The organism is Teretinema zuelzerae (assembly GCF_021021555.1).
GTDB lineage: Bacteria > Spirochaetota > Spirochaetia > Treponematales > Treponemataceae > Teretinema > Teretinema zuelzerae.
Window position 1 is genome coordinate 1,380,981 of the sequence record NZ_JAINWA010000003.1, and the last position, 230,686, is coordinate 1,611,666.

Consider the following 230,686-nt stretch of genomic DNA (forward strand, 5'->3'; position numbering starts at 1 on the left):
TGAAGGCCAGCAGCACTGCCGCGGGAATAAGTATATAGAGGCCTGCAAAGGGAAGCCGCTTTCTCTTCATACCGGAAGTGTACCCCGCCTAAAGGCGGGGCGCAACAATCACCTTCTGTTTCGATTGAACGGACGATCTTCGTCGTCGCCGGCATAGCCGCGGCCGCCGTTCGGGCCTCTTCCGCTATTCCCGCCGCAGCCTGCGCCGCGCCCCATTCCGAAGCCGCGGGAATCCGCGTAGGCAGAAAGATCGAGTTCCTTTCCGTTGACCCATACCTTGGCGGGCATGATCATTTTAGCGTTTTCGATCGCGCACTCGCCGCGGCCTTCGAAAGAGAATCCTTCGATTTTCAGCTTGTCGCCCACCTTGATTCCGTTTTCCCAGGCAACCTGATAAAAGGGGCCTGCCGGAATAACCCATGTTTGATCCTTTGCCTGCACGGTCGGGATTCCTTCCGCGACGGCGAGCACGCCTTCGACTGAAACCGTGTCGCGGGCGCCGGCCGCGAATGCCGCCGATCCGATGACGAGGGCCGCGAAAGCGGCGATAATTGTCTTTTTCATACGCTTGATCTCCTTCCCCTGGTCTGCGTCCTTTTGAACGTTTTTTACGGGGTACTAACATACTGCAAAATCCGTGCCAAGCTGATTTCAGGGGTTTTGACATGTTTTTTATAGAAAACGGGAATTTATTGCCCGGCGTACGGGAAAATAGTTCCCATCCATATTCCCATACACTAAAATAAAAGAGGAAATGGAGAAATAAGGCTGTTAAACCGGAAATTCTGAGGTATCATCTTTTCGAAAGCCATGCATACAAAAAAAACGAAAGACATATACATTTTCACCCCAGCGGCGGTTCTGTTGATCTGCGCCGTCGCCTTGGCCTATATTCCCGGCCCGAAACAGGCCGGCGGAGCGGACCTCATCGCAGGCATTGAAGTATTCGAAGACCCTTCCCACGCCATAGATATTGAAAGTCTGAAAAAAGCGAATCCGGGATTTCTCCCCCTGGATAAGAAATCGCTGTACGTCCGGAGAAGCGCATCATCCTGGTGGATTAAAATAGCTCTCGCCGGAAACCTGTCGCTCCGAGAGGACGCCTTCCTTCATATACCGAACGCGAGCCTCGAGCTCATCGATGTCTGGTTCTCCGACGGAAGCTCAGCGGCAGAGGGAAAAAAACGGCCCGCCGCTTCGAACGAAATTCGCAGCAGATTATGGAATATCCGCATACCCGATACCCACGACGTGCGCGAACCGATTTATCTGCGGGTTCGAACGAACACCATCATGCGGGTTCCCGTGGAAATATACTCAACGTCCCGGGTAATCAGACAGGCTCAGGCCGACGATCTCGCGTTCGGCTTGTTTTTCGGAATACTTGTCGCGGTCATAATCATCAATTTTTTCTCGTTTCTCATCCTGAAAAGAAGATATTTCGCCATATATCTGGCGTATCTGATCAGCCTGCTCGCGTACAACCTGAGAGTGCACGGATATCTTTACTTCATCCCGATGCCCTTCGCCGTCCTTGAAGCCGCACTCTGGATCAGCCTCTGCGGAGTCGGCGTCTTCATGATTCTCTTCTCTAAAAGCTTTCTTTCCGTGAAGGTCGTCTATCCGAAATTGAACCTCTTTTTCAACGCGTGCATTGTTCTGTTTCTCGCGCAAACCGTAATCGGCGTCGCGGGATTTTCATACCTGGCAAACCAGATCGCGTATATTACCGGAGCCGTCGTGCCGGTAGCCATAATCGGAACGGCCGTCCTCAGCTACGTCAAAGGTTTCCGGGAAGCCAGGTATTATCTGCTCGCGCTCATCGCTATGTTCGCAGGAACCTTCGTGTGGTCCAGCGCCGCGTATATCGAGTCGCAGGTTACGGTCAACTACATTTTCATGTTCGGCACCACGATGGACGCCCTGCTGTTCACCCTCGCCATCTTCGACAAAATCCGGGCTGATTTGCGCGAAAAAGAAGTAATGAGCGTCCGGGAGCAGCATTACCGCGAACTGGCCAGGACGGATACGCTCACCGGGCTGTACAACCGCCGGTTCATCGAGGACGAGATCGTGCGGAACGCGGAGGCGCGCTCGGCGTTCGGGGACATGTCGCTCATCATCATCGATCTCGACAATTTCAAGAATGTGAACGATACCTGGGGCCATTTGACCGGCGACATGCTGCTGGCGAAGCTCGGAAACCGCATCACGCAGAATATCCGCAAGTCCGATATTGCCTGCAGATACGGCGGCGACGAATTTCTGGTGATCCTTCCCGGAGCGGATATCGCGGCTGCGAAGGGCGTGGCGGAAAAACTGAGGGAATCCATCCAGAACGATCACTTCTATACCGAAACCGGAGAGGAAATTTCGTATACGATCAGCATCGGCCTTTCGCGCACGCGGCCCGAAGACACCTTTGAAGGACTCTTTCTGCGGGCGGACGCGGCGCTCTACCAATCGAAAAAAATGGGCAAAAACAAGCTTTCGGTGCTCTAGAAGCGCGGTTTTTTAGCCCTGGAGGCCGGCCCCGGCCCGCCGGTTCTGTTTTCCTGTCGAGATTGACTTTATTCCCGCTCAACGCTATATATAGTGCATGAATAACACACAGACCCGATGGATATGGGAACAACCAATATGCGAAGAAATATTCCGCCAGAAATACTGCCTGTACGGCGAACAGAGCGCGGAAGAGGTGTTTACGGGAGTGGCGAGCGAAATAGCATCCGCGGAAACCACAGAAGAAAAACGCCGGCACTGGGAAGGGGTGTTCTATCAAGAGCTCATCTCGGGGCGGCTCCAGCCCGCCGGGCGGATTCTCGCGAACGCGCGGCCCGGCAGCCCGATGAAAAACTACAACAACTGCTTCACCATCGACATAGAAGACTCCCTTGAGGGCATTTACGAGGCGCTGAAGGACGACGCGACTATCAGCAAGATGGGCGGCGGGGTCGGCTTCGACATTTCCAAGCTCAGGCCGATCGGGGCGAAGCTTTCGAACGGAGGAGAATCCTCCGGAGTCATTTCTTTTTTGAGGATTTTCGACCAGTCGGCTAAAACGATCATGACCGGGGGACAGAGGAGAAGCGCGCACATCGCCCTCCTCGATATATCACACCCGGAAATCGAAGAATTCATCACCGCGAAAAAAGGCGAACAGAACAAGGAACTGACCCAGTTCAATATCTCCGTAAAAATCACGGACGACTTCATCAAGGCGGTGAAGGAAGACGCGGACTGGAATCTGGTTTGGAAGGGAAGGACGTTTAAAACCGTTAAGGCGAAGCACCTTTACGACCTGTTGGCGAAAAACGCCTTTATCCATAACGAGCCGGGAATCTTCAACGCGGACACGGTAGAGCGCTACAACAACGGCTGGTGGGCCTTCAAGATGGACCGGGTGAACCCCTGCGGAGAGCTCGTGATGCCGGCGTACTCGCTGTGCTGTCTTTCCTCGGTGAATCTCGCTTCCTTCGTGGCGAAGCCGTTCAGCGCGGACGCTTCGTTCGACTTCGCCGCCTTCGAGCGGACCTGCGGAATCGGCATCCGATTCCTGGACAACGTGCTGGACGCGACCGACTATCCGCTGGAGCGGATTAAAACCTTCTCCCGCGACTGGCGCCGGGTAGGACTGGGCTTCACCGGACTGGGAGACGTGTTCGCCATGATGGGGATGAAATACGGAGAAGAGGCCTCTCTGGTCCTTGCGGAACAGATCGCGAAAACCCTCCGCGACGCCTCGTATTCGGCCTCCAGCGACCTCGCCGCCGAAAAGGGCTCCTTCCCGGCCTTCGACGCGGAAAAATACCTGCAGGCGAACTTCATCAAAACTCTTGATCCCGAACTCCGGGAGAAGATCAGAACGCAGGGCATGAGGAACGTGCAGCTCAACACGGTTGCGCCCACCGGAACCACCTCCCTGTCCATGGGACAAAACTGCTCCTCCGGAATCGAGCCGATTTTCGCCCTCTCCTTTAAAAGAACCATACGCACCGGCCGCGGCGACGAAACGCGGACGGAGGAAGTGAGCGACTACGCATGGAAACTGTGGAAGAGCCTGAACGGAAAAGAGAACGAGCCGATGGAAAACATCGTCGTCCCCGAGGCCTTCGTCACCACGCTCGACATCAACCCGTACCAGTCCATCGACATGCAGGCGGTGTTCCAGAAATACATCGACCACAGCATCTCGAAGACGCTGAATCTTCCCCTGGGCACGAGCTTCGAGGAGTATAAAAACCTCTTCATGTACGCCTACGAAAAGGGCCTGAAAGGGTTCACCACCTTCAATCCGGAAGGAAGCATGAAGGGCATTCTGGAATATTCCGGCAAAAAGGAAGAAGGGGTTCACCGGCGGGTGGCTCCGGCGCGGCCCCGCGACCTGCCGTGCGAAATCCACCGCGTTGCCGGCGGAAAGCGGAAATACGTCGTCATTCCGGGATTCCTCAACGGAACCCTCTATGAGATTTTCGTTCTCGACGATACTGACGGGAAGATTGGGATAGACGACGACCGGAAGGCGCTGGTGCGAAAGGCCGCGAAGGGCCGCTACGACCTGGTCTTCGTCAACGGCTCGGAGGAGACGGTTCTTGAGGACTTCACCTCGGCCTTCAATTCACCGGACGCTTCGCTTGCGCGGTTCATCTCGATGGCGCTCCGCCACGGAACGCCGCTGCAGTTCATTATTTCCCAGCTCCAGAAGGATACGAACTTTACCGATGTGGAACGCTGCATCGCGCGGGTTCTGAAAACCTACATCAGGGACGGAGAAGAGGTGATCACCAGCGACAGGGAATGCCCGGAATGCGGCGAACTCCTCTCCTTCCGGGACGGCTGCGTCAGTTGTTTTTCCTGCGGATATAGTAAATGCACCTAAAAATGCTATAATGTAAATGTAGTTGGACATTTTTTCCTCCTGGAGGCATGAATATGAGCGGTATTCCGGAAATTGTACTTGTTGACGATGAAAATCGGGTGACGCAATCCCTGGAACGTGAAATACGCATGGCCTTCGGATCAGAGGAATTCCGCATAACGCGCTTTGAAAATCCGGAAGAGGCCGCGGCGTATACCGCCCCTCCTCCGGACAATCTTTTTCTGGTCATCTCCGATCTCCGCATGCCCCACATGAGCGGAAGCGAGCTCCTCGCGAAGGTGCGGGAATCCGCCCCTGAAGTGCAGACGATACTGCTCACCGCGTATTCCGATATTGAAAACATACAAAAAGCCATCTCCGCCTCCATTCAAAGTCTTCTGTTCAAACCATGGACGAGGGAGGCTCTCGCCTCCGAAATTTCCAAGGCCCGGGACATCTGGACGATCAGAAAGCAGAACAACACCCTGACGCGGCGCATCGAGGACATGCTGAGGGAAACAGGCGAATTCCAGGCCAAGCTTTTCTCCTTCGATATTCCCATGACCTCGGAAGTCGAGATCGACCTTGCCTACCAGCCGATGGCGGAGTACGGATGCGGGGGCGATTTTTGCGACTTCCGCACTCCGGCGGAGGGAGGATTGCTCGTCCTTTTGGGAGACGTAACCGGACACGGGACGAAATCTGCGATGATCGCCGGGATGATAAAAACGGGAATAGACGCGCTCTTTTCCGCGAAGCCGGAATTGATGACGAAGCCCGACCTGCTGATGAACACGATGAACGCGCATTTCTGCAAAATGCTGGAAGCGAGCCCGGAAACGCTGGTCGGATTGACGGCCCTCTACGTAAACGCGTCCACAAAGCTCCTGGCAGTCGCGACGGCGGGCATGCCCGCTCTCATCCACCTGCGCGACGGAAAGCCTGAAGCGCTCAGGACTCCGAACCCCATGCTGGGAGCCTTTCCGAAAGCGGAGTTCTACAAGACGGAACGGGTATTTCTCCCCGGAGACAGGGTTCTCCTCCATACCGACGGATTGGTGGAATCGGTTCCGCATTTTTTCACCGTCAGCGAAGAGCTTGAAAACACGATCGTCTCGAAGAACATGCATCGCACCGCCGAGGCCCTCGTCGAGGATTTCAGGATGTTCATACCGGAAAACCATTTTACCGACGACGTAACGCTGATCGCCATCGACAATATTATCAGGCAGACTACATGACTTCCGGCTTTACCCTCTTCATCAATCTCGCGCCGTTCGCCCAGCTGGCGCTTATTGCGTCATTCGCGGCGGCCTTTCCGTATCGAAAGGAACCGGCGGCCCAGTCTCTTCTCTGGTACCTCTTTCTGTGCTTTTTGCTGATGGCGACGAACGCCCTCGAACTGATCTCCCGCACCGATGAAAACACGATCCTTTTTGCGAAGCTCCAATACATTGCGTTCGCCTACCTTCCAATCGCGTGGATCTCGTTCTCCTTTCGATACACCGGATGGATCACTCATACGATTCCGGCGCTCATCGTTTCCGCGATACTATTCCCTGTTATTCTTCCCATCGTAGTTTTCACCAACGACAGCCATCATCTGTTCTGGAGAACAATCGAGATTATCAGCAATGAAGGATACTCGATCATACGGCCGACCTACGGGCCCCTGTACTGGCTCGCCTTCGGCTATTCATGGAGCGCGATCTTCATCGGATGCGTGGTATTGCTGCGCTCGTATGTAACGGGACAGAATTTGTACCACCGGCAATCCGTGTGGATCGCGGCGGGATGCCTTATGCCGGCGGCGGCGAATCTGCTGCGGATCACCAGCCCTCTGCACGGCATCGTGAAGGATTTCACGCCGCTCGGCTACGCGCTTTCGGGAATATCGTTCCTGCTCGGCATGTATCTGCACCGCCTGTTCTGGGTAATGCCGGTTTCGCGCGGCGTTCTTCTCCAGCAAATAGACCTTGGAATTCTGGTTCTCGACCGGACAGGGCTGATCGCCGACCACAACGCGGCCGCGGACCGCTATCTCGGACTCGATGCCGTGGCCGTCGGGCAGAAAACCTCCAGGTATCCGCTGATTCTCGGATTTCTTAAAGAAGCCGAGGTCTCGCCGGAAAGCGGGGTTGCAGAAAAAACGACCGGCCAGATATTCCTGAACGAGCGCCACCTGAGCTGGACGGTCCAGCCGGCGGGGTCGGAGGCGAACGGCATAATCGTTGTCCTGGAAGACGTTTCCGAGCGGGTGAGGCTTCAGACGGAAAACGCATTCATCAAGGGAGAGTTTCTTAAACGCGCGAAGCTCGCGTCGATCGGCAAGCTCACCGCCGGACTCGCCCATGAAATCAACAATCCCCTGAGTTATCTGAAAAGCGACGTGCGCTGCCTGAGCGAACTTCTCGACCGGCTCATCAAGGATAAATGCCCCGATCCCGATTCCGAGGAAACACGGGAAGTCCTTTCGCTCGCGAACGGAATCAACTCGGGCCTCGAACGCATCGAAGCGGCCGTCAGATCCCTGCTGTCCCTTACGCGGCAGGGCTCGGCCGAAACGAACAGGGAAGCGGTGAAACTGGAAGACTGCCTCGATTCAACCCTGGAAATCATGAAGGCCGAATACCGGGGAATCGCCGACGTAGTCAAACTCTACGGAGAAACGAAGGCGGTGCGGGTCCAGAAGGCCGCGATCAATCAGGTAATATTCAATATCCTGACGAACGCCGTGCAGGGCATCCGCGAGCAGTTCGCCTCGATCGGAAGACGGGGAATGATCCATGTGAAGACCGGAACATGCGAAGGCGATCCGGACCGGATCTGGTGCGAAATCATGAATACGGGAACGCCGATTCAGGCTGAAGATTCGGGGAAAATTTTCGATCTCTTCTTCACCACGCGCTCAGGCGACGACGGCACGGGAATCGGACTGAGCCTGTCCAAAGAGATAATCGAAGAACGCCACGGGGGAACGCTGAAATTGACGTCGCTGGACCCCGTAATATTCCGCATCGAACTGCAGTCTTCAAGGGAGGAGCGCTCGTTATGAAAGTTCTCGCGCACCGGGGAGCGATGGCTCTCGCACCGCAAAATACGATGCCGGCATTCCGGCTTGCCTGGGAATCCGGAGCGGACGGCATCGAGCTGGACGTGCAATGCACGAAGGACGGAATCTCGGTCGTTTTCCATGACGATCGACTCGACGATTTGACCGACGGCGCCGGACCGGTGCGCGGCTATACGCTCGAACAACTGCAGAAACTCGACGCGGGTTCGCATTTCGGAAGCGAATGGAAGGGAGAACGCATACCGACCCTGGAAGAAGTTCTCCGGGAGCGCCCCAAGGGAAGCATCGTAAACATCGAAATCAAAACCGAAATGGAATTCGACCCCTTCTTCGACAAAATCCTCCATTTCTGGAGGTTCTATCCTCCCCTTGCCCGGGACAGAGAAAGCCCGAGGGAAAAAGAGGCGCTGCGAACCGCGAAAACGACCGCGAACTGTCTGCGCGGACTGTTGCCCGAATTTCCCGATCTGCGCGAGAACATCATCGTCTCGAGCTTCGATCCGGCGGCCCTGGAGTTTTTCCGCGCGGAAATGCCGGAAATCGCGCAGGGTTTCTTGTATTGCGTAGAAGTTCGGAGAGACACCCGGCCGCTTATGAAGGAGATCGCGCACGAGGCGGTGCATCCCTCCGTATTCGAAATCAACGCGCGGAAAACCCGCGGGATTCATGCCGCCGGAAAGAAGGTCAATTGCTGGACGGTCAACAAGGACGCTCAGGTACGGAAGCTCTACCGGATGGGAGTCGATACGATAATAACGAACCATCCTCATCGAATGGTAAAACATATCAAAGAACTGGACGAAAACAATAAAAAGAGAGCCGGGAAGGCCGATACATTCAACAGATGAATCAAGTACATGAGCGCATCAGTCTGGAACGGAATCTCAGTTTAGTGCTTGGCCGCCAGGTGCGCCTCGGAAGCCCGGACCTTCAGGGGCTCGATCCCAGGGCGCTCAAAAAAGCGTTTTACCGGCGCGCGCACGAGTACCATCCGGACAAGGCGGCGGTTCTCGGCAAGGATCCGGAATACCTGGCGAATCGTTTCAGATCGCTGCAGGACGCATACGAGCTTGTTCTGGATTCATGGAACAGCGGCGCCTACCATCACCTTGAAGCGCGCGCGGCAGAAGCTCCCCGGGCCTATTCCGCCCGAAGCGAAAGTCCGGTTCGCGGCGAAGACGCAGCCCGAAGGGATAATTCAACCCGAAGCGAAAGTCCGGTTCGCGGCGAAGACGCAGCCCGAAGCGATAACTCAGCCCGAAGCGATAACTCAGCCCGAAAAAACAGTGCCGGCCCGGCATGGCAAGCCGCACAGGCCGCCGGTTCGGACGAGAGAGCGCAGTCGCGCAGGCGCCCGCGAACTGACTCGAGCACCGATTCGCGCACCGATTCGCGAACAGACTCGCGCGCCGCGGAGGAAGACCGCCCGCGGGAGAACGCGGACGCGCAAACGCGCAGACATGCCCGGAACCGATCGCACGCACATGCCGATCGGCGAGACAGCGCAGAAACGCGCGATGCGCGCAAGAGCCGGAGCGAAAACACGGACGGCGGGGCCGATTGCGCCCGGAGCAGGGTTGAAACGGCAGGAGCGGGGGTATTCCATTCCGGACCGCTGCCGAGAACGGAACTGAGGCTCGCGCAATACTTGTATTATCTGGGCAAGATCGACTGGAATACGCTGATACGGGCGCTGTGCTGGCAGTACCGGTCCCGGCCGAGGACCGGCGACATCGCGGTAGAGCTCGGCTATATGACGAGACACGCGGTACACAAAACGCTGACGCAGAGAAAGGCCGGAGAACTGTTCGGCCAGGCGGCCCTGCGGATGGGCAGCATCGAGCCCGGCGAATTCTCCGTCGTCATGGGCAGACAACGGCTCATGAAGCTCCCCATCGGCAGATACTTCATCGACCGCGGCCTCCTTACGGAAGAAGAAATGGACAGTTGCGCGGAAGATCTCCGCAGGCACAATATAACCGTCCGCTCGGAAGCCTTCACGGCGAAACTGTAATATACGCGGCCCGACCGGCCGATACCCTACAACCATCCGTTCCGCGTTATCTGGAACTTGTCCGTCTTGACGGCGATTCTCGTTTTTTTCATCAACACCTTCTACCGCATCGTATTCGACTCGTTTTCGGTCGACGCAATATACGTCGGCGCCGTTTGCGTATTCATCGTCGACGCGGCCCTCAACTTCTTCACCACAGTGAAAATAGGACACATCAAATACGAATCGTTCGCCGAGATACGCGGAAGATATCTGAAGAAGGATTTTTATATCGACCTTTTTTCAGCAGCGCCGATAGAATATGTTCTCCTCGCCGCCGGCGCGGGGATTCAGCCCGATAGTCCGGCGCAAACGGCGATGCTCGCCCTGCATGCGCTGTCGCTCGTAAAGCTCTGCAAGGTTTCGCGCATTTTCCGTGAACTCGGCGAAACGATACCGATTCTCCCCTCGGTCTGGCGTCTTATCCATTTCGCGTACTGGCTCGCTCTGACGGTCCACGGAATCGTTATCGGATGGCTTCTCATAGGAGCCGGAGAAGCGCACCGGAACGCCGGAGATCAATACCTGAGAGGCCTGTACTGGGCGATCACGACCGTTTCCACCATCGAGTACGGAGACTACGGACCGGACCACGACAGCAACATCCAGGTGTTCTACACCCTGCTGGTGGAGCTCTTCGGAGTGGGCATGTTTTCGTACGTAGTCGCGAACGTATCGAGCTTGATATCGAATCTCGATATATCCAGAAGCAACTGGCAGCGGAAGCTGGAAGAAATCAACGCGTACATGATCTCCCAGAACATCCGAAGGATCTTCAGGAGCGGGTGAAGGATTACTACTCGTACCTGTGGACGAAGCAGAAGGGCGTCGACATGACGACGGCCCTCGACGGAATTCCCGGAGGGCTTTCGCAGGAAATCAGGCTGTTCCTCAACAAAGACATGCTTTCCAAGGTGCATATTTTCAAAAGCGCCGAGGAGCTCTTCCTGCGGGAGGCGGTGCGCCTCATGAAGCCGCAGGTATTCCTCCCGGGGGAGTTCATCATCAGGCAGGGAGAATTCGCCGACTGCATGTATTTCCTCGCGGCCGGCGAAGTGCTGGTGCAAATAAACGGGACGGAGGTCGCGCGGCTCGGGGCGGGATCGACGTTCGGGGAAATGGCCCTCGTTACGAACCAGTACCGGAACGCGAGCGTCATCGCGCTGAACTACGGAACCGGGTATCGGCTTGAAAAGGACGATTTCTACGTGCTCCGGACCCGGTATCCCGAGTTCGACCGGCAGGTGGAAGAAATCACCAAAGAACGGACGACCTGACCGGATGCGCAGGGCGGCGGAAACGCGAAAGTCCTGAAGCCCCCTGTACACGACGGGACGAAGCATGATATAAGCGGATCGACACTAAAAGCATACGGCTTGCGGGGGAACCTCACGGTTGAGAAGGTTAAAACCTGACCCTTGGAACCTGACAGTTAACACTGGCGTAGGGAAGCATAGCGGATCGTTCGAACTGTATCAGCCGCCCGCGGCCGGACAGGTTCGTCGTACTGCCCCTCCGAAGCCGGAGGGGTTTTTTATTCCCTCCAGGCCCGAGGAGAGGTCCCGCCTTCGGGCGGGATACCTCCAGGGGAGCTAGGCTATTCCCGGTTTCTTCCTGCATGCCGAAAGGAAGGATCGATGGAACAGAGAAGGACTTGCAAAAGTCAGATGGAAGCGGCGCGTTCGGGCGAGATCACGGCCGAGGTGCGCGAGGCCGCGCGGTTCGAGGGAATCGAACCCGCTCTTTTGCGCGACATGATCGCCTCGGGAACGGCGGCGTTGCCGGCGAACAGACGGCATCTCAAGCTTGAGCCCCGCGCGGTGGGCCGCAAGCTGAAAACAAAAATCAACGTAAACATGGGAACCTCCCGGGACATCGAGGACGCAGAGGGAGAGCTCGAGAAAGTGCGCCTCGCCGAAAAGCTCGGCGCCCATGCCCTCATGGATTTGAGCTCCGCCGGAGACACCCGGCGGCTCCGCAGAACGATAATCGAAACATCGCCGCTCATGATCGGAACGGTTCCCGCATACGATACCGTCGCCCGGGCGAACAAACCATTGAGGGAAATCACCTCGGACGACTGGATCGAATCGGTACGCCTCCACGCCGAGGACGGAGTCGATTTCCAGACGATTCACGCCGGTTTGACGAAGCGCCTCGCGGAGGAAATCATCCAGAGAAGCAAAACCGGCGCCCGCCTTACCGGCCTTGTATCGCGCGGAGGATCTCTCCTGTTCGCGTGGATGGCCGAAACCGGAAAAGAAAATCCCTACTACGAGCGGTTCGACGAAGTGCTAGCGATTTGCGCTGAGCATGAGGTGACGGTGAGCCTCGGGGATTCGTGCAGGCCGGGATCGACGGCGGACTCGAGCGACGGAGCGCAGATCGGAGAGCTCATAGTTCTCGGAGATCTGGTACAGCGGGCGCGGAAGGCGGGCGTGCAAACGATCGTGGAAGGCCCGGGGCACATGGCCCTGGACGAAATCGAAGCGAACATGGCGATAGCCCGGAGGCTCTGCGGCGACGCTCCCTTCTACGTGCTCGGACCGTTGACGACGGACATAGCTCCCGGCTACGACCACATCACCGCGGCTATCGGCGGGGCCGTCGCGGCGGCGGCGGGAGCGGCATTCCTCTGCTACGTGACGCCGGCCGAGCATCTGCGGCTTCCCACGCTGGAAGACGTTCGGGAGGGAATAATCGCTTCGGTCATCGCGGCCCACTCGGCGGACATAGCGAAGGGAGTTCCCGGTGCGCGGGATCGCGACGACCGCATGAGCAGGGCGAGGCAGAATCTCGACTGGGAGCAGATGTTCACCCTTGCCGTCGATCCTGAAAAAGCGCGCCTCTACCGCTCTCAATCCGAGCCGAGCGAAAAGGACAGCTGCACCATGTGCGGAAAGCTCTGCGCGGTGCGCAACGTAAACCGCGTGATCTCCGGGGAGGCCTCCGATGTCCTGTAATACCTGCGAAACGCAAGCGATCGCGTCTCTCTGCGACGATATCAGAACGCTCAGACCGCTCGTGCACTGCATCACCAACTACGTTACCGTGAACGACTGCGCGAACATCCTGCTCGCCGCCGGGGCCGCTCCCGTGATGGCCGACGACCGTGCCGAAGCGGCAGAGATCGCGTCCATCGCGCAAGCGCTTGTCATAAATATCGGAACGCTCAACGAACGGACCATCGAGTCCATGAAGCTGGCCGCGCGCGCGGCGGCGAAAAAGAATATTCCGATTCTCCTTGATCCGGTCGGAGCCGGAGCCTCGGCGCTGAGAACGAAGACGGCCCTCTCTCTCGTCGAGGAGTTCCGCTTCGCCGTGATACGGGGAAACCGCTCGGAAATCGCCGTCCTTCTCGGCGGACAGGGCGGAACGCGCGGAGTCGACGCGACGGGACAGGCGACCGAAGCCGACGGCGAAACCGCCGCGAGGCTCGCGGAAAAAACGGGGGCGGTGGTAGCGGTCACCGGAGCCGTAGACTACATCTCCGACGGAGCGAAGATACTCTCCGTCTCCAACGGCCACCCCATGATGGCGCAGATCACCGGGTCCGGGTGCATGCTTTCCGCCCTGCTCGGGGCATGGCTCGCCTCTGGACGCGCGGCGGCTCGGGATGCCGGACGCGCTGAAATTACCGGATCGGACCTGCATGCGGCAGCCGGCGGGATCGCGGCTATCGGACTCGCCGGAGAAGCGGCAGCGCGAGCGGCCGGCGCGGCGGGAACGGGTTCGTTCAGGGTCGCCCTCATCGACGCGGTCTCCCGGCTCGACGGCCGGACCCTCGGGGAAGGAATGCGCCTGGATGCCAGATAACATCGACTACACTCTCTACGCGGTGACCGACGATTCTCCGGACATTGCCGCGAAGCTGGCCGAAGCCCTGGAAGGCGGCGCGACGATCGTCCAGCTCAGAAGAAAGGGATGCGGATCGAAAGAACTCGCGGAAAAAGCGCGCGCGCTCAAAGCGATAACCGACGCGGCCGCGGTTCCGCTCGTCGTGAACGACGACCCCGAGGCGGCGAAACTTTCGGGCGCCGCAGGCGCGCATATCGGCCAGGGAGACGGAGACGTCCGTAAGGCGCGGGAAATTCTCGGGCCGGACAAGATTCTCGGAGTGTCGGCGGGAACCGTCGCGGAGGCCGCGCGGGCTGAACGCGAGGGCGCCGACTACATCGGAGTCGGCGCCGTGTTTCCGACCGGATCGAAGGCCGACGCGGAAAGCGTTTCGATCGGGACGCTGAGAGAAATAGCCGCCGCCGTAAGCATACCCGTCGTCGCCATCGGCGGCATCGGGGAGGGAAACATCGGGCGGCTTGCCGGCTCGGGGATAGCGGGAATCGCGGTGATCTCGGCCCTTTTTTCGCCGGCGGGAGGCACGGTGCGCGAAGCCGCGCGGAAGCTGAAAAGGCTGGCTGAGACTGTCTGCAAACGGGAGGCCGAATGAAAACGCCTGCTGAAGCCGCCAGCGCGAGGAAAGCCGAATGAGGGCGGCGCTCTCCATCGCGGGGACCGATCCGACCGGGGGCGCGGGAATTTTCACGGACCTTCGGACGTTCGGCGAATACGGGCTGCGCGCCATGGGATGCGTTACCGCGGTGATCGCGCAAAACTCGCGCGGGGCAACCGGTCCGCGGCAAGAACAGCCGTGCGGGGACGGCAAAACGACGGTCGAGCCCGGCAGAGACGACGAAATGCCTCAGGCATGCAGGCAGACGACGGTCGAACCCGGCAGAGAGGACCCCTTGCCGGCAGTTCGCGGATGTTCAGGCGGCGCGGAGCGCTCTGCCGGAGCGATTCGCGCTTGCGAGGGGCTCTCGGGAGCGATCGCCTGCGTGGAGCCTGCGATGCTGGAAGCCCAGCTGGAGGCGGTCTACGGAGAAATAGCGCCCGACGCGGTGAAGATCGGGCTTCTCCCGACGCCGGAAGCCGTGAAAGCGGCGGCGGGTGCGCTCGCGCGCCGCGGACAGAAACGCATCGTCGTTGATCCGGTGCTCAAGGCGTCCAGCGGACTCGTCCTGACGGCGCCGGATACGGTGCGCGCCCTGATCGAGTTTCTCTTTCCTCTGGCGGATCTGATCACGCCGAACATGGCAGAGCTTTCGATTCTGGCCGGAATGACGGTGCGGTCGAAGGAAGACATGGAGAAGGCAGGCATCGCGTTGGCCGGGAAAACGGGAAGAGCTGTTCTCGCGAAGGGCGGACACCTTTCAGGCGATTGCGACGACTGCCTGATCTCGGGCGGGACGATCCGGTGGTTCGCCGGCAAGAGGGTATTCGGAGGGAACGAGAGGGGAACGGGATGCCGGCTCTCCTCGGGTATCTGCGCCGAGCTCGCCTCGGGGCGCGATATCGCCGAGGCGATAGCGCGGGCGAAAGAGCGGCTCGCGGCCGCTCTTTCGGCGAGACTATAGGCCGCTATCGCTGCAGGCGAACGAGGGGAATGTGTATGCGGAAAATCGAGCCCGAGCCTTCCTCGGAGTCGAGGGTGACGAAGCCCGAGTGGGCGCGCGCTATGTGCTTGACGATGGCAAGGCCGAGGCCGGTGCCGCCGGTGTCCCGCGAGCGGGCGCGGTCGATTCGGTAGAAGCGTTCGAAGATCCGCTCGCGGTCGCGAGCGGGAATTCCCGGGCCTTTGTCCGCGACCGAGAGGACGGCGTTGCCGTCCTCGGCGTAGACGGACACGGCGATAGGGCCGCCGGAAGAAGCGTACTTCGACGCATTCTCCAGCAAGTTTGAAAGGGCCTGGCGCAAAAGCCCCGGGTGCGCAGGAACAACGAGACCGCTTTCGCAATCCGGGCCGCGCTCTATGACGACGGAATCCGGAACGGCCGAGCGTACTTCGCCGACGACTCCATCGATCAGAGCGTCCATGTCTACGGCTTCAGTTTCGATTCCATGCGATTCGTCTTCTTCGATGCGGGCCAGGGAAAAGAGGTCCGAGAGGATGGCTTCCAGGCGGCCGGTGCCCCGGAGGGCCATCGTGAGAAAATTGCGGGCGCGCTCGGCGTCGTCGAAGCCGGAATCCTGCAGGGTTTCGAGGGCGGCCTTGATCGAGGTGATCGGCGTGCGCAGCTCGTGCGATACGTTGGTGGTGAAGTCGCGGCGGACGGTTTCCAGGCGGTTGAGATGGGTGAGGTCGCTGATGACCAGCACGGACTTCCCCTGCCCCATGGGCGAGGAAATGAGCCTGAGCTGGCGGGCTTCCGGAGCGTAGCGGGTGATGCCGGCTTCGAGGGGACCCTCGGCATGGAGGGCGGCGGCCATGAAATCGGAAAGCTCGGCGCTGCGGGTGAGGGCGATGAGGGCGCCCCATGAGGGAGAGCCCGTCTCGGGCGGAAGGGCGGGGAGCTGGAACATTTTTCGGAAGGCGGGATTGCAGGCGAGAACGTCGAGGGCAGGTCCGATTACGGCGACCGCTTCGGGAATGCCGTTGAGGATTGAGGCGAGTTCGGCCTGCTGGCTCGCGACGATGCGGATTCTCGAGTCGAGATCCTCGGCCATTTTATTCATCATGGCGGCGAGGGAGGCGACTTCGCGCGGGCCTGTTTCGGGGATTTTATCCTTGAGCCTGCCCTGGGCGAAAAGGCGGGCTCCCGAATGGATTCTCAGGATGGGCTGGACGAGGCGATGGGCGAGAAGGCCGGCGATGACGGAGACGAGGGCGAGAATTACGAAGCCGAACAGAAACACGTGGAGGGCGAGCTCGTTCTTGCGGGTTCCGAGAATGCTGAAGGGCATGGAAGCGCGCACGATCGCCAGCGGCGAACCGTCGGCCCTGCGGAGGGCGACCGCTTCGTAGGTGGTGGTAATGCCGGTTGAAACCGAGGTGCGGACTGCCGAGCCCGACCCCCGGGAGAAGGCGCGGCGGATTTCGTCGCGGTCGAGGTGAAGGTCCATGGCGGAGGGATCGGCGACGGTGTCGGCAAGCACGAGTCCGTCGGGATCAATAACGGTAAGACGGATCTGCGTGTTATTCGTTAAGGCGGAAGCGAGGGCGCCGAGGGATTCCTTCGGCGAGTCCGACGAGAGAAGGGGCTCGAAGGCGTTCGCCGCGAGCTTCGCGGTTTCGTGCAGCTCGAGAGAGGTGAGTTCGAAGAAAAAGTCGGACGCCCGGCTCGAGGTGAAGGCGGTGAAGGCCAGGGCGCAGACGAGGGCGGTGGCGAGATAGGGCGGATAGATCCAGTAAAACAGTTTCGTGCGGTTGGTGACGCTCATTTTTTCGATTCCTCTTTCATGCGGTATCCGATGCCCCGGATCGTTTCGATCAGATCGCCCGACTCGCCGAGCTTCTTTCTGAGCCCGAGAATCTGCACGTCGACCGCGCGGTCGGTAACCTGGTAGTTTTCGCCGCGTACGGCGTCGATGAGGCGCTGGCGGGAAAACACCCGTCCGGGATTCCGCATGAAGAACTCCAGCAGGGCGAACTCGGTGACGGAAAGATGGAGAGGCTCTCCGCCCATGGTCGTTTCGTGGCGGGCGGGATCGAGCTCGATGCCGTGCATCGCAAGCGGCTTGAGATCGCTCTCTGTCTCCTCCGGCTCGCGGTTGATTTCGCGCAATCGGGCGCGCACGCGGGCGACGAGGACGCGCGGCGAAAAGGGCTTGCAGATGTAATCGTCCGCTCCGAGCTCGAGGCCGGCGACGACGTCGGCGTCCTCCGATCGGGCGGTAACCATGAAGACGGGAATCCGCGGAAGCGTCGCCGACGAGCGTATCCGGCGCAGGGCGTCGAAGCCGTCGATTCCGGGAAGCATCATGTCCAGGAGGATTAGGTCGGGGAGGAGCCGGGGGATCAAATCGAGGGCCTTTTCGGCGTTGTCCGAAACGACGACCGTGTAGCCTTCCCGCTCGAGATTGAACGAGATGAGCTCCTGGATGTCGCGCTCGTCCTCCACAACCAGAATCGTAGCTTTTTTCATCGTACCTTCCGATGCGGCAAGAGCCGTCAGTCGTTCAATTCCCGGTGAGTCCCGGTTACGACATACTCGACGAGTTCGCAGCAATTCGTAACGTGGTCGCCGAGCCGTTCGAGGAAGCCGGAGGTGCGGATGAGCTTGATCGCTTCGTCCGCTCCGGCGTTTTCTTTTTTCAGAGAGTTCAGGGTTTCGCCCATGAGCTCGTGATGAAGGGCGTCTATTTCCGAGTCGGCCGCGGCGCAGGAGCGCGCGCCTTCCATGTCTTTTTTCAGCCAGGCCTCGGTCATCGAGCGGATCATGAGGCAGCCGGCGTCGCCCATTTTGGCGAGCAGCTCGAACTGGCGGGGCCAGCCGGTTGCGTCGCGGAGCTTGATCGCGGTTTTTGCCAGATGCACGGAATAGTCGCCGATGCGCTCAAGGTTGTCCACGAGGCGGATGGCGGCGACCAGTTCGCGCAAATCCTGGGCGACGGGCTGTTGGATGGCCATGAGGGTGGCGCACAGGTACTGGATGTTTTCCTGCATCGCGTTCACGGTGCGGTCGTCCGCCTTCACTTCGGCGGCGAGGGCGGCGTCGCGTTCGCGGATGGCGCGGACGGCCTTTCTGAGATCCTCCTCCACCCGGGCGGACATCGCGGTTATCTCCGCGCGCACGCGGGAAAGTTCGGCGTCAAGGTTCATTCTTGTCATGCTCATTTCAGGTTCCTTCGACCCTTACGGGTCAGTATAACTCATGCCGGATCGTTCTTAAAGCGGGATCAGCCGAACCGCCCGGAAATATAGTTTTCGGTGCGGGGATCCTTCGGCGTGAAGAAGATCTCCCGGGTCGGACCCATTTCGACGAGGATTCCGTTCAGGAAGAAGGCGGTGTCGTCGGAAATGCGACCGGCCTGCTGCATGTTGTGGGTTACGATGATGATCGTAAACCGTTCCTTGAATTCGGTCATGAGGTCTTCGATTTTTCCGGTGGAGATCGGATCGAGGGCCGAGGTCGGCTCGTCCATCAACAGAATCTCGGGGCTGACGGCGATAGCCCGCGCGATGCACAGGCGCTGCTGCTGGCCGCCGGAAAGTTCGTAGGCGTTTTTCTTGAGCTTGTCCTTCACCTCGTCCCACAAGTACACCTGGCGGAGGCTTGTTTCCACCAGCTCGTCCGGGTCTCCCTGGAAGCCGTTGATCCGCGCTCCCCAGATGATGTTTTCGCGAATGGTCTTGGGGAAGGGATTCGGCTTTTGGAACACCATGCCGATGCGGCTGCGGAGCGCCACCGGATCGACGCCCGGGCCGTACATGTCGCGGCCGTTGAACAGAATTTCTCCTTCCACCCGGGTGCCGGGAATCAGGTCGTTCATCCGGTTGAAAGTGCGCAAGGCCGTGGACTTTCCGCAGCCGGAGGGCCCGATGATGGCGGTGACGCGGTTCCGTTCGATCTTCATGTCCAGATCGATGACGGCCTGGAAGTTGCCGTACCAGAAGTTCATCGACCGGGTTTCGATCGCCCAGGGGCTCAGGACGACGTCTGAAGCCGGGGTTTCGACGGAGGGAGTTTTCACGAGGGGCGCCTGGACGGTCGAAGCCGCCGTTTCATTAGTTTCGGGGTTGCACATGCTGTTACACTCTCCTTTGGGAGCGGAATTTGTTTCTGAGGATGATCGCGGCTGAGTTGAGAGACATAAGAAGAACCATCAGCACGACGATGGCCGCCGCGGCGATATTTCTGAACTCGCTCTGGGGGCGCGAGGTCCATTGATAAATCTGGATGGGCAGGGTCGTGAACTTCGAAAAGATGCCCGTGGGGTCCTGGGTCAGGAAGGTGGACGCGCCTACGAGCACGAGAGGCGCGGTTTCTCCGATGCCGCGGGAAACGGCGAGGACGGTTCCGGTGAGGATGCGGTCCATCGACGACGGCAGCACGTGATGGAAGATCACCTGCCAGCGGGTCGCCCCGAGCGCGTAGCCGGACTCCCGAAGCGTTCGGGGCACGGCGCGAATCGCCTCCTGGGCGTTGATGATGAGCATGGGAAGGATCAGGAGGGCGAGGGTCAAGGAGGCGGACAGGATTGTCCGTCCGTCGGCCGCGAGCGCGGCGGCTTCGAGCGGAACGGAATCTCCTGCCGCCGAGGCCGCGCTGAACAGGGCCCCGGAGGTAAGAGGGGCCATGAAGCGGACGAAGATGCCGAGCCCGAGCATTCCGTAGATAATCGACGGAACGCCGGAAAGGTTGTAGATATTCGTTTTTATAAAGCGGTTAATCCGATTGTCGCGGGCGTATTCCTCAAGATAGATAGCGGCTCCCAGGCCGAGGGGAAAGGCGATGAGGATGGTCAGAACGATCGTCATGAAGGAGCCGAGAATCGCGCTTCTCACGCCGGCGAACAGGGCGTTCGACGACTGCGAATGGGAGAGGAACGAGGAGCTTATCCACCAGCGGAACACGAGGGATCCTTCCGGCACCGTTTCCGCTGCCCACTGGAAAATCGACTCGCGGCTCAGCATGGATTCGGCGAAGTTCCAGGAGCGGACGACGGAGGGCTCGAGAACTTCCGCGATAATCAGTTCGCGGAGATCGCCGGGAGAGCGTTCGGCAAGCGGCTTTTCAAGGTCGAGGGCCTTGAGCCGGCGGCCGCCGAGGTTTTCGTCGAGAATGGAAAGAAGGCCTTCAGATTCGAGCGACGCGAGGGGAATCGGATTTCCTTCGTCGTCGGAAGGAACGATGTCCGCCTCGGGAATCGAATATTCGATGAGCACCCAGCCGGCCGTCTGGTCCAGAACGGACGCGAGCAGGGTCACCAGGCTTACGATCGCGAAAAGGGTTGAGGCGAAAAAGAGGGCGGAAAAGATTTTTCCGTTGCGGTGGCGTTCCCGCAGCGAGGCGGATTGGAAGGAAGCGTTCATCAATATACCTCCCGGTATTTGCGCACCAGGCGGGAAGAAAGCATGTTCAGGCCCAGCGTGATGAGGAAGAGCAGCAGGCCGATTGCGAAGAGCGAATTGTAATCGATAGAATCGTAGGAGAGGTCGCCGCCTGAAATGCGGACGATGTGGCCGGTCATGGTTTCCGCGGCGCGGAAGGGGTTGAGCGTGAGGTTCGGGCCGGCTCCCGCCGCAAGGGCGACTATCATGGTTTCGCCGATCGCCCGCGAAAAGCCGACGATGAAGGCCGCCGCGAGGCCGGAGAAGGCGGCGGGCATTACGATGTTGAGCGATACTTCGATTTTGGTTGCGCCGAGTGCGTAGGCCCCTTCGCGCATGGAATGCGGAACGCTCGAAAGCGCGTCCTCGCACATAGAAGAAATGAGGGGGAGAATCAGGACTCCCATGACGATGCCCGCGGACATCGTGTTGTACACGTCGACCCTCTCCCCGCCGAAGACGTTCCTCAGCGCGGGAGTAACCGACTGCAGGGCGAAGAATCCGTACACGACGGACGGAATCCCCGCAAGGATTTCAAGAATCGGCTTGATTACGGAGCGCGCCTTTTCAGGCGCGTACTCCGAAAGCCATACAGCGGAGGCGAGTCCCGCGGGGAGCGCGATCATCATCGCGATCAAGCTCGTCACGACGGTCGCGGTAAAGAGCGGCAGGATGCCGAACTCTTCTATCTGCGGCTGCCATTTCCGGGCCGTCAGAAACTCTATAGGGCTCACCTCGCGAAAGAACAGGAACGACTCCTTGCCGAGCGTAACCACGATTCCGAGCGTGGTAAGCACCGATACTCCCGCCGCGAACAGCAGAAACAGTTGCACCATCATCTCGCCGGGGCGTTTTTTCCCGGCTAAAGCCGTTCCCATCGCCATGTCCTAGTACCGTCCCTTAGTCGCGTCGAGCCAGGCCTGCTTGGCCTTCTTGAGATCAGCCGCAGGAGCCGGGAAGTAGCCGACGCGCTTGATCACGCGGTTTACGTTGCTCAAGTAGAAGTTAATGAAGGCCGCGACCTGGGGCTTATCGTTAAGCGTCTTGCCGGTCACGTACATGAACAGCGGGCGGGCCAGCGGATAGGTCGCCTTGTCCACGCTCTCCTGGTTGGGAACCACGCCCCCGATCGAAAGGGCCTTGAGGCGGGACTTGTTCTCGTTAAAGTAGGCATAGCCGAAGAAGCCGACTGCGTACTCGGAGCCGGAGATGCCCTGCACCAGCACGTTGTCGTCTTCGGACATCTGGAGATTTTTCGCTCCCAGTATGGGCTCTTTTTTCTTCTTGAAGATTTCCTCGGTGAAGTAGTCAAAGGTTCCGGAATCCGTTCCGGGGATGTAGCGCTTGATTTCCTTTTTGGGCCAGGAAGCGCGCACGTCGGACCAGTAAACGGCGTCGGAGAAGATCTTCGCGAGTTCTTCCTTGGTCACATCCTTCGCGAACGTGTTTTTGGAAGAAACGCAGACGGCCAGAGCGTCCGTGCCGACCCGGATTTCGATGGGATCGGAACCGTAGGAAGCGGTCGCTTTCTCGATCTCGCTCGCCTTGATCCCGCGGGAAGCGTTCGCTACGTCGAGCTCGCCCTTGCCGAAGCGCTCGAGTCCGCCGCCGGAGCCGATGGAATCGATGCTGATCTGGCCGGTATAGCCTTCTTTCACGAAGAGTTCGGTCACTGCTTCCGAGAGGGGGAATACAGTCGATGAACCCGAGGTTACGATGTTGCCGGTCACCTTTGTGGGGTCTACGCCGGGAAGCATTTTATCCGGATCGTCGCTCATTTTGTCGAGCCAGGGGAACTTTCCCGCGGAACTCTGGGCGACCGCGAAGGCGGCCGTCAGAACCAGTGCTGTTAAAGCGATACTGCGTTTCATTTCTGTACCTCCAATAGGTCACGGTAAATCTACCGTGCAGAAAACAGGATATAATTCGGGTTTTGTTAGAATTCGGTTAGGATTTTCGCCCCAGAACGAGGGCGGAACAGGCAACGGTCAGCGGAGCCACCAGAATCAGGCCGAAGCACCCGACGAAGGTGTGTACTATTTCCGATGAAACAAATACCAGATTCAAGATGTTCTCGAACGGTATTCCCTGAGCCGCGAAGGTCATCAGCATCGCGGTATATTCAGCTGAATACGCAAGAACGAGAGTCGTCACCATGGTTCCTGTCACATGCCGTGAAATGGTCAATCCCGAACGGAGCAGAACTCCCCGGGGTATCGAGGGTTGCTGCTCCTTCACCTCCGCCATCGCCACCGCTATGTCCATGGCCAAATCCATCACCGCGCCCGAGGACGCGAGAAATATTCCGGACATGAAGAGCCTCGACAAATCGAGGTGCCCGTACCCGGAATACAGCAGGGCTTCCGCGAAGGGCCGGACCGCTCCGTGGAGATTGAACCATCGGGTAAAGGCCCAGGAGAGCACCGCTGTGAGCAGGACTCCCCCCGCCGCGCCGGAAAAGGCCGAAAGCCCGGTCCGGGTAAAGCCCGCCACCAGAAAAATGATGACGGCCGTCAGCACGATGGTCAGCGCCAGCGTCGCGTACAGGGGATCGCGCCCGGCCAGCATGGCGGGCACGAGGACGCAGATTATCGCGGTGCCGGAGAACAAAACCGAAACCAGCACCTTGAAGCCCGTCCATCCGGAGATCAGAACGAGGAAGGCCGAAAACAGAACGACGAGGATGATCGTCTTGCCCGTTCTGTAATGGTCCACGGCGTTCGCCCACACGATCTCCGTCCCTGCTTCGTTCAAATCGAGGGCAAGGAGCACCTCGTCCCCGGGAGCGTAATAGCGGTCGACCTCGAGTTTCCCGGCCAGGTTGTTGGTTCCGTCGAGCGTACTTCCCTTGAATTTTCCGGAAAGCACCGAGAGGCGAAGCTGCTGTTCGCCCTGCCTGATGGAGCCGTAAGTTCTGACCATCGAGTCGTCCGTCGATTCCACGCGTCCGCGAGCCCGAAGCGGCGTCCTTGCCGCCTGCGCTCCGCTCGGCGAAAACAGCGCGTTTCCGCCGGCGGAACCGGTAATCCGGGCGCGAAATCCCCCCATTCCTGAAAACAGCAGAAAAGCAAAGGAGAAAAGCAGGGCTGTCAGAACAAAGGCGAGATCGCGCCGGAACTTCATTTTGCCGCTACCTTCACGCTTGATCCGGACGATACGTCCAGAGCCATCGCGGCGGCCATTTTGCGGAAGATGTCTGTGTTGTCGTAATAGCCGGAGAAGAGCTCCTGATGGGCTCCCCGGGCGAAGGTCGCGACGGGTACTCCGGTATGGGCGTAGGAAGTCCAGCCGATGCCGGCGGTCTGATTCACGATCTGCGTGATCTTCACGGTCAGCGGTTCGTAGCCGCCGTACAGGAGATACTGGTCCTCCTGAACGGAACGCTCGATTTTATTTCCCATCGAACGCTGGAAGGCGAGCTCAAGCTGTTCCTTCTGAACCGCGGTGAGCGAATCGTACGAAAGGCCGAAGGCATCCTGAATCGCGGGAAGAAGGTCTGCAAGCTTCGCCTTGGCGGCCGGAGTTTCGGCCTTGTAGGGCTTGAGCACCTTCTGGTCGAAGGCGACGAAGCTCATTTTCTGAAGTCCGGCCTTGTCGAAGAAGGTCGCGTACTGGGTTCCCGCGAAGCCGATCGTCATGCCGCCGGTTTCATGGTCGCCGGTTACGATGATGAGGGTTTCGCCGGGGTGCTTATCCGCGAAGGCTACAGCCTTGTCGATCGCCCGGTCGAAGGCGATGGTGTCGCGGATGGAAGCGGCGGCGTCGTTCGCGTGGCAAGCCCAGTCGATTTTTCCGCCCTCGACCATCATGAAAAAGCCGTCCGGATCGTCGGACAACAGTTCTATTCCCTTCGCGGTGAAATCAGAGAGCGAGAGATCGCCTTCCGCGCGGTCGATGTCGTAAGGCATTGCCGAGGAATCCTGAAGGGTTTCGTTCACAGCGATCACCTTTCCGGCTCCCGGCTTCAGAGCGGAGAACGCCTCGCGGGTGTCGACGATCTGGTAGCCCTTCTCTTTCGCGATATCGAAAATGTCGCGCTGGTCGCCCTTCTTTCCGGTGCGCTGCAGAAATCCGCCGCCGCCGAAATAATCGAAGCCGGAATCGGAGAGCTGGACGCCGATGTCGTAGTAGTTTCCGCGGGAAGGAACCTTGGCGTAGAACACGGCGGGAGTCGCGTGGTCGAGGGATACGCTCGAAACCACGCCGACCTTCATGCCCTTGTCCCGGGCGTATTCGGCGATGGTGCGGAACTTCTCAGTCTTGCCCGGGTCCATGTTCACGACTCCGTTCAGGGTTTTGTTTCCCGAAGCGAGGGCGGTTCCTGCGGAAGCCGAATCGGTGATGAAGGAACCGGCGTCGTAGGTCGTCGTCAAACCGGAAACAGGAAAGCGGGAAAAGCCGAGTTTCCGGATTTTAATGTCTTTCGAGGCGAGAGCTTCAGCGTAGATTTCCGCGGAGCTGATCTGCGGCATCGCCATGCCGTCGCCGATGAAGAGGAACACATACTTCGCGGGTTTTCCTGAAATAGTATTTCCGCCCGAGGTCTCCATCTCGCTCTTGCCCCCTGCAAGAACGGGAAGCTGGGCGATGAAAAGAACCAGCAGCGCGCAAAGAACGCGGCCGGGATTCTTACGTACGGAACATCGAGAGCAACCGTTTTTCATACAAGTCTCCTTAAGTCCTGGTGTTGCGGACGGCAGCCCTCCGAAGGGACCGCGAACGCCGCATAGTTGAAGCCATCATCCCCTTCGTTTGTTAGAAGCGGATGAGGGGAAAGTTTGAAAACGAAAACGAACCTGCAAGAACTCCCGCAGGCCGGCGGGAAGCAAGACGGGAACGCGCGGCCGCGGCTTCGAAGAAGGACTCGGCCAGGGACGCGGCACGGAGCGTATCGTCGGAGCAAGCCCAGAACCCCCGCGCGTCCGGTCCCGGAGAGGCCCGGGCTTCGTCCAGTTTCGCGTGGTACGACTCGATCCGCGAAACGAAGGCCGGAAGTCTCAGCGATACGTCCTCGAAATAAGCCCAATCGCCGAAACCCGATTCCCGAAGCTTCCGGGCATTCAATTCCTGCTCGAACTGGCCCTTTACCGGAATCACGAAGGCGGGCTTTCCGAGCGCAAGCGCCTCGGAAATGCTCTGATGCCCCGCCGGCGCTATCAATCCCGAGCAGGCGGCGAGTTCGCTTTCGTAGTCCTTGTCCGGATCGGGGAAGACGGAAAACCGCTCGGCGCCGAGAGACTCGAACAGGGGCTCCAGAATGCCCCGGTAGCGGTCCTTCACGTAGGCGACGAACCGGCCTCCGTTGGATAGGGGTTTATCCCGCAGGGCCTTCCGTATGATGGGCCCGACGTCGCCTGAAAAAAACGAACACAGCAGCGTTTGATCGGAACAGTCCATCATATAGCGGGCGACAAGCCGGCTCGCGATGGCGGCGGGAGAAAACGACGCAACGCGGGAAACTATTCCCGGATGATTGAGCTGGAGGACGGGAAGGCCCAACCGTTTCGCCGTCCGCGACGCGAAGGGCTCGAAATCCGACAGTATTCCCTCCGCGCCGATGAGGCGGAACTCGGAGGCCAGACGGTTCTGAACCGCGGAAGAATCGACGAACAGCGAAAAATTCTTCGCGATCGTTTTCGGATAATCGATGGCGAAGCCTTTTTGTTCGAACGCGAGATACGGGATTTCTATAATCCGGGAACCGTTGAATCTCGCCGCCAGCTCGCCGGCTAAATGCGCGGGCGCGCAAAACGAAATCCGATGCCGGCGCTCCAGCGCTTCCGCGAGCGCGATCGAGCGGGACAGATGCCCCCGCCCTTCTCCGTTAATCGACAACACTATATGCACAGGAAGTCCTCCCTTGCGTACGAGAATCCCCCTCCTTCATGAAAATCGCGTCAGGAAACGCACAGAAACCCGAAAAAAAACGATATGGGTTTTCCTCTCCCCGGCGCGCTCGCAACTTTCAGCCGCGCGCTCGCAACTTTCCGGTACGCGTTCGCAGCTGCCGCCGCGCGCTCGCAACTTTCCGCCGCGGCGCGCTCGCAACTTTCCGCCGCGCGTTCGCAGCTGCCGCCGCGCGCTTTCTCTTCGATTTTTAACACAGACCTCACCAAAACCGAAGAACGGCGTGCCATACCTTGTTTCATATGAAGCAGCACATCGCTTATGAAAGAGCGCTCAGGGCGCTCAGAGAGTTCGACAGGCAGATCGCGGGAGCCGTCACGGTTTCGGGAAACGCGTTCACCGAGGCGGTACGCCTTTCGATCCAGCACTTTGCCGACGCGGATTCGGTTACGCTTCTTTCAGCCCGTTCGGCCCCGCTGGACGGAAGCGCGGGATTCAGCCTTCCGGCGGGAGATCCCGCGGGAATCGTCGGCTCGGAAACGTCTCCGCTATGGAAGGACCTCTTCGCTTCCGGCAGATTCCGCGCGTGCGCCAAAAACGACGGCGAGCTCGTATCGCGAAAATACCGCTCATGGCTCTACATTCCGGTCAGCGCGAAAAAGGAAACCTGGATTGCGGCGGTCGTCGCCCGGAGGGACGGCAAGTTCAGCGAAGCGGAACAGAAGGCCGCGGAGATCCTCGCCGCCCACTACAGCCAGTCCCTCCGCAACATACGGGCGCGAAACCGGAAAACCTCGCGAATCGCCGAAGAAGCCCGCCACGCCATGCTGCTGCATACCCAGGCCTCGGCAACGCGCAGACGGGCGGAAATCCCCGGACTCGCCCTCGCGATGGACTACAGCGCGGGAACCGGAAGCGATCTGGGGAAAACCTGGAAAACGGGACTGAACTCGCTTCTCATCTGCACCTGCGATCTCACCGCTTCGGACGCCGAACGACAGGCGGGAATGATATATCTCGACACCTGGCTCTCGGTCCTCTCGCGCACGACCATGGACGCGAAGGCGATGATCAAACGCATCAACTCGGACATGCTCGAGCGGCCGGAAGAATGCTACGCCTCGCTGGCGCTCGTCAAACACGCGCCCGAGCAATCGGCTCTTGAGATAGCCGGATGCGGGAACATCGGAGCCATTCACTTCAGCCATGAGAACATGGATGCCAAAATATTCGATTTCGGTCCCGCCGCGGGAATCCAGGAAAACGCAGAGATCCTCTCCTACCAGGTTCCGGCCGGCAGCGGCGACATCGTCTGCGCGTTCACCGACGGAATAACCGGAACCAGAAAGCGCAACGGAGATCTCTTCGGCGCGGAAGAAACCGCCGAGATCATTCGAAAGCACTATTACCTTTCGGCTCCCGATCTCGCCGCCAAGATTCTCGCGGCGGTGGAGGAAAAAGAAGAAAAAGGCGTAAACCGCGACGACCGGACAGTGCATGTCCTGAAAATCGAATAGGGGATAATCGATGGAAATAACGACGGAACGAAGGCAGGACATCGTAATCTGCAGGCTGGAAGGCGAGCTCGACATGTACGAGGCTCCGAACCTCCATGCGAAGTATAAAACGATGATCGAGCGCGAGCGGGCCAAGGGGATCATCCTTGACCTCGCAAAGCTGACCTACCTGGACTCGAGCGGCATCGGAGTGCTTTTCCAGCTCTATTCCGACGCCAAAACGAAACAGACGCCCTTCTGCCTGTCGGGAGCGGCGGGCATGGTGCAGCAGCTTTTCAAGCTCAGCAGGATGGCCGCCATTCTTCCGCTCCAGCCGGACGTCCTGGCGGCATTGGACGCCATCAGGAGGCAGTCATGAACGGCTTGCAGACGACGAACGACGCGATTCTCATACAGGACGACCATCCCCTTCTCTCGCGGGCGGGGATGAACTATGCCGTGTTCCCGAGCGATTACCAGCAGATACGCTACTTCACCCTTCTGTTGGTGAAGCAATCGCGGCCGCGCTCCGACGAACGGCTCCTCCTCGAACAGCAGGTGAGCGAGCTGATAAAAAACGCCGTGAAGCACGGGAACAAAAGCGACCCGGCCAGGGAAATCAAGGTGTGGTACCGCTTCACCCGAACCGAAGCCCGCCTCATCGTGGAAGACCAGGGAAGCGGCTTCGCCGACATCGAAAAATGGAATCTCTTCAACAAGAAACGCCTTGAATACATCGACAAGCAGGACTTCGAAGCGTTGATGAGCTACGCCTCGTGGCGCACCAAAAAAAGCGACCCCTACGACGGAGGAAACGCCATGTTCGCGGCCCTCGAGTACTGGAACCGCGGCGTCGTCTACACCTCAAAAAGAAACACGGTAGCGGTCGGGAAACTCTTCGACGAGAACCCGATGGAAACAGAGGAGGAAGAATGATTCTCCGCGAAGCAGAAAGAATCGACGTGTCGGGAGAGCGCATCGCGAAAATCGCGAGCTCGTTCAGCTGCATCCCTTCGGGCACCCCGGTCTACGATCTCTTGAGCGAACTGAAGGAACCCTACCAGCACGCTATCGCGGTGGTAGACTCCGATCTGTTCGTTCTGGGCATCATCGTTCCGCAGGACCTCGTAGAGATTCTCGGGAAGCCCTTCGGGCGGGATTTGCTGAAACGGCAGAAGGCCGACGACATCATGAGGAAGGCGGTCTCCTTCAGATGCGACGAATACATCGAAGAAATCCAGGCGAGGATCGCCGGAGACCTTGAAACCGAACTGGACAGCCGCTACGTCCTCGTCGACCGGAACAGCCGCTTCTGCGGCCATGTCTCTTCCCACGACATTCTCGTCCACGCCCTTGCCGACCACCGCCGGGAAATGGAAACCGCTGCCGCGATTCAAAACCGGCTGGTGCCGCCCTGCGCGACCAGAAGATCGGACAGGGTTTCAATCACCTGCTCCGCGGTCATGGCGCAGGAAATCGGCGGCGACTTTTACTACTCGAAGGAATACGCCGGCGGAAAGTGGTTCTTCTGCCTCTGCGACATATCGGGCAAGGGAACGTCGGCGGCCATCATCACGGCCGTCGTCTCGGGCTTTCTCTACGACGCGGATTTTTCCCGCCCCCTCGATTCGCTCGTCACATCGATGAACACCCTGGTGCTCCGAACCTTCAACCTGGAAAAATACCTCACCGGGTTTTTCGCCCGTTTCGACGAAAAAACAGGAGAACTCGAATACTGCGACATGGGGCACTCCTGGTTCTACGCGATCGAGAACGCACGCATCCAGCAGATTACGGAAACCGCTGACAACGTCCCAGTCGGATTGCTCGAAAATCCTTCTCCCGTCACGCGGACACTCAGGCTGGCCCCGGGAACCGTGCTCGCGGTGCTGAGCGACGGCTTCACCGAGCAGGAGGACACGCGGGGAAGCCGCTTTGAAATCGGAGAACTCGGACCGCTCATCCAGAGGAGCGTGCGTTCGGGAGAAGACCTGGTCCGCGCGAAGATACGCATCCTCGAGCGGTTTTATTCCTTTAAAAAGGACATGCCCCAGCACGACGACATCAGCATGCTCTTCTTCCACTACCTGCCATGACCGGCCGAACGCACGCCTGGCTCGCGGAAATGATCCTTCCCGCGCTCAGGGACGAATGGGGAATATCCTTTTCCCGGAAGGCCTTCGTGCGCGGATCGGTGAAACCCGATCAGGGATGGCTCTTCGTTCGCCATCCGCACTTTTGGAAACGTTCGCGTTCCTTCCTGCTCGCCCTCTGCGGCTCTCTCGCGCGAAGGAGCGTAAAAAGCGGCCGTAAAAACCGCGCCTTTTCGGAAGGACTCGGAATCGCCCTCCACTACGCCGCGGACTTTTTCACCGCGGTGCACAACATCAGCCCGAACAACCTCGTCGCCCACATCGAATACGAAAACCGGCTGGACGCCCTGTTCCGCGAAACTCTCACCGACGAGATGGTGCGCAACACGCTGAAGCTCGCCTCGCGATCGGTGCGCGGCCGGCAGCCGCCGGACGAAGACGAAAAAAAAGGCGTTCACCGCAAAGCCGCCCGGCTTCTGGATGAACGCCATTCCCGATACGTCCCGTCCCGGGATCATCCGGAGCGGGATATTCGGGAAATACTGCTCGTCTGCATGGAACTTGCCGTTCTCGTCATCGACGAAGCCGCGGCCCTATCTGAACGAGACCTCGCCGCGAACCGGAGGAACCGCACCCTTCCGGACGCCGCTTTCTGAAGGCGCCGCGTCGGCAACCGTAATAATCCACTCGCCGAGGCCGGGAACCGTATTCCCCGCCGCATCGACGACCGCGAAGGCGGAATCGTCGAGATCGAACGACGCCTCGGCCTCTCCGCCGGCGGGAACGCTCACCCGGACAAAGCCCCGGAGCGAATACAGCGGATCCTCGGGAGCCGCGTTCTTTTTGCTTACATACAACTGAACAACCTCTTCCGCGTCCCGGCTTCCCGTGTTCTTGACGGGAACCGCTACCGTCAGCGAACCGCCCGCGCGGATTTCCTTCGCGGAAAGCGAAAGAGCGCCGAACTCGAAGCGGGTATAGCTGAGGCCGAAGCCGAAGGGATACAGGGGGTCTGCCTTCATGTACCGGTAGGTGCGTCCCGCCATGTCGTAGCTGTCGTAGGGCGGGAGCTGGTCCGTGGACACCGGGAAGGTGACCGGCAGCTTGCCGGAAGGAACGACGTCGCCGAAGAGAATGTCCGCGACCGCCGCTCCGCCCTGCTCCCCCGGATACCAGGCGAACAGAATAGCGTCAGCGATGTCCTCAGGAACGGATATCGGGCTTCCGCCCGTCAAAACGAGCACGACGGGAGTGCCGCGCGACCGGATAGCCTTGAGGTAGTCCAGCTGCCATTCGGGCAGCTCGATCGAATCCCGGTCTCCCTTGGAAACGCTCGCGATCGCGTCCCCCTCCTCTCCTTCGATCTGGTTGTCCAGTCCGAACACCGCAATGACGAGATCCGCAGCCTCTGCCATGCCGATAGTCCAGCCGTTGTTCCGGTTCTTGTCGTACATGCCGACTCCGGGGTGGTAGTCTACCGTGACGCGGTCCATGCGGCCTGTTTTATCCGCGATTCCCTCGAGTATCGTAACCAGGCGCGGACTCAGTCCGTGATAATTCGCGAGCAGGGTATGGGCGTTCGCCGCTCCCGGCCCGATGAGGAGAATTTTCCTTGCCGAATCGTCGAGGGGCAGGATGTTTCTATCGTTCTTCAAGAGCACGATCGATTTTTCGGCAGCCTTGCGGGAGAGGGCGACATGGGAGTCGCTGTGAACCATTTCGGGGCCGAGCTTGTCCCAGGGACCCGAACCGCTTTCGTCGAACATGCCGAGCCGGAAGCGGGTTTCCAAAAGCCGGCGGAGCGACGTATCGATCGTCTCCATGGAAACGAGGCCGAGGCGGAAGGCCTCCACGAGCACCGGATAGGTGCAGCCGCAGTTCAGATCGCAGCCCATGTTCAGCGCGAGAGCGGCAGACTCCACCGCGTTCCGCGTCACCTTATGGAATTCATGGAAATCGCGGATCGCCCAGCAGTCGGAAACCACATGGCCCTGGAATTTCCAGCGGCCGCGGAGAATATCCTTCAATAATAAAGCGCTGCCGCAGCACGGCTCGCCCAAGGTTCTGTTGTACGCGCCCATCACGGATTCGACCCCGGCGTCTACAAGAGCCTTAAAGGCCGGAAGATAGGTTTCATGGAGATCCTTCAGGGAACACACCGCGTCGAAGGTATGGCGGAGAGCCTCGGGGCCCGAATGGACCGCGAAATGCTTCGCGCAGGCGGCCAGCTTGAGCCGTTCGGGATTGTTTCCCTGCAAGCCCTTCATGAAGGCAATGCCGATGCGGGAAGTTAAAAAGGGATCCTCGCCGTAGGTTTCCTGGCCGCGTCCCCAGCGGGGATCTCGGAAAATATTGATGTTCGGCGTCCAGTAGGTCAAACCGCGGTACTGTCCGCGGTTTCCGCTCGCGCTCGCCCCGTTGTATTTCGCCCGCGCCTCGTCGGAGATCGCGTCTGCCACCTCATGGACAAGCTCCTCGTCGAAGGTCGCGGCCAGCGCTATGGCCTGCGGAAACACCGTAGCCAAACCCGCCCGCGCAACCCCGTGCAAGCCTTCGTTCCACCAGTTGTATTCGTCTATGCCGACATGATCGACCGCGGGGCTCGTGTGCACCAGCTGGGACACCTTCTCCTCCACGCTCATCTTTCCGATGATTTCCGAAATTCTCGCCTGTTCGGCTTCGCTCAACTTCATGCCGGTTCTCCTTTAGCCCAGGGTATTCGCGCTCTGGGCCTTTTCGATGCTCTGCTTCAGCCTGTCGATATTGGCCGAGTTAATTTCCATTATTGTACGCATTTGTCCGATTGCGTTAAAGAGGACGTCCTTCATTCCGCTCTGGCTTTCAAGGCTTTCCCGAATCCGCTCGAAATTGCGGGCGATCTCCTGCAGCGTCCGCTGCAGCTCCTCGTTCATGCCCCGCTCTTCCTTCGAAAGGTTTTCCAGAATATCGGTTTCCTGGAGCATCCTGCCGGCGCTCTGCTCCATGACGCGGCTTTCCGCTTCCTGCTCCTGGACGAGCTTATTGACCGAGGCCGACTGGGACGCGGCCTGATGCGACTTTCTGATGATTTCGTCCAGGGCCTGCTGAACGGCCTCGTGGGTTTTCAGGGTTTCCGCCAGCGCGTCGCTCATCTCCTGCACGCCGGAAAAGCTTTCGCGCACGTTGTCCTGCGACTGGTTCGCGAACTTTCTGATCTCCTGCGCGATGACGGCGAAGCCCTTTCCAGCGTTCCCGTACCGCGCGGACTCGATCGCCGCGTTTATGGAAAGCACGTTCGTCTGCTCGCTCAAATCCGCGATCGAAGTCAAAATGCCCTGAACCCGGGCGGCAGTCGCCTCGACCTTTCCGAGCGCTTCGCGGGAACTTTGCACAACCCGCTTGCTCGCGTCGGCTTCGGAGGCGAGGGCTGATATGAAGCCCGTCGTCTGCTCGACCGAATCGAGGCTGCCGCTCACCCGTTCGCCCAGCTGCTGTAGCGAAGAGGTAACCTCTTTCGCCGAGCGCGTCTGAATCGCGATAGCCTCCGGAACCCGCGATGACGACTCCAACAGCCGCTTCGTGATTTTATCGATCTGCCGCTCGACCGACTCCGCCTGCTGGGCGAAGGCGTCGAGACAGGCACGGTTTTCGCTGCTGTACCGCTCGACCGTGGACAGCGTCTCCGACATCGTATTCGCCAGCGTTGCGGAGGACGACACGAGGCCCTCGGATACTTGGGTCAAATCGGAAACCACGTTGGAAAGAGCCTCGTGCTGGCCTTCCATGATAAGGGCCTGCTTCCGGGTCTTTTTTAGAACAGCGGTTTGGTCGAGAGCCAGAATAAAGAAGATGGAGAGCACGAAGCCCATGTAGCCGTAGGGAACCAGCCAGCACAGCGGCAGCGTGCCTGCCATCGAGACGAGCAGATCGTGGACGCTCGCGGCGACTATCGCCAGAAAGCCGCAGAAGGCGCCGATCGTATCGGGGCCGGGCCTGCGGAAAAGAGCTGCGATCAGCACGCCGAGCGTAAGCAACAGCAAAAACGGAAGCAGCATGCCGGTCGTGTACTGGGCGAAAGGAACATAGAGGCTTTCCTTGTCGTGCGACAAGATGGTTGCAAGACAGGAGGCCAGCACCGGCGCGACGACCGCTGCATGAAGGCCGATCCGTACGCTCTTCCGCTTGGGTTTGAAATCCGCGATCTCGAAGGCGAAGCCCAGCAGAAACAGTATCGTCAGCGGGAGTCCGCAGCGCGAAACCTGATCGAGGAAGTGCATAAGGCGGCCGTCGTGATACGCCGCCATATTAAAGTAAGAAGCGGCGAAGGCGAGGCAGATAAGAATGAACCAGACGTACCGCCGCTCCCGCGAGCCCATGACGTAGAGCAGAAGGAAAAACGCCGCCAGCACGAGGGCGAAGGAGACAGACGCCTGAATCAGACCGATGTTCAGAAGATTGCGGATATAGACTTCACCGCCCAGTTCGTTCCAGTCGCCGATCTTCATCACCGGAAGCGGAGTCACCTCGTACTGGGGAAACACCTCCGCCACCAGCATGTCCCGGCCGGTGATCAGGTCCCCGTCGATGATGAAGCGCGACGCGTGGTACACGGAAGAATTGTAGTAGTCGCCGTGATGTCCGACCCTGCCGATCAACACTCCGTTAAAGTAAAAATCGATGGGATAATCTCCCGCGCTGACGAAAAGCGCGACGTTGCGCCCTTCCCGGGGCCGGTCGATCGAAACCTCTCTGATAAACTCGACGCGCCTGTCCGAAACCGTACCGGAGCGGGGAATGTTGCCGCCGCCGTGCGGAGCGAAGCCCTCAAGGGAGCCGGTGAGGCGGGCGGCTTGAGAATCCGCCTCGCTTTCGCGCGCCATCCACCCGTCGGGTTCAAGCCAGAAATCGTTCGCGATCAAATTCGCCGAACAAAAAAGGGCGCACAGCCCGAAACACGCAACAGCCGCTGATTTTTTGAACATAGATGCCACTCCGCCGATTTAGTCTCCGACTACTATACACCGATTCGGCGCTCTCTACAAATCCAAACCGAGGCAGAACGTCCCTGCAGGGGCGCGGAAACAGGAAGGGCCTGTCCCCTTGCGGAGCCAGACCCTTCCTGTTTCATCTAGGCGCGCAGCCGGCGCGTGCGAAAGTTCAACGGGGCGCGAACTCTTATTCCGCAAGCACCTTGATTTTAAACTCTTTTGCTATCTGGATCATCTGTTTGTCCCGTGTCAGGAGCACCGCGTTATGGCGCCTCGCCGCAACCAGATAAAAGACATCGTACGATGAATGCCGCGTATTTATAGATTCGAGAAATACTTCTCTGCATATATTCTTAGTAACGATGTAGTCGTCCACAAGATCCAAACAATAATCGATTCCCTTCTCGCACGTTGCCTGCTCTATTTCCGAGAAACGCGCATATTTCCAAAACACATTGGTTATCTCTGAGGGATACGTATCGGGAGCGATAACGATATCGGCCGTCGACAGAGCTTCTCTAAACACTGCCGCGTACTCGTTATTCAGCGCGACTTCGATTGCCGCGCTCGCGTCCAGCACCGCGATCATCGGTCCCGATCCTCCCGAATCAAGGCAACCGGATCGCCGACTTTCTCTCCGTCGATATCCAGAGAGCGCATTTCATCAAGCAGCCGCTTTCTGCGTTCTTTGTTTCCCATTTTCGTTTCCATGCTTTCCTTTAGTAACACAATTGTTTCCTGAGCAAGGCTGCGATGTTCTTTCTCCGAAAGATAGGAAAGCCGGGCATACACATCTTCGGGCAAATCCCTCACCTGCAATATAGGCATACAGCGCCTCCTGCATGCATTATAGCATCTTTATGCATGCATTTCAAGAAATCAATACACAGCAGAAAAAAGCCGCGGGCAATCAAAACGCCCGCAGTTGTCAAAAACGGCGGGCGTTGATCGTCTATGAACTATGCGCGGAGGATCAGCGAGTGTAGTGGCGGATCCAGTCGACGTACATGTATTGCGGGAATACGGTGGTTTCGTCGGGGCTTACGGTGAAGTTTCCGCCCACCGCGACGTTGAACAGAACGTAGAATGGCTTGTGGAATTCGTCGCGGGTGTCTTCTGAAATGGACATTTCGCCGAACTGCACGCCGTCGAGCTTCCACACGATTTTTTCCTTGTCCCACTCTATTTCGTAAACGCGGAATTTCTCTCCCATCAGTTCGCCGTTCGGCAGGGTTACGAGGGCCGAGTCGAGGCAAAGATTCTGTTTGCGGGTGTTTCCCGGGCTCGGGTCGTGGTGCAGGGCTCCGGAAACCGTTCCCTGGCCGTAGTTCGGCGCTTTCACGCTTCCAGATTCGAGAATATCGATTTCACCGGCTCCCGGCCACGCGGCATCACCGCCGGTTTCCGAACAGTTGTCTCCCAACATCCAGAAAGCCGGCCACAGGCCTCGCCCGTAGGGAACCTGGATGCGCGCGGCGATCTTTCCGTAGAGGAAGGTTTTTCCCTCGGCGGCGGAATTGCCGTCTTCGCCGCCGGGATTAGAAATAACCCGGGCGGAGGTGAAGCTTCCCCGCATCGAGCCTTCCTTGATCCGCTCGACGGTCAATATCATGTTGCCATCTTCCACCCGGGCTGTTTCAGGCGCAGCGGTATAGCGCTGCAGCTCGTTGTTGTACGGAAACATCATTTTCTGCCGGGTCCATACGTTTTCGTCGAGCGTAGTTCCCTCGAACTCGTCGGACCAGGAAAGCGTCCATCCGTTTCCGGGCTCATAGACGTCCGGGTTTTTAGCCGGGTACTCGAGAACCGACACGCGGGTTTCCCCCGAAGCGGATCCGTCTCCGGCGGATTCGTCCGCAGCGGGGACAGAGGAACAACCGATCAGCATCGCCGAAACGGCAATCGCGCCCAAAATTTTCATCAACCTGCAGTCCTTATTCACATAATCCTCCAAATAAAAAATGTATTCGTATACATATTTATGTTTTTATAACCAAATATGTGATAGCATGTTTCATATATAATCGATCAGGAGCACACATGCCGAATCAAAAAGACGTTGCCAAACTTGCCGGGGTATCAAGCGCTTCCGTTTCGCGATACCTTGCCGATCCCGAGAACGTCGGAGCGGTGCGCGGCAAACGGATACAAAAAGCGATCGACTCGCTCAATTATAAGGTAGACACCGCCGCTCAGGCGCTGAAAACCGGCAAAAGCCATCACATCAGCATTTTAATTCCCGGTTCCGCGCCCTTCTACTGGGTCATCATCCAGAACATTCAACAGCGCCTCAGCGAGTCCGGCTACTACAGCAGCGTCCTGTTCACCCGCCAATACGACCAGGAAATTCCGATCAGCAACGCGATGGTCCACCGGATGCTGCATTCGAACCAGATCGAAGCCTTCATCCACTTTCCCCTCAGCTCGGAGAAGGACAGAATTCTCACCAACTACATCCGCCGGATGCACGACAATCTGCTCGTGGTCGACGACATCCCCGAGGACGACCGCATTCCCTACCTCCTGTTCGACAACTACGGAGCGGGAAAACTCGCGGCCAAGGAATTCGCCGCGAAGGGCCATAAAAAGATTCTACTCCTCACCGGAGACGAGTTCTTCCGCTCGAGCACTGACCGCACCAGGGGCTTTCTCGACGGCCTGCGCGAAGAAGGAATCGAGATCCACGAAGACTACATCCTCCACGCGAGCTTTACCGCTTCCGTGGCATTTCCCCTCTTTATCAACAGCGTGTTCCCGGAGTTCACGGCGGTGCTCGCGCCGAACGACACCACCGCGATAGCCTTCATCCGCGCGGCTCAAATGAAAGGCCTGCGCTGCCCGGAAGACTATCAGCTCATCAGCTTTGACAACAACATCGAATACGCGCCCTACACGACGCCCTCGATCACCAGCTTCAACCAGCCGGTTCACGAAGCGGGCATCCACGCCGCCGAGCTCATACTCGATCTGATCGAGCGCAAGGACGTCGCCCGCGAAACGCTCTACCCGCTAAAGCTGGTAAAGCGCGAATCCTTCCATTAAACAGCCGGATCTGAGCATTCAGACGCCCGGCAATCAGGCATTGCCGCCGAATCGGGCCAGCGATCGGAAGCGGTATCCTTTACGGAAATCGCGCGAGAGCGCAATTTACGTAAAGATACAAGCGGAGAGCGCGGCGCCTGAGCCTTCAGGCGCGGCCCCCAGTCTATTACGTATTACCGGTAGATGCGCACGTAATCCACTCTCATGTCCGCGGGGATGACGGTCGTTTCGTCTACGCGCTTCTTTTCCGAGCCGTTTATCGCGAAGTTGAGGAGGAGGTGGAAGCGCTGGTCGAAGGGGGCGCCGGGTTTGTCGAGAACGTCGGTGCCGGCCTTATTGAGGGTGAACCATTCGTCCATGGGTGCTTCGGTGTATTTGACGCCGTCCACGTACCAGCGGATCGAGGACGGATCCCATTCGACGGCGTAGACATGGTAGTCGTCGGTCATGAGCTTGCCGTCGGGCAATCGGTGGAAGCCGTTCCGGTAGCTGTTGTTGGGCCACACGCCGCCCTGGTGCAGGGTGCCGACAGCCAGGTGGGGATCGGAGCCGAACATTTCCATAATGTCTATTTCGCCGCTCGCCGCCCAGGCGCCGTACGCGTTGTCGGTGGGAAGCATCCAGAAGGCGCTCCACAAGCCGTTTCCGCCCGGAAATTTAATGCGCGCTTCTATTTTTCCGTAGAGAACGTCCACCTTGTCCTTTGAACGAATGCGGGCCGAGGTGAATTTCTTTCCGCGGAAATTCTGTTTTTTCGCGGTGATTACCAGTTCGCCGTTTTCTAATCGGATGTTATCGGGACTGTCTGTGTAATACTGGTCCTCGTTGTTGCCCCAGCCGGACGGAAGGCCGTAGCCTGTGCCGTCGCCGAGCTGGATTTCCCAGTTGTCCGGGTTCAGGGTTTCCCCGTCGAATTCGTCGCTCCACACCAGATTCGTAAAATCCAGCTCCTTCGGTTCGGTCAGGGGCGTCAGCGGCGCGTTTTTCGGGCCGGACGCGCACGAGAGAGAGAACACGGAAAGAAGGGCAAGCGCTGAGACCGCGGCGGCTCTCCCCTTCCGTGAAATATTTTCATTAAAAGTAAACGTATACATTTACAACCTCCTGATAATCGTTATATCATAGAATTACAAAACGCGCATCAAGAAGTTTGTCTGTATACGTATTATTTACCTGACGCGAAGACGCAGGGCGATAGATGAAGGGTGTCGGCGGACAACCCCTGGCGTTGGATCCAGGAGCGCCTCAAGCACTGTTCTTTTTTCGTCTTTCAGAACGCCCAAGGTTGTTTGCGCAAACAGATTTTCTTCCGGCGCGCGATGAAAAAAGCATGAGGCCGCTTACGGCTGAGCGCTTGTACCAAAAGGAGAAGCTATGAAAAAGATTGCGCTAACGCTAATGGCCGCGTCGATCGCCCTGGCGGCGTTCACCGGCTGTTCGCAGACGGGAGACGACGCAGGGGCGTCCGGCACGACAGTCAAGTCGCTGACGGTAACGCCGGCGGAAATAACCGATCTGCAGGTTTCCGATACGGTCACCTTCACCGTGAAGGCGAACCTCTCGGACGGGACGGTAAAAACAGTCAGCCGCGCCTCGTCCTACGGAACTTCGAGCCATTATACAATGGAAGCCAATATTCTTACCGCGACGGCGGAGGGAAGCGGCACGATCGCCGTAACCTACGAGGGAGCGGAAGTTTCCGTCCCCTACACCGTAGTGGATAAATACGAGAGCCTTGCGCTCGTCATTCCATCGCTCTCGGGCGATACGCTAACCGCGGAGATCGGCGATTCAATCCCCGTTACAGCGGTGCTTACCCTCAAGGACGGCACTACGCAGAACGCGACTCCGGCGGACGGCCTCTCGCTGAGCGGTCCCGGCTTTTTCGTCTCGGCCGACGGCGAGGGCTTATTGCTCCGCGCCGTTGACGGCGGAGAGGGCACCCTCGTCGCGACCTTTAAATCGAAGAGCGCGAGCGTAGCGGTGAGCGTTCCCGCCTACGAGTTCGGCTCAAGACGATTCATCCCAGACGACGTGCTCGCCCTGAGGGCCTACAGTTTTTCCGGTTACCGCACCGGCCAGTCTCCGAACGATCAAATATATCCCTCGGTCGAGGAACTCAAGGAAGATCTGGAGCTGATGCACAAGGCGAACATCCATTTTCTGCGCCTCTACGACACCAGCATCCACGCCGAGCGAAGCCTTGAGGCTATGAAGGCGACGGGACATCCGTTCAAGGTGCAGCTCGGCGTCTGGATCGCCGGAAACGACGCGACCCACGGAACGGCGAACTGGAAACAGATCGACGGAGCCATGGCGTTGATTGCCGAGTATCCGGAACTGATCGCGTCGATCAGCGTCGGAAACGAATGCATGGTAGACTGGAACACCTGGGCATGGGCGACCCCGGCGGACATGAGAAAATACATCCAGTTCGTCAGAAGCAACGTCTCCGTCCCCGTAACGACGGACGACAACTGGGAACCCTTCGCCGCGTACGATATCAAGAACGACGAGGGCGAAACCGGCATTATCGCGAAGGGAGTGAAAATATACCGGAACGGCGACGCGAGCGATCCGTATCAAACCGAACAGGTCGCGAAGGTTGTCGACTATATCGCGCTTCATACCTATCCCATCGCCGACACTCCCTGGGGAATCTGGGACTGGGAGCAGAAGGACGTAGCGGCAGGACCCGCGCGCGGAGTCGCGATGATGGATCTGGCGATCAAGGTCGCGAAGAAACAGTATCAGGCCGCCCGGGACAACCTCGATGCGTGGGGATTGACCGACATGCCCCTGATCATCGGCGAAACCGGCTGGAAGCACCGCGACACGAACAGCTGGCCCGGACGCTCGCATCCTGTAAACGCCAAAATGTACTACGACCGGATGATGGACTGGGTGTACGGCAGCGGCCGCGCCGCGGATCAGAGCGACGGACCCTGGGCATGCTTCTACTTTGAAGCCTTCGACGAACCCTGGAAACAGGGCGACGACGGATGGGGTCTCTTTAATGTAGACCGCGAACCGACCTACACGCTCTGGGCCCAAAGCGATTCCGACGAATTCGTGCGCCCCGCTGATTCCCCCGAGTATACCGACGCCGACGTGACGTACTTCGGAAAGGAATAAGACCGGCTGATCGATTAGCCGGAACAGAAAAAACAAAGGGCCGCCCAACCTTGAACAGCGCGAATCGCGTTATTCAGGGCCGGGCGGCCCTTTTTTTGACTGTAAGGCTGCGCGCCGCAGCCCTGCCGCAGAGTTACACGCTAGCGCATAGCGGTAACGCTCGCCGCAGAATTATCCGGCGGCGTTCGGCGATCACGCTCGCCGCTGGCTTGTCCGTCAGCGGCCAGCCGTCGCGCACGGCGCGGCCCTGCCGCAGAGTTACACGCTAGCGCATAGCGGTAACGCTCGCCGCAGAATTATTCGGCGGCGTTCGGCGATCACGCTCGCCGCTGGCTTGTCCGTCAGCGGCCAGACGTCGCGCACGGCGCGGCCCTGCCGCAGAGTTACACGCTAGCGCATAGCGGTAACGCTCGCCGCGGAATTATCCGGCGGCGTTCGGCGATCACGCTCGCCGCTGGCTTGTCCGTCAGCGGCCAGACGTCGCGCACGGCGCGGCCCTGCCGCAGAGTTACACGCTAGCGCATAGCGGTAACGCTCGCCGCGGAATTATTCGGCGGCGTTCGGCGATCACGCGTACCGTTGGCTTGTCCGTCAGCGGCCAGACGTTGCGCTCGCCGCGAAGTTGCTGCGCGCGGGCGACGGCTGAAATTACCAGCTCAACCCGTAGCCGAGCTCGAACAGGGGCTTTTCATTCTTTTTACCCTCGGCGCCGATTCCCGCAAGAGTCTTCGGCCAAGAGAAGGACAGTTTTCCGGTCGGTTTCGCGTCGCCGAGAAGGAGGTCCGCGAGACCGGCGCCCTCTGTTCCCGGAAGCCAGGCGGCCAGGAAGGCTGACGACATCGCGATTTCGCGTTCGGCGAGCAGCGGACGACCGGAGAAGAGCACGGTAACCACCGGAAGCCCCTGACCGGAAAGCGTTTCGATCAGCTCGGAGTGAGCTGGAGGAAGAGCGGGATTCTGAGTGTCGCCCTGCCATTCGGCATACGGCCGCTCTCCGACCACTACGACGGCCACATCGATTTTCGCTCCCGCCTTTTCCGCAGCCTTCAGGGAATCATAGATCGCGACCGACTCGGGAAGGGCCGCGCGCAAAGCCGCGAGAACCGTCGTGCCTTCCGTCACCGGGCCGTTTCCGCCCTGCCAGGAAATTGTCCAGCCTCCGCACTGCGCGCCGAGGTTGTCTGCCAATGGTCCGGTCACCAGAATAGCCTTCAGGTTTTCTTTCTTGAAGGGAAGGATGCCGTCGTTCTTTAACAGAACCGCGCTCTTTCGGACCGCTTCGCGCGCGACGGCGCGATGTTCGGGGCTTCCGACACGGTCGAGAAATTCCCGCTCGGCAAGGGGGGACTCGAAAAGGCCGAGCTTGAATTTCGCGGTAAGAATGCGGAGCACAGCCTCGTCGACCCGCGCTTCGGATACCGCTCCGTCCTTGACGAGCTTTTTCAGGGTTGTAATGAAGGATTCATAGTGTTCGGGAACCATCACCATGTCGACCCCGGAGTTGATGCCGAGGGCGATCCGGTGCTCAGGCGTTCCGCCCAGTTCGTCCAGAGCTGCCCAGTCCGAAATGGTAAAGCCGGCAAAGCCCATTTCCCCGCGAAGCACGCCGGTCAACAGTTCGCCGTGCGCGTGCATTCTTACGCCGTTCCAGCTGCTGAAGCTCGGCATGAGAGAACCCGCTCCCGCGCCGATGGCCGCGAAGTAGGGATGCAGATGTATGCTTCTCAACTCTTCTTCCGATATCTTCGCGTCGCCCCTGTCCTTGCCGCCGAAGGTTCCGCCGTCCGCGACGAAATGCTTGATGGTCGCGAGTATGGTATCGCGGGCGGCAAGATCGGTTCCCTGGTAGCCGCGCACGGCGGCGCTTCCCAAAACGGAAACGATCTCGGGATTCTCCGAGTATCCTTCATACGTGCGTCCCCAGCGGATGTCCTGGGGAACCGTCAGGCAGGGAGCGAAGTTCCAGTCGATGCCGGTCGCCGCCACTTCCACGGCGGTCGCCCTTGCAATGCGCTCGACCAGATCCGGATCATTCGCCGCTCCGAGCCCGATATTGTGCGGGAATATCGTCGCGCCGCGGACGTTGTTGTGTCCGTGGACCGCGTCCACTCCGTAGACGAGAGGTATGCCCAGACGAGTCTTCAGGGCATAGCCCTGGAACTCGTCGTACATGTCGGCCCAGGCCTCGGCGGTGTTTTCGTCGGGGCCGGAACCGCCGCCCGACAACAGGGATCCCAGATGGAGACGGGCAATATCGGCGTAACTTTTTAAAAACTGGCGGTCGGCCTGGGTCATCTGGCCGATTTTCTCGTCCAGCGTCATTTTCTTCAGGAGCTCTGCCGCGCGAGATTCCGCGGGGAGACTCGCGTCGCTCCACGCGCCCTTCGCCTGCCCGGCCGGCTTTCCGCCGCTCGAAGCTCCGCTGGCGCAGCAGCTTACCAGAAAAACAACGGCCGCAAGACTTGCCAGCGCGCCCGCAAGGCCGCGAACTTTTCGCCTGTTATCTACTTTCATACAAAATCCTCCTCTACACTCGACCCGAATAGAATAAACCGATTTAGGAAAAAAATACCGGAAAAATAAAAAAACCGGCTCCCGTCCGTTCCTGGGGGGAACGGTTCGGAAGCCGGAGGAAAGAAAGACCAAGAAATTCGCAAGCCGACGATCAACGCTATTTCTGCAGCCGGTCGGTTACGAACTTGTTCAAAAGAGTCAGCGCGATGATGATGACGAAGAGAATCCACGCCATGGCGGACGCCTTGCCGAACTGGTTGAAGTGGAATCCGGTGGCGAGCAGGTAGTATGCGCTCGTCAGCCCCGCTTTTCCCGGACCGCCGAGCTGTTCATAGCCGCGCATCAGAACGAAGGGCTCTTCGAACAGCTGCATGCCTCCGATGATGCTCAGCGATACGCCGAAGAAGATGATCGGAATCATCAAGGGAAGCGTGATGAGGCGGTGAGCCTGAAGAGGCTTCGCTCCGTCGATCTCCGCCGCTTCGTAGAGCTGATGGTCGATCGCCTGCAAACCCGCCAAATAAATGACGGTGTTCCATCCGATGAACCGCCAGTTCACCATGATCGAAATGCTGGCGCGGATGGCGGCCGGCTCCTGAAGCCAGCGAACCTTCTCGCCGCCGAACCATTTTTCGATTATGAAATTGAGCCAGCCGTAATTCATATCGTACAGCTGGGTGAACACCAGGGCGATGACGACGGTGCTCGTTATGTATGGAAGAAAGTACACGGTCTTGAAAAAACCGCGGGCCTTCAGCTTTTTGCTGTTGAGCAGAATCGCCAGAGGAAGAGCGAAAACGTGCTGAAGCATCGAACCGAAAATCAGCAAAAGAAAGGTCGTCCACAGAGAGCCTTTAAAGAACGGATCGGTGGTTAAAAGCTGAACGTAGTTCCTGAAGCCCCTGAATTCCTGCGCTCCGGTAACCGTCCACTTGAAGAACGACATGACGATAGAATAGCCGATCGGAAACACGCCGAATACGATAAAGAGAATGAAGAACGGGCTCAAAAAAAGATAGGGAGCCAAACGCTGCTGCTTACTGTACATACATCACCCCTTCACGCTGCCTGCGGTCAGGCTGTCGATAATCTGCCGGTTGAACGCGATGAATACGGCCATCAGAGGAAGAACCGCGAGCACCGTGCCGACCATCAGGCCTCCTCTGTCACCGTCCATTTGAAGAGACAGCTTGGTCAATGCGACCGGTATTGTCGTCTTGTCGATGGTGGGCAGCATGATGAGCGCGCCCATGAAGTTGTTCCAGCTTCCGATGAAGGTGATGAGGCCGAGCACCGCGACGCCTGATTGGGCCAGCGGAAACGCGATGCGCATCAAGATTACGAACTCGGTCAATCCGTCGATGCGCGCGGCGTCCAGCAGTTCGTTCGGAACAGAATCCTGCATGTACTGCGTCATCATGAAGATTCCGAAGGCGTTCGCCATGCCCGGGATGATAAGCGCAAGCCAGGTGCCGTACCACTTTATCGAAACCATTATTTTAAAGAAGGGAATAATATTCAGGAACGAAGGAATAGCCATCGTGCTCATGATGAAAAGGAAGATCGCTTTCTTTCCCTTGAACTCGTATTTGGAAAGGGCGAAGCCTCCCATCGTACAGAAAAACACGACGGTCAGCGTGGCGAGCGAAGCGATGCCGACGCTGTTCATGAAATTAACGCCGAAGGGAATGTCCCGGAACAAGCGGCCGAGATTCACCATGAATGACGACTTAAAAAGTATATGCGGCGGATATCGGTACGTTTCCGTTCCGGGAACCGTCGCCAATACGAACATATAATAGAAAGGAAACGCGAAAAGCAGCGCGAAAAAAGACAACGCTCCGTAAAGGAATATCTTGGAAGCGGAAAAACCCTTATTCATCCTTGCAAAGGACATACTCACACCTCGAACGAAAGATTAAAGAAGAGGGAAAGGAACCGGTCTCCCGGTTCCCTTCAAAAAAGTCAGTCGATAAGAACGCTGATCTCGTTCAACGCGGTTGTATACGCCTCGTCCGCGGATTTTCCGTTCACCAGAACGTCGGTTACCGCGTTGCCGAAAATGGCGAGAGCGGTAGCGTCGTATTCGGTTACGATGGCGGAAGGAATATTCCTCGCGACGTCGGCGTAGATCTGGCGCACCTTCTGTCCGCCGAAGTAGGGAACCGGCTCGTTCATGACCGGATCGCTGAATACGGTCGTCAGAGCGGGAAAGGCGTCGATCGTCTTGAAGGTAAGAAGCTGCGCGCTCGGAGAGGTGGTCAGATACTTGAGCACTTCCCAGGCCGCTGCTTTCTGCTCCGCGGGGACGAATTCGGGAATGGCGAGATAGGTGCCGCCCTGGGAGGCGTACTGCTTTCCAGGGAGGTAGGTCACGCGCCAGTCTCCGGAGAGATCGGGGGCGACCCAGGTCTTGAGGCTTCCGCCCCACCAGGCGCCGTTCACGATCGCGCAGACGGTTCCGTCGGAGAAGGACTGGGTCCACGGTCCGCTCCAGCCGCCGAGATCGCCGTCGATTCCCGCGTTGCGGATGTCCTTGACGATCTTCAGCGCGGAGGTGAACTTTTCTTTCGGCTGAAGGGGCTGACCCTTCGCGTCGAACCAGCCGCCCTTTCCGCCGTTCAACGGCATCATGGCGACTTCGTTCGCATGAGGGATGGCGAACTGGTCGGGCTTGCCGTCTTTATTGCGGTCTTTAACCAGCTTCTTGCTCACCTGGATGAATTCGTTCCAATCCTTCAAGCCTTCGTAGGAAACGCCGGCGGCGTCGAGAAGGCTCTTTCGATAGAAGAGCACCGCGGGGGCGATATCGACGGGCATGGCGACAAGCTTGCCGTCCTTGGTAGTCGCGTTCGACATCGCGAAGGACACAAGATCTTTTCCCGCCGCGAGGCCGTTGAACGGAGCCGCCGCGAGATCCGAGAGTCCGCCGCCTTCCACGAATTTCGCTACGTAGCCGATTTCGAGCGACTCGATGTCGTTAGTCGCTTCGCCGGCCGCGAGAACGGTCGTCAGACGATTATGGTGGCCGCTGAAGTCGGAAGTCTGGAAGACGATCTTGATGTTCGGATATTTCTTTTTGAAATCCTCCGAATCGAAAACCGCTTTGTACGCGGTTTCAAGGTCGCCGAAGGCTCCGATGCGGATTGTATACTGTTTAGATGAATCGTAGGGCGCCACTTTCGCGGCAGTCTCGGTGCCTCCGGCGGCGAAGGCCGCGGAGCCGATGCCCGCAAGGGCGGCTAACAGAATCAGCGCTTTTTTCATGCAATGCTCCTCTAAATATCAGACGGACCGAATCCGTCCCTCTTTCAGCTTTCAGGACAAAATACAGGGCGCGATCCGGAAACAACCGTCCCCGAACCACGCCCCGGAAAGCTCTTGCTCAGCTTACAAAATTACTCGCCGAATGCCACGGAGATAAGAACATCGGTCAGAGCGGGATAGTTGGCGGCAGCAGCTTCGCGTTCAGCAGCAGTACCATCGACAACGTTCGGATTCCAGAGACCCAAGCCACTGAAAGCGCTTGTATCGATATTAGTGAAGTCGGCGAGGTTAATCGTATAGACAGTCCATCCGCCGGCTCCGGCCTTTGCCGGGTAGTCCAGGATGTTCACTTCCGCAGCAGGAGCATTATCTCCGGTTCCAGTCCATTCAATCTTCAATCCGAAATAAGCGGTCTCGCCGAGATCGCCCTTGATCGCGACATACGCCTTGGAGGCCGCGCTGATATCGCAGGTTGACCCGACCATTTTAAAGAACACTCCATTCCATCCGCCCCCGTCAGTTGTAAAGTTGACGCCTGTTCCGGTGGGGAAGAAACCGCCTTCTTGAATCTGAGTGTGAGTGTGCGGAATGTTCATTTTCAGACTCATAGCGCCTGAAGATGTACCGATTACCTCGTCGCCTGCATTGACTACTTTCACGCTATCAGTTGTGAAGTCAGGACTGAAGGCTCCGGACCAGTTAATCTCATACAGCGCCGTACCGGAGAACTGATCGTCGCCCTCATCTTCATCTCCGGAAGTGTCGCAAGCAGCGAATGAAAACACCAAAGAAAGAGCCAGGGCCATCTTCAGTACAGAAAGAATTGATTTTCTCTTCATCATAATAAACTCCTCACTTTTAGCCGTATCGGCCTAATGTATACGCAATCATAGACCTGCAATCGTATACAGTCAAGTTTAAAAAACAAAAATTATTTTAAACTTTCAATTCAATCCTTTAGCAGCAATTATGACGAATTGCAATTTCCATCAAATTAGAGCACGCATTATATTGAGAGAAATAAATGATAGCGCAAACAAACGCATTATTATTAATAAAAACGCTTGAATGTAAAATATAGCGACAAACAAGAAATCACTATCAATGTTCAATACTATCATCACGGAGATATAAAATCGCTTTTTACATTCAATGCGATTTAAATACGTATACTTTATTGACATCCTATAAAACCCATGAGATTATATTCTTTGCAAACGTATACACGCAGTGTTTCAATAGGAGGAATATAATGAAGAAACTGCAGAAGATGATGGTCGCCGCCATAGGCGCCGCGGCGGTACTGATAGCATCCGGATGCGCAAGCGCTCCGAAAGCAGCTGAAATGGTGTGGTCGGATAATATTCTCGTAAACGGCGATTTCGAGGCGGGCCAGGGAAACTGGACACCCTGGATCGACTCGGGATGGGGCGGAGCCGGAGAGGTAACCTGGGACAACGGAATCGCTACGCTCCGAATCGACGAAATGGGTGAGCAGCCCTGGGCCGTGGCCATGCACTATAAAAAAGTCACCTTCGAGAAAGGCGCCCGCTATGTTGCTCGCTTCAAAATGAAATCCGACATGGAACGCGTCGTGCGCTTCAGCATCGGAAACGGACTGGCCCCAGCGGACCCGCCCTACCTTGAGTACCAGGACATCGTGGTAGGAACCGATTGGCAGACCTACGAGTTCGAGTTCGTCATGAAATTCCGCACCAACAAGTTCGGCCGACTCGATTTCAACTGCGCGTACAATCCCGGAATGTTCCTTCCCGAAGGACACGTATGGAAAGACGAAGCCAAGCTCAAAGCCACCGGAGCCGCGACCGTCTACATCGACGACGTAGAAGTCCGCAAGCTCGCGGCCGCTGCGGAATAATGAGGAGAGATCCGATGAAAAAATATCTTACCTTTTTTACATTGGCGATTCTCGCGGGAAGCATGGCCTTCGCAGCGGAAACACTCTTCGATGAAAACCTGCCGACGCAGACAAAGAAAATATCCACGTCTATCGACTTCAAACCGAAGCTCGGCGTTGAATGGGGGTACGACTTCGATCGCAACCAATCAGGATTCAAGGAAATCGTTAACCTCGACCTTGAATGGGAAATCCTCCCCTACCAGGATTATACGAGCGATACAAGCGGCATCGAGTACGGCGATCCCTACGGGCTGGTGATGTTCTCCGGCGGACATCTCACGCTGAAAATTCAAGATGAAAGCGGAGATATGTCGGCCACCGCAGGATCCGCCAATAAAGTTCTTAATCCGGTATTCGCAATAAACTACGAAAAAATCTGGGGGAAAATCGTCTGGGATCCCTTCTACGTTCTTGTTGCAGCGAATGAAAAGAATTTTTATACGAGACACACCGGATGGTCATTCGCTACCGCAAATTCGCGTCCAAGAGCGAACTGGGCGCATATCGGCTATCGCGTTCAAGGCTGGACATCGGACTTCAATGTCAGCGCGTGGGAGATTGCCGGATCAGGAGACATGGTTAATACAGCGGGAGGAGAGGCAGGACTCGGGTTGGGATTCGTCGGAAACACGACAGAAGCGCTTTTCATGGTTGCATCGCCTCTGAGCTGGGAATACATCAATGCCGCAAGTCCGGGCAACGTAGACAACAAGTACGACTTCGGCCTTTCGGCGGAATCAAATCCCGTTGGAGACCTGATGGTCAGAGGATCGGCGGTAACCGGAATCAACTACGACGTACTGCCGCTCGGTTTGAGCGGAGCCCTCGGGTACCGGTTCGACATCACCAATACGCTGGCGGTAATGCCGCATACCGCGATGGATGTCGCGTTCACGGGCACCGAAGACAAGCCGCTTGATTCATGGACCACTGAAAATTCCTTCGGTTTCGACGTGATCTGGCCGGGATCGAACGGATGGGGAGACAATCCCCTTCTTGATATGGAAACCAACATTTTCGCCGGATTCACCCTGGACGGATCGATCGTCATGTCCAAAGGAGCCGATCCCTCAATAAACATGGTTGCATCCATGCACGAAGACAATTCAGGCGGACTCATTCAGAATCTCGGAACGACATTCATTTTCGAACTTGCAGATATCACCGGCGATAAACCGGTGAACACATTCGGCTTCTATGCCGACTACAACATCTGGAACCAGTTCAAACCTTACGGACGATTCCTAAAGACAAAGGATTCCAGCGTCAAGAAGAACATCACCGGAGAACTCGGCCTTGAAATGACGATGATCCCCAACACGGTGATTACCTTCATGTACAAGACCGAGGATCTGACCGCGATTTCCGAGAACAAGGGAATCCTGACGACATCCTTCATCGTAACGTTCTGATGCTGTAATCAGCGCAACACGGTTTAATTACATGGGCTGCCGCTTCCCGAGGGCAGCCCTTTTTTTACCCAGCGTTTTCTGCCGGCCTAAGAGACAGCCGCGGAAAACACGCACGCAACGGAGTAAACACGTGAAACGAAAATCTATTTTATTTACCTGTCTGACGGCCGCGTCAGTTTTTTTTGCGTTGATGCCGATCGCCGGATGCGATTTCGGGTCGAATACAACGGACACGGAAACCCCCGATCCGGACGACCCCGCAGATCCCGATCCCGAAGAACCAGTTGAAACAGAGCGGATTGAGAACGGAGACTTCGCAGACGGTTTCGTCTTGCCGTGGTCCGCGTGGAACGGAGAGGGCGGTGCTTCGACGCAGACGGTAACCGGAGGAGAACTCGTGGTAACCGTGACGGCGCCGGGCACTCAACCCTATTCCGTACAGATTTTCCAGGACGGCCTCTCGATTCCCGACGGCGAACAGACGGTTAGCTTCAGGGCGAAGGCGGCTGAACCGAGGATGTTGAGAGTCCAGATCGGGAAGGGCTTGTCTGCCGATCCCTGGTTCGTCGAATTTATGCCCGTCAAATCATTCGATTTGACGATTGAATGGCAAGACTTCAGTTTCACCTTCAACAAAAGCAACTCAACCTATTCCGACGGGAAACTCGTATTCGAGCTGGGAACCATGACCGGCGAAGGAACCCTCGCGACGGACATTTACATCGACGACGTAAGTCTCGTCAATCTCGACTCGGGAACGCCCGTTGAAACTCCCGGCGAATTCGTCTATCCCGCCGTCAACGCGGACTCCTGGACGCCCGGAGACGGCTGGACGCTCTCCTGGCAGGACGAGTTCAACGACGGCGCTTTCGATACCAATACATGGACCCGCCAGACCATGCTCAATCCGCCGAACAATGAATGGCAGCAGTACTTCGGCGGCACGTCGAACGACAACGCCTGCGAAGAGGACGGATATATGGTGCTGAAAGCCTCGATGAACGGAACAGCGCACGGAGACAATCAATACAAATCCGCTCGCGTAATTTCCAATCCGGGCGGGCAGGACGGCTCGTCCTCTGCCGAGGGAAAAACATTCCTCTACGGAAAAATCGCGGCGCGAATCCAGCTCCCCTACGGCAAGGGAATCTGGCCCGCGTTCTGGATGCTCGGCGACAATATTAACGAAACCGGGGGGGACACGACCTGGCCTGAGTGCGGAGAGATCGATATTCTGGAGACGGGCGCCAAAGACGATCCCGCTTACGGACAGGGCACGACGCACGGAACCCTCCACCACGATCCGACAGTGGAAAACATCACCAACGACTGGAACAACCTGTATCTGCCGTCCGCCAAACACACGCTTCCCGGCGGAAAGTTTTTCGCCGAAAACTTCCACGTATTCGAGATCGAATGGGATGAATCGAAGATTGTCTGGAAGCTCGACGGCGCGAAAATCGGAGAACAATCGATCAGCGAGGCCGGCCGCTCGGAATTCCATAAACCCTTCTACGTGCTGTTCAATATCGCGGTTGGAGGAGACTTCACTTCGACCCCGGACTCGACCACCCACTTCCCGCAATACATGTACATAGACTGGATCAGGCACTATACAAAATAACGAAAAAAAGGCGGCCGGGATTTCCCGAGCCGCCTTTTTTGTATGTGAAAGCTTCTATCGTATCGCGTTCTGTGATGTCCTTACGCCTTCCCGAACAACAGCGAGCAGTTCTGGCCGCCGAATCCGAAGGAATTTGAGAGTGCGTAGTCGAGCTTTCGCTCGCGAGCCGTTCCAGGAGTGTAGTCGAGGTCGCATTCGGGATCGGGGTTTTCAAGATTGATGGTCGGGGGAACGATGTTATCCCTGAGAGACAACACGCAGGCGATAGCTTCGATAGCTCCCGCAGCGCCGAGGGTATGGCCGATCATGGACTTGGTCGAGCTCACCGAAAGACTGTCCGCCGCGGATTCGAAGGCGAGGCGGATGGCGCGGGTTTCCGTCAGATCGTTCGCGTGGGTCGAGGTGCCGTGGGCGTTGATGTATCCGACCGCGTCGCGGGAAACTCCGCCGTCCCGCAAAGCCAACCGCATGGCTTGCGCGGCGAAGCGGCCTTCTGCATCGGGGATCGCGATGCTCTGGGCGTCGCAGGTCATGCCGAAGCCGGAGAACGCGCCGAGAATTTCCGCGCCCCGTTTCTTAGCGTGGGCGGCGCTTTCCAGCACCATGATCCCCGCCCCTTCGCCGATGACGAAGCCGTCGCGGTCGCGGTCGAAGGGCCGGCTCGCGCGGCAGGGATCGTCGTTGCGGGTAGAAAGGACGCCCATGCAGCCGTAAGAATCGACCACCATCGGAGTAACGGCGGCTTCGGTTCCGCCGGCGATGACTACGTCCGCGTATCCCGATTGAATCATCATTTTCGCGATAGCCAGGTTATGGCCGCCGGTCGCGCAGGCGCTCAGGATGGCGAAGTTCGGCCCGGTGATTCCAAGATTGATCGCCACGGCGCAGGACGCCATATTGGCAATCGTCTTGGGAACCGAAAAGGGGTTTCCCTTTTGCGGGCCGTTGCGGATAAATGCCGGAAACTGCTCTTCCAGAACATCGTACCCGCCGGCCGCCGAACCCACGAGGCATCCGATTCGCGAAGGATCCATCGAGGCGATGTCCAATCCTGCCTGGGCGACGGCTTCGATAGCCGCGTACACGGCGAACTGGGAGAAGCGCGCAAGCCGGCGCGACTGTTTTTTGGGTATGCGGACGTCCGGATCGAAAAGAGAAGCTTCGCAGGCAATCCTGCTATGAAACAGCGCGGAATCGAAGGAGCCGATGAGGCCGGCTCCCGAAACGCCCTTTTTACAGTTTTCCCAGAACGCATCAGTCGAACAGCCGAGCGCGGAAACCACGCCCATGCCGGTTACGACAACGACTGTATCGTTCATTCCGCGGCCTTTGCCGGGCGCGCGCTCAGGAAGCGGACCACGTCCGCCGCAGTATAGTCGAAGCCCGCTTTGCGGATAAGCCGGCGCAGCGATTCAAGCTGGGAGCCGACGGTGAGCAGAGGCTTTTCCAGATAGCCGCCGGCGTACTTCATGCCGAGACCGACGTTCGCCATAAGCGCGTTGCACAGGCACCTCGCCTCGGACGATATGGAGCGGTCGCCGCCCTTTCGCGCGAAGGCTTCTTCTTTTTCAGCCGGGCAACGATAGCCTATCTTCCCCTCCGGGGTTTTATACAATTGTCGCAACAAGCCGATGTTGCAAACGCGGATGCGTTTAACCATTTCGACCTTCTCGGAGAGGGTTTCTCTGAGCACGGCGAATTTAAACGGATAACCGGTGGGAGACGCGAGAGGATGGGTAAAGACAGCCTCCTTCCCGGCGGCGACCGCCTCGAGAAAGCGCTTCTTGAGTTCGGGAAGAACGCCCGATTCCCGGCAAAAGGCGAAAAGGGTTCCCACCTGAATTCCCCAGGCTCCTTCGGATCCGGCCTTCTCCAGAGACTCTTCCATGCTGTACGAACCGCCCAGCCAAAAGGGAATCGATAGGCCGACCATCTTTGCGTAGTCGACCGTGTCCTTCGGGCCGTACATAGGCTCTCCGTTTTCGTCCATCGAAAGCACACCACGGGGAGGAGCATTGTGGCCGCCGGCGAGATGGTTCTCCACCACGATGCCGTCTACCCTGCCCGTCGCGCGGGAAGCCATGGTCGCGGCCAGAATATAGGAAGAAACGATGGAGAGAAAATACGGCCGCTTCATCGTTTTCGGCGGATTTTCGAGGATAGAAGAAGGCTCGAAGCGCACGACATGCCGCTCGCCTTTTTCCGCGCCTTCGATCTGAACGGAAATTTCTCCGCCTTCTCCGCGGGAGTACGAGTCGAGCAGGCCGGGAATCTCAAGAGGAATGCCCGCGCCCATCAATACATAATCGACTCCTGCAAGCATCGCTCCGTATATGGCGGCCGGATTGGGCAGCTGGATTTTTTCAAGGAAATTGATGCCGACGGCTCCGGAGTGTCCCTCTTTCGCCAGAAAAACTTCCACGAAGTTTCCCGCTGCCGTCAGCGCGTCGAGCGATGAATCGCCCAGGGTTCGCAGGGGAACCTGCTTGAAATCATGGGAGTCTTCCGTTCCTTCAGGGTTGAACCAGTCGGAAAGGATTCGCTCGGCCGTCCCGGCGTCCGGAAAGGCCGCGAGAGCCCTGCGCGCCGAGCCGTCGGTATCTCCCTGCTGAAGGCGCCGGGCAAGAACGATGTCGAGCGCAGTTCCCGAAACTACTCCAAGCGCGCCCTGGGAAGAAACCGCCTTCGCCAATTTCCAACTCGATACCGCGACTCCCATTCCGCCCTGAATAATCTTCGGGTGCTCCATTTATACCATCCTCTTTGACATAAAATGTCATATTGTCATCATCGAATAGTACAACAGATCTCATGAGGGGTCAACCGAAGATGCATCTCATATCTTTCTACAGGAGGGGGAAGTCTCCCCCTGGCGCGCACTTCGGTTGCGCGCCACCCCCTCTTTCACTATATCAATGACTTCCGCGCCGGGGATCGAAGCGGTATCCGTAAGGCTCGTCTTTTTCGCAATTATTCGCTTCTTATACGAAAAAAATAAACGGGAGGCTTCGATGCGAAAAGCGAAGCTTTTTAGCGTATCTTTTTTACCCTTTCTCGTTACGTGCACCGGCATTGCGCTCGCCCTGACAAGCCTTGCGCTGATGCTGTTTTCCAGCCGGGGCCAAAGTCTTGCCCTTTTCGGCGGGCCTTCGGAGTCGAACGAAGCAGAAAGCGCCGCCTTGACCTTTTTTCCCTATTATTCAGAAGGCGGAAAGGTCCGGTATCGGACCGACGAGGAAGGGCATCCGGTCCTGAGATTCGACGCGTCCGACTTCGGCGCCTCCTTGTGGGACGGTTTTGTTCTCGAATCGGCTGCAGCGGTTCCCCCGGACGCGATACTGCATATCTGATGGAGGTTTGCGGGAACGGCGGAACATCTCCAGGTCCATTTCACCGATACGCCCCCGAGGGGCGAAAAGAAAGGCGAGGACTGGGGCCGCATACTTCCGACTCCGAACGAAGAATGGACCGACGTTGAAGCCCGGTTATCCGATTTTTATCTGAACTCCTGGCAACCGGAAGGAGCGGCTAAGGACGGATTGATGACGACTCCCCTTTACGATCTTAATTTAATCCGGCCCCCGGAACCGGCGCGCGGACCTGGTTTCCTGTCGGCGCGCCCAGGGTCGCTTTCGCGCTTGCCTCGGCGGCCTTTCTCGCGGATTACGCCGCAAATCCCCGGATATTTTCCGATACGGCGCCGCTCGTCTTCGCGGCCCTTCTCGCCGCTCCCGTTATTTTCGGCGATTTTCTCGGAGAAAACGCATCGGAAACACGAATCGCGTCCTATGGGCATGCGCCCTTCTTTCTCGTTTGGTTTTTCGCCCACGCGCATTCGAACGCGTCGGTCGCCGCAGTCTTCTTATTCGCCCTTGTTCCAAGCATTTTTAAGAGGGACAGAACGGCGCTCTCGATTATTTCAGGGGCGTCTGCGGTAGCGGCAATCGCAACGGCGGTCTTTGCCGGATCCGGACCGGAACAAAAGCGCTATGCGTCCGCGGTCTTCATAATCTGCGCGATATCGATCTTCTCCATAATGATCCAGGAATACATGAGACGGAGAAACAACGACGCCTCGCTCAGGCGGGCGCAAACCCTCTATACAGCCGTACTTTCCCATTCATCGGACTTTATATTCACCCTTTCCCCGCAGGGAGCAGTAACCAGCGTGAACCGCGCCCTGGAAATCGTTTTAGGAAGACCGCGCGACTCGATCGCGGGCATGGCTTTCTCCGACTTCGTACATTCCGGCGCCGACTGCGGTTCGATAGTAGGAAGGAGCAATGCGGCTGATTCGACGGCTCACTACGACGCCTGCATCGGTTTTCCCGGCGGAAGCTGCAGGGAAGTCCAGTTGAGCGAAAACGCGATGGAGGAAGAGGGAATTACGACGGGATACCTCGTAGTCGCGACCGACATTACGGAACGGAAAAAGCTCGAACAAGACCTGAAGGACGCCAACGCACGGCTTGAAGCCCTGGTACATCTTGACGGCTTAACGGGAATCGGGAACCGGCGCCATTTCGACCACAGGCTGAAGGAAGAATGGGATCGCTCGGTTCGGGCGGGAACGCCACTGTCGCTCATCATTATCGACGCGGACTTTTTCAAAAAATACAACGACGCCTACGGCCATATCGCCGGCGACGCGTGCCTGACACTGCTCGCGCAAACCCTGGCGAACCAGCTGGAACGCTCGGGAGATACAATAGCCCGGTACGGCGGCGAGGAGTTCGCGGTAATCCTTCCGTTAACGGACGAAGCAGGAGCCCGAACGGTGGCGGAACGGATGAGAGCCGCAGTCGAAAGGCTGAACCATCGCCATGAGGGCCAGGAGGATTCCTCGATACTGACGATCAGCCTCGGCCTTCATTCCCTTCGTCCGGTCTACGGACTTTCCAGGGAAACCAGCAAAGACCTGGTAATCGGGGCTGATAAAGCTCTCTACGAAGCCAAGCGGGCGGGAAGAAACCGCTTCTGCGCCTTCTCCGATCTGAAAGAAGAAAATTGACGAAAAGAGGCACCAGAACGCGCTGTGGTCAATAGCGCGCCAGGGATCGAAGCGGTATCCTTGATGAGCATCGCGTGCGCTCGCGCATGCGATGCCCGGCAAGATACAAGCGGAGAGCCCGGCCGGCGGCGCAAGCCGCCGGGGCGCCCATGAAAAAGGACAGAATCCCGTACGACAGAAAAAAAAGACCTTACTGATGAATCAGTAAGGTCTTGGTATCTAGCAGGAGTAGGACTCGCCTTCCAGTCGCGCACGTCGTATGCGCTCCTTTCAGGCCGTCTCCAGTCGCTGGCGCCGCCTTCCCTGGCGGCTTTTCCTCCCGTTGGTCGGCGCGCCTTTCGTTTCGAGTCCTGTTGACAGAAAAAAAGACCTTACTGATGAATCAGTAAGGTCTTGGTATCTAGCAGGAGTAGGACTCGAACCTACGACCTCCGGGTTATGAGCCCGACGAGCTGCCAACTGCTCTATCCTGCGTCGTTGTGGTGTTAAGGTACCAGTTATGACCGCTTTGGTCAATGCCGAATTACGTTTATTTACAGTTTTATGCGGTTTTTTGCGTTTTAGGGTGAAAAAAACCCGGCAGGTAAAAGGAGGATAAACCCTGCCGGGATCGGGCCTCGAAGCCCTTGAAAAAAAAGGAGGCATATCCGGAACCGTGCTCATTCAGTCGCCTGATATACACACATAAAAATCGTACCGGTCTAAACGTTACATCATCGGACGCTGTTTTGCAAATTTTCCGCGCGATTCAAGAATTTTTTTAAGGCGGCCGGCTCTCCTTCGATCGCGTGTTTCGCTCATTCGCGGAGGATGCTCTGCCGATACTCATGGCATGAGTGCTACACGTAGAATCCGCTTTGCATCCAGACGATTATCCGCGTTCCGCCCGGCGGCGGTTGCGCTGTTGTTCGCGCTTTCCGGCTTTCGGCTGGAAGCGGAGGTATTCCGGTTTCAATACAGCGAGGGAGACTCCTATCGAATCAACTCCCTCGTGCAGGAAAAGGTGTACGTGAACCGCGCGATTTCGCACGCGGCGGAAATAACGAACCGGATCACCGTCCGGGTGTCCGACGTGCGCGAAAACGAGGGCAGGGTCTCGGCTTTTCACGACTGCGTTTTCCAGACGAGCGAGCGGACGACGAACAAGAGCTTCTCCTGGGGCCGGGAGTACCAAAGCGGCTTTCGCAGGGACGAGCTGGGCGTCTACGATATAGACGACAGCCACTTTATGCCGGTGGTCAGAAACGTTCCAACCTTTCCGGACGGCGACGTCCAGCCGGGCGAAACATGGAAGGGAACCGGAGAGGAGGCGCACGACCTCCGGGATCGGTTCGGCATCGAGACGCCCTTCCGCGCGCCGTTCGCCGTGACCTACACCTATGTCGGGCCGACCGAACTTGAAGGAAAGAAGCTCCACCTGATCCGCGCCGAATACAGCATCTTTTTCGATACGCCGGCCGAACTGAGGGGCAAGGAGCGGACCGACGGAGACTACCCGGTGCTGACCATGGGGTATTCGAGGCAGCAGCTCTACTGGGACAACGAACAGGGATATCTCCCCTATTATAATGAAGATTTCAGCATTCAATTGAAGCTGGCTTCCGGCACGGTGTACGAGTTCCGGGGAACGGCGGAGGCGACGGTTACGGAAATAAAGGCGATGAACCGGAAACAGATAGTTCAGGAAATGAACGATGAAATCTCGAAGATGGGGCTTTCGAACGTCAGCGCCGAGGATACGCCGGAAGGAATCATGCTCAGCATCGAGAATATTCAGTTCGAGGCCGACTCCGCCCGGCTCATGGCCCAGGAAAAAGAGAAGATTCTCAGGATCGCGGCACTGCTCGAGCGCTACCCGGACAAGGAGCTCCTGATCAGCGGCCACACCGCGCTGGCGGGAACCGCCGCCGCGAGGCAGAAACTGTCCGAGGAACGGGCCGACGCGGTCGCGCGGTTTCTGGTAGAAAACGGAGTACGCAGCGAATACAACGTGTACACCCGGGGCTTCGGCGCCGAAAAGCCGCTTGTTCCGAACACCTCGGAAGACAACAGGGCGCGCAACCGCCGGGTTGAAATCACTATCCTGGAGAAATGACGTGAAGCTTGCAAACGTTGCAGTTTACTGCCGTGTAATGCATTTTGAAGGAGTCCGCAACCTTGCAAGTTTCGCGGATTAATGGTATTTATTAACCCATCGGGGACACACATGACATATTCTGAACCAACGGAACTTGCCATTCTCGCCTGTCCGGGCGGCGAGAAGTTTGCAGATGAAACCATAAAGCATTTGAATCATATCTATAGCCGCCGCTTTCGACAGAAAAGCGACGTTCTGGCGAAAAGATACGAAGTAGACCGGACGAATCTGGTCAAGGACGTGAATTTTTATAACGACCTTCAGACTTCGGACATCTGCATCCGCGGGGATATCACCAAATACCGGGCCCCGGAATTCAAGATAAAGGCCCGTTTCACCTGGTTCATGAACGGCGAATTCAAAACTGAAATCCTTGACTGCATCCGCGGCAAGGATGTTTTTATTTTCCAGGACGTGGAAAATCATCAGGAAATCATCCTGAACGAGGGCAAGAACAAGCTCAAGTTTTCCATAAACGACCACATTATGAGCTTGCTGGTGACCATCGACGCGGTCCGGCACGCCGGAGCCCAGAGAATCACCCTCGTCCTGCCCGTGTATCCCTACAGCCGCCAGCACAAGAAAAAAGGCCGAGAGGGACTCACCGCGAGCCTCTTGGGCCATTTGTACGAAAGCCTCGGCGTCAGCCAGATCATCACCCTCGACATTCATTCGCGCGAGATTGAAAACGCGTTTTACACAGCCCGCATCGAAAACCTTCACGCAAGCTATCAGATCATCAGGGAACTTTCCAAAATAGTGGACCTTACCAGCGAAGAGGACGATTTCGTCGTCGTTTCGCCCGATACCGGCGCGGTCGACCGGAACAAGTTCTACGCGACGGGGCTCAAGCGGCCGCTCGCGATGCTCTATAAGGAGCGGGATTATTCGGTCGTCACCCAGGACGCGAAGGCGACGAACATCAAATCGGTAAAGCTGCTGGGAGACGTCAGGGGGAAGGTCGCCTTCCTCGCCGACGATATGCTCGGAACCGGCGGAACCCTCCTGAAAGCCATGGAGTTCCTCAAGGAACAGGGCGCGACCAAGGTGATAGCGGCCATCAGCCTCCCCTTCTTCACCGGCAACGCGATCGAACAATTCGACGAAGCCTATAAAAAGGGCAACTTCTTCCGGATCATCGGAACGAACGCGGTATATCACGAAGAGCTGCTGACCAAGGAATGGTACATCAAGACGAACGTATCGGGCCTCTTCGCTCAGGTGATTTCGCGCATTCATCACAATCAATCGCTCAGCGACCTGCTGGACAACCGCAATATTATCGAGAAGCTCGTCGTCAAGCAGGATAAGCCCGCCGAAGAACAGGAATAATGAACCGAACCGTATTCGCCGTCGACATCGGGACGTCTTCGCTCAAAGCGGCTCTGATAGACAGCTTCGGCGAAGTTCTCGCGGCGGCGCGCGTACGCTTTCCGCGTGCGCAGCGAACCGGCGAGCACTGGGAAAACGCCCTTTCTTCCGCATGGGCGGCCGTTCATTCCCAGCTCGGCGATTTCACACCGAACGCCGTTTCCGTATCCGGCAACGGACCGACCCTCGCGAGCGTTTCGCAGGACGGACGCGCGTCGGCGGTTTTGTTATGGAACGATCCCGTTTCCCCGATTCCCGCAGAATCCGGCGCCGGAAAAACTCCCTCGCTGTTCATACCCCGCATTCAAGCCTTCCAATCGCTGTATCCCCGGGAATTTTCAGAGGCGTCGAGCCTTCTTTCCGGCCCCGAATACATCGTCTGGAGGCTGACCGGCAGCCCGGTTACGATTCTCCCGGATCCGCGCTATGAAAAAGCATACTGGACCGCCGGGGATCTAAGCGCTACAGGATTGTCCGGCGTTCCGCTCGCGCCCTTCCTGCTGGCGGGACAGAGATTCGGACTCACGAACGGAACAGCGGGAATACCGGCTGGCATTCCCGTGACCGGCTGCGGACCGGACTTTACCGCGGCCCTTCTGGGAACCGGAACCATCGAACCCGGAACGGCCTGCGACCGGGCGGGAACCAGCGAAGGCCTTAATCTGTGCCTCGGCGAACCGATTTCAGCCGAAGCGGTGAGAACGCTGCCGGGCGCGGTTCCCGGAGTTTGGAACGCATCGTACATTCTCAGCGAGACCGGAGCCATTTTTCACACCTGGAGGCGGGACAACGGACTCGCCGCAATGCAGTACCCCGAACTCATGAAACAGATCGAGCAAAGCCCGATAGTTCCGGAGCATCAGGGAATCCTTCATCCCGGGAGAAAGGTAGTCGAGGAAATCGGATTCGCCGTGCGCCGGGGGATCGAGACGCTGAACGCTATCGCCGGGAAAGACCTGGTATGGCGGCTTTCGGGCGGACAAGCGCGAAACGAGATCTGGAACCGGATGAAGGCCGACATTACCGGCGCCCGATTCGCCCTCACGCGCACGCCGGACGGAGAGCTCATGGGCGACGCGATCGCCGGCTTCGCCATGCTCGGAGAGTACGCTTCGATGGAAGAAGCCGCGCGCGCGATGGTGCGGATAGACAAAATATACGAACCCGATCCTGAAAACCACCTGCTTTATACGGAGAAGTACCGCACGCATGCGCATTTATAAAATTCCCGAACAGATCTCCTGCATCATTTTCGATATCGATTCCACGTTGTACACCCACGGAGAATACGCCCGCGAACAGGTCGATATACAGATCCGCCGCTTCGCTGATCTGCGGGGAATGTCTGCCGAGGAGGGCCGTACGCTGGTAGCGGACTTCCGCGCCGAATACGAGAGGACGAACGGTAAAAAAATCAGCCTCGGCAACGCGCTCACTCACTTCGGCATCCCAATAGAGGAGAGCATCCGATGGAGGGAAGAGCTCATCGATCCGGGCCTTTTTCTGGTCCGCGACCTCAGGCTCCGGCGGACGCTGGAACAGCTCGGCGGCTCGTGCTACCTTGCCGCGGTGACCAACAATCCCGTAAAGCCGGCCCGGGCCACGCTCGAAGCCCTGCAGGTGCAAGACCTCTTTAAAACGCTCATCGGACTGGACACGACGAAGGTGTCGAAACCGCATGCGAAGCCCTTTCTCATGGCCGCCGAGGCCGCCGGCGCCGAGCCTGAACGCTGTTTATCAGTCGGAGACCGGTACGATATCGACATCGCCCTTCCGCTCGAGCTGGGGATGGGCGGAATCCTGGTGGACGGAGTCGAGGACGTGTACGGCATCCCCGATCTGCTGCCGCGGCGGGAAAGCCGATAAAAAAAGCCGAAGCCCGATGAACCGGACTTCGGCTTTTTTGCATGCCGTTATTTAGATTTTCACCCTGCGCGACTGCACGTCGAAGAGAACCGCCGCGACGAGGACCAGGCCGCGGACGATGTACTGATACGAAATGCCGACGCCGAGCAGGTTCATGCCGTTCGACAGCGACGACATGACGATGGCTCCGATGATCGTACCGGTTACCTTGCCGACGCCGCCTGAGGCGGAAACGCCGCCAACGTAAGCCGACGCGATCGCGTCGAGCTCGAAGCCGACGCCCGCGGTGGTCGTCGCGGACTGAAGCCTCGCGGTGTAGAGAATGCCGGCGAGGGCCGACAGAGTGCTCATCGAAGCAAACACGAAGAAGGTAACCGCGTTCACCTTGATTCCGCTCAGCTCGGCCGCCTCGGAGTTGCCGCCGACCGCATACACATGCCGGCCGAGAACGGTGTTGTTCATGAAGAAGTGATAGATAGCCACGACCACGATGACGATGACGACGGTCCAGGAGATTCCGTTGTACTGGGCGAGCTGCCAGCAGAAATACAGAATCAGCGCGGAGATGAACACCAGTTTTCCGATGAACATGTCCATGGTCTGGATTTCGAAATTGTACTTTTTCTTCTGGCTGCGGTTCCTGAATTCCCCGACGACGAAGAGCGCGATAGCGGCGACACCGATTGCCAGCGTAAGCAGATGCAGGTTTTCTCCCTTGAACGGATCCGGGATGAAGCCGTTGCCGAGCGCGTTGAAGAACTTGCTGTTAACGATGATCGTTCCGCTTCCTTCGGTGATGCGCAGAAGCGCTCCGCGGAAGATGAACATGCTTGCCAGGGACGCGACGAACGAAGGAACGCCCATCGAAGCGACCAGCCATCCGTGATACATGCCGATGAGGCAGCCTACCGCGACCGTTATCAACAGAACCAGCGGCATCGGCGCGCCTACGCGCATCAGCATCGCGGCGATCGCGCCAAGGAATCCCGCCACGAATCCGACCGAAAGGTCGATATGCTTGATGATCAGGACCAGCGTCATTCCGACGGCGAGAACCGCGACATAGCCGGTTTGATCGAACAGATTGCTGAGATTGCGGGGGGACATGAAAATGCCGCCCGAAAGAATGGTGAACAACACCATGATGACCATGAGCGCGATATACATACCGTAGTCGCGCGCGTTTTGCTTCAGCTCCCGAATATTCATATTGTCCTCCTCTCCTTACACCGTTGCCATCTTCATGATTTTTTCCTGCGTGGCTTCCTCGCCGGACACTTCTCCGGTTATCTTGCCTTCGCACACTACGTATATCCGGTCGCTCATTCCGAGAATCTCCGGAAGTTCGGAAGAGATCATGATGATGCTCAGGCCTTCCTCCACCAAGCGGTTCATGATGGTGTAGATCTCGTACTTCGCGCCGACGTCGATGCCGCGCGTCGGTTCGTCGAGTATCAGAATGTCCGGATCCACCAGCAGCCACTTCCCGAGAGAGACCTTCTGCTGGTTTCCTCCGGAAAGCTTGCGGACCTTCGATTCGATCGACGGAGTCTTGATCTTCAGGTTCTTGCGGTATTCCTCGGCGACGCGGATCTCTTCGTTTTTATTGATGACGAAGCGAGACACGAGCTCCTTGAGGCTCGCGATGGAGAGGTTCTGCTTCACGTCCTGATCGAGAATCAATCCGTCTTTTTTGCGGTCTTCGGACACGTAGGCGATTCCGGCCTTGATCGCATCCAGCGGATGCTTGATCTCGGTCTTCTTTCCGTCTACGAAGAGCTCTCCTGAAACCTTGTAGTGCTTCGGGTTTCCGAACACGCTCAGCGCGAATTCGGTCCGTCCGGCTCCCATCAGGCCCGCTATTCCGAGAATCTCTCCCTTTCGCACGTTGATGTTCATATCGGTGAGAATCTGGCGGCTTACCGAGTAATCGTAGGCGGTCCAGTTCTTTACTTCGAAGCGGACATCGCCGATCGCTTTGTTCTGCCGCTTGGGATAGATGTTTTCGATTTCGCGGCCGACCATGTTTTTGATGATGAGCTCTTCGCTCAGTTCGGCGCGGCCGAAGGTGTTCACCGTCTTTCCGTCGCGGAGGACGGTGACTGTGTCGGCGATCTTCATCACTTCCTTCAGCTTATGGGAAATCATGATGCAGGTGACTCCCTGCTTTTTCAGCTCGAGAATCAGGTTCAGCAGGTTGTCGCTGTCGTCTTCGTTCAGGGCGGCAGTCGGCTCGTCGAGGATGAGCAGGCGGACATCCTTGCTCAGAGCCTTGGCGATTTCTATCAGCTGCTGTTTTCCGACGCCGAGGCTGCGGATCTTCGCGCTGGGGTCAACGTCGAGGCCGACCTTTTCCAGCTGGAGCTTCGCTTTTCTGATCGTCTCGTTCCAGTCGATGAGACGTCCTTTCCGTTGTTCATTTCCGAGATATATATTCTCGTACACCGATAGATCGGGGACGAGGGCGAGTTCTTGATAAATGATCGCGAGGCCTGCGTGTTCGCTGTCGCGGATGGAATTATATTGTTGAACCTTACCGTCCAGAACGATGTCGCCGGAATACGTGCCGTGCGGATACACGCCGCTGAGAACCTTCATGAGCGTCGATTTTCCCGCTCCGTTCTCTCCGACCAGAAAGTGGATTTCCCCTTCTTCTACCTTAAAGGTGACGTCGTCAAGCGCCTTGACTCCCGGGAATTCCTTCGTAATATGAGACATTTCCAGAATGGTTTTACCCATCTTTTCCTCCAAAAAAAAGAAAACAGACAAGGGCCGGCTTTCACCTGGAGGAGAAGACGGCCGCTTGTCTGTTAGAAACCTGGTTGGTTAGAGTCCGGTGAAATCGGAAGCGGGATAGTAGCCTGAATCGATCAGGGCAGCTTTCACGTTCTTCTGGTCGACGGTTACGACTTCGGTCTGCTTCGCGGCGACCTGCTTCTTGCCGTTGTCGTAGGAACCGGTGGTCACGGGAGTCTTTCCTGCGAGAACGTCGGTTGCCATTTTAACGGAGTCGCGGACGAGGGTGCGGACGTCCTTGAAAACGGTCATGGACTGCTTTCCGTCGATGATGTACTGGACGGAAGCTTTCTCGGCATCCTGTCCGGTTACGAAGAACTTGGAAACATCCTTGTCCTTGGCGAATTCGTCCGCGATGGCGCGGGCGGTTCCGTCGTTCGGAGCGAGGATGAAGCAAACGCCCTTGTCGGCGGCTGTCGCGCTGGTAAGGTTGTCGGCTGCTTTCTTTTTCGCTACGTCGAAGTTCCAGTCGGTGGTGACCTGTCCGATGATCTTGGCCATTTCAGCGCGGGTAAGATCTTTCTTTCCCTTGAGAGCGAGAGCTTCGGCGGAGTTCTTGATCACGAGGGTGCCGTCGGCGATCTTAGGCTGGAGAACTTCCCAAGCGCCCTGGAAGAACAGGAATGCGTTGTTGTCGGAAGCGGCGCCGGCATACAGGTACAGGGGATTGGAAGCCTTGCCTGCTCCGAGGTTGTTCAGAAGGTACTGAGCCTGTGCGCGGCCTACGGATACGGAGTCGAAGGTGACATAGTAGTCTACCGCGGTTGTATCGGTGATGAGGCGGTCGTAGGAAATAACGGTTACGCCTTCTTTCTTGGCGGCTTCAGCGGCTGCGGCCGCGGCGGTTCCGTCCTGCGGGCAAATGATAAGAACCTTGATTCCCTTGGTGAGAAGGGTTTCTACGTTCTGCTTTTCCTTTCCGGAATCGCCCTGGCTGAACAGAAGCTCGACGTTCGCCTGGCCTTTGAGAGCTTCAAGGAAGCGGGCTTCGTCCTGAACCCAGCGGGGCTCGTCTTTTGTGGGAAGTACGATACCGACGTCTACCTTTGCCTTCTGCTGGCTACCGCCTGCGAACGCAACGGACGCAACCATCAGAAGCGCTGTCGCGGCGACGATGACTTTAGAAAATTTTTTCATGAATTCCTCCTTACGAACTTTGGAAACTAGATTTCCCTGATAGAATCCTAACAGTCAAAGGGGGATTGAAACAAAGAAGCTTCTGGGGATTATTGCAAAGTGAAGAAGATTTTGGCAGGAAGGAAGATCAGAAGGGCCGAACGACCGGTAAAATATTGTGGTCAAAAAAACACTGCTCCGAAAACGCCGTATATTCGATCCTGAAATGCGTTATTGATGCTCGGGAGGACGTTTGTTCGCAGGAATATTCCGGTAAATCTCGTTCGCGGAATGAAAACCCGATCGAATAATGATTTCGTCGATATTATCCCTGTTCACCTCGACCGGCTGAAACCACATAACGGGAACGTCCTGAACCCCGTCGAATATGCTGTCTGAAGGGGCGGTAAAGGAACCGTCTGCAAGGGCGACTGCCTGCACGGCAGCCTCCCGGGCGAGCGCTGAAATCGGCTTATACACGGTAGCGAGCTGGGAGCCTTCTACCACGTACTGGCAGGCGGCGATATCGGCGTCCTGGCCGACTACCGGTATTTCTCCCGCGAGCCGCCATTCGGACAAGGCCCTGATCGCGCCGCCGGCAAGCCCGTCGTTTCCGCACACTATCGCGTCGATGGCCTTTCCCTGCTCGAGCAGGGCGGACACCTGTTCGAAGGCGAGGTCGTAGCTCCAGTTCTCTGCGTGAAAATCAAGCAGATGGAAGATTCCCGGATATTGCACGAATACGGACCGCAAGCCTTCCTGAACCAGCGTCACGTTATAGTCGGATTTCGGGCCGTAAATAAACACGTAATTCCCGGCGGGAGCTTCCCGGATGATCGCCGACGCCATGATACGGCCGACTTCCATGCTGTTGACGCTGATATAGAGGTCAACTCCTGCGTTGCGTATCAGCCGGTCGTAGGAAATCACCTTGATGCCCCGCGAGCGGGCTTTTTGAACAGATTCGGCGAGCATTTCCGCGTTCTGGGGGATTATCACCAGCACGTCGACGCCCTTGTCGATGAGATACTTAACCTGAGCGACCTGAGCCGAGGGATTATTCGCCGCGTTCTGGAATATGACGTCGGCTCCGAGCGAGGACGCGGTGGACACAAAGACGTCCCGGTCGCGGATCCAGCGCTCCACGATCAGCGAGTCGAGGGAAAAGCCGATGGTCACCCGTTTCGGTTCCTGCGGGATTCCGGCGGGCTCGGGAGCCTTGCGCTCGGAGCAGCCGGAGAAAAAAAGAACGGCGGCGCACAGCGCGGAGCAGGCGTGCTTCACAGCGTTTCCCTGTATTCCGTCGGGGTGAGCCCCACGATTTTCTTGAAAAGCTTGCTGAAATAATTCGGATCCGCGTAGCCTGAATCGGCGCTGATTTCCTTAATGCTCCTGGAATGGTCGCGCAGCAGATCCTTCGCCTTCTGAACCCTTGCCATCGTGACGTATTCGATGAAGTTCTCCCCGGTTTCCTCTTTAAAAAGCTTGCTGAAATAAAACGGACTGATCTCGACCCGGCGAGAAATCTCCTCCAGGGAGATGTCGCGGGACAGATTATCGTTGATGATGGTGCAGGCCTTGATGATGATGGGGCTCATCCTGCTCTGCTTGTGTTCTATTATCACGCCGATGCATTCGTCTATCGAGGACAGTACCAGTTTTTCAAGGGCGAACACGTCCTCGATCGATTCAATCTGCTTCCAGGAATCCTTCCATACGGAAAATCCGCCGAACCGGCTCTGAACCTGCCTCGTTTGATGGCGGACAAGAGAAAGAAGCTCGAACAGCTTTCCTTTTTCTACCGACATATCGCCGGGAAACTGCTGATGGAGCCAGGAACAGATGGAAGCGAATAAACTGTGTACGCTCTGGAGGTCTCCGGCCAGCGCGCGGTCCAGGAGCTTCTTTTCCGCGTCCGCCGGATAGCCGCCGCCGCTCTGCTGGGCGGCGCAATCCATGCTGTACACGACGGCGTTCGGATCGTCGGTGCTGATAAGAGCCTTCAGAGATTCGTTGTAGGCCGAAAGGGAGCGGGCAAGGGACGGTTCGACCGGGCCGACTCCGATTTTCACCTTATGGCCGAGCCGTGTGGTGATGCGCGAATGCAGGGTTCGGACGAAGGAGCGAATTTCGACCTGGGCTTCCTGTTCGGAAAGGCTCCTGTCTACGGTGACGAACACCACGATGCGGTTTCTCATAAGCGGACCGATGATGCAGGAGGCGGCCGAGGAGATGATATCCCTCAGCGTAAGATAGGTCTGGGAACGCGCTCCGTCCTGCAGGTCCGCGACCTCGAAGGTCAGGAAGTAATACAGGGGATCCTTGATGTTGAAAAAATCGAGGTAGGACTCGATGTCGCCCGTCTTGTCCGAGGGGAAAATAAGGGAATAGATGAAATCGCTTTCCACGATGTTGACGACGGAGTCCAGCTTTTCCCTGATCTGAATTTCCGAGAGCTGCTTTCTGCGCTGAATATCAACCTGCGAAAGGGCGTTCCTCATAGTCTCGGCGATGCGACCGCGGTTCACCGGCTTGGAAAGATACTCGTACACGCCGAGGTTCACCGCCTGCTGGGCGTATTCGAAGCGGTCGAAGGCGGTAAGGACGATGATCAGCATCGCGGGGCTGAAGCTTTTAATGCTCTTGATAGCCTCGATGCCGTTCAATCCCGGCATATTGATGTCCATGAAGGCGATGTCGATCTTGTTGTTCTGGCAAATCTCCACGGCGTCTCCCCCGGATCGCGCGCTGAAAAATTCCAGCTGGCCGGGGAAATTGCGCTCTAAGATGAAGCCGAGTGAATCAATGACTATCTGTTCATCGTCCGCAAGCAGAACTCTATACATTCCGAATCCTTATGGAAAAGGTTGTGCCCGGTTCAGGAGCATTGTTCCGGATATCGATGATGTCCGGCTGGTCGAAAAAGACGCGAAGCCGGGTGATGACGTTAATCATGCCGATTCCCACCGAAGGCGGCTGGTCGCTCCCGAGAGGCTCCCCTTCGTAAAAGTAGGAACCATGCAGAAGACGATCCCGCGTCGAGCCTTCGATTCCTCTCCCGTTGTCCGAAACGTCAATGTACAGAATACCATCTTCCCGAAATACCCGCAACGTAATTGTTCCGCCGGATTTCATGTCGCCGATGCCGTGCTTGATCGAGTTCTCGACCAAGGGCTGCAGCACCATGCTGGGAATGGGGATGTCGCGGGTGTCGCATTCGATGCTCTTTATATACGAGACGCGGTCGGCGAAGCGCACCTTCATGATGTACATGTAGTTGTCCACCAGCGCGATTTCTTCGTCCAGCATGCTGTCCTTGTCCATGTTCTGGATGTTGTAGCGGAAGAAATCGGCGGTTTTTTCGATGAAGGTGCAGGTGTCGTCGGCTCCTTCCATCATGGCGAGCTGGGCTCCGGCGTTCAGGGTATTGAAGAGGAAGTGCGGATTGATCTGCGACTGGAGAGTTTTGAGCTGGGCGTCCTTGTACAGCTCTCGCATCTCCATCTCCTGCCTTCGCAGGCGGTTTTCTATCTCGGCCTTCGTCTTGATCGTGTCTATGTACTCGCGGATGCTGACCGTCATGCGGTCGAAGGCGCGGCAAATGTTGCCCACCTCGTCCTGGGATTGGATGCCCAGCAAGTCTACGTCGAAATGCCCCTCGGCGACTTCGTTTGCCGCGCGGGAAAGCTCCACCAGAGGGCCGGTGATCCGGTCGATGAGAATGTACACCATCAGGAAATTCACCGCGATGACCAGCAGCAGAATCGCGATGCTCAGGATTTCGATCGTCTGCATTTCGCGGATGAGCCGGTTGTAGCCCGAAATATTCCGCCTGAAATAGCGGGCGTTCAAGTCGTTTACCGAGTCGGAAAGATAATCGTACACCCGGAGGGCGGCGGCGTAGTTGCGCGTATATTCCTGGACATTGTTGCCGCGCCGGGCGTAGACCGCCTTGTCCGCGTATTCCAGGAAGGACTCCATCAGCCGCTTCACCTTGTATTCAAGCAGCAGAATGGGATCGGAGGACAGGGTCACATTGAACTGAAGCGCGAGAGTGTCGAGCCGTCCTCTCCAGCCATAATAGTTTTCGATGCTTTCGAAGGTGCGCAAGCTGATGTACTTTTCCATGCTCGATTCGACGGCGCCGAGGGCGGTTTGGAATTCGTCGAGATCGATATTCGTCTGGTACGCGTTGGTGATGGAGACGGCGATCGCGTTGAAGCTGAGGAAGCTGTACATGATGATGATGCCCATCAGCGCCGCGGTCAAAAAAAACGAGTACAGAAGACGGGCGCGGATGCTGGAGCTCCTGCGCGCCCTCATTGACGGCTCCTCTCGAGAGAGTCGGCGGTTATCACGTGCAGGTCGGTGATGACGAAGTCGTTGGAATGGCCGGTTTCAAGGTATTCGAGCATCGCGTCGGCGGCTTTCCGGCCCATCTGCCGGGCGTCTACCGCGACTACGGCCTGGATGATTCCCTTTCTGACGTAATCAAGAATCTCGCGGCTTTCCCGGAAGGCGATGATGGAAATGCGGGAGCTTTGATTGAGCTCGATGACGGCTTGCGTGGCAAGGACGGTGTCCTCCGCGGTCAAACACAGGATTACGTCCAGATCAGGATCGTTGAGGATGCGGTGGCGCAGGAATTCGTCCCGGCTCATGTCCTTCATGGAGTTCCGGTCCAGAGCCGTCACTCTGATCTCCGGATAGGAGGACACCGCGTCCTGGATGGCGGACAGCATGATGCTCTCCGACGACCGTACGGATTCCTCGTCCAGAAGCACCAGGGCGTGGCCGGTCGCGCCTCCGCAGGTGTATACGAGGCCGCCGAGCAGGTTGCCGAGGGCGTAGCGCGAAACGCCGACGAAGGATTGGCGGTTCGCGGGAAAGGCGTCGTTTTCAAGCGATATGACGGGAATGCCCCGGAGAGCGGCTATTTCCAGAGCCTGAAGGGATTCCTCGCGATCGTCCACAAAAGCGAGGATTCCGTTCGGGCGGGCGGCGACCGCGTATTGGAGATATTCGTCGGTATCTTTTCTGTCGGCGTCCAGGGCAGGCCCGACGAGCTCCACCACCGCGTCCCGCTCCGAGCAGATTTCAAGCGCGCCGGCGAAAACCTCCTGCCAGAACGGCGAATCGATCCGCTCTCCTATCATGACGAGGTGCCAGCGCATGGGCTCTCCCGGATCGATTTTTCCGATGGCCGCGGCGCCGGAAGCGACTCTCAGCAGCAGAAAGGACGAATAGAGGATGAGCCAGAAGGTGGCGATGAGAAGCACTATGAACAGGACGGTGGAACGCCGTACGCGCATGGTCAGTCGAACTCCAGAAAATCGATAAAAAGGGCGTTGAAGCGCTCGTTTCCGCCCAGCGGAACGGGGACGCTTTTTTCCAGTATAGCATTGAATCGATCGGCCGGGTTGTCTCCGATTGCGGCAAGCCTCGCGCCGCTCAGGGACGCGTTGCCGGCAGGAATTATTCTGCCGCGGCACTCGCGGGGAATCAGAGAAACGCGGAGGGCGGACTCTTCCTTTAAAAATGTCCCGAAGCCGCCGGCGAGATAGACGCGCTCAAGATCTGCGGCTGAGAGGCCGGCTTCTTCAAGCAAGATTCCGATCCCCGCGCGGACCGCGGCCCGGGCGAGCTGAAGCTCCCGGACGTCCCCGGAGGACAGGGACAGAGCAGAGCCGCCGCCCAACAAAACTCCGCCGGCGCAGGCGGGAGCGAGGGAGCCGTCGGGGCGCACCAGGCCGGCGTCGAGGGCGCAGGCGAGAAAATCGACGAGGCCCGAGCCGCAAAGCCCCGGCGGAGGAGGAAGTTCCGCGCCGGCGGGAAAAGAGCCCGCCCGTTTCCACGCGAAGCGGCTCCCATCCAGGCGCACCTCCGCGACAGATTCGGGAACGGCCGCGACGCCGCAGGAAATACGCCCTCCCTCGAACGCCGGTCCCGCCGCCGCGGACGCGCAGAGAAAGCGGCCGCCGGAGGCCAGAACCATTTCCGCATTCGTTCCCAGATCGAGAAACAGAGAGGGAGGACCGTCCGGGTCGAGCCCGGCGGCTGCAAGTCCCGCGACGATGTCCCCGCCGATAAAGGCTGAAAGGCAGGGAACAAAAGTAACGGCGCAGTCCTCGGCATATTCCGAAGGAAGGCCGGGAAATAGCGCGCGGGCGGGAAGATCGGGAAAGGAGAGGGCCGCGGGAACAAAGGGAGAAACGCCCAGACCCCGGGCGTCGAGGCCGAGCAGGATGTGAGTCATCGCGGTATTCGCCGCAATCCCTATTTTCACGATTCCGCCTTCGGCCACATCGATTTTTTGCAGCAGGCGGCCGAAGGATTTTTCAAGATCCGCGGCGAGGGATGCCTTCATCGAAGCGGCGGCATCGACTCCTTCCCCTCCCGCCCGGGAGAGCGCTTCGATGCGGGAAAGCACGTCGGCGCCCCATTTCCGCTGAGGATTCACGAAAGAATCCGAAGCGATCGGCTTGCGGGCGCCTCTATCAAGCAATTCTGTAACGATAGTCGTCGTTCCGACATCGACCGCGACGGCAAAACGGGAAATTTCCGGCAGCTCGGATTCAGCGGACGCTGCTCTGTCCCCATCAGGTTCGGGGCACCCCGATCTCAGGGCCATGTCGGCTATGCCGGACTCGTCGATTTCCGGAATTTCGACAGCGAAACGCCCGGCCGGTACGCACAGGCAGGAAAGGCGCCACCCGGAGGCAAGCTCCTCTGCCGAGAAGCGCTGAAGATCGGCGGAGGAAGGAGGCGGCAGGGCCGATGACCCGGCAAGTTTGACGCGGCATGACCCGCATACGCCGGCGCCGCCGCAGCGGGCAGGAGGCGCATCAGGGCCGAGCAGGGCGCGAAGCGTCGAGCGGCCGTCGCCGTCTATGAAAAGGGTCTTCGATTTCACTCGCCGATCTCCCGATCAAGGCCGCCAGAGGCAGAGACCCTGCGCGCGCGAAATGCGGCGAGCCAGGCGAGCATAATGAGAAAAAGCTGAAACGCCAAAGCCGCGCGGCCGAACCCGGCAGCGAAGGAATAGGCTCCGTGGATGGAAACCGCCGCGGCGAAGCAAAGAAGGCCGGGCGTTTTTCCGGGAGACAGGGCGCGCGAGGCAAGGAGACCGCAGGCGATATGAAGGGGAAGAGCGGTGAACAGCCGTATAAGCTCGACTCCCGGATACAAAAGACCGTAGGCAAGGGTTTCAAACGCGGCGAAAGAGGAAGAAACCAACAGAGCCGCGGTCCAGGGATTCTCGTCCCTTCGGCGTCCGCGGCTGCCTGATGCCCGTAGAACGACGTAAAGCCCGAACAACTTGCAGGTTTCTTCTATAAATGAAGCGGTAATAAAGGCGCGGAAAAAGGGAGAGCTGATACCTGAAACGGCAGGACCGAAAGAAGAGAGAGCGCTTTGCAGCAGGGATGCCGCGGCAACCATGGCGAGAGCCGCGAGAACGCCGCCGATTCCCCGGGACAGGCTCATCAGATTCCGACTTCTCAGAACGGCGATAATCAGGAATACAGGGAAAAAGACAGCAAGGAAGAGAATGAAAACGGCCATAATTAAAAAAAGGATATCCGGTGAATCTCTTTATTACAAGCTGTTTTTACGGTATAGTCCACGCGATGAAAGACTACGCCCACATCGTCCTGATGGGAATGAAGCATACCGGAAAAAGCACCGTCGGCGCCCTGCTTGCGGAGAAACTCGGCCGCTCGTTCCGGGACGCAGACACGGTGATTGCCGAACTCGCAGGCCTTTCTCCCCGCGCCCTCTACGACCAGGGAGGAGCCGACCTCATGCAAAAATGGGAGACCGAGGCTTGCCGCGAGCTGGCGAAAACGGCAGAAGCGCTGGTTATCGCGACCGGCGGAGGCCTTTCGGACAATGCGGATGCCGCCGAAATCCTTTCCGGGCGGAGTTTGATGATCTGGCTGGATACGCCGTTTCACCTCCTTTTTTCCCGGATCGCAGCGAGCGCGGAACGGGACGGACGGCTTCCCAAATTCCTGGAAGGCCCGAATCCCGAACTCCTGTTTCAGGAACTTTTTTCCCGACGTTCGGGAATCTATGCTACAATGGCTGATGTGGTAATACATACGGGGGCACGGATGCCGCCGGAGATCGTCAACGAAATAATGGATTATATCAGCAATGAGTAGAGAGAGCATTTTTATAGTCGAAGACGAGCGGATTATTGCAATGGATTTGCAGCATCGGCTTGAACGCATGGGCTACAGGGTGTGCGGCTCGGCCTCGGACGCGAACGCGGCCATCCTGGGAATCAGGGACTTGAAGCCCGATCTCGTTCTCATGGACATCGTTCTCCAGGGGCCTATAGACGGAATCGAAATCGCCCTGACAATTAAAAACGAACTCCGGATACCGGTAATATTCCTTTCAGCCTATACCGACAACGCAACGATCGATCGTGCCAAAGAAGCCGGTCCGATGGGCTTCATCCTGAAGCCGTTCAAAGAGCGGGAGCTCGCGACCGTCATCGAAATGGCTCTCTTCAAAAGCCGCGCGGACAACCGCATCAGGGAGAACGAACAGCTTTTTTCCGCGATATTAAAATCCACCACCGACGCGATACTCGTCGTGGATCAAGAGAAGCGCATCGTATTTCTCAACCCGGAAGCCCAGGAAATTCTGGAGACGACGGAAGAAGACGCGCGGACAAAGCGGGTCGAAGATTTCTTCACTCTATCTGAAATGGAATCGGGAGAACCCTTTCCCCTGCCTACTCTCTCGGAAAACCGCAAAGTCCTGAAAATCAGGAATCTCCGCCTCACCAACCGGAACAACAATTCCTATGTCGTCGAAATGACCCTGAACCACGAACTTTCCCCGGAAAGCGGTGCGAAAGGTTCGCAATCCGACGGTTCTGCGGGAGGAACATCCATTCTCTCGTTCAAGGACATCTCGCGGCTTCATGAAATGACGGACGCTATCAAGTACCAAAGCAGCCACGACACGCTCACCGGTCTTTTGAACCGGAACGAGATCGCGCTTCGCCTCAACGAAGCGATTTCCAGCCCCGGAGCAAGGGCGAAGCCCGCGGAAGTCCTGTTCATCGATATCGACCATTTCAGGGTCGTAAACGATTCCTGCGGAACCCAGGCCGGCGACCGGCTGCTTCAGGAAACAGCCCAGCGGATCAGGGCCTTCATGGGCGCGCAGGATTACGCCGCTCGCTGCAGCGGAGACGATTTCATACTCGTCCACTTTCCCGATCCGGATAACCCTGAACGCTTGGGATCGGTCGCGCGCGACACCGTCGACATCGCGCAAGGCCTCATCATGGAAACGCGAAAAGACCTTTTCAGATGGAACGGAAAGGAATATCCGATCAGCCTGAGCATCGCAATCGTTCCCCTCGACGGAACATTCCATACCGAACACGACGTCATGATCGCCGGAACGCAGACGGTGTACAACACCCACGAATCCGGAGGAAACCACTATTCGGTGTTCTCCCAGGGATCTACCCAGATTAAGGCGCGCGCATCGATCAGCGAATGGATCACGCGCATTCACGAAGCGCTCCGGGAAAACCGCTTCCGCCTCTTTTACCAGCCGATTCTCCCCCTCGAAGCGACGAACACGCAGCACAAACTGGAGATTCTCATCAGGATGATCGGAGTCGACGGCGAGATAATCCAGCCGGGCGAGTTCATACCGATCGCCGAACATTACAATCTCATGCCCGCGATCGACCGATGGGTAATCAGGGAAAGCTTCGCCGCCGTCGCGAGAATCCAGAAAGCAAACGGACCGCTGGCGAAGTCGATCTTCTGCATCAACCTGTCGGGATCGTCCCTTCTGGACGAAAGCATCATCGGCTACATCATGGAAAACGCGGAGGAAACGGGAGTATCCCCGGAGTGCATCTGCCTGGAAGTCACTGAGACCAGCGCGATATTGAATCTCGGTTCGGCGTCCCGCTTCATCACCATGCTCAAGGAACAGGGTTTCACCTTCGCCCTCGACGATTTCGGCTCGGGATTTTCATCCTTCAACTATCTCAAGAATCTGCCGGTCGACTATCTCAAGATCGACGGCTGCTTCATCCGCAACATGGACAGGGACGAGGTGGACTACACGATGGTCCAGGCCATTTCCAGCATGTGCAAGGTTTTGGGGTTGAAGACGATCGGAGAATTCGCGGAAAACGACACCATCATCGGACAGCTCAGGACTATCGGCGTGGACTACGCCCAGGGATACGGCATTTCAAAGCCGGTGCCCCTGGAAGAAGCCTGAAAATCCGGCAACGCCTGCATCAATCTCCCAGACAGGTTCCCACATCCCGCGCCGTTTCGATCATGCGGTGATCGACCGGGACCGATTTAATCCGGTTCGCGACGTTCTCTAGCGGCACCCCGACAAGGCGATTATCCTGAAGGGCGACCATCTTTCCGTAATTGCCCTCGGCAAGCATGTTCGCCGCGGCCGTTCCGAACTGGGACGCGAGAACGCGGTCGAAGGCTACGGGAGTGCCTCCCCGCTGCAGGTATCCCAGAACCGTAACCCTTGATTCAAGACCGGTCGCGTCCTGGATTTCGCGCGCGACGCGGTATCCGATCGAGCCGGACATCTGCTCGCGGGCCTTTTTGAAAGCTTTTTTATCAAGCCGCGACTCCTCCACCGAGCGGGCGCCTTCGGCGACCACGACGATGGAAAAGGTCTTTCCCGCCCGTCCGCGGTTTTCCAGATGGCGGGCGATGCTCTCGATGTCGTAGGGAATCTCGGGCAAGAGGACGACGTCTCCGCCGCCGGCTACTCCGGAATACAAACTCAGCCAGCCGGCTTTATGTCCCATCACCTCGATGACCATCACCCGGTTATGGCTGGAAGCGGTCGAATGCAGGCGGTCGATGGCGTCGGTTGCGACGGTGAGGGCGGTGTGAAAGCCGAAGGTGATGTCGGTTTCCACGATGTCGTTGTCGATCGTCTTGGGAAGGCCGATTACATTGAGGCCTTCCTTCGCCAGCAGAGAGGCGGTCGTGTTCGTGCCGTTTCCGCCGAGCGTTACAAGGCAGTCGAGCTTGTTTTTCTTGTACGTGTCGATGATCATTTCAACGGCGCAGGGGCCGGTTCCCTCGCACCAGTTTTTGTCTTTGAACGGTTTTTCACGCGAAGTTCCCAGAATGGTGCCCCCCTGGGCGAGAATGCCTGAAAATTCGGAGGGATTCAGGACGCGGGACTTGTTCTCGATTAAACCGCGGTACCCATGCTCGAAACCGATGACCTTCATGCCGTAAATATCGATGGCGGTCCGGCACACGCCCCTGATGGCGGCGTTCAAACCCGGAGCGTCTCCGCCCGATGTCAAGATACCGCATATTTTGGTCACTGATTTTTGCATCCGACGTTCCCCCTTGGTTCCAGTCACAGCGTAAACCGGATCGCAGGCTTTTTCAATACGAAAATATCTGGTATCCTCTTTACCGATATGAAATTACCCCGCCCCTTCCTGACCGCAGCCGCGACTGCGGCTCTTGCCCTGTTGGTATCCGCCCCCCTTCACGCCCGGACAGAATTTCTGGCCGGAACAGTTTCGGGACTCTACCGTCTCGCCGCAAGCCAGGCAGTCAGCCTGTGGAAAGGCGGCGAGGTGCGGAAAATCATGAAAACCCCGGACGCATGGTACATCCTTACCTCCGCCGGAGTATTCCGCAGCGCCGATCTTGCCGCGTTCGAAGAACGGAACTCGGGCCTCCCCGTGAAAACGATAAAAATTCCCGGACCCGAAGGAAAAACCTTCGCCCGGGAAGTGCAGGAGCTCAAGGACCTTGAAATCCATCCGCTCAAGCCCGAGATTATGGTCACCGCGACCAAGGACGCCGTGTATCTGACGAGAGACGGCGGACTGAACTGGAAAAGCCTCGGGCTCAGCGCCGCTACCGCAGGCGCAAAGGCAGTCGCCGTCGGAGATTTTACGAATTCCGCCGGAGTCCCCGCGCTTACGGTGTTCATGTCTCATCCGATCTACGGAATTTCCTGGAAATATCCCGACTCGGGATCAGCGGCATGGACGGACATGAACGGCGGGCTCGAGAAAGTCCCCACGATCAAATGGCCGGACGAAGTCTCCGACCTCGCCGTCGTCGTCCAAAACGGAAAAACGGTTCTCTACGCGTCTCAAACCTTCATGCCCCGGTTGTACCGCCTCGACTGGACGGCGCGCAGCTTCGTCCAAATATGGAAGGGCGCCGCTCCCGCCGACACCGTGGACGGCCTATCGGTCACTCCGCAGGGAATCGTCTTTTCCGCTCCGTCAGGAATCAGGGAATTCAGGCAAGCAGGGGAGCCGTTCTCTCAAGGCTCGGCGTCCGCAGGAACAGCGGAACAGCTTCCGCTCTGGGACCCCCAGCTGATGCTCGCCCCGGAACAGCTCCTTTCCGCGTGGATTGCGGAATCCTGGACCGGAGGCAGGGGCCCCGTCTCGCTCAGCGAACTCTGGCTCCGTCAGCCCGAACAGGTGATTACCCCCCACTGGAAGACGGCGAACGGAAAAAAGGGAAACTATCTTCCCGTTCATCAGGTCGTCTCGTCCGACGGCTACGACGCCCATCTCAAAACGCTGAAGGACAACGGGCTGAACATGCTCGTCGTCGATATGAAGGACGATATCGGAACCCTGCGGTACGACGCGAAGGACCCGCTCGTACTTAAAAAGGCGCGCGTAGGCAGGGGAATCCAGCTTGAGCCCTTTACCGCGAAGGCGAAGGAAAACGGCATATGGCTCGTCGCGCGCATCGTCGTGTTCAAGGACAAGTCGCTCGCGTCCTGGGGCGGCCAGCGCTATGCGGTGTGGGATTCCAAGGAAAACAAGCCCTGGCAGGGATACGAAAACATCGTCAAGAAAATTCCCGCTTCGGCCGACGGAAGCGAAGCTGAAAAAACGGAAACAGTCCGCAAATATTACGAAGAATACTGGGTGGACCCCTACAGCGAAGAAGTGTGGGAATACAACGTCGCCGTCGCAAAGGAGCTGATCGAGCGGGGCTTCGACGAAATCCAGTTCGACTATATCCGCTTCCCGACCGACGGAATAAATCTTTCGCAGGCGGGATACCGATGGCAGGACAAGGGCATGGACAAGGAAAGCGCCCTTATGTCGTTCCTGTCCTACGCAAGGAAGGAGATAAACGCTCCCGTTTCAATCGATATTTACGGAGCGAACGGATGGTACCGCACCGGCGCGCGAACCGGGCAGGACGTCGAGCTGCTCGCGCGCTACGTGGACATCATCTGCCCCATGTTCTATCCCAGCCACTTCGAGCAGGGCTTTCTCGCCCAGTCTCCAGCGGAGGAACGGCCGTACAGGATCTACTACTACGGCTCCTACCGCAATACGATCATTGCGCGAAAACACGCCATCGTCCGCCCCTGGGCGCAGGCCTTCTACCTGAACGTATCCTACGACCGCGCATGGTACAATCAGGATTACGTGCAACGCCAGGTGTTCGGAACGCGGGACTCGGTCGACCGCGGCTACATGTACTGGAACAACTCCGGCCGCTACGGGGACCTCAGGCCGGACATCTCGGCCGAAACAAGCTATCCCTGGCCGAGCCCCGAGGCCGCGTTCAGCAAGGGCAGGGCGATTTTCTCGAATCCGAAATAGGAGACGCGCATGGAACCGTCGATCATAAGCGCCGCCGACCCGCTGTCGAGCGCGGCCTCAGCAGCCCTTCATCCCGTTCATGAATGGGGAATATCAGTTATTCGAGCCGTTCAGGAATTCGGCGGACGGCCGCTTGAACTGATCGCCGAGGCGTTTTCCTTCGTCGGCGGACCGGCTGTATATATTCTGATAATCGCCGCGCTCTATTGGTGCGTCGACGAACGCAAAGGATACGCGGCGGGCCTCGTGCTCTTCGTCTCCAACGGCGTCAACATCGCCTTAAAAGAATCCTTCCGCGTTCCCCGGCCGTTTTCCCATGATCCTTCGATAAAACTGATCGATGAAACCGGCTGGTCGACGCCTTCCGGCCATTCGCAAAATTCCGCGGCCTTTTGGCCCTTTCTTGTTTTTTCCCCGAAGCGTAAATCGGCGGGAACCGAAACCGCTGCCGGCACAGCCCTTCCGGACGGCGTAAAGCGCGCGGGACTCCCGCCCGTCGCCGGTGTTCTCGCGGCAGTCGGTCTCCCTCTTCTGATCGGCCTAAGCAGGATCGGTCTCGGGGTGCACTACCCCACCGACGTGCTCGCAGGCTGGCTGGCAGGAGCCGCGATATCTGCGGCTGCCCTCTTCGCAGTTCCGGCGCTAAGGCGCAACCCCGCAGCGCTCCGCCTTGCAGACGCGCTCGCCCGAAGCGCCGCTCGTTCGGGAAAGTCGATGCGGAGCTTCCGGCTCTCATTCGCCGCGGCCGCAGCACTTCTGCTCAACGCCTTTTCCGCCGGAGACGCCTCGATGGGCGGCATGATTTTCGGCTTCGCGGCCGGGCGGATACTGCTCACCGATACCGGAAAAACAGGAGCCCGCTTCACCGCCGCGGAGGGAAGCTTCGCGAAAAAAACAGTCCGGTTCGCTTTGGGGCTCGCCGGACTCGGTTGCATCTATGTCGGATTAAAATTCGTTTTCCCCGGCGAAGGAAGCCGCTGGTACAGCCTCTTCCGTTTCGTCCGCTACGGACTCGCCGGAACGTGGGCGACCTGGGCCGCCCCGCGCCTTTTTATTTTGACCGGTCTTTCACGAACCGATCGATGACGGCGCGCAGCTCGGGCTGGGTATCGGCGTAGCGGAGAACCGCGTCGAGATATCCCGCCGGCTCGCCGGTATCGAGCCGGTCGCCCTCTGTTCTGCAATACACGACCTTTCCGGCGGCCATCAGCTTGTTCAGGGCGTATACATGAAAGTACTCGCCCGGCGTCTTTCCCGCCTTTTCAGCCTCGGCGACATGAAGAGCCCAGCCTTCGGCGAGATGCTCGAAAAACTCCGGAGCGTACAAATACCGTCCGATCGAAACCTCATGGCTCGGCTCTTTGCCGGGCGCCGGTTTTTCGACTATGCCGTTCACATGCTTTCCGTCGGCGGCGATCGACAGGACTCCGTAGCGGGACACGTCGCCGCTTTCGTGCATCGATGCCATCACCGAGCATCCGGTGAGTTCCCAGGTCTTTATCAGCTGGGCCGCGAGGGGAACATTTCCCATGTGCAGATCGTCCGGATACGCGACGACGCAGGCGTCCTTACCGATCCATTCCTTGACCTGAAGCAGAGCGTGGCCGGTGCCCATCATTTTCTGCTGGCGAACGAAGGCGATATTCGCTTTCGGCGGCTCGATAGCCTCGAGCTGCCTGGTTTTTCCTTCGCGGAGGAAGACGGACTCGAGCTCGACCTCGCGGTCGAAATAATCTTCCATCATTTTCTTTCTGCGGGAAGAAATAATGACGATGTCGGTAATTCCCGAGTTGACGAATTCATCGATGATGAATTGAATCGAGGGAATGGTGACGAGGGGAAGCATTTCCTTCGGGATGGTTTTCGTTACCGGGAGAAACCGGGTGCCGTAACCTGCGGCTACAATAATTCCTTTCATACCGGCGATTCTATCATCCCCCGCACCATTTCTGCTATACTTTTTCCATGAAGCCATCTGAATACGCATTGCATGATCCGATCGCGGCGATCGCCACGGCCCTTGTTCCCTCAGCCCTCGGCATTGTCCGCACGTCGGGCGCGGGCTCTATCGAACTCGCCGCCGCGGCGTTTTCCCGGTCCGAAGCCCTTCTCAAGGCGGAGGGAAACACCCTTGTCCACGGCTGGATTCTCGCCGAGGACGGCAGCAGGATCGACGAAGTAATGGCGGCCGTGTACCGCGCGCCTCGAAGCTTCACCGGCGAGGATTCCGTGGAATTCACCGGCCACGGCGGCCCGGCGGCGGTTCTCGAAATATACAAACGCCTCCTTCAAGCGGGATTCCGCGGAGCCGAACGGGGAGAGTTCACCTTCCGCTCCTTCGTCCACGGCAAATGCGATTTGACCCGGGCGGAAGCCGTGAGGGAAATCATCGAGGCCAGAACCGGCGGCGCGCGAGGCCGCGCGGCAGGAAGGCTTTCAGGATCGCTCGAGCGGGAAATCGAAGAAGCGCGGAAGATCATCCTCTCGGCCCTCGCGGCCATAGAGGTGGAAATCGAATATCCCGAAGACGAAGAAACGACGGCGGGAGCATGGGATCCCGCATTGACGACGGCCGCCCTCGAGAAGCTGAAAATTCTTGAATCGACCTGGAGTTCCGAACGCTTGTACCGCGAAGGAGCCCGTGTCGTGATCGCCGGAAAAACGAACGCAGGCAAATCGAGCCTTTTCAACGCCCTCTTGAAAGAAGAACGGGCGATTGTTTCAGATATACACGGCACAACGCGCGACTGGCTCGAATCCGGCAGCGACTTCGCCGGAATCCCGGTAAACCTCTACGACACCGCGGGCATCCGCCATACCGCCGACGCGGTCGAAGCGGAAGGCGTGCAGCGTTCGCTCAATCTCGCGTCCGAAGCGGATGTTCTCATATACCTCGTCGACAGCACTGCCGGCATGACGGCAGAAGACCGGGCTCTTCTGAACGAGGGCATCCAGGGCGACGCGACCGGATCGAAGGCGCCGGTTGTAATCGCGTGGAACAAGGCCGACAAGCCGGGAACCCTGGCGCCTCCGGAACCGGGGTCTCTCGGAGCCGAAACGCTGGTGCAAATCAGCGCGAAGACGGGAACCGGGATTTCGGACCTGGTACGCGCGGCGGCTGGGATATTGATGGAAAAGGCCGGAGGAGCGACGAGGACGAACAGCGCCGCACTGGGAAGCGAACGGCAGAAAGCCGCCGTGCATTCAGCGGTTCTTGCGCTCGATCACGCGTTCAGGGCGGCGGAACAGGGATTTCCGATGGATGCGATCGCCCAGGATCTGGAAGACGCGCTCGGAGCGCTCGGAGAAATCACCGGCGAAACGACGCCGGCCGATATTCTCGATGAAGTGTTTTCAGGATTTTGCGTCGGAAAATAGGCGCTGTCCCCGGACGGTCAGAACTTTCCGAACAGGGGCCGGGAACCGGACTTTATCCAGCGGGCTCCGCCCCGTTCCGGCGCGGCGGACACGAGCCGCTCGGCCAGCCATTCGGCGTCTTCCGCAGGATTTTCGCCTTCCAGGCGGACGAGCAGCGTTTGCAGGCCGCCCTTCGCCGAAGCGCCGAACGCCTCGGCGGTCTCCTCCGCAAGACGGCAGAACGCCGCTTCCAGCATCGCAGCCGCCTTCGCCTTGGAGGGAGAAGAGCCGGCTCTCTGTACGAACACCAGCTTTCCCCGGTTCTGCGCGCGCAGATGCTCTTCCATAACGGCAGAAAGAAGAAAAAGGCCCCTGTTCCATTCTTCAAGGAAGGCGGCGGATTCCTCCAGCGATACGCGGGCGCAGGAATCTTCGGTTTCAGGGCCGTCGTACACGAACACGACGCTGTCTACTGATTCGCAGCGGTTTTTCATCGATACGCTCACCGTTCGCGCGGAAAGAAGCGAGAGACGGTTCCAAAGAATCGTCCCCGGAGCGGGGCTTTCATGCACATGCGCCGCCGAGGCCGTCAAAAAGGCCTCGCCTCCCCGGGAGCGGAGACTCTCGGCCAACCGCAAGGAAAAAGAGCTTGAACTGTCGGATATCAGGGCTGAATGGCTCATACAGTTTCAGTATACCGGCTTCTTGAATCAGGTTACAAGCACATTCGACAAAGCCGTCCGCAATTCTTCAAGCGTATACGGTTTTTGAATCACTCCGCAAAAACCGTAGTCCTTGAAACGCGCCAATACCGGGTCGTCTGAATATCCCGACGAGATGAAAAGGAGGGCGTCCGGATCGAGTGCGCGGATTTCCCGGGCGCAGTCGGAACCGCTCATGCCGTGCGGCACCACCTGGTCCAGGACGCAGAAGGCGAACGGCTTCTCGGCCTTAACCGCCTGCCGATACAGGGCGAGCGCCTGCTCTCCGCTTCTCGACTGAGTTACTTCGTACCCGAGGGACCCGAGCATACCCGCGGCGGTTTCCAACACCATGGCGTCGTCGTCCATGAGCAGAACCCGGGTTCCGTCCAGAACAGCATGGGGATTATGGGAAGAATCGCCGTCGACAAAGTCTGGATCCGCCGGAACGATTATGTTGAATACCGCTCCGTCCGGAGCCGATTCCGCCCAGACCGAGCCTTTGTGGTTCTGGATGACGGAAAACACGATGGAAAGCCCCATGCCGGTGCCCTTTTCCTTCGTAGTGAAAAACGGATCGAAAATATGCGGCTTGATCTCGTCCGGAATTCCCGGCCCCTGGTCCTTTACCTGAATCTTCACGTACGTGTCTCGCGGAAGAGGCAAAGAATCGGTTCCGAGGGGGCACCGGTGCGGCGAGGTTTCGCGAAGATCCAGATTCTCGGCGCTAATCTCGATGATTCCCTTGCGGTCCATCGCCTCTACCGCGTTGCCGACCAGATTCGCGATCACCTGTCCGAACTGGATGCGGTCTACGCGGACAGCCCAAACATCCTGCGGTATATCGAAGAGGCATGCGACAGCCGTGTCGGACACCGCGAGCATGGAGGAATCGACGATGAGGGAGCGCAGGGGGCATACGCTGATGACCGGAGTCCCTCCCCGGGAAAAGGCCAGTAGCTGGCGGGTCATTTCGCGGGCCCGAAGGCACGCGTACTCCGCTTTTTCTATCGGAGAACGGGCGTTGACCTCGCTCACCCGCATTTTCGCCAAACCGATGTGGCCGAGAATGACCGCGAGAATGTTGTTGAAATCGTGGGCGATTCCGCCGGCAAGCACTCCGATCGTTTCGACCTTCTGCTTCCGGGTCAGAGCTTCGCGCATCTGTTCCTGCTGGGTCACATCGGTGACGGAAAGCAGCATGCGGCGGCTCTGGTTCAAATCGAAGGAAACGGCCGAGAGGCGGCATTTCCGCACAATCTTTCCGGGAATGGCGATGCGCGCCGAAAATTCGGGAACCGAGCCTTCCATAAGGACCTTTTCCACGAGAGACGGGATGTTCATCCCGTCCATCTCCAGTCCGATGCCCTGCAGATTGCGCCCCACGAGAGAATGGGTGGGGGTTTCCAGAATCTCTTCGATGGCCGGGTTCGCGTCGGTAATTGTGCTCGAATCCAGATCGACTATCAAAATGCCCGAGGGATTGAAAATGAACATCCGCGAAAACTTTCTTTCCGACAAGGCCAATCCCCGCGCCGCGTATTCGCGATCGGAGATTTCCTTCATGAGCTGCCGGGTAATACGCATATCGGTGGCGGAAATGACGTAGCCGGTCCGGCGCTTGCGCAGATCCACCAGGGAAACAACCCGCAGGTCGACCGGAATTTCCTCGCCGGATTCGGTTGTAAGCCAGGCGTCGATGGACGGGCTTCGCACCGAGCCGGTTTCAGAATCCCGCCAGCAATACCGGATGAGCCACTGCATTCTGCGGGACGCGCTCAGTTCCGGGTGGATGATCAGCTCCTCAATGCCGCTGCCGCGGACCCGCAGCGAGCTGAATCCGCTGAGCTGATATCCCCGACGGTTCATCCGCGTCACATGGCCGGTGGAGTCCAGAATCAGGACAATATCGAAGACGTTGTCCATGATGACCAGATTGTCCTGGCCGGTTATTTCCTCCAGCAGATGAAGCATATTGACGATGATGTGCAAAACCAGATACCAGAGAGAAAGAACCCACAGCAAGCCGGCGAAGGATCTGAAGAAGCTGATGACCAGGCCGAGCGAAAAGGCGGAAAAAACCATCAGGATCCATTCCGCGTCGCGCCGTGCGCGGAAATCGCTCGCGGAACGCACCCATTTTAGCAGCATCCAGAACGTTCCGACCGCGGAAAGAGTTCCGAACACCAGACTCACGCCTATTTTACCGATATGGCCGGGAGCCAGCAGAGTCAACAGGGTGATTACGACCGGAAATGAAGGAGCGTACTTGAAAAAGCGCACTCTCGGGCTGGAAGTCAAGTCCAGAAGGAAGGAAAAATAGAATACCACGCTCGTCCAGCATAGCAATACCATTAACGGAAAGAGCCAAGCCGAATGAGGGTTTCCCGGAGAGAAGGCAAAGAGGGAAGCCGCGACGCTCGGAATTATGGATAACCCGAACGCCCCGAGACGATAATGCACGGAAAGCTTGTTCGGACGCGCCAGATTATAGGCCGCGCAAACGGCTATCAGCACAAGGCTCAACGCCGCGTTCAACAAAAACCAGTTATCCATACGAACCTCTTCTGAGTTGACGGGACTCTGAGCATTGGGTATCCTTCACCAATGAAAATCTGGATAAAATACGCGGCGGGCATCCTGATCGGCATTCTGTTCGCTCTTGTCGCTCCGTCGGAAACACCTTCGTTCGTTGAAACAATAGACATCATCACATCCATGGTTGTTCAATTCGGCAGATACAGTCTGTATCCCTTGTTGTTTTTCAGCTTTGCCGTCGCCGTATACGAACTGCGCGAAAGCAAGTCGCTCTTCCGCCTCGGCGCCATCACAGCCGGAGTTATCAGTATATCCTCAATATTCCTCGCAGTCATTGGACTTTTTGCGGTTTTAGCGCGCAATCCCTCTCGAATTCCCATATTCGTGGAAGCTACCGGCGAGATTGAAAAAATAGGAGTCGCGAACAGCCTCCTCCAGCTCTTCCCCTCGAGCGCCTTCGAAGCGCTGGCAAACGGAGCCTTCATTCTGCCCCTGTGCATCTTCGCGGGTTTCGCCGGCGCGGGCGCGACGGTTGACAAAAACACTTCTAAACCCGCGATGACAATGTTCGACTCGCTTTCCCGCATCTCCTACGCCGTCATGACATTCTTCGTCGATATCCTTTCGGTCGGAATGATAGCCCTGGGCGTGAACTGGATGATCCAATACCGAAGCATGCTCGCGTCGAGAGTTTACTGGGACTTCATCCTCCTGCTGCTCGTATGCCTTTTCGCCGTCGGCCTTGTGCTCTACCCCCTGATCCTCAGACTCGTCTGCGGGAAGATCAATCCCTACCGCGTGCTGTACGCCGGAATCGCGCCGGTCATCGCGGCCTTCTTCTCCGGGGACGCGACAATGACTCTTCCGGTCCTCCTGCGCCACGCGAACGAAAGCATGGGAGTGCGCCGCCGCGTCACTTCCGTCACCCTGCCGCTCTTCTCGGTATTCGCCCGTGGAGGAACCGCGCTCACCGTAATCATCAGCTTCGTCGTCATTCTCAAGTCCTATTCCAGCCTCGGCATAGCGGCCGCGGACATGCTCTGGATACTGATAGCCGCGACGATCCTTTCTTTTTTCCTGGGACGCTTTTCGAGCGGGGGAGCATACATAGCCCTCGCGGCTCTCTGCTCCCTGTACGGAAGAGGCCTCGAAAGCGGATACCTTATTCTGAAACCCGCGGCCTTTTTCATCGGCTCGGTAGCCGCCGCTCTGGACGCCCTGACGGCGATTACCGGAAGCTATATCATCGCGAAAAAGACCGACGTTCTCCATCACCGCGACCTGAGATTCTACATCTAGCGGCCGGCCGAAGAGAGTTCGGCCGCGGGTCGGTCCCCGCCGCGCCGCTTTAACGCCGGCAGGCTTGATTCCCGGGCCTCGCGGCGTTATCCTTAATGCATGACCCGCCCCAAACTCGAATTTACCGATGCTCCCGACATTCCCCGAGTCACGCTGAACCCCGGAATGTTCTACGTCACAGCGAAGACTGAGCTCATCACCACCCTGCTGGGCTCCTGCGTATCCGTATGCCTCCAGGACAAGGAAGCGGGAATTTCCGGCATGAACCACTTTCTTCTCGCGAACCAGCGGTATGCCCGCAACATGCCCGCCAGCGTAACGGAAGCAGGCCGGTACGGAATTCACGCGATGGAAGTGCTCATCAACAGCATGATTCAAAAGGGCGCGAAGCGAAGCAGGCTCAGGGCGAAGGCATTCGGAGGCGGCAACGTCATCAAGGCGTTCGCGAACGACAACTTCAACTGCGTTGGAGAGGTTAACAGCCGTTTTGTGAAAGAATTCCTGGAAACGGAAAAGATTCCGATAGACGCGGAAGATCTGGGAGGGACTGACGGCAGGGTTATCGCGTTCAGAACTGACACCTTCAAGGTGTACCGAAGGTTCATCCAGAAAAGCGCTTCCATCGAGATCGAAAAAGACGAACACAGCCTGTGGGAAAAAGAAATCAAACACCGGGACGCGGAAAAGGACGACAGCTCGGTCATCCTCTTCAACTGACCCCGCTATTTTCCGGGAATATGGATTACCTCGCGGGGCTTTGAACCGTTTGCAGGACCGACGATCCCGCGCTCCTCCATCTCCTCCACCAGGCGCGCGGCGCGGTTGTATCCGATTTTCAGCTTTCGCTGAATGTAGGACGCGCTCGCCTTCCCCGCCAACACAACGATTTCCAGCGCCTTGTCGTAGAGGGGATCGTCCCCTTCGGAAAAGAGGCTCGCGTCGATATCGCCTTCTTCGTCGTCCTCGACGAAGATTTCTTCGTCTATATAATCGGGTTCCCCGAGCGTTTTCACGAATTCGACCACATGCTCGACTTCTTCCTCGGAGACGAAGGCTCCCTGAATGCGGACAGGGAAGGGATCGGTCGCGCTCGCGTAGAGCATGTCTCCCCGCCCCAGCAGCTTTTCCGCTCCGACCTGATCGATGATGATGCGGCTGTCCATCTTGGACGCGACCATGAAGGCGATGCGGGTGGGAATATTCGCCTTGATCAGTCCGGTGATGACGTCGATAGAGGGGCGCTGGGTCGCGAGAACCAGGTGGATGCCGACGGCGCGGCTCATGGCGCACAGGCGGGCCACCGTGGATTCAAGCTCCTTGCCGGTGGTCGCCATGAGGTCAGCGAATTCGTCGATGATGACCACGATGTAGGGCAGCCGCTCGGTCGCGATGTTGCGCTCGCGGATTCTGCGGTTATAGCTTTTAATGTCGCGCACCCCCATGCCGTCGAGCATGGCGTAGCGGCGCTCCATTTCGCACAGGCAGTATTGCAGGGCCTGGAAGGCCTTTTTCGGCTCGGTGATGACCGGCGAAAGAATATGGCCGATGTCGTTGTAGAGCTTGAGTTCGACGATCTTCGGATCGATGAGCAGCAGCTTTACTTCCTCCGGAGAGCGTTTGTACAAAATGGACAGAATGATCGAGTTTACGCAGACGGACTTTCCCGAACCGGTGGATCCCGCGATCAAGAGGTGCGGAGTGGAAGCAAGATCCAAAAGCTGGGCCTCGCCGGAAATATCCTTGCCCAGAACCACCGGAATTTCCATCTTCTTCGCGGAAGGCGTATCCGTTTCGATCAACTCGCGGAAGCTGACGATGGCGCGCTTTACGTTCGGAACCTCGATCCCGACCGCGTGCTTGCCCGGGATGGGTGCGACGATGCGGACGCTCGAAGCCGCGAGCCTGAGCGCGATATTGTCCTGAAGGCCGACGATGCGTGAGAGTTTCACGCCGGGAGCCGGTAAAATCTCGAACATCGTGATGACCGGCCCCTTCCTGATTCCGGTGACGTCTGCCTGTATCCTGAACTCGTTCAGCGTATCTTTCAGGGCGGCTGCCGCCCGGCGGGTCGCGTCGTCGATGATCCAGTACTCCCCGTCGGGGTAGGAGGTGAGAATCTCTACCGGAACCCGATAGGAAGCTCCGGCTTTATGCGCGGGAGGAGAAGAGAATTCCTCGGGAAGGGAGATAGCCGGAGATTCGGCCGCTTCTTCGAACAAAACGTCGTCGATGAAATCGTCGACAAGGTCTTCGTCGACGAGATCCTCATCAACCAGGTCCTCATCGACCAGATCCTCGTCTGCCATGTCGTCGTCGCTTATTTCTTCGTCGGCAAGATACGGATCGGGCAGATCGGCTTCGTTGTCCGCGGCGAATTCGGGTTCGTCGTCGGGCTGATCGGTTTCGTCGAAATTTTCGCCGGGAATCGGGTCGCCCTGCAGGGGCGCTTCATTTTCCCCGGCGGAAAATTCTTCGTGAACCGGTTCGGAGACGAACTCGTCGGCCAGCTCTTCGTCGGGCAGGATATCGTCAGAGAGGACGTCAAGATCTTCGATTGTGCTCGTGACCGCGTGCCTGCTGAAGTCCACATAGACCGGCGATTCGATTTCCTTTTTTACGACCGCGGCGGTCGGCGCTTCGGCGGTCAGTGATTCGGAGGTCGGCGCTTCGGAGGAAGCAGGGACGGAAGGGGCAGGCTGGGTTGCCCGCGAGACAGTTTCGGATGCGGGCCCTGAAGGCATTCGCGATTCAGGAGAGGATTCCGCCTGAGGCGGGATCGATTCTACTTCAGGGGCGATGCCGGCTTCTTCCTCCGCCTCCGCGATGGTTTTCATGAGGGGGTCTTCAAACGAGGGCTTTCCTGCGTTCACGTCGGGGAAGCTGAAATCGTCGTCCAGGGAAGCCATGGAATTTTCGGTTTCGTTCTCTTCCGAAACCACTTCTATCCCGTACAAAGCTTCCGGCGAGGCGAGAACGTCTTCTCCATCCGCTGTTGCAGGAACCGGCGAGGCGAGCGGATCGGAGAGCGTGGAAGCGCGCGGTCGCGCATAATCCGGTTCTTCCGTGCTCCGGCCGCTGTCCTGCGGTGTTTCGCCGGCATGATTCGATTTCGAACCAGCGCCGTTTTTGGACAAAAGTAGATCGGCGATATGGATGGACGCGAGGATTTCGCCGAATACCGCGAAAAGCGCGGTAAGGACGATCCCTATGTGGGCCCCGGACAGAAGGATCGAGCCGGCGAGGAGAACGGACGCTTTTCCGTAGAGGGCTTCAGCCAGGGCGACAGTGAAAAATGGAACGGGAAACGAGGCGAAGAGCACGCCGGCGCGGAGCGACCACCCCGGCACGAACAGCGCAATGGCGGCTCCGAGAAGAAAGGCGGGAACGAGGAAGGACGAATAGCCGTAGCCCGCAAGGAGAATTTCTCCCGGCAAAAGCAGCCAGCCGGCCGAACCGTCCAGAGGAAAAAGAACGAACAGAAGGGAGGCGCACAACAGAGCCGCCGCGGCTATAAAGACTGTTCCGAGCGCAACCAGGACGATCCGTCTGCCGTCGTTTGTTTCATCATTTTGCATCGCTATACTCCCGCAAGGTGTCTCACTCGATCAAATCGGAACGCACGGAGAAACGAGGCGAACCGTTAGACAAGCGTAAAATAAACGGCCAGCGAAATTCCCATGGGCACCAGGTAGAAGGCGAACCAGCCCAGCCTGCCCCGATTTATCAGGGCTAAAAGGAATTTCAGGGATGCCAGGCCTACCACAAAGGAAGACAGCATCCCCGCCGCCAGTGAAACGGCGGAAACCGTTCCCATGAGAGTATCGGCATCTTTTACCTCGAGGATAAATGCCGCGAGTATCGCCGGGATCGCTAAAAGGAAAGAAAATTCCCCCGCCTTTTTCCGGTCGATTCCGCACAGGAGGGCGGCGGATATCGTGCTGCCGGAGCGGGAAATGCCGGGAATCACGCCGATTCCCTGCGCCGCGCCGATTATGAGGCCCTGAAGGATGCCGGGCTCGGCGGGAGCCTTTTTAGACTGATACCGGCCGGAAAAAAACAATACAAGGCCGGTGCAGACGAGGGCGCAGGAAATCCAGAAGGGCGGAAGCGTTTCCACCACATCCTTGATCGAAAAGCCGATAACCGCGGTTACAAGGGTCGCCGTAATAAGGGCAAGGATCAGCCGGCCTTCCGCCTTGTCTGATTCGAGCGGCTTCCGCGCGGCGTAGCGCCAGACGGTCAGCAGGAGTTCGGCGATTCTCCGGCGGAACACGACCAGGACCGCGAAGAGAGTCGCCAGATGGAGGCAGACGTCGAAAAGGAGAGGAACCTCCGAAAGGTTCATGAAATGGGCGGCCAGGGCGAGATGGCCGGAGCTTGAGACGGGCAAAAACTCGGCAATGCCCTGCAGGGCGCCCAGAAAAACAGCCTGTAAAATAGTCATGGAAGGATTCTCCGGTGGTTCAGAATATGTCGCGGACAGCCTGTCCGGCGTTTTTTTGATTGTAAAGATACCCGTAAACAGCCGAGGCCGCAAGCACCTTCCGGCCGTAATCGCGCGTTTCGGCAAAGGGGAGGCTTTCAAGAAAGAGATCGGGCGGAAGGGTTCCCGAAATGCGAACCCATGAGCGCAGGCGGGAAATTCCCGCGTTGTACGCGAAAAGGGCGTGCATGATGTTTCCGTCGAGGCGGCCGATCAGTTCGTCCAGATAAAAGGCGCCGAATCTGATGTTCGTCGCGGGATCGGAAAGGTCGTAGTCGGCGACTTTCAGCTTGCGCGCGACGTCCCCGGCGGTTCCGGCCATCAGTTGCGTTAAGCCCTGAGCTCCGGCGCCGGATGAAACCGCGGGCCGGAAGAAGCTTTCCGTGCGGATAAGGCCGTACAGGAGAGCGGAATCGACTTTCTCGGTCCGGGCGGCCTCCACCAGGTCGAGCCAGGGCCGGGGATAAATAAACGAGAGATCCTCCCGGGTGATTTCGCGATCGGCAGGACGGACGGATTCGAGAACCAGCAGAGCCGCGTCGTCGTAGCGGCCCGCCTCCGAAAGGCCTTCCGCAAGCTCGCGCGCGTATTCCGGAGAGAGGGATGGAAAGCGTTTGTGCGCCATGGGCAGAACCAGCTCGGGTAGCTTCCATTCGATGAGCGAACGGAAGACGGCCATCCACTCCTCCTGCCGCTCCGCAAGATCGCCGGAAAAAGAGGTTTTTTTCCGGACGACCGCCCCTTCGGGGTTCTCCAGGGGAATTCCCAGGGCGTCGGCCGCAAGAAGCCGGTAATAGAGTGTTGTATGATCCCGCTCCCATACCGCGCGCAGAAGCCGCTCTTCTTCCTCCGGAGGCAAAACGCCTGAGCGTGCAAGAAGATAATCGAAGCGAACCTGCGTGTCTCCGTCGGCATACGGGCCTGTTTTTTCGGCCAATTCGCGGAGGGATTTCCAGTCGCCGGCACGTACGAGTTCAGCGGTAAAGGAAGCGAGAAGATTCGAGAAGGCCGGAGAATCGGTCCACAGGGGAGCGGCAAGGACGAAATCCGAGAGCCGTTCGGCGCGGGATTGAGTGCGGCCGAAATCGAGCCGATACCAGAGGGCGCTGTCCCTGTCGGCTGCGCTGTCCGCATAGGCATGGGCCTTGTCCATGAATTCCCGCGAGCGCGCCCCGCCGGTTTTTTCTTCGAGCCTCGCGGCGTAAAAATACAACACATGGGAGGCTTCCCGGAAGTCGCTTTGGGCGAGCGCGGCGCAGCGGCCGGCTGCGGAAAGAAGGAGATCGCGGGCAAGAGCGGCGTCCGGAGCTCCCCTGAAGGCCGCGTTTCCCAGATCGGAAAGAACGGCGCGGGGCAGGGCGGCGTCGACGCCGGCGGGAAGGTTTTCCAACACCGGGCGGGCAATCGTCCAGGCAGGCCCGTAGTCGCGCTCTGCCATGGCGATCCGCAAGCGAAGCAGCTCTGTCCAGGATCCCTCTATACCCGGCTTTTCAAGCGCAGTGCGGGCCGCGGAGAGCAGATCCCGATCCAGCGGCCGCGAAAGCACCCAGAGTACGCCTTCCGGCACATCGGAATATCTTCCCGAGACGAACAAGAGCCTTTCGCGCTCGGCGGCGAGAGAAGCAGCCTGCAATTCGGGAAACGAGCCGTCGGTCGAGGGGGAGCGCAACGCGCTTTCCGCTATCTCCAGCCGATCCTCGATCGCGCCGGAAGCGAGAATCGAGGACAGAGCCAGGCTCCTCCAGGGTTCAGGCGATTTTTGCGCGGCAAGCCGGAAGAAGGCGCGCGCCTCGTCTACCCTTCCCGCTTTTTGGAGATGGGAGGCGAACAACCAGGCGGCGCCCGGAGACGACTTCAAGATACGGGAATACCGCGCGGGAGGAATTTCGTCAAACCAGGAGAAATCTCCCTTCGAGAGCGAGTCTGCGATTGAATCAAAGGATTTTCCCCACGCGCCCTCCGGAACGGAGGCGGGAGAGCAGGAAATCAGGAGCGACAGGAACGCTGAAATGAACATCCAGCGTCCCTGCGGTCCGTTACTTCGGCGGAATGGTAAGATAGGTTCCAGAAATAATCAGGTTCGGATTCTTGATCTTATTGTACGTTGAAATTTTCTTGTACAACCAGGGATTTCGGTAATAGGTCTCCGCGAGATCCCACAGGGTATCGCCCCACTTGATCTTGTAGCGGATTTCCTTGGCCTCGGGAGCGGGTTCAGGCTGAACGGGAACGACTACCGGCTCTTCCGATACGACGGCGACAGGCTCTTCCTGGGCAACCTCTACGGGAGGAGGCGTCTGAACCTCTGGAAGAGGTTCCGGTTCGACGGGCGTTTCCACGACCGGAACCACGGGAGCCTCGACGGTTACCGGCGCCGAACGCGCCGATTCCTGAAGGGTTCTATTCAAGAGCATCACGCGCGCTGAGACGAAAAGCGCGAGAACCAGAGCGAGTACGCCGATCGCGAGGATGAGGACGCACAGCCATGCGGGCATGAAGATGCCGTTTCGTTTTTCTTCTTCTTGTGTCATTTCGTATAATCCCTCCGGAGCGGTTCCGGGAACCGCGCCTTCTGTCACTACATACCGATGATCCGGATCCTCGCCGAGCGGGAGGTCGGAATTTATCGGGGTCAAGTCAAAATCGGGCAAATTGTAGAGCGAATCCTTATCGAGAGTTTCAAGGGAAACAGTGAGAACCTGCCGGGTGTTCGAATCGAGATCCACGGCTTCGGCGGAAAGCTCGTTGTCCTCGTCGAGTGCGAGAGTCAGTTCGATGGTGGGCTCGCCGGAAGGCTTCTGAGCGATATCTTCGATCATCAGAGTGCCAACATATTCGGCTTCGGAGATATCCTCCGAGGATGAACGGAACAGATTGATTTGAACGCTCGTCTGATCGTCGCGCACAGTGGTCAGATCAAGCGCTTTCCGGGCAGGGATTCCTTCTTCAAGAACAGGGAAGAACTTGCTGTCCGCCAGTTTAATACCAATAGACGCAGCTGCCATGGCCGTACCTCTTTTTATCAATCTCTTACTATTTACTGTAGTATGCCGGCAAGGCTCTTGTCAACGCAGATTGTTGACAGCCCTTTGGATGCCAATCATAATGTACTATATATGAATCAAGGCATCACAATTCTGACGATAATAATCGTTCTCGCCCTGTCCGTTCTTCTTCTTTCGCTGTTAACCAGGAAAAAAGACGCCAAGGGCCCGAAAAAACCCAGGCAAAAGGATCGCTCGACGATTATCCGCGACGCTACGCGACGTCTGAGCCAGAATCCCAGAGATCCTGAGGGTCTTTCAGCGATGGGATCGATTCACTACCAGGATCAGAATTGGGAAAAAGCCTACGCCGCCTACGAAATACTCGTGGACCTCTCTTCCGGGCATCCGAAGCTGGACGAGTTCGAGTGCGCGCTCAGGTTCGGCGTTTCCGCGATTAAAACCAACCGCCTGCAGGAAGCCACCAAGGGATTCCTCCTCGCAAGAAAGCTCAAGCCGAATCATTTCGAAGTAAATTACAACCTCGGCTACATCTGCTACATGCAGAAGGATTACGAAAAGGCCGTGCCTTTTCTGAAGCAGTCTCTTCTCGCCGATACCGAAAACATTCTGGCCCAGCGCTACATGGGTTTCGCCCTGCATAAAAGCCACCGATACCGGGACGCCCTCGCGTATCTTAAAAAAGCGCTCGATCTCCAGCCGGACGACAAGGACGCCCTCTTCGCGATGGCCGAATGCTTGTTCGAATCGGGAGCCCTGGACCGCGCGCTGAAGATATTCAGCCACCTCAGGCCCGATCCGGTGCTCGGCCCGCAGTCCGCTCTCTATTCGGGCATTATTCACGCCCAGACGAACCAGGCAGAAAAAGCCGTCACCGACTTTGAAATCGGCCTCAAGCACGAGAACATCCCGCAAGACATCCAGAACGACCTCCGCTACAAGCTCGCGGTTACCTGCATCAAGCTGCAGGATATCGGAAAGGCGCTCGGAGTTCTCAAAGACATCCAGAAGACGACTCCGGGATACAAGGACGTGCCGGCCCTCATCGTGCGCTATCAGGAGCTGAACCAGAACAAGAACCTCCAGGTGTTCCTGTTGGCCGTGCAAAGCGAATTCATCGCCCTGTGCAGAAAGATAGTCGTCCAGTTCTTCCCGGGAGCGAAGGTGAAAATCACCGACATTTCGATGTTCGCGGACTATGCCGACATAGTCGCCGAAATCGATACGCCGAAATGGTCTGATGTGGTAATTTTCCGCTTTTTCAGGTCTCAGGGAGCGGTGGGAGAACTCCTGCTCCGCGACTTCCACGGCCGCATCAAGGACCTCAAGGCAGGAAAGGGCATCTGCCTTTCAGCCGGGGTGTTCACCGAGGAATCGCGGCGATTTACCGAAGGGAGGCCCGTGGACCTCTACGACAAGGACAGATTGAACAAAATTCTTAATTCAGTGGATTCAGGGATGGCCTTGAAGGTATAACGACCAGATTCCGCTCTTCATGCTCCAGGAAAGGCGCCGCAACAGGATGGACAGACCATCCTTCGGCGTCTTTTTCTATTTGAGACATTTCTTCGCGTATTTTTTCCTTTCGAGCCTTCCACGCGGCAAGGCAGCCTCCCGCGCGCACAAGGGCAAGCAAGGAACGAAGCATCGGCCGCTCGAGCGGGCGGAAAGCCCGGAACGCGACCACCTGATACGCCGCCGCCGGAGCGTTCTCCACCTCGGCGTTCAGTACTTCGACATTCTTGAGGCCGAGCACCGCGCGGCAGTTTTCAAGAAAGGCGCATCTCTTGCTCATCCGCTCGACCAGAGACACCCGTACATCAGGGAAAAGCATGGCGAGCGGAATGCCCGGGAAACCGGCCCCGGAACCCACATCGGCGAGGTTCGGCGGCGCCGATGCATCGGCCGCTTCGAGCGGTCTCCGCAGCAGATCGGCTATATACTTCCACGGCGCAAGGCTATCGAGAATATGGCGCACGACAAGGTCGCACCTGCCCTCCTCCGTTCCCGGCGCCGCTCCGACCAGATCGAACACGGAATTGAAAAGTTCAAGCTCCCTGATGTACGACTGTATGAGCGGAATAAGCGTATTGCTCCCGCGGATAGTCCCTAGCCGTGGATCGGAAGAATCATCTTCCGCGATTCCCAGCATGGAAAGGCCCCGCGACAGCAGCTCGGCGGACGGATGCGGAAAAACCGGCAAAGGCCGGTCTTTCCGCGCGGCAGGCTTTTTAACCATTATTTCTTGCGGTCCTTCAATAAGGCGGCGAAGGGATTGTACGTCATGCCGTCGTCGTTCTGCGCGGCAGGCGCGCCCTTGTCGGGGCGACCGCCGCGGTAGCCCTGAGCCGGGCGGTCGTCGCGGGAAGAAGCTCCGCGGCCCGAGTATCCGCCTGCGGGAGAGCCCTGCGCGCCGCCGTCGGCCTTTTTCGCTACCAGGACGCGGCGGGCGCCGTCTGCGCCTGCCGGGCGGGGAGCGGACGCGTCCCTGCCGCCCTCGCGGGAAGGCGAAGCGGAACCGTTTTTGCCGGCGCCCGCGGTCTTGCAGCTCAGGCTGATGCGCCTGCGGTCCAGATCGAGCCCGATGATACGGCATTCCTTCACATCGCCGACCTTCACCACTTCCATCGGATCCTTGACGAAATGATCGCTCATCTCCGAAAGATGGAGAAGCGCGGTTTCCTTGAGGCCGATATCCACGAATGCGCCGAAATCGACGACGTTCTTGATCTTGCCGGTGACCGTCATGCCCTCTTTCAAGTCCTCGAAAGAAAGCACTCCCTTCTGCATGATCGGCTTCGGATAGCCGTCGCGGGGATCGCGGTTCGGTTTTTTCAGCTCGTCTATGATATCCGCGACTGTCTGGTCGCCGAGCTTGAATTTTTCCTTGAGCTCTGAACGAATCTCGCGGGCGACCTCGTCCTTTCGCTGTACGATCTCGTACACCACGCGGGCGGCGTCGTAGTTCTCGGGATGCACCCAGCTATTGTCCAGGGGATCGGCGCTCTCCGGAATCTTGAGGAAGCCGGCGCACTGCTCGAAGCTCTTCGGTCCCATTCCCGGCACCTTCATCAAATCCTGGCGGCTCGTGATCTTGCCGGTGGACTCGCGGTAGGCCACGATCTTTTTAGCGAGCGACCCGTTGATTCCCGACACGTACTTGAGCAGCGAGAAGCTTGCGGTGTTCAGGTTCACGCCGACGTTGTTGACGACCGAGCCGACGACCTCGTCGAGCGTTTCAGACAGTTTTTTCTGGTTCACGTCGTGCTGATAGAGGCCTACTCCGATCGACTTCGGATCGATTTTAACGAGCTCCGCCAGGGGATCCTGGAGGCGGCGGCCGATGGAAATGGCTCCGCGGATGGTCAAATCGAGTTCCGGGAATTCCTCGCGCGCGATGTCGCTCGCCGAATACACCGAAGCTCCGTCCTCGTCCACGACAGTATACAAAACGGAGGGGCAGTGCTCGTTGATCACCTTGGACACGATCTCCTGCACCTCCCTGGTTCCGGTGCCGTTTCCGATCGCGACCAGCTGGACATCGAACTCCTTGATCGCGCGGAGAATCGCCGCCTCGGCCTCGGCGGGCTTATGCTGGTAAATCATGAAATAGCCCAGATACTTGCCGGTGGAATCGAGGGCGGCGCACTTGGTGCCGGTCCTGATTCCCGGGTCCACGCCGAGAATACGGGTTCCCTTGATCGGCTGCTGCATGAGCAGGTTCTTCAGGTTCTCGCTGAACACGCTGATTCCGTGATCGTCCGCCTGCTCCGAAAGATCAGAGCGAATTTCGCGCACGACGGCGGGAGACAGGATGCGGACGAGTCCGTCGGCGACCGCTTCCTTATGATACCGGTTGTTGATCGCGTATTTTTCTTCGACAATCTCGATAGCCGAATCCACGTCCACGTCGATCTTCACGTCGAGCGCCTTGTCTCGCTCTCCGCGGTTGATCGCGAGCACTCGGTGCGGCTTGATCTGGTTGAGCGGCTCCTTATAATCCCAATACATCTGATAGACGCTGGTCTTCTGGGCATTTTCGTCGCCCACGCCGGTTACCACGAACTGGCCGCTCTTCATGTGCCAGGAGCGCACGTCGGCGCGGTTTTCCGGGTCCTGCGCCACGCGTTCGGCGATGATGTCCATCGCCCCGTGGATCGCCTCTTCCGCGGAACCTACGGACAATTCGGCGTTCTCTTCGTCGGTCTTCACATACGACTTGGCGGCGGCTTCCACAGCTGCCGCGTCCTCTTTTTCCATAAGGTCGGCCAGCGGCTCCAAGCCTCGCTCGATCGCGAGCATTCCGCGGGTTTTCTTCTTCTTTTTGAAGGGGGCCCAGAGGTCTTCAAGCTCCGTGAGGGTGGAAGCCTTCATCACGTTGTTGTACAACAGGTCGGACAGCTTTCCCTGGCCGAAAATGCCTTTCACGATCTCGATGCGCCGGGTTTCAAGATTCTGATAGCTCTTGAACAGGTGATCGCAATCCCGAACCTGGACCTCGTCCAGCGAACCGTGCCGCTCCTTGCGGTAGCGGGAAATAAAGGGGATTGTGCATCCTTCGGCGACGAGCGAAACGACTGCGGAAACCTGCGCGGGCTGAATCTTCAGCTCTTCGGCGATCCGCTTCAAAAGGGCAACCTCGTTCACGACGAGGGCGTCAATCTGTTCCTGGGTAAATTCCATAATCCCGAATAATACCGCAAAAAGGAGGAGGGGGGCAAGAAGAATTCGATGCGGCTTCCGTAAAACGAACGGGCCGCTCTACAGAGCGGTCGAAAAGCCCGCGTGCCCGCCCTGTCTGCATCCGTCTTTCACTATACCTACCGGTAGGTATAGTGAAATCCGTATTCCGCCACCCCCTGGAGCGCAAAAAAAGCCGCCGGAAAGGCGGCTCCTTCGAGCGGCCCTCCCGACGGCGATTATGCCGATCGGCTACATCAATTCGGCATCCATATGTTCGGGAACTGCCCTTCCGCCGTATTTCCGGTGCAAGACGCATTGAAGGATCCGTAACTATCGGTCAAACTGCCGGCATCTTCGAAATACGCTCCGCCGCCTTCCAGTCCCGCGGTATTCTCAGTGATCGAATACGAATCCGAAGTCAGCACGGACAGCGTTCCTCCCGTCTCGACGAATACCCCGCCTCCGTACGCGGAAACGGTATTCCCGGCAATAGACGCCGCACCGGAAATCGACATTGAGTTTTGCGCGGTTACATAGACTCCGCCGCCGTTGAGGGCAGAATTATCGTCTCCTGTCGTTGAAGAGCCGATATTTCCGGACAGTAAATTAAGCGTCGACGATGAAAAACTCGCCGAATCATACTCCAGATATACCGCGCCGCCGTTCCCGTTGGGAGCTGAACAGCCTTTAATGCCGCCGCCTGACAACATCGCAGTTCCGCCTTTCACCAGCAAACCGCCCCCGTTCCCGGCAGTATTGCTGTTGTTCCGTACAAACGCGCCCGTATTAAGCGACACTGTGCCGTTAAACATGACGGAAACCAGAGGATAGGCAGATGAAGTTTGAACTGCGGAACCGATAAATACATCCGACAGATTCAGATATCCGTTGCCGGAAACGGTAATGAGCGAACCTGTTAAAGTCCCGTTCGGATATATCGTGCGAGGGGTCAGGGGATTTAGCGAGTTGATGGATACCGTGCGGGCAACAGTGAGCGGGCTAGAGACCGGGATGTCCTCAACCAGGTAGATCGTGTACACGTTAACGGCATTCAAGGCGTCTTCCAGCGAACAGGGGTAATCTTCGCTGGAGCCGTCGCCTATGCGGGTAGAGGCGACATAGGCTTCATACGAGGAAATCCAGCTTCCGTACAGCGCAAAGTTCTCTGTTCCGGCTGTCGCCGCGGTATTACTGGCGAAGTACGGCAAAGAAGCCGAATATCCGTACAACGAGGACCCGGCGGCCAGATACACGCCTCCGCCTTCTCCGGTTGCGGTATTGCCGGAAATCGCGTCGCCGGGATTCATCTGAAGATAGAGGTTAGCGCCGGAAGCCGCGTAGACCGCGCCGCCGTTCGCCGCGGTACAACCGGTGATAGACCCGCCATTGACGGTCATATTTCCTCCGGACAGGTACACAGCGCCGCCGTTGCCGGACGTGTTGGTCGAATTTCGTATCAGCGAGTCCGACAAGAGCCCGAACGAAGCGCCCGATGACACGCTGACCAAGCTCGCCGTGCGGCTCAATCCAGCACCGTCGAGGATGACGTTCGTCATCATAAGCGACGGATAATTATATGTTACGGGATCCTGCGCGACAGTCAGGAAGGGAGAGGTTGTTCCGGTATACGTAATCACCGCCCTCGAGTCTTCCGCATAATTCGTCAGCATCGAAAGAATAGTGGCGTTTGCGCTGAGGGCATAGGAAGCCGAAGTCGTCACGGATTCGGTCAGGTATATCATAACCATGCCGCTGGTTTCGGTGGATAAGGCGGCTGAGGCAAGCGCGGAGTCGAGCGTACAGAGATTTGCTATATCGGATCCGCTTCCATCGCCCTTCGCGGCCGCTCCGACATAGTAATACACCGTCAAATTCGGAGCGAGATATTCATCGCTCAAATTGAGAACTCCGGTATCGTTAGAAGATACCAGGCGCATATATCCGAACATATATGCGCTTTCGAAGCTATAATCGCCGTAGGACGCTTTGATGACTGAATAGTCCGATACGGAGGACACATCGACGATCGAAGAGAGAGAGTCGTCCTTATCGATCAGAGCCGCGACGAAATACGGCGTGTTCTTCTGAGTCGCGTAAGGGGCGCCTGTTCCCGGAACTATCAATGAAACAGAGCCGGCTCCCATCGCGTCCAGAGTCGCTACCCCGACGGCATCAGGAACGAGGCTGGCGATATCCGGGCCGGATTGGCCGGACTGCCAGGCTAAATACGAATCGCGGGAAAGGACCTTCACGAATAAACGCTTCCCCCCGATCGAAGTTGCCGTTTCGTTCGGCATATACACGGCAGTGCCGCTTCCGCCCGCCAAACCGAAAAGCCCTTTCGTGATTCTATCGTCGTAAATCTTTACGATCGTGTCGGGGATGAACGGACGATACGAACCGCTGACCGAATCCAGATATCTCGCTTCCAACCTATAGTCCCCGCTGGCAAGACTGGTATTGTACAGGGAAACATAGGGGTTTCCGGAGGGATCTGTCATGGCCGACGGCGTAGGAATCTCTACAGCTGTTCCGGTATCGATACTGGTCAGGGTAATGGACCATTCAGTCAGCGAAGGATCGAACGGCAGATTATAGGCAGCGATTTCAAAGGAACCGGTTCCTCCGACGGTCCGAGTCGGCGTTACGGTTACAGGCACCGTATTCACGCCGGTAGTTAAATCCAAAGTAACCGCGTACGGCCCATGCTGACGGCCCTCGTAATCCATGCAGGTCACGGAGATTATATAGGCAATATCCGGGGCAATCTCATCGAAGACAAACTCCGAAAGCGGCGTACCGTACCGGGTATAGGATTCCATAGTATTTAACGCAACCGTCAATTTCACTTCTACGGAGGAAATATCCTTGGCCAGCATTACCGGCCTGATAGACCGTCCGCTCGTCTCAGCGGAAGCGAAGTCTATTTTCACCGCTACTGTTTTTCCGTCGTTGCCGGCCTGGACGCTTTCCGTCTTCCCGTCAAGAACAGGATTGAAGCAGGAGACCAATGAAAACAGCACGGTAAGGGGAAGAAAACGCGATACATTGAGTATTCTCATACGAGTCTCCTAATTCGTCAGAGTAAAGGGAATATACGCCGAGAACCACTCTGTCCCGTCGTATGCTTCCAATGTCAGGTAATTCGCCGATCCGGCGTTGATCCAGCCTGGATACGCGGAAGGAACGATAGAACAGACATTCGTCGTCTGAGCTTCCAACAGATTACCGTTCAATTTCCACACATACGAGGCATATCCCGCAGGCGCCGTTGCCGCGAGGGTTTCCGACTGGGCCAACGTCGCCGAGGAAGGACTCAGAACAGGATCTCCCGCTTCATCGAAGGTTATCGAGAGAGCCACATCAACGGAAGGCACAAACAGAGTCAACATCTCAGGAGATAACCAAACCCGGCCATTCTCGTCGGCCGTCACAGTCAGCATCGATTCCTTGAAAAACTCATAATCTCCCTCATCGGGATCCAATTTAGTCGTATCCGAGAAAAGAACTGAAATATCGGTTATCGAGGAAAAATCGTCATCCATATCGAGGAAACCGCCGATTGCGTACTGTACGTTCGGCGCGAGAAGCAGGGGCGTAAACAAATTGTCGGCAAACGAATAGAGCATTGCGGAGCCGTTTCCGTTCGCGTCGAGGTCCATGAAGCCGGCATGAGACATTGTACCTTCCATAGGTTCCGAATACGGTAAAAGCCAGAAAACCAGCCGGCCTCCGGCTAATGATGCGTTTCCCTTGAACGTAACTGACGAGCTCAGCATAAAGTCGGAAAGGCCGACGGGGATGACGCCGGATGAATCGGGCGTTTTCAGTATCATGCCGTTCATTTCGCTATCGGTAACCCAATCTCCGATCATCGGTTCAAACGATGAATAATCGCCGTTCAACGCTATGAAATCCTGCAGAGTCATAGAATCGAAACGGCCGGCCATGTCGACCATAGCAGAAAGATAGTAGCTTTTGGCAGGGTCTATTACAGCTGGCGAACCGGTAAGCGCGTCGAACAGGGGGATGGATGCGGTGCCGTCCAAGGCTACCGCTGCGAAACCGATCGACAGCGTATCGGTCGGCAACTGTCCCGTGTAATCTTCCGGGAGAGACGCGAGCCACGTTTCGAAGACGGATTGTTCAATGGCGGAAACATAGACCTTCTTTCCAACCCAGTCAGGGCTGCCGGAAACCAGCATCGAACCGGATGCCGGAACATCGGTCGAAGTCAAATCGATTGTGATGCGCATATCGCCTGAATACTCGACATATAGATAGAAGGGTGAGCCGTCGGCGCTAATGCCGAATTTATCGATGCGGGAGGCGGTAACGCTTTCCAGCGCGGAAGAAGAGGTGTTTATCGAACCCAGCATCTTTCCGTCGAAACCGTAAACAGCTGTAAACCCGACCGAGCACGACGCTCCGACTACTTCGGGATTCGGCGCAAAGGTAATTTCCGCCTGGGCAGTCTCCGGCTTGACGGAATACAAGCCCTCCAGGCGGTAAAACTCTCTGGCGAGCGAAGGCGCGGAGGCGGTAATAGATGAAGCATCGGGATAAAAGATTGAACGGTCTTCGGATATGACGGGGATCAGCGTTTGGGCGAGTTTCGTGGTTTCTCCGGCAATCAGAGAAAACGAGCCGGCGGCGCCGAAGGATACTCTGCCAGCGAACAAGTCGGAAAGACCGTCCATTATCAGTTGAATTTCTTCAGATATATCGGGCTCCGTTTCCTTATCCGCAGAAGCCGCGAGAATAGCTCCCATGATTTCATCGCTTGAGAATACATCCTTTGCGGTGATTGTTTCTCCGGCGTATGTAAAGGATTTCGTCAAATCCAGCGCCGAGGAAGCATGCAAAAGAATTGCGCCTTTGTAGGCGCCGGCAGGAAGTTCCTGGGTAGTAAATTCTTTCCCGAAAGCTACTTTATATGGACCGTAAAACCTGGCGACCGATTCAGCAGGACCTCCTAAGGTTTTTATGTAGAGGAAGCCGTCTCCCCGGGCTATGGCACGGTCGTTTGCCGCCGGGGCGGGACCGAGACGGACGGAGACAACCGGAAGATTGGACTTCCAGGAGGGCTCCAGGCCGAACTGGCACGAAATAAAGAACAACGGGACAACACAAAGGAATAAAGCCGCATGGGCATATTTAGTAACGTTCCTCATGGTACACACCTCGCTACCGTAAGTATACTTCAGATTTTACTCTGTAACAGAGGAGAAAAGGGAATACCATGTAAAAACGTATCTATATCGGCAGCCACTGAGCGTACAGGGGCTTGTCCGTCAAAACATTGACGGTGTCGAATATCCAGGTTTCCGTATATTGAAAGTCGTCGTACCAACCGTCGAAGACATATCCGGGATTCGATACGACGACCGGAGCGACGGCAAACCCGTTCATCGGAACCAGCTGGCAGAGATCCGGCTGATATACCATATCGATATAGAAAGAAACAATGTTGCCCCAAGAAACAGTACTGTACTGACCCGCGATATCGGAAATATTGTTCGCGAAATACCGTAAAACGGGAGTTCTGTCCTCGGTCACGACTCCGTTGATCGATACTGAGGGAAGCGTCTGCGCGTCGTACAGGCCGCCGGCCGTCTGATATGCGTAATTTTCGTTTACGCAGAAATCGCTGAGGTCCGACTGGAAATCTACCGGCGAAAGGGAGTATATCGCTCCGCCGAGAGTAGCCCGATTGCCCAAAATCTGAGTATTCGGCCCTGAAAGCGACAGAGACGACGAAGCGTCTACATACACGCCACCCCCGTTTCCCAGGGTTTCGCAACTCGATATCGACGAATCCACGATTTTGACGCGGCCGCCGCCCACAATGCGGATGGCAAGCCCGTCGACGATATTCGAACCGGAAAGCAAAGATTGGATCGAGGAATTATTCCGCAACGAACAGGACGCCCCGTTTTCGACCAGTAAATACGGATAGGCCATATCGATCTGGTCCGACCACATCGATATGGATGAAAGGGTTAAATCCGCTCCTGCGCCGCTCACCCTGATGGTCGAATCCGCGAAGCCCGTGCTGGACCGACGCAGTTCGGTAGCATATGTCGACCAGAGCGCAACCCGGCCGTTGACGATCAAGGGCGCGGAAAGAGACAACATAGTCATTCCGATGCTGATAAAGGACGGAGTTTCTACGGAAGCGGCGATCGCGTCGGCGAGATACGCTTCTTCATAGATATTATAGACGCGGGCGACCTTCGGAAAAGCAAAGGCGGCGGTGTTCGTCGCGTCGCAAAGCGTTTCCAGCAGAGCCAGGGCGTTAACCGTTGCGACGGCGCCGGGGTCGAGAGCGACGGCCCCTCCCGCCGATGAAGAGCTGTTTCCGGAAAACGAAATCGACGGGAGTTCGGAAAGCTCAAGAATTGCGCCCGAACTCAGCCATATTCCGCCCCCGGAAGACGATGAACAGTTCCTGACGGAACCCGATTCAAGATAGACCAGGCCCGCATTCGCGGAAACTCCGCCTCCATAGGATTCAATAGAAGAACAGTTTGTAATATCTCCGCCGAGCATTTTTACAACCGCGGAAGAGTCCATAACATTAATTCCGCCCACATTTCCCTGGTTGCCGGTGATTACGGATCCGGGACGAAGTTCGAGAACGCCGTAATTTATTGAAACGAGGCCGTTCATTGCTGAATAGACAACCCCGCCGGACTCTGCGGCAACCTCCACATTCTCCAAGGCGACGGTTATCGGAGAGATTTGATTCCCCACGACAAAAAGAGATGTCTCCATATTCATTCCCAGGGAGATTTTCTCCGTGCCGGTCAGGCCGGACACGACCATCGGAGACATCAGGTATACCGTATTGCCGAGAACAATGGAATCAAGAAGAATAATGCGGGCAGGGCGGGCCTGAGTCGCGAGAGGATTGTCGCGCGCGTAGGTAACCGCGGTCTCGAATAAAACGGGAGCGTTCGGCAATACCCCGGAAGAAGCTTCCCCGCCGTTGGACGACACATAGTAGCGCACGGCGGATGAATACAGCTGTTCTGTATTATACGAGATCGGCGCACCCGAGACAGTGCCGGAAACGCACCCGTCGTAAATCTCCACGAGAGCGTCGTCGCCGAGGGCGATCCGGCTGCCCAAGCCCGCGACGTACGCTGAAACGGACAGAAGGTAGGTGCCGGACGGGATATTTCCCCAATTTAAGCTGAACGATCCCGATATCGAGTCCCAGGTCCACGGCTCGGAGCCCTGAACCCACGGATAGGGCTCAAGACCGCCGGAAACAACGCGATATAAATCGGGAGAAACAGAGGAGAGCCCGCCGGGATCGGAAAACGTTATATCAAGGATCAGAGATCCGGTTTGTCCGGCCGTTCTGATTCTGTTCACGGAAACCGACAGATTATTCGTTCCGGGGAGCGGAGTTAAAGAAGCGTATCCCGAGGCAGTCGCCAAGGTTCCGGAATACAGGACGACCGAGAAGGTGTACGGAACCATCGGTTCAAGATCGGCGAACTCCATAACCGAGCCCGGGATCGCTTCCTGCACTGAGACTACAGCGCCGAGGGAGTCGCGGACAGTCGCTTCGAGCGTGGTCCACGAGACTGCCGAAAGCGCCGGAGGCCTCAAAACACGGACGGCAGACGACGGAGATTCTCCGCCCGATGCCGAATCCGCCAGCGCGATTTTAACGACAGCCCTGCCGGCTGCGGGAACGACTGCCGATTCGAGATAGGCGCCGAAGCAGGACGAGAAAACCAGCGCGGCGGCAGCCAATGCGGATATGAATAACGCGTTCATCGTTTTTTTCATTTTTCACTCCTCCTCAGGTCACGCGGACCCGGGTTCTACGGCAACAGAGTAAAGGGCAACACGCCAACGGACGCCTCGCTAGAGGAATTTACGGCGGTCAGGATGATTTCGTTTACGCCGCTATTCAAAAGTCCGGGATAGGTCGCCAGGGAGAGCACGCAGGTTTGGGTTGTTCCGATTACCGTTCCGTTCAACGTCCACAGCCAGCTCGTAAATCCGGCCGGACCGGCGAGGGTGGTAGGAGCGGTAACGGAAATCTCGCTCGGACCGGTAATGGTCAGCACGGCAGGATCGATCTCGCTTACAGAAAAGGCGATAGATACCGGTTCGACCGGGACGGCGGTCCACACAGCCCACAAGGCGATGTCGACTCCCGGCGCGCCTGTATATACAGACTTATATGTTGCGTCCGCAGGATACGCGGCAATTCCGGCCGCGGCGTTCGCGGCGGTCGTAGCCCATCCGGCAAACAGGAAGCCGTCTTTCATATATGCGGTATCCGTAACCGGATCGATAGGATAGATAAGCAGGGTTTCTCCCTGAACCGGAACGCTCAGATGATAAAAAGCCGAGGAAGACCCGGCCTCCGGATAACAAAGGAAGGACGAGACGAATCCGGCTTGAGAAGCGTCCACCGAAACGGCAAGATCCCCGCTAACAGAAGAGACTTCAGGGCTCATCCAGATGCTGGAGCCGGCAAGATAGTCGTCAGTCCAGGAGCTGAGCGTTTCGAGAGAAAGATCGGCAGGCCACAGACCCGAGGCATCGATCAGAAGGGTGACGTTATAGGTTTCAGCGTCCACAGGAATCCAGAATTCGCCCGGGGCGATTTTTTGATAGACGGAAAGAAGGAGGGAGCCGTCCGTCCCGACTACGCCAAACCCCGCTCCGCCCGTCAAATCGCCTTCCGGCGCCGTTGTCGGCGAAACATCGACGATGACCTTCTTACCGATGTACGCCGACGCGCCGGCGAGGGTAATCCGCGCCGAAGCTGTCGGGTCGACAGGATCCACAGGGTCGACAGGATCCACAGGGTCGACAGGATCTACAGCCGGAACCTGCGTTGCATCCAGGCGGAACCATCCGGCGGCGGCTGAATCCCAGGCACAGCCGAGATAGAAGGAGGCCGTGCCGGAAGCATCCCAACCTGCGTCGGAGGAAGTCCAGGAATAGGAGGAGTCAGTCTCCCCTGAGCGCGGAATATCGACGACAAAGCGCCCGGAGGAATCATAGAGCTTGAGGACGGCGGGGGCGAAGCTTTCGCCGGCGGAACTTTCATTCTGGAAGGAGGCGTCGAGTCTAATCGCGCTCAGCCCGGTCGCTTCAAATCCGGAACCGAGGTTTTTCAGCTGAATAAACCGGAAAGACAGGGAGGCCTGCTGGGTCTCTTCAAGTGTCGCGAAGAAAGACGAGGAGGCAGGGTCTATGGTCAGGGATGACGGAACGGCAGGAACGAGGGTTGCGCTTACTGAAGCGGTTTGGCCCGCTTCAAGGGTAATGTCGGGTACCGACGCCCAGGAAGCCGAGCCCTGATATTCGGAGGCGAGAGCTGGAGCGAGGTCTTTCAGTTCTATCGATTTTAGCCAGGCTGATGAGACCGGAAGAGCAGAATGCACCAGCACGCAGGACGAATAGCGTCCCGGAGGAATCTGCGTTGTTGTAAAGCGTTCGCCGGGAGCGACCGGCCAGGGGCCCCAGGCCTTCGCGCCGGAGGAGTTGCGCATCTGGATGCTGAGATATCCGGACGAACCGGAAGAGGCGGCCAAGGCCCGCGGGGAGCGTTCCGATCCGGCCGCGCCGAAGACTATGCTTAATTCAGCCCCGCCCTTCCAGGCTGGGTCGAGACCGGCTGTGCAGGACGCCAGCATCACGCCGACCGCCGCGAGAACCATTGCGCATCGTACTTTTTTCATAGGTTCCTCCCGTTTTCAGACAGAACCCTTCTCACCTAGAATAGTAGGCTACCGAAGGGCATGCTTTCCAACAGAAGGACGTTATTTTACATTCCGGGCCGCCCTCCACGGATGAACGCAGAGCGGCGCGGAAAACAAACCTTTCTAGTAGCGGCGAACAGGACGGACGTATTTATATCCTGAGTTCATATCGTACCCGGCCATAGTTTGATCGCTGACGGTAAACGCTTCAGCAATAAACGAGGTGGCGGGTTTGCTAATAGACGAAGACCAATACGTATTGTTCTTGAACGGTGCGATTCCGGTCGCATGCAAGTTGAGATACATCTGGCCGATTTCATTTGCCGCCGGAAGATACCAATCAGTTTTCCCATTGTTCGTATATGTCTTACATGCGTTAACCGCAGCTGAATATGTTGTGGAGAACGAATAGATATCTGCGGTATTCTCATAACCAGCGCCCAAGAGGGCCGTTGTGGTCGGAGGATAATCCGAACGAACATCACCCCAATATAGAGGGTCGGATTCCCACGGCGCCGCTTCCAGGTATGTCCATCCAGTATGAACGTCTTCCGAATCGTAATAGAAGATGTGCCCCCCGCCCGTTCCGATCTTGCCGAGAGGATCTGCGTCGGAGGTGTACACCGCGTAGAGAGTCGTATCGCCGGTAATCATAAAGGCAGTATCGGTAGTAAGCTGAGGATTGACAGCATCGGGATCGAGAGACCAACCGAGGAAACGCTGATGCACATCGGGATGGCCTGCCACTTCCGGACCCATAACCAGGCCCGAAATGGCTATGACATTACTCTCTGATCCGGGAGGATAGTTAAACGAATCGGAGGGAGCCGTTCCCGTGCCTCCGTTCATGTCGTAATACACCCATGCGTCCGGCCGTACGATGACATCGAATGTTTTGGTTAACGATGCGGAACCTTTTGTTATCGTCGCGGTGAGAGTTACCGGCACCTTTGGAGACGGCGTCGGCGCGGCGACTGTAGAAGGCCGGGTAACGGTCCCCGTTGTGCCTGATACGCTTATTGTCGACGGATCGCTTGAACTCCAGGAAATAGAGGTTTCATATAATAAGTGGGCAATGCTCAACATCATATTAGTGTAGATAAAATCGGGGTTCGAAAAGCTCGTAGAAAAATCAGCATCCGGCAAGAACCATGTTTTCCACACTGAAGCTTCGTCGGTTGATGAGGCGAAGGTATGGTTCGACCATGCAGAAGAGGGAGCAATGTCAGCGGTATTTCCGGCTATATAGGGGTTGATTTGTGAAATATCCGAGACTTCCACAGGATATCCCTCTGAGTCTAAAAACGATACTCCTGATTCCCAACTGAAAGCATCGCTGAAAACGCCGCCGCCTGAACCGGTCGCGTGGTTTCCGGTAATGGACGGCATCGACGCTGTCGATTTGATGCGAATCTCGCCTTCGCCGATTATCGAGACTCCGCCTCCGTTATACCCGACGCAGTTTCTGATAATGCCCCCTTCGAGAGAGAGAGAACCGCCCGAACCGTACGTCTGCGTCAGCCGGACAACGCCGTTGCCCGTTGAACGGAAGTTCTCGATTACCGCGCCTGATCCGAGCGTAAAGACCGCTCCGTTTTCAACCTGCACAGCGCATTCGATTTCCGGTTCGGCGGGAAGCGAAGCGGGTCCGACGATGACGTTTACGAACGAGAGGTACCTTGAACCGCTCAATTTGAACAAGGGAGCTTTCACCGATCCGCGGGGCGTTATACGGAAAACAGAACCTTCAGCGGACACGATATCCTTGCTTGCGTTGTTGCTCAAGTCGAAGCAATCAGTTTCGGAGTCGATGGTTAATTCGATGTCCCGGAGAAGGATGATTTTTTGGCAGTAACTCGCCATGGCTCTTTTAAATGCCTCCTCGGTTCCAAGAGGCCATTCGGGTATCGAAACGCCCGGCATGTCGGGAGAAAACACCGCGAACATCCGTTCGTAATCATCTTTGATGAAAGACCCCGGATACGCCTGCAGATTATCAGGCATCGAATTGACGGATTGAATATTGTTCGCGATTACGCCGCCGTTCATACCGATAACGAAGGTTCCTCCTTCGGCAACGTATACGCCGCCGCCAGAAACAGACGCCTTCGAATCGCGGATAGCGCCGCCGTTCAGAATAAAGGAGGCAGAGCCGGCGACATATACCGCGCCGCCCTCTTGCGGATTTCCCATTGAGGAGAGCTCGATTCCTGTCCGAAGCTCGAGGCTTGCGCCGGCGGCAACAGTGAAAAAGGAAGCTGCTCCCGAGTTTATATTGCGCACCGCGAGCTCAGAGCCGAGGCTGGCAATCCGCCGCAGAACCAGGGGTTTGGTAACGGCAAAGCTTTCTACCGCATCGACATCGCAGGACGAAGCGAAAGCAATTTCCGCTGGAAAATCCGGACTGACGAGGGGGGAATCCATCGCGGCGGAGAAGGCCGCGGCGAAGGAAACGGGAGAGTCGGGGCGGCGCCCGGTGTTGCCGGCCGCAGGAGCATCCGAAACATACCAGCACAGAGCGGCTTTTTTCATGCTCGACAGATCGCAGGTTATAACCTTGTCTCCGGTAAGGGCTCCGTCGCACACGACGGCATAGAGATCGTCGCCTACCGGCACATTCTGCGATCGACCGTCGAAAAGAACGGAAGGAACCAGCAGATACCTGCCGCTCGGCATGCCGGACCACGCCAACGAACAGATTCCGTCGACATACGAAACGGATCCGGCAGGCACATCGACGACAGAAGGAACTTCCGCCGCAAGAGAATACACCGCAACAGAGGCAGATTCGATACCGGGCAAAGATGAAAGATCGTAGCTCACATTCAGCGTGCCGAACCCGTCGAAAGACCTTCGCAAGGGAATCGTTACGCTCGAGCCTGAAGCCGAAATAACGCAGGGAGCGGAGCCCGAAGCGACGAGATCGTCAGCCTTCGTCTTTACTCGAATCTGAACAACGTGTTCGACTCCGACAGATAATCCGGTTATATCGAGAATTTCAGCGACAGGATGCCCGAGTTTTTCGAATACCGGTTCTTCTTCTCTATAAATCACAACGTCTATGATCGACCGGTCCTCGGACAAAAGAGAGGGCGGTAAAAGAGCGCGGGACGAAGACGACCCTGAAAGCTGGTTCTCCGATAACGAAGGATCGTCCTGCATCAGAATTCGGAGGACTCCCTTTCCGGGGGAATCCGAGACGCCGGAGTCGAGGGTAGAGAGGGGACTGAAGCAGCCGGCAAGAGAAAGAGAAATCAACGCAAGAGCGATATGTACGGTGAACGAATATATCTTTTTCATATTTCCAACCTCACTCTGTCACTTCGATTGTTAGACTGCCGGCATATTCCATATCTTCGGAGGATGCGATCAGAACAACCTCGTTGTCGCCGATTACAACATTCGGAATGCCGCTCAACACGAGGCTAAGGGTTTGCCCGCTTCCGACGGCCGCGCCGTTGACAAGCCACAAATAGGACGACAAGCCCGGATCGGCAGACAGAATAAGCGTTCCGGACAGGGGCAGCTTGTTGCCGCCGGAAATATTCGGGGGAACCAACGTTTCTTCCTGTAAAAGGAAAGCGAATGATAGCGTTTGGTTTATCGGCACTTCTTCTGATTCTTTCCAGACGCCCCACAGCGGTATATTCGTTCCGGAAAGACCCGTATAGACCATCATGCCCTGGGCATCGATCTTGTAAGCCGCCAAACCTGCGGCGGCGTCTTCAGGCGATGAAGCCCAACCCTGGAAAACGAATCCGTCGCGAACATATAAGGCGCCGGTTACGGGATCGGTCGGAGAAAAGAGCTGAACCGCTCCGATTGTTCCGATATTATCGAAAACGGAGAAAGATGCCGCTCCGGAATCCGGGTATAGATGGAAGGTTGCGGAAGCGAAAAGGTCAGCTTCGGCGACATTCACCGAAAGCACGCCGTCCGAAGGAGAGACAGGATCGGTTGGAGAATAAAAATAGGTTCCTTCGAGAAAATTCTCCGATTTCGCCATTGCTTCGACCAGGGCGGGAAGATCGGAAACGGCAGTATTTTTCGGCGGCCTGATGATCACAATGTATGAGTATTTCTTGCTTTGAACCGGAGCCCATAGCGTTACGGCGTTTTCGATAGAATACAGATTAAAAGAGGCGGAACCATCCGCGCCGACGGTGCCGATCCCTGCGCCTAAACCGCTGACGGGCACGGCTTCAGTTTCTTCTCCGCTGTACTCGGAGGCGAAAGCCAGAATTTCCCACCCTTTCAGAAGCGCGCTTCCTTTGTATGTTACCGTCGAGGGAGTGGTTACCGGGTCGACAGGGTCGCTCGGGTCGACAGGGTCGGTCGGGTCGGTCGGGTCGACTGGCTCCGCCGAGGCCGCTATTTGCTCCATGTCTATGCGCATCCAGCCGAGCGATCCCGCGGGCCACAGGCAACCGATGTACAGTTGCTGCAAATCCGCTTCCTTCAGCCCGGAAGAAGCAAAATCGAAGGTCCACGAGAAGTCGCCTTCCGTTCCGTTTTTGGCGGGAAGAGAAGCCAGTTTCAAACCGGTTGCGCTGTACAAAGGCAGCGATCCAAGAACTGATGTTTCCGGAGAAGCGGCATCCGCGGATTTTTCAAAGGCAGCGGTTAATATAACAGAGGAAAGCGTTTCGCCTTCCGCAAGCCCCGAAGAAAGATTTTTGAGGCTGACGAAGCGGAACGCCGAGATCTCGCCGGCATCGGGTTCCAGCTGAACGAAATAATCCGAGGATGCGGGATCAATGGTCAAGGATTCGGGAACGGCGGGTATGAGGGTGAGGGCAAGATTCGTCGTTTTGCCTTCTGTCAAGACGAGGCCGCTTTTTTCGTTCCACACCGTCTGTCCGGGATATTTTTTCGCAAGATCCGCGGCGAATGACTCAGATGAAAGAGACGCAAGCCAGGCAGAGTCGATGCGTTGAGAGGAGTATACAACGCGGAATTTACGATAGGTTCCGGAGGCGACGTCCGTCGTTACAAAGGGCTTCCCGGCAGAAACAGACCACGGTCCGTACACGGAAACGCCGGCATCGGATTCAGCCCTGAAAAGGAGAAAGCCTGAGGCGCCGGTCAACGCGCGCGAAGCGGGCGCGAGAAACAACGCATCCTGCTGCCGGGGAGAGGGAGGTTCGGGCGTCGAAAAAAGAATCGACACCACGGGGTCGGAACCGGCAGGCTCAAGGCCGTAGCTGCAGGACCAGGCGAAGAGAACCGACAAGGATGACAGCGTTGCTAAAACACGCGAGAGTTTCTTTTGTTTGAGGGTGCGAGATTTGTGTGCCATTCGGGACAACCTTTCCTTCTACACTTTTTCGTAAAACAGATGCAGGATACAATGAGACAAAGTATAGCCCTTCTGAAAAAGTCGTCAGGGAAACGATGAAAAAAAACGGTTAATTTCCGGTCTTATTGTATACCCGGCCCTTTTCCGGTTAAAATGCGCCAGATTTAACGCAGAAACACTGCGAAAGACACGAGAGGAGGACACGATGCCTGTAAAAATTCCGGCCAGTTTACCCGCGGCGAAAATACTAACCGACGAGAACATCTTCGTGATGGACGATACGCGGGCGATGATGCAGGACATCCGTCCCCTTAAAATAGCGATTCTCAACCTGATGCCCACAAAGGAAGTGACAGAGACGCAGCTTCTCCGTTTGCTGGGAAACACGCCGCTTCAGATCGAGGTAACCCTGCTGACAATGGCCAGCCATCAGAGTTCCAACACCGCAAAAGAATATCTTGAAGCCTTTTACCGCACCTTCGACAGCGTTAAAAACGATAAATACGACGGCCTGATCATTACAGGCGCTCCGGTGGAAAATCTTCCCTTCGAAGAAGTCGACTACTGGAATGAATTAACCCGCATAATGGACTGGAGCAAAACGCACGTATTCAGCACCCTTCACATTTGCTGGGGATCCCAGGCGGCGCTCTGGCACCATTACGGCGTGGGAAAGCACGCGCTCGAGGAGAAAACCTTCGGCGTATTCAGCCACCGGGTTCTCAACCCGCACCATAAACTGGTTAGAGGCTTCGACGAAGCCTTCCTGGCGCCCCACAGCAGGCACACGACGATTCGCCGTGAAGACATTGATAAAGTGGGAGAACTGGAAATCCTGGCCGAGTCCGACGAAGCGGGAGTGTTCTTGGTCGCGAGCAGGGACGGCCGTTCCATATTCGTGTCCGGGCACGCCGAATACGACGCGGACACGCTCGCGCGGGAGTATAACCGGGACGTCGCGCGCGGGCTCAAGATAGAGGTGCCCAAGCACTATTATCCGGACGACAACCCCGAGCACTTTCCGCCGGTGATGTGGCGGGCTCACGCAAACCTCTTATTCGTGAACTGGCTCAACTATTTCGTATACCAGGAAACTCCGTATCATATAGAAGAAATCAACTGATTTTTTACGCTTCATCGCGGCGGCGGATTCTTTCGCCGATGCGGTGAAGCTTCTTGAACAGGTCGAGCTGGGCGTTATGCCTGCGGCTCCGCATTCCCGGGAAGGCGCGCATGAGGCGGCGCATATCCTTCGACCGCTGAACGAGGAACTCAAGCCGCTCGGCGAGCCGCACGTTGAGTTCGCTCCTGTCCTGCAGCACCCGCTCCTTCATCAGCTCAAGACTCTTCTTTAGGTCAAGCTCGTCGAACCAGTCGCGCGAGGAGAGGGACTCCCGCACGCCTTCCATATATTCGCCGAGCATGGCGAGCCGGTCGGCGAAATTGACGAGATCGCGGAGGGTAAGGAAAAAGTCCAGCGACACCGCTCCGAAGAGAACGGCCGCGGCTATGCGGGCGGCGGGCGGCGGCACGAGTGCGACGACTCTTTCGATCAGAGGGTGCAGATAATACACCCCGAGGAAGCCCATAACGCCGAACATGAGAGAATTGACCAGGCAGATGCGCCCGTGGAGATTAAAGCGCCAGCGGGAGTAATCCCACCACTTCGTATTGAAAATAGCTTCCAGCGCCCAGCCGGTCGCGTATTCCAGAGCGGTAGTTAGAGCCGCTGCCGCGAAGAAAAGCGCGACAGGGTTTCCGGCGAAGGGCTCGAGGGCGAATACGACCAGGAGCCCGCCGAAACCGTAAATAGGGCACAAAGGCCCGCGGAGAAAGCCCCTGTTGACGAACTTTTTTTCAATCAGCGAACAGTATACGACTTCGGAAATCCATCCGATTACGCTGTAAATAATGAAATACAAAAAGAGGACAGAATTGCTCACGAAACGCTCCTTAGATTGCCGTGCTCTGTCCCCCTAATATACTCATTCTTTTACGCTATCAGCAAATACCGCGCTGCCCCGGGGAGGAAGAGTGATCGTTCCGTCCGGATTCGCCCGGGTTTCGGCGTAGGTCGCGAATACAAGAGAGTATTCCGGGCCGAACGGCAGGGACAGAGCAACGCTCTCGGAGGACACGTTGTGGAAGACGTAGGCTGTCTGCGCCGAGTCCGACATTTTCCAGGAAACGATCGAAGATATTCCCGTATCGAAGGGCGAAAGGCGGCCGCGATAGAGGGCGGGATGGGCGGTTTTCGCGCGCACCGCGCGCCGGTAGTAGTTTAAAAGCGAATCCTTGTCGCGGTTCTGCCGGGCGACGGGAATGGTGTTCCGGTTGTATTTTGATTCGATCCACGAGGTTTGCAGGCGGTCTTTTCCCGGATCGTTCCAGAGCATGGGGGTGCGGATCTGTTCGTCCGGCTTTGCGCCCATGAGGCCGATTTCTTCGCCGTAGTAAATGAAGGGAACGCCCTCCGCAAAGAGATAGAGGGAGGCGGACAGCTTGAGCTGGGCGGGGTCGCCCTTGAGCATGCCGGAAATGCGGTTCTGGTCGTGGTTGGTCAGGAAGGGCGCGTCGACGTAATCAGGGTTGAATTCGCGGTACGTCTCGTAGTCCGCGAAGAGGGTGTTCGCGAGGTTGTTGCGGCCGCCGTCTCCGGTGCGGATCATGTCCACGATGCGGGTTCCGAGGTCGAAGTGAAAGGTTGATCCGAGGCCCTGCATGTAGACGGCCCGGGTTCCGGTGGAATCCCATACCTCTCCCACGGTGTAGGCTTCAGGGTTTTCCGCTCGGATGTGGCCGACGAGCTCCTTCCAGAACGCGACGCCCTGACTTTGGGATTCTTCGCCCGAGGCGAGCTTCGCGGCATTGAACACATGGCCGGCGGCGTCGAAACGGAAGCCGTCCACGCCCTTGTCCATCCAGAACGAGGTAATCTTCTTGAATTCCTCGCGGACGGCCGGATTCGCCAGATTGAAGTCGGGCATGCCGCTTTCGAACAGACCCGCATAATAAGAATCCTTGTATTTGTTCCAGAGGTTGTGCCCCCATATTTTTTGCTTGAGGTTGTAGCGGGAGTCGTCAGGGCTGATCCAGCGGTACCAGTCGCGGTAGGGGCTTTCGGGATCGCGGGAGGAAATGAACCAGTCGGTATAGGTAGACGAGTGGTTGCAGGTCATGTCTATGATGACGGAGATTCCGCGGCGGTCTGCTTCCGCGAGGAAGGTTTCGAAGTCTTCCATGGAGCCGTATTCGGGATTGACCGCGTAGTAATCGTCCACGTTGTAGCCGTGGTAGGACTGGCTGGGGAACATCGGCATGAGCCAGATTCCGGTGACGCCGAGGTCGGCAACGGTTTCGTTTTTTCCGTCGTTAAGGTAGTCGAGCTTGGCGGTAAGGCCTTTGAAGTCGCCTACCCCGTCGCCGTCGGAATCCGCGAAGGAGCGCACGAATACGCAGTAATACACGCCTTCGGACGGAGAGGAGGCGGCGCGCGCGACGGGCGCGAGGTTATAGACGGCCGCCTCCGGGTCGATGCGGGCTGAGCTTCCCGCGCAGGACAGCAGGAACTGGGGAAGAATAAGGAAGCAGGCGAGGACGGCTCCGAAACGGACGCGAAACCCGGATGTTGAAGTGATCATAGCGTTCTCCATCTTAATAAAAAAGCCCTTCCCCGATCCGGGGAAGGGCCGGTAATCCAAAATCAGATTATTCCTTTACTCCGTCCCCCGCAAGAGACTGAAGCATCATTTTCTGCCCGGCCATAAAAAGTATAGCGAAGGGAACCGCTACAAGCAAAGCTCCGGCGGCGAACATGGTGAAGTTGTCGTTGGCGCGCCCGTTGATGAGTTCGAACAAGCCGACCGCGAGGGTTTTCTTGTCGTCGCTGCGGAGGATGAGGCGCGGGAAGATGAAGTCCATCCAGGGACCGGTGAAGCTGGTGAGGGCGAGGAACATGATCATGGGCTTTGCCATGGGGATGATGATGCGGACGTAGGTGACGAAGGGGCTCGCTCCGTCTACGCGGGCGGCTTCGTCTATGTTGCGCGACACGGTGTCGAAGTAGCCCTTCATGAGCCAGGAGCTGTAGGGGACGCTTCCGGTCGCGTACACGAGCACCAGGCCCCAGTGTGAATTGAGCCCGTTGATGCGCCACAGGATGACGTAGGTCGCGATCATGCCGATGAAGCTCGGGAACATCTGGAGGACGATCATGGAGGCCATCAGCGGCTTGCGGAATTTGAAGCGGAAACGGGAGAAGATGTAGCCGGAGGTGACGCACACCGCGAGGGTGAGCAGCGTGTTCATGACGGCGATCTTGAGGGTGTTGCGGTACCACACGACATAGTTGGTTCCGCGGACGTTGTTGGTGCCGGGCACCATCTGGTCCGAGGGGGTGAGCAGGCGCTGGAACTGGTAAAGAGAGGGCTTCGACGGCCAGGGCACGATGCTCGTGGCGGCGAGGGAGTTGGTTTCGGTGAACGCGGCGCTGATCGTGAAGGCGACCGGATAAAGGACGATCAGCACGGTGATCGCGAGAACGAGGTAGAGGATCGAGGTCACCACAACCGTGCTGGAGCGGCTGTGTTTGCGGGGAAGGGGCTGATAACTGGTCATATTTCGCCGTCCTTGAATGATTTGGTCTGGGTGAAGTTGTACACCGCGAAGGGTACAAGCACGACGAAGACGAGGATCGAAAGAACCGACGCGAGGTTGTACATGTTAGGCGTGTTGTAGGTCAGCTTGTAGATCCAGGATATCAGAAGATCCGTGGCGCCGGCCTGCGTCGTTATCGTGTCCGAGACCTTCGGGTCTCCGGCGGTAAGGAAGAATACCGCGCCGAAGTTGTTGATGTTGCTGGCGAACTGCATGATGAGGATCGGCATGGTTTGGAAGAGGACAAGCGGCAGGGTGACGTTCCTGAACTGCTGCCACTTGTTCGCTCCGTCGATGATGGCGGCCTCGTACAGCTGGGACGGAATCGCCGTCATATTGCTGGTGATGAGGATCATGCTGTAGGGGAAGCCGATCCAGATGTTAACCAGGATGAGGGTCATGCGCGCGATGTTCGGGTCCGAAAGCCAGGGTATGGGGTTTGCGATAATGCCGAGCTGGATGAGGGTTCGGTTGATCGGGCCGAAGGTTCCGTTCAGGAGATTCTGCCAGATGAAGAGGCTGAGCATGGTCGGAATCGCGTACGGGAGAATGAAGATGGTTCTGAATATGTTGGAAATTTTGATGCGATGGTCCACCAGGATGACGGCGAACAGCATTCCGACGAAGTAACAGGTAAAGGTGGAGAACACGGCCCACACGATGGTCCACAGGGCGACGCGGCCGAAGGCGCTGAACCAGGCGTTCGTCTCCGAGGCGGTGAACATCGTTTTAAAGTTTTCGAAGCCGACCCAGTCGACCAGATTGTTCGGCGGGATGTGGTCGGGCGACGAATAATTCGTGAAGGCGACGAGGGCGGAGAACACCAGCGGAATGATCGTGAAGAAGGCGATCATGATGAGGATGGGAGTAAGGCCGGCGTAGGGGAAGGATGTTTCCTGTATGTGATTGCGGGTTTCCTGATAGGTGGGAAACCGCTGCTTTTCTACAATTTTCTGGGCCGAGCGGCGGGCATCGATGATGTTGAATACATAGAAAACCGCGTAGATGATTACGATGATGAGAACGATCAATCCGGTGATCATCATGAAGATCGAATGATCGCGAAGCTTTACGGGAAGGTCCGGCTTGGGATCCCCGAGAGTTACGAGGCCGATGAGGCTTTTAACGAAGGGCCCTTTGAAATTGAGGGCGAAGGTTCCCGCCTCGAAGAGGCAGAAAAAAAGCATGAGAGCTTCGAGCAGCGCGAATGCGGCGCCACGAAGATACTGCTTCAGGTAGATAATCTGGCCGAGCCCCATGAAAACGGCCGAAGCCGTCTGGGCTTTGTTAACCAGTTTCTTGTCGATAACAGCGACCTGTCGACTCATCTGATACACTCCAATTCAGTGATGGAAGAGGGAGGCTCCCGAAGGAGCCTCCCCCGGGCGGGAAGAAAATCCCGCCGAATGATTTATTTGGCGGCTTCCATCGCGGCGGCGGCGGAGTTCAGCTCTTTCTTGACTTCCGCTCCGTCCCAGATGCTGGCGAACGCGGCGCCCATTGCAGACCAGTAGGTTCCCATCTGGGGAATGGTCGGCATGGGAGTGGCGAACTGGGCCTGGGCCAGGATTCCGGCGCTCAGAGGATCGTTGATGACGATGTCTTTGCGGGGGGGAATCTGCTTGGTCATTTCATAGCGCTTGGAAAGAATTTCCTTCGAGGTGAGGAACTGGGCGAAAGCGGTGGCTTCCGCGGGGTAGTTGGTGTACGCGCTTACGAAGGCGAGGCGGATGCCGGAGAAGGACGCGGGAGAGGTCTTCTGTCCGGGGAACACGGGGATCGGCGCAATGCCGAAGTTGAGGTTAGCCTTGGTGTAGTCGCTGATCTTCCAGGGTCCGGTGATGATCATGGGAGCCTTTCCTTCCACGAACGAAGAGTTGCAGAAGTCGCCGCTCATGTCGGCAGAGGGAACGTCGAGGATGGTCTTGCGGAGTTTCTGGAAATAGGAGAGACCCGCGACAGCGCCTGAGCTGTTGATGTTGTGCTGCTTGCGGTCGTTTCCGTTCGGTCCGAACAGGGGAGCGCCGAAACCGCCCATGAAGATGTAGTCGAAGTAGGCGTTCGCTACTTCCCAGACGATGGCGTACTTGTTCTCTGCCTTGTTGTTCCAGGTCTTGGCGAAGGCTTCGACTTCTTCCCAGGTCTTGGGAGCGGTCTTGATGATGTCCTTGTTGTAGAACAGGGCGTAGGTTTCGATTCCCTGGGGATAGCCGTAGATCTTTCCGTTGTAGGCGGAGCCGATAACGGCCGCGTCTACGAATTTAGAGGCGAAGTCGGGGTCGACGTTTTCAAGAACATGGCCGCCGTTGATGAGGGCGCCGAGATGGTCGTGGGGCGCAACGAAGATATCCGCACCGACGCCCGCGGGTCCGTCGAGTTCGATCTTGGCGCGCGAGTCGACCAGGCCGACCGGCTCGTACACGACAGAAACGTTCGGATTCGTTTTCTTGAATTCGGACGCAGCCCACAGGATGAAATCCTTTTCTACGCCTTCCGATTCCCATACCTTGAGCGTTACCTTTCCGCCCTTGGCGCCGTCTGCGCCGCCGGCAGCGAATGCCGCTCCGGCGAGCAGGGTTGCCGCTGTCAAAATTGCTGCGATCTTTTTCATTCTTCTCTCCTCCTGAAAAAAAACTCTATCAACGGCACGTCGAAAGACGATGCCGAAAATTACATTGTCTGAGGCCGCGCGGCCGCGGCGAATCCGCTCACTTTTTTACGCGGAGCACTGCGCCGGTCAAACCGTCCACGGTCACTGTTGAATCCGCCGCGGAAACTCCCGCGGGCTTTTTCGCTCCCTCGAGATGGGCTCCGGCCGCGTCCGCGTAAACGACCGCGTCTTTTGCGGAGAGGCTCCCGAGATCGAAGGTCATCGGTTTGGCTTCAGCGTTCATGAGCACGATCCACACCGAGTCGCCGTGCGCAAGGGTGTATCCAAGGGTTAGCCGGCTCTCTTCCGGACAGGGAAGCAGAGCTGCCGAGGCGTTCACGCGGGCCATGTCGCCGATGCGGAACACGTCGAACTTTTTGCGGAGCTCTACGAGGGAGGCCGTATATTCGGGAAGGCCTTCGAAGCCCTCGCCGAGAGTCCAAACGATCTGATTGATGTCGTCCGAGGAATCGTAGCTGTTGCGAACATACGCGCCGATCGTTTCGTTCTTTTCCTTCGAGACGTTGGGCTTGGTTCTGCCCCGTTCCTGTCCTCCGTGAAGGAAGGCTATTCCCTGAGACGTAAGAAGGGCGAAGTTGCCGAGCTTGATTCGGCTGACGAGCTCCGCGCGCTGGGCGGGATCCGCAGGATCGAGCTTGGCGTTGTGGGCGATGCCGTCCCTGAGGGTGAGGCCGTCGTGGGCGACGAGGTATTGAAGGTTGTCGCCGGGATCGTCCGCACGGTAGTTTGACTGAGGCTGGCCGAGAATATTGCGGTAGAGTTTTTCCGTGTTCGGCCCCTGGCGGGTCAGAAAGCCCCTGCCCTGTTCGTTGAAGCCGCCGGCCTTGAACAGATCGCGGATTTCATCGTTAAACACTGAAACAGAATCAGTCTTGCCCATGTAGGCCTGTTCCATGCCGGCGGTGCCGACCGGTCCATTGTACATTTTCCACCCCTCTCCGACGAAAAGGGAGTTCGGATTTATCGCCCGGGCGGCCTCCCAGGATTCGAGCACCGTGACGGTATCCATCAATCCCATGAGGTCGAAGCGGAAGCCGTCTACTTTGTATTCGGAAACCCAGTGCCTCACCGAATCGACGATGAGCCGGCGTGCCATCGCCCGTTCGGTCGCTACGTCGTTTCCGCAGCCTGAATTGCTCGTAAGCTTGCCCTGGGCGTTCGTACGGAAATAATAGCCGGGCACGATGTCGTCAAGAAAGGATGTATTGGCCATATGGTTGTAGACGACGTCCAACAGGACTCCGATTCCGGCCTTGTGGCATTCTTCTATCAAAGTGCGCAATTCAGCGACGCGGGAATAGGGATCTTCCGGGCGGGAGGAGTACCAGCCTTCCGGAGTGAAATAATTGTGGGGATCGTAGCCCCAGTTATAGTTATTCCCGGACACGCGGCCCGAGCCCTCGTAGGCTTTGTCGGTTTCGTCGGTAAAGTAGAAATTGACGACCGGCATGAGCTGAACGTGGGTGATCCCGAGCTTTTTCAGGTAGGGGATTTTTTCGATGAAGGCGAGATAGGTGCCCTTTTCCTGCTCTACGGCCGAATCGGGACTGATCGTGAAATCGCGGACGGACATCTCGTAAATGACCGCGTCCTCGCGCTGCTTGAGGGTTACGAAGCCGGCCGGCGAAGATCCGCGGGGCTGCGCTTTTTTCGAGCCCATGTCGACCACGGCGCCGCGGCCGCTGCCGCCTTCGTTGCGGTAGGCGGCCATAGATCGGGCGTACGGGTCTAGAACCGTCGCGGAGCCCTTGGCGTTCGTCAGCGTATAATCGTAGAAATAGCCTTCGGGGTCTTTTTCCGAGAAAGACGCCGTCCAGATTCCCTGCCTGGAGTCGAAGGCCATGGGGACGCGGTAGTCCGGAGAGGCGGAGTCGGCCCCGGCGTAGAGATTCAACACGGCGGCGGAAGAGGTCGGAGCCCAAAGCGCGAAGCTCGCGGATTTCCGGGCGGAATCGTAGCGCGCGCCGAGAGGTTGGTCCCTGGATGGAAGGGTTTTCTCCGCGAGCGTTATCGCCAGGCGGGACGAATCCACCGCCTTCGAGCCTTCGAAAACCGGATTCGATACAATGAGAGGTTCGGAGAGAGTCGCTTCTCCGGCAAGGGTTATGACGACGCGGCGCGCGTTGTTCCTTGAAGGATCATCAGGAAATTCGGCGTTCGAAACGCGGGCTATCGGCCAGGTTTTTCCGGAAGGCGACGATACGGAGAAACCCGAAGGGCCGCCGTCGATATCGAGGCCGTATCGCCCGCTTAGCGTCAATTGAATTTCGGTAAGCGAAGAAAGGGCGGCCGAGAGGGCCTTGGGCTTATAGTCGCGGGCGGCGTATACGTTCGAGTCGCCGGAGAAGATAACGACGCTGTTCGACAGCGCGATATCCCAGAGCCTGTCGTCGTCTCCGTCCTTGGTCCAGCCGCCTTTCTGGCGGGCGATCATGCCGAACTGACCCTGCGAACCGATCGGCTTGACGCCGAGATCGGAGCCGTCGAGCTTGAAGCGCATATAGCCGATGCCGTCCTGAACCTTCCAGTTCTGGGTTTTCGGCCAGGCCGCGTTGCCGTCGCCGCCGGGAAGAGCCCACAGCCACAGAGCCCAGGGTTCATAGTTCTTGTCCGGGCGAACGTAGAAAATCGCCAGCTCATCGTCCTTGACGTCGAGCTTTTCCCTGAGGCGGATTACCCCGGAAAGCCCTGAGGGAGCCGCGTTTTCGAACGAGCCGGGTACGGCGGAGTCCGAGGCGGACCCCTTGCCTGCCGCAGCGGAAGCAAGGCTGCCTGATGACGATGACGGCGAGGTTCCGCAGGAAGCGGCGAAAAAGACGGCGAATAGAATACAGCTTAAAAGAACGGCTTTGGCCCGGCCAAAGGCGGAGAATGTTTTAGTAGGTACGTATACGGGCAATTTCAATCGAAAGCCTCCAGATATATAGGTAGAAAGTCCGGATTAGTCGTCATCCGCGACCCTGCGTTCTGCGGTTAAACGGTTCAGTAAACCCTTTTAATAAACCGGTTTGCTTAACCGGTTTACTGAAGTATAACCGCAGTTCCGAAAAATGTGCAACGAAATTCACGCGGAATTTGCACATTTTTACGGTATTTCAGGAACCCTGCGGGAACGCTGTCCAGGAAAAAGACCCGTCGGCGCCGAAACGGACGGAAATGTCGTAGAGACCTTCGGAACCGGAGGTCCACTGTATGTTCGGACCGTCCGCGACACCGCCTTCGCCCCAGTTTTCCTGCCATACCGTGCCGCCGGATGTTTCGAATTTAAACTCATACCGGGTGAGGCCCTTCAGAAACATCGTGACGGACCACACCTCGTCGCCGTTTTCGATTTTGCCGGCCATCGCGTCCGCGCCCCAGCCGTTCATGCTGCCCCGCAGATAGAGGGTGCCGAGAGCGGGATCCGTAACGGCGGGATCCGGGTCGTCGGTTTCCGGGATGGCGTGTTCATACGAATAAAGAGGGAGGGCGCCCGCGAATTCTTGCGGGATCGCGCCGGAAACAAGGTAGACGCGGAAGGCGCAGGGGCCCAGACCGGTTACTGAAAGAACCGGGATTTGAGCGGGTTGCTCTGTCCCGCGGAAGCAATGAAATCCACCGAAGCGGATGAAGGCCGGCCCGCCAGAGTCGCGGGCGCGAACGAAGAGGAAGTTTCCGAATCAGAGAATTGCAGACCGGGGACAGAGGAAAGGTCGAAGGAAACGCCTGAATTCCGCTGGCGGTACTGGCTGTTGAAAACGCAAACGAGGGTTTGCTGTTCGCCCGCGCCGTCAGGAGAGAGGCTGAGCGCGTAGGCGCTGACGCCGTACGGATTCGTGGATCCTTCCGGAGCGGAGAGACGGGTATACGCGCCTCTCCGGAGGGATTCGAACCGCGAGCGGAGCCGCAACAGGGCGCGGTGCAGGGACAATACGGAATCGGGGTCGCTGCTCTGTCCCCCGGCGGAAGGCCAATCGAAGGGCTGTCTGAGGCGGATGTCCCCGTTTCCATAGGCTGCGTCGTTTTCAAGAGCCGCTTCGTTCCCATAATATACGAAGGGAACCACGGGAAGCAGCAGAGACTGGGCGGTTTTCAGGCGAAGCTCCGCATCAGTCCAGCGTGAAGCGGGGCGATCCGCGAAATTATCGTGATTGCTTAAAAAACCCGCGTAGGAAACCGGGGTTCCCGGTATCTGCGGAGCGAGATCGGGAGTTCTCCCGAGTTTTCCGGCGAATTCGAAATCGAAGAGCATGTGAAATTCAGGGGAAGACTGAGTGCCGAAATACGAGTTCAAGGTTGCTCTGTCCCCGGTAATCCAGGCCTCTCCGACCATGAATTTCGGCGATCCCCCGCTCGTTACCCCGTAACGATCGACGACCTCCGAGCGCAACTCGCGAAACCACGCGTGGGTCGCCTCGGTATCCGCGAAATCGTCCGCTTCCTCCACAAGGTAGCGAACGGCATCGATCCTCATGCCGTCGAAGCCCTTGTTGAGCCAGTACCGGGCGACGTTTTTCATCTCTTCGCGGACTTCACGGTTGCGGTAATTAAGATCCGGCATCCCCGCCCAGAATGGGGCGTAAAAAAACTCGCCGCTGAAAAGGTTCTTGTGCCAGGTGTTCGCCGAACCCATCGGGTTCCATGAAAGAGCCGAAGCGTTCCACAGATACCAGGATTTTTTTTCCTCTGTCCCCGTTTCGGAATCCATAAACCAGGGATGAGAGGAAGACGTATGATTGGGCACAAAGTCGAAAATAACCTTCATGCCCCGCGCGTGAGCCGCCTCCAGGAGGGCTTCCACGTCCGATTCGTCGCCGAACAGGGGATTAATCGAGTAATAATCGACCGTATCGTAGCCGTGCATGTTGTAGCCGGGAGCCTTGCCCTTTCCGGCGCAGTCGAAAATCGGGGACAGCCACAGGGCGTCGCAGCCGACCTCGTACTGTATGTAATCGAGCTTCGCCGTTATGCCGGCAATGTCGCCGCAACCGTCGCCGTCCGAATCATAGAAGGACTTCACCCAAATGTGATAGAAGGACGAATCGATGTACCAGTCGGACGACAGATTTTCAGCCTGATTCGACAGAGCATCGCTCGCCGCTTCGACGTGGCGGGGACTGGCGTATTCGGCCGATCCCGACATTTCGAACAAGCCCGCCGCAGGCGCATCCTTCTCCCGGGCGTCGTTAAGGTTTCCGCACGACGCAAAAACGAAAACCGACAGGCAGAAGACGGGCGCCCAAAACCGGCGGCATCGAGCCTTTTTATGCGGCGACAACGATATTTCGCGTTTTTCTTCCATATATAAACCGCCTATTCCGTTTGCATCGAGTAGAGCTGAAAGTCCTGCGCGCCGAGGTTTTTGAATTCGGCGATGGTTCCTCTCGGGGACAGAGCAGCAGCGGTTTCAGGAAACTCAGGGCTCATCGCTTTGATCGCCGCGGGAGAGAGGCCTGTTTGCGTAAAAACCGGCTCAAGATCGATTCTGACCGCGGGGATTTCCGCGAGCGAAAGGTTGACCGCGCAGATCAGAATATCCGAACCCCGCACGAGGGCCCACGCGCCCGTCTGCGGCAGCGTCTCTCCGGTTTCGGCAGACGTCACGCCCGGAAGGAGTATCCTCTGTCCCTTGCGGAGGGCGGGATGCGCGTTCCTGAGCGCTATGAGACGGCGGTGAAGAGCGAGCAGCGAGGCCGAATCGGCGATTTGGGCTTGCGCAGAAGACCAGTCGAAGGGAAAGCGCAGGCGGACGTCCTGGCCGCCGAGTCCCGGCTCGTCTTTCTGCCCGATTTCGTTGCCGTAATATAAAAACGGAATCCCGGGAAAAAGGAGACCCAGGGACGAAGCGAGCCGCAGCTCCCTGTCGGTTTTGAAGATAGTTCCGGGCCGGCTCGACAGGTTATCGTGATTGCTGAGAAACACCCCGTACGACGTGCGAGCGGCGGCTTCGTCGGGAATGTCGGCGCCGTAGCGGAAGATTCCCGTATTCCTGAAACGCACGCCCATGGCGACCGCGTTGGAAAAGTCGAAATCGAAGAGGGCGTCGAATTCCGCGTCGCCGTTCGCGCCGAAATAGCGCTGAAGCCGCGACGGATTATTGTTAATCCATGCTTCGCCGATCATGAATTTCGGATGGCCCAGTTCGGCATAGCGCGAAACCACTTCTTCCTGCAGTTCCTCGAAAAAATCATGAGTCGGTTCGGTGTCGACCAAGCCGGCGAGGCTCACCCTGCCTGACTCGTCCGCTTCTTCGGCCAGATAGCGGACCGCGTCGATCCTGACGCCGTCGAAGCCCTTGTTGAGCCAGAAGCGCACCACGTTCTTCATTTCCTCGCGGACTTCCCGGTTGCGGTAGTTGAGGTCGGGCATGCCCGACCAGAAGGCGCCGTAGTACCACTCGCCGCGGTCCATGTTCCGGTGCCAGGTCGCGGAATTCCCCATGGGAGCCCAGTTCAGCTTTTCGCGGCTCCACAGGTACCAATCCTGCTTTTCCGGATCGCGCCGGGAGGAAAGAAGAAACCACGGATGGGCGGAAGAGGTGTGGTTGGGAACGTAATCGAAAATCACCTTCATGCCCCGGGAATGAGCTTCGCGCAGAAGTTCTTCCAGATGTTCCATGTTTCCGAAATATTCGTTGACTTCGTAATAGTCGACCGTGTCGTAGCCGTGCATGTTGTATCCGGGAGCGCCGCCCTTTCCCGCGCAGTCGAATATGGGAGAAAGCCATATCGCGTCAGCCCCGACATCGTTCTTGATGTAATCGAGCTTCGCCGTGATTCCCCGGAAATCCCCTACCCCGTCGCCGTCGTAGTCGTTGAAGGACTTCACCCAGATGTGGTAGAACACCGAGTCCTCCTGCCACTTCGGCGAAAGATTCTTCGCCTGGTTTGCCAGCGAGCTCGCTCGAATTTCCGCATGGCGCGGGCTCCGGTAGTCCGGGTCGCCAGTCCACTCGAAAAGCCGGGGGTCGGCGGCTTCGCCGGACGCCGGGCGGGCAGCCGGCGAAGGCGCGGAGACGGCGGCGGTCGAAGCGGAATCGACGGCCGGTCCGCGCGACGCGCAGGACGCGAACGCGAAGCCGAGAAACAGAACCGCGAGCGCGGACAAACGAAAACGGGAAAAGAGGGAAGACATGAAGCAACTCCTGATTATGGCCAAAAAACACCGGGCTCTCCCTATGGGAGAGCCCGGTACAGGTTATTTCTTTAAGACGAGGAAACTCTTGGGCGGAATCGAGACCGGAATATCCGCGGTTTCAACCGGAACGCCGGTGTCGACAGAAACAAGCGCGGTGCAGGAAGCAGCGTCTCCGGGGAGCGTCTGCGCGGCTGCGGTCGCGTTGAAGAACACGAGATAGTCCCCGGTCTCGTAGCGGGTAAAGCCGGAAACCGAGTTCACCGTTGAAGCAGACGCGGCGGTTTCGCCCATGAAGCTTGAGCCGGCTGATTTCCGCAAGGCGATCAAGCCCTTATACACCTTGTATACGTCGGAATAGGTCGACTTCAAACTCAGGTCGATTTCATTGATCGCGTCGGGAGAAGAATAGCTGTTTTCGTCGCCTTTTTTTGTGCGCAGGAATTCCTGGCCCCCGTTGATAAAGGGAGTTCCCTTCGCGAGGAAGACGTAGGCGGCGGCGAGCTTGTTCTGGGCACGCAGTTCGTCCTGCTGGGCGGCGGTAAAGCTCGCGTAGGGTTTCCACGCCGACTGGGAAATTCCGCCGGCGAGGGAGATCGCGAGCTTGTCCGCGAGGGTGTAGTTGTCGTGGCATTCGACGTAGTTGATCGAGCGTCCGATCTTCGCGGTGAAGCCGCCGGCATAGGAGTCGGTCTTGAGGGAACCGGAGAGGCCGCTGATAATCGCGGCGTCTGAGAAGGTTCCCTGCACGTGGCCTTTCTTGAAGCCGCCGAACTCCGCTCCCTTGATCGCGTTCCGGTAGTCGTCGTTGAAGCAGGCCACGCCGTTCACCAAGGCCGAGGCGGAACTGTTGTCGATGGTCGCCTTCGTCGCGCCGTTTACGACAGCCGAAGTTCCGCCGGTCCAGGGCTCGCCGTACACCATGACGTTGGGGTCTACCGCGGAAAGCGCTTCGTATATTTCCTTCATCGTAGAAGATTCATGAAGGCCCATCAGATCGAACCTGAAGCCGTTCATGTGATACTCGTTCATCCAGTGGAGGAGGGACTCGATCATGTACTTTTTGAACATGCGGGTGTTCGAAGCGGTCTCGTTTCCGCAGCCTGAACCGTTCGAGTAGGAGCCGGTCGAGGTCATGCGGTAGTAATAGCCGGGAACGGTCTGATCGAAGAGTGATCCCTTCTGCGTGCCGCTCGTGTGATTGTACACGACGTCGAGGTTCACCGCGATTCCCGCGTCGTGGAAGGCCTGAACCATTTCGCGCATTTGAAGAACGGCCTTTCGTCCGTCGTTCGTTCCTTCGTAATCGACGTAGCGGCCTTCCGGAACATCGTAGTGGTAGGGATTGTATCCCCAGTTGTAGGCTGTGTTCGAATTGGTTTCCGCGTAATCGAAGGACGGCAGAATCTGCACGTGCGTAATGCCCAGGTCGCGCAGATGCTCGTAGAACTTTCCGCCGGTTTCGTTGAGCGCAGCAGTGATGTCCCGGAATTTTCCGGTGCTGTCGCTTACGAAAGCGCGCGACCAGTCGCGGATGTGCATTTCGTAAATCACCGCTTCCGTGTAGGGTTTCGCTTCCGTTCCGTTCGCGCCGAAGGGATTCCGATACGAGGCGCTCCATCCGGCGGGCATTGTTTCCGGGTCGGAAGAAATGTCGGTTATGCGAGCGGCGACCGAATCGGGAGAAGCCGCGCGGGCGTAAAGGTCGCACACGTAGGCTGTTTCGGCTCCGTTTGAAATCGCGTACTGGTACCAGACTTTTCCGCTCACGTCCACGGACGCTGCCGTCCATACTCCCGTCGCTCCGTCGAATTCCATGGCTACTGCGGCCGCCGAGCCGGGATCGAACTCCGTCGTTTCTCCCCACATTAAAAGAGAGACGTCGCCTGCAAGCGGGGCCCACACCTTGAAGGTTCCGCTCGTTCCCGCGAGGGTCAAACCGAGATCCGCTACGGCTCCCGCGTCGAACCATGAATCCAGGAGGCTTCCGTCGAGAACCGCGGTCACCGTGTCGGTGTATTCGCCGTCCTTGAGAGACACCGTGTACGGCGGATTTCTCGTCGTTTTAAAATCGACTCCGCCGAGATCTATTTTTTTTCCTGAAATAGAGGCAATGGAGAGTACACCGCCGTCGCCGTCTGTTACGATCAGGTTTTCGGCAGTAGCGGCGAGCGAACCCGAAATATCGAGCGTTATTTCGCTGGTTCCTGTAATCGTGGCGGAAACCAATCCCGCAGCGACCTGGGTCATCGCGGAGTTTACGTATATCGTACCGCTTCCCTGCTTGAGGTAAATTTCGTCGTACTTCTGCGGAAAGTTGAGCTTGACGTCGGAGTTTCCGGTGGCCTTCGAGCCGGAAGGCCCGATGACGATCATCCCGAGAAGGGCCGGAGATTCGGCAAGCTTGAGATCTACGCAGATGAAGTCCCCGTTCGAATTCGTAAAGGGAATTCCCTTCGGCCAGGTTTTGCACGCGCCAATCACTGCCGCGTCGAAATCCTCCCAGGCCCAGACGGTAAAGCCTGATCCCGCGACGGTCGGCTTGAAGTTCACGCGAAGATAGCCTGAGGCGACTTCGGACGAAACTGCCGGCAGATCGTAGGCCGGGGCGTCCGGATCGGCCGCCGTTGAACCGCCGGAACAGGCGATGAAGCCCGAAGAAAACAGCAGGGCGGCCGCCAAACCGAATAAACGCATACGCAAACGATAACTCATGCAATCCTCCCGAAATAAAGAAAAAGGAGGAAGCGCGCTCCGCGCTTCCCCCGGCCTGAAGAACGCTCTTGCACAGTGTTCTTTCACTATCATGAAAAGCCGCCCGTCCGCTTGCGGCGTATGCGGCCGGCTTTACTGAACAACATATTCCCGGCTACAGCGAGATCTCCAACGCGGCAGTCTCGTCGATCACCAGCGGATCGGTTTCCAGATTGCCGCCGCTGAACTTCCACTCGGAGCTTTCCATTCCCATGCCCCTGAGCTTTTGCGTGTCGTAGTCGTAGGTGTTGATGTACACCTTCCAGCCGTCGAGGCTTGCCGGATATCCGAGCGAGGCTCCTTTTACGACGAACACGATTTTTCCCGGCTCGGCCCTCGTGCCTTCTATGCCGGACCAGTCGACCTCGCTCGTCGGAGAGGGCGAAACCGAGGTTCCGTCTACCGTTGCCGAAGCGTTTTGAGACGAGTAGAACGACGAGCCCCACCCCTCAGCCTTCAGCATATAGTCCCAGGCGAAACCGCCGGGCAGGGTGTAGTTCTGGCGAGGATGCACGGAGCAGCCCTCAGTCGATCCGGGTTTCGCGAAGAAAAGGGTGAACATCACGTGATCGAAGGCGTTGATCGTCGGGTTCCAGCCCTTGGTCATGGAGCGCGTGGAAATTTCTATTCGCATATCGGTTCCGGAGGTTTTTATCGACACTCCGGTAATGTCCATCTGGCCGTCGTAGGGCTGGATCGTCGTCGTCGGCATACCGTACGAATATCCGGCAGGACCCGTATCGTCGTTGACGGGATCTGAAGCAGCGGCTCGCTCGACGAACGGCCTGTCGATCTTGAAGCTTACCGGCGAGGAGTACGCGACCGCGCCGTCCGCTGCCAGCAACACCGCTTCGACGTAGTTGGTGCCGTTCGATAGAGATGCGATGCCGCAGTCCAGCTGGAAGGCACCGGCCGTAACGGTAAATTCCTGGGCGTTCGAGTAATCGTTGTTCTTAACGATTTTAACTGTTCCTGCGTGGGTTGAAGTTCCCGAAACGGATATCGCGTCGCCGGTAAAGACTTCCGTATAAGACGAGGTCAATTCGATTGCATGGCTCGTGTCTTCACTTGTTCCGTCGAGGCTGTCCAGAATATACACGCCGTAGCTTTTCCCCGGAACGATGAAGGACAGGGCTCCGTCTGAAGACGCTGTAAGAGTCTGCGGGTAGCCCGGGGAAGACGGCTGAAGAAGGGAAAGAGAATCGCCTTTCAGGAAAATATTCTGCTCGACGTTGAACACCTGCTCGGCCTCGGAATTGTTCATAACAAAGAGAGCGCGCGTCCCGGCGGCCCGTTCAAGCGTAACGGCAGAGTCCGCAGGATCGCGGCCGGTAAGGGCGTAGGCGAGCAGGCCGCCGGTTCCGACGGTGTCCTTCAGGACGGTCGTCCGGTTATAGCGGAACACGTCGTGCGATTTTCGGAGCGCGATGACGTCCTTGAAGAAGGAGTACCATTCGCTTGTTTCGTCGAAGGCGTCGGCATCGCATTCGAATCCGCCCGCGAACATGGCGGGCCGCTGGGCGGAGAGGCCCTGTTCGGCCCCGTAGTAAATCTGGGGAACGCCCGGCAGGGTCATGATAAGCGCGTAGGCAGCCTTCACGAGCTCTGGGTCGGTGTTCATTATCAGACGGTCCATGTCGTGGTTGTCGATGAAGGTGACCATTCGGTCGGGATCGCGGTAGCCGACCTTGACCGTGTACCGGTTGTTCAGCACGGAGGAAATCGAGCGGGTCCCGGAGCCGGAAGAAAGGCAGTTGCGCACGGCGAAGGTCAAAGGGAAGTAGATCATCGAATCGATGCGCGGATCTCCGGTAAGCCTGTTTTTCGAATACGAGGACACGACGGTTTCGTCGATGCTCCAGGCCTCGCCGAAGGTGATGAAGTCGTTCTTGCCCTTTTGCCTGGCGTATTCCCGCACGCCCTGGTTGTCCGCTTCGGTCGAGTTTATGAAGCCTTCGAAGAACGCGGGGTCGACATACATGACCGTGTCGATGCGGTATCCGTCGATTCCGGCCTTGTCGATCCAGTAGCGGAAATATCCGCGCAGCAGATTCTGAACAACGGGGTTGTCGGTATTCATGTCGTCGAGGTCGCTCATCTGCCAGGTAAGAAGCTGCGAGGAATCGGTATAATCGGTGATCGACGGCTTGAAGTTATAGAAAGACGAGTTCTTGAATTCGTCTACGGTCAGAAGGTTCGGATCGTTGAACTTCCAGGGCAGCTGGTCAGGAGCGGAAGCCGGAACCGAGTTCGCGTTCAAAGAAAATACGGAAGAAGGAAGAGTTCCCGCGTTCATGAGCTCTTCCGTAACGGGAGCCGTAATCTTCATGAAGTCGCCCGTATGGTTTACGACGATATCCTGAATCACATAGAGATTTTTTTCGTGGGCGTCGTTCACCAAGCTTTGATATTCGCTTAACGAGCCGAAATGGGAATCGGTCTCGGTGAAGTCCGAGGCCCAGTATCCGTGGTATCCGTGGTAGTTCCCTTCGGAAACCTGATTCTTCACCGGAGGCGTTATCCACACCGCGTCGGCGCCGAGGGATTTGATGTAATCGAGCTTTTGCCGGACACCCGCGAGGTCTCCGCCGTTGAAGCCCGACTCGGGCTGTCCGGCGAAGGGGGTCGTTTCGTCGAAACCGTCGCCGTCGTCGTCGTTCGACGCATTGCCGTTGTAGAACCGGTCCGTCAACAGGAAATAAATCACCTTGTCCCGCCAGTTCGGGGAATCCAGAACGGTACCGGCATAGTCCGTCGAACGGTCGAGATCGAAGTCGAAGGCGGTCTGAGCGTACGCGAAGCTTCCGTCGCTCTGCACGGCGAGAGCTCTGATCACGCACGCTTTGCTTACCGCGAACGGAGCGGAATATATTGCGGAATCGGTTGTCGGCTTTGTGCCGTCGAGGGTGTAATGAATCGCCCCGCCGGACGCGTTTGAAATAGAGACGGTTTGAGCTTCGCGGTAAAAACCGCCGATCGGAGTAAAAACAGGATACGATTTATCGATGCCGTCGGTCGGTTCGCCCGGCTTCGCGGAGGAATCGCTGGAACAGGAAGCAGAAACCAGACTCGCGGCTAAAACGGCGATGCAGGCGAACTTGATTGATTTCAATATCATCTCCTTATCCTGTGCGTTCGAACTCGCAAACGCTGTGTTCAAAACGGCTTTTGAATGCCGCAACCGGGTTGCGACATTCAAAAGCCGCACCGGACGGATCCGGTACGGCCAAGGGTTTACGGACTAGATGCGAATTACTCGAGCGTTAAAAGACCGGTCGAGAAGTCCGCTACGAGAACATAGGATTCTCCGTCGCGAGGGTTTGTAACCGTTACGGTGTTCGCCCATGCCTTGTGAGGTTCAGCCCAGAAGGTTTCCGCGGTGATGGCCTCCGCTGTTACGCCGTCCTCTGCGAGTCCGTCGTCGTTGATCATCTGGATGGCGATGGTTTCTCCGTCGATTTCAGCGGCGGTCGCGAAGGTGCGGGTACCGGTTCCGTTATCCACGGTGATGGTGTTCGGAGTATCGATGCCCCATGCATTATCGGGAAGCCATGCTTCGAGCACATAGAGAATTTCGTCTTCGTAGTCGCTGGCGTTGCGGACGGTGATTCCGGTGATGGTTATGGTCTCGAGAGCGGGGGCCGCCGATTCCATCGCCACTCCAGGCCAGGTTCCGCCGGTCAGATTGGTCTCGTCTTCGAGGAAGGCCCATACATGAACGGGGTTCGCCTGCGAATAGATGAAGATCTTCAGCTTGCCGGCCTCGGACTCAGCCGCGGGGTTGTCGGTTCTCTGGCTCTGCTGGAAAAGGCTGTTCGCGGAATCCCACTCGTAATACACCACTCCCTCGGCGTTGTAGGCGGACATGTTCTCGCCGAATGCGGGATACTGGGGATTGCCGCTCGAGCTGATGGTCAAAAAGATCTCGGACTCTCCGCGCGACGATACGTCGATGGTGGTGTTCCACCAGAATCCGTCGGCGATCTCGAGAGCTACGCCTTCCTTGGGCTCCTCTTTGTCGTTCAGGCTGTTGTCGCAGGACGCCGCTCCGAATACCAGCGCCGCGCCGAGCATTGCTCCAATCAGTTTCTTCATCATATCTTCTCTCCTTATAAAAAATGACTCTTAGAGATCCCAGCGGAGGCCGAGGCGGCACGCTGCCCAACCGTTGTACACTTCGACCGCGTCCTGGGCAGGACTGTCGCCGTTGTATTTCACTTTCGAACCGACTGCGTATCCGTCGAGGTTCAGAGCATCCTGTCCGTCGCCGAAGTTCTTGTAGGGGTCCATGTCGTAGACGAACTGGGCGTATACGGTGGGCTTGTACATGCGGTTGATTTTCTTCGATACGCCGATGGCGAAACCGAAGGGATAGTTGTTGTCGCTCAGGGAGCTCTCGGGGGTGAGAGAGCGGAGAGCGAAGGAAACGTCGGTGCGGATTTCCATGGGAAGGGCCGCGGATACGACGAAGGTGTTGAACATCTGGTTATCGTTGGTGTTGTCCAGTCCGTAGTAGAAGTCGAGAGCTTTAACCGCGGAAGAAACTTCGTTCACAGTGAACTTCAAACCGGCGTTGGAGAAGAGCATCGAGCTGTCGTAGCCGGCGAACTTGTCTGCGTCTTCGGTGTTGTATTTTCCCTTTCCGTATACGGAAACGGAGGATTTCTTGCCCATGACGCTTGAAAGATCGTAGTCGGCGCCGAGGCGGGTTTCGAGCTTCATGCTGTCCTTGCTGTTGAAATTCCAGCGTCCGTTCGGGAGCCCTGTATTGCCGTAGAGCGCGTAGTATTCATCCCAGTCGGAAACGGTCAGGGGCATTTCCATCGCAGGAGCGAAAGAAACGGTCAAACCGTCGGCCGCTTTTACGTAGCCGTCGAGGCTGATTCTCTGGCTGTTGAGATATCCCAGCTGTGCGGTCTGGGTGTCTTTGCCCATGTCGTTGTGGTGATCGCAGACATAGAGCATGTTCGATTCGAGTCCGCGGAAGCGGTAGCCGAGCGTGAAGCCGGCGAAATCTTCCGGAAGCTTGTAGGACGCCTGGACGGTACCGGCCAGATGCTTGACGGGATCGAAACCATCGGAAAACTTGATAGCCGAGCGGGAATATCCGGTGTAGCCCATCATGTCCCAGAAGCTGCCGTTCGGAACGCGGTCGAGGTTTTCATAGACGTTCACGACCGCCTGGGCGGCGACATCGACTCCCGCGACCTTGCCCTTGGCGCCGACGATGACGTCGTGCTCGAAGGGTTTCGAGAAGAGGGTTTCTCCGGTATAGAAGGCGTTGTACTGGGCTTCAGCCGCAACTCCGCCCGCTTCCACTCCGGCGATGGTCCATAAACCGTATTTGGTGCCCTTGCGATCGGCCGACTTGTTCGGAGCGAACACGAAATTGATCTTCGCATCCCCGATCTGGCGCAGACCGTCTCCGAGGGAGAACACGTTGAATCCGCCCATGTGCTGATACCCGGCGTCCCAATTTCCGTCGACTGTCGTCAGAAGGATGGACTTGCTGATTTCGGGCTTGGCGTAGTTGAAACCGGTAAGGTAGTTTACATAGCGGGTGTTGAAGCCGAACTTGAGATGTCCCAGGAAGGGATTGGATCCGGGTCCGGCGGAAGTTTCGCTGTTGTCCGTGGTGCGGGCAAGATAGGAAACGGGGTGTCCGGCAAGACCGTTCACCAGATCGATGAGTCCCTGGTTCCAGGTCACGACGTCTGTACCCGCTTCGTCAAGATCGCGCAGATAGAGCTGTCCGCCGTCCTGAACAGGGTCGAGTCCGGTTTCCGCAAGCGCGAGCTCGACGAAGAACGGATTGTTGCCGATGAAATTGCCGGTGAGCTTCGAGTAGGACTTCGCGCCGATGGTGGCGTTGTCCATGCTCAAGCCTTTTTTGGATGCGTCGGTAACCGCGGAAGTGCGGAACTGCGCCTGTGTGCCGATCATGCTCCAGGTCATGAACTTGATCTTCGCTGAAGGGGCAGCGGCGGAAGCTCCGGCTGCGGCGGCTTTCGAAGCGGCGGCCATGGCGGCTACGTCAACGAATCCGTTTTTACCGCCGAATCCGTCGTCGACGAAATCGGGAGCCTTGAGATCAGTAGTCCAGTTTCCGTCGGAAATGAACTTATATCGCATCTCTGTGGCGACGGGCAACACTTTCTTGTATTCCCAGCCCTTTTCTACTTTGGTCATGGGCTCGGCAGCGTTCTGCCAATCAGTCCAGGTACCGGCGATTACAACCTCGGTCGCCCGGGGATTGCCGTAGAAGAAGGTTACCTCTGCGGTACCGTCTCCCAGGTCCTTTACCGATACGTCCGCGAAAACCGCGGTGCCAACGACCAGTAAAGCAGCGATGAAAGCAATCAGCTTCTTCATCTAATAGTCCTCCTCACATTTTAAACCGGTTTAGTTAACCGGTTTAAAATGGATTTTACGTCTAGTTAACCGGTTTTGTAAAGAAAAATCTGCTTAGCACCTGAATTTTACTAAACCGGTTCAATTTCTTCATATATATGAAATTTGAGTAGGATTTTTATATGCATCTCCTTCACTGGAATGAAACAATAAAGTGCTATACCAGCCAATGAAACGCGGACTTCAGGAATGGGCGTCGGCGGGGACAGAGGAGGAGGAATCTGTTATAGTGGAGGGATGAAACGGAACGAACCTTTTACAGTACTCTATCAGGACGAAGACATCGTCGTCCTTAATAAATCTTCGGGATTGCTCGTAGCGGCCGACCGCTGGGACCCGGACGCGACGCGCCTCGATCTATTAGCGACTGAAGCGTTATGCAAGGAAGGAGAGCGGCTCTATGCCGTTCACCGCATCGACAAGGATACGTCCGGAATCGTTATCTACGGAAAAAACGAAGAAGCGCACAGAAAGCTCAGCATATCTTTTCAGAACAGGGAAGTCGATAAAACCTATCACGCGCTGGTTCACGGCAGGCCCGCCGAAGAAGAGTTCGAGGTGGACATCCCCCTCCGCGCCGACGGAGACGCAAAGCACCGGACGGTGCGGGACAAGCACAAGGGGAAGGACGCGCGGACGCTGTTCCGCACGCTCGCGGTATGCGGACCCTACGCCTGGCTCGAAGCAAAGCCGATCACCGGACGAACCCATCAGATCAGGGCGCACCTGCAGCTCGAAGGGATCACGATAGTCTGCGATCCGCTGTACGGAAAAACCGATCCGCTGTATTTGTCGAAGATAAAAAGAAAGTGGCGGGGAGACGAACTCGAGGAGAGGCCGCTGCTCGATCGCCTGGGACTGCACGCGTGGAAACTCGTTATCAAGCATCCGACGACCGGAGCGGAAATGGAATTCACCGCCCCGTATCCGAAGGATCTTGAAACAACGCGAAAACAGCTGGCCAGGGTTTTCCGCACCGACCCCTTCGATTCATACGAAGGCTCCTCGACAGAGGAAGGCGAAGAAAACCCGGACGACTAAAGCAAAGCTCCGGGCGTCCGTTTACAGAGTAAGCAGAAGGGCGCCCGTTTTTTCATCCCGCTCAAGCTTGCGTCCGTCGGGACGCGGCACCTTGATGAACGAGCCGGAAACGCAGGTTTTCAGCCAGTCCCCGGCCTCGTACTTTCCAACCAGCAGCACCATGCCCATCTCCGAACAGCCGTAGCGGCCGGTCCGGTATTCAGGCAGACGTATCGGATCGGAAGTCACGCGCACGTCGAGGCTCGCGAACAAGCCCGAAAGCCGGTTCACGACGGACAGATGAGATTCGCCTTCGGCGGACGGAGCGGGCGTTGCGTCTGCGGCTTCCGCAGCGCCGTCTGCATCTTCCGCGGACGAGTCTTTGGCTGCCGGATCGCGGCGGGAGAAAATATACGAAAGAGCGGCGCGGTCTTTGGACAGGCCGGCCGAATCGGATAACTTGTGGAGAGCGGCGGGCGCGTCCGAAGTGTCGAATACGAAGTGGCACCATTTGCCGAAACGCAGTCCGGGCAGCGGGCATTCGTTCGCGTGGGGACAGGGAGACAGGGGAACGAAACCGAGCCGGGCCAGCGAATCTCGAAGAAGGGTGATGAATCGGCCGCCTCTCGGAACTCCGGGCTCGACCACGAGAATCGACGAACGTTCGTCGGCATAGGCGGCGATGTCCGAAGCGTCGTGCTTCGCCTGAGCCTCGATGGGCTGCGGGCTGTCCCAGAACCGCTCGTTGAACATGTTCGCGCAGGCGACCAGAGCGACCCTGCGTCGCAGAGAAACGCCAAACTCTCCGCGCACGCGCACGATCTTCCAGGGCTCGTTTCCCGTTTTCGCCGCGAGAGACAGAAACAGCTCCTCGCCGAGAGACAGGGCGCCCTGCGAAATATCGACGCAATACCAGGTTATCTTTTTATCCCGAAGATCAGGCCGGGCCATCCAAAGCGCGATGGGCAGCGTCAGGGGACCGGAGCCCAGATCGGCGGCGATGTCGCCGTCGTTCAATTCAAGAGGAAGCCGGGCGAATATCTTCGTAAGGCGGACAAGGTTCCACCACTGATAATACCGGACATAAGCCGAGAGAATGGCCGGATCGTTGAGGTAGCCTACGCGGCGCTCCGATCTTTCATCGGTCAATTCATGAGACAGCTCGCGGATTCGTTCGGGCAGCTCCTGAAGTTTTTTACTGTCCAGAGGGGTTACCGACTGGACGAGCTCGGGGAAGGATTCGAGCAAGCTTTTCGTTTCCGGCAGCAGATCTCCGAATACGGGCACGCCCTTTTCCGGAGCATCGAAGCTCCGCGATTTCCGGGGCGAAGATGCGAAATCCCGGTCGCCGCCGCCCTTCCGGAAATCTTCTTTCACATACCTCGGACGGTCGCCGCGTTCGCCGCCGCGGGAGTCCGGGCGGTCGCGAGAGGGGCGCGCGGAGTCGTGCGAGTCGGATCGTTCGCGGGAATAGCCCGAGCCTCGAGGAGCCGCAGAATCGCGGGAGTCGGATCGCTCGCGGGAATAGCTTGAATCCCGGTCGCCGCCGGACGAGGCGCGTCCCTGATAGGGAGCGTCGCGGCCCGGCCGGTCGCCGCGTTCGCCGCCGCGGGAGTCCGGACGGTCGCGAGAGGGGCGCGCGGAGTCGCGCGAGTCGGATCGTTCGCGGGAATAGCCCGAGCCACGAGGAGCCGCAGAATCGCGAGAGTCGGAACGCTCGCGGGAATAGCTGGAATCCCGGTCGCCGCCGGACGAAGCGCGTCCCTGATAGGGAGCGTCGCGGCCCGGCCGGTCGCCGCGTTCGCCGCCGCGGGAGTCCGGACGGTCGCGAGAGGGGCGCGCGGAGTCGCGCGAGTCGGATCGTTCGCGGGAATAGCCCGAGCCCTGAGGAGCCGCGGAGTCGCGCGAGTCGGATCGTTCGCGGGAATAGACTGAGCCCTGAGGAGCCGCAGAATCGCGGGAGTCGGATCGTTCGCGGGAATAGCCCGAGCCTCGAGGAGCCGCAGAATCGCGGGAGTCGGATCGCTCGCGGGAATAGCTTGAATCCCGGTCGCCGCCGGACGAAGCGCGTCCCTGATAGGGAGCGTCGCGGCCCGGCCGGTCGCCGCGTTCGCCGCCGCGGAAGTCCGGGCGGTCGCGAGAGGGGCGCGCGGAGTCGCGCGAGTCGGATCGTTCGCCGCCGGAACTGTCCTTCTTCGAAGGCTTCGGGTGGCGTTTTTTCTTTTCTACGATGTTTTCCCAAAAGGGCTTCCGGGTTTGATCTTTATCAGTCATCTTTCCATTTCCTTGCGATCCCGAGGACCGCTTCCAATTGCTGCCGGATTTCCGATATTTCCCTTCGTCGATCGAGGAAGGCCGGATCCGTTAATTCCTCCAGAAGCCGCTCTCCGGCGCCTTCCAGCGTAAATTTTCTATTCTGCACAAGGTGCTTCAAACGAAGCACAAGCTCCAAATCGCGGTCGCCGTAAAAACGCCTGCCCTGCCCGTCCTTACGCGGACGGATGAAGGGAACCGCTTCCTCCCAATACCGGAGGACATGAGCTTTTAAGCCTGTGCGTTCTTCCATTTCACCGATCGAATACTCGGCCATAGAAGCGAACTCACTCGCCCCGTTCTTCCCATCGTTTTCGGCTTCCCTTCACTTCCAGAACCACCGGTATGTGGTCGAATCCGAGATCCCTGCGGATACGGTTACGGATATAGGCAAGATACGAGTCGGTCACGGCTTCCGGCCGCGTCGCGAATAAAAGGAATTTGACGGGATTAGCCTGAGTTTGAATCATGTAGCGAATTTTGAATTTATTGGTTCTGCCCTGGGGGGGAGGCGAGGCCGCGACCCAATCCGTGAGAGCGAGATTCACCGCTGAGGTATCAATCTTGCGCGAAAGTTCGTTGTAGAGCATGACGGCTGTGTTGAGAAGCTCCTTGATCCCGTCTCCTTCCAGAGCAGACAAGGATAGCACGGGAGCGTACTCCATCTGGGCGAACATAACCTTGATATTGCGGACCGCTTCCTTGAAGGTTTTCTTGTCCTGATCCATCAAGTCCCATTTGTTGAGAACGAACACCACGCCCAGGCCCCTGCTGGAAGCATGCGCGATGATCTTTTTGTCCTGCTCGGCAAGGCCCTCGCGGGCGTCGATCATGTGGAACACGACGTCCGCGTCATTGAGAGTCTTGATGGCCCTGTTGACGGAATAATATTCGATATCCTCGTGAACTCGGCTCTTGCGCCGGATTCCCGCCGTATCGAGCACGGTAAAGGTATGTCCGCGGTATTCGAAATCGCCTTCCACCACGTCCCTGGTAGTTCCTGCGATATCGGACACGATCGAGGCTTCGGTTCCGGTAAGCCGGTTCGAAAGCGTGGATTTCCCGGTATTAGGCTTCCCGACGATCGCGATGCGGATCTTCTTTTCCTCTTCGCCTTCTTCGACCTTGGAAAAATCGAGGCGGGAGGTGATTTCTTCGCTCAGCTCCAGCATGTTGTCGCCGTGTTCGGCCGAAATGCAGAGAACCTGATCGAAGCCGTACTGGAGAAAGTTCCACGCGTCGGCTTCCCGCCGGCCGCCTTCCGTCTTATTGACGGCTACCAAAAGGCGGTTGCGGTACGGGCGAAGGAGCTGTATGAACTCTTCATCCTCGGCCGTAGCAGTGCCGGCCTCGAGCAGAAGCAGGATAAGATCGGCCTTCTTCAGCGCCGCGAGCGTTTTTTCCACGACGAGTTCGTCCATGATCGCTTCGACGGTTCCGTGTTCGCGCTCAAGCTTGAAACCGCCGGTGTCCATGATGCGCATCGGTTTGCCGTTGACGAAGGCAGTCTCTTCAATAGGGTCGCGGGTAACGCCGGGGGTCGGATCGGTGATGGCCCTCCGCTTGCGGAGCATGCGGTTGAACAGGGTCGATTTTCCGACATTCGGTCTGCCGACGATCACCAGCAGCGGAAGGTTCTTCCATTGTTTGGTTTCGTCGAACTCTCTCTGGAGAACGGCTTCGTCCTCGGTATTCATATCATCTTCATTCATACGTCTTCAGTTTTTCCTGTACTAGTTTCCTGATTTCTCGGGCCGCCGACAATTCCATCGCGGCGGATGCGAGCTCCTGGGCCTCAGGCAGCGACACTCTGGCCATCAGCGTCTTCACGCGCTGTATCTGCGGCACGGCCATGCTGAACGTCCGCAATCCCAACCCCGCGAGCAGCACGGCGGCGGAAGGATCTCCGGCCATCTCGCCGCACATGGACACATCGATGCCGGAACGGTTCGCCGCTTCGATGGTGTGCTTCACGAGACGCAAAACAGCCGGGTTGTAGCAGTCGAACAAATGGGCGACCTTCGCGTTCTCCCTGTCAACCGCCATCGTGTATTGTATGAGATCGTTCGTGCCGATGGACATGAAATCGATTTTCTGCGCAAGCAGATCCGCGCAAACGGCGGCCGACGGCACTTCGATCATGATTCCCGTTTTAACCTTTTTATTGTACGGCAGTTCGTCCCTGTCGCACTCTTCCTTCGCTTCCTCCAGCACGTCCAGAACGGCATCCAGTTCCTCGATATTCGATATCATGGGGAACATGATGCGCAGGTCGCCGAAAACGCTGGCCCGCAAGAGCGCGCGCAGCTGTTCCTTGAACATTTCCCTCCGATCGAGGCAGTAGCGCACCGCGCGCCAGCCCAACAGGGGATTCTTCTCGCCGAGCTCGATCTGCTCTCCGATCATCTTGTCGGCGCCCGCGTCGAGCGTGCGGATGACTACCGGAGCGCCCTTCATCGCCTCGGCGGCCTTGCGATACGATTCGAACTGCGATTCTTCGTCCGGAAAGACGGACGCCGCCAGATATAAAAATTCCGACCGGAACAAACCGATGCCTTCGGCCCCGTCTTCAAGAGCGGGAAACGCTTCGTCGGCGAGGGCGATGTTCGCGTACAAGTTCAGCGCGGTTCCGTCCCTGGTCTGGGAGCGGGCGTGCATGATTTTCGCTTTCTGAATCGTCGAATCGAGAAGGCGGCTTTTCTCCGCGTGGATGCGCGAGTTCCACGAATTTAGAGCGTCCTTCGTAGGCTGAGCGACAACCAGGCCGTCGGTACCGTCGAGTACGACGGATTCGTTGTCTCCGATGAAACGGAGGGCGTCCCGTATGCCCATGACCGCGGGAATGCGCCACGCGCGGGCGAGAATGGCGACATGGCTCGTCGCTCCGCCTTCCTCCAGTATTATGCCGACGACTCCGGAATCCCGCAGCGATATCGCTTCGGAAGGGCGGAGATTCTTCGCCACAAGAACGGTTCCGGGAGGAATGAACCGGCTGCGCTGCGAATACCCGCCGGCGCCGGTTTCAAGCAAATGGCCCATCACGCGGTCGAAGGCGTCTTCGATATCTGTAGCGCGTTCGGCGAGATACGAATCCCCGGTCCGGCGCAACAGCGAAATCGCTTCGTCGACCTTATCCTTCAGGGCTGCCTCGATGTTGATGAGGGATGTGTCAAGATACGCGCGGATCTGCGGAATAAACTCGGGATCCGACAGCATTAACAGGTGCGCGTCGAGAATTTCGGACTGTTCCTGCGAGCGGTCGTCTTTTAAAAGGGCGATTTCAGAGCGGGATAGAGAAAGGGCTGTTTCGAACCGATTCCAATGGGTTCCCGTTTCCTCCGCCCGGATGGAATGGCGGGGGATGTCGACCGGAGGCTCATCCCTCATGCAAAAAGCCGGCCCGATTACAATCCCGCTGGAGGCCGGCAGCCCTTCTAGTTTTCTCACGCCTAACACTATAACGCAAAAAAACAGCCTTGCATACAGCCCTGATTCAGCGTATCATGACCCCATGCCGGACAAAAAGAAGAAAAAATCAGCCTCTTTGGGATGCCTTTTCTGGATCGCATTCATACTTCTTGTACTCATACTTTTCTTCCTGAAGCGCGACACGATTTCCTCAGTTCTCGAAAAAACAGGAATCGCCGATACGCTCTTCCGCAATAAAACAGTAACTATCGAATCCGACGAACCGGCGATACCCTCCGTAAAAAAAACGGACGGAGACGAGCCGCTCCTCATCGTTCCAGCCCCTCAACCCGCCGCGGAAAGCGAAGCGGAACCCGCAGAGCCCCAAAAGACAGAGAGCCCGAAAAGCGTTGAGGCAGCGGAGAAACCCGCTCCGGCAAAAGAGGCCGAACCGAAGCCCGTCCCCGAAAAAACCGCCGACCGCAATACCGACACCAAGCCCGCCGCGGCGGCTGAAAAACCGGCGGCGAAGCCGTCGCGGACTCCGGCCGAAAAGCCGGTTCCGCAGAGAAAGGCCCAGCTCTGGTTCGTGGTTATAGACGGAGACGGACGGGTGCTGAGAAAACAGGTCGCCCGGGAAGTCCCCAAGACCGATTCGCCCCTGGCGGACAGCCTTGCCTCTCTTTTCTCCGGCCCCAACGCCGCCGAGGAAAAAAAGGGATTCAGGACGCTCATCCCTCCGGGAACAAAACTCCTGTCCGCTACTGTTAAAGACGGAGTCGCCACCCTCAATTTCAACGACGCGTTCCAGTTCAATCAGTTCGGCATCGAAGGATTCATCGGACAGCTCGCGCAGATCGTCTTCACCGCGACCGAATTTCCCACCGTAGTCTCGGTTCAAATATTGATAGAGGGGCAGCGCAAGGAATACCTGGGCGGCGAAGGCGTTTGGATCGGCACGCCCCTGTCCAGGGACAAATTCTAACTTTCAGGAGACACCGATGAACAGCGAGGAAGAGCTTCGAACGACGGCAACGCTTGTACGGGAGATCGAAGCATCGGTCTCAGAGATTTTCATCGGATCCCCGCATCTCGTGCGCCTCGCGGTCCTCGGCCTCGTCGGCTCTCTGCACGTTCTTATAGAAGACATCCCGGGAGTCGGCAAAACGACGCTCGCCCTCTCGCTCGCCGAAGCAGCCGGCCTCGGCTTTTCGCGCATCCAGTTCACCCCGGATCTATTGCCCGCAGACGTGCTCGGCATGAACGTATGGGACCCGGAATCCCGAAACTTCGTATTCCGTCCGGGCCCCATAGAAGCCCAGGCAGTGCTCGCGGACGAGCTCAACAGAACCTCGCCCCGCACCCAATCGGCCTTTCTCGAGGCGATGCAGGAAGAACAGATCACCATAGACGGCATTTCCAGAAAACTGCCGGAGCCTTTTTTCCTCATAGCCACCCAGAACCCGGGAGCATTCACCGGAACCTTCCCGCTGCCGGAAGCGGAGCTCGACCGGTTCGGCCTCTCGTTTCAGCTCGGCTATCCGGACGCGAAGGACGAAACCGAAATACTGAAAATCAAAACCCATCCGAACCGCAGGCTTCGCGCCAGAACCGTCGCGTCCCCGGCCGATATCGCGGCAGCGCGGAATTCCGTGCTTTCAGTGCATGTCTCGGAACCTCTGCGCGAATACATCGTATCAGTCGCGAGGGCGACCCGGGATCACCCTGACATCCGGCTGGGAGCGAGCCCCCGCGCGGCGATCACACTGCAACAGGCCGCCCGGGCCGCCGCGGCGGCGGACGGACGCGACTTCGCGATCCCGGAGGATGTCGAAAACCTCGCGCCGGCGGTTCTCGCCCACCGCATCCAGCTTTCCCCCCAGGCGCGGCTTGCCCGCCTCGACGCCCCGGAATGCGTCCGGAGAATCGCGGCCTCGATCCCAAAGCCGACGGGACTGTAGCCGGAATGCGCGTCGGAATCTCACCGGGGCCGCTGATTCTCTGGTCTTCGCTCTCGCTGATTCTGATCACCTTCGACGGCCTCGCCGGCTACCTGTCCGAAATTGCGGCCCTCGTCATCCCTATCGCGCTGATCTGTTCCTTCGCGCACACGTTCTATTCGATGCACGCCTGCACCTTTCATCAGCGTTTTTCTACCGACCATCCGCTGAAAGGCGAAACGGTGGAATACGAATTGACGCTGGTGAACGGAGGAATGCTGCCCCTGGGACGGGGAGACTGCTCCTTCGCCGATCCCGGCCCCCTCGGCTCTTTTTCAAAGCCGGCAGAATTTCCGGTGCGCCCGGAAGAAACACGCATATACGCCGCCGATATACGCTGCGCCTATCGGGGCACCTACAATATCGGACTCACCTCGATCGTCTTTTCGGATCTTTTCGGCATACTCAGACTCGAAGAGCCGATCGAACCGCGCGTTTTCTACGTATACCCGGAATTGCTGCGGCTCGATCCCTCAGTTGAAAAACTCGCAGCTTCGTCCGGCCGTGACCGGGCGGGAGAAACAACCGGAGAGGACGACCCGGCCATTTTTGAATATATCGCGCCCATGGAACGGGACAGACGGGGAAAACGCATCGCCTGGAAATACTGGGCATCCCGGGGATTCCCGGCGGTGATAACGCCCGGCCGTTCCGAGTCGGCGGGGATCCGCATCGTTCTGGATTTGTGGAAGAGCGCCGAGGAAGCCGATGAACGACTCCCGAGCGAAGACGCGGCCGCAAGCGCCGCGTTTTCCGTCATGCAGGAAATGTCGAAGCGAAACATTCCGGTCGAATTCTACGCGGGAGGAGCCCCTTCGCCCGTACACGTTCTTTCCGAATCGGATTTCAGGGCCCTGTTCGATCAATCGCCCAATCTCATCTTTTCCGAAACCGAGCCTCCGGCAAAAGCCTTCGAATGGGGACAGAGCACGCTTCTCATATCCACGCGCCCGCTTACCGCCGCCGCTGACGGCCGCGCGCCGCTTTTCTCCCTTTTCGAATGCGCCATCGCGGCGGGAAACGCTCCGCACCTCCTCCTCTGTCCCCCGCCCTGCCGAGCGGACAGCGAAAAAGAAAACCTCGACGCTCTCGAAGCCCTCGCGGAAGGGATGCGGTCAGCGCAGAGCGAAGGCAAAATACGCAGCTTATTGCGAATAGCGGATTCCCGAAAGGGGACAGAGGAGATCGCCCATGCGCTCCGCCTCTGACGCCCGAAGGCAAGAAAAACGTCCCGGACGCGGACGGAAGAATCGTTTCGCAGCCGCGGCAATAGCGCTTTCTCTCGCTCTTTTGGACGCGCTCCTGGTATGGCTGTTCGACCGCGTTCTCAAAGCGGAAGGGCCGATTTCCCTCTTGCTGGCATGGACGGCTTCGTCCAGCTGCATCCTTTTTCTGTATTTCGCGGCCCCGAATACCGCAAGGCAGAACAGCGCGAAAAGACAGATCCGCAGGGCCGTTCACACAGCCCTCCTCCTTATACCCGCCGCCGGCGCGCTCACTGTTCTGCTACAGGTGCATATCGCGCGGAGATCCCTCGCGGAAGCGTGGCTCGACCTTGCGCGGAGGGGACAGGCCTTCGGCTTTTTTTCGTTCTTCGCCGCGGAACTCTACGCCCTCTTTCTGCTCGGACCGGCGATTCTGCTCGCGCGCAAACGCTTCGCCGCCGCGGCATTCGCTTTTCTCTTGATACACGGATTGTGCGCCGGATTAATCCTCGGCAGCCCGCTTCTCCTCTTTTTTTCCCTCATCCTGACGATCGGTCTGCTCGCCAGCCTCCAGAGCGAGAAATCCGCAGAACGGTCTTTTTTGGCCGGGGTGAAACGAAGACTGCTCCAAACGGCCGCCCCTCTCGGCGCAACGCTCGCAGTCGCCGTACTCGCCGCGGCCGGAGGACTTGCACGCTCGGATCTGCTCAAAATCCCCGCGCCCGATCTTGCGCCCCTCATCCTGAAAATCGCGCCGTCATTCCCCCTCGTCCGGGATATTCCGGGCTACGGTTTCACCGTCGGAGAAGGAAGCCTTCCGCAATCGGTATGGCTCTCTCCGCGTCCGCTCTACCGCATTCAGGGGACGCCGAACAAGGTCTATTATCTTACCTCGAATCTGTTCGAACGGTGGGACGGACTCTCATGGAGCTTCAGCGCGGACCAGACCGCGGAAGAAAGCCCGATACGGCTGGCCCGGGACGGAGAGCTCCGCGCAGCCGAGGTAGAGCTTCAGCTTCTGGAAGACTTTTATCCCGGCTTTCCGCTCCCGGAGGACGCGGCCGCGGCCATCATTCCGGACTCGGCTCCCGGAAAAGCCCGCGTTTCCAGCCATGAAGGACTCCTCTTCGAACCGACGGCGCACCGGGGGCTTTCCGTCCGCTTCGCCCGGAGCCCGGCAAACCCGGAAAGGGACGCGGAGGGAGAGCCGACCCTGTCCGGCGGAATGCCTTCTCCGCCGGGTGCGGAAACGGTCAGTCCGAGCGGAAGCGCCCGCCTGAAAAAGCTTGCCGAAGAGCTTCGCAGGGCGAATCCGGACGACGAAGCATACCTTCAGGCCCTGACGGCTTATTTTTCGGATGGTTTTTCCTATTCACTGGATACAGGATCCTCGATCGAAGGGCTTCAGGGGATAGAAAATTTTCTCTTCACGCGGAGATCGGGCTTCTGCCTCTGGTACGCCAGCGCCTTCGTCCTCCTCGCAAGAGACGGCGGGCTGCCGGCGCGACTCGCGGAGGGCTACCGCATTCAAACCGATTCGGCCGGGCGGGGAACGGTTACCGGAAACCACGCCCACGCATGGCCGGAAGTGTTTTTCGAAGGCGAATGGACGCGCTTCGAGCCGACTCCGCCCTTCAGGGAGGAGAACCCCTTCCTGCGAATCCGCAGAAGGGACCAGGGCGCGATGAGGCAGATTTCAGCGGCCTTGGGCGCCGATGCCCAACAGGAGAGCCCCTCGTCTTCAGCCCAAACCGGATATAGAGAAATTTTGAAGAAAACCGGGAAGATCGCTGCCGCCGCCGTTCTCGCCGCAGCGATGGGCGCGTTCGCGTTCAGAAGCGCGCAAAGCCCGCGTCGAAAGCTTCGGAGAAGGGCGAGGAAGCTGGTGCGAAAGGCGAAGGCGAAGGGAATAGACGGCCCTGATTCGACGGGCTGGGTGCGATGGGCGGAAAAAGCCGGCGCGACCTTCCCGCAAAAAAAGTCTGTTATCGGCGAAACCGCGGAACGGATGATTCGATCGACCTTCGGAAAACCGGAAGCCGAAAGGTAAAAAGAGCCTTATTGCTTTTCGCGCAGGGCGATCCGCTCGACTCTGACCGCGCGCCCTGAAACGGGATCGTAATCGACCACGAGGCCGCGGAGGCTTCCCGGACCGTCCCGGGGTTCGAGCTTGTACAATACCTGCGAAAGATTCCGTTTCACGGCGTTTTCTGGATCGACCCCGATAACCGAATCGTCGGCGCCGGTCATCCCCAGATCGGTCATGTAGGCTGTTCCTCCGGCGAATATCCGTTCGTCGGCAGTCTGCACATGAGTGTGAGTCCCAACCACGGCGGCGGCCCGGCCGTCAAGATACAACCCCATCGCTTCCTTTTCCCGGTTGGATTCCGCATGAAAATCGACGATCGCCGGAAACGGAGCGGCCTCGGCCTTCCAGGACTCGAGTACGGCATCCGCGCGGCGGAAGGGGCAGTCCATCGGATACATATCCTCCCGGCCCAGGAGATTTATTACGCCGAAGCGGAAGCCGTTTTTTTCGAATATTCCGAAGCCCCTGCCGGGAGTCCCCTCGGGAAAGTTGGCAGGGCGAAGAATCTGCTCGCGAGACTCGAGCACCGGCCAGAAATCCCTTTTTTCAAAGGTATGGTTTCCGCCGGTAACGACGTCCACTCCCGCAAGAAAGAGCTTTTCCGCGTCCTCGGGCGAAAGCCCGATGCCGAAGGTGGCGTTCTCGGCGTTCATTACGACGGCGTCGATCCGCGCTGTTTGAATAAATTCGGGAAGAAGAGTCGTCGCGCACCGCATTCCGGCCGCGCCGAACACGTCCCCTGCGAGAAAAAATCGGAATATGTCAGTCCTCATCGGTATAAACGCCAGTCCTTAAGCTGTTGATGATCCCCGTGCGCCAGGGCACTTCGCGCTCCAGAAGGGCGTCGACGGTGCGGTCGATATCATAGGGAATGCGGACCACCTCGAAATCGGCCCGCTCTTCCGTGATATGAACGATCCCGAAAGACGCTCTGCTGTCGCTGTCCAGGGGCTTTCCCAAACTGCCGGGATTCAGAATCCGGGCCTTCCCTACAGTCTGATTCCGCGGCACATGGGTGTGGCCGCAAATGTACAGGATATTTCGGGAGGAATCAATCGAGTCGGCGTCGAGCGTTTCTTCGTCGGAACCGTGACGTCCGTGAATCATGTCCAAATGGAAGGAACCGGCGTCCGCCTGGAAGCGGATCTTGAGGGCGCGAAGCCACGCGAGGTTTTCCGGCGACAGCTGGGAGCGGGTCCATCGGCTGTGCAGAACGCCCTCATGGCTGCCGAAATAGGGGTTATGGTCGAGCGCGTGTTCGTTGATGACGTACCGGTCGTGATTGCCGGCGAGGAAAACCTTCGCGGGGTATGAACGAAGAAGCGAGATGGTTTCTTCGGGAAAGGGTCCGAGGTTGATGTAATCCCCCAGAAAAAACACCGGTTGGCCGTCAAGCTCATTTTCCTTCAGATAACTGAAGAACGCCTCCAGGGCGGGAAGATTCGCATGGATGTCGGAAGCAAGAATGAGCTTCATATCCAGACGAGTATAGACCCTCCCCGATAAATTATCAATGAATCATTTTTCCGCCCGTTGATTGTAAAACAGATGGCCGGTATAGTTGCCCCATGACCGAAACATTCGCACCGCGCGCGCGCGCCACAGCGCTCGCCCTCCTTTTCGCCCTCTTCGCAGCCTCCTGCGGCGTACGCAAAACGCCCGCCGGAACAAACGCGCAAGGCGCCTCCTCTGTCCCCGAAGCCTCGCGACTCGGATCCCCCGTGAAAATAGCGAGCCTCGCTCCCGCCTACACCAAAACCCTCGTCCGCCTCGGACTCGCGGACTCGATAATCGCGGTCGACTCCTGGTCGAAAGACATCCCCGGAGTACCCGGCGGCGCGGAGGCCTTCGACATGATGCGGCCCGACAGCGAAAAACTCGCCCTCCTCCAGCCGGACATCCTCTTTGTGTCGGAAATGACCAAGGCGGGAACGGCGGCGGATCCCTTCAGCCTGTTGGGCGCGCTCGGGATACGGGTCGTCTACCTGGAAACGCCGGCAACGCTCGCGGAAATCGCGTCTCAAATAGAAGGAATCGCGCGCGAGTGCGGCCGGGAAGAGGAAGGAAGAACGCTGATCTCGGACATGAACGGAAAAATCGCGCGCGTAGCGGAAAAGGCCCGGACCATCCCGCAAGATAAACGGAAAACGGTGTATTTCGAACTATCGCCCGCGCCGAACCTGTACAGCTTCGGTTCGGGGGTATATCTGGACGAGCTGATAACCCTCGCCGGAGGAGCCAACATCCTCTCATCCTATAAAGGTTGGATGGCGGTTGGAGGAGAAACGGTAGCGGCCCGGAATCCCGACGTCATTTTAACGAACGTCTCTTTTCTGAGCGATCCGGCCGGCGAAATTTCCTCCCGGGCCGGATGGCGCGGAGTCCGGGCGGTACAGACCGGACAGGTCTATCAAATAAACCCGGACGCGAGCAGCCAGCCGGCCCCGGGAATAGAAGACGCGCTGGAAGAAATCGCGCGCGCGATATATCCTGAATACTTTCCAACGGAGAGCGCAAACAAGTGAAGATTCCTTTCTGGGCGATTCTGGTTCTCGGCATAGCGGGCTCCCTCGCCATGCTCTGCATAGCCGCGCTCGCGGGAACGGCAGACATAGACCCCGTTACGGGACTGCGCATCCTCGCAGGAGCTTTTTCCGCATCTCCTCTGTCCCCGGACATATCCCCGGCGGCGGCCGGAATAATTCTCGACATACGGCTGCCCCGCATCCTCCTCGCCTGGCTCGCCGGAGCCGCCGTATCGGTTAGCGGAGCGATCATGCAATCGGTCCTGCGCAACCCCCTGGCATCCCCGTTCACCCTCGGCGTCTCCGCGGGAGCATCCCTCGGCTCAGGCCTGGTCATGCTCGCGGGCACCGCCTTCCCCTTCGCCGGGGCTCTCGCCATTCTCTCCGGACTTGCGGTCCCAGCCGCGGGCTTTGTTTCAGGCCTTGCGGCGATATTCCTCCTTCTCGCCTTCTCCCGCTCCCTCGACCCCCGGCTCGACACGCACACGGTAATCCTCTCGGGCATGGTGCTCTCCCTCTTCATCAACGCGGCCCTCACCCTCGTCTCCGCCCTCGCCGGCCAGGAGATGAGCCGCCTCATCCTCTGGCAGATGGGCAGCTTCGCCCTCAAGGGCTGGACTCCGGTAGCCGTACTGGCCCTTCCCGTTTTTCTCGGAATACTCGCCGCGACGGCATACTCCCGCGAACTGGACATACTCACCTTCGGAGACGAAGAAGCCTCAGCTATCGGCGTAGACATTAAAAAGCACCGCGGAATCCTCATCGCCCTCGCATCCGCCCTCACCGGCGCCACGGTCGCCTTCGTCGGAGTCATAGGCTTCGTCGATCTCGCCGTGCCCCATCTCGTCAGAAAAATAACCGGGCCCGGCCACCTCAAGGCGATTCCGCTTTCCGCGCTGGCAGGGGGAAGCGCGATGGTTCTCGCAGACCTCGCGGCGCGGACGCTCATTCCCCCGCTCGATCTCCCGGTGGGAGCCATTACCGCGATCGCCGGAGCCCCGGTCTTCGCCTTCATCTACCTTTCCGGGAGGACGAAAGGATGAGCGCCGACATTCTCCGGGTAACCGGACTCTCCGCCGACTATCCCCGCCGCAAGCAGAGCTCCCGAAAAGACGGACCGATACTCAAGGGCATCGATTTCACCCTCGCGGAAGGACAAAAACTCTGCATCATCGGCCCCAACGGCTGCGGCAAAACGACCCTCCTGCGAGCCCTCGCCGGCATTCTTCCCTACCAGGGCTCGATACTCCTGCGCTCGCCCGGCGCGGACGGCGGCTGGAAAGAACGCAACACGCTGACGAGCCGCGAAGCCGCGACTAAAATCGGCCTGCTCTCCCAGCTTTCCCAAAACCCCTGGCCCTTCACCGTCCGCGAAACCGTCTCCCTCGGCAGGTACGCCCGAAGCACCGGACTCTTCCCCGACTCTGTTCAAAAGAAGGCGGATTCCGACGCGATCTCCGGCTCCATGCAGGCGTGCGGAATCGCCTCCATTTCTGAAACTCCCGTGACGGAGCTTTCAGGCGGACAGCTCCAGCGGGTTTTTCTCTCCCGCGCGCTCGCTCAGGAACCGTCGATACTCCTCCTCGACGAGCCTACCAACCATCTGGATCTCCGCCACCAGCTCGACCTTCTCTCCCATATCGACGCATGGAGCGCGCAGGGCGGACGCGCCGTCATCGGCGTCTTTCACGACCTCAACCTCGCCTCCCGCTTCGCAGACGCCGTAATTCTGATGGAAGACGGCCGCGCGGCCTGCTCAGGACCGGCAAAAGACGTCCTCAGGGGAGAAGAGATCAACCGCGTGTACGGCATGGACGTGGCGCGCACGATCGGCGAGCTTTTACAAAACTGGTGATATCTGTTATCTTTCAGCTTGAAGCGTTTCACGAACGAAAAGGGAGGGCTGGAAACATGACGATACGAGATCTGGTTGAAACCCTCCCCGCCCACATCGTATGCGGACCGGACGGCTACCAGGATTTATCGATTTCCTCGGTGCTCGCCGGCGACCTCATGAGCGACATCCTCGTCTCGGTCGAAGGCGGAGCCCTGCTGGTCACCAGTCTCGCGACCGAACAGACGATCAGAAGCGCTGACATGGTCGGCTCGCCCGCCGTGCTTTTGGTGAACGACAAGCTGCCCACAGAAGAAATGAGAACTCTCGCAATGGACCTGGACATAATTCTTTTCGCAACTCCGCTCCCCATGTACGAAGCCTGCGCGGAAATCGCCAGACTGAAACGCTTATCGGAATAACCATGAATACAGATGAAATACGATCGCTGACCCGAGAAATCATGGAACGGGGGCCTGTTTCGCTCACTCTGTCCGTCCCTGCCGGCCGGACAGAGGCCCCGGACAAGATCCGCGTCCGCAAGATCGCGCTCGCCTCGGGAGAAGCGTGGCAGGTCGAAGAAATCCGCGGATCGAAGGCCTTCCACAAAAACCTGAACGAGTCGGAGCTGCAAGACTATCTCGACGCGCAAACCGGAAACTATACCCGGGGCGAATTCCTGACAGCTTCCGGACGCCTCCAGCTGCTCGTGAACCGGAAGGGCAAGGCCACCGTGATCAGGAAGACGTCGCAGAGCGCCCCCGATGCGGCGTCCGCACCCGGCGGCGCGCAAAGCCCCGGCTCGCATTCATCAGCCTGCTGCCCGGATACAAACGCTTCCGCCGTGAGGGCGACCCAAAGCCGGTGCGCCTGCGTTCCCCCCGCTACGGCCGCTCAGCCGCATAACCGGCAAAAAAAATACATCCTCCCGGAAGGACAGCCGATTCCCTTCCTCGTCCATCTGGGAGTCATGACCGCCGACGGCAGGATAATCCGCGCGAAGTACGATAAATACCGCCAGATCAACCGTTTCCTCGAATATATAGAAGACATCCTCCCCGACGTTTGGCCGGAAAACCCGGCGGAACGCAGAGCGGAAGAACTGGTCGTCGTGGACTTCGGCTGCGGAAAATCCTACCTGACCTTTGCCGTGCAGTATTATCTTGCCGAACTGAAAAAAATCCCGGTGAGGATATACGGACTCGACCTGAAGGAAGACGTAATTACGGCCTGCAGCGCCCTCGCGCGGGACTTCGGCTGCGAAAACCTCGTCTTCTCCGTCGGCGACATCGCGAACTTCTCGGGGACAGAGGAAGCCGACCTCGTGATAACCCTCCATGCCTGCGACACCGCCACCGATTACGCCCTCGCGAAGGCGGTTCGCTGGCAGGCTCGCGGAATTCTGTCGGTTCCCTGCTGCCAGCACGAGCTTAACGCGCAGATTTCCGGAGACCTCGACCGGAGAGAACGCTCCGTATTGCGTCCGGCGTTCCGCTTCGGCCTCGTGCGGGAACGGATGGCGGCCCTCTTCACGGACGTTCTGCGGGCGGAGCTCCTCCAATCGCGCGGATACCGGGTGCAGCTCCTGGAGTTCATCGATATGGCGCATACGCCAAAAAACATACTGATCCGCGCGGTGCGCAATCCGGACGGAACACGGCCGCCCGAAGGGCAAGAGGCCGTCCAATACGAAGCTCTCCGGGATTTCCTGGGAGCCTCCCCGACCCTCGAAAAGGAGCTCATCTGATGGCGAAAATTCTTGTCGGAATGTCAGGCGGAGTAGACAGCTCCGTCGCGGCGAAGCTGCTGCTAGACCAGGGGCACGAAGTCGCCGGCGTTACGCTCAAACTCTACTCGAACGAAGACCTCGGCGAACCGGAAAAACAGGGCCGCACCTGCTGCTCGCTCGACGACATCCAGGACGCCCGGCGGGTCGCCTACAAACTCGGCATCGAGCACTTCGTCTTTAATTTTCAGGAACTCTTCGCGGAAAAGGTGATCGATAAATTCGTGTATACCTATCTGGCCGGCGCAACCCCGAATCCCTGCATCGACTGCAACCGCTTCATCAAATTCGACAAGCTTGTCGAACGGGCAATCCTCCTCGGCTACGACTACGTCGCCACCGGCCACTACGCGCGGATCGAGAAAAACCCCGAAACCGGCCGGCTCGACCTTCTGCGGGGAGCAGACCTTTCAAAGGACCAGAGCTACGTTCTGTACTGTCTGACCCAGAACCAGCTCGCCCACACTCTCTTCCCCCTCGGAGGAATGACCAAGGCGGAAATCAGGCTCATCGCGGAAGACGCGGGCCTCGTCAACGCACGCAAACCCGACAGCCAGGACATCTGCTTCGTTCCGGACGGCGATTACGCGGGCTTCATCGAACGGCGAAGCCCCGGAAAAACGAAAAGCGGCGACTTCATCGACGCTCAGGGCAACAAAATCGGCACGCATCGGGGCATCACGCATTACACCATCGGCCAGAGGCGCGGCATTGCGACCGCCTTCGGCAAACCGATGTACGTCGCCGCGAAAGACGCGAAAAACAACACGGTTACGCTCGGGGAAAACCACGAACTTTCGACGCCCGAACTCGTCGCCCGGGACCTGAACCTCATCGCGGTGGAAAAAATAGACAGCCCGATGCGGGTTACCGCGAAAATACGGTATAATCAAAAGGATCAGGGAGCCCTGCTTCTTCCCGGCGCCGACAACTCGGTCATAGTCCGGTTCGACGAACCGCAGCGCGCGGTAGCTCCGGGACAGGCTGTCGTCTTTTATCAGGGAGAACGCGTAATAGGCGGCGGAACAATTTGACTGTGCGCCCGTCATGACATACAGTATACTTGACACAGGAGAGTAATCGCATGATCGAAGAAAAAGATGTCTACGGCAAGGTTCTTTACGAGGACGATAACCATAAATACATTTGGCTGGGAACAGAAAATAAATACCGCAAGGGCGTCATCCAGACAATGCAGTACCTGATCATCGACAACGGAAGGGGCACCCTGCTCGATCCGGGCGGAGTCCATCTTTTTTCACGGGTCGTCGCTTCGGTAAGCCGATTCATCTCGATCGATAAAATCGACACTATCTTCTTCTCGCACCAGGATCCGGACGTCTCTTCGGGAATAGCCCTGTGGCTGGGAGTCACCAAGGCGAAGGTGTACATCTCTTCGCTGTGGACCCGATTCCTCCCCCACTTCGGCATTGTAGACACCTCCCGCGTACTCCCCATAGAAGACAAGGGCGGAACGCTGAGACTCTCATCCGGAACCGAGCTTCAGTTCGTGCCTTCGCATTTCATGCACTCGCCCGGTCAATTTTCGCTCTACGATCCCCGCTCGAAAATCCTCTTTACCGGAGACATCGGCGCGGCCGTCTTCGGAGAAGGACAGGAAACCCTTTTTATCGACGATTTCAAGCAGAATATACATCTCATCGAAGGGTTCCACGTACGATACATGAACTCGAACGCCGTCGTGAAAAAGTGGTGCTCGATCGTGAGAGCCCTGAATCCCGAAATGATAGCGCCCCAGCACGGAGGAATCTATCGCGGCAAGGCCGTGCAGGATTTTCTCGGCTGGCTTTCTGAACTTCGCTGCGGAGCGGATCGCCTCAACGAATACTTCGGTTCATAAGGGAGCCTGCTATGGAACGGCACGAAACAGAGCAGAACTATGAAGACGCGATAGACAAGTTCGTAGTCGGCTACAATAAAAGCATCATTCTCAATTCCGTCACCCTGCATTCGCTGGACATCCTGGATCAAGCCATGGACCAGGTCGAAAGCGGCTTGAACACCATCGTCAGCGCCTTCGAGGAAATGCGTGCGACCAGCCGGAGCACGTCCGACAACACGAACAGAATAGACTCCATGATGGGAGAGATTCTCGCGAAAAACGGAACAATGAACAACGGCATCGCAGAACGGATGAAGGAAATCGAAAACGCGGCGGCGAACGCCAGATCGATCGCGACCCTCTTCGAAGAGCTCAAACAGCGCACCCAGAGCGTCGCGGGAATTACCGGGTCGATTCAGGACGTATCGGACCGCACCGGAATCCTCGCGATCAACGCCTCGATCGAAGCGGCCCGGGCGGGAACAGTCGGAAGGGGCTTCCGCATCATCGCCAACGAGGTGCGCACCCTTGCCACCCAGACCGGAGACTTCGCCAAGCAGATAGAATCGAACATCGGCGAATTCCAGGGCACCGTTGAAACCCTGAATAAGCAGATGAGTTCCTTCGTAGACCTCTTCTCGCGTTTCAAGACCTCCTTCGCCGACATTCTCACGAGCTTCTCCGACAACGCCCGCACGATCGACGCCGCGGGCCAATCGTTGTCGGAAATAACCGGAGCGATCCGCGAGGAAGCCCAGGCCCTGAACGACGGACTGGTCTCCCTCGAGAACGTGAACGACTCCATGCGGGACACTCACGCGATTCTCGGCGTCATCCAATCGAGCCACCACTTCCTCGACACCCTGCTTGAGCAATCAAGCGATAGTATGGGGCTGTAAAGCCTGATCGAGTCTCCCCCGCAAATCCCGGACCTCCTTCGCCAGGAGAGAGAGCCGGGTGTTGTCGCGGGCGACCGCCATCACATGCACAATCTTCGTCTTCGAGCGGTCCCATATCCGGTAAAAACTGAAATCGAGGAGACGGCTTTCATAACGGTCGTACCCGGCGGACACCTTGAAATGCGTAGCCTGCAGCGGATTCATCGCCGAAATCGATCGCTCGTGATGAGACGGATCGAACATGAGGCCGATGAACTCGTCGAATCTCCGGCTCTTGTCGGGAGCGAGCATCCGGCCGAAAAGCGCCTTCACGTCACGGCCTTCCAGGTTCCTGGAAAGGAAAATCTTCTCCGTAGCGGCCGAATAATTCGGACAAATACGAAAAGCAGGGTCGATCAAAAAAAGCCCGTCGGACACATTGCTGAAAATTTCGCGATATTCGTCCTTCGCGATCGTGTTCAACTCCAATCCGGAGAGCACCCGGTTGTACAAGGCGGCGATCTGGCCCGCCTCCGTAAACGGCTCCACAGGAGCCCGAAGCGATAAATCGCCTGTTCTCGACTGCTCTTCCATAACGGAAAACAGGCCGGCGAGTTCCGTAACCGCGCCGTGCTCCGCGGCGTTCAAACCTATATGCTCTTCTGCGGGAGTTACCCGAAGCTTGAAAAAAAGATTAAAAGCCCACAAAGACGCGAGGGACAGAGGAAACGCCCATAGCGCGCAGGCCGCGACTCCTATCAGCTGAACCAGCAACTGGCTGCCGAACGCCGGAGTCGTGCCGAGAGCCGCAGGATCGCCGAAAATTCCAACCGCAAGCGTTCCCCAGATGCCGGCTGCCAGATGAACGGGAATCGCTCCGACCGCGTCGTCGATTCTCAGGGCTTCCAGCAGCTTTGTCGCCGCGAGCATCACAACGCCGGCGGCAGCGCCGATTACGATCGAATCAAGGGAACTTACAGCATGGCAGCCCGCGGTTATCGCGACCAACCCGGCAAGGGCTCCGTTCATCACATAATCCACGTCGGGAAGGCCGGTGATGGCCCAGCCGAGGAAAAGAGCCGCGACGAGGCCGGCGGCCGCGGAAAGACAAGTATGCAGAATGATGGAAGGTACCGCTCCCGTCATCGCGAGAGTGCTCCCTCCGTTGAAGCCGATCCAGCCGAACCAGAGTACGATTACGCCGGCGACTGAAAGCGGAATGTTCGAACCGGGAATCTTCGTCGCCTTGCCGTCGGCCGAATACCGGCCGGAGCGGGGTCCGAGAACGATGAGACAGGCTAAGGCGACATAGCCGCCGACCGAGTGGACGACCGTCGAGCCGGCGAAATCGACGAAACCGATCGAAGAGAGCCATCCCGCTCCGCCGCTGATAAGCTCTCCGCCGAGGCCTCCCCAGGCCCAATGGCCGAACACCGGATAGATGACGGCCGAAAGGAAAAAGGTGCTGACGATGTAGCCGGAATAGCGCATGCGTTCCGCCACCGCCCCGGAAACGATCGTCGCGGAGGTGCTGCAGAACATCGCCTGGAACAGAAAGAATACCGCGAGTGTTCCCGCGGAAAGGGTCGAGGCAGACGCGCTGAAATCGGGAGCGAACAGAGTGGTTCCGATAAGGCCCGATCGCGATGTTCCGAACATCAACGCAAAGCCGAAAAGCCAAAACACCAAAAGAGACACGCCCAGATCGGTGAGATTCTTCACCGCGACATTGATGCTGTTTTTGCTCCGGGTCATTCCCGACTCAACCATGGCGAAGCCCGCCTGCATAAAAAAGACCAACGCGGCGGCGACCGTCACCCATAACCAGTTCAAAAGCGTTTGAAAATCCATACAACTCTCCTCGCGCGTCCTGCGGGGAGATCCGATAGCAGATGAGGGATCGCCCCCAGCACCTGCGCTGTATGCATAAATATACAATCATAATGCATATAAATGCATAACAATGCAATATCTCAATCGTCTCTTTTCCAAAAAATAAAAAAAAAGTAGTATACGACCCATGAAACTACAACCCGGCATCATCGCAATGGACCTGGACGACACCCTTCTCCGCCACGATCTCACCATTTCAGACCGCACGGTAGCAGACCTGAAAATTGCCATGGAAAAGGGCATAACTGTCATCCTCGCGTCGGGGAGATCTCCCGGAGCAATGCGGCAATACGCGGAACGGATCGGAATCGACCGGGCGAACAGCTTCATGGTCTGCAACAACGGGGCGGAGATCATCGCATCCGATACTGAAAAAACCGTTCTCGAACACTTTCTCCCGGAAGACATCGCCATAGAAGCGTTCCGACTGGTCAAGGACGCCGGCCTTTCCTGCCATATCTACGAAGACGACATCATCCACGTTTCAAAAGAAACAGAATTCTCCGACCGCGACTGGAAGCTTTCAGGACTCAAACCCGTCGTGCCGGCCGATTACGAGGAGCTTCTCCGCAGAGGAGCCTACAAGCTCGTAATACCCGGAGACCCCGAATACATCGTCCCCGTGGAAGCCGAATTCAAGGTGATATTCGAAAACAGGGCGACCATCTTCGTCAGCAAACCATACTTTCTGGAACTCCTTCCCCTCAACTGCGGCAAAGGCGAAGCGCTCAAACACATCGCGGAGAACATCCTCGGCCTCGAGAGGGACAGAGTAATGGCCTTCGGCGACAGCATGAACGACGAATCCATGATCAAATACGCCGGACAGAGCGTCGCGATGTGCAACGGAAGAAAGGAAATACTGGATCTCGCCGCATATTGCACCCGCCGATCGAACGACGACGACGGAATCGCGGACTTTCTCGAAGAATTCGTGCTCTAAGAACCCGCTTATCCGGACTTTTCTGTACGCATGAACCGGGGTGTAGTATACTTAAGCGCATATGCTTGCAATACCGATACATCAGGATAATTCGCCGGAAGCGGTTCTGGAGATTCTGTTTCAACTCAAGGTGCGCGACGTCATGACGCACCACATCCTCACCGGAAAGCCCTCGGAATCGCTGAGGGACATCCGCGAAGTCATGAGGAAAAACAGGATCACCGGCATACCCATAGCCGACCAGGGAACGCTTCTCGGCATCGTTTCGATGGACGACATAATAACCGCCCTCGACGAAGGATGGATGGACGACCCGGCAAGCCTCCACATGACCACAAAGGTGATCGTCCTCCAGGACACCATGTCCCTTTCCTTCTGCGTATCGTACTTCAACAAATACTCTTTCGGCCGCTTTCCCGTTCTGGACAAGGATTCCAAACTGGTCGGCATAGTCACCGCATCGGACGTGATCTCGACCTTGCTGGTCGCTCTCAACAAGGAAATCGGACGGATACAAAGCGAAGACGCCGCATCGATCGCGGAAGGTAAAATGAACGCGGCCGAGCCTGATTCAGGATGCAGGATAGTCGAGTTCAAGACCGAACCGTTCAATTTCGAAATCGCGGGCCGCGCCTCGACAGAGGTAAAGAAAATACTCAAAGGGCTCGGCATAGACCCGGCGATCACCCGCCGCATCGGGATCGCGAGCTACGAGCTTGAGATAAACCAGGTCGTGCACTCGGAAGGCGGAACGATGAAGTACTCCATCACTCCGGACCGCCTGGTCATAGAAGCCGTCGATATCGGACCGGGAATACCGGATCTTTCGAAGGCGATGACGGAAGGATTCTCCACCGCGACCGAGCGGGTCAGATCCCTCGGCTTCGGAGCCGGCATGGGATTGCCGAACACGAAACGAGTATCGGACGATTTCACCATAGAGTCTGAAGCGGGCACAGGAACCCGCGTCCAGGCGATCTTCAACCTGAAAGGAAGCGCAACGCCATGAAAACAAGCGAACTCGCCGGATATCTGGGGGCGGAAAGCCTCAATACCGAATGGACGGACAGGGACATCAAGGGCGTCTACACGACGGACCTCTTAAGCGACGCGATGGCGAACGCAGTGGACAACGGGATACTCGTCACTATTCAGGCGCATAAAAACACAGTAGCCGTCGCCACGCTGAAGGACCTCGCCGCGATAGTAGTCTGCAACAACCGCCCGATACCGGACGACATGATGGAGGCGGCGAAGGAAGAACAAATCGCGCTGTTTCTGACGAAGGAAAGCCAATTCGTCGTATCCGGCAAACTCTATCAGGCGTTCAAGGCATAGCAGGAATTTTTAATGATTATCAGAGCGGATCTCCATATCCACTCATGCCTCTCGCCCTGCGGGGATCTGTCGATGTCACCCCGCGCGATCGCCGGAACCCTCGCGTCCCGCGGCGTTAACCTCGCGGCCCTCACCGACCACAACAGCGCGCTCAACTGTCCCGCCTTCGACGTCGCCTGCCGCGAAGCCGGCATTGCCGCGCTTTTCGGCATCGAAGCCCAAACCCGGGAGGAATGCCACATGCTCTGCCTGTTTGCAGAACCCGAAACAGCCCTGAAGCTCGGTGAAGAGCTCTATGCCGTTATGCCGCCCGTGCCCAACAATCCCGGCAAAATGGGCGACCAGGTCTACGTCGACGAGAACGAGGATATCCTGGGAGAGGTTGAAAAATACCTGGTGACGAGCGCCGATATCGGAATAGACGAGCTCGCAGACCGGGTCCATGAACTCGGAGGCATCGCCGTCCCCGCTCATGCGGACCGCCCGGCCTTCTCCCTCGTAAGCCAGCTCGGCTTTATTCCGGAAGGAAACTGGGACGCGCTCGAACTGGTGCGCCTTCCGCTATCGGAGCCGGCGGCTCGGGAGCTCGATACGCGCGGGTATCCGCTGATCACCTCGAGCGACGCGCACTACATCGAACATCTGGCGCGAAGACCCTTCGACCTCGACATCGCAGACGCCCCCCTGCTCCGCGCGGACGGGCGCGTCGACATGGAAACAATACGGGCCGCCCTTGCGAGGCGGCCCCGTTAAATGCTGATACGCAAATCTTAGTTCGAATACGCGCGCTTCACCTTTCGGGTCGTGGTCATTTCCAACGGCTCGGGGATCAGCGTGGTTTTGCTGATTCTCTGATACGGCTGCAGGCCCTTGTTCACCCGCTCGACAATGTCGTCGACGGCGGTTCGCACCGGATCTTCCGCCTCGGGGGTTCCGCGCATGACATTAAGCCTTTTCAGCAAGTCGTCGGCAGGATACACCAAGGCCTCGATGCCTTCGCTCTTGGTCTCGGCGTCCATCAGATATCCGCGAACGGTGATCTGTTCGATGTCGTTGTAATACAGCTGGAACGCGTTCTCGATTTCTTCGGGATACACGTTCTTACCGCCTTCGGTAACGATCATATTCTTCGCCCGGCCGCACAGATACAGATAATGTTCGTCGTCGAGACGTCCGAGGTCGCCTGTCTTGAACCAGCCGTCGTCGGTGAACACATCGGCGGTCGCTTCGGGCATTTTGTAATAGCCCTTCATGACCATCGGCCCCTTTATCGCGACCTCTCCGACGCCGTTTTCGTCCGGATCGAGAATTTTCATCTCCATATGGGGAGGAAAATACCGGCCGACGCTGTCTATCTTGAAATTCTCGACGGGATTCAGGGCGACGATCGGGGACGTTTCGGTCAAGCCGTAACCCTGGATGAAGTCGATGCCGAGTTCGTTGTACACCCGGAACACGCTCGCGGCGAGCGGTCCGCCGCCCGAAATCGCGATGCGCAGCGTCGCAAGACTGGCCTTGTCGAGAACTGCGTGGAAAATTTTCTTTCCAGGATTTTTCCCGGTGATCTTTTTGACGAGATAGGAAACGCCCATGAGGAATTTCATCAGGCCGTAGACTACGGGACCCTTGTCCTTGATTCCCTTCATGATGCCGGCAAGGAGTTTGTTGAAAAGCAGGGGCACTCCGAGAAGCATGGTGATCTTGCCCTCGCGGAGCTCTTTGAGCATGCGTGAAACCGCCATGCTCTTTCCGAACACCACTTCCGCTCCCACGGAAATCGCTTCGATGAATACGGCGAGCATGGTATAGGAGTGATGGATGGGCAGAAGCGCGTAAAAGACGTCGGTGGCATATATGGAAAGATTCGACTGGGCTATATAGCAGTCTGAAACCAGGTTTCGATGGGTGAGCATGACTCCCTTCGGAGTGCCCGTCGTACCGGAAGTAAACATGATCGCAGCAAGGTCCTCTTCTCCGGCAGGAACGATGGACGAGAGAGCCGCTTCGAGATTCTTGGGCTGCAGATTGTACGGATAGGCTCCGGGATCCTTTTTGCTCAGCGACATCACCTTCCAGGAGGACTTCAGAGAGACAAAATGCTCGTGCTTTTCCTCGTCGACGAAGAAATACGCCGGATCTGAAGCCTTTAAAAGGTTTTCAATTTCGTGATCGTGCAGGCCGTAATCTATCGGAATGACGACCGCTCCCGCGTACAGAGTCGCCAGATACGTCACCGCCCATTCGGGAGAGTTTTTTCCGGATACCGCGACGTGATCGCCCTTTTTCACGCCGTTTTCATGAAGCCATGCCGCAAGAGTTTTAACCTTTGCCAGCGCTTCGTTGTATGTAAGGGTGATGCGCTCGCTTTCGAAAACGGTAAAACAGGGCCGGGAACCGTATCTCTCGACCGTTATGGAAAACATCTCAGGAAGGGTCGGCCACTCGCCGGTGAAAGTCTTTCCGCGCCAGGAGTCAAGAAAGGCCCAGGGACTGCGTTCGATCAATTTCATAATAACCTCTTATAAAAAAAACGGGAGTGTATTAGTATGACAATAAGTATGACACACATTACATTTTCAGGGTTGCATATTACCATAAAAAAACCGATCAAATCGATGCTCGCGGCCGGCTTCATCATACTGTTGTTCGGTTCCCAGCCGCTCGCCTCCCAGGCTCTCGCGGCGGCGGAAAAAGGACAGCTGAAAACGAGGGATCTGTTCGTCAGGAGCGCGAGAACCTACCTCGGCACTCCGTACCGTCTCGGAGGCGCATCGCGCGCCGGAATGGACTGCTCGGGGCTCGTAATGGCAGCGGCGAACGAAGGCGCGGGAATTGCTACTCCCAGAACGGCCGCGACGATCGCCGAATGGACGACGCGGATCGCGAACGACGCGCGCGAACCGGGAGACCTCCTGTTTTTCGGCTCGGGCTCTGGAATCAACCATGTCGGAATATATCTCGGAGCCGGCTCCTTCATCCATGCCGCCTCGGACGGCCCGAAAACCGGAGTCATCATATCCGATCTGCAGGAAAACTACTGGAAGAAGCACTATCTCTACGCGGGCCGCTTCCTGCCGCCGGATAACCTCAGACGGGCGGAACCGGGAGCGCTTCCGGAAACGCGCGCCGCGCAGAATACCGAAGATAGCGGGACCGGCGGCGGACAGAGCATGTTCGCCGGCATCCCCTTCGAAGGTCGCGCAGGCTTCCGCGTTACGCTTACCGGCGCCGGCCTGTGGGATATGATGCCGGGTGTTCCATTTTTTCGCGGCGGCTCGGTCAACGCGGACATCGCCTGGGTGAAAGGCGTTTCCGTCTATCCGGGACTCGGAGCGGGCTTTGCGGCGGACGCCAGGACCGGATCGCTCAGCATTCCCCTGACCGCGTCGATCGGCACTTCCACCGGATTCAAGTTCTTCATCGGCACGCAGATACACCTTGCGGCGGACGACGAGCTCGATTCGTCGCCGCAATTCCCCGGCATCATCGGTCTGGGATGGAACTCGCCGCCGGCGGCGCTGCTTGGACAACGGATCAGCTTTTGGCAGTCGGCCGAATACTCATGGTTTCCCGACGATACTAGCGGCACCGGATTCAGATTCGGCACGGGGGTAAGCCTCTATTATGATCTATAAAAACATCGAAACGGCCGCTTTCTTTTGCATCGCTCTCGCCTGCGCCGCCTTATCGGCATGCGCCCCACAGGCAACGCTTACCCTGAAACCCGAAGGCGGCGCGCGCATTGATTTTCAGATGACGATTTCCCCGAACGCGGAAAAAACCCTTGAACGGTTTACCGGAACCGGCGGGGACAGAGGAATATTCGACGTCCAAGCGATACAGACAAGCCTTGCCCTCGCCGGTTTCAAATCGGCCTCCGCGGAAATCGCGCAAAACGCATCCCTCAGCCTTTCTATTCCCGCGGAAAAGGGGCAACAATATCCGGGAGACGCGATTCTCGTCGACCATGACAAGAAGACGGCCTCGCTTTCCCTCTCCCGAGATAACCTTTCCGCCGTTTTCGCCGTCTTTCCGCCGGAAACCCTGGATTTCCTCGAACTCCTGATGGCGCCGGCGTTCACCGGAGAAGAGCTCGATCGCGAAGAATACGTCGACATCATCGCTTCCGCCTACGGAAAAACCGTCGCCGGCGATCTTGAAAACTCCGCACTGAGCTTCACCATCCGCGCCCCGGCCCCGATGACCGTCACCGGTTCCAGTGCCGGACTCCAATACAAAAAACTGAACTCTGCGATAGTCTGCACGATTCCGCTCGTCGATCTGCTGGTCCTTTCCGAACCAATCACGCTCGACATGCGCTGGTAACGATTTCTGCGCGCGGCTTCTCCGAACTTGCCGGAGAAGCTCGCGACAAACACCCTTGAAAACCGCCTCATTTACAAAGAGTTTTCCCACAATTTTCCATATCGTGCTAAAATGGACGAATAGTACTGGACTGAAGCAGATGAAATTCGCCCGCGCTTAACGGATTGAAAATATCTTGTCTTATTAGTACAATACTCGAAGCATATATCGATATAATTTTATCGAGTGTAAATTGGGGGTTTTTACATGGCTACAGCGTGCGAGTTCTCGAACGAACTCAATGCTTTTATCGACGAATGGAAGACGAAACCGGGCAATCTTATCATGATCCTTCACCGGGTTCAGGAAGAGCAAGGGTTCATCTCCAAGGAAGCCGCTATGGAAGTAGCGGGCCGCACAGGAAATCCATTGGCCCGGGTCTACGGGACGATGTCGTTTTATCACTTCTTCAAGACAGTTAAACCCGGAAAGAACAGAATTTCCGTCTGCCTCGGAACCGCCTGCTATCTCAAGGGCGGCCAGGACCTGATCGATGAGTGCAAGAGCATGCTCGGCCTCTCCGGCGAGCAGATCACCACGGAAGACGGTCTTTTTTCCGTCGAGCCCGTGCGCTGCATCGGCTGCTGCGGTCTCGCTCCCGTTCTATCCGTCAACGGCGACGTATACGGCAAGCTGACCCGCGACCAGATCGACGGAGTCATCGCCAAATACAAGACAGAATAGGCTCATGCACTTCACGCTCTGCGATATGTTCAGCGATTTGACCCAGAACGCGGTCGAAGCAGGCGCCCGGACTATCACAGTGGAGCTGGACCAGAGCCCCGCCCGCATCGGCTTTCGAGTGAAGGACGACGGAAAGGGAATGACGGCTGAAGAACTGCAAAAGGCCTCGGATCCGTTTTACACCGACGGGATCAAGCATCCCGGCAGAAAAATCGGACTCGGAATACCGTTTTTAATCCAGACTGCCGAAAGCACCGGCGGAACCTGGAACATCAGTTCGGAAAAAGGAAGGGGAACGCTTCTCGAAAGCGCCTTCGATCCGACGAACATAGACACGCCGCCGGTCGGCAGTGTCGCCGGATTCATTCGGCAGGTTTTGACTCTCGAAGGCTCGTACGAGATGATAGTCAGGCGCACCCGGAAAACGGACGCAGGGGACGAAACATCGTACGAGGTGCGGAGGTCGGAGCTGCTGGAGGCTCTCGGACTCGCGGAAGCGGGCTCCTTTACGGATGCGAACGCTCTCGCGCTTCTCGGAACATATCTGGAATCAATGGAGGAATAACATGGCTAAAATGTCGCTGGAAGACCTGCGCAAGCTGAGGGAATCTACCCAACAGCAGATTAAAAAGCGCGATACCGATGATAAAATCGCCCAGATCGTGGTGGGAATGGGAACCTGCGGAATCGCCGCGGGCGCGAAAGAAACACTCGACGCCTTCGTGAAGGAACTGGACGACAAGGGAATGGGCGGAGACGTCATCATCCGCCAGACAGGCTGCATGGGCCTGTGCCAGAACGAACCCACCGTCGAAGTGATCATGCCCGGAATGCCCAGCATCATCTACGGCGGAGTCAATGCCGCCGTGGCCCGCGGAATCGTGGAAAAGCACCTGATGAAAAAGGAACTTCTCAACGAGCGCATTCTGGACCGTCCTGCCGTGGACATTCTGAAGAAGTAAGGAGCAAAAGACAATGGCATACACCCACTACATACTTGTCTGCGGAGGAACCGGATGCGAATCCAGCGGAGCGGACAATATATTCAACACCCTTCAGACCGCGGCCAAAGAGGCCGGAGTCAATGATAAAGTCCAGATCGTAAAGACCGGATGCTTCGGATTCTGCGAAAAAGGTCCGATCGTCAAGGTTCTGCCCGAAGACTCCTTCTACGTCGAGGTAAAGCCCTCCGACGCCAAGGAAATCATCGAGGAACAGATCGTAAAGGGACGCGAAGTAAAGCGCCTCCTCTACAACAAGGACAAGAAAGCTAATCAGGTAGAAGAGATCGAGTTCTACCAGAAGCAGCTCCGCATCGTATTGCGCAACTGCGGCGTCATCAATCCCGAGAATATCGAAGAATACATCGCCCGCGACGGATATCTCGCCCTGGAAAAGGCTCTCTTTTCCCTCACTCCCCAGCAGATCGTCGACGAAATCAAGGCTTCCGGTCTGAGAGGCCGCGGCGGCGCCGGATTCCCCACCGGACTGAAATGGGAAGCCGGCCTCAAGGCCGCAGGCGACGTTAAATACGTCGTGTGCAACGCCGACGAAGGCGATCCGGGCGCGTACATGGACCGTTCCACCATCGAAGGCGATCCCCACTCGGTGATCGAAGCGATGACCATCTGCGGAAAGGCGATCGGAGCAAACACCGGTTTCGTCTACATCCGCGCAGAATATCCCCTCGCCGTAGACCGCCTCAAGATAGCGCTCAACCAGGCCCGCGAAGCAGGACTTCTGGGCAAGAACATTCTCGGCTCCGGATTCGATTTCGACATTGAAATCCGCCTCGGCGCCGGAGCCTTCGTATGCGGCGAAGAAACAGCTCTTCTCCGCTCGATCGAAGGCCAGCGCGGAATGCCCACGCCGAAGCCCCCGTTCCCCGCGCAGTCCGGACTCTGGGGAAAACCCACGATCATCAACAACGTTGAAACCTGGGCGAACATCCCGGTCATTCTCAATAAAGGCGCCGAATGGTTCGGAAAAATCGGAACGGCCGACTCCAAAGGAACAAAGGTATTCGCGCTGACCGGAAAGGTTAAAAACTCCGGCCTCGTCGAAGTTCCGATGGGAACCACCCTCCGCGAAATCATTTTCGAAATCGGCGGCGGCATCAAGAACGGAAGGAAGTTCAAGGGAGTTCAGACCGGCGGTCCTTCCGGCGGAATCCTGACGGAAGAAGCCCTCGACACTCCGATCGACTTCGGCGCGCTCACCCGGCTCGGCTCCATGATGGGCTCAGGCGGAATGATCGTCATGGACGAAGACGACTGCGTAGTCGACGTTTCGAAGTTCTACATGGAGTTCTGCGTGGACGAATCCTGCGGCAAGTGCTCGCCCTGCCGGATCGGAACGCATCAAATTCATTCGCTTCTGGAGAAAATCTCCCGGGGCAACGGATCGATGGAAGATCTCGATAAAATCAAGGAAATCGGATTCGCGATGCAGAAGAGCTCGCTGTGCGCGCTCGGACAGTCGGCTCCCAATCCGACTCTTTCCACGATCAAGAAATTCGAGGACGAATACGTCGCGCACATCAAGGACAAGAAATGCGCCGCGGGCAAGTGCAAGCACCTCGTCGTGTTCGAAATCAACGAGAAGTGCATCGGTTGCGGCGCATGCGCCCGCAAGTGCCCGGCGAACTGCATCACCGGCGAGAAGAAAACCCGCCATACGATCGACCAGTCAAAGTGCCTGAAGTGCGGCGAGTGCTTCAACACCTGTAAATTCGGCGCAGTCGTCAAAGCGTAAGGACTCAAGGAGAAGCATAATGATTAACGTCAAAATAAACGGAAAAGCCCTGCAGGTGGCGGAGGGAACAACCATCCTCGCCGCCGCTAAACAGGCCAACGTAAAGATCCCCTCTCTCTGCTACAATTCCGATCTCCCGGCATGGGCGTCCTGCGGCATCTGCATCGTGCGCCAGGAAGGAACGGCGCGCATGCTCCGCGCGTGCTGCACCAAGGTCACCGAGGGAATGAGCGTCATCACCCACGATCCGGAAATCGTCAAGGCGAGACGGACTGTGCTTGAACTCATCCTTTCCAACCATCCCCAGGAATGCCTCACCTGCACACGCAACAACAATTGCGAACTGCAGAGCCTCGCGGCTGAATTCGGCCTGCGCCAGATCCGCTTCGACCACTTCATCATCGATCGGCCGATCGACAACACCAACGACGCGATCGTGTTCGACCGCAACAAGTGCATCAACTGCGGCCGCTGCGTCGAAGTGTGCCAGCAGGTGCAGGGCGTCAACGCGATCGAGTACCAGGGACGCGGCGGAAAGACCGTCATCGGACCGGCGGCACTCGCCAACCTCGCCGATTCTCCCTGCGTTCGCTGCGGCCAGTGCGCGGTCCACTGCCCCGTCGGCGCAATCTATGAAGCGCACGGAAGCAGGAAGATCTGGGATCGCCTCGCCGATCCGGAAGTCACCACCGTCGTACAGATCGCTCCCGCGGTCCGCGTAGCGCTCGGCGAAGAATTCGGACTCGAGCCCGGCGCTCTTTCCACCAAAAAGATCTACACCGCGCTCCGCCAGATCGGATTCAACTACGTATTCGATACCAACTTTTCCGCTGACCTCACCATCATGGAAGAAGGAACCGAACTCATCGGCAGGCTTCTTGAAGGAAAGGGCGAAATTCCGCTCTTCACATCCTGCTGCCCCGCCTGGGTCGATTACGCGGAGAAGAACTGCCACGATCTGCTCCCCCACGTCTCCTCTGCGAAGAGCCCCCAGCAGATGATGGGCGCGATGATCAAAACCTATTGGGCGGAAAAGGCTAAAATCGATCCGGCGAAAATTTTCTCCGTATCCGTCATGCCCTGCACGGCAAAAAAATACGAATGCAAGCGGGACGAGTCTATGAACTCTTCCGGCTTCCAGGATGTCGATTCCGTCCTGACGACCCGGGAACTCGCCCGTTTCATCAAGCAGGCGGGAATCGACTTCAATTCCCTCGCGGAAAGCGAAGCCGATAATCCCCTCGGACCGTACACCGGAGCGGGAACGATCTTCGGAGCGACCGGAGGCGTCATGGAAGCGGCTCTCCGCACGGCATACGCAGTGATCACCGGCAGCGAACTCGGCGACATCAACTTCGTTCCGGCTCGCGGATTGCAGGACGTGAAGGAAGCGACCGTCAACGTGAAGGGCAAGGATCTCCGCATCGCGGTCGTCCATCAGCTCGGAAACGTCGCGGCCGTCGTCGACGCGGTGCGCGCGTCCAAGGCAAAGGGAGGGGAACCCCTCTATCACTTCATCGAAGTGATGGCCTGCCGCGGCGGATGCGTATCCGGCGGCGGACAGCCCTACGGAGCGGACGACGAAGTCCGCGCAAAGCGCGCCACAGGCCTCTACACGGACGACACCAAGAGCGAAATCCGGGTTTCCCACAAGAACCCCTACGTTCAGCAGGTATACACCGAGTATCTGGGCAAGCCGAATTCGGAAAAGGCTCACCACCTTCTTCACACTCACTACGTAAAGCGCCCGCTGTATAAATAACGCGAGGCGGCGGCCTTCCGAAAGGAAGGCTCAACCGCTTGCGAAATAAAAAAGCCCTGCCCGGAAGCATATCCCGGGCAGGGCTTTTTTTTGTTCAACGGCTTTATTTCATGCCTTGTCCGAATTAAGACGGCCTATCAGATTCCAGAAAAAAGAACAGGTAAGAGGAATTTTCGCGACAGGGATGCGCTCGTTTCGCGCGTGCATGGTTCCGCGCTCTTCTTTGGAGAGCTCCATCGCGGAAAACTTCAGAACGTTGTCGCAGATGCGGGAAAAATGCCGCGAGTCGGTGCATGCGACCATGAGATACGGCGCCGGCACGGCCTCGGGCCAGACCGCTCTGATGGATTCGGAAACAGCCTTCCATGCGTTCGAATCCGTAGAAGCGACCGGAGACGGGTCGTTTCCGTACGCGAGGGAGACCTTCACCCGATCGTCGCGGACGCGGGATTTAATCTCGGAAAGAGTCCCCTCGACCGTATCGCCGGAGAGGAGGCGGAGATTGAAACCGGCGCTCGCGAGCGACGGCATCACATTGAACGCGGGCCCGCCTGAAAGAGTCGTCGCGCAGCAGGTCGTGCGCATCATAGCGTCGAGCTCGCCGCCGGAGAGTCTGCAGATCAATTTGAACAACGGCAGAAAAATCCGTATATTGGCGAACAGAACCCGGTAGCCGAACGAAGATCTCCGGCCGAGGACATCGAACATCGCGGCCGAGGCCGGGGACAAGCGTGCGGGAAACGGCCGGGAAAGAACCGAACGTATCGCGCGGGCGAGGATATCCACCGTCTGCCGCCTGGGCGGAGCCGAAGCGTGGCCGCCGTTGCTTTCTACCGCAAGCTCGACGTTCATCATCCCTTTTTCCGCGATGCCTACCACCGCGCAGGGCTGAGAGACTCCGGGAAACACGTTCGAGACGACGGCTCCGCCTTCGTCCAGCACCAGGGAAGGACGGACCCCGAGCGACTTCAAGTGCTCGACGATCGCGGGAGCGGACGGTCCGAACACTTCCTCGTCTCCGGAGAACGAAAGCCAAATATCCCGGTCGGGAACAAAACCCTCGCGGATTCTCGCCTCGACGGCTTCCATAATCCCGCAGAGCGTAATCTTCGTGTCGATCGCGCCCCTGCCCCACAAGACGCCGGCGTCGTCTATCTTCCCGGAAAAGGGCTCATGAACCCAGCCTGTCTCTGTCGCGGGAACGACATCGTAATGAGCCATAAAAACGACCGACTCTTCAGCGGACTTCCCCTTCCAGCGGTACAGCACTCCGCTCGGACCGATGAGCTCCCGGGAACAGACACGGGATGCTTCCGGGTACAGGCTTTGAAGAAGATCGCGGAAATCCGAAAATACCCGAAGGTCAGACTTCGCGGGGTCGATATTCGATACAGTCGGAATCCTGATCATCTCGGAAAGATGAGCGCTCACCGACTCTTCGCTGAACGGATGTTCCGTCAGGGAGACCGGCGAATCGGCCGGCGGTTTGAAAAGAGCCGCGCGAATCAAAACGAATGCAACAAACAGAACGAACAGAATAAGCGCGGCGAAAAACGCCTGGGTCATCATGCTCATAGAAGGCCTCGCGTATAGAGCAGTCGGGCGAAGCCGATCGAAACAAGGGCTCCGACGGGGACGAGAAGGCTTACGGCCCCCGCAAGCGAAGGCACCGCAAGGAAGAGAATCACCATCGCGGCCAGGGGAGCGACAGAAATCTTCCAGTTGCGCGCGACGAATACGACCGCAAGCCCTCCGAACAGGGCGGGGAGAATCATTTTAAATGCGGGTTTCAATACCGGCATGGCGAGAATCGGCGAAAGCCGCGAGAAAAGAGCAACGCCGAGAACGAGGATCAGCGTCGTTACGATCGAGGTGACCGCGATCGCGATAGTGGAAAGAACCTCGCCCGCTTCCGTGCCGGGCTTAACCCCGGCGTTCTGCATGGCCGAAAGAGCGGCGGGCGCTTTCAAATTCGTGATGTTTCCCGTGACGAAGGCGAGATAAGTTCCTCCGGAACCGAGCATCGGCGCGTAGGTGAGGACCTCGATCGCGCATACGGTCCAGAAAACGGGAGCTACGGCCAGAAGCCCTTTCAATACCGGCATAAAGCCGGGCCAGGCGTTGTAGCGAACCGATATCGCGAACGGAACGGCCAGCATGACCGCAAGGGCGGCGAACATCCAGGCCCGGCCCCAGGTATGGACGTTTCGCTCGTATCCGGTCAAAACGGGTACAGGATCGCTATGCGCGCAATTTTCTTGTTTCATATTATATTCCTTTAATTCCAAAGAGCGGGAGGAAGGAGAGAGGCCGGAAGAGCCTGGGCGTAGAAAACGGCAAGAGCCATCGCTCCGAGCATGCTTAGCGGCATCGCGAAATCCTCCAGCCATTTAACTCGAACCTTCTTAACGAGAATTCCGATGACGATCATCAGAACGGCTGAGGAAAGGAGAGTGAGAACAGGAAGAAGGCCTCCTGAAACGCCCATGCCAAGAAAGGCGGATATCATGCCGAGGAAGAGGGCGTTCATAAACACCTCGCCCCATCGATTATCCTTGCGTTGAATCTTCAATACGCCGCGTTGAATTTTTTCCAGAAACAACGGAATGATGACCAGCGGAGAAATGCAGCCGAGAGTCATCACCCAGGCGATCGCGGAAAAGGAACGGGCTTCGGATACCGGCTCCGCAATGGAACCGCCGAGGGCGTTCAAGGCGGCGCTCGCCGCGGGAAGCTCATAGGTGACCGCGCCGAGAACGCTCAGACGAATCCACGGAAGAGGCAGCCCCAGGGCGTATGAAAGGGTGATCAGTCCCAACAGGATGGAAACCGAGGGAAGGACGGCAAAAAGCGCAGCGGAACGCGCGGTGCGGTATAGAACCTTCCGGTCGAGGCCGAGCTCGGTTCCGCGGCGGAACGCCCGCGCAAGAAAATACAGAGACTGCGCGACGACGAAGACTGCGACCAGAGCGCCCAGCATATACATGAAGGAACTCGACTTGAAATCTGACATTACAACTCCCTTTTTCAATGATCTATCGCAAGTATACCATGAGACCGCGGAACTGCGGAAACGCTAATTCTGATTTGAATGCGCTCAGGATCGAGGAGCCTCCTCGGGTTCGAACTGGCTCTCGTATAATTCTGAATACAGGCCGCGTTTGCGAAGCAGGCTGTCATGAGTTCCCTGTTCGACAACGTCCCCGTCCTTCATCACCAGCACGAGGTCGGCGTTTTTAATCGTAGACAAACGGTGAGCGATGACGAAACTCGTCCTGCCGGACATGAGAGCGTCCATCGCTTTTTGAATCAGCACCTCCGTTAAACTGTCGACCGAGCTGGTGGCTTCGTCGAGAATAAGGATCGGCGGATCGGCCAGAATCGCACGGGCAATCGTCAGAAGCTGTTTTTCTCCCCGGGAAATATTCGTTGCGTCCTCGTTGATTACAAAATCGTAGCCGCCAGGGAGCGATCGTATGAAGTGATCGGCCTGGGCGCACGAAGCAGCCTCAACGACTTCTTCATCGCCGGCGTCGAGCCGTCCGTACCGTATATTCTCGCGTATCGAACCGCGATAGAGCCAGGTATCCTGGAGCACCATGCCGAAGGCAGACCGCAAATCGCGGCGATCCAGACGGTGCGCGTCGAGGCCGTCGACCGATATCGACCCGGACTCGACAGGATAGAAACGCATCAACAGCTTCACCATCGTCGTCTTGCCGGCTCCCGTCGGACCCACGATCGCGACCTTCATGCCCGGCTCCACGCGGGCGGAAAAACCGCGAATAACCGGCTTTCCCGGAACATAGGAAAAACGAACGTCGTCGAACTCGACCGAACCTTTCACAGAACCGCGAGGAAAAGCCGTCCCGCCGCCGCTTTCTTCCTCGGCTTCTCCGAGAAACGCGAATATGCGTTCGGCAGCCGCGGCCATGGACTGCAACACGTTCGAAATATTCGCCGCCTGGGCGATAGGCTGATTGAACTGGCGGACATACTGCACGAAGGCCTGGATATTGCCGACCGAAAGAAGGCCTCTGACGGCGAGGAATCCTCCGACGAGGGCGATAACCACATATCCGATGTTCGCGATGCCGCCCAGGACCGGCATCATCAAACCCGAGAAAAACTGGCTCTTCCACGCAGACGCATGCAAATCCCTGTTATGAGACTCGAAGGTTTTCACCGCGGCGCTTTCCCCTCCGAAAGCAAGCACGACCGAATGGCAGGAATACATTTCCTGCACATGGCCGTTCAGGGCTGCTATCGACTCCTGTTGCTTTCTGAAATACGGCTGGGATTTACGGACGATGAATTGTACGAACACGAGGGACAGAGGAAGAACGATCGCGGACGCAAGGGTCATCGGGATGCTGATCGCGGCCATCATTATGAGAATGCCCGAGAGCATCGCCACCGAAGATATAATCTGTGATAAACTCTGATTTAAAGTCTGGGTGACCGTATCGACGTCGTTCGTCAACACCGAAAGGATATCTCCTCTGGCGCGGTTATCGAAATAGGAAAGCGGGAGCCGGTGCAGCTTCGCCTCGAGATCCCTGCGGAGCGAGTACGACACCTTCATCGAAATGCCGCTCATAATAAAGGCCTGCAGCCAGTTCAACAGAGAGCTTAAGCCGTATAATATAGAAAGAACAAGAATGGATTTAGCGATGAATTGAAAATCGGGCCCGCCGAATACGTTGGTCGTGATGCGCCCCAGCAACACGGGAGACAATACCGCAAAGACGGTTGAACCGGCAGACAAGACAAGCGACGCCGCGATTAAGGCGAGGTGCGATGAAAGATACCTTTTAAGCGAGAGAAGGCTCCCTCCGAAGTCCCTGGCTTTCTCTCCCGGCATCATGCCCATGGGGCCGCCGCGTCCGGGTCCGCCGGGTCCCGGGCCCCTCCCCCCTAGCAGCCCCCGTCCGGCTCCCGGACCAAAACCCCGGGCCGCATTTTGTTCCGCGCTTGAAGAGTTTCTCTCCTTGTCGTCGACGCTCATGATCGAACCTCCGCCGCGTTTTGGGATTCCGCAAGTTGTTTATACAGGGGACAGAGCAGCAAAAGTTCTTCATGAGTTCCGCTGCCGGCTATCCTCCCGTCATCCAGAACGACGATGCGGTCGGCATGCTTCACCGTTTCGATTTTCTGCGATACGACAAGCACCGAGGCCGACTTTGTGCGCTTTTTCAAAGCGGCGCGGAGACGGGCGTCGGTTCGCCCGTCCAGCGCGGAGAAACTGTCGTCGAATACATAAAGGTCCGGGTTTCTCGCCAAAGCGCGCGCTATGGCGATACGCTGCCTCTGTCCACCCGAGAGGTTCGATCCGCCCTCGGCAACCCGGCTTTCGAACCCGCCTTCAAGTTCGGAAATAAAATCGAGGGCTTGAGCCGTCGAAGCCGCGGCCTCGATCCCTGCTTCGTCCGCGTTCTGGTTTCCGTATCGGATATTATCCGCTATCGAACCGGAAAAAAGCGCCGCCTTTTGATGGCAGAATCCGATTCGGGAACGCAATTCTGCCAGGGACAGAGCACGAACATCCTTTCCGCCGACTAACACCGAACCGCCCGATGCGTCGTAAAACCGGGGAATCAAATTCGCAAGAGTGGATTTACCGGCTCCCGTCGGGCCGACGAGGGCTACCGTCTCCCCGGGCGACATCGAAAAGGACACATCGCATAACGCGTCCTCCTCGGCCCCTTCGTACCTGAAGGACACGCCCCGGAACTCGACGCTGCCGGCTGAAGCTTCCAACGCCTCCGGCTTTTCAGGATCAGTAATCGAAGGATCGACGGCAAGAACTTCAGAAATCCGCTTAGCGGAGACAGCCGCCCTCGGGATCATGATGAACATCATCGATATCATTAAAAAAGACATGATCACATGCATGGCATACTGCAGATACGCCATCATCTGGCCTACTTCCAGCGAAGAGGCCGCCACATGCTTCGAACCGATCCATACGATCAGCAGGCTGCATCCGTTCATTACGAGGGTCAACGAAGGATGCAGGGCAGACATCATCCTGTTCACAAAAAGGTTGACGGCGGTCAATTCGGAATTAGCCTCGTCGAAACGATTCATCTCGAAAGACTCGGCGCCGTACGCCCGTATCACCATGATTCCGTCCAGATGTTCGCGCCCGATCAGGTTCAAGCGATCGACCAAGCCCTGAATCAGCTTAAAACGGGGCATTGCGACGACGACCATGACAACGACCATCAACGAAACCAGGAAAACAGCGAGGGCTAAAATCCAGCTCATCGAATAGCTTGTGCGGATAGCCATGACGAGGCTGCCGAACCCCATGACGGGAGCAAAGAGGAGCATCCGCAAAAACATGGAAACGATATGCTGTAAATGCGTCACATCGTTCGTCGTCCGGGTCAAAAGCGAGGCATTGGAAAGCGAGTCGAACTCGGCAAGCGAAAAAGATTGAACCCGTTCGAACAGCGATTGACGGAGATCGCGGGTAAAACCGGCCGACGTGCGGGACGCCGCAAATCCGACCCCGACCGACGCGATTACCCCGATAACGGTCATCGCCGCCATTTTAGCGCCGGAAAGGAAAATAACGCCGTCAATGCCGCCGCGTACGCCTCGATCGACGATGTCTGCCATGATGGAGGGCAGCGAAAGCTCTGAAACAGCCTGGATAAGCAGCAAAGCAACGGTTATCGATACATAACCCAGATACGGCTTTAAAAATCTGAAAAGACGAACCATCGGCACGCTCCTGTACGCTATCAGCATACGTGAAAAAAAACTTGCGTCAACCCGAATGAAAGCCGTTCATTGACACCTCAATGAAAGTATGTGAAACTTGACCCAAGCCTTAAGCGATGAAACCCATGCTTCAGAACAACCAGAATTCTTTTCAAAAAATCCTGCGCAATTCATGGGCCGACGTTTGCTCGGGAGCGCCTCGCACCCTCATCTGCTCCGCAACAGACACCGCGGCCTTCCGCTCGGCCGCAACCGGGTTCATCGCTGAAGCGGCTGAACAGATCTACTTAGCCGACCACCACATTAGTCCCGATGCCGTCCACCCGCCCTGCCACCCGTTCATGGAGATAATTCCCGATTTCTGCAAGCTGTACGACCAGAATCCATGGACGCTCGTGCAAAGCGACTGCGTATATCCGCCTCTCAAACCCCTTTTCGCCTCGTTCATCGAAGGAATCCCTGCCTTGCGCAAGGACTACATTTTTCTGGATGAAATTTCCTTCGAGAAGTCGAAGTTCAGGCAATCGCTTTTTGATCTTCTCGCTGCTCTGTCCCTCATACGCCCCATTGTCGTAGTGCTGTCCGGAATACGGAACGCAGGACCGGAGTTGCTGGAATTCCTCAAATTCCTGCAGGAAAAACAAAGGAATCCCGAAGGGGACAGAGCAAGAATCCTCTGCGTCTGCGCGTATAGTCCGCAATACGGGCTGGAAGACGAAGCATCGCTGGAAAGATGGGATTCCTTCATCGGCTTTACTGAGCAAAAAGAAGGCGTTTTCGGAATAGAAAGCAGTAGCGGAACGGGCGACGAACAGCTTGAAGAACAGAATCTCATGCCTTTAAATATGATCGTCGACCACGCGATGAGAAATCTTTCCTTTTTAGCCTGCGAGGAAGCATTAACCTGCTGCGAGGAGGCGGAAAAATCGCTGGGTATCGTCAATCCCGACGACGCTCCCGCGATGCAACGGAAAATCACCGAAATACGCGCTCTGTCCCTGTATTACCTCGGGCGTTACAGCGAGGCTCTTATCGCGTATCACAGCCTGGTCGAAGCGGCGCAACGACAGGACAAGCCCGCGCTTCTCGCAAAAACGTACATCCAAACAGCCATGGTCTATCTGCAAAAAGGCGACGTAGATTCAGCGATACGGTTCCTGAGCATTCTGCAAAAACTGCAGGAAGAGCAAAAAGACCGGAATTTATCCAGAGACACCCTGTATCTTTCCCTCGTGATTTCATTAAAAACCTCGCAGCCGATTTCGGAATCCGATTATTTCACCCTCATGAACTCATTGAAAGCGGACGGATTCGAAGGCCTGTACGCCTTCGTCTGCGCAAACGTCCACCTGTACGCGCATTACTATCGCTCCTTCAAGAACGTCATCTCCGTCTGCAACGAGGCGATCTCGTACTATGCGCTTATCCAAAATGAAATGGGGCTTTCGTTCGCGTATCATAAAGCGGGCATTATGTTTTCCAATCATGGAAACTTTCGCGAAGCTCTGATCTACATGAACAAAACCCTGCACATCCGCGAGGCCGGAGGAAACACGGAAGGCGTAATACGGATACAAAACGGCATCGGATATCTGTATTACCTGCAAGGGAAATATTCCCAGGCGCTGTCCTGCTTCCAAAAGAGCATATCGCTTCTGAATGCTCTGGATAAGCATGAAGAAACCTGCATCACGCTCTACAACATCGGCATGCTCTATTTCACCTGCGCTCAATACGAGAAAGGCGCGGCGATCGCCGATAAGCTGTTGCAGCTTATGCAAACCCTCAGGGTCGACATCATTCCCTACCATAAAAAGTACGACGTCTACATCCTCAAGGCGCTGTGCATCGCGAAGCTCGGGAAGACCGCGAAAGCGTTTGAACTTATCGCGCGGCTGCGTCCGGGACATCGAGACTATCCCTGGAAGACCCGCTTTTATTATAAACTGCTCAGGGGAATCGTCGCTGCCGACGAAGGCGATATGGAAGACGCATCCCATCACTTTCAAACGGCGCGGGTATGCCTTGAAGGAGGAGAAGACGCGGGAACCGACAGCCTGCCGATACTGGAGTATGAATACGCGAGGGCATGGTTGGTCAACGGAAATCCGGAAAAAGCCCACGAACGCATCAATGCAGGCCTCTCCGACGCTTCCGGGAAAGAAACAGAATTTCTCAGGGAACGTCTTGAAACCCTCCGCGAAACCGGCAGAGAAACCCCTCCGACGCTCTGCCTCCCCGAAACGTCCGTGAATACGGGCACCATGATCAATCTCGCCAAAAAAGAATTTCTCCTTAACAGGCTGCAGACGAAAATTCGCGACATACACTTCCTGAATATCCTGCAAAGCGAATTGAACCAGACTGCGGACAGAACCTCGGCGGCGAGAAAACTAACCCGCCTGATCAAGTACCAGTTTCCGATGGAAGTGATCCTGTTTCTTTCGGTCACTCCCGGGCCGGACGGAACCCTCATCCCCGGAAAGCTGATCGCCTGGTCCTGTCCCGCAGGGCTTGAACCGGAAGAACTGCAGCCCCTCATCGCGGCAATCCTCTCGGTTCCGAAGAAGCAAACATTCGGTTCCGAGGAAATACATCAGGCCGCTCCCGACAACTCGGTTCCGATCAGGAACGCAGTCTCCCTCACGATAATGGAGCACGGAATTCCCGCGGCCTGCCTTTTCATGGCAAGCGCGAACGCGTCGCTCATCCTTCCTCCCGAGGATATGGAAACGCTCAGGTTCGCAACCGCGCATATAGGAACGCTCTTCACCAAAATACGCCATAACGAAGATTTGTTCAGATTATCGCGCGAGGATTCCCTTACCGGGCTTTACAACCGACAGGCTCTCCAAACTCAATTACAGGAAGAAGAAAAAAGGCTTTCAACTCCCGATCACTATCCGCCGCCCGGCCTTTCCATCGTTTTTATCGACCTTGATAACTTCAAATATTACAACGACAGCTTCGGCCACGCTCTGGGAGACATTCTGCTTACGGAATTCGCCAAGCTCGTCAAACATTCGTTCAGAGACATCGATTTCGCGGCTCGATACGGTGGAGACGAATTCATCATTTTGATGCCGGATACTGACGCAGAAATAGCAGCCCTGCCGGCGGAGCGCTTATTCAACGCAATCGAAAAGGAGCAATGGTTCCTTCCGAGAATCGCCGAATACCTGCGCCGCCCGGTCGCCATCGCCGAAGAACTCAGGCTCTCCTGTTCGATAGGAATCGCGTCGAGCTCGAATAACGGCGCTCAACGAAGAACGCCGGAGGAACTGGTAAAACTCGCCGATAACGCACTGTATCAAGCGAAAAAAACAGGCAAGCATAAAATCGTCATCTGCAGAGAATCTGACAACTACAGCAGTTTGTGATACACTCTCCGGCATGACGGAATCGGACGACAGACTTGTTACAATCGAAATGAAACTCGCCTATCTCGAGGATTTTCTCGGCAGGCTGCAGGAAACAGTTCTCCAGCAGAACGACGACCTGGATAAAATTAAAAATGAAAACAAAGCCTTGCGAACAAAGCTCACCGATCTATCTGACACAATGCAGGACATGCCGCATGTCAGACCGCCCCATTATTAACAAGAACCGGCATGTATGACCGCTTTCTTTGATATGATTGCTTGACCTGTAACAGTTTTAGATTTATGGTGTTTTATAGATTTTGGAGATACTTATGCAGAAAATATTGATTGTAGAAGACGACGTATCAGTTTCCGGCATGGTTCAAGCGCTTTTAGAAGAAGAAGGCTATCAGGTCAGCACTGTGCCTTCTGCGGAAAAGGCAAAAGAAATCCTCAATACTGAAAAACCCGAGCTTGCCCTCGTAGACATTATATTGCCCGGACAGGGAGGCATGGACCTCATACTCGAACTGCATACAGCCTATCCCGACCTCAAGGTGGTTCTCACCTCCGGAAAAATCGACATGAATAAATCGACATTCAAGGTTCTTGCCCATCAGTTCGGCGTCATATCGATCCTTCCCAAACCCTTCACCGTAGAAGAGCTCCTCGAAACAGTCCGCGACGCGCTCGCCAGCTGAATGAAAAAAGCCTCCCTGAGATGGGAGGCTTTTTTATGTTCAAAGCTGCATTCGCTTAAGTGAACAAAGAAGCTATTTCCTTTTTATACAAATCATTCAGTTTATAACGCATAATCTCCTGCTTCGCGGAAAGCTCGACGCCGGTTTCGAATTGCTTTTCCAGCAGCACAAAACGGTTAATCCGTTCAAACAACTTAAAACCGTTGCGCGAGTTCACGAGATCCGCGATTTCAGACTCGTATAGTTTCCGTACCTGAAGATCGGAAAGCAAATCGGAAAAGCGATCCGTCGGCAGAGCCGCTTCTTTCGCCCATGACAGAAGCTCGTCCCTGTTAACAACGATAAGCGCGCCCAGATAGCGCTGATCCTGGCCCAAAACCACCGCCTGCGAAACAAAGCACGATTCGTTGATTTTCATTTCTATCGGAGTAGGCTCTATATTCTCGCCGCCGCGGAGAACTATCGTATCCTTCTTCCTTCCGCGAAGAATAATCTCCCCTTTCAGCGTCTTATAGCCGATGTCGCCCGTATCGAGCCAGCCGTCAGAGGAGAGCACTTTTGCCGTCAACTCCGGCTTGCGGTAATAACCGCGCATCACATTCCGGCCTTTTACATAAACGGTGCCCTTTGAACCGGGAGGAAGCTCGCGCCCCTCGTCGTCCAGAATCTTCACTGTGCAACAGCTGATCGGCGTGCCGATGGTTCCGAAAACCGGCTTTGACATCGGACGCACAGCCACGACCGGCGCCGTTTCCGTCAAGCCGTAGCCTTCAACGACGTTTATGCCGACAGCCCAAAAAAATTCGTCGATATACGGAGGAAGTGCGCCTCCCCCGGATACGCCTCCCCTGAAGCCGGTGCCGAGTTTGGCGCGGATTTTCTTAAACACCAGCAAACCGCCGAGCGCCTTCAGCGGGGAAAGCAAGAGAAAGGGGACGAAGCACAACACCGCCCCGGCTACGCCGGAGGCGCGGCTGACAACCGGAGAACGGCCGAAAACGCGCCGTTCGCATCGGGACTGGAGAATCGCTACAGTCACGAAAAAGTTGAACATCAGCCACACAATGCCGCCTGTTTTGCGCATGAGCCTGAAAATGCCGTCGTAGACGGACTCCCAGATCCTCGGCACCGAAGGAAGAAGCTGCGGATTCATCAATGCGAGATCCGCGAGAAGGATGCTCCCTATCGGTTTCGAATACACGATAGATGCACCGCTGAACAGAATTACGTACTCGCACAGACGTTCGAAAGAATGCCATACCGGAAGAACGCAAAGCGCTTTCTCGCCCGGATGCAGAATAATCCTCGACGGAAGCTCTTCCAGCTGACACAGGAAATTGTCATGAGTGAGCATAACGCCCTTTGGTTCGCCCGTCGTTCCGGAAGTGAAAATCAACGTTGCGATATCGTCGGCAAGACCGGCTTCCAACTCTGCTTCTATCCGCCCGGGATGAAGCTTTCTCCATTCAACGCCGGCTGAAAGCAGCGAAGCATAGGTATGAACCGAAAAACCGGCGGACGAGAAGGACTCGGAGTTCTCCGCGGACGGCGGATCGATGAAGATCAACGAATCAAGCAGAGGAACGCTACCCCGGACTTCGAGCATCTTTTTGCCCTGCGCCTCGTTTTCCAAAACGGCAGTTTTACATTCAGCAAAAGAAAGGATATAGGATATTTCCTGCTTGGTCGCGTCGCAGCCGCGAGGGACATCGGCTCCGCCGATCGCCATGATGGCCATGCTCGAATGAAGCCACTCCTTGCGGTTATCGGCGATCAACCCGATATGATCTCCGCGCTGATGGCCGAGAGATATAAAGCCTGCTCCTAAACTCAACACAATCTCATAATAATCACGAAAAAAAACCGGTTCGAAACGACCGGCGGAATTCTTAGCGAACTGTCCCGGAAGATCCGGGTATTCTGAAGCGATGCGCTTCAGCAATTTTGGCAAGGTTTGATCCATAGATTACAAATTATCATGACATGTCATTTTGTGCAAGTTTCACTATTTTAACATTTACTGCATTAACCGGCTTTATTAAGAGGAAACGATAGTCTTATGTTAATCAACAGGAAAAGTGAAAAAAAGGTTGAAGATCGATCATGTTATGCGATAATTCAGTACTGAATACATGAGCAATCGGTAGTGAAAAGCGAAGCTCCCATGAAACTTCACGATTGCTTGACAGCATACCGATTCATACTGGTTTCCCGGCTAATGCGATTTTTATAGTTTCAGAAGATCCAACGAAGAAAGCATCTAGTCATCAGCGAGGTAAAAAATGACAATGATTAGTAAAATTTTTACACATAATCATGGCAACCGGTTGCCATGTAATATTGACAACGTATACATTTCATAGGATAGTGGTGAAAGCGGGATATAGGGGGCATGACAAGACGGCCTCCAGGTTGCATATCCATTCCCTGTTTGGATCCATTAGATCAATCAGCGATTTCCGTTATCAACGGCTGAGACATTCAGCTTGACCTTTTATAGGAGAGAAAATGAAAGGAATAACCCTCGAACAGATCAGTTCGCGCGCACCCGGAGAAGTCGCCGGGAAATTTACGAATTTTCTTGGCGAAACCTACTACCGGATCGGTAACTATGACGCCATGCCGCCCTTTTTCATGACGATAGTAAGCGCATCGGACATCTGGAACTATATCTGGTCTAACGGAGGCTTAACCGCCGGCCGTAAACACTGCGACCAGGCGGTTTTTCCCTACTATACCGCTGATAAAGTCTCGGACGGAAGGACGTACACCGGCTCGTTCACTGCTATCCAGGTTAAAACCCAAGACGGAACCTATCACTGGGAGCCATTCTCGGAAGCTGCCAACGGGCTATGGTCAATAGAAAGGAATCTGTATAAAAACCATTCTGGATCGAAGGTCTATTTTGAAGAGGTTAACAACGATCTCGGCCTTACCTTCCAATATGGATGGACATCCTCCGACGCATACGGATTGGTGCGGCATTCGAGGATAATTAATAATTCGGGGACAGAGCAAACCGTCACCGTGCTCGACGGCTGCAGAAACATTCTGCCGTCATGCGTCACAGCGGACTTCCAAAACAACAACAGCGTTTTGCTTGACGCGTATAAACGGACAGACCTTGATGAAGATTCCGGCATGGCTATTTTCTCCATCACGTCGATAGTATCCGATAAAGCAGAGCCCAGCGAAGGACTCCTTGCGAATATTGGCTGGTTTTCCTGCGAGGGAGATATTACTCTGTCCCCCGATGCCCCGGATGACTTCAGGAAAGGAAAGGCTCTTAATCGAGATATAGTTCTCAAGGGACAGAGACCGGCATATTTAATTAAAAGAATACTTGCTCTGTCCCCGCGTGGAGGAACCGATTCGTGGTATCAGGTATTCGATACGAGTCTCGAAGCCGGAAAAATAGCAGAGATAAAAAGAAAACTGAAAAACAGAAGCGTTGTCCTGAAAGACCTGGAGAACGATATTCAAAAAGGCGTAGAACAACTCATTTCCTACATAGCTACTGCCGACGGTCTGCAGAACACTGCGGATACGGAGACATGCATACATCATGAAGCGAACGTCCTTTTCAATATTATGCGCGGCGGAATATTCGCAGACCGCGAAGGTCTTTCCGTAGAGGACTTCAGGTCCTTTGCCGCTGTAAGAAATAAAAAAGCAGGGGCCGACATAGCGCAGCTTACCAAAAATCTCCCGAGCAACGTATCATTTCGAAAGCTCGAAGAAACGATCGCGGCAAGCAATAATCCGCAAGCCATTCGCTTATTCCGCGAATATCTTCCAATAACCTTTTCAAGACGCCACGGAGACCCAAGCCGTCCATGGAACCGTTTTTCAATCGAAATCAAGGACGAGAAAGGCAATCCAAAACTGAATTACCAGGGAAATTGGCGCGATATTTTCCAAAACTGGGAAGCTCTGTCCCTCTCATGGCCGGAGTACACCCAGAACATCATAGCGAAATTCCTTAACGCAACGACGGCTGATGGGTACAATCCCTACCGAATCACGCGAGAAGGAATAGACTGGGAAATTCAGGAACCGGAAAATCCTTGGTCGAACATAGGCTACTGGGGCGACCACCAAATCATCTACCTTGCAAAGCTCATGGAGCTGCAACACCGCATCAATCCGGCCGCTCTTGCTTCGGATTTGGATTCTCCGCTCTATTCCAGCGGAAACGTACCGTACCGGCTTAAATCTCACGCAGATATTCTCCAGAATCCAAGATCGACGATTATTTTCGATTACGACCTTCATGAGAAAATCATGGCCGCTGAAAAGAGCGAAGGAACCGACGCAAGGCTTCTGCATGCAAAAGACGGCAGCGTAGCCCTTGTATCCATGACGACTAAAATTCTCACGCTTATTCTCGCAAAAATGGCGAGCTTCGTTCCCGGCGGCGGAATCTGGCTCAACACGCAACGCCCTGAATGGAACGACGCGAACAATGCGCTGGCAGGATACGGCCTTTCCATGGTTACGCTGTATTACCTCAGACGTTTTCTTTCATTCCTTCAAATGCTCTATACTGAATCGGGGACAGAGCAATTCAATATTTCCGAAGAGACGGCTGTTTTCTATCGAGAGATAGCTCAATACTATCAAAAAGCCCGCCCGGAATCGCTTTTTGAAACGAAGGCCCGACGAACATGCGTCGACACAATCGGATTGCTCTTCGAAAAACAAAGAAAGGCTCTCTACAACAGTGGATATTCGGAGAATTTACAGCCCGTTTCAAAGGATGAAATTCTTAAGGGAATAGCCGCCTTTATTTCACACATCGACGCCTCGATCGCGAAGAACCGCAGAAACGACGGACTCTACCATGCCTACAATACAATGGAAGTCCGGGAAGACGGAGGAATCGAGGTTCATAACCTCGATGTGATGCTAGAAGGGCAGGTTGCGGTTCTCTCATCGGGATCGCTTTCCGATGACGAAGCAGTGAATCTGTGCGAAAGCCTTAAAAAAAGCCCGCTGTTCAGGGAAGATCAGTATTCATATATCCTCTATCCCAATAAGGAACTCCCGCGATTCCTTGCAAAGAATCAGGTATCACCGAGCGACGCAGAAGGCATTCTTCTCTTGAAAACGCTGCTCGATCAGGGAGACTCGTCGATCATATATAAAGACGCTGCAGGCGAGTGCCATTTCAATCCCGGATTCAGAAACAACAAGGATTTGGACAAGGCCCTAAGCGAGCTTGGAAAGAAAAACGCGGCGGCGACAGAGGAAATAATTGTACGGGATCGGAATAAAATCATGGAACTCTATGAGCAAACGTTCCATCACCGCAGCTTTACCGGAAGATCAGGCACTTTCTATGCGTATGAAGGACTCGGCAGCATATACTGGCACATGGTGTCGAAATTGATGCTTGCGGTTCAGGAAAATTATATGCGTGCGAAAGGCCCGGCGAAGGAAAAGCTTGCACGAATCTATTACGACGTCAGAAAAGGCATCGGCTTTAACAAGACGCCTCAAGTCTACGGAGCGTTTCCGACAGACCCCTATTCGCACACTCCGGCGGGCCAGGGAGCGAAACAGCCGGGAATGACCGGACAGGTTAAGGAAGAGATACTCACGCGCTGGGGAGAACTCGGGGTTCAAATAGACGAGGGAAGGATTCGATTCGTTCCGGAACTCCTCCGCAAATCCGAAATTCGCGCGGACAATACCATAGAGTTCAGCTGGTGCGCCATTCCCGTCACCTATCGTTTTACGAAGACGGAGGATGGGGGACAGAGCACAGAAAGCGAGTTCGTATTGGGCAGAGCGGCGAAGATTATTCTTAAAATGGCAGATTCTAGTCAGACGATCGACGGAGATGCTCTGTCCCCTGAATATTCCAGCGAAGTCTTCAGACATACCGGTACGATCAAGGCGATAGAAGTCCATATCCGATGATGATGCATCCCTGGGCAGCTAGATAGGTGATCCAGGGAAGCTGATACTCAGCTCGGGGATGACGACCGTGAACGGTAGTCTCCCCGAGAATCGAGTCGGAGATGAGGTATAATACGCCTCCGCATGCTATTAAAATCCAGAAACCGCCGTATGCGAACGCATAAATCAACGCCGCTGCAGCCATGAATCCGAGTAAACACGAGTACACCCTTGAGCCCCACACAATTCGAGCCGGCATCCCCTTGTAATACACGCGCAGGGAAAAAACTATTTGAGGAATACTAACAAAAAGCACAATGAGAGGAATACTGTAAGTAAAATTAAAAAGCGACGAATTTGAAGAGAATGCGCAAAACGCCGCGGAATAACATATTTGAGTGATGCTGAATGAAAGCAATCCTCCGAATATTGGAGTATTGCGGGTAATCCTTTGAGCGAACTCATGTTGCAGGTTAAAATAATCGCCGATAATCGCGAAAATCGAACCCAGAGGAATTAACAGAGACGGAAATTCTTTTGCCGGCGATGCGATAAACAGAACCCAAGAAACCATTACCAGAAGGAATGAGTACCCAAGATAGGGGACCCTTGAATATTCAAGCCTCGCCGAAGAGGACGATACAGTCTTTAAGGATCTCCAATGAATCGAAAAAGAGAGAAGAACGATGAAAGGAATGAATCCCAAAGATACAGCAAGCATATTCATAGAAACCTCCAAACAACAAGATTTCTGCAGAATTGAATGCATTAAAATGCGCTTCGCATCGGTTAAAGCGTAATTCATTTTATGATATATTGAAAATATGATTGAGCATTTACTCTTGGATCTCGACAATACGCTCTATCCGGCGTCGAGCGGGATGGACGAAGGCATAACCAATCGAATGATGAAATTCGTCGCTGATTTTTTGCGAGTACCGATCGACGAGGGACAGAGCATGAGAGCAGCGGCTCTGCCGGGCTATGGAACAACGCTGGAATGGCTGAAAAGCGAACATAACTTGAAGGACGAACAATCCTACTTCAACGCTGTTCATCCTCCGTCAGAGTTGACCGAGCTGCAAAAGGACGAAAACCTCAGGCCGTATCTCTTGTCCCTCAAGAAACCGATGACGTTGCTGACAAACGCGCCGATGGCCCATGCACAGAGGGTTCTCGACTTTTTCGGCATCTCCGACCTTTTTTTAGGCGTCTTTGACATAACCTATCACAACGGCGCAGGAAAACCGCATCCGGACAGCTATCTTACTACTCTAGCAGCTGTAGGACACACGGTGACAGACAGCTTGTTCGTCGACGACCACATGAAATATGTTCGGGGCTATAAAGAGGTAGGAGGCAAAGCGGTGCTCGTCGATGAAACAGGAAAATACGAAACGCTTGCCATGTCGGAAGGCTTCGGATACATACGAAATATCTATCAGCTTGCAGAGATGCTTACAGAATATTGACACGCAGGCCCGGAGCGCTATTAGTATCTAACAACGAATAATTCAGGAGCGATCACATGAATCCCGATTCACTAGCTATCCGTTACAAACACCTTTTCCCGGAATTAAAGCGTCTCTCGCGCGCTGAAAACGTCATAACAGAGCATAATGTCCTTCAACCGGCGAATATGGGCATACGAACCTTTATGGACGCCATGTGCGAAGAAAACATGTTACCGAACTCGGAATTCCGCAATATGCAGCACGCAGAAACCTTTTTAGAGGGCATTAAGGCGGGAAAACGCGGAATCATTTTAATGGAACATTACAGCAACTTCGATCTTCCCGGAATCATGTATCTTTTAAGCAGAGAAGGCGGCATCGGAAAAGAACTCGCCGACCGGATCATTGCTATTGCCGGGATGAAACTTAATGAAGAAAACCCCTTCGTTTCGGCCTTCGCGGAAGCATACAGCAGAATTATCATCTACCCGAGCAGATCCCTGGCATCGATCACCGATCCGGAGAAATACAAAACAGAAGAACAGCGGAGCCGGGTCATCAATATGGCGTCGATGCGCGCGCTGGATCGCGTACGGAAAGACGGAAACGCGGTATTAGTGTTCCCCTCAGGGACGCGGTATCGGCCAGGAAAACCCGAGACAAAGAAAGGCGTGAGAGAAATCGATTCATACATCCGTCTGTCCGATATCATGATGCTAGTTTCGATTAATGGAAACTGCCTGCGCTTCTCGGAAGACCCCGCAGATATGTTGGGAGACGTCGTCTGCAAGGATAGAATAATCATGACTGCCAGCCCCGTTTACGACTGCAATCAATTCCGGGAAGAAGCCCGGACATGGAAAGGAGCGGAAATCGAAGACAAAAAACAACTTGTTGTCGATTACGTCATGCATCGTCTAGAAACAATGCACGACGAGAACGAAGCAGGCAGACTGAGCTGATTAATAATGTAGGGACAGAGAAAGGCTGTATCAAAACGCTGCTCAGAGTTGCTCTGTCCCTCAATACTAAATCAAATTAAAGAATCGAGACGGCACCGCGCAGCAAGAGCGTGGCCGGATAAACCCTCCGCCTTGGCAATCTGTTCCGCGGCGCGAAGCGATTTAACCAAGCCGTCGAATGCGTTCGGATCGACTGATCCAACAGAAGCCTCCGGGACGCGAAGTGTCGTAACCGTCTTAAGGAAATGCCTAACTGACAATCCTCCGGTAAACCGCGCCGCCCCGGATGTCGGCAGGGTATGGTTTAAACCCGCGGCATAATCTCCGAGAACTTCTGCGGAGCGATGGCCGATGAATAATGATCCGTAGTTCCGTACTTTTTCGCACAAAAGCTCTCGTTCCGTTCCATCAGAAACAGCGATTTCCAAATGTTCGGGAGCCTTCCTGTTTGCGATTTCTGCGGCTTCATTCAAATCATCAACCACAATGATCATCGAGTTATTTCCGATGCTGCTCCGAGCCGCAGCCGATTCCGGCAGATCATTGAGCAACACTGAAATCCTGTTCTGAACGGATTGCGCGATTTCCATCGAACAGGTTAACAGTATTGCCTGCGCATCGGGATCATGTTCAGCTTGAGCCAATAAATCTGCGGCCATCCAATCCGGATGAGCGGAATCGTCGCAGATGATCATTACTTCTGTCGGGCCAGCGACTAAATCGATTCCGACCTGGCCGTACACCCTTTTTTTCGCTTCCGCGACGAACTTATTCCCCGGGCCGACAATAACATCGACTTTCGGAATCGTTTCCGTGCCATAAGCCATTGCCGCGATCGCCTGAGCTCCGCCGACAGCAAACACCCTGTCGATACCGCACAAAGAAGCAACAGCCAGAATTCGTTCATCAGCCCAAGGAATCGATGCGTCGCCGTTCAAGGGCGCAGGCGGCGTGCACAGAACAATTTCCTTGACTCCTGCCGCTTTAGCAGGGACAGAGCCCATAATAACCGAAGAAAAGAGTGGAAAACGCCCCGCCGGAACGTACACGCCAGCCCTGTCGACCGGTATGGTTTTTTGTCCGGTAACAATTCCGGGGGACAGAGCAACTTCAAAATCAGAGAAAGACTCTCGCTGCTTCAAAGCAAATTTAAACGCAAGGTTATAAGACAACTTCAACGACTCATATAGGTCCGGATCAACATCCTTCAGACGCAACTCAGCTTCTACAAGTCTGGATTTATCGATTTCTAATGATATCGGAGCAACCCGGTCGAAACGTTTGGCATAGGTATGAATCGCGGCATCGCCGGATGAACGGACATCGTCAATTATCTGGGTCACAATGCTCAGATCCTCTGCAAAGGAACGTTGCGCGTAAAAGGAAGAAGGAACCTCTGTCCCCTTCACTATTTGTAAAATGTCTTTCATTCAAAACCTCACGTATTTACTAAATTAGTAGTTTAGTTGTATACTAACCCCATCAAGGAGTAATTATGAAAATTCCTGTCACCTTAAAACACAAACCTGTTATAACGTGCGAGAACTACGAACAGGTAGACGGACGTTCGGCATATTCGTCCGAAGCCAAAGGCCTCTCCCTCGGACTTGCGCAATGGAATGAACGCGGCAAGATAGATATCGCGGCAAAGGTCTGGCGTTACACCGGCGAAAAGTGGTCTCGGCAGTCTGAAGAGCTGCCTTTGCATAGGGTGCTGGATCTATCGTTGCTCATTGTTCAATCGATTCTTCATTTCCGCGAAGCGTATCGTCATCCTGACTTATTCGACCATGAAAAGCCGGAAATTGGCAAGATCGGCATTCAAGGCGACGCGTTGCGGATGGGAGTTTGCACCGAAAATCCGTGCATTCTCGAAGACATAAAACTATTCCGCGACGCATTAGCAAAAGACGATGAACTGTTGGCTGAAAGGCTTCACGCGCTATCTGCATTGCTTCAGGAAGCCGGCTACGGAAGAAACAATCGGAAGCAATAGCAGAATTACGACAACCAGGAATCAGGCTCGCTGAGAAATGCGAGCCGACGATTCCTTCTATGCCAGAGGCTTCCCCAAATCCATACATCAGACCTATCGACAAGACCGGCTTTCACGGGGTTTTCCTCAATATACAAAATTGTCCGCAAGATCTGTCTGATTGAATCGAGAACCCAGGATGCGAACCGATCGCCCCAAAAATGCCCTGTTCGGTTATACCTCCTGTTGTATGCTCGCGCGAAAACGCTCATAATCCATTGCATGATCGAAGAGAGGCTTTCTCCCTCGCCAGGCAGAATGATGATATGAAAATGGTTTCCCATTATCACAAAACTGTCGATCGAGAATCGATATTTCTCATGAGCCCGTTCGAGGACGCTGACAAACAAAGCTCTTGCCTCGTCGGATTCCAATAGGATCTCGCGATTATTAGTCCGAGCGGCAACATGATACCGTGATCCCGCCCGGAGGAAACGCTTTCTTCTCATACGGTAAACATGTATGCATAATCGCGTTTCTTGCCCAAAAAAATTACTTTTTGTGCCGACGATCGAGTTCGCCCAGGACATCAGTCCACGACACTCCCTCTCGATGCATTAATACATTCACGAAATAAATCAAATCGGCACATTCCCACACGACATCGTCTTTAGATTCTGCCTCTGTGAGTTCTTCAGCTTCTTCCAAAATCTTTTCACGCACCCGCTCAGGCGTAAGGGTGGCCGTGTAGGAGCCAGGCTTTGGATTCGCGAAACGGTCAGCAATGATCGATGAGAGGAACGGAAGTGTATATGCTCTGTCCCCGACAGTCTTAAAACAAGACCATGCTCCGGTGTGACACGTCGGTCCATGAGGCTTTACAGTGGCAAGAACGGCATCGCGGTCGCAATCGACGCGTAATTTAACGACATCCAAGGTATTTCCGGATGTTTCGCCTTTCGTCCAAAGAGTCGATCGGGATCTGCTCCAGAAAGTCAATAAACCGGTCGCAAAGGTTTTTTCAAGCGCTTCTTTGTTTGCATACCCTTGCATAAGAACTTCTCCGTCGTCGCTCTGTGCGATTACAGGAAGAAGAGGGCCTTTTTCCCAGTCAAGACAAGAGAGAAAACAATCTTTCAACGAGACTTTCTCCGTATAGAGAGCCATTCCCAGCTGAACATCGCATCCGAGCCGCTCGAGCTCTGTCACCTCTGTCACCGTTGATACGCCGCCTGCAACGACGACGCGGCAAGAGACAGCGGACCGAAGAGCTTTGACCTGTTCGAGATTGATGCCGGTCATTGTGCCTTCCCGTTCTACGCATGTATACAACAGCTCTGAACAGTATGGTTCAACGGCTTTAGCAGCCCCTATGAGATCCAGTCCGGCAGATTCAGTCCAGCCCTTGACGGCAATTTTTCCGTCGCGGCTGTCGACAGAAATTATCAGGTGTTCTTTGCCGACGGTATCCGACAATGCCGACAGAAAAGCTGCGTTTATGCCCGCAGAACCGTCGGGAAGCGTAAATGCGGCGGACCCGATAATTACCTTCTCAGCTCCCAGGGAAAGAAGCTCCTTCGCTCTTTTCGCGTCGCGTATTCCTCCGCCGACGCGAATGTTTCCCTTCCGCAAAAGACGCTGCAAAATCCCTGTGTTAACAGTCGTACCATCCGGATTCGTGTTTCGCAATGCGGCGTCAAGATCGATAACAGCAACTTCTCCGTATTTATCAAACTCTTTCACCAGCGAATCAGGATCGTCCCGCTCGAGAACTAAATCCTTGCCCTGCCGAAGCTGAACAACTTTTCCGCCTTTCAAATCTATCGAAGCTATAACCATGTCTGTACCCTTATAGAAAATATATCGCAGCAGTAAAACTCACCAGGATCTGTTAACTGGTTAACGTACCCTTGGTGCTCGGAATCCGTCCAATAATTCGCGCGTCCCGCTCAACCGCTTCAGACAAGGCGCGCCCGGCGGCCTTGAAAGCCCCTTCAATTTTGTGATGGTCGCTTCTGCCTCGAAGTACATCAAGATGCAGGTTGCATTTTGCTCCGACGACGAAGCCCTGCCAAAAATCAGGCACCGTATCTGTCTGGAACGCCGAAAACGAGGATCCCCCGGACACCAGAGGGACAGAGGAAATGTTCAGTTCGCACGACAAATACGGGCGCCCACCGAAATCGACAGCAGCGCGGATTAATGCTTCATCCATCGGGAAAAGCGATGAACCGGCGCGTTTGATTCCTGCTCTGTCCCCAAGCGCTTTATCGAACAGACATCCCAATACGATTCCGGTATCTTCAACTGTGTGATGCTGGTCGACTATCAAATCGCCTGATATCGACCCGCTCAGATCGAATAAACCGTGCTTGCAAAAAGAGGCAAGCATGTGGGCGAGAAAACCGATAGGACACGCAACATCGCAATTACCCGTTCCGTCGATATTCAGCGTCAAGGATATGCTGGTTTCAGCGGTTTTCCGCTCTATCATGGCCGTTCGGCTGCTAGTGGAATACACGGCGGAAGAATTGTTCATGGCATGACCTTTCTCAATTCGTATTCAAGAATATCGGTAGCCCCGAGACTTTTCAGTTTGGGCAACAGGGTCGGAGCTTCGCTTTTCTTGACGACTATTTTTATCGCGTAGCCGTCGTCGCCGTACAAGGGCGCGACAGTGGGGCTCTTCATCGCGGGGATTCCGCTCACAAGATCGCTGAATCGGGCTTTTGAAACATTCATTTCAAGCATCACCCGGTTTTTAGCGGCCAAGACGGACTCGAAGAGCATTTTTAGCTCTTGAATTTTTTTGCTTTTAGCGGGATCTGCCATTGCTTCCTTGGAGGCGAACATGCGGGTAGAGCTCTCCATGATGGTATCGACGATGCGCAACCCGTTCTCGATGAGGGTGCGACCGGTGGCGGTATTGTCGATAATCATGTCGGCGTCGTCGGGAGGGAATACTTCGGTCGCACCGTAAGTTCTAACCGTCAAATACTTCATATTTTGAGTCTTGAGCCAGGCTTCCGCGTTATTCACATATTCGGTTGCTACGATTACTCGTTTTGACCGAAGCGCCGCATCGTCAAGATCATTCGGCACAGCGGCTACTATTCTCACCTTGTCGAAACCCAAATCCATAATTTCAACGACGTCGGCCGATGTTTCGCGGATCCAATCGATTCCGGTAAACCCGACATCGTGAGCCCCGAGCTCGAGAAGCTTGCCGATATTCTGAGGTTTCATAACCTTGGCTTCAAGATCGTCCTGATTCACAGTCGGACGATAAGCCCGCTCCGGGAGATATATGTCTATACCGGCGTCGGAAAACAATTTTGTTACATTCTCATAAATTCTGCCCTTCGGCAATAAAATCTTCAGCTTCTCCATTGATGACTCCCTTATAATGTCAGAATACATATACCTATCGGCACGCTGCCGTAAATTCCAAAACCGACGCCTGAGAATAAAAAAAGCCGCTGAAACCGGTTCTTTCAACTCCCGGCTTCAGCGGCTCTATATGCATGCGCATACCATCACCTGCTGTTATCCAGGAATATCTTCCGCGTGGAGGTGATGATGATGGTTCAACATTGCTACTGTACTCATTTCAATCCTAGTAAACTGTGATTTCATTGGTTTTGTCAAGTATCAAGATCGACGACATAGTCGGGGACAGAGGAAATCATGTCCTCGTGATCGCCCAAGCCCCCGATGATTCCGCATGTTGAGATCATCGCAGCTTTACCGGTCAGAATATCGACAGCTGAATCGCCGACCATTATTGCTCTGTCCCCCGAAATCCCGCATTCATTCAGGATCTTTCCGATGCCGGAGGGATCTGGCTTAAGCACGCCGGCATATTCAGGCCCTGCAATGATTTGAAAGCAGCCCGAAAGGGCTAATCCGTCCAAAATCGACCTTGCGGCTTCAGTCGGTTTATTAGTCAACACCGTCATAATTTTCCCTGCGCTCTCCAAATCGCGAAGGGTCTTAAGCATCTTCGGATAGGGTTTTGTTTTACAAAGACACCTTGCTCGATATGTTTCCCGATAATAGGAAAGGCACTCGTCGATGTCGATAGATGCGTTTTGCATAACTCGATCTCGTTCATGTAAAGACTGAAGCGAAAGAGAGAGGCACTGAGAAATGAGATTTCTAGCGCCGGACCCTATTGCCTTTTTAACATCCTGCAAACCGACTTCAGGAAGCCGAAAATGGAGCAACATCAAATTTACCGAATCAGCAAGATCGGATAAGGAATCGATAAGGGTACCGTCCAGATCAAACACATATAAATCATAAAAATCGGGGACAGAGCATAGTTCTTTCATATTTTTTCATCATAGCTTTTGACTCGGGTTTGACAAGCCCCTGTTACTGACTTAGGATACCTGCATGATGCAAACGGAACGGGTACGCGATGTGCTTCGATATATCAAGAAGTTTAAAGGATCAACCATAGTAATCAGGGTTGACGACGACGTGTTCGACTCTCCTCTATTCAGCTCCCACATGCACGACCTTGCACTGTTAGCGGAAACCGGCATACGGACTGTCATCATTCCCGGAGCTCAAAATCATATATCTCAGGTTCTCGACGCGTATAAGGTCGGATGGGAATTCCAGGACGGCATCAGAATTACGCCGGACGCGGCTATGGATTTCATCAAGATGGCGGCATTCGATGTATCGAACCGCATCATGAGCAGGCTTTCCGCCGAACATATGAATGCGGTGATCGGTAATTGGGTGAGAGCGCGCGGCAGAGGAGTCGTGAACGGCGTTGATTACGGAAGCGCCGGCGTCGTCGAGAAGATTCAAAAAGAATCGCTTTGCAGGGCGATAGAAGACGGATTTATCCCGATTATTCCATGCATCGGATGGACGGCAACCGGAAAACCATACAACATATCCTCTACGGAAATTGCAGTTTCGACTGCCGTAGCATTGAAGGCAGATAAACTTTTTTTCCTGGGTTGCGGAAATACCGTATCGATCGACGAATATCAAATGCCGGATTCTGTTGCTCTGTCCCCGGAAGGCAGAATGGCCGCTATCGCTGTAGACGATATCGACTCATTCCTCAAGCTCAATCAGGCTGTTGAGAATCCCCGCTGTCCGACGCTCGAGCTTGAGGATCTCTTGATTCAGGGGCGCGACGCATGCATAAAAGGCGTTACCCGAGCGCATATTCTCGACGCGGACATCGACGGCGTAATGCCTGCGGAAATTTTCTCGGAACTTGGATCCGGAACCATGATTTACCGCAACAACTACGGAGATTTCAGAACGATGACGAAGGATGACATCGCGGGTGTTCTGTCGCTTATGAATCCATTCGTCGAAGAGGGAATCCTCTTGCAGAGAACGAGCGAAGAACTGGAACAGCAAGTACAGGATTTCGTAGTCTATGAAATCGACGGCGGAATACGGGCATGCGGCGCCCTCCATGCCTATCCTGAAGGGCTTGGAGAAATCGCGGGCATCGCCGTGGACGAGGCCTATGCGCACATGGGCATAGGCCCCAAACTCATGGACCTCTTGATAGACAGGGCAAAAAAAGCGGATTTTTCTAAAATTTTCGTCCTTACCACGAAAACAGCAGACTGGTTTGAAAGATTCGGCTTCAAATTGACTAATATTTCTGAAATGCCGTCAAAAAGAAGAGAAAAATGGACTGAAAAACGCGGATCGAAAATCTTAATCCGCTCTCTATAGACTTTTTTCTTGCAATTACAAAATATCGAGAATACACTTAACCTCGTGAATGAACCCTCGCTGCATGGAGGTTACAGTGTACGATTATTCAAGAAACGCACGGATTTTACTCGAAGACGGAACAGAATTCGAAGGATTCGCCTTCGGTCATGAAAGTTCAGCCGCCGGAGAAGTATTATTTTATTCAGGACAGGCAGATATCGGCCGTTTGTTGTCGGATCCGTCTTTAAAAGATGCGATTTTGGTCCTTACCCAGCCGATTTGCGGCTCTACCGGAATACGGGACGCTGGAGTCTGTCCGTTTGGTCTGGAAACAGGGACAGAGCACCCGACAATAACAATAAAAGGCCTCGTCGTCGGAGATTATCAGGCGCCGGAAGTATTTCCGCCTCAGGAAAAAGCGTTGACCCGGTGGCTCAGAAAATATCAGGTTCCGGGAATTTCGGGCATAGATACAAGAGCCTTAATAAAGAAAATCGAACAACGCGGCGTCATGAGAGCGAAAATAATCATTGATGATACGAGGGACGTGTCGTTCAGTTCCGCTGGAAAACACGCCCACCCTCAATACATCTCTGTAAAGAAAAGGCAAACATACGGTGCGGGACAGAAAAAGATAATCGCGATCGACTGCGGTATTAAGCACTCTGCGTTACGGAAGCTTATTACACCGGACACAACCGTAATAAAAACTCCGTGGAATGACGATTTTCGGGGAGAGGATTTCGATGGAGTTTTCATCAGCGGAGGCCCCGGAGATCCGACTTCGTGGGATAAGCCGATAGCCATCATTAAAGACTTGCTCAAAGGGGACAGAGCAATCTTCGCGACCGGCCAGGGAGCCGTCATTCTGGCATTGGCGGCAGGCGGCGCAACATATAGGCTCGGAAAAGGACACCACGGGTCGAGCATTCCCTGTATCGATCTGCAAACAGGCAAATGCATTATTACTGCGCAGAATCATTCATACGGCATACGAGAAGATTCGCTTCCCCATGAATGGGAAACAACATTTCTAGAAAACAACTCTCATTGCATAGAAGGAATAAGGACGCGCAAAGGGCTGTTTTCAGGCGTACTGTTTCATCCGGAAGGAAATCCCGGACCTTCCGATGCGGCGTGGTTGTATGATGATTTTCTGAAAATCGTGATCGAGGGAGGAATACAGAAATGACGTCATATCGCATTAATACCCCGAAGACGGTACTTATCCTCGGTTCAGGGGCGCATAGAATCGGACAGACAGGAGAATTCGACTCATCGTGTCTGCAGGCGATCAAAGCCCTCAAGATGGAAGGGATCAGGACAATTCTGATTAACCCGGAAATGACTGCGGTTCATACGTCGGAAGGACTTGCCGACGCTACCTATTTTCTTCCTATAACAGCAGAATTTGTAGAATCTGTGATCGAGAAGGAGCATCCGGACTCGCTCCTCATTCATTTCGGGGGAAAGCTCGCATACCAATGCGTATTGGAGTTGGAGAGCCTCGGCGTTCTGGAGCAGTTCAACCTCCAAGTTTTGGGAACCCAGATGCCGGATCTGGACAAGGCGTTCAACAGAGAATCCTTCGTCGCCGCCCTCGATGAAGCGGGCATTCCTGCCTTGCGCGGCATAAAGCTCGCATGCGGAGAACAGAACGCCGTACCGGCAGACATCGAGTATCCGGTAATTCTTCGATCATTGAATTCGGGAGACGAGCGTGCGGCTCATCTGTGCGGGGACAGAGCAGAACTAGAACACATCATCCGGAAACGTTTCAGCGAAACGGCGTGCTGCTTCGTCGAACCCTTCCTGGGCGAATGGAAGGAAGTAGAAATTGAACTGTTGCGGGATGCGATGGACAACTGCATCCAGGTATGCAGCATGGAGAGCCTTGATTCGCTCGGAATCCATAACGGAGATTCATTGGTCGTCATTCCCGCTCAGACACTCAGCGGAGACGAACTTGAACGCATGAGAACAGCTGCGTTTCAAGCGGCCAGGCGATTCAATATCATTGGCGAAGCGACAATCCGCTTTGCCCTTCATCCGGACACGCGGGAGCAACTGTTGATCGAAATTGCTCCGCGGCTATCGCGCAGCACTGCCATCGCTTCAAAGGCCTCCGGTTATCAAATCGGCTACATAACCACCCGAATTTCACTTGGATTCGCGCTGTCTGAAACAGCGAATCCGTTAACGGCCAATAGTAAATTCTGCACGGAACCGGTTTTCGACTGCATCGCGCTAAAGATGCCGCGCTGGGATCGGGAGAAGTTCGAAAAGGCGGATCCCTATTTGGGGACAGAGGTGAAAGCCGTCGGAGAAGCGATGGCTTTCGGCAGGACGTTTCCCGAGGTCCTGCAAAAAGCCGTCAGGATGACGATGCCGGGGTGCCCGGGAATTCACGGGCACGGCCATTCATTCAAGGATATCAAGGATTCCCTCCGAAATCCCACAGACGAGCGCGTTTTCGCGCTTTACGAAGCGATTCGGGACGGCTGGTCTACCGAAAGAATCGTTAAACACGCTCACATAGATCCCTGGTTCATTTCTCAGTTGCGGATCATAGCGCGTATCGGGGAGGATTTATCTTCCGCGGGGACAGAGCAACAATCAGAAATCCCTCAATCTGCGCGATCGACCGGAAAAAAACTTTTGCCGGGAAAAGAGCTTCTGCTCGCGGCGAAACAGGCCGGATTTTCAGACGAACAGATTGCGCAGTGCGTCGGAAGCAGAGAAGACAAGATCAGAGCGTTGAGGCTTGAACTTTCGATCAGACCGGTAAGCAAATCCATCGATTCCACTGGCGGAGAATCGACCGTCAGGCACGGAGGCCTCTACATGACCTATTCCGGTGTTTCAGACGATGTGAAGGCGCTCGGCGCGGGAGCGATGGTGTTGGGAAGCGGACCCTTCCATATCGGTTCGAACCTCGAGTACGAATGGTGCTGCGCGAGCGCCTTGAAGACGATCCGCGCCGCCGGGAAGCCGGCGATAGTGCTCAACTGCAACCCGGAGGCGGTTTCAACCGATTTCGATATCGCAGATCGAGTATACTTCGAGGAATTAAGCCTCGAGCGAGTCTGCGATGTGTACGACGCGGAGCGTCCGGAGGGAATCATACTCTCGATGGGCGGTCAAATTCCGAATAATCTTGCGATTCCGCTCTCTCGAAGAGGCATCCCCGTTCTGGGAACCCAACCGGCCGACATCGACAGGGCGGAAGACCGGAATAAATTCAGCGCGCTTCTCGATCAGCTGGGCATCCAGCAGCCTGAGTGGATGGAAGTTTCCAGTCTTGAGGCTGCGAGACAGTTTACGGAAAAAAACGGATTTCCCCTGTTGATCCGTCCAAGCTATGTATCCTCGGGCGCGGCTATGAGCGTCGCATGGGACGACGCAAGCCTGAAAGGGCTGCTCTCCCGCGCTATGAAGGTCAGTCCCGATCATCCGGTGATTCTTACCCGCTATGCCGAAAATTCAAAAGAAATCGAAATAGACGCGGTAGCGAACAAGGGGGAGATCCTCGCCTACGCGATCAGCGAGCATATAGAAAACGCCGGCGTGCACTCAGGCGACGCGACGGTGGTTCTCCCGGCGCAGCGCATATATCTTTCGACGGCCCAGGCGATAAAAAAAGCCGCGAGAAAAATCGCGGCGGCTCTGGAAATCACCGGGCCGTTCAATATTCAGTTTCTGGCGAAAAGCACGAATATTCAGGTCATCGAATGCAATCTTCGCGCCAGCCGATCGCTGCCCTTCTGTTCGAAGGTGTTCCACATCGATATGGCTGCCCTTGCCGTGAAGGCTCAACTCGGCTTGGATGTACAAAAAATCGACGGATCGCGGCTCGATTTCGATCATGTAGGAGTCCGGGCGGCGCAGTTCAGCTATTCGCGCATGAAGGGGACGGACCCGGTGGCCGGAGTGGAGATGGCCAGCACGGGCGAGGTAGGCTGCATGGGCAGAGGAGTCCGGGATGCGTTCATGAAAGCCATGCTTTCGACCGGATATACCATACCGAAGAAAAAAATTCTGCTATCGACGGGTCCGATCGAAAACAAGGTCGACTTCATCGAAAGCGCGAAAAAGCTGAAATCGCTCGGCTATCAGCTTGCGGCTTCCGGAGGAACGGCTCGATTCCTGCAAAACCACGGCATCGAGGCGGAAAGCCTGCCCTGGCCGCTGGAGGACAAGCATCCGAACATCGCGGACGAGCTTCAGGCGGGATTGATCGATCTGGTCATCAATATTCCGAAAAACAACCGGGAAAGCGAATTGAGGAACGACTACAGCATCCGCCGGTTGAGCGTCGATCTCGGCATCCCGTTGATTACGAACATCAAAATCGCCAAGCAATTCATAGATTCGCTGGAGTGGTATAAAACCCGCGGACTCGAGGTGAAAAGCCGCGAAGAATATACCTGATCCAAGAATCTTACAATCTGTTAACCCCGCATCTTCGCCGGCAACTGGCGCAAGTGCGGGGCATTTTGTATAGTCGTGGAATGAACATCAAAAAATACATCGGGCCGGCCCATTTCTATAAGATGGCGCTCGGAATAGCCGTTCCGGTAATGCTTCAGGCTCTGCTCCAAAGCCTCGTATCCCTCATCGACAACTTCATGGTTGCCGGCCTCGGGGACATTAAAATGAGCGGCGTCAATGTAACGAATCAGCTCCTTTTCATCTTCATCGTCGCCTCGAACACCCTCGTCTCGGGCGGCGCCATTTTCATGTCGCAATTCAACGGCGCTAAAGACCGCGAAGGAATGCAACAGACCTTCCGGTATAAAGTTCTTACCATAAGCGTCCTGGCAACGGCTGCGATTGCTCTGTCCCTCCTGTTGCCGTCTCAAATGCTCGGCCTTTTGCTGAATTCGAACTCGCAGAGCGCGGGCATCATCGCCGAGGGAAAAACGTATCTTTCCTTAATCGCTCTCACCTTTATTCCGATGGGAATATCGCTTGCGATAGGTTCATCCCTCAGGGAAATAGGCAAGGTTCGCGCGCCGTTGATCATTTCAGTAGCCGCGACTCTGGTGAATACCTTTTTTAACTGGGTTCTCATATACGGCAACCTGGGCGCTCCGCGAATGGAAGTCGCGGGAGCGGCAATCGCCACGGTAATCGCGCGCGCGTTCGAGATGATTTTGTTCATCGGCTACGCGGCCGGAACGAAACCGCCGTTCTGGGTAAAGGCGCGCAGCTTTTTCAACCTCAATCTGCGCCTGTTCGCGGCTATCCTGAGAAAATCAGGAATCATTTTTCTTTCCGAGATGTCCTGGGTGCTGACGGAAACGGTGATGAACGCGGTGTATAACGGCCGCGGAGGGGCGGAAATAGTATCAGGGATGGCCGGAGGCTGGGCGATAGCGAATCTCTTCATGCTCGTGTTCGGCGGAATCCATACATCGGTAGGGGTAATAGTCGGAGGGACTCTGGGCAGGAACGAACTGGAAACCGCGCGCATACAGGCGCGCTGGCTCAGATCGGGAGCCCTCATCGTCGGATTCGTCGTGGCTGCGATAGAATGCTTTTCGGTGTTCCTCATCCCGGTAGTATTCGGAAATCTCTCGGCGGAAGCCCGCCTTATCACCCGGAACATGCTGTGGGTAATCGCACTGTATATGCCGGTATGGACGTATCTGAACGCGCAGTTTGCTACGGCTCGTTCCGGGGGAGACACGATCATGGGCGCATGGGTCGACGGCGGCGTGAATACGGTTCTCTTCCTTCCGGGCATTTTTCTGCTCGCGGCCTTCACGAAACTCGGGCCGATCGAGATGTTCGCTATTGTAAAACTCACGGATTTTGTTAAAGTAGGGATCGCCCATTGGCAATTGACAACTGAACGCTGGCTGAAAAACCTGGCGGCGCAGCATAAATCGTGAAGGAAAAACGAATGAAAGTACGAATAATAGAAATGCCCCTGGATTACGGAGCCAGCAGGCGCGGGGCCGATATGGGGCCGTCTGCGATACGGCTCGCGGGACTCAGGGACAAGCTTAATTCTCTCGGCATCGACTCCGACGATCTCTATCCGCCCATCGCGATACCGCCTCAGGAGTACATCGATCCCGCCAGCGAACTGCCGGTCGACGGAGCGAAGCATCTGGGGCCGATACTGGACGCATGCGGCGAGCTTGCGCAGAATGTCGAATCGGTATTGAAGGCGGGAGATTTTCCCCTCATTCTCGGCGGGGACCATTCAATCGCGCTCGGGTCCCTTGCCGGAGCGGCGTCGGCCCACGCGGAAACGGGAAAAAGGATCGGCGTGCTTTGGGTGGACGCGCACGGAGACTTCAATACGACGCAGACGACGCCGAGCGGAAACATCCACGGAATGATACTAGCCGCGTCCTGCGGATTCGGAATCCCCGAGCTTACCGGCTTTTACACGGGAAAACGCAAGGTCGATCCCGCGAACGTGTGCTATATCGGCGTCAGGGATCTGGATAGAGGAGAGCGGGCGCTCATGAAGGAAGCAGGAGTCACCGTCTGGTCGATGAGCGACATCGACCGCAACGGGATTTCAAAAACTGTGGCCGAAATCACCCGTCATTTCAGAGAAAACGTCGATACCGTCCACGTCAGCTTCGACATCGACGCTATCGATCCGCGCTTCGCTCCCGGAGTCGGCATCGAAGTTCCCGGAGGACTTACCTACCGGGAAGTTCTGTTTTTAATGGAAGAAATGGCGAATACGGGGATGGTCTCGTCCGCCGATATGGTTGAAGTGAATCCGGTCCACGACATCCGCAACAGCACGGCGAAAATGGCAGTCAACCTCATCGGCAGACTGCTTGGCGAAACGGTGTTCTAGACAGCTCGGAGTTCGTCTTTACACGATTTCCTTGGAAAACGAGCCGAGTGCTCCATGTACGAAGCCGATGCGTTCAAGATACTTCCAGTGATCTTTTCCGACATTCTCGTACACGAATCGGGAATAGCCTTTGTCCTTGAAATAGGGAAGCTGCTTCTCGAAAAACCAGGTTCCTATTCTGAGGTCGCGGTATTGAGGCGTAACATAATCGACGAGTATCTGGCACTCGGTCGGGCTCGAGTCCTTCCACGCGAAAAGTCCGGCGATTTCACCGTTGCACATGAAGTACGAAAATCCCCGGGCGTCCTCGAACGCGGTTTCTCCGAAAATTTGATCGATCTCATCGCGATGCTTTGAATAAAAGAAATCAAGGAGGGCGCTGCCGCGTTCCGCTTTAACGAGCTCATACTCGGCTTTGATCCGCGATATGCGGAGAACGAACCAAAGGTCTATGAAAATAATTCCCACATTCATGACAACCGTCGGAGCGGAGCGGGTTAAAAAAGCGAAAACTACAAAAAGCAGGGAACCGGCAGCATTTATCCACCGGAGTTTTACGATGGATTTCATTGTCAGCGATATGAGAATAATGAAAGAGGCGGTGTAGCCGAGAAGGTCGATATACATGTAGTTCACAGTCTCCTATGAGGCTCAGTATACCGGCTCTTCAGTATTTTTTCCACCATCGCCCTTCTGCTTCGAAGGGCGCAATCAGCTGCCCTGCTCTTCTTTTGCCTGAAAGGATCCGCATCCGGAACAGCCGGAGCATCCTCCGGAACACCCTCCGCCGGATCCTGTTGACGAGGATTTCCTGAACACGTTCCAGCCGGCGAAAACCGCAAGGGCGATAACTGCAAGTATTGAAAATAAAGTAGCCATGAATATCTCCTTAGATAACGATCTAATCATGGGGACAGAGCAACGTACGTCCATAGCAACATACGCCCTATCAAGCTCCATAATTGTTAACCAATACTAACTAAAAGATCTTCTTTTTCCGCCAGCTTGTCAACACCGGATCAGCGAAGAATCAATTCAACATCGAGAATTTTGTTCATTTCGCGGGGAACGGATCCTGAAAGGAAGGAAAAAAGCATTTCCGCGGCGTCGACTCCGATATCCTTCAGGGGTTGCCTGATAGTACAGACGGGTATGTCGAGATAATCGAAAAAGCGGTAATCGTCGAAGGCGCCAAGGCCTATTTTTTTGATGTTTTTCCCTGACAATCGAAGAATGTCGATGCAATCGAGGAGAAAGTCGCCGCCGGCGGTGATGTAGAGAGCGTCGAGATCGGGATATTTTTCTACGATGCGGGCGACTGCTTTTTGCGTGGAGTCGGAGGAATATTCGGTATGGGTCACGTCGTGCCAGTCGATGCCGGCCTTTTTGAGCGCCGAGAGATATCCGTCGATGCGCTGTTGGCTGTACAGATATCCTGCAGGGCCTGAAAGACAGGCGATTTTCTTGTATCCCCGGCCGATCATCCATTGAACCAGCCGCTCGCTCCCGCCGAAATTATCTACGTCTACGGAATAATGCTGAACCTGCGTGTTCCGTCCGATGAACACAAAGGGAATTTCTTCTTCGATGAGCCGGGAAGTGACGCCTGGATCGATTTGTTCGGCGCCGATAATCAAGCCGTCTACATTCCTGCGCCGTATGACGGCTTCGATGGGAGAGGCCAGATCGTCGTCGCTTACGGGCGTCAGGATCATGAGGGAATAGTTGCGTCGATTCGCGGCCTGGGCGATTGCGGTAATGATTGCCGACCAATAGGCGCCGGAAAGGGAGTAGCCCGCTTCGTGAGGGATCAATAAGCCGATGGTTCCGGTTTTGCTCGAGGCAAGGGCCTGTGCCGAGGCGCTTGGTTCGTAATTCAGCCTTTCCGCCAGTTCGAGTATCCGGCGACGGTTTTCCTCGCTCACTCCCTTGTGGCCGTTCAAGGCCTTTGAAACGGTGCTCTTTGCTACTTTCGCGATATCGGCAATTTCATTGATCGTAAGCTTCATGGTTTCACATACCCTACACCAGGAAACCGGAGTTGCGCAACCGGAAACAAAATCCGGAGAGCCGCGAAGCTCCCCGGCCGACCGACAGCATCAGTCTTTCTTATACAAAATCAGATCGTCGATATAGACGGTTCCCGGGTAGGCGACGAAGCCGAGGGTCGGGCAGAGCGTAACGCCGGTGAATTGGGGATTGCTGAAGTACTCGATCTCGACGATTTGGCGATAGTATTCTTTTCCGTCGTCGAGCTTCAGGATTTCGAGATCGCGCAGATACTGGTTGCTTTCGTGGAGGCCCGTCTTTACCCAGCCGGGGTCGAAGGCGGCGTAGGGCTGCGTTCCGGGCAGCGAATTTTCCGGTTTTGATTTCGTAGACGAGGGAACCGCGAGGTCCTTGCGGAAATAGAGAGTGAAGCGGATTTTAGCGCTCCCCGATACTCCTTCAAGCGGAACCATCTTTACCTTGAGTTCTTCCCATTCGTTGATTCCGGGAAAGTCGGCGTCGACCGCGAGCATTCCGCCGTTAAGCTTCGAGTGCGAGATGGTTTTCAGGCTCGCCTGATACGCGCCCAGAGAGGAGGCTCCGTAGGTTGAGTCGGCAAAATCGTAGGCGATCAGCTCGCTGTAGGAAACGCGGTTTGATATCGTAATTTTCCGCTCAGGGGTTTCAAGAACTGAGCCGTCGTCGAAGGTAAATACGCCTTTGACGGCAAGGATCGTTCCGTCCTCGATAGCATTCGTATCAAGGTTGTATCGCCACGCGTTCTGTTCGCGGTTGTACTGGAGAAGATTCGATTTCTTTCCGTCGATGTGGAGCCATCCATCCTTGAGGCGTTTGCCCTCTTCGATAACGAGAAACCGCAAGCGGAAAAAATCTTTCGCTTCCCGGTCCTTGGCCGGGTCGAGCATATAGACGCGCGTCTTGTCGGCATCTCTTTCTTCCCCCTCGAATCGGGCCGCGTATCTTCTGAGCAGGGCAGACACATCGCTGTCGTCGTTCATGATTCGGAATCCGTCGTAATCGTCGTAGAGGCCGTCCGCTCCGGGCTCTCCGAATTCTTTATCGTTCGACGCGGTCAGTATCCAATACATCGATCCGGCGCCGTCCGACTCGAGAACAGTATTGTTCCACAGGTCGTAGATAGCGAGTCTGTTCTGGCCGCCCGAGGCTGAAATTCCGTACTCTTCAAGAACGACGGGCTTCTTGAGCGCCTTTCCGGAATCGACATGATCCTTGATCCACTTGACGCCCCAGCCGGCGACTGCTTCTGCCGAAATTCCCCAGCTCTCGGGATACAGGTGATAGGTGCCGTAATCGATATCTTTCAACGCCAGGAGAGCGTCGAAGTCGGTGCCCTCGAAACCGTTATACAGATGGTTCCCTTCATCCATAAATCCCTGAAGGTCTTTTCTATTGAACGCGCCCTCGTCTCCGACTGCGCATAGCTGGAGCGGAGCGTGTTTCTTTACCCAGCCGCTCATTTCTTTCGCCCAGGCCGTCACGATTTTTCCGCTTTTATCGTCGGGATTGCGCGGCTCGTTCATAAGCTGCCAGGTCATGATCGTCGGATCGCGGTTATACGGCACGCCGGTGTAGCTGTTCACGCGGTTCAGCATCCATGAAACATACGCTTTGTACGCTTCGCGGGCTGCGGGATCAGAGTAAAAGTCGGTAGGCTTCTCAAGATCGAACCACTGTTGCCAGGCGGAGCCCTGCTGGATTCCGCCGAAATCAGCCCAGTAATTGTTAAGCGCTATCACGAGTTTGATGCCGCGCTTCCCGGCTTCAGCGATGGTGAAATCGAGGCGTTCGAACGCGTCCTTCGCTCCCTTGGCGTTCTTTTTCGATTCAGGCACTCCGAAGGATCCCCCGGATTCCGCAGTCGGCGGCTCGGTCATCCCGTATACGTTATGGTCGCGGTTCTGGCTGGTCATGCCGTTCATAAAGCCCCACACGCGCAAAACGCGGACATCCATGGCGACCGCGGCGTCGAGCACGTCGGAAAGCATTTTGTCGGACTCGTAGTGCATATAGTAGTTGTTCGTGCCGACGAAGCGGAAAGGTTTGCCGTCGAGCATGAACCGGCCGTCCTTCACCGCGACGAAGCCTTGAGCGGCGGCATGTTCGTTCTGCCGGGAGGCGGCGGTTGCGCAAGCTGCAAGAGAGCAGACAAGAAGAAGGCCGGCGGCGGCGCGCATCGAAAAAGCGGCTGCGCGGATTAAGACCCGCTGCGCGCGAAAGGCCTGAGAGGCAGGCCTTGCATCGTAATTAAGATTCATTTCGTCAACTCCTTTTTTCATATCATGTGTTCGCGAAAAAGCTCGTACATGTCCCGGTCGATGCGGAAGCCGTTCATCGACTCCCAACGCGCGCCGGGCCTCCCGTGGGAAGCGATTCCGAAATCGCCTGAAAAATTCCATAGGGCGAACCCCCAGCCGAGCTCGTTGAAAACCGATAACACGTCGGAAAACCAGCGGAGCGCGAGTGCATTGTCCACCTTGTTGTACACGCCGAATTCTCCGACATGCACCTCGATTCCTGTTTCCGATAGTTCCCGCCAGGGGCGGTAGTGCTCAAACAGAGCCGCTCTGTCCCAAGTCTTGCCGGCGTAGCGGGTACCGGGATACTCGGGAAGCGGAAGCCCCCGCGTCTCGGAGCACCAGGAAGCGCGGTAGTGGGTAACCGGCATGGGCTGGTAGCCGCGGGTGCTCAACACGGCGCCGAGGTCTGCGAGTTCCGGGATGGCGATGTTGCCGCCGCCCAGTCCGTCGAGAACGACGGGCCGCTGCGGCGATTTCGCGCGGATGGCTGCGGCCGTTCGGCGCATGATCGCTTCGTGAGAGTCCCGCGTCATTCCGTACTGTCCGATCTCGGGAGGCTCGTTTAACAGGTCGAAGCTCAAGAGATCGGCAGGAATCGAGGCGTACCTCCCGGCGAAGAACTCCCATTGAGAAACAAAGGCGTCCCGAGCTACGCCGTCCAGCCACAGGTTGTGCCGCTCGCGCTCGTTGCCGTTGATGCAGTATCCCGGAGCACGGTGAAGATTGAGAGAGCAATGCATGCCGCGGCTCGTCACGGCGCGCACGCAGTCGTCAACCCGTGAAATCATGTTCATGTCGGGTTCTCCGTAGCGGAAATCCCTGATCCAGAAACGGTAATCAAGCGGTATGCGGACGAAATTGCATCCCATGCCCGCGGCGAAATCGAGCTCCCTTTCGTCGATCACGATATCGCCGGGAGCTGCCGATCCGTCCTCCGCGGCCGAGAACATCCACAGAAAATTAAAGCCGTACCGCCTCGGTTTCCCGGATTTTGCGGAATCGTTGCGGACTTCGCTCGATAAACCGCTCATTGCTTAACGGCTCCCTGAACCAGGCCGGAATAAATCTGCTTCTGCAGGGCGAGAAACAACACAAGAGTCGGGAGCACCGCGATCATGATTCCCGCGCAGATGATCTCCCAATGAGACCCGTACGGCCCTTTGAATTTGAACAGCGCCGTGGAAATCACCTGCAAAGACTGCTTCGGCATATATAGAAACGGCGTATAAAAATCGTTGTACATGCCGATTGCCTTGATGATGAGCACCGTCACCGTGGCGGGCTTCAGCAGGGGCATGACGATCTGCCAATACACGCGGAAATATCCGGCCCCGTCCAGAATCGCGGACTCGTCGAGCGACCGCGAAATGCTCTCCAGAAATTGCAGATAGATGTATATCGCCATGATGTCCGTTCCCATGGCCAGGATGATGCCGACGGCGCGGGTGTTATAAAGGCCGAGCGCGTTGACGATCTGAAACCGCGAAACCTGGGCTGTCGTAGACGGAATCAAAACAATCCACAGAAATATGTTTTTGATGAACGCGCGTCCCCTGAACTCGAACCGATGGAGCGCATAGGACGCCATTGTCCCGGTCAAAATCGAACCCGCGCACGCGCCGGCGATGAGAATAAAAGTATTGAAAAACCCGAGAGCCATTTTCCCGCGGAGGAAGGCTGTCCGGTAGTTGTCGAAAATCCAGACTGCCGGGAGATCGAAAGCCCCCGTCGTGTTGAATTCGGCTCCGGTTTTAAATGATCCGATGAAAATAACCAAAAGCGGCAAAATAGTGAGCGCCGATGCCGTAATAAGTAGCAGGTACACAAGAGTAAGGCTCAGCACCGACCGCTTGCTCTGCGCGTTTGCGAAAGTAAAGACTGTTTGCATTCAGATCACCTCTCCTTGAAAATTTTCTTCTGGATGAAGGTCACGGTCAGAACTATCGCCGTAAGAATCATCGCCATCGCCGAGGCGAGTCCGAATTTATTAAAACTGAACGCGGTGTTCACCGTCCTGATAACGAAGGTCTCGCTCCCGTTTCCGCCGCCGGTCATGATGTAGGGCGTCTCGAAAACCGAAAGCGATCCGGTGATGGAAAGAATAACCATCAGTTCGATGATAGGAAGGATGGAAAGAAAAATGATGCGCCAGAAAATCTGCCATTTATTCGCGCCGTCAATTTCGGCGGCTTCGTAAATATCGGAGGGAATCGATTGAATCGCGCCGAGGAACATCACCATGTTGTATCCCATGTACCGCCAAACGGAGGTAGCCGCGATCGAATAGTTGACCAGCGAGGGATTCGTCAGCCACAACACGTCGCTGTCGATTCCGAGGAGTTTCAAAAAAGTATTGAGGGTACCGGTATCCTTGTAGAAATACAGGAACACCAGACCGATCGCGACGCCGTTGATCAGGTTCGGGAAAAAAAGCACGCCCTTGAAAAACGAATGCCCCTTTACTTTGAAGGAAAGAACCGTCGCGAAGAACAAGGCAAGTCCCAACTGAATGAACGACGCGCCGAAGTAATAGAGGCTTACGAAGAATACGCGGAAATTCTCGACCCTCGTCATCGCGTCGACGTAGTTCGCAAGGCCTATGAACTCTTTGGAGCTCAAGCCGTCCCATCTGAGAAAGCTGTATTCGATCATGCTGAAAAACGGGAGGTATCCGAAGATCGCAACAAGCGCCAGGGGAACCGCGAGAAAAACAGCCGCTACAACGCGCTGTTGCCGGGCATATGTCAATTGGGAAAAACGCTTCATGCTATAGTCCTTGTTTAAGTCGTCAAAGCAAGCCAGGAGCGCCCTCAGGCGGGCGCTCCGAGCCGTCATGTCCGCGCCGCGGACGGAAACGCATTACGGAGTTACGTTGAGGGTTTTCCGCGCTTTCGCCCAGCGGGCATTCCAGTCATTCATGATGTCGTCGAAGGATTCTTTCGTGGTACCCATCGCGGCGTCGACTATTCTGATTTTTTGCGGATCTGCCCAGAAACCGATCTCTGCTTCTTTATCGATCTTGTCGAATAAACCGTCCTCGCCGGCCTTCGGCGGATTGCCGGTTATGTACTGCACGTCGCTTTCCTTGAAGCTGTCCAGAACCGCAGGGAAGGCGCTGCCCTTGAGGGCCGGTATGCTCTGGTTGTCCTGCGCATACCCGGATTCATCGCTGAACCAGCGGGCGAAAGCCATCGCGGCCGCCTTGTTCTTGCTGTATTTATTCACCGCGATGTTGTAGTCGAGGGAGACTTCGGAATACATCTTGCCTTTTACGCTCGAGGGATAGGGCATGTATCCGATGTCCGCGGGATTAGACGCGAGGGCCATGATCTGGCCTACCGCCCAGCCGCCGAGATTCATCACGCCGATTTTTCCGTCAGCCAGCATCTGTTTCGAAGCTTCCCAATCAGAGGTGAGAATGTCCTTTTCGCACAGTCCGCGTTTCACCACCTCGTACATGACCTTGTACATCTCGTAGTGAGGGGAACCGGCAGCGAAGGGAGCGTCCATATGGATCATCTTGTTCGCCCAGTCAGGATCGCCGGAATAAGAGTTCCTGCCGCCTTCCCACTGGACAAGGGTCCACTTGGAAGGATAGTTGAGATACAGAGGAACCGCGTCGGTCCGGGTCTTGATCGATTCGAGAGCTTTATAGAATTCCTCAGAGGTTTTCGGGAATTTCTTGATTCCCGCCTTTTCGAATACCCGCTTGTTATAGACGAGGCCGCCGACGTTCGCGTTGATAGGGAACGCGTAGACATCGTCGCCGAATGAAATCTGGGCGCTCTGCTCGATGAAGTCGTACTTCTTGTTCATCTCGGACTTTGTTCCGACCGGTTCGTAAAAGTTCGCGAAGTCCTGGGGAATCGGCGGATTGGTCACCATCATGAGGACATCGCCGTAGGATTTCGTGCTCATGCGGGTGCGGACCGTGCCGGCGTAATCGGTGATCGCTTCGAATTCGATGCTGACGTCCGGATGCTTTTCGTTGAATTTCTCCCGATATTCCTGAAATTTCGTGTCGTTCCAATCCGTACGGTGATGCAGGACTACCAGCGATCCTGAAATGCCACCAGACGAAGAGGAACCGGTTTCCTTCGCACCATTAGAAAATACGGGTCCCGATGCAATCATGCACAATCCGAAAACCGCTAAAATACCAAGTTTTCTCATACTTTTCTCCTCCATTGCGTAGTTATTTGAGAAACCGGTTTCTCAAATAATTTAGGTCAGTATATCATGAGAACTTGAGCTGTCAAGTTTTATTTGCGCGATTATAAGAAAAAAACGCACCTCGCCGGGCCTTGAATAAAAAGCAAACGGCCGGCGCGGCGGAATACATCCGCCGGCCGGCCGTAAAAAAAAGAATCGTTGTTATAGGCCCGATGAGAAAAAAAGAAATTCTAGAGGCGCGAATTCCGGGATATCAAAGCGACGCGCTGGGCAACCGAGCCCTGCGAGGTAAGCGGATCTTCCGGCGTGTTCAAGCAGTAATCGACCAGACGGTCTACGGTGGATTCTGCGACATGGAGGCGGGTATCCGACGAGGCGTAATAGATCAGCAGTCGCCCGTCCGCCTCGGCTATCGCTCCGTTTACGAATACGACGTTCGACACGTCGCCTATGCGCTCTCCGCCCTCGGGCGCTATGAGGTAGCCGCCGGGACGCGCGATTACCTTGAAAGGATCCTCCAGGGACGTCATAAAGGCGTACACGACGTAGCGGAGGCCGGCGGCGGTGTTTCTCACTCCGTGGGCGACATGCAGCCAGCCCTTAGAGGTTTTGATGGGCACCGCGCCCGCGCCGTTTTTCAATTCCTTGATCGTGTGATACGTCTTTTCATCGAGCAGAGTCTCGGTCATTAAAACAGCTCCGTCCATGGTTTCGCTCAAGCCCGCGCAAATGCCGCCGCCTGAGCCGGTTTCTATAAAACCGTCCTGAGGACGGGTATAGAGCAGATAGAGCCCATCGACGAATTCGGGATGAAGCACGACGTTACGTTGCTGAGGAGACGCCGTTTTCAAATCAGGCAGACGTATCCAGGTTTTCAGATCCTTCGTCCTCACGATGCCGGCAGCGGCGACAGCGCTTGAAGTGTCTCCCTTCGGCGCGGCGGGATCCTTGCGCTCCGTGCAGAAGAGGCCGTATATCCAGCCGTCTTCATGGGCGGTAAGGCGCATGTCGTAGACGTTCACATCGGGATTGTCGGTTTGCGGAAGCTCGACCGGATACTCGGCGAACCTGAAGGAATCTATGCCGTTCGGGCTTTCCGCTACCGCGAAGAAGCTCTTCCTATCCATGCCCTCGACACGAACCACCAGGCAGTAGCGATCCTGAAGCTTTATCGCTCCCGAGTTGAAGGCCGCGTTTATTCCCATGCGCTCCATCAAATAGGGGTTCGTCTCCGGATTGAGATCGTACCGCCAGGACAGCGGCGCGTGGGCCGCGGTTACCACGGGATTTTTATACCGCACATAAATGCCGTTTCCCGGAAGGACCGGCTCGTTCGGCTGCTCGACCAGGGCCCGGTGTCCAGCTTCCAGCATCGCGAGCCTGTCTGCAAAATTGCTCAACATCATGATTCACTCTCCTTGCTCTGTCCCCGCATCGCGGCCGCGCCTGAATGGGCGGCGCGCTCGATTAATTCCATGCAGCATCGTCCGTTATGATAGCCGGTTTTCCAGTTTCCGCCCTTTAATTCGCTGAAAAGCGGCCGTCCGTCGGGAGCGACCGAGGCGTGCCAATCGCCGCCCTCGGCATCTTTTTGGCGAGTCATAATCCAATTCCATGTTTTTTCGGCTGCATCCAGAAAACGTTCGTCCGAGGAGATTTGCCATGCGTTGAAAAAACCGACGACGGCTTCAGCCTGGCACCACCATACCCGGGTCGAATCCCGCCGTCCGCCGTGGATCTCGTTATCAAGGGCGCCCGACGCGTCGGAAACGCCCTCCGCCAGCGAAATCTCCGCCAGGCGCAGAACCGCCTCGCGTATTCCGTTTTTCAAAGCAGCGTTCTTCAACTCGCAAGCGGCCTCCCATAACAGCCAGCTGGCTTCGATATCGTGGCCGAACGACACGATATCGCCTATCGGCTTCCAGTCTTGCGTAAAATAGAGGTCGAGATGCCCGTCAGAACCGATGATTTTTTCTGTCGTCGCCCGAACGAGGGTGGCAAGAGACGCGGCGACCCGAGAAAGAAGATCGATATCATCCGGAAACGCGATGGAAAGAGTCCGATAAAACGACGTATACGCTTCAACGACATGAAGATTTGTATTCATGGACTTCGCGCAATCTATGTCCTTCCCGGATAGTTTCAAATCAGTCGTGGCAGACCAGTCCCGCGCTCGCGCTTCGACGTAGCCGCCGCCGGAACGGTCCCGCGCATGTGTTTCCAGAAGAGTCCAGACGGCGCGGGCATGATCGAAAGCGGCAGCTGCCGCCTCGCCGTCTTTCCGTACCTCGGCGAGCGCGCGCGCATATTCGGAAAAAGCGTAGAGCGCGAAAGCTTCTCCGTATATTTGCTTTTTTTCTACGCACGGGCTGCCGTCGGCATACACAGACCAGAAAACGCCGCCGTGCTTTCTATCGACGAAATTGTCCGTAAGCGCGGCGTACGCGTAATCCGCCGTATCCATCCAGGATGAATCGTTCAGGACGCGGGAGGCGGCGCTATACGTCCAGAGATGGCGGGCAGTCATCACGACGGAGCGCGGTTCCGCGGCGTCGCCTTCGTTACCGTACCGAAGACTTCCGAAGAAGCCCTTTGAAGGCAGATCCCGCCCGTGCTTCGGCCAGAACGGGAGTATATTGCCGGCCAGTTCCTCCCGCGCGGACGTTGAAAGGTTTTCCAGCCGCGAATACAGCGGGGACAGAGTAACATCAGCCGATCGCATTGTTCTGCTTCACGAAGTCGATGATTTCGCCGATCCGTCCAAAGACCAGCCCGGTCGAGGTGTCGGCGCAGCCGTAATAAACGGCCACCCTGTCGGTGTCCGAATCCGTCAGGGCCGCGCAGGGGAACGCGACGTTCGGCACGTCTCCGACGCATTCATACGTCTTCTGGGGGGAAATGAGATAGGGCCGCGCGCGGGCGATCACCTTCCATGGCTGATCGAGGTCAAGCAGAGCAGCGCTGAACGAATAGACGAATCCGTTGCAGCTGTTCAATACGCCGTGATAGAAAAGGAGCCAGCCTTCCTTCGTTTCGATAGGAGCCGGGCCCGCACCGATTTTGGTGCTCTGCCACAGGCTCTGGCTTCCCAGAGGAGACATCACATGGCGATGTTTTCCCCAATATGTCATGTCGGGACTTTCAGAATAAAAAATATCGCCGAAGGGCGTATGCCCCGAATCGCTCGGCCGGCTCAACAACGCGTAATTATTTCCGATCTTTCGGGGAAAGAGGACTCCGTTCCGGTTGTAGGGCATCAGAGGATTCTCTATCTGCTGGAAGGTTTCAAAATCGAAGGTGTAGCCCATGCCGATGCTCGCGCCGTGATATCCGTTGCACCATACGATCCAATACCGATCCTCGACGAACACAACGCGGGGATCGTATTTATATTCCGAGTCCGGAATATCGAGAGACGCTTTGATAAAGTCAATCGGGGAATCGGCGATCCTCCATGAAATGCCGTCTTTGCTGAAGCCGACGCGGATATTCATCCGGCGGCACGTATCGTCGCAGCGGAAAACTCCCGCGAAACCGTCCCTGAAGGGAACGACCGCGCTGTTGAAAATGCTGTTCGTGTCAGCCGCGGCGTCGCGCCCGATCACCGGATTTTGTGAATACCTCCATAAAACGGAAGAGTCCCCCTCAGGACGTTCTTCCCAGGGAATCGATGGCAGAGACGACCCGTGTATTAAAAGTGACGAATGCATTCGCAGTACCTCTTCATATATTATTCGGTTTCTCAAAGAGAAACCGGTTTCTCTTTGCATACAACAATTAAACTATATGACCGACTCCCTGTCAAGGACTACGATGAAAAGGAAGCGAAACAGAAGAGCAAGATGGCGAAAACACCGCAATTCAGATACACTGATTCCGATGAATACAGAAGCGCCGGACGCACAGGAAAACCCCCGATATCTTTCGGAACAAGTAATCACCTATATCGGGAACAAGCGGGCCCTTCTGCCCTTCATCGACGAAGCGGTGCGGAAAATCAGGAGCGAACTGGGCGGGCGGAAGCTCTCGTGCTTCGACGCGTTTTCAGGCTCGGGCATCGTCTCCCGCTATTTTAAAAAACACGCCTCTCATATCATCGCGAACGATCTTGAACTCTATTCGAAAATCATAAACACCTGTTATCTGACCAATCGCCCGGATGCGGAAAAACTGGGACTCAAGGAGCAGTACCGGGATCTGACGAAAAAACTGGCGGAAAACCGTTTTATTCCGGGAATTATTTCAGAACTCTACGCGCCCGGCAGCGAAGACGCGATTCATCGGGGAGAACGCGTTTTTTACACAAAAAGGAACGCATTGTACCTGGACACCGCCAGGACGCTGATAGACGAATACCCGGAGGAAATCCGCCCGTTTTTTCTCGCTCCCCTGTTGTCGGAAGCCTCGATTCATGCGAACACCGCGGGTGTTTTCAAGGGATTTTACAAAAACAGGCATACGGGAATCGGACAATTCGGGGGCCATAAGGGAGACGCGTTGAACAGAATCACCGGAAACATCGTTCTGGAATACCCGGTCTTCAGCGATTTCGAGGGAAACTTTCAGGTGCTCCAGGAAGACGCGCTCGCGGCCGCGTGCTCTGTCCCCGAAACGGATCTCGCATATCTCGATCCTCCGTACAACCAGCACCCCTACGGATCGAACTATTTCATGCTGAATGTTCTTGCCCGCAACGAACGTCCGGAAAAAATATCCCCGATTTCAGGAATCCCTTCAAACTGGAACCGCTCGCCATACAATAGAAGAAAGGAAGCTCCCGCCGAATTGCGGAAACTGATCGAACGGATCCGGGCAAAATACGTGCTGGTATCCTTCAATTCGGAGGGCTTCGTCTCGCGGGAGGAAATGGAAGAAATTCTATCCGCTGAAGGCTCGGTGGAAACGCTCGAAACGCGGTATAACGCCTTCAGGGGAAGCAGAAACCTGCAGAACAGAAGCAAGCATGTCACCGAATTCCTCTATATCCTGAAAAAAAACTGAACAGCGGAAGAGTCGTTTCAGAGCCCGTTTCGGGGACAGAGCACGGAAAGCACGCACTCGGCGCATTTCGGCTTCCGCGCTACGCACACGTATCTTCCGTGGAGCAAGAGCCAGTGGTGGGCATGCCGGATCCAGGCTGCGGGAATTATTCGCATCAGGTCGTCCTCGACTCCGCGGGGAGTCGCGGCGGAGCTTAAGCCCAAACGCGGGGCCAAACGGAGCAGATGCGTGTCGACCGGCATCGCAGCCTCTCCGAATACGACGTTCAGCACGACATTCGCCGTTTTCCGGCCGACTCCGGGGAGGCTTTCAAGCGATGCTCTGTCCCCGGGAACCGTTCCGCCGAAGTTATCTTCGAGCATTCGGCTCATAGCTATGATATGGCGCGCCTTCGTCGGATAGAGATTCACGGATTTGATGTATTCCTTCAATCCATCCTCGCCGAGCTCGAGCATCTGCGCCGGCGTCGACACGCGTTCGAACAGCGGCCCGGTCGCGCGGTTCACGCCTTTATCCGTCATCTGCGCGGAAAGAACCACCGCGACCAGAAGCGTATACGCGTTCGTGCTCTCCAGTTCTGTTTCAGGCGCTGGATTCCCGGCGGAGAGGAGCTCAAAAACCCGATGTATCTCGTCCGGATTGAGTCTATGAAACCCGCCGTCGTCGTTCTCGGGGACAGAGGAAGCTTTCTTCATTCCCGAATAATACAACCCCCAAAGCCTCTTCGGCAACCGAACAGGCTCCTTCTCCGGAACGGTGCAACCTGATATACTCCCGGGAATGAATCTTCTTTCCGTCAGCAAGCTCACCCGCATGGGCCGCGAAGCCCCCCTGTTCGTAGACGTAACCTTCGGCCTTGACGAAGGCGAAAAAGCCGCCCTTATCGGACGTAATGGATCCGGAAAAAGCACCCTGCTTCGGTGCATCGCGGGCGTCATCCCCCCGGACTCGGGCTCGATCGTCGTCAACAAGGAAGCCGGCGTCTCATTCCTTCCGCAAAATCCCGAATTCGAGCCCGGCGACACCATACGGGCGCACATCTATAAATCCGACAGCCCCAAGCTCAAAATCATCCGCGAGTACGAAGACGCCTGCGAGCTGCTCTCCCGAGCGGGCCAAACATCGCCCTCGGAGCGCGTCCGGCGCGAGCTCGAACGGCTCACCCATGAAATGGATTCGAAGGACCTGTGGAATTACGAAAACTCCATCCGCTCCATCCTGACCACGCTCGGGATCACGAACCTCGAATTGAAGATGGGAACCCTTTCCGGCGGCATGGCGAAAAAAGTGTCGCTCGCCCAGGTTCTTATCGAAGACACCAAGGTCCTCCTTCTGGACGAACCGACGAACCATCTGGACATCACCACCATCGCCTGGCTCGAAGAACACCTGCGAACCACGCCGCGCAGCGTCCTCATGGTGACTCACGACCGCTACTTTCTGGACTCGATTTGCACTTCCATCAGGGAAATAGACAGAAAAACGGTAACGCTCTACGAAGGGAATTTCTCGAAATATCTCGAAAAAAAGGCTATCGCGGAAGAGATAGCCGCCAATACCGACGCCAGAATCGAGAGCGTCCTGCGCACAGAGCGCGAATGGCTTCTCCGCGGACCGCAAGCTCGGGGAACCAAGGCAAAGGCGCGCATCGACTCCATTCATCGAATGATCAACCGCGAAAAGTTCGCCCAGGACAAGGGCTTCGCCTTCGAAGTCACCGGACGGCGGCTGGGCGGAAAAATCCTCGAAGTCGAAGGCATTTCCAAAGCCTGGCCCGTGCCCGGCGGAACAAAAACGGTCATCAGGGATTTTTCCTATCAGTTTAAGAAGGGCGAACGAATAGGCGTATTCGGAGACAACGGTTCCGGCAAAACAACCCTTCTCAATATCCTGATGGGCGAGGTCGAAGCCGACGGTGGACGGAGGTCGGCGGGCGACAACACCGTATTCGGCTATTACCGGCAGAATCCGGAGTTTCCTGACTTGAACATGACCGTGCTCGAGTACATCAAGGAAAAAGCCGAGGTCATCACCCGCTCGGACGGCACCGAGCTTACCGCCTCGAAAATGCTCGAGCAATTCGGCTTCGAAGGCCGCGTCCAGTACTCTCCCCTGCTCAGCCTCTCCGGCGGCGAACGGAAGCGGGTGTATCTCGTGCGCCTGCTGATGTCAAATCCGAACTTTCTCGTGCTGGACGAACCGACAAACGATTTCGACATTTATACGATGAGCGTCCTCGAATCCTTCCTGGAAGGCTTCGGGGGCTGCCTGCTGGTCGTCTCCCACGACCGGTATTTCATGGACCGCGTAGTGGACACGCTTTTTATCCTGGAAGACGACGGATCGATCTCGGGATTCGTCGGCACCTGCTCCGAATATCTCGTTGTCAGGGAAAACGAGCGCCAGAGCGCGGCGGAAGAGGCAAAGGAAGCGGCCGCGAAAAACGCGTCGAAAGCGGGGACAGAGGAAGCGGCGAAAAACGCGGCTCAGCCAAAGAAAAAGAAACGAAGCTTCCGCGAAGCCCAGGAATACGCAGAGATAGAAAACGTCATAGAAAAACTGGAAGAACGGAAAACCGAGCTGGAAAACAAGCTTTCATCGGGAAGCTCGGATCATCGCCTATTGGCTGAAATAAGCGAACAACTTACCGCAACGGGGACAGAGCTGGAGGAAAAAATCCTCCGCTGGGAATATCTTTCGAGCCTGGAATGACCGGGTCGGGCGCAGCCCGTCAGGGCATTCTGCTTTCTACTCCGCGGCGGTCGTAGACCGCCTCGCGGAATTCCACTTCCTGCGACTCGGTATCCCAGAGAGCGTAATACGCCGGCCAGGATTCGAGCGCAGGAACTTCGTTCAAGCCGTTAAAGCTCCGCGGGAAGCCGACGCTTCCCGGATTGACGATTTTCCGTTCCCCGTCCGCTTTAACGACACGTCCGGGAACCGGATGAAGGACTCCGGGCGGCAGATAGTCGGAAAAAACGGCGGCCTCATGGGTGTGCCCGCAAAAACAGAGAGTCAACTTTTCTGCTTCCATCCATTTGAAAACCTCGGCCGTTTCGATGCCGCCCCAGAGATAGCCGGTCAACGGTTCGAGCGGAGAGCCGTGGGAGACGTACACTCCCGGAAATATCTTTTTTGAAGACGGGAGTCCCGAAACCCACCGTTTCGCGTCCTGGTCCAGCGTCCGGGCGGTGTCCTTCACTCCGCGGAGGGCGTGAGGATTAAACCATGAGGATGAAAGATGCCCGGAGAGCAGTGCGTCGTGATTGCCTGAAAGGATCACGGAAAACTCGAGCGTTTTCTCCAGGTTCCTGAGTTCGGCCAGGCATGAGGCGGCATCCGGCCCGTACCCGGTCGTGTCTCCCAGGCATACGAGGCCCGAAAAAAAGCCCGCTCCGTCGAGAACTGCCTGTAACGCGGGAAGATTCGCGTGAATATCGGATACCAGAAGAATTTTCATGCTTCTCCTAGTATACTATAGAAGAGTTATGGAAAAAACCGGAAGCCGCAGCATATCTGCATTTTTAAAGGACCGGTTCGCCCCGGAGTGGAAACTCCTGTCCGAAACCGAGTCCTATCTCATCCACACCCCGGACGGCCCGGCCTATGAAAGCCAGTTCAAGGAGTGGCGCGCCAGGCTTCATAATATGAAAACCGGCGACACCGAGCTGGTCACCCTCAGAAGCGAAATAGTCGCCCTCAGAAAGCAGCTCCGCCTTGAAGGCTACGATTTAAGCCTCGGCCTGCAGCAGCTGGTGGTACGCGGTTTCAGGAACGATGATTCGGTAGCGGAAGGCTTCCAGCGGGTGGTCCTGTGTTTTTGCGGCCCCCACGTCTATTTCCAAACAGGCTCCGCAAATCATATCGCCCTTGCGGAAGAACTCGTAGACACGCTCACTAAGCGAAAACTGATGAATCGTCCCGAAATGCATTATTTATGGTACAAACGCACGCCTAAAGGCCTGTATCTCTCCGGATCAGCGACTGAAACCGCTTCGGATTTCAGGCGGATGGAAGGCCGGGCGGAGGCGAATCCGATGAAACTGCTGTCTTCCCTGAAAAACCTGGGATAATTTTTCCGGTTTCAGGTGTTATACTGATAACGGACGAGAAGCGATTACGCTTCAACGAGTCCGCTATCGCGCCCGGAGGTACACATGAGAAAGGATATAGGAACCATTATAGTCGGATTGCTCTTTTTGGGAGCGGGAATCGCCATCGGCGGCGGAATGCTGGGATATTTCGATTTTACCATCAATTTCGCCGGCTGGTGGACGCTGTTCCTGATAGTCCCGGCCCTTCTGGCAATCGTGCAGGGCGGTGTAAACGCCGGAAACATTATTCTGCTCGCTGTCGGCGGCATTCTGCTCCTCGACGCGCAGCGCATGCTTCCTCCCAATTTCAGCTGGCGACTCATGATTCCGGTCGTCCTTCTGGCAGTCGGTTTCCAGCTCCTGTTCGGAGGCCGGCTCAAACACTACGACTGGGACGGGATGGAATGGAAGCAAAGCCGGGGAAAGGCCGCGGGAAGCGCCTCTGACGGAGACGAGGGCAAAACTGACAGCGCAGATGCGAAGAGTTCAGACGAAGCCGAAGGCAGCCGGGCGAAGACAAATTCAAAGTCGCACGCCGGCAGGGAAAGCGGCGGCGGCCTTTTTACGGAATCGTCGAAGCCGAACAGCAGCTATAAAACTGCTTCGGTCCTGTTCGCGGGCCAGGACATCCGCTACGGCGACGAGGACTTCACCGGAGCCGCGTATTCGGCCGTCTTCGGCGGACTGACGATAGACATGCGCCGGGTCGTGCTCGCCGGAGACGTCGTAATAAACGTAACGGCGATTTTCGGCGGAATCGAGCTGATGCTTCCGGACAACGTACGCCTCGTAACCCACGTCACCCCGATTCTCGGCGGAACGGAATGCAAATATCCCTCGTCCCGCGACCCTAACTCGCCGCGCGTCATCGTCAACGGAACGGCATCCTTCGGCGGAATCGAAATCAAGTAACACAAACAGGAGCGGCCCAACCGGCGCCGCTCCCGCTTAAAACAGGCTCACCAACCAATCAGGCGCCGCCCGGCGTTTCAACGCCCAGTCTGCCCCCCGAGATAATCCGCCGGCCGGCGTTTCGACGCTCGGTTCCGCCGCGAAAAATTCGCTCACTATCCGGCAAAGCGCCGCCTGTGCCGATCAGTTCCCCTGCGTAAAATTCGCAAGCCAATCGGCGATGCCGGACGGGCCGGACTTGAGCAGGGCGGTGATGAGCGGCCGGCCGATCAGCACTTCCGCGGCGCCGAGGGATTTCGCGATACGGGCGTCCCGGGCGGTGCGGATTCCGCCGTCCACCCACACTTCTCCGCAATGGCGGGCAAGCTCAGCGCCGTGCGCGGACAGGAAAGCGGCCGTCGAGCCGCGGTCTGTTTCAACCCGGCCGCCGTGGTTCGACACGACGACGATGTCGGGACGTAGTTCGCGGATCAATTCGAGGTCCGATCTTTTGAACACGCCCTTCACAGCGAAGGGAACGGAAGCCGCCTTCATCAGCTCTTTCAAGTCCGCGGCGCTTTTTTCCTGCAGGTTCACCAGGTTCCGCATCGTGACTATGGCGTAGGAATCGATGTCGACGCCGACGATCTCCGACACGTTCGCCGCCCACTCCATGCGTTCAAGAATTCTTTCGTTCGGATACGGCTTGACGAACACGGCGCCCTTGAGCGAACGCGCGGCCAAAGCCTCGATTCCGTATTTCAGCTTTTCGTCGGGATAGCCGTCGCCGATAGAAAGGGCAAGGCCCGCGTCGAGGCATCCTTCTATCATTTCGAAGTAGTACTCGCGCTCGTCGTGATAGCCGATATTCTGCAGGGCTCCGGTGATGGGCGCGAGCCTGAGCCGTGGAAGTTCTGCCGAACCGGAGGACAGGCCGGGCAATACCGAATACGCTGCAGAGCGCCAGGCCGCGCAATTATCGATAAAGTTGGCGTTTTCGAATACGCCGCCCATTCCGGGCAGCTCGGAGACGCAGCCGCGTCCGTCGCACGTAGGGCAAAAATGGCATTTTGAACCGGGTTCTCGAATCATATTGGCCACTATAGAGGACAAGATGAACCTTGGCAAGAATTTCCTTTTTTAAATTTGACAGGATGAAAAAACCGATACTATACTGGCATCGATCCGTCGAACCGTTTCGATAACCGATTCGACCACAAGGAGATTTCAGGTGGCAACAATACGCGATGTCGCGCAGAAAGCGGGAGTCTCAGTCAGCACGGTATCTTACGCGATCAGCGGAGACCGGCCGATATCCGCCGAAAAAAAGGCCTTGATCGAAAAAGCGATGAAGGAGCTGGACTACAAGCCGAACGCCATCGCGCGCGGTCTGGCGAGCAAACGCAGCCGCATCATCGCCATTCTTTTCACGCCGGAAGAACGAGGACTCGGCCTTTCGGAAATTTCCCTCATAACCTGCGCGGCTCAGGCTGCCTCGGAAAAAGGCTATCACCTGGTCATGTGGGCCATGAAGACGCACGACCTCGACGAACTGAGACAGCTCGTCCGCCATGAACTGGTGGACGGCGTCATACTCATGGAAGTGCGCAACAACGATCCGCGCATCCCCTACCTGAAAAGCGAAGGCTTGCCAATATTCCTGTTCGGCCGCGACGATTCAGCCACGGAGGAAAGCTTCGTCGATACGGATTTCTCGGTAACCATGTACCAGTCCATCGCGCGCCTCTCGGGCCAGGGACATAGAAAAATCTGCTTCGTCAACCAGTCCGAGGAAACGCTCCGCTCGGGCTACGGGCCGGTTCTGCGCGCCCACACCGCCTTCGAAACCATCTGCAGGGATCTGCGCCTTGAGGGAACGGAGTTGCTCTGTCCCTCAGATCCGCTCGCCGGTTACTGGAAGGCGTCCGAATATCTCAAGAAAAACGCGGATGCCACGGCCTTCATCGTCATGAACGACAAGGTGCTCTCCGGAGTCATAAAGGCCTGCGCGGACAACGGAAAGGACATACCGCAGGACGTTTCCATCGAGGCGCTTGCGTCTTCGGAGGCGGCGGCGACCATGCTGATTCCTTCGATCACCGCCTGGGAGATGGAAGGAGACAAGCTGATGGAGCTCGCCGTCGGCCAGCTCATCGCGCGGCTCGAAGGAACCTATTTCGAGGTGCCGCGGAGGCTGATTCCCTGCACGCTGGTGGAGCGAAGCAGCTCCGCGCCGCTGCATGCCCGGTCCGAACATACGCTACCCGGCCGCTGAGGATTCTTCGGTATCCCCTGGGACAGGGGAACCGTCGCCATATTTTCGAAGGAGGAAGGACATGACGAAAAAAGACAGGGCAGTGAAAACGGTTGCGGCCGTCGCGATGACGGCGCTTCTCGCCGCGGTTCCGGCGTTCGCCGGAGGGCAGAAGGAAGCCGCTCAGCGGGAGTTCAAAATTTGGCACTACGAAAGCGACGCAGGCGCGATGGGGGTCGCGTGGGCGGAGGCGATGAAGCAGTTCCAGGCGAAGCATCCCGACGTAAAAATCGTGTACGAGAACAAGGGCTTCGAACAGATCAGGCAAACCGCCCAGATGATCCTCAATTCGGACGAAGCTCCGGACGTGATGGAATACAACAAGGGAAACGCAACCGCCGGAATGCTTTCCAAGCAGGGCCTCCTGACGGATTTGACCGCGGAAGCCGCCGCCCGCGGATGGGACAAAATCTTGAGCCCGAGCCTTCAAACCACCTGCCGCTACAGCCCGGACGGCGTAATGGGTTCAGGCAAGTGGTACGGAGTCACCAATTACGGCGAATACGTCATGGCGTACTATAACGAGGATCTGTTCGCGAAGAACGGGCTCGCGATACCGAAAACCTTTGCCGAACTAGAGAACGTTTTGGCAAAATTCGCGGGCGCAGGAATCACCCCGATAGTCCTTTCGGGAGCGGAGTATCCTTCCCAGCACTTGTACTATGAGCTTGCCCTTTCGAAGGCCGACCGCAAAATGATTAACGCGTATCAGCTGTACCAGGGCGACTTCAATTTCAATAACCCCGCTTTCTCCTGGGCCGCCGACAAAATGGTCGAATGGCTTGACAAGGGCTACATCGGAAAAGAAGCAGTGAGCATGAAGGCAGAAGACATGGGCGTTGCGTTCACCAACGGTCAAGCGCCGATCATGGTTTCAGGATCCTGGTGGTACGGCCGCTTCATGACCGAGATCAGCTCCTTCAAGTGGAGCATCGGACTCTTCCCCGGCAACAAAATGAGCCCCGGATCGTCCGGCAACATCTGGGTCGTGCCCCAGAAGTCGAAAAACAAGGACCTCGCCTACGATTTCATCAGCATCACGCTGCAGCCGGACATCCAGGCCCTCCTCGGAAACGCAGGCGGAATCCCGGTGAACGCGGATCTCGCGAAGATCACCGACCCGAAGGTGAAAGACCTGATCGCCAAGTTCAACACCCTGAACGCGGAAGACGGCCTCGCATTCTATCCCGACTGGCCCGCAGCCGGTTTCTACGACCTGCTGGTTTCGAACATTCAGGATCTCCTGCTCGGCAAGAAAACGACGCCCCAGTTCCTGGATTCCCTGAACAAGTCTTATAAGGAAGGCCGATAAGCTTCCGTTTCCGGGCCCTTCGGACGCTCTTCTCCGGAGGGCCGTTTTTTTCCTGTATTTCGTGCGTATCGCATGCGCCGGGCTGTTATTTTTTTTGCGCTTTTTCCAAGGAGTCGAGCATGACGAGCAACAAAATAAACCGGGGATACGGAGTTTTCCTCATCCCCGGATTCGCTCTTTTTTTATTGGTGATCGGACTGCCCTTCCTGATGAGTCTGTATATCAGCTTCACCAAGTGGTCGGGAGTCGGCCGGCCCGTGTTCATCGGAGCGGCGAATTATATTAAGGCCGCGACCGATTCCGTATTCTGGGCCTCGTTCAGAAACAATCTCTTGATGATATTCGCCGTCACGGTTATTCCCACCGCGATCGGTTTATTGCTTTCGGTATTCATGTTCGGCTACGCTTCGAAGCAGTTCGGAAATAAAACGGTGGCTTTTTTCCGCGCCGGCTATTATCTTCCGCAGATTCTTCCGGTCGCCATTGCGGGAATCGTGTGGGGATGGATTTTGAATCCGACCCACGGCGCGCTTAACACTATTTTCAGATCTCTGGGGCTCGATGCCCTCGCGATGAACTGGCTCGGAGACCCGGCGACTGCCCTGCCTTCGGTCATGGGCATCATGGTGTGGTTCCAGATCGGCTATCCGCTGGTCATCTTCCTTTCCGCCCTCCAGCGGGTAGATCCCCAAGTGCTGGAAGCCGCCGAGGTGGACGGCGCGCACTGGGGCCATAAATTCGTCATCAATCTCTACATGATACGGCCGGAGATACTCGTCGTCGTGCTTACCTCGACCATCTACGCGCTCAAGCTGTTCTCCCAGATATACGTGCTGACCCGGGGAGGTCCGGGAACCGCGACCATCGTACCCTCCTACTTCGCGTACCAGAACTTTTTCGAAAAAACCAACGTGGGCTACGGATCGGCGATCGCGATGATCATGACGGCGATCATCATCGTCCTGGAAGTCGCCTTCATTACCCGCCAGCAGAAGCTCGCCGGCGAAGGGGAATACTGATGAAAACGAATCGAATGCGGCTCCATGCCGGAAGAACTCTGTCCCTCGCCGCGCTTTCGGCCCTTCTCGTCCTCATGCTGTTTCCTTTCTTCATCGTGTTCATAAACGCGTTTAAAACCGCCGGAGACTACGCGCAAAACGGCCCGCTCGCCATGCCTGAAACCTGGACGGCCGCGGCGATCAAGGCGTTTTGGAACCGGGTTAAATTCGGCGGAAAACTGTGGAACAGCTTTTACATCAGCGCGTCGGTGGCTGTTCTTGCTTCCGCGCTTTCGATGCTCAATTCGTTCGCGCTGGGCATCGGCAAGATCAAGGGAGCGGTCGGCATTCTCATACTCTTCGTGGTGGCGAATACCCTTCCCCAGGAGGTCCTCGTCTATCCGCTCTATTATCTGGCGAAATCTCTCGGCATCTACGACCGGCAGCTGGCGGTCATCATCATCTTCACGGTAGTCCAGAGCGCTTTCGGAACCTATCTCCTGAGCTCGGCCTACAGCGCCTTCCCCCGGGAGC

General features: G+C 56.6%; 180 protein-coding genes and 1 tRNA gene (2 of these 181 only partly in view). 81 read left to right on the top strand and 100 right to left on the bottom strand.

Going from position 1 to position 230,686, the window contains the following annotated elements:
- Together K7J14_RS13330 and K7J14_RS13335 are read right to left on the bottom strand one after the other, a co-directional pair.
- Nucleotides 1-70 carry the 5' portion of a sensor histidine kinase gene (locus tag K7J14_RS13330; RefSeq protein WP_230757295.1) on the bottom strand. Its footprint begins 1,187 nt before the window's first position, so the window shows 70 of its 1,257 coding nt (coding positions 1-70); its start codon is at nucleotides 68-70; the stop codon falls past the left edge of the window.
- A 38-nt stretch (nucleotides 71-108) separates the two neighbouring features.
- Nucleotides 109-564: a hypothetical protein gene (locus tag K7J14_RS13335; protein WP_230757297.1), complete on the bottom strand. Its 456-nt coding sequence runs from the start codon at nucleotides 562-564 to the stop codon at nucleotides 109-111.
- 246 nt (nucleotides 565-810) lie between these two features.
- Between K7J14_RS13335 and K7J14_RS13340 the strand changes: the two genes are divergently transcribed.
- From K7J14_RS13340 to thiD, 12 genes are all read left to right on the top strand, one after another.
- A complete protein-coding gene (locus K7J14_RS13340; RefSeq protein ID WP_230757299.1) occupies nucleotides 811-2,502 on the top strand; it encodes a sensor domain-containing diguanylate cyclase in 1,692 nt (563 codons plus the stop codon).
- Nucleotides 2,503-2,599: 97 nt separating this feature from the next.
- Nucleotides 2,600-4,879 (top strand): adenosylcobalamin-dependent ribonucleoside-diphosphate reductase, encoded by a 2,280-nt coding sequence (locus tag K7J14_RS13345; RefSeq protein ID WP_230757302.1) that lies wholly within the window; start codon nucleotides 2,600-2,602, stop codon nucleotides 4,877-4,879.
- Nucleotides 4,880-4,932: 53 nt separating this feature from the next.
- The gene (locus tag K7J14_RS13350; RefSeq protein ID WP_230757305.1) at nucleotides 4,933-6,099 is read left to right on the top strand and encodes a PP2C family protein-serine/threonine phosphatase; all 1,167 of its coding nucleotides are present in this window, start codon (nucleotides 4,933-4,935) and stop codon (nucleotides 6,097-6,099) included.
- Nucleotides 6,096-7,913, top strand: coding sequence for a histidine kinase N-terminal 7TM domain-containing protein (locus K7J14_RS13355; RefSeq protein ID WP_230757309.1), 1,818 nt, complete (start codon nucleotides 6,096-6,098; stop codon nucleotides 7,911-7,913). The genes K7J14_RS13350 and K7J14_RS13355 overlap by 4 nt, the downstream gene beginning before the upstream one ends.
- On the top strand, nucleotides 7,910-8,779 hold the full coding sequence (locus K7J14_RS13360; RefSeq protein ID WP_230757312.1) for a glycerophosphodiester phosphodiesterase: 870 nt from the start codon (nucleotides 7,910-7,912) through the stop codon (nucleotides 8,777-8,779). The genes K7J14_RS13355 and K7J14_RS13360 overlap by 4 nt, the downstream gene beginning before the upstream one ends.
- Nucleotides 8,776-9,945 carry a J domain-containing protein gene (locus tag K7J14_RS13365; protein ID WP_230757314.1) on the top strand — a complete coding sequence of 390 codons (1,170 nt, stop codon included), beginning with the start codon at nucleotides 8,776-8,778 and terminating at the stop codon, nucleotides 9,943-9,945. The genes K7J14_RS13360 and K7J14_RS13365 overlap by 4 nt, the downstream gene beginning before the upstream one ends.
- A gap of 57 nt (nucleotides 9,946-10,002) precedes the next feature.
- Complete coding sequence (locus K7J14_RS13370; RefSeq protein WP_330165603.1) at nucleotides 10,003-10,773, top strand: ion transporter; 771 nt, start codon at nucleotides 10,003-10,005, stop codon at nucleotides 10,771-10,773.
- Nucleotides 10,770-11,261: a cyclic nucleotide-binding domain-containing protein gene (locus K7J14_RS16275; RefSeq protein WP_230757318.1), complete on the top strand. Its 492-nt coding sequence runs from the start codon at nucleotides 10,770-10,772 to the stop codon at nucleotides 11,259-11,261. The genes K7J14_RS13370 and K7J14_RS16275 overlap by 4 nt, the downstream gene beginning before the upstream one ends.
- Before the next feature lie 360 nt (nucleotides 11,262-11,621).
- A complete protein-coding gene (gene thiC, locus K7J14_RS13380; protein ID WP_230757321.1) occupies nucleotides 11,622-12,947 on the top strand; it encodes a phosphomethylpyrimidine synthase ThiC in 1,326 nt (441 codons plus the stop codon).
- Nucleotides 12,937-13,800 carry a hydroxyethylthiazole kinase gene (gene thiM / locus K7J14_RS13385; RefSeq protein ID WP_230757324.1) on the top strand — a complete coding sequence of 288 codons (864 nt, stop codon included), beginning with the start codon at nucleotides 12,937-12,939 and terminating at the stop codon, nucleotides 13,798-13,800. The genes thiC and thiM overlap by 11 nt, the downstream gene beginning before the upstream one ends.
- Nucleotides 13,790-14,431 (top strand): thiamine phosphate synthase, encoded by a 642-nt coding sequence (gene thiE / locus K7J14_RS13390; protein ID WP_230757327.1) that lies wholly within the window; start codon nucleotides 13,790-13,792, stop codon nucleotides 14,429-14,431. Before thiM ends, thiE begins: the two co-directional genes overlap by 11 nt.
- Nucleotides 14,432-14,468: 37 nt before the next feature.
- A complete protein-coding gene (gene thiD, locus K7J14_RS13395) occupies nucleotides 14,469-15,398 on the top strand; it encodes a bifunctional hydroxymethylpyrimidine kinase/phosphomethylpyrimidine kinase (RefSeq protein WP_230757330.1) in 930 nt (309 codons plus the stop codon).
- A 4-nt stretch (nucleotides 15,399-15,402) separates the two neighbouring features.
- On the opposite strand, the gene K7J14_RS13400 is transcribed toward thiD, so the two are convergent.
- The 11 genes from K7J14_RS13400 to K7J14_RS13450 form a co-directional block, all read right to left on the bottom strand.
- The gene (locus tag K7J14_RS13400; RefSeq protein WP_230757337.1) at nucleotides 15,403-17,202 is read right to left on the bottom strand and encodes an ATP-binding protein; all 1,800 of its coding nucleotides are present in this window, start codon (nucleotides 17,200-17,202) and stop codon (nucleotides 15,403-15,405) included.
- Nucleotides 17,199-17,906, bottom strand: a complete 708-nt coding sequence (locus tag K7J14_RS13405; protein ID WP_230757341.1) for a response regulator — start codon at nucleotides 17,904-17,906, stop codon at nucleotides 17,199-17,201. Before K7J14_RS13405 ends, K7J14_RS13400 begins: the two co-directional genes overlap by 4 nt.
- A 26-nt stretch (nucleotides 17,907-17,932) precedes the next feature.
- Nucleotides 17,933-18,598 (bottom strand): phosphate signaling complex protein PhoU, encoded by a 666-nt coding sequence (phoU, locus tag K7J14_RS13410; RefSeq protein WP_230757343.1) that lies wholly within the window; start codon nucleotides 18,596-18,598, stop codon nucleotides 17,933-17,935.
- A gap of 62 nt (nucleotides 18,599-18,660) precedes the next feature.
- Complete coding sequence (gene pstB, locus K7J14_RS13415; RefSeq protein WP_269062467.1) at nucleotides 18,661-19,509, bottom strand: phosphate ABC transporter ATP-binding protein PstB; 849 nt, start codon at nucleotides 19,507-19,509, stop codon at nucleotides 18,661-18,663.
- Between the two features lie 4 nt (nucleotides 19,510-19,513).
- Nucleotides 19,514-20,797: a phosphate ABC transporter permease PstA gene (pstA, locus tag K7J14_RS13420; protein WP_230757347.1), complete on the bottom strand. Its 1,284-nt coding sequence runs from the start codon at nucleotides 20,795-20,797 to the stop codon at nucleotides 19,514-19,516.
- A complete protein-coding gene (pstC, locus tag K7J14_RS13425; RefSeq protein WP_230757351.1) occupies nucleotides 20,797-21,693 on the bottom strand; it encodes a phosphate ABC transporter permease subunit PstC in 897 nt (298 codons plus the stop codon). Before pstC ends, pstA begins: the two co-directional genes overlap by 1 nt.
- Before the next feature lie 9 nt (nucleotides 21,694-21,702).
- Nucleotides 21,703-22,686 (bottom strand): PstS family phosphate ABC transporter substrate-binding protein, encoded by a 984-nt coding sequence (locus tag K7J14_RS13430; RefSeq protein WP_230757353.1) that lies wholly within the window; start codon nucleotides 22,684-22,686, stop codon nucleotides 21,703-21,705.
- Between the two features lie 76 nt (nucleotides 22,687-22,762).
- Nucleotides 22,763-23,938 (bottom strand): YibE/F family protein, encoded by a 1,176-nt coding sequence (locus K7J14_RS13435; protein ID WP_230757356.1) that lies wholly within the window; start codon nucleotides 23,936-23,938, stop codon nucleotides 22,763-22,765.
- Nucleotides 23,935-25,479, bottom strand: a complete 1,545-nt coding sequence (locus tag K7J14_RS13440) for an alkaline phosphatase (RefSeq protein ID WP_230757359.1) — start codon at nucleotides 25,477-25,479, stop codon at nucleotides 23,935-23,937. The genes K7J14_RS13435 and K7J14_RS13440 overlap by 4 nt, the downstream gene beginning before the upstream one ends.
- 91 nt (nucleotides 25,480-25,570) lie before the next feature.
- The gene (locus tag K7J14_RS13445; RefSeq protein ID WP_230757363.1) at nucleotides 25,571-26,662 is read right to left on the bottom strand and encodes a glycosyltransferase family protein; all 1,092 of its coding nucleotides are present in this window, start codon (nucleotides 26,660-26,662) and stop codon (nucleotides 25,571-25,573) included.
- 50 nt (nucleotides 26,663-26,712) lie between these two features.
- Entirely contained in the window at nucleotides 26,713-26,952 is a 240-nt protein-coding gene (locus K7J14_RS13450; RefSeq protein WP_230757366.1) for a hypothetical protein, read from the bottom strand.
- A gap of 12 nt (nucleotides 26,953-26,964) precedes the next feature.
- On the opposite strand from K7J14_RS13450, the gene K7J14_RS13455 reads away from it, so the two are divergent.
- The 5 genes from K7J14_RS13455 to K7J14_RS13475 are packed head-to-tail and all read left to right on the top strand — an operon-like array spanning nucleotide 26,965 to nucleotide 30,907.
- Complete coding sequence (locus K7J14_RS13455; RefSeq protein ID WP_230757369.1) at nucleotides 26,965-28,179, top strand: SpoIIE family protein phosphatase; 1,215 nt, start codon at nucleotides 26,965-26,967, stop codon at nucleotides 28,177-28,179.
- A gap of 10 nt (nucleotides 28,180-28,189) precedes the next feature.
- Nucleotides 28,190-28,537: an STAS domain-containing protein gene (locus K7J14_RS13460; protein ID WP_230757371.1), complete on the top strand. Its 348-nt coding sequence runs from the start codon at nucleotides 28,190-28,192 to the stop codon at nucleotides 28,535-28,537.
- On the top strand, nucleotides 28,534-29,094 hold the full coding sequence (locus tag K7J14_RS13465; RefSeq protein ID WP_230757380.1) for an ATP-binding protein: 561 nt from the start codon (nucleotides 28,534-28,536) through the stop codon (nucleotides 29,092-29,094). The genes K7J14_RS13460 and K7J14_RS13465 overlap by 4 nt, the downstream gene beginning before the upstream one ends.
- Nucleotides 29,091-30,254: a PP2C family protein-serine/threonine phosphatase gene (locus K7J14_RS13470; protein ID WP_230757383.1), complete on the top strand. Its 1,164-nt coding sequence runs from the start codon at nucleotides 29,091-29,093 to the stop codon at nucleotides 30,252-30,254. The genes K7J14_RS13465 and K7J14_RS13470 overlap by 4 nt, the downstream gene beginning before the upstream one ends.
- On the top strand, nucleotides 30,251-30,907 hold the full coding sequence (locus tag K7J14_RS13475) for a zinc dependent phospholipase C family protein (protein WP_230757384.1): 657 nt from the start codon (nucleotides 30,251-30,253) through the stop codon (nucleotides 30,905-30,907). Before K7J14_RS13470 ends, K7J14_RS13475 begins: the two co-directional genes overlap by 4 nt.
- Here the strand turns inward: K7J14_RS13475 and K7J14_RS13480 are convergent.
- The 5 genes from K7J14_RS13480 to K7J14_RS13500 all read right to left on the bottom strand — a co-directional run bounded on the left by K7J14_RS13480 (nucleotide 30,845) and on the right by K7J14_RS13500 (nucleotide 37,160).
- Complete coding sequence (locus K7J14_RS13480; RefSeq protein ID WP_230757385.1) at nucleotides 30,845-32,944, bottom strand: glycoside hydrolase family 3 C-terminal domain-containing protein; 2,100 nt, start codon at nucleotides 32,942-32,944, stop codon at nucleotides 30,845-30,847. The genes K7J14_RS13475 and K7J14_RS13480 overlap by 63 nt on opposite strands.
- Before the next feature lie 12 nt (nucleotides 32,945-32,956).
- A complete protein-coding gene (locus K7J14_RS13485) occupies nucleotides 32,957-35,212 on the bottom strand; it encodes a methyl-accepting chemotaxis protein (protein WP_230757386.1) in 2,256 nt (751 codons plus the stop codon).
- A 193-nt stretch (nucleotides 35,213-35,405) separates the two neighbouring features.
- Nucleotides 35,406-35,807 (bottom strand): type II toxin-antitoxin system VapC family toxin, encoded by a 402-nt coding sequence (locus K7J14_RS13490; protein WP_230757387.1) that lies wholly within the window; start codon nucleotides 35,805-35,807, stop codon nucleotides 35,406-35,408.
- Nucleotides 35,804-36,046, bottom strand: a complete 243-nt coding sequence (locus K7J14_RS13495; protein WP_230757388.1) for a hypothetical protein — start codon at nucleotides 36,044-36,046, stop codon at nucleotides 35,804-35,806. The genes K7J14_RS13490 and K7J14_RS13495 overlap by 4 nt, the downstream gene beginning before the upstream one ends.
- Nucleotides 36,047-36,191: 145 nt before the next feature.
- A complete protein-coding gene (locus tag K7J14_RS13500) occupies nucleotides 36,192-37,160 on the bottom strand; it encodes a glycoside hydrolase family 16 protein (RefSeq protein ID WP_230757391.1) in 969 nt (322 codons plus the stop codon).
- Between the two features lie 98 nt (nucleotides 37,161-37,258).
- Here K7J14_RS13500 and K7J14_RS13505 point away from each other — a divergent pair, with 98 nt between their 5' ends.
- Complete coding sequence (locus K7J14_RS13505) at nucleotides 37,259-38,260, top strand: LacI family DNA-binding transcriptional regulator (RefSeq protein WP_230757394.1); 1,002 nt, start codon at nucleotides 37,259-37,261, stop codon at nucleotides 38,258-38,260.
- A 173-nt stretch (nucleotides 38,261-38,433) separates the two neighbouring features.
- On the opposite strand, the gene K7J14_RS13510 is transcribed toward K7J14_RS13505, so the two are convergent.
- On the bottom strand, nucleotides 38,434-39,354 hold the full coding sequence (locus tag K7J14_RS13510) for a glycoside hydrolase family 16 protein (RefSeq protein WP_230757396.1): 921 nt from the start codon (nucleotides 39,352-39,354) through the stop codon (nucleotides 38,434-38,436).
- Between the two features lie 280 nt (nucleotides 39,355-39,634).
- On the opposite strand from K7J14_RS13510, the gene K7J14_RS13515 reads away from it, so the two are divergent.
- Nucleotides 39,635-41,395, top strand: coding sequence for a glycosyl hydrolase family 17 protein (locus K7J14_RS13515; protein WP_230757397.1), 1,761 nt, complete (start codon nucleotides 39,635-39,637; stop codon nucleotides 41,393-41,395).
- A gap of 648 nt (nucleotides 41,396-42,043) precedes the next feature.
- Here the strand turns inward: K7J14_RS13515 and K7J14_RS13520 are convergent.
- The 5 genes from K7J14_RS13520 to K7J14_RS13540 all read right to left on the bottom strand — a co-directional run bounded on the left by K7J14_RS13520 (nucleotide 42,044) and on the right by K7J14_RS13540 (nucleotide 48,018).
- The gene (locus K7J14_RS13520; RefSeq protein ID WP_230757398.1) at nucleotides 42,044-43,909 is read right to left on the bottom strand and encodes a glycoside hydrolase family 3 protein; all 1,866 of its coding nucleotides are present in this window, start codon (nucleotides 43,907-43,909) and stop codon (nucleotides 42,044-42,046) included.
- A 157-nt stretch (nucleotides 43,910-44,066) separates the two neighbouring features.
- Entirely contained in the window at nucleotides 44,067-44,957 is an 891-nt protein-coding gene (locus K7J14_RS13525) for a carbohydrate ABC transporter permease (protein WP_230757399.1), read from the bottom strand.
- A 3-nt stretch (nucleotides 44,958-44,960) separates the two neighbouring features.
- Nucleotides 44,961-45,806 carry a carbohydrate ABC transporter permease gene (locus K7J14_RS13530; RefSeq protein ID WP_230757400.1) on the bottom strand — a complete coding sequence of 282 codons (846 nt, stop codon included), beginning with the start codon at nucleotides 45,804-45,806 and terminating at the stop codon, nucleotides 44,961-44,963.
- A gap of 68 nt (nucleotides 45,807-45,874) precedes the next feature.
- Nucleotides 45,875-47,176, bottom strand: coding sequence for an ABC transporter substrate-binding protein (locus K7J14_RS13535; RefSeq protein WP_230757402.1), 1,302 nt, complete (start codon nucleotides 47,174-47,176; stop codon nucleotides 45,875-45,877).
- 131 nt (nucleotides 47,177-47,307) lie between these two features.
- Entirely contained in the window at nucleotides 47,308-48,018 is a 711-nt protein-coding gene (locus K7J14_RS13540) for a hypothetical protein (RefSeq protein WP_230757407.1), read from the bottom strand.
- Nucleotides 48,019-48,428: 410 nt separating this feature from the next.
- On the opposite strand from K7J14_RS13540, the gene K7J14_RS13545 reads away from it, so the two are divergent.
- From K7J14_RS13545 to K7J14_RS13555, 3 genes are all read left to right on the top strand, one after another.
- Nucleotides 48,429-49,055: a carbohydrate binding domain-containing protein gene (locus K7J14_RS13545; RefSeq protein ID WP_230757409.1), complete on the top strand. Its 627-nt coding sequence runs from the start codon at nucleotides 48,429-48,431 to the stop codon at nucleotides 49,053-49,055.
- Between the two features lie 14 nt (nucleotides 49,056-49,069).
- On the top strand, nucleotides 49,070-50,509 hold the full coding sequence (locus tag K7J14_RS13550; protein WP_230757410.1) for a hypothetical protein: 1,440 nt from the start codon (nucleotides 49,070-49,072) through the stop codon (nucleotides 50,507-50,509).
- 130 nt (nucleotides 50,510-50,639) lie between these two features.
- Nucleotides 50,640-52,133 (top strand): family 16 glycosylhydrolase, encoded by a 1,494-nt coding sequence (locus K7J14_RS13555; protein WP_230757411.1) that lies wholly within the window; start codon nucleotides 50,640-50,642, stop codon nucleotides 52,131-52,133.
- 80 nt (nucleotides 52,134-52,213) lie between these two features.
- Here K7J14_RS13555 and fabF read toward each other — a convergent pair whose 3' ends face one another.
- Both fabF and K7J14_RS13565 read right to left on the bottom strand, forming a co-directional pair.
- Nucleotides 52,214-53,452 carry a beta-ketoacyl-ACP synthase II gene (gene fabF, locus K7J14_RS13560; RefSeq protein WP_230757412.1) on the bottom strand — a complete coding sequence of 413 codons (1,239 nt, stop codon included), beginning with the start codon at nucleotides 53,450-53,452 and terminating at the stop codon, nucleotides 52,214-52,216.
- Complete coding sequence (locus tag K7J14_RS13565; protein WP_230757413.1) at nucleotides 53,449-54,882, bottom strand: beta/alpha barrel domain-containing protein; 1,434 nt, start codon at nucleotides 54,880-54,882, stop codon at nucleotides 53,449-53,451. Before K7J14_RS13565 ends, fabF begins: the two co-directional genes overlap by 4 nt.
- Nucleotides 54,883-55,144: 262 nt before the next feature.
- Here K7J14_RS13565 and K7J14_RS13570 point away from each other — a divergent pair, with 262 nt between their 5' ends.
- Together K7J14_RS13570 and K7J14_RS13575 are read left to right on the top strand one after the other, a co-directional pair.
- Nucleotides 55,145-55,483, top strand: coding sequence for a hypothetical protein (locus K7J14_RS13570; RefSeq protein WP_230757416.1), 339 nt, complete (start codon nucleotides 55,145-55,147; stop codon nucleotides 55,481-55,483).
- 701 nt (nucleotides 55,484-56,184) lie between these two features.
- The gene (locus K7J14_RS13575; RefSeq protein WP_230757419.1) at nucleotides 56,185-57,144 is read left to right on the top strand and encodes a sensor domain-containing diguanylate cyclase; all 960 of its coding nucleotides are present in this window, start codon (nucleotides 56,185-56,187) and stop codon (nucleotides 57,142-57,144) included.
- A 401-nt stretch (nucleotides 57,145-57,545) separates the two neighbouring features.
- Here the strand turns inward: K7J14_RS13575 and K7J14_RS13580 are convergent.
- Nucleotides 57,546-57,618, bottom strand: a tRNA-Met gene (locus tag K7J14_RS13580).
- 358 nt (nucleotides 57,619-57,976) lie between these two features.
- Here K7J14_RS13580 and K7J14_RS13585 point away from each other — a divergent pair.
- The 4 genes from K7J14_RS13585 to K7J14_RS13600 all read left to right on the top strand — a co-directional run bounded on the left by K7J14_RS13585 (nucleotide 57,977) and on the right by K7J14_RS13600 (nucleotide 62,518).
- Entirely contained in the window at nucleotides 57,977-59,239 is a 1,263-nt protein-coding gene (locus tag K7J14_RS13585) for an OmpA family protein (RefSeq protein ID WP_230757422.1), read from the top strand.
- 111 nt (nucleotides 59,240-59,350) lie between these two features.
- Nucleotides 59,351-60,613 carry a ribose-phosphate diphosphokinase gene (gene prs / locus K7J14_RS13590; protein ID WP_230757429.1) on the top strand — a complete coding sequence of 421 codons (1,263 nt, stop codon included), beginning with the start codon at nucleotides 59,351-59,353 and terminating at the stop codon, nucleotides 60,611-60,613.
- Nucleotides 60,613-61,875 (top strand): xylulokinase, encoded by a 1,263-nt coding sequence (locus K7J14_RS13595; protein WP_230757432.1) that lies wholly within the window; start codon nucleotides 60,613-60,615, stop codon nucleotides 61,873-61,875. Before prs ends, K7J14_RS13595 begins: the two co-directional genes overlap by 1 nt.
- Nucleotides 61,862-62,518, top strand: coding sequence for an HAD family hydrolase (locus K7J14_RS13600; protein WP_230757434.1), 657 nt, complete (start codon nucleotides 61,862-61,864; stop codon nucleotides 62,516-62,518). Before K7J14_RS13595 ends, K7J14_RS13600 begins: the two co-directional genes overlap by 14 nt.
- A 51-nt stretch (nucleotides 62,519-62,569) precedes the next feature.
- Here K7J14_RS13600 and K7J14_RS13605 read toward each other — a convergent pair whose 3' ends face one another.
- From K7J14_RS13605 to K7J14_RS13645, 9 genes are all read right to left on the bottom strand, one after another.
- Nucleotides 62,570-63,727 (bottom strand): sugar ABC transporter permease, encoded by a 1,158-nt coding sequence (locus tag K7J14_RS13605; protein ID WP_230757437.1) that lies wholly within the window; start codon nucleotides 63,725-63,727, stop codon nucleotides 62,570-62,572.
- Between the two features lie 15 nt (nucleotides 63,728-63,742).
- Complete coding sequence (locus K7J14_RS13610) at nucleotides 63,743-65,257, bottom strand: ATP-binding cassette domain-containing protein (protein ID WP_230757439.1); 1,515 nt, start codon at nucleotides 65,255-65,257, stop codon at nucleotides 63,743-63,745.
- A gap of 87 nt (nucleotides 65,258-65,344) precedes the next feature.
- Nucleotides 65,345-66,451 carry a sugar ABC transporter substrate-binding protein gene (locus K7J14_RS13615; protein ID WP_230757442.1) on the bottom strand — a complete coding sequence of 369 codons (1,107 nt, stop codon included), beginning with the start codon at nucleotides 66,449-66,451 and terminating at the stop codon, nucleotides 65,345-65,347.
- 210 nt (nucleotides 66,452-66,661) lie between these two features.
- Nucleotides 66,662-67,714, bottom strand: coding sequence for a substrate-binding domain-containing protein (locus K7J14_RS13620; protein ID WP_230757445.1), 1,053 nt, complete (start codon nucleotides 67,712-67,714; stop codon nucleotides 66,662-66,664).
- Nucleotides 67,711-69,276, bottom strand: coding sequence for a response regulator transcription factor (locus K7J14_RS13625; RefSeq protein WP_230757448.1), 1,566 nt, complete (start codon nucleotides 69,274-69,276; stop codon nucleotides 67,711-67,713). Before K7J14_RS13625 ends, K7J14_RS13620 begins: the two co-directional genes overlap by 4 nt.
- Complete coding sequence (locus K7J14_RS13630; protein ID WP_230757451.1) at nucleotides 69,269-70,753, bottom strand: sensor histidine kinase; 1,485 nt, start codon at nucleotides 70,751-70,753, stop codon at nucleotides 69,269-69,271. Before K7J14_RS13630 ends, K7J14_RS13625 begins: the two co-directional genes overlap by 8 nt.
- Nucleotides 70,750-71,742, bottom strand: coding sequence for a sugar ABC transporter substrate-binding protein (locus K7J14_RS13635; RefSeq protein WP_230757454.1), 993 nt, complete (start codon nucleotides 71,740-71,742; stop codon nucleotides 70,750-70,752). Before K7J14_RS13635 ends, K7J14_RS13630 begins: the two co-directional genes overlap by 4 nt.
- A 2-nt stretch (nucleotides 71,743-71,744) precedes the next feature.
- Nucleotides 71,745-73,343, bottom strand: coding sequence for an ASKHA domain-containing protein (locus K7J14_RS13640; protein ID WP_230757455.1), 1,599 nt, complete (start codon nucleotides 73,341-73,343; stop codon nucleotides 71,745-71,747).
- Entirely contained in the window at nucleotides 73,340-73,993 is a 654-nt protein-coding gene (locus tag K7J14_RS13645) for a PrsW family glutamic-type intramembrane protease (protein WP_230757457.1), read from the bottom strand. Before K7J14_RS13645 ends, K7J14_RS13640 begins: the two co-directional genes overlap by 4 nt.
- Before the next feature lie 65 nt (nucleotides 73,994-74,058).
- On the opposite strand from K7J14_RS13645, the gene K7J14_RS13650 reads away from it, so the two are divergent.
- Nucleotides 74,059-74,595: a shikimate kinase gene (locus tag K7J14_RS13650; RefSeq protein ID WP_230757460.1), complete on the top strand. Its 537-nt coding sequence runs from the start codon at nucleotides 74,059-74,061 to the stop codon at nucleotides 74,593-74,595.
- Nucleotides 74,588-76,699 (top strand): putative bifunctional diguanylate cyclase/phosphodiesterase, encoded by a 2,112-nt coding sequence (locus K7J14_RS13655; RefSeq protein ID WP_230757472.1) that lies wholly within the window; start codon nucleotides 74,588-74,590, stop codon nucleotides 76,697-76,699. Before K7J14_RS13650 ends, K7J14_RS13655 begins: the two co-directional genes overlap by 8 nt.
- A gap of 19 nt (nucleotides 76,700-76,718) precedes the next feature.
- Here the strand turns inward: K7J14_RS13655 and K7J14_RS13660 are convergent, their stop codons facing one another.
- Nucleotides 76,719-77,804: a 6-phosphofructokinase gene (locus K7J14_RS13660; protein WP_230757475.1), complete on the bottom strand. Its 1,086-nt coding sequence runs from the start codon at nucleotides 77,802-77,804 to the stop codon at nucleotides 76,719-76,721.
- A gap of 87 nt (nucleotides 77,805-77,891) precedes the next feature.
- On the opposite strand from K7J14_RS13660, the gene K7J14_RS13665 reads away from it, so the two are divergent.
- The gene (locus K7J14_RS13665; protein WP_230757479.1) at nucleotides 77,892-80,069 is read left to right on the top strand and encodes a putative glycoside hydrolase; all 2,178 of its coding nucleotides are present in this window, start codon (nucleotides 77,892-77,894) and stop codon (nucleotides 80,067-80,069) included.
- A 9-nt stretch (nucleotides 80,070-80,078) separates the two neighbouring features.
- Nucleotides 80,079-81,155 carry a phosphatase PAP2 family protein gene (locus K7J14_RS13670; protein ID WP_230757482.1) on the top strand — a complete coding sequence of 359 codons (1,077 nt, stop codon included), beginning with the start codon at nucleotides 80,079-80,081 and terminating at the stop codon, nucleotides 81,153-81,155.
- On the opposite strand, the gene K7J14_RS13675 is transcribed toward K7J14_RS13670, so the two are convergent.
- Nucleotides 81,121-81,987 (bottom strand): UTP--glucose-1-phosphate uridylyltransferase, encoded by an 867-nt coding sequence (locus tag K7J14_RS13675; protein ID WP_230757483.1) that lies wholly within the window; start codon nucleotides 81,985-81,987, stop codon nucleotides 81,121-81,123. The two genes, K7J14_RS13670 and K7J14_RS13675, sit on opposite strands and share 35 nt — an antisense overlap.
- A gap of 47 nt (nucleotides 81,988-82,034) precedes the next feature.
- On the opposite strand from K7J14_RS13675, the gene mnmE reads away from it, so the two are divergent.
- Nucleotides 82,035-83,447 carry a tRNA uridine-5-carboxymethylaminomethyl(34) synthesis GTPase MnmE gene (gene mnmE / locus K7J14_RS13680; RefSeq protein ID WP_230757485.1) on the top strand — a complete coding sequence of 471 codons (1,413 nt, stop codon included), beginning with the start codon at nucleotides 82,035-82,037 and terminating at the stop codon, nucleotides 83,445-83,447.
- 17 nt (nucleotides 83,448-83,464) lie between these two features.
- Here mnmE and K7J14_RS13685 read toward each other — a convergent pair whose 3' ends face one another.
- Entirely contained in the window at nucleotides 83,465-84,109 is a 645-nt protein-coding gene (locus K7J14_RS13685) for a hypothetical protein (RefSeq protein WP_230757488.1), read from the bottom strand.
- Nucleotides 84,110-84,136: 27 nt separating this feature from the next.
- Nucleotides 84,137-86,683, bottom strand: a complete 2,547-nt coding sequence (locus K7J14_RS13690; RefSeq protein WP_230757494.1) for an ATP-binding protein — start codon at nucleotides 86,681-86,683, stop codon at nucleotides 84,137-84,139.
- 51 nt (nucleotides 86,684-86,734) lie between these two features.
- Here K7J14_RS13690 and K7J14_RS13695 point away from each other — a divergent pair, with 51 nt between their 5' ends.
- Together K7J14_RS13695 and K7J14_RS13700 are read left to right on the top strand one after the other, a co-directional pair.
- The gene (locus tag K7J14_RS13695; RefSeq protein ID WP_230757496.1) at nucleotides 86,735-87,964 is read left to right on the top strand and encodes a dicarboxylate/amino acid:cation symporter; all 1,230 of its coding nucleotides are present in this window, start codon (nucleotides 86,735-86,737) and stop codon (nucleotides 87,962-87,964) included.
- A 99-nt stretch (nucleotides 87,965-88,063) separates the two neighbouring features.
- A complete protein-coding gene (locus tag K7J14_RS13700) occupies nucleotides 88,064-88,681 on the top strand; it encodes a chemotaxis protein CheD (RefSeq protein WP_230757498.1) in 618 nt (205 codons plus the stop codon).
- Between the two features lie 5 nt (nucleotides 88,682-88,686).
- Here the strand turns inward: K7J14_RS13700 and K7J14_RS13705 are convergent, their stop codons facing one another.
- The 4 genes from K7J14_RS13705 to K7J14_RS13720 all read right to left on the bottom strand — a co-directional run bounded on the left by K7J14_RS13705 (nucleotide 88,687) and on the right by K7J14_RS13720 (nucleotide 95,452).
- The gene (locus tag K7J14_RS13705) at nucleotides 88,687-91,539 is read right to left on the bottom strand and encodes a DNA translocase FtsK (protein ID WP_230757505.1); all 2,853 of its coding nucleotides are present in this window, start codon (nucleotides 91,537-91,539) and stop codon (nucleotides 88,687-88,689) included.
- Between the two features lie 65 nt (nucleotides 91,540-91,604).
- Nucleotides 91,605-92,408: an undecaprenyl-diphosphate phosphatase gene (locus K7J14_RS13710; protein ID WP_230757507.1), complete on the bottom strand. Its 804-nt coding sequence runs from the start codon at nucleotides 92,406-92,408 to the stop codon at nucleotides 91,605-91,607.
- A gap of 19 nt (nucleotides 92,409-92,427) precedes the next feature.
- Nucleotides 92,428-94,464 carry a flagellar assembly lytic transglycosylase gene (locus K7J14_RS13715; RefSeq protein WP_230757511.1) on the bottom strand — a complete coding sequence of 679 codons (2,037 nt, stop codon included), beginning with the start codon at nucleotides 94,462-94,464 and terminating at the stop codon, nucleotides 92,428-92,430.
- A 19-nt stretch (nucleotides 94,465-94,483) separates the two neighbouring features.
- Nucleotides 94,484-95,452, bottom strand: coding sequence for an Hsp70 family protein (locus tag K7J14_RS13720; protein ID WP_230757514.1), 969 nt, complete (start codon nucleotides 95,450-95,452; stop codon nucleotides 94,484-94,486).
- A gap of 111 nt (nucleotides 95,453-95,563) precedes the next feature.
- Between K7J14_RS13720 and K7J14_RS13725 the strand changes: the two genes are divergently transcribed.
- Nucleotides 95,564-96,928, top strand: coding sequence for a tetratricopeptide repeat protein (locus K7J14_RS13725; protein WP_230757517.1), 1,365 nt, complete (start codon nucleotides 95,564-95,566; stop codon nucleotides 96,926-96,928).
- Here the strand turns inward: K7J14_RS13725 and rsmG are convergent.
- The 8 genes from rsmG to K7J14_RS13765 all read right to left on the bottom strand — a co-directional run bounded on the left by rsmG (nucleotide 96,891) and on the right by K7J14_RS13765 (nucleotide 115,174).
- Nucleotides 96,891-97,691 (bottom strand): 16S rRNA (guanine(527)-N(7))-methyltransferase RsmG, encoded by an 801-nt coding sequence (gene rsmG / locus K7J14_RS13730; protein WP_230757527.1) that lies wholly within the window; start codon nucleotides 97,689-97,691, stop codon nucleotides 96,891-96,893. The two genes, K7J14_RS13725 and rsmG, sit on opposite strands and share 38 nt — an antisense overlap.
- Nucleotides 97,691-100,135, bottom strand: coding sequence for a helix-hairpin-helix domain-containing protein (locus tag K7J14_RS13735; RefSeq protein ID WP_230757532.1), 2,445 nt, complete (start codon nucleotides 100,133-100,135; stop codon nucleotides 97,691-97,693). The genes rsmG and K7J14_RS13735 overlap by 1 nt, the downstream gene beginning before the upstream one ends.
- A gap of 254 nt (nucleotides 100,136-100,389) precedes the next feature.
- Nucleotides 100,390-103,197 carry an autotransporter outer membrane beta-barrel domain-containing protein gene (locus tag K7J14_RS13740; protein WP_230757534.1) on the bottom strand — a complete coding sequence of 936 codons (2,808 nt, stop codon included), beginning with the start codon at nucleotides 103,195-103,197 and terminating at the stop codon, nucleotides 100,390-100,392.
- Nucleotides 103,198-103,206: 9 nt separating this feature from the next.
- Nucleotides 103,207-105,309, bottom strand: coding sequence for a hypothetical protein (locus K7J14_RS13745; RefSeq protein ID WP_230757536.1), 2,103 nt, complete (start codon nucleotides 105,307-105,309; stop codon nucleotides 103,207-103,209).
- 82 nt (nucleotides 105,310-105,391) lie between these two features.
- A complete protein-coding gene (locus K7J14_RS13750; RefSeq protein ID WP_230757538.1) occupies nucleotides 105,392-107,941 on the bottom strand; it encodes an InlB B-repeat-containing protein in 2,550 nt (849 codons plus the stop codon).
- Nucleotides 107,942-107,976: 35 nt separating this feature from the next.
- Nucleotides 107,977-109,854, bottom strand: coding sequence for a hypothetical protein (locus K7J14_RS13755; RefSeq protein ID WP_230757539.1), 1,878 nt, complete (start codon nucleotides 109,852-109,854; stop codon nucleotides 107,977-107,979).
- A gap of 144 nt (nucleotides 109,855-109,998) precedes the next feature.
- Nucleotides 109,999-113,175, bottom strand: a complete 3,177-nt coding sequence (locus tag K7J14_RS13760) for an immunoglobulin-like domain-containing protein (RefSeq protein ID WP_230757540.1) — start codon at nucleotides 113,173-113,175, stop codon at nucleotides 109,999-110,001.
- A gap of 10 nt (nucleotides 113,176-113,185) precedes the next feature.
- On the bottom strand, nucleotides 113,186-115,174 hold the full coding sequence (locus K7J14_RS13765) for a hypothetical protein (protein ID WP_230757541.1): 1,989 nt from the start codon (nucleotides 115,172-115,174) through the stop codon (nucleotides 113,186-113,188).
- A 205-nt stretch (nucleotides 115,175-115,379) separates the two neighbouring features.
- Between K7J14_RS13765 and metA the strand changes: the two genes are divergently transcribed.
- Nucleotides 115,380-116,297 (top strand): homoserine O-acetyltransferase MetA, encoded by a 918-nt coding sequence (gene metA / locus K7J14_RS13770; RefSeq protein WP_230757547.1) that lies wholly within the window; start codon nucleotides 115,380-115,382, stop codon nucleotides 116,295-116,297.
- 4 nt (nucleotides 116,298-116,301) lie between these two features.
- Here metA and K7J14_RS13775 read toward each other — a convergent pair whose 3' ends face one another.
- The 13 genes from K7J14_RS13775 to K7J14_RS13835 all read right to left on the bottom strand — a co-directional run bounded on the left by K7J14_RS13775 (nucleotide 116,302) and on the right by K7J14_RS13835 (nucleotide 138,740).
- The gene (locus K7J14_RS13775; RefSeq protein ID WP_230757554.1) at nucleotides 116,302-117,117 is read right to left on the bottom strand and encodes a putative ABC transporter permease; all 816 of its coding nucleotides are present in this window, start codon (nucleotides 117,115-117,117) and stop codon (nucleotides 116,302-116,304) included.
- 42 nt (nucleotides 117,118-117,159) lie between these two features.
- A complete protein-coding gene (locus K7J14_RS13780; protein ID WP_230757557.1) occupies nucleotides 117,160-118,815 on the bottom strand; it encodes an alpha-amylase family glycosyl hydrolase in 1,656 nt (551 codons plus the stop codon).
- Nucleotides 118,816-118,882: 67 nt separating this feature from the next.
- Entirely contained in the window at nucleotides 118,883-119,791 is a 909-nt protein-coding gene (locus K7J14_RS13785) for a sugar ABC transporter permease (RefSeq protein ID WP_230757559.1), read from the bottom strand.
- Complete coding sequence (locus K7J14_RS13790; protein ID WP_230757561.1) at nucleotides 119,788-121,158, bottom strand: carbohydrate ABC transporter permease; 1,371 nt, start codon at nucleotides 121,156-121,158, stop codon at nucleotides 119,788-119,790. Before K7J14_RS13790 ends, K7J14_RS13785 begins: the two co-directional genes overlap by 4 nt.
- Nucleotides 121,159-121,241: 83 nt before the next feature.
- Entirely contained in the window at nucleotides 121,242-122,441 is a 1,200-nt protein-coding gene (locus K7J14_RS13795; RefSeq protein WP_230757566.1) for a sugar ABC transporter substrate-binding protein, read from the bottom strand.
- Between the two features lie 97 nt (nucleotides 122,442-122,538).
- Nucleotides 122,539-125,406 (bottom strand): alpha-amylase family glycosyl hydrolase, encoded by a 2,868-nt coding sequence (locus K7J14_RS13800; protein ID WP_230757569.1) that lies wholly within the window; start codon nucleotides 125,404-125,406, stop codon nucleotides 122,539-122,541.
- Between the two features lie 190 nt (nucleotides 125,407-125,596).
- On the bottom strand, nucleotides 125,597-125,869 hold the full coding sequence (locus K7J14_RS13805; RefSeq protein ID WP_230757572.1) for a hypothetical protein: 273 nt from the start codon (nucleotides 125,867-125,869) through the stop codon (nucleotides 125,597-125,599).
- A 170-nt stretch (nucleotides 125,870-126,039) separates the two neighbouring features.
- Nucleotides 126,040-127,782, bottom strand: coding sequence for an alpha-amylase family glycosyl hydrolase (locus K7J14_RS13810; protein ID WP_230757574.1), 1,743 nt, complete (start codon nucleotides 127,780-127,782; stop codon nucleotides 126,040-126,042).
- A gap of 11 nt (nucleotides 127,783-127,793) precedes the next feature.
- Nucleotides 127,794-129,614, bottom strand: a complete 1,821-nt coding sequence (locus tag K7J14_RS13815; protein ID WP_230757577.1) for an alpha-amylase family glycosyl hydrolase — start codon at nucleotides 129,612-129,614, stop codon at nucleotides 127,794-127,796.
- Between the two features lie 63 nt (nucleotides 129,615-129,677).
- Complete coding sequence (locus K7J14_RS13820; protein WP_230757586.1) at nucleotides 129,678-132,329, bottom strand: pullulanase-associated domain-containing protein; 2,652 nt, start codon at nucleotides 132,327-132,329, stop codon at nucleotides 129,678-129,680.
- 154 nt (nucleotides 132,330-132,483) lie between these two features.
- Nucleotides 132,484-135,480 (bottom strand): alpha-amylase family glycosyl hydrolase, encoded by a 2,997-nt coding sequence (locus tag K7J14_RS13825; RefSeq protein ID WP_230757587.1) that lies wholly within the window; start codon nucleotides 135,478-135,480, stop codon nucleotides 132,484-132,486.
- A gap of 140 nt (nucleotides 135,481-135,620) precedes the next feature.
- Nucleotides 135,621-136,466: a hypothetical protein gene (locus K7J14_RS13830; protein ID WP_230757588.1), complete on the bottom strand. Its 846-nt coding sequence runs from the start codon at nucleotides 136,464-136,466 to the stop codon at nucleotides 135,621-135,623.
- A 27-nt stretch (nucleotides 136,467-136,493) separates the two neighbouring features.
- Complete coding sequence (locus K7J14_RS13835; RefSeq protein WP_230757591.1) at nucleotides 136,494-138,740, bottom strand: glycogen-binding domain-containing protein; 2,247 nt, start codon at nucleotides 138,738-138,740, stop codon at nucleotides 136,494-136,496.
- A 276-nt stretch (nucleotides 138,741-139,016) separates the two neighbouring features.
- On the opposite strand from K7J14_RS13835, the gene K7J14_RS13840 reads away from it, so the two are divergent.
- Complete coding sequence (locus tag K7J14_RS13840) at nucleotides 139,017-139,820, top strand: RluA family pseudouridine synthase (protein ID WP_230757594.1); 804 nt, start codon at nucleotides 139,017-139,019, stop codon at nucleotides 139,818-139,820.
- Nucleotides 139,821-139,841: 21 nt separating this feature from the next.
- Here the strand turns inward: K7J14_RS13840 and K7J14_RS13845 are convergent, their stop codons facing one another.
- From K7J14_RS13845 to ptsP, 4 genes are read right to left on the bottom strand one after another with little or no spacing between them, the layout of a single operon-like run.
- A complete protein-coding gene (locus K7J14_RS13845; RefSeq protein WP_230757597.1) occupies nucleotides 139,842-142,073 on the bottom strand; it encodes a small ribosomal subunit Rsm22 family protein in 2,232 nt (743 codons plus the stop codon).
- Nucleotides 142,066-142,389 carry a MerR family transcriptional regulator gene (locus K7J14_RS13850; RefSeq protein WP_269062471.1) on the bottom strand — a complete coding sequence of 108 codons (324 nt, stop codon included), beginning with the start codon at nucleotides 142,387-142,389 and terminating at the stop codon, nucleotides 142,066-142,068. Before K7J14_RS13850 ends, K7J14_RS13845 begins: the two co-directional genes overlap by 8 nt.
- A gap of 10 nt (nucleotides 142,390-142,399) precedes the next feature.
- Nucleotides 142,400-143,824, bottom strand: coding sequence for a ribosome biogenesis GTPase Der (gene der / locus K7J14_RS13855; protein ID WP_408033992.1), 1,425 nt, complete (start codon nucleotides 143,822-143,824; stop codon nucleotides 142,400-142,402).
- Nucleotides 143,817-145,559 carry a phosphoenolpyruvate--protein phosphotransferase gene (ptsP, locus tag K7J14_RS13860; protein ID WP_230757601.1) on the bottom strand — a complete coding sequence of 581 codons (1,743 nt, stop codon included), beginning with the start codon at nucleotides 145,557-145,559 and terminating at the stop codon, nucleotides 143,817-143,819. The genes der and ptsP overlap by 8 nt, the downstream gene beginning before the upstream one ends.
- A gap of 64 nt (nucleotides 145,560-145,623) precedes the next feature.
- Between ptsP and K7J14_RS13865 the strand changes: the two genes are divergently transcribed.
- From K7J14_RS13865 to K7J14_RS13880, 4 genes are read left to right on the top strand one after another with little or no spacing between them, the layout of a single operon-like run.
- Nucleotides 145,624-146,505 carry a GerMN domain-containing protein gene (locus K7J14_RS13865; RefSeq protein ID WP_230757603.1) on the top strand — a complete coding sequence of 294 codons (882 nt, stop codon included), beginning with the start codon at nucleotides 145,624-145,626 and terminating at the stop codon, nucleotides 146,503-146,505.
- A 16-nt stretch (nucleotides 146,506-146,521) separates the two neighbouring features.
- Nucleotides 146,522-147,481: an AAA family ATPase gene (locus tag K7J14_RS13870; RefSeq protein WP_230757605.1), complete on the top strand. Its 960-nt coding sequence runs from the start codon at nucleotides 146,522-146,524 to the stop codon at nucleotides 147,479-147,481.
- The gene (locus K7J14_RS13875; protein WP_230757610.1) at nucleotides 147,433-148,728 is read left to right on the top strand and encodes a DUF58 domain-containing protein; all 1,296 of its coding nucleotides are present in this window, start codon (nucleotides 147,433-147,435) and stop codon (nucleotides 148,726-148,728) included. The genes K7J14_RS13870 and K7J14_RS13875 overlap by 49 nt, the downstream gene beginning before the upstream one ends.
- Nucleotides 148,712-150,775, top strand: coding sequence for a transglutaminase-like domain-containing protein (locus K7J14_RS13880; protein ID WP_230757612.1), 2,064 nt, complete (start codon nucleotides 148,712-148,714; stop codon nucleotides 150,773-150,775). Before K7J14_RS13875 ends, K7J14_RS13880 begins: the two co-directional genes overlap by 17 nt.
- Nucleotides 150,776-150,783: 8 nt before the next feature.
- Here K7J14_RS13880 and K7J14_RS13885 read toward each other — a convergent pair whose 3' ends face one another.
- Nucleotides 150,784-151,587, bottom strand: coding sequence for a TIGR00282 family metallophosphoesterase (locus tag K7J14_RS13885; protein WP_230757614.1), 804 nt, complete (start codon nucleotides 151,585-151,587; stop codon nucleotides 150,784-150,786).
- A complete protein-coding gene (locus K7J14_RS13890) occupies nucleotides 151,577-152,290 on the bottom strand; it encodes a metallophosphoesterase family protein (RefSeq protein ID WP_230757615.1) in 714 nt (237 codons plus the stop codon). The genes K7J14_RS13885 and K7J14_RS13890 overlap by 11 nt, the downstream gene beginning before the upstream one ends.
- Before the next feature lie 92 nt (nucleotides 152,291-152,382).
- On the opposite strand from K7J14_RS13890, the gene K7J14_RS13895 reads away from it, so the two are divergent.
- The 8 genes from K7J14_RS13895 to K7J14_RS13930 are packed head-to-tail and all read left to right on the top strand — an operon-like array spanning nucleotide 152,383 to nucleotide 159,701.
- Entirely contained in the window at nucleotides 152,383-153,339 is a 957-nt protein-coding gene (locus K7J14_RS13895; RefSeq protein WP_230757622.1) for an ABC transporter substrate-binding protein, read from the top strand.
- Nucleotides 153,336-154,382, top strand: a complete 1,047-nt coding sequence (locus K7J14_RS13900) for a FecCD family ABC transporter permease (protein ID WP_230757625.1) — start codon at nucleotides 153,336-153,338, stop codon at nucleotides 154,380-154,382. Before K7J14_RS13895 ends, K7J14_RS13900 begins: the two co-directional genes overlap by 4 nt.
- On the top strand, nucleotides 154,379-155,194 hold the full coding sequence (locus K7J14_RS13905) for an ABC transporter ATP-binding protein (protein WP_230757627.1): 816 nt from the start codon (nucleotides 154,379-154,381) through the stop codon (nucleotides 155,192-155,194). Before K7J14_RS13900 ends, K7J14_RS13905 begins: the two co-directional genes overlap by 4 nt.
- Before the next feature lie 56 nt (nucleotides 155,195-155,250).
- The gene (locus tag K7J14_RS13910) at nucleotides 155,251-155,595 is read left to right on the top strand and encodes a hypothetical protein (RefSeq protein WP_230757630.1); all 345 of its coding nucleotides are present in this window, start codon (nucleotides 155,251-155,253) and stop codon (nucleotides 155,593-155,595) included.
- A 2-nt stretch (nucleotides 155,596-155,597) separates the two neighbouring features.
- Nucleotides 155,598-156,920: a class I SAM-dependent methyltransferase gene (locus tag K7J14_RS13915; protein WP_230757631.1), complete on the top strand. Its 1,323-nt coding sequence runs from the start codon at nucleotides 155,598-155,600 to the stop codon at nucleotides 156,918-156,920.
- Nucleotides 156,920-157,993 (top strand): tRNA 2-thiouridine(34) synthase MnmA, encoded by a 1,074-nt coding sequence (mnmA, locus tag K7J14_RS13920; protein ID WP_230757632.1) that lies wholly within the window; start codon nucleotides 156,920-156,922, stop codon nucleotides 157,991-157,993. Before K7J14_RS13915 ends, mnmA begins: the two co-directional genes overlap by 1 nt.
- Before the next feature lie 53 nt (nucleotides 157,994-158,046).
- A complete protein-coding gene (locus K7J14_RS13925) occupies nucleotides 158,047-158,820 on the top strand; it encodes an oxygen-binding di-iron domain-containing protein (RefSeq protein ID WP_408033998.1) in 774 nt (257 codons plus the stop codon).
- Between the two features lie 11 nt (nucleotides 158,821-158,831).
- The gene (locus K7J14_RS13930) at nucleotides 158,832-159,701 is read left to right on the top strand and encodes a methyl-accepting chemotaxis protein (protein ID WP_230757644.1); all 870 of its coding nucleotides are present in this window, start codon (nucleotides 158,832-158,834) and stop codon (nucleotides 159,699-159,701) included.
- Here the strand turns inward: K7J14_RS13930 and K7J14_RS13935 are convergent.
- Nucleotides 159,678-161,531 (bottom strand): ammonium transporter, encoded by a 1,854-nt coding sequence (locus K7J14_RS13935; protein ID WP_230757647.1) that lies wholly within the window; start codon nucleotides 161,529-161,531, stop codon nucleotides 159,678-159,680. The two genes, K7J14_RS13930 and K7J14_RS13935, sit on opposite strands and share 24 nt — an antisense overlap.
- Before the next feature lie 169 nt (nucleotides 161,532-161,700).
- Here K7J14_RS13935 and K7J14_RS13940 point away from each other — a divergent pair, with 169 nt between their 5' ends.
- The 4 genes from K7J14_RS13940 to K7J14_RS13955 all read left to right on the top strand — a co-directional run bounded on the left by K7J14_RS13940 (nucleotide 161,701) and on the right by K7J14_RS13955 (nucleotide 164,607).
- Nucleotides 161,701-162,516 carry a Cof-type HAD-IIB family hydrolase gene (locus K7J14_RS13940; protein WP_230757650.1) on the top strand — a complete coding sequence of 272 codons (816 nt, stop codon included), beginning with the start codon at nucleotides 161,701-161,703 and terminating at the stop codon, nucleotides 162,514-162,516.
- 61 nt (nucleotides 162,517-162,577) lie between these two features.
- A complete protein-coding gene (locus K7J14_RS13945; protein WP_230757654.1) occupies nucleotides 162,578-163,525 on the top strand; it encodes a CBS domain-containing protein in 948 nt (315 codons plus the stop codon).
- Nucleotides 163,522-163,854 carry a hypothetical protein gene (locus K7J14_RS13950; protein WP_230757657.1) on the top strand — a complete coding sequence of 111 codons (333 nt, stop codon included), beginning with the start codon at nucleotides 163,522-163,524 and terminating at the stop codon, nucleotides 163,852-163,854. Before K7J14_RS13945 ends, K7J14_RS13950 begins: the two co-directional genes overlap by 4 nt.
- A gap of 12 nt (nucleotides 163,855-163,866) precedes the next feature.
- Nucleotides 163,867-164,607 (top strand): PHP domain-containing protein, encoded by a 741-nt coding sequence (locus K7J14_RS13955; protein ID WP_230757660.1) that lies wholly within the window; start codon nucleotides 163,867-163,869, stop codon nucleotides 164,605-164,607.
- A 17-nt stretch (nucleotides 164,608-164,624) separates the two neighbouring features.
- Here the strand turns inward: K7J14_RS13955 and K7J14_RS13960 are convergent, their stop codons facing one another.
- Nucleotides 164,625-166,364, bottom strand: a complete 1,740-nt coding sequence (locus K7J14_RS13960) for an AMP-dependent synthetase/ligase (RefSeq protein ID WP_230757661.1) — start codon at nucleotides 166,362-166,364, stop codon at nucleotides 164,625-164,627.
- Between the two features lie 48 nt (nucleotides 166,365-166,412).
- On the opposite strand from K7J14_RS13960, the gene K7J14_RS13965 reads away from it, so the two are divergent.
- From K7J14_RS13965 to K7J14_RS13995, 7 genes are all read left to right on the top strand, one after another.
- Nucleotides 166,413-167,489, top strand: a complete 1,077-nt coding sequence (locus tag K7J14_RS13965) for a C40 family peptidase (RefSeq protein WP_230757664.1) — start codon at nucleotides 166,413-166,415, stop codon at nucleotides 167,487-167,489.
- Nucleotides 167,479-168,180 carry a hypothetical protein gene (locus K7J14_RS13970; protein ID WP_230757666.1) on the top strand — a complete coding sequence of 234 codons (702 nt, stop codon included), beginning with the start codon at nucleotides 167,479-167,481 and terminating at the stop codon, nucleotides 168,178-168,180. Before K7J14_RS13965 ends, K7J14_RS13970 begins: the two co-directional genes overlap by 11 nt.
- A 246-nt stretch (nucleotides 168,181-168,426) precedes the next feature.
- Nucleotides 168,427-168,903 (top strand): NADH-quinone oxidoreductase subunit NuoE family protein, encoded by a 477-nt coding sequence (locus K7J14_RS13975; RefSeq protein ID WP_230757667.1) that lies wholly within the window; start codon nucleotides 168,427-168,429, stop codon nucleotides 168,901-168,903.
- Between the two features lie 4 nt (nucleotides 168,904-168,907).
- Nucleotides 168,908-169,468 carry an ATP-binding protein gene (locus tag K7J14_RS13980; protein ID WP_230757668.1) on the top strand — a complete coding sequence of 187 codons (561 nt, stop codon included), beginning with the start codon at nucleotides 168,908-168,910 and terminating at the stop codon, nucleotides 169,466-169,468.
- A gap of 1 nt (nucleotide 169,469) precedes the next feature.
- The gene (locus tag K7J14_RS13985; RefSeq protein ID WP_230757670.1) at nucleotides 169,470-169,865 is read left to right on the top strand and encodes a (2Fe-2S) ferredoxin domain-containing protein; all 396 of its coding nucleotides are present in this window, start codon (nucleotides 169,470-169,472) and stop codon (nucleotides 169,863-169,865) included.
- Between the two features lie 13 nt (nucleotides 169,866-169,878).
- Complete coding sequence (locus K7J14_RS13990; RefSeq protein WP_230757671.1) at nucleotides 169,879-171,657, top strand: NADH-quinone oxidoreductase subunit NuoF; 1,779 nt, start codon at nucleotides 169,879-169,881, stop codon at nucleotides 171,655-171,657.
- A 19-nt stretch (nucleotides 171,658-171,676) separates the two neighbouring features.
- Complete coding sequence (locus K7J14_RS13995) at nucleotides 171,677-173,419, top strand: NADH-dependent [FeFe] hydrogenase, group A6 (protein ID WP_230757675.1); 1,743 nt, start codon at nucleotides 171,677-171,679, stop codon at nucleotides 173,417-173,419.
- A 108-nt stretch (nucleotides 173,420-173,527) separates the two neighbouring features.
- Here the strand turns inward: K7J14_RS13995 and K7J14_RS14000 are convergent, their stop codons facing one another.
- The 5 genes from K7J14_RS14000 to K7J14_RS14020 all read right to left on the bottom strand — a co-directional run bounded on the left by K7J14_RS14000 (nucleotide 173,528) and on the right by K7J14_RS14020 (nucleotide 180,151).
- Nucleotides 173,528-174,994: a M20/M25/M40 family metallo-hydrolase gene (locus tag K7J14_RS14000; RefSeq protein ID WP_230757677.1), complete on the bottom strand. Its 1,467-nt coding sequence runs from the start codon at nucleotides 174,992-174,994 to the stop codon at nucleotides 173,528-173,530.
- Nucleotides 174,991-175,686 (bottom strand): hypothetical protein, encoded by a 696-nt coding sequence (locus K7J14_RS14005; RefSeq protein ID WP_230757678.1) that lies wholly within the window; start codon nucleotides 175,684-175,686, stop codon nucleotides 174,991-174,993. Before K7J14_RS14005 ends, K7J14_RS14000 begins: the two co-directional genes overlap by 4 nt.
- 11 nt (nucleotides 175,687-175,697) lie before the next feature.
- On the bottom strand, nucleotides 175,698-176,432 hold the full coding sequence (locus K7J14_RS14010; protein ID WP_230757679.1) for a DUF5058 family protein: 735 nt from the start codon (nucleotides 176,430-176,432) through the stop codon (nucleotides 175,698-175,700).
- Between the two features lie 84 nt (nucleotides 176,433-176,516).
- Nucleotides 176,517-178,427, bottom strand: a complete 1,911-nt coding sequence (locus K7J14_RS14015) for an ABC transporter ATP-binding protein (protein WP_230757680.1) — start codon at nucleotides 178,425-178,427, stop codon at nucleotides 176,517-176,519.
- Nucleotides 178,424-180,151 (bottom strand): ABC transporter ATP-binding protein, encoded by a 1,728-nt coding sequence (locus K7J14_RS14020; protein ID WP_230757681.1) that lies wholly within the window; start codon nucleotides 180,149-180,151, stop codon nucleotides 178,424-178,426. The genes K7J14_RS14015 and K7J14_RS14020 overlap by 4 nt, the downstream gene beginning before the upstream one ends.
- Nucleotides 180,152-180,267: 116 nt before the next feature.
- On the opposite strand from K7J14_RS14020, the gene K7J14_RS14025 reads away from it, so the two are divergent.
- The 3 genes from K7J14_RS14025 (at nucleotide 180,268) to K7J14_RS14035 (ending at nucleotide 184,214) form a co-directional block, all read left to right on the top strand.
- On the top strand, nucleotides 180,268-183,531 hold the full coding sequence (locus K7J14_RS14025) for a diguanylate cyclase (RefSeq protein WP_230757684.1): 3,264 nt from the start codon (nucleotides 180,268-180,270) through the stop codon (nucleotides 183,529-183,531).
- Between the two features lie 13 nt (nucleotides 183,532-183,544).
- Complete coding sequence (locus K7J14_RS14030; protein WP_230757696.1) at nucleotides 183,545-183,751, top strand: SlyX family protein; 207 nt, start codon at nucleotides 183,545-183,547, stop codon at nucleotides 183,749-183,751.
- Between the two features lie 94 nt (nucleotides 183,752-183,845).
- A complete protein-coding gene (locus tag K7J14_RS14035; RefSeq protein ID WP_230757699.1) occupies nucleotides 183,846-184,214 on the top strand; it encodes a response regulator in 369 nt (122 codons plus the stop codon).
- A 55-nt stretch (nucleotides 184,215-184,269) separates the two neighbouring features.
- Here K7J14_RS14035 and K7J14_RS14040 read toward each other — a convergent pair whose 3' ends face one another.
- Nucleotides 184,270-186,177, bottom strand: coding sequence for an AMP-dependent synthetase/ligase (locus K7J14_RS14040; RefSeq protein WP_230757703.1), 1,908 nt, complete (start codon nucleotides 186,175-186,177; stop codon nucleotides 184,270-184,272).
- A gap of 545 nt (nucleotides 186,178-186,722) precedes the next feature.
- Between K7J14_RS14040 and K7J14_RS14045 the strand changes: the two genes are divergently transcribed.
- Entirely contained in the window at nucleotides 186,723-190,139 is a 3,417-nt protein-coding gene (locus tag K7J14_RS14045; protein WP_230757705.1) for a hypothetical protein, read from the top strand.
- On the opposite strand, the gene K7J14_RS14050 is transcribed toward K7J14_RS14045, so the two are convergent.
- The gene (locus K7J14_RS14050) at nucleotides 190,111-190,923 is read right to left on the bottom strand and encodes a lysoplasmalogenase family protein (RefSeq protein ID WP_330165604.1); all 813 of its coding nucleotides are present in this window, start codon (nucleotides 190,921-190,923) and stop codon (nucleotides 190,111-190,113) included. The genes K7J14_RS14045 and K7J14_RS14050 overlap by 29 nt on opposite strands.
- A 19-nt stretch (nucleotides 190,924-190,942) precedes the next feature.
- On the opposite strand from K7J14_RS14050, the gene K7J14_RS14055 reads away from it, so the two are divergent.
- The gene (locus tag K7J14_RS14055; RefSeq protein ID WP_230757707.1) at nucleotides 190,943-191,590 is read left to right on the top strand and encodes an HAD-IA family hydrolase; all 648 of its coding nucleotides are present in this window, start codon (nucleotides 190,943-190,945) and stop codon (nucleotides 191,588-191,590) included.
- A gap of 56 nt (nucleotides 191,591-191,646) precedes the next feature.
- Nucleotides 191,647-192,534, top strand: coding sequence for a 1-acyl-sn-glycerol-3-phosphate acyltransferase (locus K7J14_RS14060; RefSeq protein ID WP_230757709.1), 888 nt, complete (start codon nucleotides 191,647-191,649; stop codon nucleotides 192,532-192,534).
- Between the two features lie 71 nt (nucleotides 192,535-192,605).
- On the opposite strand, the gene hisD is transcribed toward K7J14_RS14060, so the two are convergent.
- Entirely contained in the window at nucleotides 192,606-193,964 is a 1,359-nt protein-coding gene (gene hisD, locus K7J14_RS14065) for a histidinol dehydrogenase (RefSeq protein ID WP_269062473.1), read from the bottom strand.
- 65 nt (nucleotides 193,965-194,029) lie between these two features.
- On the opposite strand from hisD, the gene K7J14_RS14070 reads away from it, so the two are divergent.
- Nucleotides 194,030-194,530: a DUF6530 family protein gene (locus K7J14_RS14070; RefSeq protein ID WP_230757711.1), complete on the top strand. Its 501-nt coding sequence runs from the start codon at nucleotides 194,030-194,032 to the stop codon at nucleotides 194,528-194,530.
- Between the two features lie 5 nt (nucleotides 194,531-194,535).
- Here K7J14_RS14070 and K7J14_RS16410 read toward each other — a convergent pair whose 3' ends face one another.
- The 5 genes from K7J14_RS16410 to K7J14_RS14090 all read right to left on the bottom strand — a co-directional run bounded on the left by K7J14_RS16410 (nucleotide 194,536) and on the right by K7J14_RS14090 (nucleotide 198,843).
- The gene (locus K7J14_RS16410; RefSeq protein ID WP_408033993.1) at nucleotides 194,536-195,099 is read right to left on the bottom strand and encodes an REP-associated tyrosine transposase; all 564 of its coding nucleotides are present in this window, start codon (nucleotides 195,097-195,099) and stop codon (nucleotides 194,536-194,538) included.
- Nucleotides 195,062-196,348: a bifunctional phosphoribosyl-AMP cyclohydrolase/phosphoribosyl-ATP diphosphatase HisIE gene (hisIE, locus tag K7J14_RS14075; protein ID WP_230757714.1), complete on the bottom strand. Its 1,287-nt coding sequence runs from the start codon at nucleotides 196,346-196,348 to the stop codon at nucleotides 195,062-195,064. Before hisIE ends, K7J14_RS16410 begins: the two co-directional genes overlap by 38 nt.
- Before the next feature lie 52 nt (nucleotides 196,349-196,400).
- Nucleotides 196,401-197,048 (bottom strand): imidazoleglycerol-phosphate dehydratase, encoded by a 648-nt coding sequence (locus K7J14_RS14080; protein WP_230757722.1) that lies wholly within the window; start codon nucleotides 197,046-197,048, stop codon nucleotides 196,401-196,403.
- Nucleotides 197,045-197,899 (bottom strand): ATP phosphoribosyltransferase, encoded by an 855-nt coding sequence (gene hisG, locus K7J14_RS14085; protein WP_230757725.1) that lies wholly within the window; start codon nucleotides 197,897-197,899, stop codon nucleotides 197,045-197,047. Before hisG ends, K7J14_RS14080 begins: the two co-directional genes overlap by 4 nt.
- Nucleotides 197,900-198,153: 254 nt before the next feature.
- The gene (locus tag K7J14_RS14090) at nucleotides 198,154-198,843 is read right to left on the bottom strand and encodes an HAD family hydrolase (protein ID WP_230757728.1); all 690 of its coding nucleotides are present in this window, start codon (nucleotides 198,841-198,843) and stop codon (nucleotides 198,154-198,156) included.
- Between the two features lie 64 nt (nucleotides 198,844-198,907).
- Between K7J14_RS14090 and argA the strand changes: the two genes are divergently transcribed.
- The 5 genes from argA to rocF all read left to right on the top strand — a co-directional run bounded on the left by argA (nucleotide 198,908) and on the right by rocF (nucleotide 207,041).
- Nucleotides 198,908-200,230 carry an amino-acid N-acetyltransferase gene (argA, locus tag K7J14_RS14095; RefSeq protein WP_230757731.1) on the top strand — a complete coding sequence of 441 codons (1,323 nt, stop codon included), beginning with the start codon at nucleotides 198,908-198,910 and terminating at the stop codon, nucleotides 200,228-200,230.
- A gap of 76 nt (nucleotides 200,231-200,306) precedes the next feature.
- Nucleotides 200,307-201,404 carry a carbamoyl phosphate synthase small subunit gene (locus K7J14_RS14100; RefSeq protein WP_230757735.1) on the top strand — a complete coding sequence of 366 codons (1,098 nt, stop codon included), beginning with the start codon at nucleotides 200,307-200,309 and terminating at the stop codon, nucleotides 201,402-201,404.
- A complete protein-coding gene (carB, locus tag K7J14_RS14105) occupies nucleotides 201,401-204,643 on the top strand; it encodes a carbamoyl-phosphate synthase (glutamine-hydrolyzing) large subunit (protein ID WP_230757737.1) in 3,243 nt (1,080 codons plus the stop codon). Before K7J14_RS14100 ends, carB begins: the two co-directional genes overlap by 4 nt.
- A gap of 80 nt (nucleotides 204,644-204,723) precedes the next feature.
- Nucleotides 204,724-206,109: an MATE family efflux transporter gene (locus K7J14_RS14110; protein ID WP_230757738.1), complete on the top strand. Its 1,386-nt coding sequence runs from the start codon at nucleotides 204,724-204,726 to the stop codon at nucleotides 206,107-206,109.
- 11 nt (nucleotides 206,110-206,120) lie between these two features.
- Nucleotides 206,121-207,041 carry an arginase gene (gene rocF / locus K7J14_RS14115; RefSeq protein ID WP_230757741.1) on the top strand — a complete coding sequence of 307 codons (921 nt, stop codon included), beginning with the start codon at nucleotides 206,121-206,123 and terminating at the stop codon, nucleotides 207,039-207,041.
- A gap of 18 nt (nucleotides 207,042-207,059) precedes the next feature.
- Here rocF and K7J14_RS14120 read toward each other — a convergent pair whose 3' ends face one another.
- The 11 genes from K7J14_RS14120 to K7J14_RS14170 all read right to left on the bottom strand — a co-directional run bounded on the left by K7J14_RS14120 (nucleotide 207,060) and on the right by K7J14_RS14170 (nucleotide 219,252).
- A complete protein-coding gene (locus K7J14_RS14120; protein WP_230757743.1) occupies nucleotides 207,060-207,677 on the bottom strand; it encodes a hypothetical protein in 618 nt (205 codons plus the stop codon).
- A gap of 75 nt (nucleotides 207,678-207,752) precedes the next feature.
- On the bottom strand, nucleotides 207,753-207,920 hold the full coding sequence (locus K7J14_RS14125; protein ID WP_230757745.1) for a FeoB-associated Cys-rich membrane protein: 168 nt from the start codon (nucleotides 207,918-207,920) through the stop codon (nucleotides 207,753-207,755).
- A 140-nt stretch (nucleotides 207,921-208,060) separates the two neighbouring features.
- Complete coding sequence (locus K7J14_RS14130) at nucleotides 208,061-209,050, bottom strand: LacI family DNA-binding transcriptional regulator (protein ID WP_230757748.1); 990 nt, start codon at nucleotides 209,048-209,050, stop codon at nucleotides 208,061-208,063.
- A 90-nt stretch (nucleotides 209,051-209,140) separates the two neighbouring features.
- Complete coding sequence (locus tag K7J14_RS14135) at nucleotides 209,141-211,327, bottom strand: glycoside hydrolase 5 family protein (RefSeq protein WP_230757750.1); 2,187 nt, start codon at nucleotides 211,325-211,327, stop codon at nucleotides 209,141-209,143.
- Nucleotides 211,328-211,344: 17 nt separating this feature from the next.
- Entirely contained in the window at nucleotides 211,345-212,400 is a 1,056-nt protein-coding gene (locus K7J14_RS14140; protein WP_230757751.1) for a glycoside hydrolase family 5 protein, read from the bottom strand.
- Nucleotides 212,397-213,257 (bottom strand): carbohydrate ABC transporter permease, encoded by an 861-nt coding sequence (locus K7J14_RS14145; protein ID WP_230757754.1) that lies wholly within the window; start codon nucleotides 213,255-213,257, stop codon nucleotides 212,397-212,399. The genes K7J14_RS14140 and K7J14_RS14145 overlap by 4 nt, the downstream gene beginning before the upstream one ends.
- A gap of 5 nt (nucleotides 213,258-213,262) precedes the next feature.
- Complete coding sequence (locus K7J14_RS14150; RefSeq protein WP_230757756.1) at nucleotides 213,263-214,135, bottom strand: carbohydrate ABC transporter permease; 873 nt, start codon at nucleotides 214,133-214,135, stop codon at nucleotides 213,263-213,265.
- Nucleotides 214,136-214,228: 93 nt separating this feature from the next.
- Nucleotides 214,229-215,542, bottom strand: a complete 1,314-nt coding sequence (locus K7J14_RS14155) for an ABC transporter substrate-binding protein (protein WP_230757758.1) — start codon at nucleotides 215,540-215,542, stop codon at nucleotides 214,229-214,231.
- A 230-nt stretch (nucleotides 215,543-215,772) separates the two neighbouring features.
- Complete coding sequence (locus K7J14_RS14160) at nucleotides 215,773-216,948, bottom strand: glycoside hydrolase family 130 protein (RefSeq protein WP_330165605.1); 1,176 nt, start codon at nucleotides 216,946-216,948, stop codon at nucleotides 215,773-215,775.
- On the bottom strand, nucleotides 216,945-218,264 hold the full coding sequence (locus K7J14_RS14165) for an AGE family epimerase/isomerase (protein WP_230757760.1): 1,320 nt from the start codon (nucleotides 218,262-218,264) through the stop codon (nucleotides 216,945-216,947). The genes K7J14_RS14160 and K7J14_RS14165 overlap by 4 nt, the downstream gene beginning before the upstream one ends.
- On the bottom strand, nucleotides 218,251-219,252 hold the full coding sequence (locus tag K7J14_RS14170; RefSeq protein WP_230757762.1) for a glycoside hydrolase family 130 protein: 1,002 nt from the start codon (nucleotides 219,250-219,252) through the stop codon (nucleotides 218,251-218,253). Before K7J14_RS14170 ends, K7J14_RS14165 begins: the two co-directional genes overlap by 14 nt.
- A 169-nt stretch (nucleotides 219,253-219,421) precedes the next feature.
- Here K7J14_RS14170 and K7J14_RS14175 point away from each other — a divergent pair, with 169 nt between their 5' ends.
- Complete coding sequence (locus tag K7J14_RS14175; RefSeq protein ID WP_230757767.1) at nucleotides 219,422-220,543, top strand: DNA adenine methylase; 1,122 nt, start codon at nucleotides 219,422-219,424, stop codon at nucleotides 220,541-220,543.
- Nucleotides 220,544-220,560: 17 nt separating this feature from the next.
- On the opposite strand, the gene nth is transcribed toward K7J14_RS14175, so the two are convergent.
- The gene (gene nth, locus K7J14_RS14180) at nucleotides 220,561-221,238 is read right to left on the bottom strand and encodes an endonuclease III (RefSeq protein WP_230757768.1); all 678 of its coding nucleotides are present in this window, start codon (nucleotides 221,236-221,238) and stop codon (nucleotides 220,561-220,563) included.
- 85 nt (nucleotides 221,239-221,323) lie between these two features.
- Here nth and K7J14_RS14185 point away from each other — a divergent pair, with 85 nt between their 5' ends.
- Entirely contained in the window at nucleotides 221,324-223,255 is a 1,932-nt protein-coding gene (locus tag K7J14_RS14185; protein WP_230757775.1) for an ABC-F family ATP-binding cassette domain-containing protein, read from the top strand.
- A 19-nt stretch (nucleotides 223,256-223,274) separates the two neighbouring features.
- Here K7J14_RS14185 and K7J14_RS14190 read toward each other — a convergent pair whose 3' ends face one another.
- Nucleotides 223,275-224,003, bottom strand: a complete 729-nt coding sequence (locus K7J14_RS14190) for a metallophosphoesterase family protein (protein ID WP_230757777.1) — start codon at nucleotides 224,001-224,003, stop codon at nucleotides 223,275-223,277.
- Between the two features lie 28 nt (nucleotides 224,004-224,031).
- On the opposite strand from K7J14_RS14190, the gene K7J14_RS14195 reads away from it, so the two are divergent.
- Nucleotides 224,032-224,616, top strand: a complete 585-nt coding sequence (locus K7J14_RS14195; protein ID WP_230757780.1) for a hypothetical protein — start codon at nucleotides 224,032-224,034, stop codon at nucleotides 224,614-224,616.
- Between the two features lie 84 nt (nucleotides 224,617-224,700).
- Nucleotides 224,701-225,549, top strand: a complete 849-nt coding sequence (locus tag K7J14_RS14200; protein ID WP_230757782.1) for a LiaF transmembrane domain-containing protein — start codon at nucleotides 224,701-224,703, stop codon at nucleotides 225,547-225,549.
- Between the two features lie 183 nt (nucleotides 225,550-225,732).
- Here K7J14_RS14200 and K7J14_RS14205 read toward each other — a convergent pair whose 3' ends face one another.
- Nucleotides 225,733-226,620: an alpha-hydroxy-acid oxidizing protein gene (locus tag K7J14_RS14205; RefSeq protein WP_230757784.1), complete on the bottom strand. Its 888-nt coding sequence runs from the start codon at nucleotides 226,618-226,620 to the stop codon at nucleotides 225,733-225,735.
- Nucleotides 226,621-226,759: 139 nt separating this feature from the next.
- Here K7J14_RS14205 and K7J14_RS14210 point away from each other — a divergent pair, with 139 nt between their 5' ends.
- The 4 genes from K7J14_RS14210 to K7J14_RS14225 all read left to right on the top strand — a co-directional run.
- Nucleotides 226,760-227,803, top strand: a complete 1,044-nt coding sequence (locus K7J14_RS14210) for a LacI family DNA-binding transcriptional regulator (RefSeq protein WP_230757787.1) — start codon at nucleotides 226,760-226,762, stop codon at nucleotides 227,801-227,803.
- 61 nt (nucleotides 227,804-227,864) lie between these two features.
- Complete coding sequence (locus tag K7J14_RS14215; protein WP_230757790.1) at nucleotides 227,865-229,154, top strand: ABC transporter substrate-binding protein; 1,290 nt, start codon at nucleotides 227,865-227,867, stop codon at nucleotides 229,152-229,154.
- A gap of 119 nt (nucleotides 229,155-229,273) precedes the next feature.
- Nucleotides 229,274-230,173: a carbohydrate ABC transporter permease gene (locus K7J14_RS14220; RefSeq protein WP_230757793.1), complete on the top strand. Its 900-nt coding sequence runs from the start codon at nucleotides 229,274-229,276 to the stop codon at nucleotides 230,171-230,173.
- Nucleotides 230,173-230,686: the 5' portion of a carbohydrate ABC transporter permease gene (locus tag K7J14_RS14225; protein WP_230757800.1), read on the top strand. The gene runs 326 nt beyond the window's last position; only the first 514 of its 840 coding nucleotides appear in the window; it begins with the start codon at nucleotides 230,173-230,175; its stop codon lies beyond the right edge, outside the window. The genes K7J14_RS14220 and K7J14_RS14225 overlap by 1 nt, the downstream gene beginning before the upstream one ends.

Bases quoted from the DNA above. Each gene is read 5' to 3' on its own strand.
- K7J14_RS13850 (WP_269062471.1), bottom strand. From the start codon at position 142,389: ATGGCCGAGTATTCGATCGGTGAAATGGAAGAACGCACAGGCTTAAAA.
- K7J14_RS13670 (WP_230757482.1), top strand. From the start codon at position 80,079: ATGGAACCGTCGATCATAAGCGCCGCCGACCCGCTGTCGAGCGCGGCC.
- K7J14_RS14015 (WP_230757680.1), bottom strand. From the start codon at position 178,427: ATGAGCGTCGACGACAAGGAGAGAAACTCTTCAAGCGCGGAACAAAAT.
- K7J14_RS13980 (WP_230757668.1), top strand. From the start codon at position 168,908: ATGCACTTCACGCTCTGCGATATGTTCAGCGATTTGACCCAGAACGCG.
- K7J14_RS14090 (WP_230757728.1), bottom strand. From the start codon at position 198,843: ATGAAAGAACTATGCTCTGTCCCCGATTTTTATGATTTATATGTGTTT.
- K7J14_RS13940 (WP_230757650.1), top strand. From the start codon at position 161,701: ATGAAACTACAACCCGGCATCATCGCAATGGACCTGGACGACACCCTT.
- K7J14_RS13350 (WP_230757305.1), top strand. From the start codon at position 4,933: ATGAGCGGTATTCCGGAAATTGTACTTGTTGACGATGAAAATCGGGTG.
- K7J14_RS13345 (WP_230757302.1), top strand. From the start codon at position 2,600: ATGAATAACACACAGACCCGATGGATATGGGAACAACCAATATGCGAA.
- hisIE (WP_230757714.1), bottom strand. From the start codon at position 196,348: ATGGTTATAGCTTCGATAGATTTGAAAGGCGGAAAAGTTGTTCAGCTT.
- K7J14_RS13690 (WP_230757494.1), bottom strand. From the start codon at position 86,683: ATGGATAACTGGTTTTTGTTGAACGCGGCGTTGAGCCTTGTGCTGATA.
- K7J14_RS13635 (WP_230757454.1), bottom strand. From the start codon at position 71,742: ATGCGCGTACGGCGTTCCACCGTCCTGTTCATAGTGCTTCTCATCGCC.
- K7J14_RS13530 (WP_230757400.1), bottom strand. From the start codon at position 45,806: ATGTCCTTTGCAAGGATGAATAAGGGTTTTTCCGCTTCCAAGATATTC.
- K7J14_RS14160 (WP_330165605.1), bottom strand. From the start codon at position 216,948: ATGATGTTGAGCAATTTTGCAGACAGGCTCGCGATGCTGGAAGCTGGA.
- K7J14_RS14145 (WP_230757754.1), bottom strand. From the start codon at position 213,257: ATGCAAACAGTCTTTACTTTCGCAAACGCGCAGAGCAAGCGGTCGGTG.
- K7J14_RS13890 (WP_230757615.1), bottom strand. From the start codon at position 152,290: ATGAAGCTCATTCTTGCTTCCGACATCCATGCGAATCTTCCCGCCCTG.
- K7J14_RS14035 (WP_230757699.1), top strand. From the start codon at position 183,846: ATGCAGAAAATATTGATTGTAGAAGACGACGTATCAGTTTCCGGCATG.
- pstA (WP_230757347.1), bottom strand. From the start codon at position 20,797: ATGAACGCTTCCTTCCAATCCGCCTCGCTGCGGGAACGCCACCGCAAC.
- K7J14_RS13575 (WP_230757419.1), top strand. From the start codon at position 56,185: ATGAGACGGAGAAACAACGACGCCTCGCTCAGGCGGGCGCAAACCCTC.
- K7J14_RS13495 (WP_230757388.1), bottom strand. From the start codon at position 36,046: ATGCCTATATTGCAGGTGAGGGATTTGCCCGAAGATGTGTATGCCCGG.
- K7J14_RS13785 (WP_230757559.1), bottom strand. From the start codon at position 119,791: ATGACCAGTTATCAGCCCCTTCCCCGCAAACACAGCCGCTCCAGCACG.
- K7J14_RS13720 (WP_230757514.1), bottom strand. From the start codon at position 95,452: ATGGCAGCTGCGTCTATTGGTATTAAACTGGCGGACAGCAAGTTCTTC.
- fabF (WP_230757412.1), bottom strand. From the start codon at position 53,452: ATGAACGATACAGTCGTTGTCGTAACCGGCATGGGCGTGGTTTCCGCG.
- K7J14_RS13485 (WP_230757386.1), bottom strand. From the start codon at position 35,212: ATGTTCAAAAAATCAGCGGCTGTTGCGTGTTTCGGGCTGTGCGCCCTT.
- K7J14_RS13515 (WP_230757397.1), top strand. From the start codon at position 39,635: ATGAAAAAGATTGCGCTAACGCTAATGGCCGCGTCGATCGCCCTGGCG.
- K7J14_RS13630 (WP_230757451.1), bottom strand. From the start codon at position 70,753: ATGAGGGCGCGCAGGAGCTCCAGCATCCGCGCCCGTCTTCTGTACTCG.
- K7J14_RS13430 (WP_230757353.1), bottom strand. From the start codon at position 22,686: ATGAAACGCAGTATCGCTTTAACAGCACTGGTTCTGACGGCCGCCTTC.
- K7J14_RS13675 (WP_230757483.1), bottom strand. From the start codon at position 81,987: ATGAAAGGAATTATTGTAGCCGCAGGTTACGGCACCCGGTTTCTCCCG.
- carB (WP_230757737.1), top strand. From the start codon at position 201,401: ATGACGTCATATCGCATTAATACCCCGAAGACGGTACTTATCCTCGGT.
- K7J14_RS13790 (WP_230757561.1), bottom strand. From the start codon at position 121,158: ATGAGTCGACAGGTCGCTGTTATCGACAAGAAACTGGTTAACAAAGCC.
- hisD (WP_269062473.1), bottom strand. From the start codon at position 193,964: ATGAAAGACATTTTACAAATAGTGAAGGGGACAGAGGTTCCTTCTTCC.
- K7J14_RS13970 (WP_230757666.1), top strand. From the start codon at position 167,479: ATGATCTATAAAAACATCGAAACGGCCGCTTTCTTTTGCATCGCTCTC.
- K7J14_RS13595 (WP_230757432.1), top strand. From the start codon at position 60,613: ATGAACCGAACCGTATTCGCCGTCGACATCGGGACGTCTTCGCTCAAA.
- K7J14_RS14045 (WP_230757705.1), top strand. From the start codon at position 186,723: ATGAAAGGAATAACCCTCGAACAGATCAGTTCGCGCGCACCCGGAGAA.
- K7J14_RS13985 (WP_230757670.1), top strand. From the start codon at position 169,470: ATGGCTAAAATGTCGCTGGAAGACCTGCGCAAGCTGAGGGAATCTACC.
- K7J14_RS13780 (WP_230757557.1), bottom strand. From the start codon at position 118,815: ATGATCACTTCAACATCCGGGTTTCGCGTCCGTTTCGGAGCCGTCCTC.
- K7J14_RS14025 (WP_230757684.1), top strand. From the start codon at position 180,268: ATGAAACCCATGCTTCAGAACAACCAGAATTCTTTTCAAAAAATCCTG.
- K7J14_RS14050 (WP_330165604.1), bottom strand. From the start codon at position 190,923: ATGAATTACGCTTTAACCGATGCGAAGCGCATTTTAATGCATTCAATT.
- pstC (WP_230757351.1), bottom strand. From the start codon at position 21,693: ATGGGAACGGCTTTAGCCGGGAAAAAACGCCCCGGCGAGATGATGGTG.
- K7J14_RS13545 (WP_230757409.1), top strand. From the start codon at position 48,429: ATGAAGAAACTGCAGAAGATGATGGTCGCCGCCATAGGCGCCGCGGCG.
- K7J14_RS13655 (WP_230757472.1), top strand. From the start codon at position 74,588: ATGAGTAGAGAGAGCATTTTTATAGTCGAAGACGAGCGGATTATTGCA.
- K7J14_RS13400 (WP_230757337.1), bottom strand. From the start codon at position 17,202: ATGAGCGTCACCAACCGCACGAAACTGTTTTACTGGATCTATCCGCCC.
- K7J14_RS13915 (WP_230757631.1), top strand. From the start codon at position 155,598: ATGAATACAGATGAAATACGATCGCTGACCCGAGAAATCATGGAACGG.
- K7J14_RS13820 (WP_230757586.1), bottom strand. From the start codon at position 132,329: ATGAGTTATCGTTTGCGTATGCGTTTATTCGGTTTGGCGGCCGCCCTG.
- K7J14_RS13960 (WP_230757661.1), bottom strand. From the start codon at position 166,364: ATGAAATTGATCGAACGCAGTCCCTGGGCCTTTCTTGACTCCTGGCGC.
- K7J14_RS13810 (WP_230757574.1), bottom strand. From the start codon at position 127,782: ATGGAAGAAAAACGCGAAATATCGTTGTCGCCGCATAAAAAGGCTCGA.
- K7J14_RS13955 (WP_230757660.1), top strand. From the start codon at position 163,867: ATGATTATCAGAGCGGATCTCCATATCCACTCATGCCTCTCGCCCTGC.
- K7J14_RS14005 (WP_230757678.1), bottom strand. From the start codon at position 175,686: ATGAAACAAGAAAATTGCGCGCATAGCGATCCTGTACCCGTTTTGACC.
- K7J14_RS13935 (WP_230757647.1), bottom strand. From the start codon at position 161,531: ATGGATTTTCAAACGCTTTTGAACTGGTTATGGGTGACGGTCGCCGCC.
- K7J14_RS14135 (WP_230757750.1), bottom strand. From the start codon at position 211,327: ATGAATCTTAATTACGATGCAAGGCCTGCCTCTCAGGCCTTTCGCGCG.
- rsmG (WP_230757527.1), bottom strand. From the start codon at position 97,691: ATGGTTAAAAAGCCTGCCGCGCGGAAAGACCGGCCTTTGCCGGTTTTT.
- K7J14_RS14170 (WP_230757762.1), bottom strand. From the start codon at position 219,252: ATGCATTCGTCACTTTTAATACACGGGTCGTCTCTGCCATCGATTCCC.
- K7J14_RS14215 (WP_230757790.1), top strand. From the start codon at position 227,865: ATGACGAAAAAAGACAGGGCAGTGAAAACGGTTGCGGCCGTCGCGATG.
- K7J14_RS13625 (WP_230757448.1), bottom strand. From the start codon at position 69,276: ATGTATAGAGTTCTGCTTGCGGACGATGAACAGATAGTCATTGATTCA.
- K7J14_RS13990 (WP_230757671.1), top strand. From the start codon at position 169,879: ATGGCATACACCCACTACATACTTGTCTGCGGAGGAACCGGATGCGAA.
- thiE (WP_230757327.1), top strand. From the start codon at position 13,790: ATGCCAGATAACATCGACTACACTCTCTACGCGGTGACCGACGATTCT.
- K7J14_RS13525 (WP_230757399.1), bottom strand. From the start codon at position 44,957: ATGTACAGTAAGCAGCAGCGTTTGGCTCCCTATCTTTTTTTGAGCCCG.
- K7J14_RS13335 (WP_230757297.1), bottom strand. From the start codon at position 564: ATGAAAAAGACAATTATCGCCGCTTTCGCGGCCCTCGTCATCGGATCG.
- K7J14_RS13745 (WP_230757536.1), bottom strand. From the start codon at position 105,309: ATGAGGAACGTTACTAAATATGCCCATGCGGCTTTATTCCTTTGTGTT.
- K7J14_RS13875 (WP_230757610.1), top strand. From the start codon at position 147,433: ATGCGTCCGGAGAATCGCGGCCTCGATCCCAAAGCCGACGGGACTGTA.
- K7J14_RS13540 (WP_230757407.1), bottom strand. From the start codon at position 48,018: ATGATGAAGAGAAAATCAATTCTTTCTGTACTGAAGATGGCCCTGGCT.
- K7J14_RS13585 (WP_230757422.1), top strand. From the start codon at position 57,977: ATGAGTGCTACACGTAGAATCCGCTTTGCATCCAGACGATTATCCGCG.
- K7J14_RS13605 (WP_230757437.1), bottom strand. From the start codon at position 63,727: ATGAATATTCGGGAGCTGAAGCAAAACGCGCGCGACTACGGTATGTAT.
- K7J14_RS13475 (WP_230757384.1), top strand. From the start codon at position 30,251: ATGACCGGCCGAACGCACGCCTGGCTCGCGGAAATGATCCTTCCCGCG.
- der (WP_408033992.1), bottom strand. From the start codon at position 143,824: ATGAATGAAGATGATATGAATACCGAGGACGAAGCCGTTCTCCAGAGA.
- K7J14_RS13665 (WP_230757479.1), top strand. From the start codon at position 77,892: ATGAAATTACCCCGCCCCTTCCTGACCGCAGCCGCGACTGCGGCTCTT.
- K7J14_RS13465 (WP_230757380.1), top strand. From the start codon at position 28,534: ATGAACGGCTTGCAGACGACGAACGACGCGATTCTCATACAGGACGAC.
- K7J14_RS14205 (WP_230757784.1), bottom strand. From the start codon at position 226,620: ATGATTCGAGAACCCGGTTCAAAATGCCATTTTTGCCCTACGTGCGAC.
- K7J14_RS16410 (WP_408033993.1), bottom strand. From the start codon at position 195,099: ATGTCCTGGGCGAACTCGATCGTCGGCACAAAAAGTAATTTTTTTGGG.
- K7J14_RS13895 (WP_230757622.1), top strand. From the start codon at position 152,383: ATGACCGAAACATTCGCACCGCGCGCGCGCGCCACAGCGCTCGCCCTC.
- K7J14_RS13700 (WP_230757498.1), top strand. From the start codon at position 88,064: ATGACCCGCCCCAAACTCGAATTTACCGATGCTCCCGACATTCCCCGA.
- K7J14_RS13950 (WP_230757657.1), top strand. From the start codon at position 163,522: ATGAAAACAAGCGAACTCGCCGGATATCTGGGGGCGGAAAGCCTCAAT.
- K7J14_RS13450 (WP_230757366.1), bottom strand. From the start codon at position 26,952: ATGGCACGCCGTTCTTCGGTTTTGGTGAGGTCTGTGTTAAAAATCGAA.
- K7J14_RS14040 (WP_230757703.1), bottom strand. From the start codon at position 186,177: ATGGATCAAACCTTGCCAAAATTGCTGAAGCGCATCGCTTCAGAATAC.
- K7J14_RS13660 (WP_230757475.1), bottom strand. From the start codon at position 77,804: ATGCAAAAATCAGTGACCAAAATATGCGGTATCTTGACATCGGGCGGA.
- K7J14_RS13765 (WP_230757541.1), bottom strand. From the start codon at position 115,174: ATGGCACACAAATCTCGCACCCTCAAACAAAAGAAACTCTCGCGTGTT.
- K7J14_RS13930 (WP_230757644.1), top strand. From the start codon at position 158,832: ATGGAACGGCACGAAACAGAGCAGAACTATGAAGACGCGATAGACAAG.
- K7J14_RS13435 (WP_230757356.1), bottom strand. From the start codon at position 23,938: ATGAAGTTCCGGCGCGATCTCGCCTTTGTTCTGACAGCCCTGCTTTTC.
- K7J14_RS13610 (WP_230757439.1), bottom strand. From the start codon at position 65,257: ATGGGTAAAACCATTCTGGAAATGTCTCATATTACGAAGGAATTCCCG.
- K7J14_RS13805 (WP_230757572.1), bottom strand. From the start codon at position 125,869: ATGAACGGCTGGGGCGCGGACGCGATGGCCGGCAAAATCGAAAACGGC.
- thiD (WP_230757330.1), top strand. From the start codon at position 14,469: ATGAGGGCGGCGCTCTCCATCGCGGGGACCGATCCGACCGGGGGCGCG.
- K7J14_RS14010 (WP_230757679.1), bottom strand. From the start codon at position 176,432: ATGTCAGATTTCAAGTCGAGTTCCTTCATGTATATGCTGGGCGCTCTG.
- K7J14_RS14155 (WP_230757758.1), bottom strand. From the start codon at position 215,542: ATGAGAAAACTTGGTATTTTAGCGGTTTTCGGATTGTGCATGATTGCA.
- thiC (WP_230757321.1), top strand. From the start codon at position 11,622: ATGGAACAGAGAAGGACTTGCAAAAGTCAGATGGAAGCGGCGCGTTCG.
- K7J14_RS14070 (WP_230757711.1), top strand. From the start codon at position 194,030: ATGAAAATTCCTGTCACCTTAAAACACAAACCTGTTATAACGTGCGAG.
- K7J14_RS13835 (WP_230757591.1), bottom strand. From the start codon at position 138,740: ATGAAGAAGCTGATTGCTTTCATCGCTGCTTTACTGGTCGTTGGCACC.
- K7J14_RS14000 (WP_230757677.1), bottom strand. From the start codon at position 174,994: ATGAGCATGATGACCCAGGCGTTTTTCGCCGCGCTTATTCTGTTCGTT.
- K7J14_RS14125 (WP_230757745.1), bottom strand. From the start codon at position 207,920: ATGGCTACTTTATTTTCAATACTTGCAGTTATCGCCCTTGCGGTTTTC.
- K7J14_RS13760 (WP_230757540.1), bottom strand. From the start codon at position 113,175: ATGAAAAAGATATATTCGTTCACCGTACATATCGCTCTTGCGTTGATT.
- K7J14_RS13845 (WP_230757597.1), bottom strand. From the start codon at position 142,073: ATGACTGATAAAGATCAAACCCGGAAGCCCTTTTGGGAAAACATCGTA.
- K7J14_RS13535 (WP_230757402.1), bottom strand. From the start codon at position 47,176: ATGAAAAAAGCGCTGATTCTGTTAGCCGCCCTTGCGGGCATCGGCTCC.
- K7J14_RS13880 (WP_230757612.1), top strand. From the start codon at position 148,712: ATGCGCTCCGCCTCTGACGCCCGAAGGCAAGAAAAACGTCCCGGACGC.
- K7J14_RS14175 (WP_230757767.1), top strand. From the start codon at position 219,422: ATGAATACAGAAGCGCCGGACGCACAGGAAAACCCCCGATATCTTTCG.
- K7J14_RS13910 (WP_230757630.1), top strand. From the start codon at position 155,251: ATGACGATACGAGATCTGGTTGAAACCCTCCCCGCCCACATCGTATGC.
- K7J14_RS14130 (WP_230757748.1), bottom strand. From the start codon at position 209,050: ATGAAGCTTACGATCAATGAAATTGCCGATATCGCGAAAGTAGCAAAG.
- K7J14_RS13870 (WP_230757605.1), top strand. From the start codon at position 146,522: ATGAACAGCGAGGAAGAGCTTCGAACGACGGCAACGCTTGTACGGGAG.
- K7J14_RS13685 (WP_230757488.1), bottom strand. From the start codon at position 84,109: ATGAGCCATTCAGCCCTGATATCCGACAGTTCAAGCTCTTTTTCCTTG.
- mnmE (WP_230757485.1), top strand. From the start codon at position 82,035: ATGAAGCCATCTGAATACGCATTGCATGATCCGATCGCGGCGATCGCC.
- K7J14_RS13510 (WP_230757396.1), bottom strand. From the start codon at position 39,354: ATGTATACGTTTACTTTTAATGAAAATATTTCACGGAAGGGGAGAGCC.
- K7J14_RS13570 (WP_230757416.1), top strand. From the start codon at position 55,145: ATGCGAAAAGCGAAGCTTTTTAGCGTATCTTTTTTACCCTTTCTCGTT.
- K7J14_RS13615 (WP_230757442.1), bottom strand. From the start codon at position 66,451: ATGAAAAAATTTTCTAAAGTCATCGTCGCCGCGACAGCGCTTCTGATG.
- K7J14_RS13440 (WP_230757359.1), bottom strand. From the start codon at position 25,479: ATGAAAAACGGTTGCTCTCGATGTTCCGTACGTAAGAATCCCGGCCGC.
- K7J14_RS13480 (WP_230757385.1), bottom strand. From the start codon at position 32,944: ATGAAGTTGAGCGAAGCCGAACAGGCGAGAATTTCGGAAATCATCGGA.
- K7J14_RS14200 (WP_230757782.1), top strand. From the start codon at position 224,701: ATGAGAAAGGATATAGGAACCATTATAGTCGGATTGCTCTTTTTGGGA.
- phoU (WP_230757343.1), bottom strand. From the start codon at position 18,598: ATGAGCATGACAAGAATGAACCTTGACGCCGAACTTTCCCGCGTGCGC.
- K7J14_RS13965 (WP_230757664.1), top strand. From the start codon at position 166,413: ATGACACACATTACATTTTCAGGGTTGCATATTACCATAAAAAAACCG.
- mnmA (WP_230757632.1), top strand. From the start codon at position 156,920: ATGGCGAAAATTCTTGTCGGAATGTCAGGCGGAGTAGACAGCTCCGTC.
- K7J14_RS14195 (WP_230757780.1), top strand. From the start codon at position 224,032: ATGGAAAAAACCGGAAGCCGCAGCATATCTGCATTTTTAAAGGACCGG.
- K7J14_RS13815 (WP_230757577.1), bottom strand. From the start codon at position 129,614: ATGTCTTCCCTCTTTTCCCGTTTTCGTTTGTCCGCGCTCGCGGTTCTG.
- K7J14_RS13550 (WP_230757410.1), top strand. From the start codon at position 49,070: ATGAAAAAATATCTTACCTTTTTTACATTGGCGATTCTCGCGGGAAGC.
- K7J14_RS13750 (WP_230757538.1), bottom strand. From the start codon at position 107,941: ATGAAAAAAACGATGAACGCGTTATTCATATCCGCATTGGCTGCCGCC.
- K7J14_RS14060 (WP_230757709.1), top strand. From the start codon at position 191,647: ATGAATCCCGATTCACTAGCTATCCGTTACAAACACCTTTTCCCGGAA.
- K7J14_RS14220 (WP_230757793.1), top strand. From the start codon at position 229,274: ATGACGAGCAACAAAATAAACCGGGGATACGGAGTTTTCCTCATCCCC.
- K7J14_RS13755 (WP_230757539.1), bottom strand. From the start codon at position 109,854: ATGAAAAAAGTACGATGCGCAATGGTTCTCGCGGCGGTCGGCGTGATG.
- K7J14_RS13520 (WP_230757398.1), bottom strand. From the start codon at position 43,909: ATGAAAGTAGATAACAGGCGAAAAGTTCGCGGCCTTGCGGGCGCGCTG.
- K7J14_RS13405 (WP_230757341.1), bottom strand. From the start codon at position 17,906: ATGAAAAAAGCTACGATTCTGGTTGTGGAGGACGAGCGCGACATCCAG.
- K7J14_RS13600 (WP_230757434.1), top strand. From the start codon at position 61,862: ATGCGCATTTATAAAATTCCCGAACAGATCTCCTGCATCATTTTCGAT.
- K7J14_RS13565 (WP_230757413.1), bottom strand. From the start codon at position 54,882: ATGGAGCACCCGAAGATTATTCAGGGCGGAATGGGAGTCGCGGTATCG.
- pstB (WP_269062467.1), bottom strand. From the start codon at position 19,509: ATGTGCAACCCCGAAACTAATGAAACGGCGGCTTCGACCGTCCAGGCG.
- metA (WP_230757547.1), top strand. From the start codon at position 115,380: ATGCCTGTAAAAATTCCGGCCAGTTTACCCGCGGCGAAAATACTAACC.
- K7J14_RS13645 (WP_230757457.1), bottom strand. From the start codon at position 73,993: ATGGCCGTTTTCATTCTCTTCCTTGCTGTCTTTTTCCCTGTATTCCTG.
- argA (WP_230757731.1), top strand. From the start codon at position 198,908: ATGATGCAAACGGAACGGGTACGCGATGTGCTTCGATATATCAAGAAG.
- K7J14_RS13355 (WP_230757309.1), top strand. From the start codon at position 6,096: ATGACTTCCGGCTTTACCCTCTTCATCAATCTCGCGCCGTTCGCCCAG.
- K7J14_RS14165 (WP_230757760.1), bottom strand. From the start codon at position 218,264: ATGCGATCGGCTGATGTTACTCTGTCCCCGCTGTATTCGCGGCTGGAA.
- K7J14_RS13705 (WP_230757505.1), bottom strand. From the start codon at position 91,539: ATGCAAAATGATGAAACAAACGACGGCAGACGGATCGTCCTGGTTGCG.
- K7J14_RS14185 (WP_230757775.1), top strand. From the start codon at position 221,324: ATGAATCTTCTTTCCGTCAGCAAGCTCACCCGCATGGGCCGCGAAGCC.
- K7J14_RS13360 (WP_230757312.1), top strand. From the start codon at position 7,910: ATGAAAGTTCTCGCGCACCGGGGAGCGATGGCTCTCGCACCGCAAAAT.
- K7J14_RS14190 (WP_230757777.1), bottom strand. From the start codon at position 224,003: ATGAAAATTCTTCTGGTATCCGATATTCACGCGAATCTTCCCGCGTTA.
- K7J14_RS13995 (WP_230757675.1), top strand. From the start codon at position 171,677: ATGATTAACGTCAAAATAAACGGAAAAGCCCTGCAGGTGGCGGAGGGA.
- K7J14_RS14020 (WP_230757681.1), bottom strand. From the start codon at position 180,151: ATGGTTCGTCTTTTCAGATTTTTAAAGCCGTATCTGGGTTATGTATCG.
- K7J14_RS13725 (WP_230757517.1), top strand. From the start codon at position 95,564: ATGAATCAAGGCATCACAATTCTGACGATAATAATCGTTCTCGCCCTG.
- K7J14_RS13490 (WP_230757387.1), bottom strand. From the start codon at position 35,807: ATGATCGCGGTGCTGGACGCGAGCGCGGCAATCGAAGTCGCGCTGAAT.
- K7J14_RS13695 (WP_230757496.1), top strand. From the start codon at position 86,735: ATGAAAATCTGGATAAAATACGCGGCGGGCATCCTGATCGGCATTCTG.
- rocF (WP_230757741.1), top strand. From the start codon at position 206,121: ATGAAAGTACGAATAATAGAAATGCCCCTGGATTACGGAGCCAGCAGG.
- K7J14_RS13945 (WP_230757654.1), top strand. From the start codon at position 162,578: ATGCTTGCAATACCGATACATCAGGATAATTCGCCGGAAGCGGTTCTG.
- prs (WP_230757429.1), top strand. From the start codon at position 59,351: ATGACATATTCTGAACCAACGGAACTTGCCATTCTCGCCTGTCCGGGC.
- K7J14_RS13905 (WP_230757627.1), top strand. From the start codon at position 154,379: ATGAGCGCCGACATTCTCCGGGTAACCGGACTCTCCGCCGACTATCCC.
- K7J14_RS13455 (WP_230757369.1), top strand. From the start codon at position 26,965: ATGAAGCAGCACATCGCTTATGAAAGAGCGCTCAGGGCGCTCAGAGAG.
- K7J14_RS13340 (WP_230757299.1), top strand. From the start codon at position 811: ATGCATACAAAAAAAACGAAAGACATATACATTTTCACCCCAGCGGCG.
- K7J14_RS14030 (WP_230757696.1), top strand. From the start codon at position 183,545: ATGACGGAATCGGACGACAGACTTGTTACAATCGAAATGAAACTCGCC.
- K7J14_RS13710 (WP_230757507.1), bottom strand. From the start codon at position 92,408: ATGACTATTTTACAGGCTGTTTTTCTGGGCGCCCTGCAGGGCATTGCC.
- K7J14_RS13975 (WP_230757667.1), top strand. From the start codon at position 168,427: ATGGCTACAGCGTGCGAGTTCTCGAACGAACTCAATGCTTTTATCGAC.
- thiM (WP_230757324.1), top strand. From the start codon at position 12,937: ATGTCCTGTAATACCTGCGAAACGCAAGCGATCGCGTCTCTCTGCGAC.
- K7J14_RS14055 (WP_230757707.1), top strand. From the start codon at position 190,943: ATGATTGAGCATTTACTCTTGGATCTCGACAATACGCTCTATCCGGCG.
- K7J14_RS14080 (WP_230757722.1), bottom strand. From the start codon at position 197,048: ATGAACAATTCTTCCGCCGTGTATTCCACTAGCAGCCGAACGGCCATG.
- K7J14_RS13470 (WP_230757383.1), top strand. From the start codon at position 29,091: ATGATTCTCCGCGAAGCAGAAAGAATCGACGTGTCGGGAGAGCGCATC.
- K7J14_RS13650 (WP_230757460.1), top strand. From the start codon at position 74,059: ATGAAAGACTACGCCCACATCGTCCTGATGGGAATGAAGCATACCGGA.
- K7J14_RS13840 (WP_230757594.1), top strand. From the start codon at position 139,017: ATGAAACGGAACGAACCTTTTACAGTACTCTATCAGGACGAAGACATC.
- K7J14_RS13365 (WP_230757314.1), top strand. From the start codon at position 8,776: ATGAATCAAGTACATGAGCGCATCAGTCTGGAACGGAATCTCAGTTTA.
- K7J14_RS13795 (WP_230757566.1), bottom strand. From the start codon at position 122,441: ATGAAAAAGATCGCAGCAATTTTGACAGCGGCAACCCTGCTCGCCGGA.
- hisG (WP_230757725.1), bottom strand. From the start codon at position 197,899: ATGGAGAAGCTGAAGATTTTATTGCCGAAGGGCAGAATTTATGAGAAT.
- K7J14_RS14140 (WP_230757751.1), bottom strand. From the start codon at position 212,400: ATGAGCGGTTTATCGAGCGAAGTCCGCAACGATTCCGCAAAATCCGGG.
- K7J14_RS14110 (WP_230757738.1), top strand. From the start codon at position 204,724: ATGAACATCAAAAAATACATCGGGCCGGCCCATTTCTATAAGATGGCG.
- K7J14_RS14150 (WP_230757756.1), bottom strand. From the start codon at position 214,135: ATGAAGCGTTTTTCCCAATTGACATATGCCCGGCAACAGCGCGTTGTA.
- K7J14_RS13715 (WP_230757511.1), bottom strand. From the start codon at position 94,464: ATGTTCATTTCAGCGTTCCTGTCGCTCCTGATTTCCTGCTCTCCCGCC.
- K7J14_RS13460 (WP_230757371.1), top strand. From the start codon at position 28,190: ATGGAAATAACGACGGAACGAAGGCAGGACATCGTAATCTGCAGGCTG.
- nth (WP_230757768.1), bottom strand. From the start codon at position 221,238: ATGAAGAAAGCTTCCTCTGTCCCCGAGAACGACGACGGCGGGTTTCAT.
- K7J14_RS13735 (WP_230757532.1), bottom strand. From the start codon at position 100,135: ATGGAATTTACCCAGGAACAGATTGACGCCCTCGTCGTGAACGAGGTT.
- K7J14_RS13885 (WP_230757614.1), bottom strand. From the start codon at position 151,587: ATGAGGACTGACATATTCCGATTTTTTCTCGCAGGGGACGTGTTCGGC.
- K7J14_RS13740 (WP_230757534.1), bottom strand. From the start codon at position 103,197: ATGAGAATACTCAATGTATCGCGTTTTCTTCCCCTTACCGTGCTGTTT.
- K7J14_RS13865 (WP_230757603.1), top strand. From the start codon at position 145,624: ATGCCGGACAAAAAGAAGAAAAAATCAGCCTCTTTGGGATGCCTTTTC.
- K7J14_RS13505 (WP_230757394.1), top strand. From the start codon at position 37,259: ATGCCGAATCAAAAAGACGTTGCCAAACTTGCCGGGGTATCAAGCGCT.
- K7J14_RS13830 (WP_230757588.1), bottom strand. From the start codon at position 136,466: ATGATGAAGAAACTGATTGGAGCAATGCTCGGCGCGGCGCTGGTATTC.